Source organism: Xenorhabdus poinarii G6 (assembly GCF_000968175.1).
Lineage (GTDB): Bacteria > Pseudomonadota > Gammaproteobacteria > Enterobacterales > Enterobacteriaceae > Xenorhabdus > Xenorhabdus poinarii.
The window spans coordinates 1,211,103-1,441,788 of sequence record NZ_FO704551.1; the positions used below are offsets into that span (position 1 = coordinate 1,211,103).

Annotated in this window: 228 protein-coding genes, 1 tRNA gene, 4 pseudogenes and 1 riboswitch (1 of these 234 running past the window's edge); of the genes and pseudogenes, 147 read left to right on the top strand and 86 right to left on the bottom strand. The window is 44.3% G+C overall.

The window, feature by feature from the left end; all coding sequences use genetic code 11:
* The first annotated feature begins 112 nt into the window (after positions 1-112).
* The 14 genes from XPG1_RS05540 (at position 113) to nuoN (ending at position 16,805) form a co-directional block, all read left to right on the top strand.
* A complete protein-coding gene (locus tag XPG1_RS05540) occupies positions 113-1,105 on the top strand; it encodes a LysR family transcriptional regulator (protein ID WP_045958188.1) in 993 nt (330 codons plus the stop codon).
* A gap of 710 nt (positions 1,106-1,815) precedes the next feature.
* Entirely contained in the window at positions 1,816-2,262 is a 447-nt protein-coding gene (locus tag XPG1_RS05545; RefSeq protein WP_045958189.1) for an NADH-quinone oxidoreductase subunit A, read from the top strand.
* A 12-nt stretch (positions 2,263-2,274) separates the two neighbouring features.
* Positions 2,275-2,949 (top strand): NuoB/complex I 20 kDa subunit family protein, encoded by a 675-nt coding sequence (locus tag XPG1_RS05550; RefSeq protein ID WP_045958190.1) that lies wholly within the window; start codon positions 2,275-2,277, stop codon positions 2,947-2,949.
* A 75-nt stretch (positions 2,950-3,024) separates the two neighbouring features.
* On the top strand, positions 3,025-4,824 hold the full coding sequence (gene nuoC / locus XPG1_RS05555; RefSeq protein WP_173425863.1) for an NADH-quinone oxidoreductase subunit C/D: 1,800 nt from the start codon (positions 3,025-3,027) through the stop codon (positions 4,822-4,824).
* A 2-nt stretch (positions 4,825-4,826) separates the two neighbouring features.
* Complete coding sequence (nuoE, locus tag XPG1_RS05560) at positions 4,827-5,372, top strand: NADH-quinone oxidoreductase subunit NuoE (protein WP_045958192.1); 546 nt, start codon at positions 4,827-4,829, stop codon at positions 5,370-5,372.
* The gene (gene nuoF / locus XPG1_RS05565; RefSeq protein ID WP_045958193.1) at positions 5,369-6,733 is read left to right on the top strand and encodes an NADH-quinone oxidoreductase subunit NuoF; all 1,365 of its coding nucleotides are present in this window, start codon (positions 5,369-5,371) and stop codon (positions 6,731-6,733) included. Before nuoE ends, nuoF begins: the two co-directional genes overlap by 4 nt.
* A gap of 117 nt (positions 6,734-6,850) precedes the next feature.
* Positions 6,851-9,574 carry an NADH-quinone oxidoreductase subunit NuoG gene (gene nuoG / locus XPG1_RS05570; RefSeq protein ID WP_157879448.1) on the top strand — a complete coding sequence of 908 codons (2,724 nt, stop codon included), beginning with the start codon at positions 6,851-6,853 and terminating at the stop codon, positions 9,572-9,574.
* Positions 9,574-10,551 carry an NADH-quinone oxidoreductase subunit NuoH gene (gene nuoH / locus XPG1_RS05575; protein ID WP_045958194.1) on the top strand — a complete coding sequence of 326 codons (978 nt, stop codon included), beginning with the start codon at positions 9,574-9,576 and terminating at the stop codon, positions 10,549-10,551. The genes nuoG and nuoH overlap by 1 nt, the downstream gene beginning before the upstream one ends.
* 18 nt (positions 10,552-10,569) lie before the next feature.
* On the top strand, positions 10,570-11,112 hold the full coding sequence (gene nuoI / locus XPG1_RS05580; protein ID WP_045958195.1) for an NADH-quinone oxidoreductase subunit NuoI: 543 nt from the start codon (positions 10,570-10,572) through the stop codon (positions 11,110-11,112).
* Positions 11,113-11,124: 12 nt separating this feature from the next.
* A complete protein-coding gene (gene nuoJ, locus XPG1_RS05585) occupies positions 11,125-11,661 on the top strand; it encodes an NADH-quinone oxidoreductase subunit J (protein WP_045958196.1) in 537 nt (178 codons plus the stop codon).
* The gene (nuoK, locus tag XPG1_RS05590; protein WP_045958197.1) at positions 11,658-11,960 is read left to right on the top strand and encodes an NADH-quinone oxidoreductase subunit NuoK; all 303 of its coding nucleotides are present in this window, start codon (positions 11,658-11,660) and stop codon (positions 11,958-11,960) included. The genes nuoJ and nuoK overlap by 4 nt, the downstream gene beginning before the upstream one ends.
* Positions 11,957-13,801: an NADH-quinone oxidoreductase subunit L gene (gene nuoL / locus XPG1_RS05595; RefSeq protein ID WP_045958198.1), complete on the top strand. Its 1,845-nt coding sequence runs from the start codon at positions 11,957-11,959 to the stop codon at positions 13,799-13,801. The genes nuoK and nuoL overlap by 4 nt, the downstream gene beginning before the upstream one ends.
* A gap of 19 nt (positions 13,802-13,820) precedes the next feature.
* Entirely contained in the window at positions 13,821-15,341 is a 1,521-nt protein-coding gene (gene nuoM / locus XPG1_RS05600; RefSeq protein WP_045958199.1) for an NADH-quinone oxidoreductase subunit M, read from the top strand.
* A 6-nt stretch (positions 15,342-15,347) separates the two neighbouring features.
* A complete protein-coding gene (gene nuoN / locus XPG1_RS05605) occupies positions 15,348-16,805 on the top strand; it encodes an NADH-quinone oxidoreductase subunit NuoN (RefSeq protein WP_045958200.1) in 1,458 nt (485 codons plus the stop codon).
* A 121-nt stretch (positions 16,806-16,926) separates the two neighbouring features.
* On the opposite strand, the gene XPG1_RS05610 is transcribed toward nuoN, so the two are convergent.
* From XPG1_RS05610 to pgaA, 8 genes are all read right to left on the bottom strand, one after another.
* A complete protein-coding gene (locus tag XPG1_RS05610; RefSeq protein ID WP_231853053.1) occupies positions 16,927-17,886 on the bottom strand; it encodes a cyclic diguanylate phosphodiesterase in 960 nt (319 codons plus the stop codon).
* A gap of 278 nt (positions 17,887-18,164) precedes the next feature.
* Positions 18,165-18,764, bottom strand: coding sequence for a C39 family peptidase (locus tag XPG1_RS05615; RefSeq protein ID WP_231853054.1), 600 nt, complete (start codon positions 18,762-18,764; stop codon positions 18,165-18,167).
* 37 nt (positions 18,765-18,801) lie between these two features.
* Positions 18,802-20,070 carry a diguanylate cyclase DgcN/YfiN gene (dgcN, locus tag XPG1_RS05620; protein ID WP_045958203.1) on the bottom strand — a complete coding sequence of 423 codons (1,269 nt, stop codon included), beginning with the start codon at positions 20,068-20,070 and terminating at the stop codon, positions 18,802-18,804.
* A 5-nt stretch (positions 20,071-20,075) separates the two neighbouring features.
* On the bottom strand, positions 20,076-20,450 hold the full coding sequence (gene yfiR, locus XPG1_RS18895) for a regulatory sequestration protein YfiR (protein ID WP_052708257.1): 375 nt from the start codon (positions 20,448-20,450) through the stop codon (positions 20,076-20,078).
* Between the two features lie 188 nt (positions 20,451-20,638).
* A complete protein-coding gene (gene pgaD / locus XPG1_RS05630) occupies positions 20,639-21,058 on the bottom strand; it encodes a poly-beta-1,6-N-acetyl-D-glucosamine biosynthesis protein PgaD (RefSeq protein ID WP_045958204.1) in 420 nt (139 codons plus the stop codon).
* Positions 21,055-22,386, bottom strand: coding sequence for a poly-beta-1,6-N-acetyl-D-glucosamine synthase (gene pgaC / locus XPG1_RS05635; protein ID WP_045958205.1), 1,332 nt, complete (start codon positions 22,384-22,386; stop codon positions 21,055-21,057). Before pgaC ends, pgaD begins: the two co-directional genes overlap by 4 nt.
* Positions 22,379-24,430 carry a poly-beta-1,6-N-acetyl-D-glucosamine N-deacetylase PgaB gene (pgaB, locus tag XPG1_RS05640; RefSeq protein ID WP_045958206.1) on the bottom strand — a complete coding sequence of 684 codons (2,052 nt, stop codon included), beginning with the start codon at positions 24,428-24,430 and terminating at the stop codon, positions 22,379-22,381. The genes pgaC and pgaB overlap by 8 nt, the downstream gene beginning before the upstream one ends.
* 9 nt (positions 24,431-24,439) lie before the next feature.
* Entirely contained in the window at positions 24,440-26,980 is a 2,541-nt protein-coding gene (gene pgaA / locus XPG1_RS05645; protein ID WP_071825326.1) for a poly-beta-1,6 N-acetyl-D-glucosamine export porin PgaA, read from the bottom strand.
* A gap of 879 nt (positions 26,981-27,859) precedes the next feature.
* Here pgaA and XPG1_RS05650 point away from each other — a divergent pair.
* From XPG1_RS05650 to XPG1_RS05685, 8 genes are all read left to right on the top strand, one after another.
* Positions 27,860-28,882 carry a hypothetical protein gene (locus XPG1_RS05650; protein ID WP_157879449.1) on the top strand — a complete coding sequence of 341 codons (1,023 nt, stop codon included), beginning with the start codon at positions 27,860-27,862 and terminating at the stop codon, positions 28,880-28,882.
* A 111-nt stretch (positions 28,883-28,993) separates the two neighbouring features.
* Positions 28,994-29,467, top strand: coding sequence for a hypothetical protein (locus XPG1_RS05655; protein ID WP_157879450.1), 474 nt, complete (start codon positions 28,994-28,996; stop codon positions 29,465-29,467).
* 287 nt (positions 29,468-29,754) lie between these two features.
* Positions 29,755-31,428 carry a 2-succinyl-5-enolpyruvyl-6-hydroxy-3-cyclohexene-1-carboxylic-acid synthase gene (gene menD / locus XPG1_RS05660; RefSeq protein ID WP_045958209.1) on the top strand — a complete coding sequence of 558 codons (1,674 nt, stop codon included), beginning with the start codon at positions 29,755-29,757 and terminating at the stop codon, positions 31,426-31,428.
* A gap of 11 nt (positions 31,429-31,439) precedes the next feature.
* Positions 31,440-32,240 carry a 2-succinyl-6-hydroxy-2,4-cyclohexadiene-1-carboxylate synthase gene (menH, locus tag XPG1_RS05665; RefSeq protein ID WP_052708340.1) on the top strand — a complete coding sequence of 267 codons (801 nt, stop codon included), beginning with the start codon at positions 31,440-31,442 and terminating at the stop codon, positions 32,238-32,240.
* 12 nt (positions 32,241-32,252) lie between these two features.
* Positions 32,253-33,110, top strand: a complete 858-nt coding sequence (menB, locus tag XPG1_RS05670) for a 1,4-dihydroxy-2-naphthoyl-CoA synthase (protein WP_045958211.1) — start codon at positions 32,253-32,255, stop codon at positions 33,108-33,110.
* A complete protein-coding gene (gene menC / locus XPG1_RS05675) occupies positions 33,110-34,102 on the top strand; it encodes an o-succinylbenzoate synthase (protein WP_045958212.1) in 993 nt (330 codons plus the stop codon). The genes menB and menC overlap by 1 nt, the downstream gene beginning before the upstream one ends.
* Positions 34,093-35,523, top strand: coding sequence for an o-succinylbenzoate--CoA ligase (gene menE, locus XPG1_RS05680; protein ID WP_045958213.1), 1,431 nt, complete (start codon positions 34,093-34,095; stop codon positions 35,521-35,523). Before menC ends, menE begins: the two co-directional genes overlap by 10 nt.
* A 140-nt stretch (positions 35,524-35,663) precedes the next feature.
* On the top strand, positions 35,664-36,206 hold the full coding sequence (locus tag XPG1_RS05685; RefSeq protein ID WP_045958214.1) for a YfaZ family outer membrane protein: 543 nt from the start codon (positions 35,664-35,666) through the stop codon (positions 36,204-36,206).
* Between the two features lie 76 nt (positions 36,207-36,282).
* Here XPG1_RS05685 and tyrP read toward each other — a convergent pair whose 3' ends face one another.
* Positions 36,283-37,431 (bottom strand): tyrosine transporter TyrP, encoded by a 1,149-nt coding sequence (gene tyrP / locus XPG1_RS05690; RefSeq protein WP_436286828.1) that lies wholly within the window; start codon positions 37,429-37,431, stop codon positions 36,283-36,285.
* Between the two features lie 264 nt (positions 37,432-37,695).
* Here tyrP and XPG1_RS05695 point away from each other — a divergent pair, with 264 nt between their 5' ends.
* Positions 37,696-38,883, top strand: coding sequence for a Bcr/CflA family efflux MFS transporter (locus XPG1_RS05695; protein ID WP_045960503.1), 1,188 nt, complete (start codon positions 37,696-37,698; stop codon positions 38,881-38,883).
* Positions 38,884-39,010: 127 nt separating this feature from the next.
* Here XPG1_RS05695 and XPG1_RS05700 read toward each other — a convergent pair whose 3' ends face one another.
* Positions 39,011-39,616 carry a pentapeptide repeat-containing protein gene (locus XPG1_RS05700; protein ID WP_045958216.1) on the bottom strand — a complete coding sequence of 202 codons (606 nt, stop codon included), beginning with the start codon at positions 39,614-39,616 and terminating at the stop codon, positions 39,011-39,013.
* A 133-nt stretch (positions 39,617-39,749) separates the two neighbouring features.
* Here XPG1_RS05700 and XPG1_RS05705 point away from each other — a divergent pair, with 133 nt between their 5' ends.
* The 8 genes and pseudogenes from XPG1_RS05705 to XPG1_RS17440 all read left to right on the top strand — a co-directional run bounded on the left by XPG1_RS05705 (position 39,750) and on the right by XPG1_RS17440 (position 44,217).
* Positions 39,750-39,944, top strand: a complete 195-nt coding sequence (locus XPG1_RS05705; protein WP_231853056.1) for a HigA family addiction module antitoxin — start codon at positions 39,750-39,752, stop codon at positions 39,942-39,944.
* Positions 39,945-39,979: 35 nt separating this feature from the next.
* Positions 39,980-40,525 (top strand): annotated as a pseudogene (locus tag XPG1_RS05710) (DUF1367 family protein); the annotation flags it as partial.
* A 16-nt stretch (positions 40,526-40,541) separates the two neighbouring features.
* Positions 40,542-40,769: a hypothetical protein gene (locus XPG1_RS05715; protein WP_045958218.1), complete on the top strand. Its 228-nt coding sequence runs from the start codon at positions 40,542-40,544 to the stop codon at positions 40,767-40,769.
* Between the two features lie 34 nt (positions 40,770-40,803).
* Positions 40,804-41,364: a DUF1133 family protein gene (locus XPG1_RS05720; RefSeq protein ID WP_045958219.1), complete on the top strand. Its 561-nt coding sequence runs from the start codon at positions 40,804-40,806 to the stop codon at positions 41,362-41,364.
* Positions 41,365-41,568: 204 nt separating this feature from the next.
* On the top strand, positions 41,569-41,769 hold the full coding sequence (locus XPG1_RS05725) for a hypothetical protein (RefSeq protein ID WP_045958220.1): 201 nt from the start codon (positions 41,569-41,571) through the stop codon (positions 41,767-41,769).
* A gap of 109 nt (positions 41,770-41,878) precedes the next feature.
* Entirely contained in the window at positions 41,879-42,937 is a 1,059-nt protein-coding gene (locus XPG1_RS05730) for a DNA-methyltransferase (RefSeq protein ID WP_045958221.1), read from the top strand.
* Positions 42,938-43,072: 135 nt separating this feature from the next.
* Complete coding sequence (locus XPG1_RS17000) at positions 43,073-43,828, top strand: Thoeris anti-defense Tad2 family protein (RefSeq protein WP_052708259.1); 756 nt, start codon at positions 43,073-43,075, stop codon at positions 43,826-43,828.
* A 254-nt stretch (positions 43,829-44,082) separates the two neighbouring features.
* Complete coding sequence (locus tag XPG1_RS17440) at positions 44,083-44,217, top strand: phage holin family protein (protein WP_084717348.1); 135 nt, start codon at positions 44,083-44,085, stop codon at positions 44,215-44,217.
* Here XPG1_RS17440 and XPG1_RS18685 read toward each other — a convergent pair.
* Both XPG1_RS18685 and XPG1_RS05745 read right to left on the bottom strand, forming a co-directional pair.
* On the bottom strand, positions 44,204-45,043 hold the full coding sequence (locus XPG1_RS18685; RefSeq protein WP_071825328.1) for an IS630 family transposase: 840 nt from the start codon (positions 45,041-45,043) through the stop codon (positions 44,204-44,206). The genes XPG1_RS17440 and XPG1_RS18685 overlap by 14 nt on opposite strands.
* Before the next feature lie 521 nt (positions 45,044-45,564).
* Positions 45,565-46,221: an IS1595 family transposase gene (locus XPG1_RS05745; RefSeq protein WP_045958222.1), complete on the bottom strand. Its 657-nt coding sequence runs from the start codon at positions 46,219-46,221 to the stop codon at positions 45,565-45,567.
* Between the two features lie 364 nt (positions 46,222-46,585).
* On the opposite strand from XPG1_RS05745, the gene XPG1_RS18365 reads away from it, so the two are divergent.
* The 3 genes from XPG1_RS18365 to XPG1_RS05755 are packed head-to-tail and all read left to right on the top strand — an operon-like array spanning position 46,586 to position 48,000.
* The gene (locus XPG1_RS18365) at positions 46,586-46,762 is read left to right on the top strand and encodes a hypothetical protein (protein ID WP_157879452.1); all 177 of its coding nucleotides are present in this window, start codon (positions 46,586-46,588) and stop codon (positions 46,760-46,762) included.
* Positions 46,728-47,672 (top strand): hypothetical protein, encoded by a 945-nt coding sequence (locus XPG1_RS18750; RefSeq protein WP_197541114.1) that lies wholly within the window; start codon positions 46,728-46,730, stop codon positions 47,670-47,672. Before XPG1_RS18365 ends, XPG1_RS18750 begins: the two co-directional genes overlap by 35 nt.
* Position 47,673: 1 nt before the next feature.
* The gene (locus XPG1_RS05755) at positions 47,674-48,000 is read left to right on the top strand and encodes a hypothetical protein (protein WP_052708261.1); all 327 of its coding nucleotides are present in this window, start codon (positions 47,674-47,676) and stop codon (positions 47,998-48,000) included.
* 127 nt (positions 48,001-48,127) lie between these two features.
* Here XPG1_RS05755 and XPG1_RS05760 read toward each other — a convergent pair whose 3' ends face one another.
* From XPG1_RS05760 to XPG1_RS05775, 4 genes are all read right to left on the bottom strand, one after another.
* On the bottom strand, positions 48,128-49,099 hold the full coding sequence (locus XPG1_RS05760) for a glycosyltransferase family 9 protein (RefSeq protein ID WP_045958223.1): 972 nt from the start codon (positions 49,097-49,099) through the stop codon (positions 48,128-48,130).
* A gap of 346 nt (positions 49,100-49,445) precedes the next feature.
* A tRNA-Pro gene (locus XPG1_RS05765) sits at positions 49,446-49,522 on the bottom strand.
* Between the two features lie 75 nt (positions 49,523-49,597).
* Positions 49,598-51,337, bottom strand: a complete 1,740-nt coding sequence (gene yejM, locus XPG1_RS05770; RefSeq protein ID WP_045958224.1) for an LPS biosynthesis-modulating metalloenzyme YejM — start codon at positions 51,335-51,337, stop codon at positions 49,598-49,600.
* A gap of 30 nt (positions 51,338-51,367) precedes the next feature.
* Positions 51,368-51,595, bottom strand: a complete 228-nt coding sequence (locus tag XPG1_RS05775; protein ID WP_045958225.1) for a YejL family protein — start codon at positions 51,593-51,595, stop codon at positions 51,368-51,370.
* A 285-nt stretch (positions 51,596-51,880) separates the two neighbouring features.
* Here XPG1_RS05775 and yejK point away from each other — a divergent pair, with 285 nt between their 5' ends.
* Entirely contained in the window at positions 51,881-52,885 is a 1,005-nt protein-coding gene (gene yejK, locus XPG1_RS05780) for a nucleoid-associated protein YejK (RefSeq protein WP_045958226.1), read from the top strand.
* A gap of 97 nt (positions 52,886-52,982) precedes the next feature.
* On the opposite strand, the gene rplY is transcribed toward yejK, so the two are convergent.
* Together rplY and radD are read right to left on the bottom strand one after the other, a co-directional pair.
* Positions 52,983-53,264, bottom strand: a complete 282-nt coding sequence (gene rplY / locus XPG1_RS05785) for a 50S ribosomal protein L25 (protein WP_045958227.1) — start codon at positions 53,262-53,264, stop codon at positions 52,983-52,985.
* Between the two features lie 189 nt (positions 53,265-53,453).
* Positions 53,454-55,211, bottom strand: coding sequence for a DNA repair helicase RadD (gene radD / locus XPG1_RS05790; RefSeq protein ID WP_045960517.1), 1,758 nt, complete (start codon positions 55,209-55,211; stop codon positions 53,454-53,456).
* Positions 55,212-55,481: 270 nt separating this feature from the next.
* On the opposite strand from radD, the gene rsuA reads away from it, so the two are divergent.
* From rsuA to XPG1_RS05805, 3 genes are all read left to right on the top strand, one after another.
* Entirely contained in the window at positions 55,482-56,189 is a 708-nt protein-coding gene (rsuA, locus tag XPG1_RS05795; RefSeq protein WP_045958228.1) for a 16S rRNA pseudouridine(516) synthase RsuA, read from the top strand.
* Between the two features lie 34 nt (positions 56,190-56,223).
* The gene (locus XPG1_RS05800) at positions 56,224-57,420 is read left to right on the top strand and encodes a Bcr/CflA family multidrug efflux MFS transporter (protein ID WP_045958229.1); all 1,197 of its coding nucleotides are present in this window, start codon (positions 56,224-56,226) and stop codon (positions 57,418-57,420) included.
* A 716-nt stretch (positions 57,421-58,136) separates the two neighbouring features.
* The gene (locus tag XPG1_RS05805; protein ID WP_045958230.1) at positions 58,137-58,481 is read left to right on the top strand and encodes a YejG family protein; all 345 of its coding nucleotides are present in this window, start codon (positions 58,137-58,139) and stop codon (positions 58,479-58,481) included.
* Positions 58,482-58,562: 81 nt separating this feature from the next.
* Here XPG1_RS05805 and mepS read toward each other — a convergent pair whose 3' ends face one another.
* The gene (gene mepS, locus XPG1_RS05810; RefSeq protein WP_045958231.1) at positions 58,563-59,147 is read right to left on the bottom strand and encodes a bifunctional murein DD-endopeptidase/murein LD-carboxypeptidase; all 585 of its coding nucleotides are present in this window, start codon (positions 59,145-59,147) and stop codon (positions 58,563-58,565) included.
* 345 nt (positions 59,148-59,492) lie between these two features.
* Positions 59,493-60,197, bottom strand: coding sequence for a phosphatase PAP2 family protein (locus tag XPG1_RS05815; RefSeq protein ID WP_045958232.1), 705 nt, complete (start codon positions 60,195-60,197; stop codon positions 59,493-59,495).
* A gap of 459 nt (positions 60,198-60,656) precedes the next feature.
* On the opposite strand from XPG1_RS05815, the gene XPG1_RS05820 reads away from it, so the two are divergent.
* Complete coding sequence (locus tag XPG1_RS05820) at positions 60,657-60,980, top strand: YmdA family protein (protein WP_231853057.1); 324 nt, start codon at positions 60,657-60,659, stop codon at positions 60,978-60,980.
* Between the two features lie 285 nt (positions 60,981-61,265).
* A complete protein-coding gene (locus tag XPG1_RS05825; RefSeq protein WP_045958233.1) occupies positions 61,266-61,577 on the top strand; it encodes a YmdA family protein in 312 nt (103 codons plus the stop codon).
* Between the two features lie 80 nt (positions 61,578-61,657).
* Here the strand turns inward: XPG1_RS05825 and yeiP are convergent, their stop codons facing one another.
* Complete coding sequence (yeiP, locus tag XPG1_RS05830) at positions 61,658-62,230, bottom strand: elongation factor P-like protein YeiP (protein WP_045958234.1); 573 nt, start codon at positions 62,228-62,230, stop codon at positions 61,658-61,660.
* Between the two features lie 128 nt (positions 62,231-62,358).
* Positions 62,359-63,603, bottom strand: a complete 1,245-nt coding sequence (gene mtr, locus XPG1_RS05835) for a tryptophan permease (RefSeq protein ID WP_045958235.1) — start codon at positions 63,601-63,603, stop codon at positions 62,359-62,361.
* Positions 63,604-63,885: 282 nt separating this feature from the next.
* Between mtr and fruK the strand changes: the two genes are divergently transcribed.
* A complete protein-coding gene (gene fruK / locus XPG1_RS05840; protein ID WP_045958236.1) occupies positions 63,886-64,824 on the top strand; it encodes a 1-phosphofructokinase in 939 nt (312 codons plus the stop codon).
* Here the strand turns inward: fruK and nfo are convergent.
* Both nfo and XPG1_RS05850 read right to left on the bottom strand, forming a co-directional pair.
* Complete coding sequence (nfo, locus tag XPG1_RS05845; RefSeq protein WP_045958237.1) at positions 64,807-65,667, bottom strand: deoxyribonuclease IV; 861 nt, start codon at positions 65,665-65,667, stop codon at positions 64,807-64,809. The genes fruK and nfo overlap by 18 nt on opposite strands.
* A gap of 107 nt (positions 65,668-65,774) precedes the next feature.
* Positions 65,775-66,857, bottom strand: coding sequence for a YeiH family protein (locus XPG1_RS05850; protein ID WP_045958238.1), 1,083 nt, complete (start codon positions 66,855-66,857; stop codon positions 65,775-65,777).
* Between the two features lie 189 nt (positions 66,858-67,046).
* On the opposite strand from XPG1_RS05850, the gene yieE reads away from it, so the two are divergent.
* From yieE to dld, 8 genes are all read left to right on the top strand, one after another.
* Positions 67,047-67,910: a DNA-binding transcriptional regulator YeiE gene (gene yieE, locus XPG1_RS05855; protein ID WP_045958239.1), complete on the top strand. Its 864-nt coding sequence runs from the start codon at positions 67,047-67,049 to the stop codon at positions 67,908-67,910.
* A 135-nt stretch (positions 67,911-68,045) separates the two neighbouring features.
* Complete coding sequence (locus tag XPG1_RS05860; protein ID WP_045958240.1) at positions 68,046-69,533, top strand: amino acid permease; 1,488 nt, start codon at positions 68,046-68,048, stop codon at positions 69,531-69,533.
* A 276-nt stretch (positions 69,534-69,809) separates the two neighbouring features.
* Complete coding sequence (locus XPG1_RS05865) at positions 69,810-70,910, top strand: ABC transporter substrate-binding protein (protein ID WP_173425864.1); 1,101 nt, start codon at positions 69,810-69,812, stop codon at positions 70,908-70,910.
* Between the two features lie 20 nt (positions 70,911-70,930).
* The gene (locus XPG1_RS05870) at positions 70,931-72,016 is read left to right on the top strand and encodes a FecCD family ABC transporter permease (RefSeq protein WP_045958242.1); all 1,086 of its coding nucleotides are present in this window, start codon (positions 70,931-70,933) and stop codon (positions 72,014-72,016) included.
* Entirely contained in the window at positions 72,013-72,801 is a 789-nt protein-coding gene (locus XPG1_RS05875; RefSeq protein ID WP_045958243.1) for an ABC transporter ATP-binding protein, read from the top strand. The genes XPG1_RS05870 and XPG1_RS05875 overlap by 4 nt, the downstream gene beginning before the upstream one ends.
* A gap of 472 nt (positions 72,802-73,273) precedes the next feature.
* Positions 73,274-75,226 (top strand): catecholate siderophore receptor CirA, encoded by a 1,953-nt coding sequence (gene cirA / locus XPG1_RS05880; protein ID WP_045958244.1) that lies wholly within the window; start codon positions 73,274-73,276, stop codon positions 75,224-75,226.
* A gap of 732 nt (positions 75,227-75,958) precedes the next feature.
* Positions 75,959-77,335, top strand: a complete 1,377-nt coding sequence (locus XPG1_RS05885; RefSeq protein ID WP_045958245.1) for an APC family permease — start codon at positions 75,959-75,961, stop codon at positions 77,333-77,335.
* A gap of 210 nt (positions 77,336-77,545) precedes the next feature.
* Positions 77,546-79,291 (top strand): D-lactate dehydrogenase, encoded by a 1,746-nt coding sequence (dld, locus tag XPG1_RS05890; protein WP_045958246.1) that lies wholly within the window; start codon positions 77,546-77,548, stop codon positions 79,289-79,291.
* A 136-nt stretch (positions 79,292-79,427) separates the two neighbouring features.
* Here dld and sbcB read toward each other — a convergent pair whose 3' ends face one another.
* Positions 79,428-80,858 (bottom strand): exodeoxyribonuclease I, encoded by a 1,431-nt coding sequence (sbcB, locus tag XPG1_RS05895; protein WP_045958247.1) that lies wholly within the window; start codon positions 80,856-80,858, stop codon positions 79,428-79,430.
* 357 nt (positions 80,859-81,215) lie between these two features.
* On the opposite strand from sbcB, the gene XPG1_RS05900 reads away from it, so the two are divergent.
* From XPG1_RS05900 to tmaR, 4 genes are all read left to right on the top strand, one after another.
* Entirely contained in the window at positions 81,216-81,461 is a 246-nt protein-coding gene (locus XPG1_RS05900; protein ID WP_045958248.1) for a hypothetical protein, read from the top strand.
* Between the two features lie 11 nt (positions 81,462-81,472).
* Positions 81,473-81,709: a ParD-like family protein gene (locus XPG1_RS05905; protein ID WP_045958249.1), complete on the top strand. Its 237-nt coding sequence runs from the start codon at positions 81,473-81,475 to the stop codon at positions 81,707-81,709.
* Positions 81,678-82,007, top strand: coding sequence for a type II toxin-antitoxin system RelE/ParE family toxin (locus tag XPG1_RS05910; RefSeq protein ID WP_045958250.1), 330 nt, complete (start codon positions 81,678-81,680; stop codon positions 82,005-82,007). Before XPG1_RS05905 ends, XPG1_RS05910 begins: the two co-directional genes overlap by 32 nt.
* A gap of 477 nt (positions 82,008-82,484) precedes the next feature.
* Complete coding sequence (gene tmaR, locus XPG1_RS05915) at positions 82,485-82,805, top strand: PTS system regulator TmaR (protein ID WP_045958251.1); 321 nt, start codon at positions 82,485-82,487, stop codon at positions 82,803-82,805.
* Positions 82,806-82,920: 115 nt separating this feature from the next.
* Here the strand turns inward: tmaR and XPG1_RS05920 are convergent, their stop codons facing one another.
* Both XPG1_RS05920 and rne read right to left on the bottom strand, forming a co-directional pair.
* Complete coding sequence (locus XPG1_RS05920) at positions 82,921-83,547, bottom strand: SDR family oxidoreductase (protein ID WP_045958252.1); 627 nt, start codon at positions 83,545-83,547, stop codon at positions 82,921-82,923.
* Positions 83,548-83,715: 168 nt separating this feature from the next.
* A complete protein-coding gene (gene rne / locus XPG1_RS05925) occupies positions 83,716-86,961 on the bottom strand; it encodes a ribonuclease E (protein WP_045958253.1) in 3,246 nt (1,081 codons plus the stop codon).
* Between the two features lie 548 nt (positions 86,962-87,509).
* Between rne and rluC the strand changes: the two genes are divergently transcribed.
* Positions 87,510-88,466, top strand: a complete 957-nt coding sequence (rluC, locus tag XPG1_RS05930) for a 23S rRNA pseudouridine(955/2504/2580) synthase RluC (RefSeq protein WP_045958254.1) — start codon at positions 87,510-87,512, stop codon at positions 88,464-88,466.
* Here rluC and XPG1_RS05935 read toward each other — a convergent pair.
* A complete protein-coding gene (locus XPG1_RS05935; RefSeq protein WP_045958255.1) occupies positions 88,463-89,053 on the bottom strand; it encodes a Maf family protein in 591 nt (196 codons plus the stop codon). The two genes, rluC and XPG1_RS05935, sit on opposite strands and share 4 nt — an antisense overlap.
* A gap of 144 nt (positions 89,054-89,197) precedes the next feature.
* Here XPG1_RS05935 and yceD point away from each other — a divergent pair, with 144 nt between their 5' ends.
* The 23 genes from yceD (at position 89,198) to XPG1_RS06045 (ending at position 109,676) form a co-directional block, all read left to right on the top strand.
* Positions 89,198-89,722: a 23S rRNA accumulation protein YceD gene (gene yceD / locus XPG1_RS05940; protein ID WP_045958256.1), complete on the top strand. Its 525-nt coding sequence runs from the start codon at positions 89,198-89,200 to the stop codon at positions 89,720-89,722.
* Between the two features lie 12 nt (positions 89,723-89,734).
* Entirely contained in the window at positions 89,735-89,905 is a 171-nt protein-coding gene (rpmF, locus tag XPG1_RS05945) for a 50S ribosomal protein L32 (RefSeq protein WP_004253223.1), read from the top strand.
* 29 nt (positions 89,906-89,934) lie between these two features.
* Positions 89,935-90,987, top strand: a complete 1,053-nt coding sequence (gene plsX, locus XPG1_RS05950; protein ID WP_071825335.1) for a phosphate acyltransferase PlsX — start codon at positions 89,935-89,937, stop codon at positions 90,985-90,987.
* A 6-nt stretch (positions 90,988-90,993) separates the two neighbouring features.
* Positions 90,994-91,947, top strand: a complete 954-nt coding sequence (locus XPG1_RS05955) for a beta-ketoacyl-ACP synthase III (protein ID WP_045958258.1) — start codon at positions 90,994-90,996, stop codon at positions 91,945-91,947.
* Between the two features lie 18 nt (positions 91,948-91,965).
* The gene (gene fabD / locus XPG1_RS05960) at positions 91,966-92,895 is read left to right on the top strand and encodes an ACP S-malonyltransferase (RefSeq protein ID WP_045958259.1); all 930 of its coding nucleotides are present in this window, start codon (positions 91,966-91,968) and stop codon (positions 92,893-92,895) included.
* A gap of 11 nt (positions 92,896-92,906) precedes the next feature.
* On the top strand, positions 92,907-93,641 hold the full coding sequence (gene fabG / locus XPG1_RS05965) for a 3-oxoacyl-ACP reductase FabG (RefSeq protein ID WP_045958260.1): 735 nt from the start codon (positions 92,907-92,909) through the stop codon (positions 93,639-93,641).
* Between the two features lie 150 nt (positions 93,642-93,791).
* Positions 93,792-94,028, top strand: a complete 237-nt coding sequence (gene acpP, locus XPG1_RS05970; protein WP_012989255.1) for an acyl carrier protein — start codon at positions 93,792-93,794, stop codon at positions 94,026-94,028.
* Positions 94,029-94,102: 74 nt separating this feature from the next.
* Positions 94,103-95,344 (top strand): beta-ketoacyl-ACP synthase II, encoded by a 1,242-nt coding sequence (fabF, locus tag XPG1_RS05975; RefSeq protein WP_045958261.1) that lies wholly within the window; start codon positions 94,103-94,105, stop codon positions 95,342-95,344.
* Between the two features lie 199 nt (positions 95,345-95,543).
* The gene (gene pabC / locus XPG1_RS05980) at positions 95,544-96,371 is read left to right on the top strand and encodes an aminodeoxychorismate lyase (protein ID WP_045958262.1); all 828 of its coding nucleotides are present in this window, start codon (positions 95,544-95,546) and stop codon (positions 96,369-96,371) included.
* 58 nt (positions 96,372-96,429) lie between these two features.
* Positions 96,430-97,455 (top strand): endolytic transglycosylase MltG, encoded by a 1,026-nt coding sequence (mltG, locus tag XPG1_RS05985; protein ID WP_045958263.1) that lies wholly within the window; start codon positions 96,430-96,432, stop codon positions 97,453-97,455.
* Positions 97,452-98,093 (top strand): dTMP kinase, encoded by a 642-nt coding sequence (tmk, locus tag XPG1_RS05990; protein WP_045958264.1) that lies wholly within the window; start codon positions 97,452-97,454, stop codon positions 98,091-98,093. The genes mltG and tmk overlap by 4 nt, the downstream gene beginning before the upstream one ends.
* A complete protein-coding gene (holB, locus tag XPG1_RS05995) occupies positions 98,090-99,088 on the top strand; it encodes a DNA polymerase III subunit delta' (RefSeq protein ID WP_045958265.1) in 999 nt (332 codons plus the stop codon). Before tmk ends, holB begins: the two co-directional genes overlap by 4 nt.
* 13 nt (positions 99,089-99,101) lie before the next feature.
* Positions 99,102-99,887 carry a metal-dependent hydrolase gene (locus XPG1_RS06000; protein ID WP_045958266.1) on the top strand — a complete coding sequence of 262 codons (786 nt, stop codon included), beginning with the start codon at positions 99,102-99,104 and terminating at the stop codon, positions 99,885-99,887.
* 116 nt (positions 99,888-100,003) lie between these two features.
* Complete coding sequence (hinT, locus tag XPG1_RS06005; protein WP_045958267.1) at positions 100,004-100,354, top strand: purine nucleoside phosphoramidase; 351 nt, start codon at positions 100,004-100,006, stop codon at positions 100,352-100,354.
* A gap of 55 nt (positions 100,355-100,409) precedes the next feature.
* Positions 100,410-100,979, top strand: a complete 570-nt coding sequence (gene lpoB, locus XPG1_RS06010; RefSeq protein WP_045958268.1) for a penicillin-binding protein activator LpoB — start codon at positions 100,410-100,412, stop codon at positions 100,977-100,979.
* A complete protein-coding gene (locus tag XPG1_RS06015) occupies positions 100,963-101,841 on the top strand; it encodes a phosphotransferase (protein WP_231853058.1) in 879 nt (292 codons plus the stop codon). Before lpoB ends, XPG1_RS06015 begins: the two co-directional genes overlap by 17 nt.
* A gap of 92 nt (positions 101,842-101,933) precedes the next feature.
* On the top strand, positions 101,934-102,953 hold the full coding sequence (gene nagZ / locus XPG1_RS06020) for a beta-N-acetylhexosaminidase (protein ID WP_045958269.1): 1,020 nt from the start codon (positions 101,934-101,936) through the stop codon (positions 102,951-102,953).
* A gap of 412 nt (positions 102,954-103,365) precedes the next feature.
* The gene (locus XPG1_RS06025) at positions 103,366-104,670 is read left to right on the top strand and encodes an NAD(P)/FAD-dependent oxidoreductase (protein WP_045958270.1); all 1,305 of its coding nucleotides are present in this window, start codon (positions 103,366-103,368) and stop codon (positions 104,668-104,670) included.
* A 480-nt stretch (positions 104,671-105,150) separates the two neighbouring features.
* Positions 105,151-105,717, top strand: coding sequence for a UmoD family flagellar biogenesis regulator (gene umoD, locus XPG1_RS06030; protein WP_231853059.1), 567 nt, complete (start codon positions 105,151-105,153; stop codon positions 105,715-105,717).
* Between the two features lie 106 nt (positions 105,718-105,823).
* Positions 105,824-106,021, top strand: coding sequence for an IS1/IS1595 family N-terminal zinc-binding domain-containing protein (locus XPG1_RS19265; protein WP_436286821.1), 198 nt, complete (start codon positions 105,824-105,826; stop codon positions 106,019-106,021).
* Between the two features lie 945 nt (positions 106,022-106,966).
* Entirely contained in the window at positions 106,967-108,493 is a 1,527-nt protein-coding gene (locus XPG1_RS06035) for a hypothetical protein (protein WP_045958271.1), read from the top strand.
* Positions 108,494-108,580: 87 nt separating this feature from the next.
* Entirely contained in the window at positions 108,581-109,252 is a 672-nt protein-coding gene (locus tag XPG1_RS06040) for a hypothetical protein (RefSeq protein ID WP_045958272.1), read from the top strand.
* Between the two features lie 22 nt (positions 109,253-109,274).
* A complete protein-coding gene (locus XPG1_RS06045) occupies positions 109,275-109,676 on the top strand; it encodes a hypothetical protein (protein ID WP_045958273.1) in 402 nt (133 codons plus the stop codon).
* Between the two features lie 99 nt (positions 109,677-109,775).
* Here the strand turns inward: XPG1_RS06045 and XPG1_RS06050 are convergent, their stop codons facing one another.
* Both XPG1_RS06050 and XPG1_RS06055 read right to left on the bottom strand, forming a co-directional pair.
* Positions 109,776-114,458 carry an autotransporter outer membrane beta-barrel domain-containing protein gene (locus tag XPG1_RS06050; protein WP_052708262.1) on the bottom strand — a complete coding sequence of 1,561 codons (4,683 nt, stop codon included), beginning with the start codon at positions 114,456-114,458 and terminating at the stop codon, positions 109,776-109,778.
* A 316-nt stretch (positions 114,459-114,774) separates the two neighbouring features.
* Positions 114,775-116,283, bottom strand: a complete 1,509-nt coding sequence (locus XPG1_RS06055; protein ID WP_045958274.1) for a hypothetical protein — start codon at positions 116,281-116,283, stop codon at positions 114,775-114,777.
* Positions 116,284-116,740: 457 nt separating this feature from the next.
* Here XPG1_RS06055 and XPG1_RS06060 point away from each other — a divergent pair, with 457 nt between their 5' ends.
* Positions 116,741-117,304: a GNAT family N-acetyltransferase gene (locus tag XPG1_RS06060; protein WP_045958275.1), complete on the top strand. Its 564-nt coding sequence runs from the start codon at positions 116,741-116,743 to the stop codon at positions 117,302-117,304.
* 232 nt (positions 117,305-117,536) lie between these two features.
* On the opposite strand, the gene mfd is transcribed toward XPG1_RS06060, so the two are convergent.
* A complete protein-coding gene (gene mfd / locus XPG1_RS06065; RefSeq protein ID WP_045958276.1) occupies positions 117,537-120,980 on the bottom strand; it encodes a transcription-repair coupling factor in 3,444 nt (1,147 codons plus the stop codon).
* A gap of 564 nt (positions 120,981-121,544) precedes the next feature.
* On the opposite strand from mfd, the gene lolC reads away from it, so the two are divergent.
* The 5 genes from lolC (at position 121,545) to pepT (ending at position 126,897) form a co-directional block, all read left to right on the top strand.
* Positions 121,545-122,747 (top strand): lipoprotein-releasing ABC transporter permease subunit LolC, encoded by a 1,203-nt coding sequence (lolC, locus tag XPG1_RS06070; protein ID WP_045958277.1) that lies wholly within the window; start codon positions 121,545-121,547, stop codon positions 122,745-122,747.
* Complete coding sequence (gene lolD / locus XPG1_RS06075; protein WP_045958278.1) at positions 122,740-123,441, top strand: lipoprotein-releasing ABC transporter ATP-binding protein LolD; 702 nt, start codon at positions 122,740-122,742, stop codon at positions 123,439-123,441. The genes lolC and lolD overlap by 8 nt, the downstream gene beginning before the upstream one ends.
* Positions 123,441-124,688 carry a lipoprotein-releasing ABC transporter permease subunit LolE gene (gene lolE / locus XPG1_RS06080; protein WP_045958279.1) on the top strand — a complete coding sequence of 416 codons (1,248 nt, stop codon included), beginning with the start codon at positions 123,441-123,443 and terminating at the stop codon, positions 124,686-124,688. Before lolD ends, lolE begins: the two co-directional genes overlap by 1 nt.
* A gap of 138 nt (positions 124,689-124,826) precedes the next feature.
* A complete protein-coding gene (gene cobB / locus XPG1_RS06085; protein WP_173425865.1) occupies positions 124,827-125,564 on the top strand; it encodes a Sir2 family NAD+-dependent deacetylase in 738 nt (245 codons plus the stop codon).
* Between the two features lie 64 nt (positions 125,565-125,628).
* Positions 125,629-126,897 (top strand): peptidase T, encoded by a 1,269-nt coding sequence (gene pepT, locus XPG1_RS06090; RefSeq protein WP_045958280.1) that lies wholly within the window; start codon positions 125,629-125,631, stop codon positions 126,895-126,897.
* 102 nt (positions 126,898-126,999) lie between these two features.
* Here the strand turns inward: pepT and XPG1_RS06095 are convergent, their stop codons facing one another.
* From XPG1_RS06095 to rluE, 8 genes are all read right to left on the bottom strand, one after another.
* The gene (locus XPG1_RS06095) at positions 127,000-128,121 is read right to left on the bottom strand and encodes a ribosomal protein uL16 3-hydroxylase (protein ID WP_045958281.1); all 1,122 of its coding nucleotides are present in this window, start codon (positions 128,119-128,121) and stop codon (positions 127,000-127,002) included.
* 245 nt (positions 128,122-128,366) lie between these two features.
* A complete protein-coding gene (hxpB, locus tag XPG1_RS06100) occupies positions 128,367-129,005 on the bottom strand; it encodes a hexitol phosphatase HxpB (RefSeq protein WP_045958282.1) in 639 nt (212 codons plus the stop codon).
* Positions 129,006-129,438: 433 nt separating this feature from the next.
* A complete protein-coding gene (gene phoQ / locus XPG1_RS06105) occupies positions 129,439-130,899 on the bottom strand; it encodes a two-component system sensor histidine kinase PhoQ (RefSeq protein WP_269450585.1) in 1,461 nt (486 codons plus the stop codon).
* A complete protein-coding gene (locus tag XPG1_RS06110; RefSeq protein ID WP_045958283.1) occupies positions 130,889-131,569 on the bottom strand; it encodes a response regulator in 681 nt (226 codons plus the stop codon). The genes phoQ and XPG1_RS06110 overlap by 11 nt, the downstream gene beginning before the upstream one ends.
* Positions 131,570-132,232: 663 nt before the next feature.
* Positions 132,233-133,603 (bottom strand): adenylosuccinate lyase, encoded by a 1,371-nt coding sequence (gene purB, locus XPG1_RS06115; RefSeq protein ID WP_045958284.1) that lies wholly within the window; start codon positions 133,601-133,603, stop codon positions 132,233-132,235.
* An 80-nt stretch (positions 133,604-133,683) separates the two neighbouring features.
* Positions 133,684-134,310: a high frequency lysogenization protein HflD gene (hflD, locus tag XPG1_RS06120; protein WP_045958285.1), complete on the bottom strand. Its 627-nt coding sequence runs from the start codon at positions 134,308-134,310 to the stop codon at positions 133,684-133,686.
* Between the two features lie 2 nt (positions 134,311-134,312).
* Positions 134,313-135,416, bottom strand: a complete 1,104-nt coding sequence (gene mnmA, locus XPG1_RS06125; protein WP_045958286.1) for a tRNA 2-thiouridine(34) synthase MnmA — start codon at positions 135,414-135,416, stop codon at positions 134,313-134,315.
* Between the two features lie 158 nt (positions 135,417-135,574).
* Positions 135,575-136,204 carry a 23S rRNA pseudouridine(2457) synthase RluE gene (gene rluE / locus XPG1_RS06130; RefSeq protein ID WP_045960531.1) on the bottom strand — a complete coding sequence of 210 codons (630 nt, stop codon included), beginning with the start codon at positions 136,202-136,204 and terminating at the stop codon, positions 135,575-135,577.
* A gap of 140 nt (positions 136,205-136,344) precedes the next feature.
* On the opposite strand from rluE, the gene icd reads away from it, so the two are divergent.
* Positions 136,345-137,598 (top strand): NADP-dependent isocitrate dehydrogenase, encoded by a 1,254-nt coding sequence (gene icd, locus XPG1_RS06135; RefSeq protein WP_045958287.1) that lies wholly within the window; start codon positions 136,345-136,347, stop codon positions 137,596-137,598.
* Positions 137,599-137,719: 121 nt separating this feature from the next.
* Here the strand turns inward: icd and XPG1_RS06140 are convergent, their stop codons facing one another.
* From XPG1_RS06140 to XPG1_RS06205, 15 genes and pseudogenes are all read right to left on the bottom strand, one after another.
* Complete coding sequence (locus XPG1_RS06140) at positions 137,720-138,847, bottom strand: site-specific integrase (protein ID WP_045958288.1); 1,128 nt, start codon at positions 138,845-138,847, stop codon at positions 137,720-137,722.
* Positions 138,828-139,073, bottom strand: a complete 246-nt coding sequence (locus XPG1_RS17455; RefSeq protein ID WP_071825337.1) for an excisionase — start codon at positions 139,071-139,073, stop codon at positions 138,828-138,830. Before XPG1_RS17455 ends, XPG1_RS06140 begins: the two co-directional genes overlap by 20 nt.
* Before the next feature lie 159 nt (positions 139,074-139,232).
* A complete protein-coding gene (locus XPG1_RS06145; RefSeq protein WP_045958289.1) occupies positions 139,233-139,757 on the bottom strand; it encodes a phage N-6-adenine-methyltransferase in 525 nt (174 codons plus the stop codon).
* A 3-nt stretch (positions 139,758-139,760) separates the two neighbouring features.
* The gene (locus XPG1_RS06150) at positions 139,761-139,973 is read right to left on the bottom strand and encodes a DUF7301 family protein (protein ID WP_045958290.1); all 213 of its coding nucleotides are present in this window, start codon (positions 139,971-139,973) and stop codon (positions 139,761-139,763) included.
* A complete protein-coding gene (locus XPG1_RS06155; RefSeq protein WP_045958291.1) occupies positions 139,974-140,759 on the bottom strand; it encodes a DNA cytosine methyltransferase in 786 nt (261 codons plus the stop codon). It abuts the gene before it with no gap.
* Positions 140,756-141,184, bottom strand: a complete 429-nt coding sequence (locus XPG1_RS06160; RefSeq protein WP_045958292.1) for a zinc-finger-containing protein — start codon at positions 141,182-141,184, stop codon at positions 140,756-140,758. Before XPG1_RS06160 ends, XPG1_RS06155 begins: the two co-directional genes overlap by 4 nt.
* Before the next feature lie 8 nt (positions 141,185-141,192).
* Positions 141,193-141,639 (bottom strand): annotated as a pseudogene (locus XPG1_RS06165) (SAM-dependent methyltransferase); the annotation flags it as partial.
* Between the two features lie 85 nt (positions 141,640-141,724).
* Positions 141,725-142,225, bottom strand: a complete 501-nt coding sequence (locus tag XPG1_RS06170) for a single-stranded DNA-binding protein (protein WP_045958293.1) — start codon at positions 142,223-142,225, stop codon at positions 141,725-141,727.
* Positions 142,218-143,024: a recombination protein RecT gene (gene recT, locus XPG1_RS06175; RefSeq protein WP_045958294.1), complete on the bottom strand. Its 807-nt coding sequence runs from the start codon at positions 143,022-143,024 to the stop codon at positions 142,218-142,220. Before recT ends, XPG1_RS06170 begins: the two co-directional genes overlap by 8 nt.
* Positions 143,017-143,835, bottom strand: coding sequence for a PD-(D/E)XK nuclease-like domain-containing protein (locus XPG1_RS06180; RefSeq protein WP_045958295.1), 819 nt, complete (start codon positions 143,833-143,835; stop codon positions 143,017-143,019). The genes recT and XPG1_RS06180 overlap by 8 nt, the downstream gene beginning before the upstream one ends.
* Positions 143,832-144,110 (bottom strand): hypothetical protein, encoded by a 279-nt coding sequence (locus XPG1_RS06185; protein ID WP_045958296.1) that lies wholly within the window; start codon positions 144,108-144,110, stop codon positions 143,832-143,834. The genes XPG1_RS06180 and XPG1_RS06185 overlap by 4 nt, the downstream gene beginning before the upstream one ends.
* Positions 144,107-144,313 (bottom strand): hypothetical protein, encoded by a 207-nt coding sequence (locus XPG1_RS06190; protein WP_045958297.1) that lies wholly within the window; start codon positions 144,311-144,313, stop codon positions 144,107-144,109. Before XPG1_RS06190 ends, XPG1_RS06185 begins: the two co-directional genes overlap by 4 nt.
* A gap of 149 nt (positions 144,314-144,462) precedes the next feature.
* Complete coding sequence (locus XPG1_RS06195) at positions 144,463-144,858, bottom strand: hypothetical protein (RefSeq protein ID WP_045958298.1); 396 nt, start codon at positions 144,856-144,858, stop codon at positions 144,463-144,465.
* Positions 144,851-145,069, bottom strand: coding sequence for a hypothetical protein (locus tag XPG1_RS06200; RefSeq protein ID WP_045958299.1), 219 nt, complete (start codon positions 145,067-145,069; stop codon positions 144,851-144,853). The genes XPG1_RS06195 and XPG1_RS06200 overlap by 8 nt, the downstream gene beginning before the upstream one ends.
* A gap of 361 nt (positions 145,070-145,430) precedes the next feature.
* Positions 145,431-145,667, bottom strand: a complete 237-nt coding sequence (locus tag XPG1_RS06205) for a hypothetical protein (protein ID WP_045958300.1) — start codon at positions 145,665-145,667, stop codon at positions 145,431-145,433.
* 134 nt (positions 145,668-145,801) lie between these two features.
* Between XPG1_RS06205 and XPG1_RS06210 the strand changes: the two genes are divergently transcribed.
* The gene (locus tag XPG1_RS06210) at positions 145,802-146,269 is read left to right on the top strand and encodes a magnesium transporter CorA family protein (RefSeq protein WP_157879412.1); all 468 of its coding nucleotides are present in this window, start codon (positions 145,802-145,804) and stop codon (positions 146,267-146,269) included.
* Here XPG1_RS06210 and XPG1_RS06215 read toward each other — a convergent pair.
* From XPG1_RS06215 to XPG1_RS06225, 3 genes are all read right to left on the bottom strand, one after another.
* On the bottom strand, positions 146,266-146,643 hold the full coding sequence (locus XPG1_RS06215) for a transcriptional antitermination N peptide (RefSeq protein WP_045958301.1): 378 nt from the start codon (positions 146,641-146,643) through the stop codon (positions 146,266-146,268). The two genes, XPG1_RS06210 and XPG1_RS06215, sit on opposite strands and share 4 nt — an antisense overlap.
* Before the next feature lie 481 nt (positions 146,644-147,124).
* A complete protein-coding gene (locus XPG1_RS06220; RefSeq protein WP_045958302.1) occupies positions 147,125-148,279 on the bottom strand; it encodes a type I restriction endonuclease in 1,155 nt (384 codons plus the stop codon).
* Between the two features lie 28 nt (positions 148,280-148,307).
* Complete coding sequence (locus XPG1_RS06225) at positions 148,308-149,021, bottom strand: XRE family transcriptional regulator (RefSeq protein WP_045958303.1); 714 nt, start codon at positions 149,019-149,021, stop codon at positions 148,308-148,310.
* 107 nt (positions 149,022-149,128) lie between these two features.
* Here XPG1_RS06225 and XPG1_RS06230 point away from each other — a divergent pair, with 107 nt between their 5' ends.
* The 21 genes and pseudogenes from XPG1_RS06230 (at position 149,129) to XPG1_RS06330 (ending at position 160,174) form a co-directional block, all read left to right on the top strand.
* Positions 149,129-149,317 carry a YdaS family helix-turn-helix protein gene (locus XPG1_RS06230; protein ID WP_045958304.1) on the top strand — a complete coding sequence of 63 codons (189 nt, stop codon included), beginning with the start codon at positions 149,129-149,131 and terminating at the stop codon, positions 149,315-149,317.
* Positions 149,318-149,661: 344 nt separating this feature from the next.
* A complete protein-coding gene (locus XPG1_RS06235) occupies positions 149,662-150,636 on the top strand; it encodes a phage replication protein O (protein ID WP_084717275.1) in 975 nt (324 codons plus the stop codon).
* The gene (locus tag XPG1_RS06240) at positions 150,633-151,373 is read left to right on the top strand and encodes a replication protein P (protein ID WP_045958305.1); all 741 of its coding nucleotides are present in this window, start codon (positions 150,633-150,635) and stop codon (positions 151,371-151,373) included. The genes XPG1_RS06235 and XPG1_RS06240 overlap by 4 nt, the downstream gene beginning before the upstream one ends.
* A 20-nt stretch (positions 151,374-151,393) precedes the next feature.
* Positions 151,394-152,302 (top strand): annotated as a pseudogene (gene rdgC, locus XPG1_RS06245) (recombination-associated protein RdgC).
* Between the two features lie 21 nt (positions 152,303-152,323).
* Positions 152,324-152,512 (top strand): hypothetical protein, encoded by a 189-nt coding sequence (locus XPG1_RS06250; protein WP_045958306.1) that lies wholly within the window; start codon positions 152,324-152,326, stop codon positions 152,510-152,512.
* On the top strand, positions 152,509-152,844 hold the full coding sequence (locus XPG1_RS06255) for a phage protein NinX family protein (protein WP_045958307.1): 336 nt from the start codon (positions 152,509-152,511) through the stop codon (positions 152,842-152,844). The genes XPG1_RS06250 and XPG1_RS06255 overlap by 4 nt, the downstream gene beginning before the upstream one ends.
* Positions 152,841-153,182 (top strand): nucleoside triphosphate pyrophosphohydrolase family protein, encoded by a 342-nt coding sequence (locus tag XPG1_RS06260; protein WP_231853060.1) that lies wholly within the window; start codon positions 152,841-152,843, stop codon positions 153,180-153,182. The genes XPG1_RS06255 and XPG1_RS06260 overlap by 4 nt, the downstream gene beginning before the upstream one ends.
* Positions 153,183-153,204: 22 nt before the next feature.
* Positions 153,205-153,648, top strand: coding sequence for a recombination protein NinB (locus tag XPG1_RS06265; RefSeq protein WP_045958309.1), 444 nt, complete (start codon positions 153,205-153,207; stop codon positions 153,646-153,648).
* Between the two features lie 16 nt (positions 153,649-153,664).
* The gene (locus tag XPG1_RS06270) at positions 153,665-154,012 is read left to right on the top strand and encodes a hypothetical protein (protein ID WP_045958310.1); all 348 of its coding nucleotides are present in this window, start codon (positions 153,665-153,667) and stop codon (positions 154,010-154,012) included.
* Complete coding sequence (locus tag XPG1_RS06275) at positions 154,009-154,221, top strand: hypothetical protein (RefSeq protein WP_045958311.1); 213 nt, start codon at positions 154,009-154,011, stop codon at positions 154,219-154,221. Before XPG1_RS06270 ends, XPG1_RS06275 begins: the two co-directional genes overlap by 4 nt.
* Positions 154,222-154,290: 69 nt before the next feature.
* Entirely contained in the window at positions 154,291-154,920 is a 630-nt protein-coding gene (locus tag XPG1_RS06280) for a recombination protein NinG (protein WP_045958312.1), read from the top strand.
* On the top strand, positions 154,917-155,111 hold the full coding sequence (locus XPG1_RS06285) for a hypothetical protein (RefSeq protein ID WP_045958313.1): 195 nt from the start codon (positions 154,917-154,919) through the stop codon (positions 155,109-155,111). Before XPG1_RS06280 ends, XPG1_RS06285 begins: the two co-directional genes overlap by 4 nt.
* A complete protein-coding gene (locus XPG1_RS06290) occupies positions 155,108-155,599 on the top strand; it encodes an antiterminator Q family protein (protein WP_045958314.1) in 492 nt (163 codons plus the stop codon). Before XPG1_RS06285 ends, XPG1_RS06290 begins: the two co-directional genes overlap by 4 nt.
* A gap of 377 nt (positions 155,600-155,976) precedes the next feature.
* Complete coding sequence (locus tag XPG1_RS06295; protein ID WP_045960298.1) at positions 155,977-156,306, top strand: phage holin, lambda family; 330 nt, start codon at positions 155,977-155,979, stop codon at positions 156,304-156,306.
* On the top strand, positions 156,303-156,698 hold the full coding sequence (locus XPG1_RS06300) for a structural protein (protein ID WP_045958315.1): 396 nt from the start codon (positions 156,303-156,305) through the stop codon (positions 156,696-156,698). The genes XPG1_RS06295 and XPG1_RS06300 overlap by 4 nt, the downstream gene beginning before the upstream one ends.
* Positions 156,695-157,156: a lysis protein gene (locus XPG1_RS17985; RefSeq protein WP_052708263.1), complete on the top strand. Its 462-nt coding sequence runs from the start codon at positions 156,695-156,697 to the stop codon at positions 157,154-157,156. The genes XPG1_RS06300 and XPG1_RS17985 overlap by 4 nt, the downstream gene beginning before the upstream one ends.
* Positions 157,153-157,377, top strand: coding sequence for a hypothetical protein (locus XPG1_RS06310; protein ID WP_045958317.1), 225 nt, complete (start codon positions 157,153-157,155; stop codon positions 157,375-157,377). Before XPG1_RS17985 ends, XPG1_RS06310 begins: the two co-directional genes overlap by 4 nt.
* A 479-nt stretch (positions 157,378-157,856) precedes the next feature.
* On the top strand, positions 157,857-158,048 hold the full coding sequence (locus XPG1_RS06315) for a crAss001_48 related protein (RefSeq protein WP_045960535.1): 192 nt from the start codon (positions 157,857-157,859) through the stop codon (positions 158,046-158,048).
* A gap of 47 nt (positions 158,049-158,095) precedes the next feature.
* On the top strand, positions 158,096-158,332 hold the full coding sequence (locus XPG1_RS06320; RefSeq protein ID WP_045958318.1) for a hypothetical protein: 237 nt from the start codon (positions 158,096-158,098) through the stop codon (positions 158,330-158,332).
* Positions 158,333-158,343: 11 nt separating this feature from the next.
* The gene (locus tag XPG1_RS17465) at positions 158,344-158,964 is read left to right on the top strand and encodes a terminase small subunit (protein ID WP_045958319.1); all 621 of its coding nucleotides are present in this window, start codon (positions 158,344-158,346) and stop codon (positions 158,962-158,964) included.
* Complete coding sequence (locus tag XPG1_RS06330) at positions 158,945-160,174, top strand: PBSX family phage terminase large subunit (protein ID WP_045958320.1); 1,230 nt, start codon at positions 158,945-158,947, stop codon at positions 160,172-160,174. The genes XPG1_RS17465 and XPG1_RS06330 overlap by 20 nt, the downstream gene beginning before the upstream one ends.
* A 42-nt stretch (positions 160,175-160,216) precedes the next feature.
* On the opposite strand, the gene XPG1_RS06335 is transcribed toward XPG1_RS06330, so the two are convergent.
* Both XPG1_RS06335 and XPG1_RS06340 read right to left on the bottom strand, forming a co-directional pair.
* On the bottom strand, positions 160,217-160,630 hold the full coding sequence (locus tag XPG1_RS06335) for a type II toxin-antitoxin system HicB family antitoxin (protein ID WP_045958321.1): 414 nt from the start codon (positions 160,628-160,630) through the stop codon (positions 160,217-160,219).
* Positions 160,631-160,675: 45 nt separating this feature from the next.
* On the bottom strand, positions 160,676-160,861 hold the full coding sequence (locus tag XPG1_RS06340; RefSeq protein ID WP_045958322.1) for a type II toxin-antitoxin system HicA family toxin: 186 nt from the start codon (positions 160,859-160,861) through the stop codon (positions 160,676-160,678).
* Positions 160,862-160,971: 110 nt separating this feature from the next.
* Between XPG1_RS06340 and XPG1_RS06345 the strand changes: the two genes are divergently transcribed.
* The 22 genes from XPG1_RS06345 (at position 160,972) to XPG1_RS18910 (ending at position 178,820) form a co-directional block, all read left to right on the top strand.
* Positions 160,972-162,474, top strand: coding sequence for a phage portal protein (locus XPG1_RS06345; RefSeq protein WP_045958323.1), 1,503 nt, complete (start codon positions 160,972-160,974; stop codon positions 162,472-162,474).
* A gap of 37 nt (positions 162,475-162,511) precedes the next feature.
* Positions 162,512-163,225, top strand: a complete 714-nt coding sequence (locus tag XPG1_RS06350) for a phage head morphogenesis protein (protein ID WP_045958324.1) — start codon at positions 162,512-162,514, stop codon at positions 163,223-163,225.
* Positions 163,222-164,505 (top strand): DUF2213 domain-containing protein, encoded by a 1,284-nt coding sequence (locus XPG1_RS06355; RefSeq protein ID WP_045958325.1) that lies wholly within the window; start codon positions 163,222-163,224, stop codon positions 164,503-164,505. The genes XPG1_RS06350 and XPG1_RS06355 overlap by 4 nt, the downstream gene beginning before the upstream one ends.
* A complete protein-coding gene (locus XPG1_RS06360; protein ID WP_045958326.1) occupies positions 164,505-165,002 on the top strand; it encodes a structural cement protein Gp24 in 498 nt (165 codons plus the stop codon). The genes XPG1_RS06355 and XPG1_RS06360 overlap by 1 nt, the downstream gene beginning before the upstream one ends.
* A complete protein-coding gene (locus XPG1_RS06365) occupies positions 165,002-166,069 on the top strand; it encodes a major capsid family protein (RefSeq protein WP_045958327.1) in 1,068 nt (355 codons plus the stop codon). The genes XPG1_RS06360 and XPG1_RS06365 overlap by 1 nt, the downstream gene beginning before the upstream one ends.
* A 66-nt stretch (positions 166,070-166,135) precedes the next feature.
* Complete coding sequence (locus XPG1_RS06370) at positions 166,136-166,477, top strand: hypothetical protein (protein WP_045958328.1); 342 nt, start codon at positions 166,136-166,138, stop codon at positions 166,475-166,477.
* Positions 166,478-166,479: 2 nt separating this feature from the next.
* Entirely contained in the window at positions 166,480-166,911 is a 432-nt protein-coding gene (locus XPG1_RS06375) for a DUF4054 domain-containing protein (RefSeq protein ID WP_084717350.1), read from the top strand.
* Positions 166,911-167,456 carry a hypothetical protein gene (locus XPG1_RS06380; RefSeq protein ID WP_045958330.1) on the top strand — a complete coding sequence of 182 codons (546 nt, stop codon included), beginning with the start codon at positions 166,911-166,913 and terminating at the stop codon, positions 167,454-167,456. The genes XPG1_RS06375 and XPG1_RS06380 overlap by 1 nt, the downstream gene beginning before the upstream one ends.
* Before the next feature lie 3 nt (positions 167,457-167,459).
* Positions 167,460-167,828, top strand: a complete 369-nt coding sequence (locus XPG1_RS06385) for a phage collar protein (protein WP_045960537.1) — start codon at positions 167,460-167,462, stop codon at positions 167,826-167,828.
* Positions 167,818-168,330: a phage gateway protein gene (locus XPG1_RS06390; protein WP_045958331.1), complete on the top strand. Its 513-nt coding sequence runs from the start codon at positions 167,818-167,820 to the stop codon at positions 168,328-168,330. Before XPG1_RS06385 ends, XPG1_RS06390 begins: the two co-directional genes overlap by 11 nt.
* 28 nt (positions 168,331-168,358) lie before the next feature.
* Positions 168,359-169,846: a DUF3383 domain-containing protein gene (locus XPG1_RS06395; protein ID WP_045958332.1), complete on the top strand. Its 1,488-nt coding sequence runs from the start codon at positions 168,359-168,361 to the stop codon at positions 169,844-169,846.
* A 15-nt stretch (positions 169,847-169,861) separates the two neighbouring features.
* On the top strand, positions 169,862-170,314 hold the full coding sequence (locus XPG1_RS06400; RefSeq protein ID WP_045958333.1) for a phage tail fiber protein: 453 nt from the start codon (positions 169,862-169,864) through the stop codon (positions 170,312-170,314).
* 42 nt (positions 170,315-170,356) lie between these two features.
* A complete protein-coding gene (locus tag XPG1_RS06405) occupies positions 170,357-170,815 on the top strand; it encodes a hypothetical protein (protein ID WP_045958334.1) in 459 nt (152 codons plus the stop codon).
* Between the two features lie 91 nt (positions 170,816-170,906).
* Positions 170,907-173,123, top strand: a complete 2,217-nt coding sequence (locus tag XPG1_RS06410) for a coiled-coil domain-containing protein (RefSeq protein ID WP_045958335.1) — start codon at positions 170,907-170,909, stop codon at positions 173,121-173,123.
* Entirely contained in the window at positions 173,120-173,647 is a 528-nt protein-coding gene (locus XPG1_RS06415) for a phage baseplate protein (protein ID WP_045958336.1), read from the top strand. Before XPG1_RS06410 ends, XPG1_RS06415 begins: the two co-directional genes overlap by 4 nt.
* 12 nt (positions 173,648-173,659) lie before the next feature.
* Positions 173,660-173,980 (top strand): phage baseplate plug family protein, encoded by a 321-nt coding sequence (locus XPG1_RS06420; protein ID WP_045958337.1) that lies wholly within the window; start codon positions 173,660-173,662, stop codon positions 173,978-173,980.
* Entirely contained in the window at positions 173,946-174,761 is an 816-nt protein-coding gene (locus XPG1_RS06425; RefSeq protein ID WP_045958338.1) for a baseplate hub protein, read from the top strand. The genes XPG1_RS06420 and XPG1_RS06425 overlap by 35 nt, the downstream gene beginning before the upstream one ends.
* Positions 174,762-174,764: 3 nt before the next feature.
* Positions 174,765-175,457: a Gp138 family membrane-puncturing spike protein gene (locus XPG1_RS06430; protein WP_045958339.1), complete on the top strand. Its 693-nt coding sequence runs from the start codon at positions 174,765-174,767 to the stop codon at positions 175,455-175,457.
* Entirely contained in the window at positions 175,454-175,798 is a 345-nt protein-coding gene (locus XPG1_RS06435; RefSeq protein WP_045958340.1) for a contractile injection system sheath initiator, read from the top strand. Before XPG1_RS06430 ends, XPG1_RS06435 begins: the two co-directional genes overlap by 4 nt.
* Positions 175,791-176,978: a baseplate J/gp47 family protein gene (locus XPG1_RS06440; protein WP_045958341.1), complete on the top strand. Its 1,188-nt coding sequence runs from the start codon at positions 175,791-175,793 to the stop codon at positions 176,976-176,978. The genes XPG1_RS06435 and XPG1_RS06440 overlap by 8 nt, the downstream gene beginning before the upstream one ends.
* On the top strand, positions 176,975-177,628 hold the full coding sequence (locus tag XPG1_RS06445) for a DUF2612 domain-containing protein (protein WP_045958342.1): 654 nt from the start codon (positions 176,975-176,977) through the stop codon (positions 177,626-177,628). The genes XPG1_RS06440 and XPG1_RS06445 overlap by 4 nt, the downstream gene beginning before the upstream one ends.
* A 4-nt stretch (positions 177,629-177,632) precedes the next feature.
* Positions 177,633-178,820, top strand: coding sequence for a hypothetical protein (locus XPG1_RS18910; RefSeq protein ID WP_071825339.1), 1,188 nt, complete (start codon positions 177,633-177,635; stop codon positions 178,818-178,820).
* Between the two features lie 50 nt (positions 178,821-178,870).
* On the opposite strand, the gene XPG1_RS06455 is transcribed toward XPG1_RS18910, so the two are convergent.
* Positions 178,871-180,025, bottom strand: a complete 1,155-nt coding sequence (locus XPG1_RS06455) for a glycosyltransferase family 4 protein (protein ID WP_045958343.1) — start codon at positions 180,023-180,025, stop codon at positions 178,871-178,873.
* 340 nt (positions 180,026-180,365) lie between these two features.
* Here XPG1_RS06455 and XPG1_RS06460 point away from each other — a divergent pair.
* The 3 genes and pseudogenes from XPG1_RS06460 to XPG1_RS06470 form a co-directional block, all read left to right on the top strand.
* Positions 180,366-180,533, top strand: a pseudogene (locus XPG1_RS06460) (isocitrate/isopropylmalate family dehydrogenase); the annotation flags it as partial.
* A gap of 213 nt (positions 180,534-180,746) precedes the next feature.
* A complete protein-coding gene (locus XPG1_RS06465) occupies positions 180,747-181,082 on the top strand; it encodes a hypothetical protein (RefSeq protein WP_045958345.1) in 336 nt (111 codons plus the stop codon).
* A 126-nt stretch (positions 181,083-181,208) separates the two neighbouring features.
* Positions 181,209-181,610 carry a putative signal transducing protein gene (locus tag XPG1_RS06470; RefSeq protein WP_045958346.1) on the top strand — a complete coding sequence of 134 codons (402 nt, stop codon included), beginning with the start codon at positions 181,209-181,211 and terminating at the stop codon, positions 181,608-181,610.
* A gap of 150 nt (positions 181,611-181,760) precedes the next feature.
* Here XPG1_RS06470 and XPG1_RS06475 read toward each other — a convergent pair whose 3' ends face one another.
* Both XPG1_RS06475 and XPG1_RS06480 read right to left on the bottom strand, forming a co-directional pair.
* Positions 181,761-182,132, bottom strand: coding sequence for a hypothetical protein (locus XPG1_RS06475; RefSeq protein WP_045958347.1), 372 nt, complete (start codon positions 182,130-182,132; stop codon positions 181,761-181,763).
* A 134-nt stretch (positions 182,133-182,266) separates the two neighbouring features.
* On the bottom strand, positions 182,267-182,746 hold the full coding sequence (locus XPG1_RS06480) for a PliI family lysozyme inhibitor of I-type lysozyme (RefSeq protein WP_045958348.1): 480 nt from the start codon (positions 182,744-182,746) through the stop codon (positions 182,267-182,269).
* A gap of 1,240 nt (positions 182,747-183,986) precedes the next feature.
* Here XPG1_RS06480 and XPG1_RS06485 point away from each other — a divergent pair.
* Positions 183,987-185,441 (top strand): alanine/glycine:cation symporter family protein, encoded by a 1,455-nt coding sequence (locus XPG1_RS06485; protein WP_045958349.1) that lies wholly within the window; start codon positions 183,987-183,989, stop codon positions 185,439-185,441.
* Between the two features lie 176 nt (positions 185,442-185,617).
* On the opposite strand, the gene XPG1_RS06490 is transcribed toward XPG1_RS06485, so the two are convergent.
* Positions 185,618-186,004 (bottom strand): helix-turn-helix domain-containing protein, encoded by a 387-nt coding sequence (locus XPG1_RS06490; protein ID WP_045960541.1) that lies wholly within the window; start codon positions 186,002-186,004, stop codon positions 185,618-185,620.
* 206 nt (positions 186,005-186,210) lie between these two features.
* On the opposite strand from XPG1_RS06490, the gene mgrB reads away from it, so the two are divergent.
* The 4 genes from mgrB to thiD all read left to right on the top strand — a co-directional run bounded on the left by mgrB (position 186,211) and on the right by thiD (position 189,840).
* The gene (gene mgrB, locus XPG1_RS17480) at positions 186,211-186,342 is read left to right on the top strand and encodes a PhoP/PhoQ regulatory lipoprotein MgrB (protein WP_494545916.1); all 132 of its coding nucleotides are present in this window, start codon (positions 186,211-186,213) and stop codon (positions 186,340-186,342) included.
* A gap of 213 nt (positions 186,343-186,555) precedes the next feature.
* Positions 186,556-187,929 (top strand): amino acid permease, encoded by a 1,374-nt coding sequence (locus XPG1_RS06495; RefSeq protein WP_045958350.1) that lies wholly within the window; start codon positions 186,556-186,558, stop codon positions 187,927-187,929.
* Positions 187,930-188,571: 642 nt separating this feature from the next.
* A complete protein-coding gene (cspE, locus tag XPG1_RS06500; protein WP_045958351.1) occupies positions 188,572-188,781 on the top strand; it encodes a transcription antiterminator/RNA stability regulator CspE in 210 nt (69 codons plus the stop codon).
* Positions 188,782-188,905: 124 nt separating this feature from the next.
* Positions 188,906-188,998, top strand: a riboswitch (TPP riboswitch).
* Positions 188,999-189,042: 44 nt separating this feature from the next.
* Positions 189,043-189,840 carry a bifunctional hydroxymethylpyrimidine kinase/phosphomethylpyrimidine kinase gene (thiD, locus tag XPG1_RS06505; protein ID WP_045958352.1) on the top strand — a complete coding sequence of 266 codons (798 nt, stop codon included), beginning with the start codon at positions 189,043-189,045 and terminating at the stop codon, positions 189,838-189,840.
* Positions 189,841-189,936: 96 nt separating this feature from the next.
* Here the strand turns inward: thiD and fbaB are convergent, their stop codons facing one another.
* A complete protein-coding gene (gene fbaB / locus XPG1_RS06510; protein WP_045958353.1) occupies positions 189,937-190,986 on the bottom strand; it encodes a class I fructose-bisphosphate aldolase in 1,050 nt (349 codons plus the stop codon).
* Positions 190,987-191,609: 623 nt separating this feature from the next.
* Positions 191,610-192,974, bottom strand: a complete 1,365-nt coding sequence (trhP, locus tag XPG1_RS06515) for a prephenate-dependent tRNA uridine(34) hydroxylase TrhP (RefSeq protein WP_045958354.1) — start codon at positions 192,972-192,974, stop codon at positions 191,610-191,612.
* 185 nt (positions 192,975-193,159) lie between these two features.
* Here trhP and XPG1_RS06520 point away from each other — a divergent pair, with 185 nt between their 5' ends.
* Positions 193,160-194,341, top strand: a complete 1,182-nt coding sequence (locus XPG1_RS06520; RefSeq protein WP_045958355.1) for an MFS transporter — start codon at positions 193,160-193,162, stop codon at positions 194,339-194,341.
* Positions 194,342-194,363: 22 nt separating this feature from the next.
* Here XPG1_RS06520 and baeR read toward each other — a convergent pair whose 3' ends face one another.
* From baeR to purM, 11 genes are all read right to left on the bottom strand, one after another.
* Positions 194,364-195,071 (bottom strand): envelope stress response regulator BaeR, encoded by a 708-nt coding sequence (gene baeR, locus XPG1_RS06525; protein ID WP_045958356.1) that lies wholly within the window; start codon positions 195,069-195,071, stop codon positions 194,364-194,366.
* Positions 195,072-195,092: 21 nt separating this feature from the next.
* Positions 195,093-196,490: an envelope stress sensor histidine kinase BaeS gene (gene baeS / locus XPG1_RS06530; RefSeq protein ID WP_045960543.1), complete on the bottom strand. Its 1,398-nt coding sequence runs from the start codon at positions 196,488-196,490 to the stop codon at positions 195,093-195,095.
* 8 nt (positions 196,491-196,498) lie between these two features.
* Entirely contained in the window at positions 196,499-199,615 is a 3,117-nt protein-coding gene (gene mdtC, locus XPG1_RS06535; RefSeq protein ID WP_045958357.1) for a multidrug efflux RND transporter permease subunit MdtC, read from the bottom strand.
* Positions 199,612-202,791, bottom strand: a complete 3,180-nt coding sequence (locus tag XPG1_RS06540; protein WP_045958358.1) for an MdtB/MuxB family multidrug efflux RND transporter permease subunit — start codon at positions 202,789-202,791, stop codon at positions 199,612-199,614. Before XPG1_RS06540 ends, mdtC begins: the two co-directional genes overlap by 4 nt.
* Complete coding sequence (locus XPG1_RS06545; RefSeq protein WP_045958359.1) at positions 202,791-204,029, bottom strand: MdtA/MuxA family multidrug efflux RND transporter periplasmic adaptor subunit; 1,239 nt, start codon at positions 204,027-204,029, stop codon at positions 202,791-202,793. The genes XPG1_RS06540 and XPG1_RS06545 overlap by 1 nt, the downstream gene beginning before the upstream one ends.
* Positions 204,030-204,193: 164 nt before the next feature.
* On the bottom strand, positions 204,194-205,657 hold the full coding sequence (gene mgtE, locus XPG1_RS06550; protein ID WP_045958360.1) for a magnesium transporter: 1,464 nt from the start codon (positions 205,655-205,657) through the stop codon (positions 204,194-204,196).
* A 142-nt stretch (positions 205,658-205,799) separates the two neighbouring features.
* Positions 205,800-207,332: an exopolyphosphatase gene (ppx, locus tag XPG1_RS06555; RefSeq protein WP_045958361.1), complete on the bottom strand. Its 1,533-nt coding sequence runs from the start codon at positions 207,330-207,332 to the stop codon at positions 205,800-205,802.
* Positions 207,333-207,335: 3 nt separating this feature from the next.
* Positions 207,336-209,405 carry a polyphosphate kinase 1 gene (gene ppk1 / locus XPG1_RS06560; RefSeq protein ID WP_045958362.1) on the bottom strand — a complete coding sequence of 690 codons (2,070 nt, stop codon included), beginning with the start codon at positions 209,403-209,405 and terminating at the stop codon, positions 207,336-207,338.
* 74 nt (positions 209,406-209,479) lie between these two features.
* Positions 209,480-210,022, bottom strand: coding sequence for a spermidine N1-acetyltransferase (gene speG, locus XPG1_RS06565; RefSeq protein ID WP_045958363.1), 543 nt, complete (start codon positions 210,020-210,022; stop codon positions 209,480-209,482).
* Positions 210,023-210,268: 246 nt separating this feature from the next.
* On the bottom strand, positions 210,269-210,907 hold the full coding sequence (gene purN / locus XPG1_RS06570) for a phosphoribosylglycinamide formyltransferase (protein ID WP_045958364.1): 639 nt from the start codon (positions 210,905-210,907) through the stop codon (positions 210,269-210,271).
* Between the two features lie 115 nt (positions 210,908-211,022).
* Positions 211,023-212,066 (bottom strand): phosphoribosylformylglycinamidine cyclo-ligase, encoded by a 1,044-nt coding sequence (gene purM / locus XPG1_RS06575; protein ID WP_045958365.1) that lies wholly within the window; start codon positions 212,064-212,066, stop codon positions 211,023-211,025.
* A 226-nt stretch (positions 212,067-212,292) separates the two neighbouring features.
* Between purM and upp the strand changes: the two genes are divergently transcribed.
* The 3 genes from upp to hda all read left to right on the top strand — a co-directional run bounded on the left by upp (position 212,293) and on the right by hda (position 215,172).
* Positions 212,293-212,919: a uracil phosphoribosyltransferase gene (gene upp, locus XPG1_RS06580; protein WP_045958366.1), complete on the top strand. Its 627-nt coding sequence runs from the start codon at positions 212,293-212,295 to the stop codon at positions 212,917-212,919.
* Positions 212,920-212,977: 58 nt separating this feature from the next.
* Positions 212,978-214,288 (top strand): uracil permease, encoded by a 1,311-nt coding sequence (gene uraA / locus XPG1_RS06585; protein ID WP_045958367.1) that lies wholly within the window; start codon positions 212,978-212,980, stop codon positions 214,286-214,288.
* Positions 214,289-214,464: 176 nt separating this feature from the next.
* Complete coding sequence (gene hda, locus XPG1_RS06590) at positions 214,465-215,172, top strand: DnaA inactivator Hda (RefSeq protein WP_045958368.1); 708 nt, start codon at positions 214,465-214,467, stop codon at positions 215,170-215,172.
* 93 nt (positions 215,173-215,265) lie between these two features.
* Here the strand turns inward: hda and arsC are convergent, their stop codons facing one another.
* The 4 genes from arsC to XPG1_RS06610 form a co-directional block, all read right to left on the bottom strand.
* Positions 215,266-215,622: an arsenate reductase (glutaredoxin) gene (arsC, locus tag XPG1_RS06595; RefSeq protein ID WP_045958369.1), complete on the bottom strand. Its 357-nt coding sequence runs from the start codon at positions 215,620-215,622 to the stop codon at positions 215,266-215,268.
* Between the two features lie 11 nt (positions 215,623-215,633).
* Complete coding sequence (gene bepA, locus XPG1_RS06600; protein WP_045958370.1) at positions 215,634-217,097, bottom strand: beta-barrel assembly-enhancing protease; 1,464 nt, start codon at positions 217,095-217,097, stop codon at positions 215,634-215,636.
* Positions 217,098-217,273: 176 nt separating this feature from the next.
* Positions 217,274-217,741: a thioredoxin-dependent thiol peroxidase gene (gene bcp, locus XPG1_RS06605; protein WP_045958371.1), complete on the bottom strand. Its 468-nt coding sequence runs from the start codon at positions 217,739-217,741 to the stop codon at positions 217,274-217,276.
* A 72-nt stretch (positions 217,742-217,813) separates the two neighbouring features.
* Complete coding sequence (locus XPG1_RS06610; protein WP_045958372.1) at positions 217,814-218,377, bottom strand: glycine cleavage system transcriptional repressor; 564 nt, start codon at positions 218,375-218,377, stop codon at positions 217,814-217,816.
* A 392-nt stretch (positions 218,378-218,769) separates the two neighbouring features.
* Between XPG1_RS06610 and dapA the strand changes: the two genes are divergently transcribed.
* The 3 genes from dapA (at position 218,770) to purC (ending at position 221,537) form a co-directional block, all read left to right on the top strand.
* Complete coding sequence (gene dapA / locus XPG1_RS06615) at positions 218,770-219,669, top strand: 4-hydroxy-tetrahydrodipicolinate synthase (protein WP_045958373.1); 900 nt, start codon at positions 218,770-218,772, stop codon at positions 219,667-219,669.
* Positions 219,670-219,686: 17 nt separating this feature from the next.
* Positions 219,687-220,733 (top strand): outer membrane protein assembly factor BamC, encoded by a 1,047-nt coding sequence (bamC, locus tag XPG1_RS06620; protein WP_045958374.1) that lies wholly within the window; start codon positions 219,687-219,689, stop codon positions 220,731-220,733.
* 90 nt (positions 220,734-220,823) lie between these two features.
* Positions 220,824-221,537, top strand: a complete 714-nt coding sequence (gene purC / locus XPG1_RS06625; RefSeq protein WP_045958375.1) for a phosphoribosylaminoimidazolesuccinocarboxamide synthase — start codon at positions 220,824-220,826, stop codon at positions 221,535-221,537.
* A gap of 113 nt (positions 221,538-221,650) precedes the next feature.
* Here purC and XPG1_RS06630 read toward each other — a convergent pair whose 3' ends face one another.
* A complete protein-coding gene (locus XPG1_RS06630; protein ID WP_045958376.1) occupies positions 221,651-222,004 on the bottom strand; it encodes a hypothetical protein in 354 nt (117 codons plus the stop codon).
* Positions 222,005-222,034: 30 nt separating this feature from the next.
* On the opposite strand from XPG1_RS06630, the gene XPG1_RS18370 reads away from it, so the two are divergent.
* The 3 genes from XPG1_RS18370 to XPG1_RS06645 all read left to right on the top strand — a co-directional run bounded on the left by XPG1_RS18370 (position 222,035) and on the right by XPG1_RS06645 (position 225,088).
* On the top strand, positions 222,035-222,211 hold the full coding sequence (locus XPG1_RS18370) for a hypothetical protein (RefSeq protein WP_157879453.1): 177 nt from the start codon (positions 222,035-222,037) through the stop codon (positions 222,209-222,211).
* A 295-nt stretch (positions 222,212-222,506) separates the two neighbouring features.
* On the top strand, positions 222,507-222,959 hold the full coding sequence (locus XPG1_RS06640) for a DUF441 domain-containing protein (protein ID WP_045958378.1): 453 nt from the start codon (positions 222,507-222,509) through the stop codon (positions 222,957-222,959).
* Positions 222,956-225,088 carry a tRNA(Met) cytidine acetyltransferase TmcA gene (locus tag XPG1_RS06645; protein WP_045958379.1) on the top strand — a complete coding sequence of 711 codons (2,133 nt, stop codon included), beginning with the start codon at positions 222,956-222,958 and terminating at the stop codon, positions 225,086-225,088. The genes XPG1_RS06640 and XPG1_RS06645 overlap by 4 nt, the downstream gene beginning before the upstream one ends.
* Here XPG1_RS06645 and XPG1_RS06650 read toward each other — a convergent pair.
* From XPG1_RS06650 to XPG1_RS06670, 5 genes are all read right to left on the bottom strand, one after another.
* Positions 225,033-225,227: a YpfN family protein gene (locus tag XPG1_RS06650; RefSeq protein ID WP_045958380.1), complete on the bottom strand. Its 195-nt coding sequence runs from the start codon at positions 225,225-225,227 to the stop codon at positions 225,033-225,035. The genes XPG1_RS06645 and XPG1_RS06650 overlap by 56 nt on opposite strands.
* A 56-nt stretch (positions 225,228-225,283) precedes the next feature.
* Entirely contained in the window at positions 225,284-225,949 is a 666-nt protein-coding gene (locus tag XPG1_RS06655) for a M15 family metallopeptidase (protein WP_045958381.1), read from the bottom strand.
* The gene (dapE, locus tag XPG1_RS06660; protein WP_045958382.1) at positions 225,946-227,073 is read right to left on the bottom strand and encodes a succinyl-diaminopimelate desuccinylase; all 1,128 of its coding nucleotides are present in this window, start codon (positions 227,071-227,073) and stop codon (positions 225,946-225,948) included. Before dapE ends, XPG1_RS06655 begins: the two co-directional genes overlap by 4 nt.
* 20 nt (positions 227,074-227,093) lie before the next feature.
* A complete protein-coding gene (locus tag XPG1_RS06665; RefSeq protein ID WP_045958383.1) occupies positions 227,094-227,498 on the bottom strand; it encodes an ArsC family reductase in 405 nt (134 codons plus the stop codon).
* A 181-nt stretch (positions 227,499-227,679) separates the two neighbouring features.
* Entirely contained in the window at positions 227,680-228,315 is a 636-nt protein-coding gene (locus tag XPG1_RS06670) for a response regulator (protein ID WP_045958384.1), read from the bottom strand.
* Positions 228,316-228,925: 610 nt separating this feature from the next.
* Here XPG1_RS06670 and maeB point away from each other — a divergent pair.
* Positions 228,926-230,686, top strand: partial view of an NADP-dependent oxaloacetate-decarboxylating malate dehydrogenase gene (gene maeB / locus XPG1_RS06675; protein WP_045958385.1) — the 5' portion only. 519 nt of this gene lie beyond the right edge of the window; 1,761 of the gene's 2,280 nt are visible here — the first part of the coding sequence; it begins with the start codon at positions 228,926-228,928; its stop codon lies beyond the right edge, outside the window.

Genomic DNA, 230,686 nt, shown 5'->3' on the forward strand with positions numbered 1-230,686 from the left:
ATAGAGTAGAGTAATGTCACAATCGGTATTATTTTATTTGATACTACTGAAGTAACAACACCAGGCTAGTTAATTGATTAAAGAACCATAGAATATAAGAAGACATTAGAATATGATCAATGCAAATCGTCAGATAATAAACCTCGATCTCGATCTGCTAAGAACTTTTGTTGCCGTTGCTGATTTAAATACGTTTGCAGCCGCCGCAGCAGCAGTTTCTAGAACGCAGTCAGCTGTGAGTCAGCAAATGCAGCGCCTGGAACAACTCGTGGGAAGAGAACTATTCGCTCGCCATGGGCGCAATAAGCTTCTGACTGAGCACGGGCTTCAACTTCTGGGTTATGCACGTCAAATTCTTCGTGCTAATGACGATGCAACAGCATCATTGACTTATAATGATGCAGACGGTGAATTAAGGGTGGGTGTATCAGATGACGCTGTTGATACATTGCTGCCTTTTTTATTAAACCGTATTGCTTCTGTCTATCCACGTGTGGCTGTTGATGTACGGATTAAGCGTGCTCAATTTATCGAAAGCATGCTGGATAACCATGAAATTGATTTGGCATTAACCACAGCAAAAATTAACCACCATCCTAAAACGCTTCTGCGTTCTTCGCCTGTTTTATGGCATTGTGCGCCAGATTTTCAATTACAGACGAACGAACCTGTCCCGTTGGTTGTGATGGATATGACTAACCCTTTCCGTCAGATCGCTCAGGAGACGCTGGAAATGGCCGGCATTCCGTGGCGTATTGCGTATGAAGCGGCTTCACTGTCTGCTGTTCGTGCGGCGGTGAATGCTGAAGTCGGTGTTACCGCTCGCCCTCTGGAAATGCATAATGCAGATCTGAGAATTTTAGGTGAAAGTGAAGGCTTACCTCGCCTGCCGGAAATCCAATTCTTCTTGTACCGTAATAGTCATGAGCAGAATGAAGCGGTTTTAACTGTTTTTGACGCAATAGAAAATAAAAAAACACCTTATGCCGTAACACCAATTGAATCCGATGAATCTGATGAAGTGGATGAATTTATTGATTCTATTGACGCGATTAAATCGACCGAAGATATTAATGATAATTCCGTTGAAGATATAGACAAATAAGTCCAATGTATTTTATAGGCTAATGTCTCCATTGTAATCATGGAGATATTAGCCTGTTGTTAATTATTGACGAATAATCCTTTCCACTTTTCATTTCCATTTCTGATATTTCCAACACGAAATATATCCTATTAAATTTTCTATATCTTTCTGAGCTTAGTTAAAAGAATGTTTATTTGTTAACAAGATTAATTTCTTCAGTTGATAAAATAACCCCTTTTTTCAGAAATAGTTTTCTTATTGCCCACCCTCAGTTCTTTTTAGAAACAACTCATTAAAAATTGAATGAATTTCGTTCAGGTGCTGAATGTTTTTCAGTAAAAATGTGCACTTGATCATAAAAATACCCCAAGTAGTACAGTGGAAAGACAGGTTTTTCCTGCGATAATGGTGTAGTAAAGTCGAGTTATCGGTTAGACTAGTTAAATCGGGACGGTGTTTTTTTATGCAACTGACTCGTTTTAGCGATATATCAGCACAATCTGTTAATCAACGGTTTGCTGTTTGTAAATAAATGTGTAAGTGTTTTTGCCGTTGTGGCAAATATTGTTGAGAGGAATAAAAACTGAGACGATTCACGCGAGGCAACATATTGATTAGCGCGGTTTCAGATTTGGTGATTATTCCTTCCTATGAATCGATGTGGTGCAACACTGCCGGTAAAAAGAGCAGAAACCTTGACGCCACTTTTTGATGAGTAAGCAACGAGTATGTCTACATCCACTGGAATTTTGGCCCATCACTGGGCATTTGCAGTTTTCTTCATCGGTGCTCTTGGCTTATGTGTACTCATGTTACTGGGTGGGTACTTCATGGGAGGCAGGGCGAAAGCCAGAGCAAAACACGTACCTTACGAATCAGGTATTGATTCTGTCGGCAGTGCTCGTCTGCGTCTGTCGGCGAAGTTTTATCTGGTTGCCATGTTCTTTGTGATCTTCGACGTTGAAGCCCTTTTCCTGTACGCCTGGGCCGTCTCAATCAAAGAGAGCGGCTGGTTGGGCTTTGCCGAAGCCAGCATTTTCATTTTGGTGTTATTGGCAGGCTTGGTTTATCTGGCACGCATTGGCGCGTTGGATTGGACACCTGCACGTTCAAAACGTCAGGTCAGTAAACCGAGTGCTGACACGTATACCAACAACAGTCATGTGCAGTCATAGCGAGGCATAAAGATGGATTATACGCTCACCCGCATCGATCCGAACGGTGAGAATGACCGTTATCCCCTGCAAAAACAGGAAACTGTCAGTGATCCCTTAGAACAGCACGTTCACCGTAGTGTCTATATGGGAAAATTGGAACATGCGCTGCATGATGTGGTGAACTGGGGAAGAAAAAACTCCTTGTGGCCTTATAACTTTGGGCTTTCTTGCTGTTATGTGGAAATGGTGACGTCATTTACCGCTGTTCACGATGTTGCTCGTTTTGGTGCAGAAGTATTACGGGCATCCCCCCGTCAGGCTGACTTTATGGTGGTTTCGGGAACCTGCTTTGTCAAAATGGCGCCCGTCATTCAACGTCTGTACGATCAAATGCTGGAACCGAAATGGGTGATTTCTATGGGCGCCTGCGCAAATTCCGGTGGTATGTACGATATTTACTCTGTCGTGCAGGGGGTTGATAAATTTATCCCCGTCGATGTTTATATCCCTGGCTGTCCTCCTCGCCCGGAGGCCTATATGCAGGCACTGCTGCTATTGCAGGAGTCCATAGGCAAAGAACGCCGCCCATTATCATGGGTGGTTGGCGATCAGGGGGTTTACCGCGCCAATATGCAATCAGAAAGAGAACGGAAGCGTGGTGAACGTATTGCAGTGAAAAACCTGCGGACGCCAGACGAAATTTAAGGCTTTTAGCCATATAGCGTAACCAGAGCAATGTGTTGCGATCACAAAAACCCTGATCAAGCGTTGTGGTGAAGAATGATGACAGATCAGATCGCGCAAGAAAGCGCACAGCCTGCCTGGGCAACACGAGATCATCTTGATGATCCGGTTGTCGGCGAGCTTTACCGTCAATTTGGCCCGGACGCCTTTACCATCCAGCCGACCCGTACCGGTATGCCCGTTGTTTGGGTCAGGCGGGAACAGTTACTGGAAGTAATCACGTTCCTGAGAAAACGACCCAAACCTTATGTGATGCTATTTGATTTACATGGTGTCGATGAGCGGCTGCGCGCTTATCGGGCAGGGTTGCCGGCGGCCGATTTTTCGGTGTTTTATCACCTGATTTCTATTGAGCGCAACCGAGACATTATGTTGAAAGTTGCCCTCACTGAATCTGACCTGAATATCCCGACAATCACGTCCATTTTCCCGAATGCCAATTGGTATGAACGTGAAACGTGGGAAATGTTTGGCATTATATTTAACGGCCATCCGAATTTGCGCCGCATCTTGATGCCACCGACATGGGAAGGGCACCCACTGCGCAAAGAATATGCTGCGCGTGCCACGGAATTTGATCCTTTCATGTTGACGAAGCAGAAAGAAGATCTGGAAATGGAAGCGCTGACTTTCAAACCCGAAGAATGGGGCATGAAGCGAAGCACTGACAACGAAGACTTCATGTTTCTCAACCTCGGCCCGAACCACCCTTCTGCTCATGGCGCATTCCGCATCATTCTGCAACTTGATGGCGAAGAAATCGTTGATTGCGTTCCCGATATTGGCTACCACCATCGTGGTGCGGAAAAAATGGGCGAACGCCAGTCGTGGCACAGCTATATCCCTTATACCGATCGTATTGAATATCTGGGGGGATGTGTTAACGAAATGCCTTATGTGCTGGCGGTTGAGAAGCTGGCCGGTATTGATGTCCCGGATCGTGTGAAAACAATTCGTGTCATGTTATCTGAGTTGTTTCGCATTAATAGCCATTTGCTTTATATCACCACCTTTATCCAGGACGTTGGTGCAATGACTCCCGTCTTTTTTGCCTTTACTGACCGGCAGAAAGTTTACGATGTTGTTGAGGCCATTACGGGATTCCGTATGCATCCGGCCTGGTTTCGCATCGGGGGGGTTGCACATGACCTGCCACGCGGTTGGGACAAACTACTGCGTGAATTGCTGGACTGGCTACCGAAGCGATTAAATTCTTATGTCAAAGCAGCCTTGAAAAACAGTGTCCTGAAAGGGCGTTCGGTGGGTGTGGCGGCCTACAATGCTAAACAGGCTTTGGACTGGGGCGTGACCGGTGCGGGGTTGCGTGCAACCGGCATGAGCTTTGACGTGCGTAAATGGCGTCCCTATTCCGGTTATGAAAATTTTGAATTTGAAGTCCCGACCGGCTACAACGGCGATTGCTACGACCGTGTGATGCTGAAAGTGGAAGAAATCCGTCAGAGTATGCGTATTCTTGAGCAGTGTCTTCACAATATGCCGGCAGGCCCATTCAAGGCTGATCACCCATTGACAACGCCGCCCCCGAGAGAACGGACGTTGCAGCACATCGAAACCATGATTAACCACTTCTTGCAAGTGTCATGGGGACCCGTCATGCCGGCCAATGAATCATTCCAGATGATTGAAGCGACTAAGGGAATTAACAGTTATTACCTGACCAGTGATGGCAGCACGATGAGCTATCGTACCCGCATCCGTACACCCAGTTTTGCTCACTTGCAGCAAATTCCGTCGGTGATCCGCGGTAGCCTGGTTTCTGACCTTATCGTCTATCTGGGCAGTATCGATTTTGTTATGTCTGATGTGGATCGCTAACGATGCAAAGTGAATTTAACGCAAACAAGCAGGCACGCCTGGATGTGGTTAACGTAACGGATGCTCAGACACCGGATAAGTTTGTCTTGAGCGCTGAAGAACGGGATGCCATTGAGCAGGAAAAACACCACTATGAAGATCCGCGTGCTGCGTCAATCGAAGCACTGAAAATTGTGCAAAAGCAGCGTGGCTGGGTTCCCGATGGTGCCATTTATGCCATTGCTGACGTCTTGAGTATTCCGGCCAGTGATGTGGAAGGGGTAGCAACGTTCTACAGCCAGATTTACCGACAACCAGTCGGTCGTCACATTATCCGTTACTGTGACAGCGTGGTATGCCATATCACAGGCTTTCAAGGTGTTCAGGCGGCGATAGAGTCTCACCTGAATATTCGTCCGGGGCAGACCACCGCAGATGGGCGTTTCACACTATTGCCAACCTGCTGTCTGGGTAACTGTGATAAGGGACCGACCATGATGATTGATGATGATACCCACAGTTACGTGAAACCTGAAGAAATACAAACATTACTGGAGCAGTATCCATGACAACGCATTCAGGAGTGAAAGACATTATCCGCACTGCGGAAACGCATCCCCTGACATGGCGGTTGCGTGATGATCGACAACCCGTCTGGTTGGATGAGTACTTAAGCCGAAATGGTTACAAGGGCGCCGAAAAAGCACTGAAGGGCATGGCGCCTGATGACATTACCACCCTGGTTAAAGAGGCTGGTCTAAAAGGGCGTGGGGGGGCCGGGTTTTCAACCGGCTTGAAATGGAGCCTGATGCCAAAAGACGAAAGCATGAATATCCGTTACTTACTGTGTAATGCGGATGAGATGGAACCGGGAACTTACAAAGACCGCTTGTTGATGGAGCAACTGCCTCATTTGTTAGTGGAAGGGATGTTGATCAGTGCTTTTGCGCTGAAGGCCTATCGTGGCTACATCTTCCTGCGTGGTGAATATATTGAAGCTGCGGTTCATTTACGCAGAGCAATTGAAGAAGCAAAAGCGGCGGGGCTACTTGGCAAGAATATTTTGGGCAGTGGTTTTGATTTTGAACTGTTTGTTCATACTGGTGCGGGTCGTTATATCTGTGGTGAAGAAACCGCACTGATAAATTCCCTTGAAGGGCGCCGGGCAAATCCACGATCAAAACCCCCCTTTCCGGCGACTTCTGGTGTATGGGGTAAACCAACGTGCGTCAACAACGTTGAAACGTTGTGCAACGTTCCGGCAATCCTCGAACATGGAAAAGCGTGGTATATCGGCTTGAGTGAAGGCAAAAGTCAAGATGCCGGTACGAAGCTGATGGGGTTTTCTGGCCGGGTAAAAAACCCGGGTGTTTGGGAACTCCCTTTTGGTACGACAGCCCGTGAAATTCTTGAAGATTATGCGGGTGGAATGCGTGATGGCCTGAAATTCAAAGCCTGGCAACCCGGCGGCGCCGGCACGGATTTCCTGACCGCCGACCATTTGGATCTGCCGATGGATTTTGCGCATATTGCCAAAGCGGGTAGTCGCTTGGGAACCGCACTGGCCATGGCGGTGGATCATGAAATTAATATGGTTTCCCTGACCCGCAATCTTGAAGAATTCTTCGCGCGTGAATCCTGTGGCTGGTGTACACCCTGTCGTGATGGCTTACCGTGGAGCGTCAAAATCCTCCGCGCGATTGAGGACGGTAAAGGCCAGACTGGTGATATCGAAACGTTAGAACAACTCTGCCGTTTCCTCGGCCCCGGTAAGACTTTTTGTGCTCATGCTCCCGGTGCTGTAGAGCCTTTGCAGAGTGCGATCAAATACTTCCGCGAAGAGTTTGAGGCAGGAATTGTGACTAAAGACTATGGCAATACCAGGCTGATTACGGGTATTCAACCAAATTTACTTAACCAGCGCTGGTAAGGCTTGTTTGCGTCCTGAGTTTGTGAACCGGTTTTGATAAATCGTTTGCAAAAACAGGGTGAAAGCAAAATTTTGATTAACGCCTGCCACGGCAGGCCATTGGGAAGCATGCTGACTATGGCAACGATACATGTAGACGGCAAAGAATATGACGTAAACGGGGCTGATAACCTGTTGCAAGCCTGCCTCTCACTGGGGCTTGATATACCTTATTTTTGCTGGCATCCGGCGCTGGGAAGCGTTGGCGCTTGCCGCCAGTGTGCGGTCAAGCAATATCAGAACGCAGAAGATACACGTGGTCGCCTGGTGATGTCTTGTATGACACCGGCGGCAGATGGCACGTATATCTCCATTGATGATGAAGAGGCCAAACAGTTCCGTGCGAGTGTCGTGGAATGGCTGATGACCAACCACCCTCACGATTGTCCGGTTTGTGAGGAGGGCGGAAACTGCCATTTGCAGGATATGACGGTAATGACCGGGCATTCATTCCGCAAATACCGTTTTACTAAACGTACTCATCAGAATCAGGCACTGGGTCCCTTTATTGCTCATGAAATGAACCGCTGTATCGCTTGTTACCGGTGTGTTCGCTACTACAAAGATTATGCGGATGGCACGGATTTTGGCGTTTATGGTGCGCATGACAACGTCTATTTTGGTCGCCCTGAAAGTGGCACATTAGAAAGTGAATTCGCCGGCAATCTGGTTGAAATCTGTCCGACCGGGGTGTTTACCGACAAAACACATTCAGAACGTTATAACCGTAAATGGGACATGCAGTTTGCCCCAAGTATCTGTCAGCAGTGTAGTATCGGTTGTAATACCAGCCCCGGCGAGCGTTACGGTGAATTGCGCCGCATCGAAAACCGTTACAACGGGACGATCAACCACTACTTTATGTGTGACCGTGGGCGGTTTGGGTATGGTTATGTTAACCGTGATGACCGTCCTCGCAAGCCACAACAATTACGCGGTGATCAGTGGATTTCACTGAATGCCGAGCAAGTGATGCAAGGGGGCGCCGATATTTTGCGGCAGGCGAAAAATACCATTGGTATCGGTTCACCGCGTGCCAGCATTGAAAGTAATTTTGCTTTGCGGGAATTGGTCGGTGCGCAAAACTTCTACAGTGGCATTTCAGCAGAAGAGCAACACCGCCTTGATATGATGTTGGAAATTCTCCAGCAAGGCGGCGTTTATACCCCCGCCTTGCGTGAAATTGAAGATTACGATGCGGTATTGATTTTAGGCGAAGATCTGACGCAAACCGCTGCCCGAATGGCATTATCTGTCCGTCAGGCAGTGAAAGGCAAAGCACGTGAAATGGCGGCAGCCCAAAAAGTGGCTGACTGGCAAATTGCGGCGATTATGAATATCGGCCAGCGTGCCAAGTATCCTCTGTTCTTAACCAGCGTCGATGAAACGCGTCTGGATGATATCGCCGCCTGGAGTTACCATGCTCCAGTTGATGATCAGGCACGGTTGGGCTTTGCGATTGCTCATACCCTAAATAGTATCGCACCTGCCGTCGATGATTTGCCGGATGAATTGAAATCGAAAGCCGAAATCATTGCACAAGCGCTGCGCGATGCAAAAAAACCATTGATTATCAGTGGGAGCAATCCGGGGAGTGATACGTTGATTCAGGCTGCGGCGAATATTGCCTGGGCATTGAAAGATAAGGGCGCCCATGTCGGCCTTTCTTATGTTGCTGCGTATGCCAATAGCCTGGGGCTGGCGATGATGGAAGCGCAGCCATTGGATGCGGCTTTGCAACGCATTGCCAAAGGAAATTCAGATACCGTTATTGTGGTGGAAAATGATCTTTATCGGCATGCGCCAGCTGATAAAATTGACCGCGCCTTAGATAACCTGAAAAACCTGATTGTTGTTGATCATCAACGCACGGCGATTATGGACAAGGCCAATTTGATTTTGTCAGCGTCCAGTTTTGCTGAAAGTGATGGGACGTTGGTCAATCAGGAAGGTCGTGCCCAACGCTATTTCCAAGTTTATGAACCGGCATTTTATGACAAATCCATCGTGATGTTAGAAAGCTGGCGTTGGATGCATTCGCTGTATACCACCTATACACAATGTCAGACTGACTGGACGCAACTTGATCATGTTATCAACGCGTGTGTCAAAGCCATGCCGCAATTTAAAGATATCGTGAATGCCGCACCTGATGCGACCTTCCGCATTCGTGGGCAAAAACTGGCTCGTTCACCTCACCGCTATAGCGGTCGTACCGCGATGCTGGCCGATGTCAGTGTCCATGAGCAACGCCAACCGCAGGATATTGACACAGCCTTTGCCTTCTCAATGGAAGGAAACAACAGTCCATATGCGCCACGTCAGCAAATACCGTTTGCATGGGCGCCGGGCTGGAACTCACCACAGGCGTGGAATAAATTCCAGGCAGAAGTCGGCGGCAAACTGCGTTTCGGTGATCCGGGGGTTCGTTTGATTGAAACGGTTGATGGCGGCTTAAACTATTTTGACGCTATTCCTGCTCCATTCACAGCACAGCAGGGGCAATGGCGTGTTGCGCCTTATTTCCATTTGTTCGGCAGTGATGAACTGTCGCAACGTTCTGAGGTAATACAAGAACGTATGCCTGAGCCGTATGTCATGATTAATCATCACGATGCGGAACATTTGAACGTGAAGGAAGGCGCGATGATGACCTTCGATTGTGAAGGGCAGCAATTGCGTTTGACCGTGCGTCTGAGTGGTAATCTGGCTCAAGGGCAGATTGGTTTGCCATTGGGCATGCCGGGCATTCCGCCGGTTTTGGCAGGTAAATCAGTCAATAACCTACGGGAGGTTGCATAATGGGTTGGTTGACTCCCGATGTGATTGACATTCTGATCGCTGTTCTGAAGTCGGCGGTCATTCTGCTGGTTGTGGTGATCTGCGGGGCATTTATGAGCTTCTTTGAACGCCGCATTCTTGGACTGTTTCAGAACCGTTACGGGCCAAACCGTGTGGGTTGGGGCGGTTCATTACAGCTTGTCGCAGACATGATCAAAATGTTCTTTAAAGAAGATTGGGCTCCCCGTTTTTCTGATCGCGCTATTTTCACGTTGGCGCCTGTCATTGCATTCTGTTCACTGCTTCTGGCATTTGCCATTGTCCCTGTAAGCCCGACCTGGATGGTGGCAGACCTGAACATCGGCATCTTATTCTTCATGATGATGGCGGGATTGGCGGTTTACGCGGTGCTGTTTGCTGGCTGGGCGAGTAACAACAAATATTCCCTGTTGGGCGCAATGCGCGCATCAGCACAGACACTGAGTTATGAAGTGTTTCTCGGTCTGTCCATGATGGGCGTTGTGGCGCAGGCCGATTCCTTTAACCTGGTGGATATTGTCAATTCACAGCAGCATGTGTGGAACATTATTCCCCAATTCTTTGGATTCCTGACGTTTGCCATTGCGGGGGTTGCCGTGTGTCACCGCCATCCTTTTGACCAGCCGGAAGCAGAGCAGGAATTGGCCGACGGCTATCACATAGAATATTCCGGTATGAAATTCGGTCTGTTTTTTGTGGGGGAATATATCGCGATTGTGACGATCTCCGCGTTAATCGTCACGCTGTTCTTTGGTGGCTGGAATGGGCCTCTCTTGCCGCCGTTCATCTGGTTTGCATTGAAAACGGCATTTTTCATGATGATGTTCATCTTAATCCGCGCTTCATTACCACGTCCTCGTTATGACCAGGTGATGTCGTTTGGCTGGAAAGTCTGTCTGCCGTTAACGTTACTGAATATGCTGGCGACTGCCGCCGTGATTTTATACAACGCGCAATAATAAAGGGGTGATTGAACCATGACATTGAAAGAGTTAGTGGTCGGTTTCGCCACCCAGGTACGCAGTATTTGGATGATAGGGCTTCATGCCTTCCATAAACGCGAAACAAAAATGTATCCGGAAGAGCCGGTTTATCTGCCGCCCCGTTACCGTGGGCGCATCGTTCTGACGCGTGATCCTGACGGTGAGGAGCGTTGTGTTGCGTGTAACTTGTGTGCCGCAGTCTGCCCGGTGGGATGTATCTCACTGCAAAAAGCGGAGCATAAAGATGGTCGTTGGTATCCTGAATTCTTCCGCGTTAATTTCTCGCGTTGTATTTTCTGTGGCCTGTGTGAAGAAGCCTGCCCAACGACCGCTATTCAGTTGACGCCCGATTTTGAACTGGGTGAATTCAAACGTCAGGATCTGGTGTACGAGAAAGAAGATTTGCTGATTTCGGGGCCGGGTAAATACCCTGATTATAACTTTTATCGTAAGACAGGTATGGCGATTGACGGCAAAGATAAGGGTGAAGCCGACAATGAAGCCAAGCCTATCGACGTTAAAAGCTTGTTGCCGTAAGGAGCGATATTCATGGAATTTACGTTTTATGTCGCCGGGCTGGTTGCCATCCTCGCCACACTCAGGGTCATCACTCACACTAATCCGGTACATGCGCTGTTGTATCTGATTATCTCCTTATTGGCACTGTCCGTCGTATTTTTTTCGATGGGGGCCTATTTTGCCGGTGCTTTGGAGATCATCGTTTATGCCGGTGCAATCATGGTGTTGTTCGTTTTCGTTGTGATGATGCTGAATTTAGGCAAATCGGTTGTTGAGCAGGAACGGCAGTGGTTACAGCCTCGAACCTGGATTGGCCCGTCACTCTTGTCGATTGTGCTGTTGGCTGTCTTGGCTTATGCCATCAGCACATTGTCAACGACATCGACGGGGATCAGTGGTGAAGTGGTCAGTGCGAAAGACGTGGGCATCAGTTTATTCGGTTCTTATGTACTCGCGGTTGAACTGGCCTCTTTACTGCTGTTGGCGGGATTGGTTGTGGCTTTCCACATTGGCCGTGAAAATCGACAAGGTGAAGTGATCAGCAATCGTGCGGAGGAACAATCATGATAGCGTTACACCACGGGCTTCTTCTGGCGGCTATTCTATTTACGTTGGGCTTCACCTGCCTGATTATCCGCCGCAATCTGTTATTCATGCTGATCGGGCTGGAAATTATGATCAATGCCTCAGCGTTGGCGTTTGTCGTTGCCGGCAGTTACTGGCTCCAGCCTGATGGTCAGGTAATGTATATTCTGGCCATTACTCTGGCAGCCGCCGAGGCGAGTATCGGTTTGGCACTGTTGCTACAGTTGCACCGTCGTCGCCAGAACCTGAATATTGATACAGTCAGTGAGATGCGCGGATGAACTTACTCTATTTAACAATTCTGTTGCCACTGCTGGGCTTTTTACTCTTGGCATTTTCCCGTGGCCGCTGGTCTGAAAATTGGTCAGCCACTATCGGGATTAGTGCTGTTGGTCTGGCAGCATTGGTCACATTCGGGGTAGCGATTGAATTCCTGGCTCAGAATGGAGCCGGGGGGCGGGTTTACAGCCAAACATTGTGGCACTGGATGGCGGTGGATAATTTTAGTATCCCGGTTAATCTGGTTCTGGACGGGCTGTCACTGACGATGCTGAGTGTTGTCACCGGCGTTGGTTTTCTGATCCACATTTATGCCTCCTGGTATATGCGGGGTGAAGAAGGATATTCCCGTTTCTTCGCCTACACCAACTTATTTATCGCCAGCATGGTGGTATTGGTACTGGCAGATAATATGCTGCTGATGTACCTCGGTTGGGAAGGTGTTGGTCTGTGCAGTTACCTGTTGATCGGTTTCTACTATAAGACGCCTGCCAATGGTGCCGCCGCCATGAAAGCCTTCATTGTGACCCGTGTCGGGGACGTATTCCTTGCCATCGGCATGTTTATCCTTTACGACCAGTTTGGGACGTTAAGTTTCCGTGAACTGGCGGTATTGGTGCCACAACATATTGAGGCAGGTTCGACGGCTATCACATGGGCAACCTTGATGATTCTGGGGGGCGCTGTCGGTAAATCAGCGCAGTTACCATTGCAAACCTGGCTGGCGGATGCGATGGCAGGCCCAACGCCGGTTTCTGCCCTGATCCATGCGGCGACGATGGTGACAGCCGGTGTTTATCTGATTGCCCGCAGCCATGTGTTGTTTCTGATGGCACCGGATATTTTGCATTTGGTCGGTATTATTGGTGCGGTGACCTTACTGTTAGCGGGTTTTGCGGCATTGGTACAGACCGATATCAAACGTGTGCTGGCTTATTCCACCATGAGCCAGATTGGTTACATGTTTCTGGCGCTCGGCGTACAAGCATGGGATGCCGCTATCTTCCACCTGATGACGCATGCGTTTTTCAAAGCATTATTATTCCTGGCTTCGGGTTCGGTGATTCTGGCCTGCCATCATGAGCAGAACATCTTCAAAATGGGCGGTCTGAGCAAGCGTATCCCATTTGTTTATCTCTGCTTCCTGGTCGGGGGGGCGGCGTTGTCGGCATTACCATTACTGACCGCGGGTTTCTACAGTAAAGATGAAATTCTGTGGGGCGCATTGGCAAATGGCCATATTAACCTGATGCTGGCAGGGTTGGTTGGTGCATTGATGACCTCACTGTATACCTTCCGCATGATCTTTATCGTGTTCCATGGGGAAGCTCAGACCAACGCGCATCCCGTCAAAGGGATTACCCATACTTTGCCATTGTTAGTCCTGCTGGTGCTGTCCACTGTTGTGGGGGCACAGATTGTGCCACCTCTGATGGGCGTTCTGCCTGAAAACACGACCGGGCATGATGGCAAAATGACACTGGAAATCGTTTCTGGTGTGGTTGCTGTGGCCGGTATCTTGCTGGCGGCAGCCCTGTATCTGGGTAAACGGAATGTCGTCAATGCGACGGCAAATAGCGCAGCGGGGCGTTTCTTTTCCACCTGGTGGTTTCATGCCTGGGGATTTGATGCGCTGTATGACTGGGTATTTGTGAAGCCATTCAAAGGCATCTCCCGTCTGTTGCAACATGATCCTTTGAATTCACTGATGAACATTCCAGCCATATTGTCGAGTTGGGGCAATAAGGGGCTTCGTTGGAGTGAGAACGGACAAGTCCGTTGGTACGCTACCTCTTTGGGGTTGGGGGCAGTGCTGGTTTTAGCGCTGCTGCTTTTGGTTTAATTAAGGGACACATTGCGCCATGCTACTACCTTGGCTAATTCTTCTGCCCTTCATCGGGGGTCTGCTGTGCTGGCAGGCAGAGCGCTTCGGCACTCGTATGCCGCGTTGGATAGCGCTTCTGGCAATGGGACTGACACTACTACTCTCTCTGCAACTGTGGTGGCAGGGAGGGTATACACTCACCAATCCACAAGGGGTTCCGCAGTGGCAATCGGAATTTCTGCTTCCGTGGATCCCCCGTTTTGGTATTAGCATCCATCTGGCATTGGATGGTTTATCCTTGCTGATGGTTGTGCTGACGGCATTACTGGGTTTAATGGCGATCCTCTGTTCGTGGAATGAAAATCAACCCTATCAGGGGTTCTTCCATCTGAACTTATTGTGGATATTGGGTGGGGTGATGGGGGTTTTCCTTGCCATTGACCTGTTCTTATTCTTCTTCTTCTGGGAAGTGATGCTGGTACCGATGTATTTCCTGATTGCACTGTGGGGACACAGAGGCTCGGAAGGTAAAACCCGTATCACGGCGGCAACGAAATTCTTCATCTATACCCAAGCCAGTGGGTTGGTGATGCTAATTTCGATTCTGGCACTGGCCTTCATTCATCATGATGCCACGGGGGAATGGACATTCAGCTATGAAAAACTGTTGCATACACCGATGTCATATTCCCTTCAATACTTGCTGATGCTCGGATTTTTCATTGCATTTGCCGTGAAAATGCCGGTCGTGCCGTTACACGGCTGGTTGCCTGATGCGCATAGTCAAGCGCCCACGGCAGGTTCCGTTGACCTTGCTGGTATTTTGCTGAAAACAGCAGCATATGGCTTGTTGCGTTTCAGTTTACCGCTGTTTCCGCAAGCGTCTGCGGCATTTGCGCCGATTGCCATGTGGCTGGGGGTCATTGGTATTTTTTACGGTGCGTGGATGGCATTCAGTCAGACGGATATCAAACGTCTGATTGCTTATACCAGTGTTTCCCACATGGGCTTTGTGCTGATTGCTATTTATACGGGGAGCCAATTGGCCTATCAGGGGGCAGTGATTCAGATGATTGCCCATGGTCTGTCAGCCGCCGGGTTGTTCATTCTGTGTGGTCAGTTATATGAACGTCTGCATACCAGAGATATGCGTCAAATGGGCGGATTGTGGGGAAGAATTCAACTTTTGCCTGCGATATCCCTCTTTTTCGCGGTAGCGACATTGGGGATGCCGGGAACCGGTAACTTTGTGGGTGAATTTATGATCCTGTTCGGCAGTTTCAGTCAATTTACCCTGATTACGACGGTTTCTGTGTTCGGTTTAGTTTTTGCCTCCGTTTATGCACTGTATTTGATGCAGCAGGCTTATTACGGTACGCCGAAAACGGATAAACCCTTACAGCGGATGGATGTGCGTGAAATTTCCATTTTGCTGCTGTTGGTCGTTTTGTTGGTGCTGCTGGGGGTTTACCCACAACCAATTCTTGATACGTCAGCCGCAGCGATGAGTCACATCCAGAATGGGTATTCAGCTTCACTTTTAACGACAAGGCCGTAATTCGTTATGACAATAACTACTGAACAATTGATTGCACTGTTGCCGCTATTGATCGTCGGATTGACGGTGGTGGTTGTGATGCTGTCCATTGCGTGGCGGCGCGATCATTTCACCCATGCTACCCTGACCGTGATTGGTCTAAACTTGGCGCTGTTTTCGCTCTATTTTGTGGGAGGGCAGGCATCAATGGATGTCACGCCATTGATCCATGTCGATCGCTTTGCCATGTTTTACACCGCCCTTGTGCTGATTGCGAGCCTTGCAACAACGACATTCGCCTACCCATGGTTGGGGGGGTATCCTGATAACAAAGAAGAATTTTATCTTTTGGTACTGATTGCGGCGGCAGGGGGAATTCTGCTCTCTTCTGCCAACCATATGGCATCACTGTTTATCGGCATTGAATTAATCACGCTGCCGCTGTTTGGTTTAGTGGGCTATGCGTATCGGCAAAAACGTTCGTTAGAAGCAGGCATCAAATATATGCTGTTGTCTGCGGCGGCATCTTCGTTCCTGCTCTTTGGCATTGCCTTGCTGTATGCCGAATCCGGTGATTTATCTTTTGCATCATTGGGTGAAAGCCTGAGTGACAGCAAGCTGCATGAACCGTTGGTTCTGGCCGGATTGGGCATGATGCTCGTGGGACTGGGCTTTAAACTTTCTCTTGTGCCTTTCCAACTGTGGACACCAGATGTTTATCAGGGGGCACCAGCGCCAGTATCAACTTTTTTGGCGACAGCAAGTAAGGTGGCTATCTTCGCAGTGGTTATGCGCTTATTCCTTGACGCCCCCGTTGCGGATAGTGCCACGCTGCGGATTGCGCTGACAGTGATCGCTATTGCCTCGATCCTGTTTGGTAATTTGCTGGCATTAACACAAAGCAATATTAAGCGTCTGCTAGGTTATTCATCCATTGCGCATTTGGGATATTTGCTGGTGGTGTTGATTGCCATCAAAGATCACACGTTGGCAGAAGAAACGGCAGGTATCTATCTGGTCGGTTATTTGCTTGCCAGCATTGGGGCGTTTGGTGTCGTCAGCCTGATGTCCAGCCCATACCGAGGGCCGGATGCGGATTCACTGTTCTCATATCGTGGGTTGTTCTGGCATAAACCGATTCTGTCGGCAGTCATGACGATCATGATGTTGTCATTAGCGGGCATTCCATTAACCTTTGGCTTTATCGGTAAATTCTACGTGATTGCAACTGGTGTTGAAGCAAGATTATGGTGGTTGACTGGTGCGGTTGTGGTGGGCAGTGCCATCGGCCTTTACTACTACTTGCGTGTGATGGTGAGTTTGTATTTACCGGCACCGAAGACACTGAACCGTGATACGCCCCGTAATTGGGCGTTTACGTCGGGGGGGATTGTCGTGCTGCTCTCTGCATTATTAGTCTTGCTTCTGGGGGTTTGGCCACAACCCTTGATTGATATTGTGCAACATGCGAAGCATGTTTTGTAAAACAATAACCCAAAACCCGATCATGGTTGATCGGGTTTTTTAAATATCAAAACGCAACTTGAATCGTTATGAACTGAAAAAATGGCGAAAGGGAGTTATACATCTTTTATATTTTCTGTTATTAAATTTCGCGGTGACGGTGATGTTTTTTGGCATCAATAATCCTTTTTTGCACAAATTCTTCTAACGGCATTGGGCGATTAAAGTAATATCCTTGCAAATAATCGATAGCATAGTTTTTTAACTGATTAACCTGTTGCTGATCCTCAACGCCTTCAGCCACAATAGCTAATTGCAATCGCTGGGCAAGGTCAATAATATTTTCCACAATATGTTTTGAAATAATATCGGTATTCATTTTGCTAACAAAGTTATGGCCTATTTTTACGAAGTTAACATTAAATTTTTGTAAATAACTATAATTAGAATAACCACTACCAAAGTCATCCAGGGCAATGAATACACCTAATTTGGTCAGTTTATTTAATAAATTAATGGTGTGCTCATCTGGCTCCAATAACTCCCGTTCGGTTACCTCCAGAATAAGCCTGATAGTTTCTTTTGGAAAAGATTGAATAAAATGCTGACAATCATCCACTAAATCAGCATTTCTATAATGTCTGGCACTGATATTAAAATTAACATGGAAAGGAACGGGTAATTGTCCGGCAAATGGCACGAAATAGTCACGTACCTGGGTCATTAAGCTATGCGTTAAGGGAATAATGAGATCGGATTTTTCAATTTGTGCAATAAATTGATTTGGTGTTAATAACCCTTGAGTCGGGTGTTGCCAACGGACAAGGATTTCACCGCCAATAATGTCATGATTTTTGCTACAAATGATGGGCTGTATGTAGGGAATAAATTGATTATTTTTAATGGATTTTTTTAGTCGATATTCTGGGAGAGTGATAGTTTTGGTGTACTGATAAAAAATCACCGCTGAGATGAGTGTCAGCAACGAGAGTAAAATAGAGATATACGCCAATTCCTCATTATTCTGGATATTATCTTGATAATTGGAAAATAATCTCCAGGATATCCATCCCGTACCGGCAGTGACGCTGATGAATAACATCACAAACATCCGATACAGAGATCGGGATCGTTTCAGACTCAGCCCCATCATTGCTCCTTTTTGATAAAGCTCATAACTTAACAGTAGACTTATTACCTAAATGCGCAAATCTTTACTAACTTTATGATGACAAAAGAGGTGGTTCTTGTTTTGAAAAAATAATCCTAGCTATACTACAGGAAGAATTTGGTGACGGGAAATAGCGATATGGCTATACAGCAAAAATGAGGCAAAAATTTTTATCCGGTATGCTGTAAAATCCCGTCTTTCAGAGGGGGTCAACGAATCAGTATGCCGCGTTTTGCATAGAATTGGTCAAAAATAGTGGTGGGCATGTTGACATTCACCTGGCTTACGCTGTTGTCACCGGACGGATTATGGAAGGTTATTTCTTCGGGAGTTGCCTGAGTCACAAGTACCAAATGCCCTCCTTTCTTTTCCGGGAACTGTGTTGGCCACCGGATACTGGGGTGAACAGAAGCAATATACAAACTGCGCTGAGTCAATAATTCATGTATTTTCCCTGCGCTCACACCAATCTCTATTTGCGAAGAAATGCCAAATTGTTCAGATAACATTGAAACAACAGGTGCATAAATCATTCCCTTTATATGTTCTCCCTCGACTTGATAAGCACCATACCCAATCGCCATTTTGGTCAGTGTCAACAAGGGATAAGTGATTCCTGTGCGAGCGGCAAGTATCATCTTAAGACAAGCCATCCCACAAATATGGTTTGCCCATGTTGCATATTCCTCGGGAGAGTTAGCACCGGACTGTTGCCACAACGGATCGTCAACAAGAAAAAACCGATGGTGAATAATGTCAGCAGCTAAATGGCATGACTCCCACTGCGAAAAATAGGGTACTTTCATCATTTCTCCATAATCATAAGTAAAATATAACGATTTATTCTCATAGTGAGTTCCTTGACAGGTAATTGAGTTTTGGTTTTGTTGTATCCGCGGAATGCCAGCCACCGCCTCGTTGTTTAATGTGGTACATTGCGGCATCCGCTTCAGACAGAAGCTGTTCTGCCGTGAGATCACCGTTAGATAATGCGATGCCGATACTGAGCGTAATACGCAGAGGTTGACCCGAGGGAAGGAGAATGGGGGTATCCATGGCATGGATGATGTTTTTTGCGATGCGTTCTGCATCTTCCAAATTGGCAGAAGGCAACAGAATGGCGAACTCATCTCCACCAAGCCGGGCAACGGTATCTGTTTTTCTTACCCTTCTTTTTAACGTCGCGGCGATGGTGACCAGCACGTGATCGCCAGCCGCATGACCATACACATCGTTGACATATTTCAGCCTGTTACCATCAATAAATAAAATCGCCGCACTTTGACGCATGAATTTATCATTCATAACAGTAGCAAGAACCCGTTCAAACGTTGCTCGATTGGGTAAACCTGTCAGGGAATCATGTTGTGCCTGCCAGGTTAAAAGGGCTTTTTCTGTTTGCAGGTGATATTGCCATTCTTCCAATTCTTCCAGCAGATGATTAAAAACCTGGCTCAATTCATGCAATTCAGCAATACGAGCCGAGGGGACACGTCGTGAAAATGCCCGCCGTTGCCGGACATCGTGGGCAACGGTCGTAATATTCTGCAACGCTCTGACGATGCCATCGTGCATACGCAGAGAAAGATAAAGGGAAATGACGGCACTGAACAGCAGACAGGCAAACAGCACCAATAGTGCCTGATAAATAAATTGGATGATGTGGTCGCTGTTGCCAATGAGCCAGACTGATCCGACTTTTTGTTGATGGTGATAAACCGGCAGAATCAAAGGTTCAGGAAAAAGCCAGCGATCAACCAATTTTTTAAAATTACGGGTACGGGGCGCTGGCGTAGCTTGCCAGCTTGCCAGTAGTTGCTGTTTGGCATCAAAAATTTTAGCTTCTGTAAATCCCTCATGAACTGCAATCATGGCTAATATTTCGTTTGCTGCGGTTTTATCCTGAAAAACCACCGCGGCTTGTGCGGTATGGGCAATGGTTGTCGAGATAAGCTTTAAGTTACTTTCGGCATATTTCTGCATAGCAAGTAATGCCAGTAAAGATAAGAATATGCCGACGACGGATAGCATAATAAACGTAATCAACAGATGAATGCGGTGAAAAGCCTGACGTAGGGTAGGGCGCGGTAGCACCCGTGAATAACGTTTTTTCATACGGACTATTCCACCTTGCGTGCCAGTTGCAGAACATTCGGATGTACACGCACGCCGCTGCGTGTCAGCACATCGAGGTTCAGGCTAAAGGTTGCCTGAGTACGGTTAATATTGAGACAAAATGCACTGCCTATTTCACAGTGAGAGTTATTTTCCGCAATGGTAAGCAATGGCTTATCATTTTTTTGCTTAATCACTTGGTGTTGAAGTACAACATTTTCTTTATCAGGTTGTAATGTGTCAGACTGAGCCATTGCTGCTGAATTACATATTACGGTGATTAAGCACAAGGTGATGAGTACCCGTAAAAATAATCGGAAAATACAAGGTTTAAAAACGCGATGCCTATAACGATGATGACTCCGTTCAATTATTTGCATAACGCGTTCCAGTATTTGTCTTTTATAGGGTGTAAATAATAATATTTAGTTTATCTCCACTGCTTTTCCAGTGATCTCTTTCTTGCCGTTGCTTGGTATTTTAAAATTTATAGGGAAAATAATAACGTCAAGGTTATAAAATTATTTACTAACAAAATGTGATAGTTTCAATTTAAATAAGCCACTTGTTATATTGAGGTATTTTCATTGATACCGATTATATGCCCATGATTATCATAAGTGATACTGGAAACCTTACTTTGTCTTAAGGTTTCCAATAATGCTTGTTCCAAAATAAAACTCTGCGCTATTTCAGCGTGAGTTAAGGCTGGCCGGTGACGACGACGTTCGATGCTAAATCGGTGTTGATTATATTTCGCCCAGCCAATAAGCAAAAGGGCATTAAATATCGCGATGGCAATATACAGGGCAATGGCATTCAGTTCTGAATTCAATGGGAAAGTCGATAATCTGGTATCATGATGTGAAAAAATCCATAATCCCAGCGTAAATAAATAGATAAAGCCGAGCCACGCCAATATTGTTAGCAAGCTATCAATCAAGCGCGGGATTCGCCTTTGTTCAGTCAAAATTAGGGGTTCTTTCATGATTCAATTCTCTCTATTCCTCTATCAGGACTTTCCCAGCGAGCACGTTTTTTCCGTACTCTGAGCATGACTTTGGGAAAAGATATCAGGGTGGTAAATAGGCTTAGCATCCAATAGACCATCGGATACCAAATGATCCAAAAAAGCGATGAAGCGATATGTTTTTCATAGCGTCGTTCAATAATCAGGCTGACAGTAAACTGGATCAGGCAGGTTACAGCCAGCACCAATCCCGTATAGCCGGGGGGAAATAGGGTATAGACACGAATATTTTCCGGTAATGTGATAAACATGCCGAGGAAAAATAACAGCGTGGAAAGCGCAAAAGTAAATGACCAAATAACCGAACAACAAAATTCAGCAAACAGTATCCACATGCGGCGATATTGCCACGACCATAACTTCCGTAGGTTTTTCAGGAACACTTCGGCACCACCTTGTGCCCAGCGTAACCGTTGCTTCCATAATCCCCTCAGCGTTTCAGGCATCAGGATCCAACAGAGGGCTCGGGGTTCGAAAAAGATAGACCAATGGCGTAACTGGAGTTTCCAGCTCACATCGATATCTTCGGTGATCATGTCATTACTCCAATACCCTACATCGGCAAGCGCCTTGCGGTTAAAGGCGGCAACCACACCGGAGACGGTAAACACCTGACCGTAAACCCGCTGAGTGCGTTTGATCAGACCAATAATGGAAGAGAACTCACCGACTTGAACACGCCCAACCAAAGTCGATCGCGTGCGAACGCGAGGATTACCTGTCACCGCACCAACGCGGGGATGATCAATCATGGGTTTGACCAGCCAAACCGCAGCATCAGGATCCAATAGGGCATCGCCGTCAATGCAGACCAAATAATCGCTTTTAGCGGCGGCGGCACCCGCTTGCAGCGCGGTGGCTTTTCCCTGATTCTGCTTTAAATGTATGACCCGTAACGCCGGATGGTGTTTTGCCATCGCATTGAGTTCATCTGCGGTACTGTCGGTTGAACCATCATTGATGGCGATGACTTCGATGTTGGAATAGCGCTGATTCAATGCGGCTAACAGGGTTTCGCGGACATTCGGCCCTTCGTTATAGCAAGGGATTAAAATTGAAATCAGCGGTTCACCCTCAAGCTGAGGGGCGGTTTTATCAGTAACTTTCCAGTGCCTTTCCCGATACAACCAGAAATAAATGCCGCCTGAGATCCAGATAGCTGACATAAACAATGGCCAGAAAAAGACAAAGTTCAGCATAACTTCACCGGTAAAGGTGACGGCGATACCAAGAGGAATGCTCAATACCAGGCAGAGCACCATAAACGCAAGAATACGATCAATCATTAAGTGGATACCATTCAGGCGAAAGAACAGGGCGCACCTCGTTCATTTCGGGTTGATTATTGAGAAAGTCATCAGGGTAATATCCGAAACTCTGTGCACCATTGCGCTGTAATTGACGCATCCATTCGGCTAACTGACTGCCGGGTATGGCCCTTTTATCCACCGGCTTGCGCCAATCTATCGATTGGAGTTCAAAAATCGTTTTATCCAGTGCCTGTGGTCGCTGTGCGACGGTCTTGACCAGACGGGATAACCACTGATTGCTTTTTGCCAGAGGCACATTTTCCATCAATGGCATAGCCATCGGAGCAACCCAATCATAGTGAGTAAGGAAATCATCCAGATTTTGGGCAAACCACGCTTCGCTGTCTGGTTCCAGAATGGGCAGAGCAAAAATATTACGTGCCGTTTTTATCTGGTAACCGCGTATTGACTTCACTTCCTGAGTTAATTCATTCGTGAAATTAGTCAGATACTGGCTTTTGAAACGTGTCCAGCGGGCGAATTGTTGCGGATCTTGTCGAATTTCTGCAATTGAGGCCGGCAATCCTGCCGCCTGATACGCTTTGATAGCCTCTGCGCCGGCGTCTTCAAAATCAGACATCACGGCATCATCGTGATACAAAATGCCTCGAAAAATGGCATGGGCTGCTAAGTCTTGATAAATCTCTTTGATTCTTTGCCGATTTTCCGCGTGATAGGGTGATAAGCGACGATATTGAGTCGGGTTGATAAACAGCCTGTGATGACTTTCGTCGTAGCTCATCACCCGTGGCAGTGAGGGATCCAGCTCAAATGCCAGAACGGGCATCCAGGCATAAACATCAATGTTTAGGCGGCTTTGCAGTTGCCAGGCAACACGGTTAAACAGATCGGCACGCATCGGCAGCCAGCGATTCGGAAAGTAGAGTTCTCGTATGTTGCCGTCACCTTTGGGATCAGAAAATGCTTGCAGGAAAACCGTATTAACACGGAGATCGGCAATGCGTTGTACCAGTTGGTCAAGGTTGCTGGCCTGTTGAGCCGGATCACGATCATATACATAATCCAGGTCAATATGGGCAATCCGTAAAATCGGTTTATTCTGCACCTGAATGACGAGTTCGGCGAACGATTCTAGCGAAGGGTTATGGGTAAGCAATATGCGGGGCACATTATCAAGATTGTTGACGTTCGCCAGCCCATTATCCAACGTTAATGCCATCTTGTAGCCGTAACGTTTGGCTATTTCCAGGGTAATACCGTTATCCATACCATAAGGCCACACCCAAACCTGAGGTTGCTTGCCGGTCGCCGCAATAATTTTTTGGGTGATAGTGGCAATATCTTTTTCCATCCGTTGGCGAAAGGCTTGCTCACTCTCATATTGGCCGGTGTTGGGATCGTAAATGCGAACGGCGGCGGCGGGTTCGGTATTGCCTTGTGGGTTAGCGATGGCGCCGTAATGATGTTGATAAGTATGCGAGCCAATTTCCACTAAACCGGATCGGGACATTTCGGCGATCTGTTCCCAGGTGGTGAAACGCTCCCGCGGGACTGGCAACCCCCCGAAATCAACGGGTTTTCCGGCGGGTGCATCAACCCAGAAACCAACGGGAGCCAGAATGGCAGGCCAGTTATAGGCTTTAAGCAATGGATATACGCGATGGTAAAAACTACTATAGCCGTCATCGAATGTCAGTAATACCGCTTTGGGTGGTAATGGTGTACCGCCCTGCCTGGCCGTGAGGATTTGATCGGCGGTAATCGGCTGATAACCATTCTCCCGCAACCAGGCAAATTGATCGTTCAGTGCACTGGTACGAACCGACATAAAACGTTGATCGGCACCCTCATCTTCAACATCATGATAAGCCAGCACGACAAAACCATTTTTAGGCCACGGTTGTTCGTTCATAGAAAGAGGACGTTGTGCGGGGGGAACGAACTCTGGTTTTTCGGCGTATGCCATCCTGTTGAGTTGCGGAATAAAGAGAAGGAAAGTACACAGACAGATCAGTACTGCCGATATGATCAATCGATGGCGAAATACATTGTGTGTCATAAAAAACCTTTAGAAGCGATAAATTAAATCAAAAGTAGCTTGCAGATTACTTTCCCGTTTACCGTCGTAAGGACGTTTATCCAGTGTAAGCCTGACACCGGCATCAATGACGTCATTCCATGTAATCCGCTGACCATAGCCCGCCATCGTGATCAGGCCACTGCCGTACCCTTGCTGCCAATATTGTCCAAGACCGGCGACGACCTGCTGACGCCAGACGGTTTGATAATGCCGATACATGATGTGGTCTGTTTCCAGTTCGGGCAGGAAGGTAAAGTCGCTTTTGGGATTGAAATAAGGCGTATTTTGCTGAGTGTTGTGAGATGCACTCAGTGTCAGTTTTGCATCAAGTTTGAGATACGCAGTGGCGTATAGACGTTGAAGACCGTCAAGACCATACTCAAAGCGATGATTACCCTCCGAGAAGAACAAGGGGGCAAAATTGGCAGTCCATTCACGGCTTTCGCTGTGTCGCCAGCGAGCATACATTTGTCCACCATTCGCGTGGATATTATTGCGCAAGGCGCGCAGAGGCGTTTTGCGTGCCAGGCGTTCAGCTGAGCCACCCAGACGCCATTGATCATTGAGATCATGCCATCCTTCAAGCCGCAGTCCCATTCTGCGGCCATAATGATGTGCAGAAATTTCCCCTTCCAGCCAAAAATCCCGCGATCGCCATTCCACACCGCCGCGCAAATGACGATCTATTCCCCGGCCTTCTGGAAACTGGCCGCGATGGTAACTTCCGCCAGCAAATAAACGCCAATTGGCGTTAAGCGGGGGGCTATAAAGTACTGACTCAATATCTGAACTACGTTCACCGCTTTTGGGATTGTCTGAATTAATGCCTTGATTGACGCTCATTCGCCACTCTGACATATGATGCACCTTGCGCAGCCGGTCAAAACGCTGAGCAAGCGTATCTTCTGGTACACGGGTAATCACATCATCGGCCAGCAAATCCATCTGCTGCCACTCTTGCAGATCACGGGCGGTATAACCTTGTTGAATTTCCAACATCAAATTACGGTGATCTAATCCTTCAATTTGTTTCAATTCATTTTCAGCCCGACGTGGCCAGCCGCGATCCAGCCAGATAGACGCCAAATCAATGCGTAATTTTTGATTGCCCGGCGCTGTGCGGGCTAAATGAGTAAAGCGTTTTTCTGCTTCGGCCAGATCTTCACGTAATCGTGCCGATTCAGCTAAAAGCTGTTGCCCCTGTAGCCAATCATTATTCGGAATCGGAATAGGGGAGCCGAAGACACTGAGCATATAAGGGCTGCGTTGCTCAATATTAGTAGCCAGCTGTTGCGCTTCAGTTTGATGCTCACTTTCTACATCTGCATAAAAAAGAATCACATTATCCCCGGGGGCAATATCGGGTTGTGATATTTTTTCGGCTGACAAGGTTTGTTGATTGGGATCGTTTACCAGGGGAAGGTGTGTGGATGCCTTGTTCAGCGCCTGCAGAATACTCCGCGCGTTCTCTGGCTGGCGCAGATTCAGATAAGCGGCTGCAACCCATTTTTGGGCATACGCAGGAACCGGCAGCCCCTTTTTTTGCTCGGCCTGCTGTTGTAAGAGACGATATTCAGTGATGACGTCCGGCATTCGATGACGGGCAAGAAGGGCACCAAGCCGATCAATACGTGCTCTTTGATAATCGTGTTGGGCAGCGGCGAGATTATGCCATTGACTGAGCATACGCTCGTAGCGTGCCAATGCTCTATCTGCAATGTCAAAGCGCTCTTTTTCGCTACGGCTAGAAACCATTGACAAACGGACTAACTCCGCAGTGGCATCCGTTTCCAGCTTGCGCAACTGTTCGTCGGTTAATTGTGTGGCGAGTTGTTGCCCTAAATGCCATGCCGCGCCACTGGCTCGATTGTTTTTCAGGCTAACCAGATAATCTTGCGTGACGTCTTTATTATCGGGAAACCGTTCATGTGCGATAGACAGCATTTGCAGGGCATCCCAGTGACGCGCCGCTGCCTGATCAACATAAGCCATCAGACGGTAATGGGTGGCGTTTGGCTGATAAGCCAGTAAATCTTTTGCTAAACGGCGAGCTTCCTTGTCTTGTTTGGCATCGGCGAGTGTCATGATAAGGCCGGCCTGAATATCATGTGATTGCTGATCCACGGTATTTTTTTTATCCAGCGCCAGCGCGGTACGCCACACCTGTATTGCTTGTGGCCATTGACGTTGATTACGATAGGCGCGCGCGACGGCCGAAATGCCCCTGGGGGGAAGATCCCTTGAACGATAGCGTTGCCAGAGAGAAATGACTTCATCATCATAGCCAGCCCAACTAGCAACTTGTAACCAATCAGCAATTTGTGAAGAAGAAAGACGATGTTGTTTTTCTTCCTGACGAATATATTCGAGCATGGGATGCGTATTGCCCTGTCTGGCCTGGTGAATTAACGCATCGTAATTTGCTTGCGTGGATTCTGTTGTCATTAAACAGCTTAGCGATATGAATAACGATAACAGCTTATATCGATATCGATGAGAGCTTACCGGACGGAAATAAAGATATGACACACTATCCCCTTTTTATACTGCTTATCGGTTTTACAAATAGTATAACCAGACGGATTTTGACTTAATTTAGATTAAGGTGATTTTTTTCGTTATACATTTTTGAAGCGGCAAGATAATACGTATTGTGTGAATTTATATCAATGAGAAAATATCTGAAAATAACCAAGGCTACGTTGTTCTTTTTTGTGACTATCATTTTTATCAATAATAAAACCAATGATTTTATTGTGTTGTGATGAATTTAGTTGTTTTAAATCAGGTGATTATATTGATTTTTGCTGGTTATTAAACCGGTTTGAAAAATTAACGATAGGATTATCAGAATGATCAATAAAAAATATTTTTTCTGAGTGTGAATGTTTTTCATCACTCTTTATTTCATGAAAATAATTATTTTCATATTAATAATATTTAAAAATAGATAGTATTTATAAATAATAGCATTTAAAAGTAATAGTGTTTTAAAGTAATGATATCGGAATATCGTGATGGAACGAGTTATAAATACGGATTTGTTTGTGCTGTTTGCAGCCAACCGCGGCTGTTGCCGGTTAAGATCCAGTACAGGAATGGCCGAAAATAGAAAATAAGGCAGCAGAGTTGCGTACCTTATTAAAGGATAAGGTGTTATGTGTCACTCATATCTAATGACTGGAGTAATGGCTAAAAATAATATAAAAAATAAAATAAATAATAAATAATAAATAACCTATAAGCAGCGAGTGCATATACCATAATAAGGGTATTTTGACATATGATTGTATTTTTAATGTTCGTATTGTCTTTATGATTGCAATCTAAGATACTGTCAAATAAATAGACGGATCGCATTTTACATTAAATTGTATACAGTTTGTTGTTGATAGTGGCATTTAAAAAATGTCAGCCTACCTTATATCAATAAAAAGGAAAAATTTAAAAATGGTATCTCTACCTCAAAAAATCACAGTCACAACAGATAATGGAACGGACTTATCTAATAATGTAACATTAATTGCTGATCAATATTTAAAATTATTAATTAATTTATCAGGAGGAACAAAAGATTTTACCAATACGGATACGATCACGCTGACACCAGACAGTGATTGGATGACCGTGGTTAAAGAAAATAAAGTCACAATTATGCCTCAACATGCTGTTGCTGAGTTTTTGGTTAAAGTGAATAGTGATAAACAGTTTTTCAATAAGTTACAATCTTTTACTGTCAGTACATCAAATGCCGGTTATTATTCCCGGCGTTTCAGTTTTAATCTCTCAGATATTATGCTGGATACGTTATCCCTAACAGCAGATAAGTTTCATATCGACGCGCCTGCTGGTGAAAATAATCCAGACCTGGAAAATACTCATCGAGTAACAATATCAACCACGGTAAAAAATAGCGCCGGTGTAGCAATCCAAAACCTAAGGGTGAATATATCAGCAAATAGCGTAGACAGTTTATCAAAAATTGGTTTAATGGATGCTGAAGGTATCCCATTACAACTTAATACCCGTGATCCATCATTGTATCAACAATTTACCTTGATCACAGATGCTGATGGAAATTTGAAATTTTATGTATTTCCTCAAAAAAACACGGATATTGTATTATCTTTTTATAGTTCAATAGAAGGTTTACCTATTGAGAAAAAATCTGAAAAAGCTTTATTTGTTTTAAATTCAGTAATTGCTGAATTTGAAGAGCATCTGATTGCTCCTGATATAGTAGAAATACAGGGTGATATTTTGAAACAACCAGAGGATCAAAAATATTTTAATGTAAAAATCCCCCCTTATAACGATGCAAAAGTTACTGATTATATCATATATATTATCAATGATAATATTTTAGAAGAATATTTTGTTGTTGAAGATTTGTCAAAATTAGATGACTATTCTTATCCGTTGCCATACTAAATATTTTCTACATCAAAGGAAAATGAATTTAGTTATATTATTGGAAGGGAAAATGCAAGTATTAAATATTCTGATGTTATTATTTTTAATTACCATGCTGCTAAAAATAATGTGCCAGACATTAATGAGGATAGGGTTTTTGATTTGCCTAAAGTGTATTCGAGTTATGGGATCGATCCAAGTAATATTGTAAATCCAAAAGATACAATTAATTACAATTTAATTAGCCAACATAAGTTTAATGGCGGCAGTACTCTTTTTGTGGAAGTTGAAGCCGATTCAGCAGATAATCAGAAAGTAAATCCTGGAGATACGGTTGGGATTAAGTTATTTATTCAATCCACTAATAGAGGTGACGTATCTTATACAGGTACAATTCAATTACCTAAGGCGACTACGGGGACAACATCAAAAGGACATCTCTCAATCCCGATTAATATAACCGGTGATATTGATTCAGGTGCCTCAGGGAGAGCGGCAGTGATTTATATTGAATATTATAAAGTGGGTGGTGATGATGATCAGTACAGTCAATATTGGCAAGGATATATTGACACGACGCTGCCTGGAGGGGGCGTTGAATAGTTAACTACAAAATCTTATTCATTTTTAATGCTACACCAAGCCCTTATTTACCTCCGCGAAACGAGGGTGAGTAAGGGGTTGAAGTACGATAAGTAGACATAATAAACCTGCATGTTGTTCTTACTGAGCCTTATCTTTCTCGTTTGGCGCGAAAATAGTGTCATTTAAAGGGCAATTCCTTGAACTAAGATAAGGAAATTGTTTTTACAGCCATTAAGATCAAGAACACCTTATATAATATCCCTTACTCTCTGGCTCTATTTTTAAAAGAAATTTTTGAACATTGTATGTCAAACTGCGCACTTAACCGCCGTTGGGCGGAACTTTTATTAGAAGCATTGACCCGCTACGGATTGCGTCATGTCTGTATTGCCCCTGGCTCCCGTTCGACCCCATTGACATTGGCAGCCGCAGAAAACCAGACGTTGATCTGTCATACCCATTTTGATGAGCGTGGCTTGGGGCACTTGGCTTTGGGGCTGGCAAAAGCGAGCCAGGAGCTGGTCGCGGTTATTGTGACATCTGGAACGGCGGTCGCCAATCTGTATCCCGCCCTGATTGAATCGGGATTGACGGGAGAACGATTGGTGTTTCTCACGGCTGACAGACCCCCTGAATTAATTGATTGTGGCGCGAATCAGGCAATCCGTCAGGTCGGTATTTTCGCTTCTCATCCCACGCAGGTTTTAGCCTTGCCGCCGCCCACGACCGATATTCCTGCCAGTTGGTTGGTGTCTTCCATCGATAATGCCATGGCAAACCTGCAACACGGTACTCTGCATATCAACTGCCCGTTTGCAGAACCTTTGTACGGTGATGAGATGGCGGCACATCAGGATTGGTTGCAAACGTTGGGAGAGTGGTGGCAGAGCGATGAACCGTGGTTGGTTCAGCCGGCAATGCATACGGTGGTTAAGGCCGTCGATTGGGATATCTGGCAGAAAAAACAGGGCATTGTGCTGGCAGGCAGAATGAGTCCTGAAGAGGGTAAATATGTTGCGCAATGGGCAAAAAGCATGGGCTGGCCGCTGATTGGTGATGTATTGTCTCAAACAGGGCAACCGTTACCACATGCCGAATTATGGTTGAATCATCCCCGCACTCAAGCGATTTTGGCGCAGGGGCAATTGGTGATCCAATTTGGTGCCAGTCTGACAGGAAAACAGGTATTGCAATGGCAGGCCAACTGTCAGCCTGAGCAGTATTGGATCGTGGCTCCTCTGTCCGGCAGGCTTGATCCTGCCAACCATCGAGGGCGCAAATTCACCTGTCGTGTGGCTGATTGGTTACAGGTTCATCCTGCCTGCCCGCAAGCACCTTGGGCTGATGAGTTAAATACGTGGTCAAGCCGCGTGTTTAACTGCGTCGAAGCAAAGCTGGCGGGGGAATTCAGTGAGGCTGCTGTTGCACATCAATTGCCTCAATTGTTACCTGAAGAAGGGCAGTTGTTTATCGGTAATAGTTTGATTGTGCGTCTGATTGATGCGCTGGGACAGTTACCTGCGGGTTATCCGGTTTACAGTAACCGGGGTGCCAGTGGTATTGATGGCTTGATCTCTACCGCGGCGGGTGTACAACGGGCAACCAATAAACCGACCCTGACAATTATCGGCGATATTTCCGCACTCTATGATCTGAATAGCTTAACGTTATTACGTTATCTCTCCAGTCCCATGTTATTGATTATCGTTAATAATAATGGCGGGCAAATTTTCTCTCTGTTGCCGACACCACAAGAAGAACGCCAACGTTTTTATTGTATGCCGCAAAATGTCAATTTTAAGCATGCCGCGGCGATGTTTGGTTTGCATTATGCCGCGCCACAAAATTGGTCGGAATTAAAACAGTGCGCTCAACATGTATGGCAGCATAAAGAAACCACTTTGCTTGAATTAAATGTTGCGGGCAGTGAAGGCGTGAAGTGTCTGCAAGCACTGATGAAACAGGTTGCTGCTCTGTGAAACGCAATTTTATGACCTCAGGTTCAGTCAACCTCAGTACGGTACCCTTAATGTGCCAGACGTTTCATCCCCATCAGCAAGGGATGTGGTTAGTTTGGTTACATGGATTATTGGGAAAAGGAGATGACTGGCTTCCGGTGGTGGAGGCTTGCAATCAATATCCGTCATTGGTGATTGATTTACCGGGGCACGGCCGTTCTGCGGATGTTGCGTTAACGAGAGGGTTTGCTGAGATAAGCCACTTGCTGAGTGCAACTTTATCTCAATATCACATTCATGATTATTGTTTGGTCGGCTACTCGCTGGGAGGACGAATTGCCATGTACCATGCAATTTATGGCCAATCGGAGGGGTTGCGTGGATTGCTGGTGGAGGGCGGAAACCCCGGTTTGTTTTCCCGGCAGGAGCGTGAGGCGAGATTGCAACATGATCAGTGTTGGGCGCAGCGTTTTCGTCAAGAACCGCTAGCGTCAGTTCTGGCTGATTGGTATCAACAGCCCGTGTTTGCCGATTTAACAGTAGCACAGCGTCAGCAATTGATTCAGCTGCGCAGCCAAAACAGCGGCGATCGCCTGGCTAATGTGCTGGAAAATGTTTCATTAGGCAGACAGCCCTGGTTGATCCCCGACTTGCAGCAAATTACCTTCCCTTTCTCCTACCTGTGTGGGGAACATGATCTTAAATTCCAGCGAATTGCGCAGCAATATCAGCTGCCATTAACGACCATCCCTCAGGCTGGACATAATGCTCACGATGGCAATCCTGCGGCTTTTTCCAGCGCAGTGAACCATTTTTTATCACTTTTTGGTTAAGGAAAGACAGTCATGCGCTACCCAAACGAAGAAAAATTGTATGCCCCGATCGAATGGCAAGATTGTTCGCAAGGATTTGAAGATATTCTCTACCATAAATCTCCCGATGGTATTGCCAAAATAACGATTAATCGTCCACAGGTACGTAATGCGTTTCGCCCTTTGACGGTTAAAGAGATGATTCAGGCGCTGGCTGATGCCCGTTACGACGAGACTATCGGGACGATTATTCTGACGGGAATGGGCGAAAAAGCCTTCTGTGCTGGTGGTGATCAAAAAATCCGTGGCGATTACGGTGGGTATAAAGATGACGGCGGGGTACATCATCTCAATGTATTGGATTTTCAGCGTCAGATCCGTACTTGTCCAAAACCGGTGGTTGCTATGGTGGCAGGCTATGCCATTGGCGGCGGGCATGTGTTGCATTTGATGTGTGATTTAACTATCGCAGCGGATAACGCGATTTTCGGCCAGACAGGTCCGAAAGTGGGATCTTTTGATGGTGGCTGGGGCGCTTCATATATGGCGCGGATTGTTGGTCAGAAAAAAGCGCGGGAAATTTGGTTTCTGTGCCGCCAATACCATGCTGAAGAGGCATTAAATATGGGGCTGGTGAATACGGTCGTTCCCTATGCCGAACTGGAAAAAGAAACGGTGCGCTGGTGTCGTGAAATGCTGGAAAACAGCCCGATGGCGTTGCGTTGTCTGAAAGCTGCATTAAACGCAGATTGTGATGGGCAGGCGGGTTTACAGGAGTTGGCGGGGAATGCCACCATGTTGTTCTACATGACCGAAGAAGGGCAGGAAGGACGCAATGCGTTCAATGAAAAGCGCCACCCTGATTTCCGTCAATTTAAGCGTAATCCGTAATGCGTAAAGCAACTTTATATTCATTCAGCCTGCCAATGGAAGCGGGTGTTATTTTGCGTTATCAGCGTCTGAAAACCCGTGATGGTTTTCTGGTTCATCTGCAAGAGGATGGCCAGAATGGTTGGGGGGAAATTTCCCCATTACCGGAATTCAGCCATGAAACGCTTGAGCAGGCTAAGGCATCGGCTGTGGAATGGCTACAATTATGGCGACAAGCGCGATGTTCACTCACTCAGCCAGAAGACAGTGCCTTGCCCTCTGTGGCGTTTGGGATCAGTTGTGCTCTGGCTGAATTGCAGGGAAAACTGCCGGAAACCGCCCATTATCGCAAAGCCTGCCTGTGCTCGGGCGATCCTGATGATGTCATCCTTCGTTTGGGAAGAATGGCGGGAAAGAAGATCGCAAAAGTGAAAGTCGGGCTGTATGAGGCGGTACGAGACGGCATGGTGGTTAATACCCTGCTTGAAGCTGTGCCTGATCTTCAACTGCGATTAGATGCCAATCGCAGTTGGACACCGACAAAAGCGGAGGGATTCGCCAAATACGTCAATCCGGCTTATCGGCAGAGAATTGCTTTCATCGAAGAACCCTGTAAAACACGGGCAGGATCTCTGGCATTTGCTCGTGAAACGGGGATTGCCATTGCATGGGATGAAAGTGTTCGTGACGCTGATTTTACGCTGGAAGCACAAGACGGTGTCGCTGCGATCATCATTAAGCCGACTTTGGTCGGGAGTATTGATCGTTGTCGTCAGCTCATTACCCGGGCGCATCAATTAGGGCTGGAGGCGGTGATAAGTTCCAGTATTGAAAGTAGCTTTGGTTTGACCCAATTGGCTCGTCTGGCGCAATGGCTCACACCTGACACGCTCCCGGGTCTGGATACGCTGGATCTGATACAATCACAGCTCATTCGTTGTTGGCCCGGAAGTGATATCCCCTGTGTCACGCTTGATAGCCTGCCGGTGGTATGGAGTGATGCATGTCCGTAACCGAGTGGGGTGATGATGAATGGCGCGCAGCAGAATGGACGCAGTGGCCGTGGCAGCATTGGGCCGCCGTCTCGCCTAAAAAAACGGCGCTTCAATTAGCGGATGAACCGTTAAATTGGCATCAACTTACACAAAGAATCAATACCATTGCTGACCATTTCTACCAACAGGGAGTCATGGAAAGTGATGGTGTGATCCTCAGAGGTAAAAATAGCGCCGAATTTCTGCTGTGTTACCTGGCTGTCTTACGTTGTGGTGCAAGGGCGTTACCGCTTAATCCTCAATTACCTGACCGACTACTGGCTGATCTATTACCTCATCTCAATATGGATTATGGGGTGGATTTTACGGACACCCCTTCGTCTGTTATGCCGGTTAAATCACTTGACCGGAAACCAACGCTTCCGGCAACACCGGCACACCACGTCGCGTGGAAGAATCGGCGCCCCGCCAGTCTGATCCTGACGTCTGGTTCTTCTGGCTTGCCGAAGGTGGTGGTACATTCCATTGGCGCCCATCTTGCCAGTGCTCAAGGCATTCTTTCCTGTATGGATTATCAGCCAGAGGATAGTTGGTTGCTTTCGTTACCGCTATTTCACGTTTCAGGTCAGGGTATCCTTTGGCGCTGGTTGCAAACAGGCGCGACATTGGTCGTGCGGCATTTACATCCACTGAATCTTGCACTGTCTGGCTGTACCCATGCGTCACTTGTGCCGACTCAACTGTGGCGTTTATTAGAACAAGCACATGAATATCCATTGACGTTAAAAGAAGTGCTGTTGGGAGGGGCGATGATACCAACGGCACTGACCCAACGGGCTGAAGCATTGGGTATCCGTTGTTGGTGTGGTTATGGGCTGACAGAAATGGCATCAACTGTGTGTGTAAAACGGGCTGACAACCTGCCGGGTGTAGGCACGCCGCTTCCCGGAAAACGCATTCGTTTAGTGGATGAAGAGATCCAGATACGTGCTGACAGTATGGCGAGTGGTTATTGGTTTGACGGAAAACTGAAGCCATTAACCGATCACGAAGGCTGGTTTTCGACGAAAGATCGCGGCGTATTTGAACAAGGCGAATTGCGGATCTTAGGGCGTCTCGACAACCAATTTTTTAGTGGGGGAGAAGGCATCCAGCCAGAAGATATTGAGCGAATGATTAACCAGCATCCTCAAGTTGAACAGAGTTTTGTCGTACCTGTTCCCGATGTTGAATTTGGCCATCGACCCGTTGCTGTGATTGAAACGCAATATCCTGAACTAGCCACCACTATGCTGGATTGGATTGCAGATAAAATCGCTACTTTCCAGCGGCCAATTGCCTGTTATTTATTACCTGACCTATTGAAAAAGGAGGGCATAAAGGTTTCTCGTCAGCGAGTTAAGCAGTGGGTAAGCGAAATCGCGCATCCGGGTAAATAGTCAATTGAATGAAAAATAATGCGATTTACTTATATTGATAAATCTAGACGTTTTATTGCTTTCATTGTCTATTTCACCCTCTTAATTCAAGTACAATGGCTGATTATGTCTCGGTATTGGTTAAATCAAAGGATAAGAGGATGAAAAGTTTTATTGCTATCAGTGTCGCTAGCTTGTTCTTCATAACGGGTTCTGCAAATGCGCTTTCCATCGATGGACAATGGGGAAAACATCATACCAGTACCTCTGTGGGCATCGGCGATAAATATCAGGGATTGTCTCTAACGGGCAACTGGACCCGGAGTGATCACAATGGCCAGGTCAGCAGTTTGGGTTTAGGCTTTGGTCTGCCAGTGTGGAAATTAGCGGCCACTGTAGGAGCAAAAGGGCTGTATTTGTCTCCTAAAGATGGGCGCGACGGAGCAGCATTGGCTGTCGGGGGCGGTCTAAGTTGGGCGGTGATACCGTCCTTGTCAGTGTACGGCGAAGTTTACGGTTCACCATCCGGTCTGACGTCTGGCATGGATTCTTATGCGGAGGCGACTGGGGGATTACGGTATAACCTGCTTGGGCCAGTCCACATAGATGGGGGTTATCGTGTTATTGATATCAAAGGAAGCAAAGGTTATCGGAGCCATAAAGTTTCCGATGGTTTTTATGCGGGGATTGGTGTGAGTTTCTAACGGCCGGGATACGATTATCCCCAAATCCGCGCCGAAACTGATGCGGATTTGGGGTGAAATAGTTCAAACAGAAACCTTATCCCACTTGTGGCAATATTCCTGTGACGATACCTATTTGGATGGCGATCACGGTAAGCCCGCACAGAAAAACAAAGACTAATGCGGGTTTACCCCCTTTGACTCGATATCCACCTGCCTTGTTTTCTTCACGACTACGCCAAACCAACAGGCAAGGCAGCAATAACGCGAGAATGGACAGGGCAACGGCGGCGAATGTCAGAGCCATAACAAAATTGGGGTAATACAGCGCACAAAGCAGGGGGGGCACAAACGTGATTAACCCTGTTTGTAAACGCCCTTTGGCATGGTTGCGGCGTTTAAGGAGATCAGCCAGATAATCAAATAGCCCTAAAGCAACACCGAGGAATGACGTCGCCAGAGCAAGATCGGCAAACAGATGAACAGCAAATGCGACCCTGGGAGAGGTAACAACTTCCTTGACTGCCAGCAATAACCCATTCAGTCCCGATTGTTGCGCAAGAATGCCAACAAATGTATTTGAAGAAATGGCGCCAAGCGTGACCAATTGCCACAGTATGTAAGCGAACAGAGGGATCGCACTACCGATGACGAAGATCTTTCTGAGTTTATGGGTATCGCCTCCCATATAGGCAACGATGCTTGGCACACTACCGTGAAATCCAAATGAAGTAAAAATCACCGGGATGGCAGAGAGTACTAACCCTTGTTCAATCGGCATGGAAATCAAGTTGATCTGATCAACATGAGGCATCATGACGCCGAGGACAATCACCAGAAAAATGATTTTGGCGGTAAACAACAGGCGATTAATGAAATCAACCGATTGGGTGCCTATGCAAACCACCCCACCCCCAATAACGGTAAAAAGACTGATCCCCACCGAGACAGAGATGGGTTTATTTAACCAGGAAGAGAGGGTCGTCGCCAGTAATTCTCCAGCACCACTAATATAAGCTGTTGTCAGGGCGTACATCAGGAACAGCATACTGAATCCAGTTAATAGTTGCCCACTAAACCCAAGGTAGCGTTTCGCAATGGAGCCTAATCCGGTATTAAACTTATTATGCTGATAAACTTCGACTAGCAGGAGGGCCGTATAACTCATCAATGCCCACAGGGCAACTAACATCGCCAATGTAGTTCCAAACCCCACACCGGCGGTTGCCAGTGGCATTGCCAGCATCCCTGCGCCAATCGTCGTTCCAGCGACGATAAAAATACTGCCAATAGTGCGATTTTTCACGCGATCCTCGTCTCTGAATGGGTTAAAAAAATTGTTATAAGATTGGCAGGTTAAAGGATCGATTTATCTCTGTCAAATCCATGTTACATGTGGTGTAAATTAATCATTACACATTTGCGAATGACGACAAAAAATAAAAATGTTCTCATCTTGTTGTGCGACGTCAATAGCATGTGTCTCCGCTATGAAAAAGAGCATCAAAACATGAAATCACCATTAATCATCATTAATTCATGCGTTATTCTGGTATTGGGATTGTTTTCCATTGATCTCTATAATCCGGCGTTACCTGCAATAAAATCCACACTTGCAATCACGGATCATCAAGCACAAAGTCTTGTCGTTTATTATCTGTTGGGTTTTGCTGGGTCTCAGCTATTTTATGGTCCACTTTCCGATAAGCATGGGCGTGTACCTGTCGTTTTGTTTTCCTTATTCTTCGCCGCGGTTGGTAATTATTTGACCTCTATGGCCGAGTCATTCCACACTCTGTCGTTATTCCGGCTTTTGACGGGTATTGGTGCTGGTGGATGTCCGGTGATTAGCAGAGCGATTCTCAGTGATACTTTCCATGATAAGGCGGAGTTATCTAAATCATTGGCTGTTTTTTCGATGGCATCACAAGTTTCACCGGCTTTTGCCCCTGTTATCGGTGGATATATTACACAGTATTTACCCTGGAAATTTAATTTTATCGCGCTCGCCATCCTGATGCTGATAGGCATATTTTTTGTGAAGATGACGTTGCCGGAAACATCGCCGATGCAATCCATCGGGCGTGGCAGAATAACCGGTTTTCGAATTCTGTTATCGGACATTAATTTTGTTATATACAGCGTTATCTCTGCCGTTTTGTTTGCCATAACTATTGGATATTTTACGGCGAGTCCTTTCGTATTTCAGACGCAATTTGATTTATCCGCATCACAGAATGGATATTTGTTTATGGTGTATTCTGCCGGCATTGTCATCGGATCATTGATAACCCGAAAATGGTTGTCACACGCTGCTCCCGAGAAAATACTTAGCGTCTCGCTTCCGTTATTACTGTTCTTTACCGTCGTTGCGCTTATGTCAATCTATGTTACACCGATATTATCAATTGCATTTATCGTTATATATGGTTTTACAGTGGGAGTGGGATGTGGGCTTTCTTCTCCGTTATTACTTGGGATCAGTTTATATGGGCATCCTGAACTATCTGGAACAGGTAGTGCTTTACAAGGCGCGTTAAAAATGACCGGGGCAGCTATCGTATTAGTGTTTTTCACTAGCGGGCATACAACAACGGCGGCAGGTTTAATGTGGGGACTTTTCATCCTGGCTCTGATTTGTTTTATTTTAATCACTTTTACTCAATATTGGTCATACAAAACGAATGGTGCTGAATGAGTTTGGTCACCTTTTGAGAGTTGATGTTTCGCTTCTTCAGACAACGCATTAGCCCCTTATTGCCTGATACGTTCTGCGAAACATCCAAAAGCGTTGCGGTCAATAGCCTCAATTTGATTTTTTTCTATTAATCAACCAGGTTGATATCCAAACAGTCTAATAGCCCTAAAGCGTCAAAACGTGTAAATGTGGCACCTGTAATATTGTTTTTATAGATGTCTATAAAATAATTTTGAGCTTCACTGAAATTAGTTTCTGACAAATTTGTGTTATTAAATAAACTCCTGGAAAAATCACTATAAGTGAAGTTTGACGAACTAAAGTCGCCCTCCCTAAAATCGACGCCTTGAACATGACATTCTATCAAGTCTAAATTTTTTAACATTAAACCGTAAAAAGAAGAATCATTCATTTTACACTTTTCAAATTTCAATTGAGATTCAAATGTAAATCTTGGAAAGCTTGCCGTTGTCCAATTTATTCCAATCATTTTACATTCATAGAATTCAACGCCATTAAATCTGGATTTGTCAATATCGATTAAGCTGAGGTTACAGTTTTCAAATTTACAATCTATCACTTTGCACTCTTTAAACACAGCGCTGCTAAAATTACAATTTTGAAATTCACAATTATAAAATGATATTTTTTCAAATTTCTTTTCAGGTTGTATTAAGTTGTTAAATATTTCCACGTGAATTTCTTCTTTCATAGCTAATTCTTTTTTTGTCATAGATTATTCCGATCATACCATTTTTAAAATGGACTTCCTTCTATTTTTCCTGCTTGGCTCAATGTTGCTGTGATGAATATCACTATCTCATAATGCTGATCCGCAACCCCCCAAAGGCATAAAGAAAATCAGTGTGCGTTTAAGTGTTCTCGAGATACAGCGGCTGATTGCCTGCCAGTCCCATGTTTCCCCTGAAATGGCGGTTCGTCTTTCGGTGGTTATTGGCCGTGCGCCACATGTGTGGCTGGGTATGCAGAATGCTTATGATATCTGGCATATTAAGCAGAATCTGGATACCTCCCGCTTACAGAAATTGTCTGTAGTATAACGGATTGTCACCCGCGATAATCATTCCATCGGTCTGCTACTCTAGCGACCAGAGAATACCTGCATTCGAAAATCAAATGTGGTGATGTGCTGCAAGCTGATTTTAAGAAAGTCCGTAATCCTCGTTTCCACCGCAAATACTTTGCCCTGCTGAATCTCGGTTTTGAATACTGGGAACCGGTTGGTGGCACGATTTCCCCGGAAGAAAAAGCGATTGTGCGCGGTTACGTACAATTTCTGGCTCACTTTGCTGGTAGCGAAGATGCCTTACAATCCGCTGCTGATGAATACCTTGCGGGCTTATCCAAAAACCGTGCCCATAACATTACGGCTACTAAATCCTTTGATGCCTTTAGACGTTGGATAACAGTCGAGTCCGGTCACTATGACACCTACGAAATGCCGGATGGCAGCCTGTACCGCGAACCCCGTTCAGTCAGCTTCGCCAAAATGGATGAACTGGAATTTCAGTCCCTCTATCAATCCACACTGAATGTGCTGTGGAATTTCATCTTATACCGCAACTTCCCGACCAAAGACGCAGCTGAAAATGCCGCTGCTCAGTTGTTTGATTTTGCGTGAATAAGAGGCAAGACCAATGACCAAAAATGAAAAACAGTGGCTGTCAGATGTGGCTTCGCAGGGCTGTATTGCCTGCCGGAATCTGGGGTTGGGGGCATCGCTGGCGGAAATTCATCATCGTGCGTGTTACCCGACAGACTTTCATGCCGCACCGAAAACATGGCAGGTAATCCACGGGACAGAAATTGAATTATTAGTACAGGTTAAAAGGGAAGTCGAAGAGGTACGGTTATGTCGAGTGTAAGTGTATCAAGCAATATGAAGTTAAGGGGAGCAAAATGATTTATCCGGTAACATGCGGAAAAGGTGAAGAGCATCTGAGATTGCGTACCCTTGAGAGCGTCTGGATACGGGGTCAGTTAAGTGTATGGGGAAATTGGTCTGCCATTCGTAAAGTACCACAGGCAGCAGGTATTTTTTCCTGCTTATTGGCAGATCCGGTGATAAGCAAAAAATCCTTACATATGGCGATGAAAAGAATGAAACAGGCGGGTTTGACAAAAGACGAACTTTTGCAGATTTTCGGCCGAATGAAAGACAAAAAATCAGTCAGCAGTTTATGGTTCTGCACAGACGCGGAAGGGCTGAAAATGGATGCAGTGATCGCTCGAGTAATGGAAAGTGATCCCGGATTACTGAATATCCTGAAAGAACATTATGTGTATAAAAAATCCTATTATTGTATTGCGCTTGAAATGCAAGAATGTCATCCAGATATTTCTCTATCAACCTGTCGACGTCGGGTTGAAAATTGGTTAAGAGTGGCCGAATTTATGCTATATCGCCCGATGTGTGATGAATTAGAAAGACACGATATGATGTTGATTAAAAAAGTTTGACTTTTTGAGTAATCGAGTTAACATTTTCGTATATGCTTCTTGATGCTATATCCGCAAGAAGCGAAAGACCGAAATTCAATAAGAACCTGCACTGCCTAGTGCGGGTTTTTTTATGCCTAAAATAAACATAAGACTTGCTGTTGTGATTGGTCAGAGTTACATGTGTGTTCACGCCGACTAACTGACCAAAAGGTTAGAATTATCATGCTAAAACATGAAGATATGACAACATCAGCCTCCTGTGTTCTGGAAATTGTACCTTTGTATGATTGGGCCTCTGTTTCCGATATATCTACCCTGACGGGGCTATCCGCGCCACGTTGCCAATTACTGTTAACTCAATTTTGTCTGGCTGGTCTGATGGAAAGCCGGGACAATGAGACGTTTTTCAAGCGTTGCCCTTGATGGGGCAATGCCTTAAGCGATGAGATACATAGCTGGTGTTATTGATCCACTAGCTTTTCACTCCGAGGTTTTCCAGGAGGCTAGTCAGCGTCGATGTATGGAATAATTTGTGAATTTAAGCCGTGCCACATTAATTAACGACGACTCTCTGAAATTTATCAAAACCCTGCCGGATAACTGTATAGACCTCATCGTCACTGACCCCTCGTATTTTCGCGTGAAAGATTGTAGCTGGGATAACCAGTGGGCAGATGTCACGGCGTACCTTGCGTGGCTGGATGAGCTGATGGCTGAGTTTTGGCGGGTACTGAAACCTAACGGCAGCCTGTATATGTTTTGTGGTTCGCGTTTGGCCTCTGATACCGAACTTCTGGTACGTGCACGGTTTAACGTATTGAAGCATATTATCTGGGCGAAACCCTCTGGCCCGTGGCGCAGGCAGAACAAAGAAAGCCTGAGAATGTATTTTCCGGCTACTGAACGAATTATTTTCGCAGAACATTATCAAGGGCCTTATCACCCGAAAGACGATGGTTATTTCAAACAATGTCAGAACTTAAAACAGTCGGTATTTAAACCGCTGATTGATTATTTTCGTGATGCGCGAAAAGCGTTAGGCGTCATGGCGAAAGATATTCACGCGGCAACCGGTAAGCAGATGGCCAGTCATTGGTTTAGCGACAGCCAATGGCAGTTACCCAATGAAGTGGATTATAAAAAGTTGCAGGCATTATTTGACCGTGTAGCGAAAGAAAAGCACCAGCGTGGGGAACTGAACAAGCCACATCATGAGCTGGTAGCATCACACCTGACCTTGTCACGGCAGTATGAGGAATTGCGGCAGGAATACGGCTTATTGCGCCGCCCGTTCTCAGTCACGGCAGCGGTGCCTTATACCGATGTCTGGCATTTTTCACCTGTTCAATATTATCCGGGCAAGCACCCCTGTGAAAAGCCCGCTGATCTGATGACGCATATTATCCAGTCCAGCAGCCGGGAGGGGGATGTAGTGGCGGATTTCTTTATGGGTTCAGGTGCGACATTGAAAGCGGCCTTGAAACTCAGTCGCCGTGTTCTGGGCGTTGAGCTGGAGGAAGAACGGTTTCAACAGACAGAGCAAGAGATTAATGATCAGTTGTCAACTCAGGGTTTACAACTCAAAAAATAATCAATGTCTTTCAAATTATATAACTCTCAATGGGTAAGATTTCATTGAGATAAAAATATGGCTTAAATAAAATTTATGGTTATTTAGCAGCGGAATGAGATTGCGTTTATTAATTCATCATTAAATGAGGTGTTTATGTCTGAAGTTAATAATCCAGAAAAGCAATGCCAAATTATTCCCTCACAATACAAGATTGATGCGATAACTGCGCCTGTCGGCACTTGTCCGTGGGCAATCGTTCAGGTGTATCTGGGAAATAAATTGCACCGCAGTGATTGGGATGCACCGGGTGAGCATATGCGCCTGACATCTCATGATCCAGTTTATATCGAAAAGAGCAATAAGCACGGTGAATGGTTTCCGTGGCAGCCCACACCCGATGACCTGATGGCATGTGACTGGCATTTGCTGAAATCTAGTTCAAAGCCACAGCCCACAGATTGTATGGTGAACTTTAATCTCGTAGTCGGTACGGGATCTTTTTCTAACCAAGATCAGATGTGGGGATATCTGGCTGATGCGGAATTTGAACCTGCTGGTGAGCATCTTGGCCCATTCGGTACGTTGACTAGTTTCCAGAATAAAACCGCTATCACAAAATTTGCATTGCTCGTCTGGGATGGGTTAAACCAGAAAATCTTTATCCGGGTCTCTTCGGATAATAATCAAGCTGGTTATCAGAAGCTGGTGGATTTATTTAAGCAGAATCTCACGATAACGGTGGATGGTACTCCTTATCAATTGGGTAGCAGTATCGACAGCCATTTATTTGGCAAGCACGATTACGAATTTATTGGCGAGTACGGTAACAACGATGCCAAAAAATTGGGTAGTCTGTTGCAACAACAAAATGCAGGAGATTCACTACCTTATTGTTTCAACTGGAAATAGCTCCCCCAGATCTACATTAGGCTGCTCTTCATTCGGTGTGGCCTTTTTTATCACCGCTTTCCGTTTTTCCTCCCTCATTTGAGGGAGGAAAATAAGAAGTGGCCATCAATTCACTCACTGAATTTGCCACCGCAATCACTCTAATCACATCCGTATCCACGCATTGCGGCTGGCACCCTATTAACTCAATTCACAGGGGCTGACATCACTCACTCCAAGGACACCCATTGTTCTGATGGGGTGGAAATATGAAGATGAAAGACAACCCTGACTTATGGCCCGACTTGATCGACGGGCTAAAGAACTCATGGCCGCAGATATCCGGCTCTATTTTGGCAATCCTGATTTGTTACGGCCGCCTGATTTATAGCAGAATCAACATAACCTGACATATTTAATATGCTCCGTAAACAACTCATCAACTGAACCTCTTTTTTGCCTCCTTATCGCTTTTGCTCCGCCCCATTTGTGTTCTATAGGGTTTAAATCCGGACTATAAGCGGGAAGCCATTCCAGTTGACATCTGCTGTCTGCTATCGCTTGTGTCGTGTCATTCCGTTTATGGAAAGGCGCATTATCCATCACTATCACTGCTCCGTGTGGAAGCGTTGGCAGCAAATCTTGCGTCATCCACGCATAAAAAACATCGGCATTAATATTCTCGGTAAATAAGCTTAAGGTGACGAAAGTATTTTCGAGAATGGCGCCAATGACGTTGATACGACCTTTTGCCTGCCAGTCATGCGTACCAAAACAGCGTAACCCTTTTTCCGAATATCCATGTTTACGTGGCATCGATTGAGCAAAACCACTTTCATCCAAATAAACAAGGGGTCTGCCAGTCTGTTCATAATCGCTGATGCGCTCGATAAATGCCTGACGAGCTTGAGGATCAGCGCGAGGGTGTTGGCGCGTTTTTTTCTGGGTGATCCGCAGCCGTTTCAAAGCGTAATGAATAGCCGATTGTGAGACACCTAAACGTTTTGCTCTTTCCCATTGATAGTCATCAGGAAAATTTTGGACATCCGCAATAAGTCCCTCATCAGGGATTTTCGTGGCGGGTTTATCGCGGGTCATGCAAGGTTCTATTTTATTACACCACCGGAACAAGGTACGCATGGAGATTTCAAAATGGGCACTCGTTTGTTCGAAAGTCAACGAATGCTTGTCTTTGTATGCCAGTACTCGCTTTCGAAAATCTAAGCTGTAGCTCATCTCATTTTATGCTTTGTCATCTTAGCTTTAGATATTATGTCATATTAATATGATTTAGCTATAACTACGCTGTTCGTGGGGAATGTTATACGAGAGGGGAGTCAGACGGGCGATATCAGTCACGTGGGAATTACCAGCCAGCGGGGAATTATGCGGTCAGGGGGGAATGTTATACAAAGGGGGAGAGTGATGGGCGGTATTTACAGCGTGATGCAGGTACTCGACGAACCCAAGAACAAGTAGTTTGGACGGGACGAGTTCAAGATAGAGGAACGATGAATTGTACTGAAAATATATCTGGCTGTTTAGTTTATGTTAGAACCACAAATGGACAGTATTTACCTCTTGAAGTCCCTGTAGCCAGACGAGTATTTTCGACCCAGTGGCCGGGAGGTTGGTGGGGAAGAATTGAATTTATCCCGCCATCAACTTTAGTATGGCAAGATGGCGGACAAATAATGGATCAAGTAGTATTATCAAAATAGAAAATATAAAGTTAAAGGGGCTGTCCTAGATAATGGTTAGATTTTACCTTTAACTATTTGTTTTAGAATAGCTAATTGCTGCTTTGCACTTGGTGTGTTAAATCGCCATTCACATTCCTTCAAATACAGCTCAAAATGCGCTTTCGGGATACCGTTAAATTTACGCATATGACGCTTTGCCTGATTCCAGAAATTCTCAATTCCATTGATGTGATTCTGGCGAGCTTTCTTATCAACAAACTGGGGGCTGTGGTTGATTCTGTAATGCTTAAAATCACTCACATCTAACACATCATAGCTCGCAAAATTATCCGTGTAGACGATACTATCAGGGCAAATTTTTGACTCGATTATCGGCAGTAATGTGCGAGATTTGGCATCAGGTATGACCTTCGTATAAACCTTACCACCCCGCTTTAACAGCCCGAAAACAGGGACTTTACCCGCAGCACCTCGACCTCGTTGACCTTTACGACGCCCCCCAAAATAACTTTCGTCTATTTCTATTTCCCCCTCAAACCAAGAATGCTTATCGACATGCTCGGCAATCAATATTCTGAGTCGATGAAAATAGTAGGCTGCGGTGTTCCTGTGAACACCCACTAACTCCGCTGCAATACGTGCCGTAGAGCCTGCAATAAACAGCTCAAGTAACCGTTCCTGTTTGTACTGGCTGAGTCTACTTTTTCTCATGCAACTATCCTAGATGATACTGGTTATCTAGGACAGCCCCAAGTTAAATTAATTTTGTGGTCGCTAAAATAAATGGCAGTGATTTATATTTTACCTGAGAAACATCCCATATTAAATTTTATATGGTCTTTTATTAATTATTGGTCATGAAATGAATTTTATTAATTCTATTAATTGTGTCACATGTCATTCTTATGATATAAGATATGAATAATATGATGAATGCTTAATTTATTCATCAAAAATCGCCAAAATAGACTCTTCCGTATTGATAAACCTAATAATTGATGTTTACAGGCGGAGACATACCTACCGCCTTCATATTATTTAGCAATGTACTTTGTTGATTAAATGAGGGGCATATATGAATACTCAAGATAATAAACGGGATAAGACGACGGAAAACGGTGATGTGCTTTCTGATACTTCAATCAGGGAAAAACAAACTGGCACACTAAATCAGGTCGAAAACAGTGTCAGTAATATCTTTGGCTTTGGCTATTCACATGCCAATTTCTTTAACAGCCATTTCGGAGCTTAATCCCATGACAAAAATATTTAAAGTTCCTTTCGCCGAGCAGGGTAACAGAGTTTCTATTCCTGATGAAGCCCCATCAGACGGCGCTGTCTCGTATGCTCAGGGTTATGGTGAGGCTTACGGACGTGACCAGAATGAAGATCCCACCGCAAGGGATATTGAACGTGAAAAAATGAACGGGATTTTTCACGATATTACGGGAGCAGTAGGCGAAATCCAGAACTTTGGTGCGGCTCAATGGTCTGTTGAAGCACCACCTTACCCTCTGCGTGGTTTGGTATACCATAAACAAAAATTCTGGCAATCACGCATTGAGAACAATAAGGAAGAGCCAAAAATAGGTAATGCCTGGGTAGAATTAAAAGCTGACATGACCGCTGATGATGTGGGAGCTTATAGCAAGCAGGAGTCGGATACCCGTTTTCAACGGAAAGGTAATTATGCTCCTGCAGGTGACTATGCCTTGAAAGGTGAAAGTTATACTAAACCGGAATCTGATGTTAAGTACCAGGCCAAAGGAAACTATCAACCAGCGGGTAACTATGCTCCTGCTGGGAACTACGCCCTAAAAGGTGAAAGCTATACTAAACCTGAATCTGATGCTAAGTATCAAGCCAAAGGAAACTACCAACCTACAGGAAATTATGCAATCAGAGGTGAGTGTTATACCAAACAGGAAAGTGACAGTCGATATGCCAATACAAACACATCAATTACTGGAGTTCGGCAAGGAGAACGGAAATCAGAGTATTTTGAGGGACTATATAAAGACTGGGAATCTCCATACGGAAGTGTTTTAACCGGTATTAAAACAGTCATGTGGAATGGCGGGCGAATGCAAGTGAGTATTATATATTACCGAGTTATGCAAATTTTTGTAAGAAACCAGTGGATAACTATAGGAAGAATATAACATGGTTACTAAATTAGGAAAGTTTACCCTATACACGCCTGTTAATCCAATACCCAATGGGGCATATTTAAAAGATGGAAATGGGTTGGACTGGTACGAATCACAAAATTTATTCTCTATGGATACGATGAAAATTGTTTATTACGAAGATGGAAAAATTGACTCTTATAGTAAAGATGTCTCTGCACTTTGGCCGATAAATGCTTATATATCAGAAATAAATCATGAAGACATTCCAGAAGATTTCTTTGTGTCCGATGGATGGATATTTGAAAATGGTAAAATATCCAAATATGATACTATCCGAAAAAACAACGAAATGGGTTAGTTATATAAAATAATTAAAGAAATTATCCTGATAAATCAGGATAAGGAAATTTTTATTTTTGTTAAATACCACCTCTGCGGAGGTGGTCAACAACAAAGTTTACCTTTGATTTTGACATTACTAATGTTTACTTTTTGAGTAAAGAAAAAGCCGCATCAATAATTTTATCTAACGAAATATTATTAACGTTTTCTGGGTCATACAGAGTGATACACATATCATTTAATGCAAGTGGCGACCAGTTTTCAGGTTTTGTTACAGCATAAAGTGCAATGGTTTTTTTCTTTAATGCAGCTGTTAAATGACAAATCCCACCATCACCAACGATAATTAAAGTCATCTCATTAAGTAATGATAAAAATGAATCTAACGAATCACAGATGACAATCTGACAATTTGCATTTATATGACAAATGAGGTCTTTAGCCAAATGAATATCGTCATGGAGTGCTGAAATAATAAATTTTGCAGCAGGGTATTTTTCTGTTATTTTATCAGCAATTAAAGAAAGTCTATTGTGTGTTATTAAGCTGCTCTCCCTGTTATTTGAAACTGAAAATAATATTAGTGGGTTTTCACTATTCGCTTTTATTAGTATCTTATGTATGGTTGGTATCTTATGTATGGATATAGTAGGAAATAAATCGGATGATAAATAGTTTTCATTGGGTGAGAATATTTTTAACACTTTCAACGCCTGATGATGACCTTTTACCATCTCTTGATTGGTGGGAAAGTTCACTAATTTAGAGTGCCAGCTTTTATCGGATACAACCGCATAACGTTTTTTTGCCCCCAATAACCATAAAAACAAGTTATTAAGTTTCATTGGGCTTGGTTTGGCTGAGATAGCTATATCGAATTTTTTGTTTCGGAAATTTATCGCTGTTTTAACAATAGAAAAGTATTTGTTCCCGCTTGGTAAAACATTTATATCTATATTTGAACAGTAAAACAAATACTTTGCAAGGTCATAACTTCCATGCTCTATAAACAAACTAATTTTCGCATTGGGATATTTTTTCTGTATAAATTTAACCAATGGTTGAGTGAGAATTAGATCACCTAAGCCATTTCTTCTTAAGATCGCTATTTTCATATTGATTTATTTACCAGTGTATAATGATTGAAATATATACTCAATTAACTTGAAGATGCCTGAAAGGGTATGACTCATCTTGTTAATTTTTAATCCAGAGTTCCTTTTTTCTTTTCTTCCTTACCCAGAGTTCGTTGAATATTTTTTCTAATAAATTTCAAATAGAAACTATCGAAAAAACAGCTAGAAAAAAGGTGTTTCTCGTACCTTTGGTCAGCAACAAAACCCATCTAAAAGTTAGCACACTTTTGCCACTTCTTGTCGGCCATTTTACCATCATTTTACCATGAGCAATCTTCAGGCATAAAAAAACCAACCTTAACAGGTTGGTTTTTCTAGGGAAATTTGGTCGGCATGATAGGATTTGAACCTACGACCCCCGACACCCCATGACGGTGCGCTACCAGGCTGCGCTACATGCCGATGACTTGTTACATATTACCCTTTTTTATTTTCAAAGCAAGCCCCTAATTTAGTGAGTGCCTGATTTTTAAACGATTAATGTGCTAAAAATCGTTTCACTTCAGTGAAGACCTGTAATAATTGAGCAAGATTTGGCTTAGCGCCCTGAATTTCATTGCCGTCTAAATCATACAGGTGATATTCCCCATCTTTGGAAAGGTAGATGGTATTTTTAGCGGTTGTGATGATTAATGAACCATTCTCCCCAGTAATCAGCCACGGTTTTTCTCTTTGGGCATTAAAGAGATCCTCGCCTTGTGAGTAATCTTCTGGCGAATTAGTAACGTGTAATAAACGACGCATTAAAGTTGCCATGATATCTTGGTGGCTAGTCAGCTTATCGATAGTTTGTGCAGGGGTACCCGGCCAATGAATGATCAGGGGAACGTGGAGCTGTTCACGGTTGAATTTGTCATCAATAAGCCATTTGGTCCTGTTGTCTGATACTGCGTTACTTTGCTTGGCTGTGAGCACAATGATCGTTTTATCTAAAATCGCTTTATTTTTTAGGGTATCTAAAATATGGCGGATTTCAGTATCCAGCGCTTTTTTGTCAAATTTGCCAGAGGAAGGTGCAAAACCGTTAATATCCAGCAATGAAAACCAGGGAGCAGAACCATTGTGCAGATCCAGCCATTGGCGCCATTGTGTGACAGTTAAGCTATCGCTTTGCCTTTTTGCTTCTGGTAATGAGTAGTCGGTGAGTATGGCCTGGCGATAAAGCGGTGTCTGGAATCCATCTGAAGAGAAAAGACCAAATTGATATCCTTGATGTGTTAAAGCATCAATAAGCACAGAAGATTTTCTGGCGTTAAGGATACCGTCCAGATAACCTGATGAAATACCATAAAATAAGCCAAATAATGCTGCATTATCCCGTAAACCAGTGCTGAAATGGTGAGTAAACCGGATATTGTTCTGTGCAAAATGCGCCAGCGCTGGCATATCACGGATAATGTCCTGATTATCTAATCCATCCACAACAAGTAGCAGTAGGTTATAGTGACGATCAGTCTCCCGGTACGATAATTTATTCAGTGGATAATTCACACTTAATGCAGCTGGATCGCCTTGCTGGTTAATGCGACGCTGAAATTCCTGATGATTCAATAGACCATGTTTTTCAAGGAACTTACGGGCTGTCATGGGGTAAGAAATGGGCAAGTTTGAGCGCTGCATGGTAATTGGACGATAGAAATTGGCATCTGCCCAGATGTACATGAGGTGTGAAGCGATAAAGGCCGCCATAAATACGGTGGCCAGTGGTTTACCAAATCGTTGACGACTCAGGCTACGTAATTTTTGCCAGCTCCATGTGCCAAAAAGCATCTGTATCAGGAAAATCAGCGGGATACAGATGAACATGAATTGCCATTCTCGTGTTAATTCACCTTGCTCCGGGTTAGTGACTAAATCCCAAACCAATGAGTTTAGATGCAGCTGAAAGCGGGCATAGATGGAGGAATCGAATATCAGTAGTGTTAAACCAGCGGTTGCCAGAGCCGCTGAAAGAAACCTCATTAGCCGCTGCGACATGACAATAAATGTTAGCGGAAATAAAATAAGTAAGTAAATGGCAAAGACAATAAAACTGAAATGACCGAGCCAACTGACCAGCGCATAGATGCGTCCAAACAGTGTACCCGGCCAGTCAGATGCAAATAAATAGCGACTGCCCAGCACCAGACTGAACATAATATTGAACAGTGCGAACCAGTGCCCCCAACTGATCATCTGAGAAACTTTGTCGCGGTAATGCTGACGGCTAGTCACCATATCTTCTTTTTACGTCAAGATGTTGTAAGGTTAATGCGCTTTGTCTTCGTTGATTGAAGACTGTAACGCGTGTACAAACGAGTCTACAATATATTTGCGCTGTTCAGGGGCAATGCTCGTATTGATCAAATTCGTTACCATATTTCCCAGAACCATTAAAGTCAGGTCAGTTGGTGTATGGTTTTTCTCGAAAACATTGACTAATTCAGTCAATAAATGTTCAAATTTTTCATCGCTATAGCGAGATGACTGTGGCATAAATCAAATATCCTGCATGTACAAAGCCCTATATCTTACCGTATAGAGGGGTAATTTTCTGCTTTTTTATGACAAATTAATTTTCTGATGCCGGAATTGTTTTACCCACTTGAATAGACGGCCCCATTTTCATCTCTGATGTGTTAATTATTCAGCGAAGTATGTTTTTTGCCATTGAGCTTTTTGGTTGCAGCAGAGAGTGAACGATGTTTGAATACGCCGCTAACTGCAAGGTCTTATCCTCATTGGGGATACATGCCAGAGCCGCAAGAAGGAGTATAAATAATGAGTCTGGAAATTAGCCAGATCGCGTTACATCGGTTGATTAAACGTGATGAACAAACGTTGGAAGTGATTTTGCGTGATACTTTGCTGGATGCCAATCCAGTGGTTGAAGCGATGATGGCAGAGTTGCATCGTGTATATAGCGCGAAAAGCAAGGCTTACGGTTTGTTTAATGAGGAGAGTGAGCTGGCGGGAGCGCTGCGTCATCTGCGTAAAGGCGATGAGGATTTTCTCGGTTTTAGTCGGGCGGCAACCGTTCGTCTGAAAGATGAATTGGCGAAATACCCGTTCGCAGAAGGGGGAACGGTACTGTTTTGTCAATATCGATATCTTGCTGTGGAATATTTACTGATTGCGGTGCTAAATAGTTGCGATAGCATGTCTGTCAATGATGAACTGGATGTCAATACAACGCAGTACTTGGATATTCCTCATGCGGATATTGTTGCAAGAATCGATTTGACTGAATGGGAAACCAATCCCGGCTCCAGTCGTTATCTGACTTTCCTGAAAGGGCGGGTAGGACGTAAAGTTTCTGATTTTTTCATGGATTTTTTGGCTGCCAGCGAAGGCATGAATGCCAAAGTTCAAAATAAAGGTTTATTGCAGGCTGTGGACGATTATTGTGAATCGGTACAACTGGCAAAAAATGAACGTCAGGCTTATCGTCAGCAAGTTTATAGCTATTGTCATGATCAGTTACAGGCTGGCGAGGAAATTAAGCTGCACGCTTTATCTCAAGAGCTACCTCCGTTGGGAGAGCAAAATTTCCAGCAGTTTTCGCAGGCGCAGGGTTATGAATTGGAAGAAAGTTTTCCGGCCGATCGCGGAACATTACGCCAATTAACAAAATTTGCGGGCAGCGGAGGCGGGTTAACCATTAATTTTGATGCCAGTTTGATGGGAGAACGCATTTTTTGGGATCCGGCCACGGATACTTTGACGATTAAAGGCACGCCTCCGAATCTGCGTGATCAATTACAACGTCGGGGTAGTAACCACTAAGTTACTGACAGTGAAAAAATAAAGGGACAGAAATAAATAACGCCGCAAATGCGGCGTTATTTACTCGGCGTCCCGATAAAAGCTCGACTGTGGCTAATTAAGCACGCAGGAAATCGATGTGCGTCAGTTTAGGTTTAAACGGATGACGCTGTACTGCCTGCACTTTAACTGTAGTTTCTTTACCATCAACAACCAAAGTCAGAACTTCGTAGAATTCTGGTTTGCTTTCGTGATTGATAACTGCATCGTGATCCAGTTCGATAGAAACTGGTTCTTGGTTACCACCGTAGATGATCGCTGGAAACTTGTTAGCTTTACGCAGGCGGCGGCTCGCACCCTTACCCTGCTCTTTACGTACTTCTGCATTGATAGTTAACATTATTTTTTCTCTTGAAAAGAAGAAAATAAATCCTGCTACAGGCGACCCAGCAGCAGGTTCGATACTTGGCTTAACGTGATATATCACACTGAGCGGGCGGCATTCTAACGAAAAACCGATATGACAGCAAATATAAATATGTTTTTAGATTGTTAACAGGCAATTTGTCTGGCATTGTGCACCCACATTTTAGTACAAATCATCAGCTCGTCGGAACCGTCCTTGATAGTCAAAGATTTTTTCCCGAATCTGCCAAAATTGCCCTTTTTTACGTGCGACAACAAAATCAGGGTGGCGTAATAAAGGACATTGATTAGCAATATCTGCCGCTGTTTTCCAACGAAAAACAGTTCCGGGAGCACGCTGGTGCTGGCGAATAAATTGCAGTTCAAAGACTTTTTTCTGAGCGGGGGTAGATAAACGGAATAGCTCTGATACATCTGCACCATCTTCATCGTAATAAGTGATTTTCAGCCATTCTCCTTTGTTGTCCTGACCCGGGGTGAGTTGCATTCCGCCACAACGCAATACCAGCGCATCTTTCAGTTTCAACGCCGCTTTTAGCATATCGTCAGGATCGACCAGCACGGCTTCACAACGATGGCAGCGGCGGGCAGCAATATCATTTTCTACTCCACAATGGGGGCAGGATTTGAAGCGAAAACGAAAATCACACTGTTGACGTTTCCCCTTTTCGTCTTCTTCCCAACCCTGGCAGCGCCGGCCAAAATGTTCAATGAGTTCGCCATCGGCGGTGCATATGCCCCAAAAAGTATTGGCAAATTGGCAAAGGGGACAAAATACTTGTACCGGCTGGCTTTGTGGATTGGGTTTGCTGCTACCAACTTCTGGCGTATAAAGATCATGAGGATTGCCCGCATAATCCAGGATCAGGCAATCTTTTTTGTCAGGAAATAGGCGTAAGCCACGCCCAACAATTTGCTGATAGAGACTGACCGATTCTGTCGGCCGCAATATGGCGATTAAATCAACATGGGGGGCATCGAACCCGGTGGTGAGTACGGCAACATTGACCATATAACGGAGTCGCTGTGCCTTGAAGTCAGTAATTAGGCGATCCCGTTCTGGTGCGGGAGTCTTGGCACTGATTAGCGCGGTTTGATTTATTGGCAGTAATTGGAAAATTTCTTTGGCATGTTCGACCGTCGCAGCGAAAATCATCATACCTTTGCGATCTTTTGCATATTCAATAACTTGCCTAATGATATGGGGAGTAATGCGCTTTTGGCGTTTAATTTCCCGGTTTAATTCCGCCTCATTGAATATGCCTTGTTGGCTGGTACGCACCTGGCTGAAATCATATTGCATGACCGGCATATCCAGTCTTTCCGGCGAAACCAGAAAATGATGTTTGATCATATAACGCAATGGCAATTCATAAATACAATGACGAAAAAAACAGTGTTCATCGCCGCGGATCATGCCATGGTAATGATATTGATATATCCAGCCGGTGCTGAGGCGATAAGGGGTTGCCGTTAAACCTAAGATACGGATTTGGGGATTGTTTTGCCGGAGCTGCTGAATGATTTGTTGATATTGACTGTTTTCATCGTCGCTGATGCGATGGCATTCATCAATGATTAGCAGTGAAAAAGGGTGATTAAAGCAATCCAGATTACGCGCGATGGATTGAATGCTGCCAAAAACGACTTTTCCTTCACTGTGTTTTTGATTCAGTCCGGCGGAAAAAATATCGGCACTCAATCCATAAGCACAATATTTGCTGTGATTTTGCTCAACGAGTTCTTTAACGTGTGCCAGGATCAGCACACGGCCATGAGCTAATTTTGCCAGTTCAGCGATGACAAGGCTTTTACCCGCGCCGGTTGGTAAAACAATGACGGCAGGATCTTTGTGTTGGCGAAAATAGCGAAGGGTTGCGTCTACCGCTTCTTGTTGATAAGGACGTAAAGTAAAAGCCATTTTTATGTTATTGTCATAAATATCAGGTAAAAGATCATGGCTGTAGAGAATAGCATTTTTCATCCAGCCCGGCTGTCAGGAAATAACGTGTCTTTATTTTCTCAAGCATAAGTGCGCTATAACGCATAGCTTATTGTTGATATAGTAACTTCCGTGATGATTTTCCTATGAATTATCTGTTTGGTCTTGTATTCCAGTAATGGCCTTGACGTTGCGTGCAATATCAAGGATGTGTTCATATGTATTTATTTTTATCAGGTACAGCGATTCATGCGATTGGATAAATTTTTATCACAACAATTAGGTATTAGCCGCAACGATGTGGGACGTGAGTTGCGGGCAGGGCGAGTGACTGTCGATGAGGAAATCATTAGAGCAGGTGCCTATAAATTGAAGTCCGATCAGCAAGTTGCCTATGATGGCACGATATTGAAACAATTAAATGGTCCACGTTATTTCATGTTGAATAAACCGCAAGGTTATGTGTGTTCGACAGATGATCCGTCCAATCCCACGATTTTGTATTTTATTGATGAGCCGGTTGCCCATCAATTACATTCGGCAGGGCGTTTGGATATTGATACAACAGGGCTGGTTTTGTTGACTGATGATGGGCAATGGTCACATCGCATCACCTCGCCCAAACATCATTGTGAAAAAACGTATCTTGTGACATTGGAGCACCCCATTGCTGAGGATACTGAGCAAAAATTTCTGACGGGCGTGCAACTGAATGGGGAAAAAACCCTGACAAAACCCGCACTGCTGGAAATTATCGAGCCTCAGCGTGTTCGTCTGACGATCAGTGAAGGGCGTTATCATCAGGTAAAACGGATGTTTGCTGCCGTAGGAAATCATGTTGTCGCGCTTCATCGGGAGCGAATCGGGAAAATTTATCTTGATCCTGCATTGGCGTCAGGAGAATATCGAGCGCTGACTGAGTGTGAAATCAACAGCATACAAATGCCAACCCCTTAATTTTTTATCCTTCAACTGATTCAGGAGTCACTCAGTGCAACAAGAGCGTTCGTCCTATTTGGGATTAGTGTTGATCCTTGGTTTGCTTTCTATGTTAATGCCATTAGCAATTGATATGTATTTGCCAAGTATGCCCACCATTGCTCATGATTTTAGTGTCAACGATGGTCTGGTACAGATGACACTCAGTAGCTATATCTTGGGGTTTGCCATTGGTCAAATGATTTATGGGCCAATGTCGGATAGCTTAGGGCGTAAACCCGTGATTTTGGGCGGTGTTATTGTTTTTACTCTCTCTTCAGCGGCATGTGCCTTAGCACAAGATATTGATACCTTTATTTTTATGCGTTTCTTGCATGGTTTTTCTGCGGCGGCGGCGGGGGTTGTCATCAACGCGCTGATGCGTGATAAATTCACAAAAGAGGAGTTTTCCCGCAGCATGTCTTTTGTGACATTGGTGATGATCATTGCGCCTCTGTTAGCGCCCATGTTAGGTGGGATGATCATGTACTGGTTTAGCTGGCACGCTATTTTCTGGTTTATTGCCCTGGTTGCAGTTATCGCGATAGCCCTGGTGGCTCTCTTCATCAACGAAACGTTGCCTAAAGAGAAAAGGCAGCGGTTTCACTTACAAACGACGTTGAAGCAGTTTGTGATGTTGTTTCGGCAGCGCCAGGTACTGTGCTATATCTTAGCCAGTGGTTTTTCCTTTGCTGGCATGTTCTCTTTTCTGAGTGTTGGTTCGTTTGTTTATATCAGATTAAACGGAGTGCCTGAGCAGCATTTTGGTTACTATTTTGGATTGAATATTGTTTTTCTGTTCATCATGGCAACGATTAATAGCCAGTGTGTCCGCCGATTCGGGCCACTGAAAATGCTGCGTATTGGGTTAATCGTCCAGTTCATCATGGGATTATGGTTACTGTTTAGCACGTTGTTTGATCTCGGATTTATTTCTCTGGTGATGGGCGTCGCGCTTTATATCAGCGGAATTTCCATGATTACGTCGAATACGATGGCCGTTGTGCTGGATGATTATCCCCATATGGCCGGTACCGTCTCCTCATTGGCCGGCACAATCCGTTTTAGTATTGCAGCCTTAGTCGGCATTATTTTGTCTTTCTTGCCTGAAGAAAGTGCATGGCCGATGGTTGGCTCAATGGCACTGTGTGTGATATTCGCCATGTTACTGATTATCTATGCGCGTGATCGTTCACATAATGTAAATTGATGTTAATGGGCTGTCAGTAGTCGAAAATGATCATGATTAAAAAGTAACCACCTACATATCCTGAGTGAGTTTAAAGGCCATCTGTCAGTATAAGATGGCCTTTTGTTTATGATCAGATGCGATCTTTTTTCGTATTAAAATAATAAGATCTATTTATTTAAAAATGTCTTACTCAGTTAATGTCTGGATCATCATTCATTCAGTGCCGTTGACAGATATTGAAGTTTTTATGAGTTGATCAACAGAAAATTCCGAGTAATTGCCTGACAAGTCTCTAGGTTTATTAATTTTATCATCTCTCGCCAGCGTTGAATTGTTTGTTTTTTGTTAATTTCATATGACGATTTTCATGATGATGAACGATGAGAGGACTATCAATAGTTGATGTAATTTAACTTGTTGTAAATAAAAAGATTATATCGTTATTGTTCCTTGTCGGTGTTTGAAAAAACAGATTTTGTAAACAAATTTTGAACAAAAAGTTGCCGTTTTGCATAAAAATAAGTTGAATTATTTACTTAAACAGTATAAATATATAAGAAATGCGACTTCTGTCTCACTTTTTTTACGATAGAATGCGAAGGGAGCGGCAAAGCATAATTTTTATTTTAACTTTTTTTTTACTTTTTTTATTGGGAGGTTATTCGGTTTTGACGAATCGATAACCTACAGTTGGTGGTTAGCGTTATTAATGTTGTTTCTGATAGGAATAATACGTGGATAATATCCAGCTTTCGGTAGTACACAGACTGCCGCAAAGTTATCGGTGGTCATCTGGCTTCGTTGGTACAAAAGTTGAGATTTTACCAGCAGAAGAAGCAGATTTAGGAAATAGCCTGATGGGACTGAAATTATTAAACCATGAAGGTGAAAAAGCACGGGAGATTTTGCAGGTTATCAATCAGTCTATTGCTGATATGCAAATATTAAGTGCGGTGATTGAGTGGGAAGGGGAGCCATGTCTGTTTTTTGCCAGGGAAGATGAAAGCGCTGTGATATGTCGTTTAAAAACGTTAGGCGCTGCAATTGCAGAAAAGATAACTGCTCTTTATCCGTTATAATTTTATCTATTGTAAAAAACGCTTCTGATTCAGAAGCGTTTTTTAATGTCTGCAAGGTAAAATCGGAGTCATCAGGTGTGGTTAGCTCGAGGCTTTTGCGTTGACGGACAACACGCGTCTGGCACCGTAATAACGCTTACTCCAGTAAGTATCCGTCAATTTAGAGACGATAACCCCGTTACTGGTTGAAGCGTGGACAAACTGGTTATTGCCAATATAGATGCCGATATGACGCATATGACGCCCGGTTTTAAACAGGACTAAATCCCCCGCCTGTAATTTGGTGCGACTAACGGTCTGTCCAATATTTTGTTGGTCTATTGTGGAGCGAGGTAACGCGACACCAAACTGGTCATGAAAAGTACGCTGTACAAAAGCTGAACAATCAATGCCGCGTTTGGTATTTCCCCCGAGCCGGTAAGCAACGCCTTTCCAGTCCGCATACTGATTAAGTATTTTAGATTTAATATCCAAACTGTTAACCAACTTTTCGAACTCATCCTGAGAGGCCTGCAGTAGATAATGCTTTTGAGGATGGACGGTATGTATCTCAGTGTGTTTACTGCGCAGGTCATCAGGTGAACTACATCCGCTTAGTACGACCGCCGTCAGAATTGCGGGGATTAGCCGCATGATATATCTCAGTGTTGATTGAGATTTGAACATTGTCTTGATTTTCCCTTGCAGCTCTTAATGTGACCTATCACCATCATGAAAATGCTAAACGCTTTAAAGCGTAGTCAGAATATGGTGAATTAACAAATTTTCTGCCCATAAAGTATGTCAAGCGACATGTTTTACTAAAATTTTTACAAAACACACTATTTTGATAGACAAAGCATTGGAAGATTACTGAAATGATTAGTAAAAAGCGAGGGACAAAAAGAATTCTTTACAAAAAAATTAGATTAATAACTCAGTGGTTATAGAGACTTGTTGCTATTTTATTCTTCTTTGATAAATAAAATGCGATCTTGAGGAGATACCGATGATCTCCTCAACGTGATTATTTTAATGGTTGCGTTTGATATGTGGCAATTTTTTATCCAGCCATGTAACCATGATGTCACTTAATGGGGTTAGCAATACCCAGCTCATACTAATGAGTGTCAGAGACAGTGATCCTACAGCAACGTCGGTAAACCAGTGTGCCCCTGCCATAATGCGTGGAAGTGCAAAAAGAACCATAATCAATAGTGCAATGAAAAATGCCCCACGGGAGATATAACGTAGGATAAAGCTACTGAAAATTAAGAGCATCAATCCGTGATCGCCAGGGAAACTGTTTTTGGATGCATCTTTTGTATGCCAACTGGTCATTTCGTTTATACGATGAACATTTTCAAAGGTCAGCGTTGGGCTTGGACGGCTAACAGGGATTTGGTGACCTATTTGGTTAATGATAATCGCTGAGATGAGCATCACGAGACCAATCATGAAAAGTCGACGTTTACCGGCATAATCTTGTTGGCGAAATGCGCTGTAATACAGCAGCCCCATGGACAGAAGTGATATCGCATCAAATGCTCTGATGTTTGTGATGGCGACAAAGAGCGTAAATGTTGAATTTGGTAAGAGCTTTTCATTGAAAAAATAAAAAATAGCGGAATCAATGTGAAACCAAAAACCGTGATTTTGGGGCAAATACCATGAGAGAAACAGGGCAATACCAAGGATATTGAGAATAAGTATAGTAATTGGGCGACGACAAGTCATGGGATACCTATTTAACGCGTAAAATGAAATTTGGTAGATAAATAAACAGAAGAAGGGACTATAACAAAATTCATGGAAAAGCGTAATCACCATCGGATGCGATGGATAACGTGCAGTTATATCAGGATAATTGTATCGTTTGTCAATGAACTTTTGGATTGTAAATGTGCAACTAATCTAATGATATCGGAAAAATAGCTAAATCCCTATGGCAGTACCGATATTATATATTTGGTGCAATTATGATATCTGACTATTATTAAATAACTACAAATTGATTTTATCATATCTTAATTTAGCAGAATATTATATTAAATATTGGGTTTGTTTAATCAAAAACATAAAGAAAGTCTTTCATTTGCCGTTATAGAGATAGCAGAGCGTTACACCATTATCTGATTTTCAGATTAGCGCCGGCTGAAATTGAAAAAAGATAATACTACCTGTAGTGGAGGTTGAATGCTTATGTTACGAAAAATGACGACTTTTTTGTTTATGTCTTTATCTTACCCTGTCATGGTGAATTCTTCCTCAACTTCTTATTCTGGAACGATTTCTTTCTATGGCGCGATTATTGAGCCGCCATGCCAATTTAATTGGGATGAAAAGCATACTGAAATGCGCTGCTGGTATAGTGGTAAACCGTTACATAAAGAAAAAACAGTAGAATATCAAATAGATAAGCCTTCTTTATTCTCTATTCCAAAACATATCGGAAAAGAGGAAATAAAGTGGGTGGGCAAAAATAAAAAATTAGGGATTGTGACAATAACCTATCACTAAATGTTATATAAACGTGTTATTTTTGCTCGTTTATTTTATCCGAATAATATAAAAAATTTTAATTAGTTTATTTGTGATTCAGTTCAAGTAATCATGATAAATGATAGGTTGATTAATTAATCAATAAAGATGATGTCTTTATTTTTAAATTTAAAAATCGCTTTTGATATTTATCAATAAAAAGTGTCAATATCGTATTCTTTTTACGTAAAAAAGTTATTATGGAGGTGAAGGAATAAAAGGCAGCTGAGTTTGAGTTAATGGAAAAACGAAAGTGAGGTGACCATGCAAAATTATCTTAAGTTATTAATGGGTTGTTTGTTGGTTTCATGGCTTTCTTATGGATATGCCGACTCTAAAGGAGGCGTAATTCGGTTTTCAGGTGCTATTGTTGACCCAGGATGTCAGGTTGTTGTATCAAACACGCAAGCGAATATCTCTTGCTATCGATTAGGAAAAAATCTCACTGTTAAGCAGGTTATTTCAACTCACAAAAAGAAAGGTCATGTCATGCTTCCCGGTAACATAGGTGTTTCCAGCGTGAAGTGGACTGATAACCAGAAACGTGTGGCAATTGTTAATGTGGACTATTTTTAAGTTTAATCGGTGATGAGTTGCTCTGTTTGTATCGAGAGTGATGCTTGTCAAAAGAGCAACTCATATTTAATGCTAAAAAATTAATCGCAACGTCCCATATAGCGACGTTCTGCAATATGAATACGGATTTTTTCCCCTGAATTCAGATATTCAGGAACCTGAACAGTTAACCCTGTACTCATTTTGGCCGGTTTAGTGCGGGCACTTGCCGATGCTCCCTTGATACCAGGTGATGTTTCCTCAATGACCATATCAACCGTTTGCGGTAGTTCAAGCGCCAACACTTGACTATCCATTGTCAGAACCTGCATACCGGGCAAACCGTCTTCTGAAATAAATAATAACTCTTCTTCGATTTGATCCTTTTTGAAGTGATAAGGGGTGAAATCTTCATTATCCATAAAGATATACTCATCACCGTCAATGTAAGAAAAACTGACACTATGGCGTGTTAACGTAATGGTATCGAGAATATCATCACCTTTAAAACGTTCTTCCACTTTTTGACCTGTGCGAATATCAGTAAAACGCATCTTATACAGCGTACTGGCACCACGTGCGCTGGGTGACTGAATATCGATGTCTTTAACTAATAATAGTTTGCCATTGTAGCTGATTGCAGAGCCGCGTTTAATTTCATTGGCTTTAGCCATAGGGACCTTCCATAAAACAAGGAAATAGTGGAGTGAATATTTAAGTGGCGACAAAATTACTCGCACTTAGTCTGTTAGGCAAGAGATGATTGGCGACCCCAGTAAAAATACTGGGGTGCAGGGGAAAGTTAACGGTATGTTGGCAATAAATTAAATAGAGAGAGAAGATGAGTCGTCGCGCTTATCAGGCCAAACAAGATGATAAAAACTATCAAGAAATTACCGCCAGGTACACGATAGCTGGCTTGCGGATAACGACGACGGCTAACATGAGCCATCAATGCCGGAACGATCACCGCCCAGATAGTCGCGGCCAATCCCGCAAACCCAATGGCATACAGAAAACCGTTTGGAAATAATAAGGCAAGTAGGGTTGGTGGAATAAAGGTGATTAGGGCTGTTTTTAAGCGCCCGGATTTACTGTCATCAAATCCAAAAAAATCAGCCAGATAATCAAATAAACCGAGAGATACACCTAAAAATGAGCTGGATAAGGCCATATATGAGAAAATATTCAAGAGTTGATTAACTGTTTTACTGTTGGATACGTTATCCATTTGATTTAACAAAGCACCCACATTCCCGCCATCAGCCATGATCTGCTTGAAGGCTTCACGAAGAATATTTCCCTGAATGACATACTGCCACAAGATGTAGATAATCAGTGCTATCAAGGAACCATATAACAGACTACGAGCGACGGATTTCGTATCTTTGTTATAGTATTTGACTAACCCTGGGACATTGCCGTGATAACCAAATGATGTCAGCAAGTAAGGTATTGCCATTAACGCATAGGGTAAGTAATTGGTTTCAGAATTGGCGTAATCAAATAAAATAGCGGGTTTTACCTCAATAAACATGCCGCCAATAGACATGAAAAAGGTGATCACCATCCCGCCGATTAAAAGGGTACTTAGCCGATCAACGGCTTTCGTTGATAGCCAAACAATAAAAGCGACAATGAATGAGAAAATCAGGCCTGCCCCTGCTTGTGGCAACGGGATCATATTTTCGATATTGCGGAAAATAATCGATCCACCGGCTGAAATATAAGCATAATTTAGGATATACAAAACAAAAGTAATGGATAAGCCCGTCAGTGAACTCCAGCCTTTGCCAAGTAAATCTTTTGTCATGGTATGGAAACTAACGCCATGGGGATAATTCAGGTTAGCTTCCAATATCATCAGCCCGGAGAAATACATGCAGACCCAGGTATACACCAGCAAAATGATTGATCCTGTAAACCAGACGCCTGATGTTACAATCGGAATGGAAAACATGCCGGCACCGACAGCAGTACCGGCAATGATCATAGCACCGCCGAGTACGGAAGGGCGTTGCGAATTTTGCGTTACCTCAATGGCCATATAAATTCCCTGATGAGTAGTGTTATCTTGTACTAGCGCGACGATACATTAATGGTTTGCGAGTGTAAACACATAATAATGAGAAATAGCCAAATTACATTTGTCACCTTTTACATCCAAACGTGAGGCCGGTTATTTATGAAGTAAACAATCTGAAAAGATTTAGGCGCAATGATCGATCGGCCAGTAATTTTGACTGAAACGATTCAATTTTGATGTTATAAATACAAAGAGAAATTTTGATGTTACTTATGACTGTTTATTCAGGAGACATTGGGCGAGATGAGCCGTCGAGTTGCCACAATTACCTTAAACCCAGCTTATGACTTAGTTGGTTTATGCCCAGAGATTGTGAAAGGGAATGTTAACCGTGTACAGACGGCAGGGTTTCATGCTGCTGGCAAAGGCAATAATGTTGCGAAGGTACTGCGTGATTTAGGCATTGATGTTACGGTTAGCGGGTTTCTGGGACGAGAAAATCAGGAAGGGTTTCAGCAGTTTTTTAGCGAAAACCAGATGGTCAATCGTTTCCATTTAGTCTCAGGGCGAACGCGCGTTAATGTCAAACTGACCGAAAAACAGGGTGAAGTGACGGATTTTAATTTTTCGGGTTTTCATGTAACAGAAGAAGAGTGGAAACGATTTGTCAGTGACTCTCTCACTTGGTTGGGGCAGTTCGATATGGTGGTGGTCAGTGGCAGTTTACCTGAAGGAATTGCCGCAGAATCCTTTGCGAATTGGATGATGCAATTACGCCAGATTTGCCCTTGTATTATTTTCGACAGCAGCCGTGAAGCGCTGGTCGCGGGTCTGAAGGCATTACCTTGGCTGGTAAAACCCAATCATTATGAATTGGAAATTTGGGCGGGTAAGCCATTGCCAGATTTGGACAGTGTTGTGAATGCAGCCCATCAATTACGCAATAGAGGGATTGCCCATGTGGTTATTTCACTGGGTGAACAGGGCGCATTATGGGTCAATGCCTCTGGTGCTTGGTTGGCAAAACCGCCATATTGTGAAGTGGTGAGTACGGTAGGGGCAGGGGATTCCATGGTCGGTGGGTTGGTTTATGGCTTGTTGATGCGAGAATCCAGTGAACATACATTGCGTCTGGCAACCGCAGTTTCTGCACTTACGGTTAGCCAGCCGAATGTGGGGATTAAAAGTCGTACAGAACTGGCTGCAATGATGTCAAAGATCGCGTTAATTTCGATCAGATAATGCATTTTGTTGGGATTTCAGCCAGGCAATTTCTTGATCCCAAATATCTGGATTGATCGTTTCAAGCACTAAAGGAATACCATTGAAACGGTCATCTTTCATGATATAGCTGAACGGCGTTTTACCGATATTCCCTTCACCAAGGCTGTGATGTCTGTCAACACGGCTGGAAAATTCACTCTTGGCATCGTTCAGATGCATTGCTTTAAGATATTTGAAGCCCACAATGTCATCGAAAGCGTTGAAAGTTTCATCGCAATCTTTTTCTGTACGTAAATCATAACCCGCCGCGAAAGCATGGCAGGTATCAATGCAGACGCCGACACGGTTTTTGTCTTCAATCCCATCAATAATGGCGGCCAATTGTTCAAATTGAAAACCAAGATTAGTTCCTTGTCCGGCGGTATTTTCAATAACAGCGCTGACGCCCTGTGTTTTGTCGAGGACCCTATTAATGGATTCCGCAATACGGGCGAGGCATTTATCAATATCGATTTTGTTAAGGTGACTGCCTGGATGAAAATTCAGCAAACCGATACCCAACTGTTCACAGCGTTGCATCTCGTCAAGGAAGGCTCTTCGGGATTTTTCCAGGCTGTCAGCGTCGGGATGGCCAAGATTAATGAGATAACTGTCATGAGGAAGAATTTGTCGGCTGTCATAGCCATAACGTTTACAGTTCGCTTTGAACTTATCAATGACGTCTGTCGATAACGGAGGGGCATGCCATTGGCGCTGATTTTTTGTGAATAAGGCGAATGCCGTTGCGTTTAATTCATGGGCACGGATCACGGCCTGATCAACGCCGCCTGAGGCGCTCACATGGGCTCCAACAAATTTCATATCATTTTCTCCTGTGTTTTCGTCATTATGGCATTGTTCGCCTTGTTGATGAAATCTTGGCAGAAAAAGGCAATTTAATTTGGTATTAGCCATATATTCGTGCTGAATTAACCTAATAAATGTTGCATAGCTTGATTGATTATTAACCCGCCTGCGACCAGCCAAATAAACAAGATGAGCGCCAATAAAAGGGGTTTCACACCAGCTTGGCGAATGGCACTGACATGCGTAGTGATACCCAAAGCCGTCATAGCCATTGTCAGCATAATGGTATCAACGACAATGAGATGGTTAACAAGCGATTCGGGTAATAAATGAAAAGAGTTAACAGCCGTGGTGATAATAAAAAACAGGGCAAACCACGGAATAGTCACGGGGGATTTTTCTTGCCGGCTATTATTATTTTTCACTGTCATGTGATTAAAGTAAGCGGAAAGCAGTAATAAGAAGGGGGCTAATAGCATCACACGGATCATCTTACTGATCACCGCCGCATTTTCGGCGTCATTTCCCAGGGCATGTCCAATGGCAACGACTTGGGCGACTTCATGGACAGTCGAGCCAGAGAAGATGCCAAATGTCGCTTGTGAGACATTAATCCACTGATAATGGGCATTGAGTTGATACATCCACGGATAAATAAAGATCGCAAGTGTACCAAAAAGAACAACGGTAGAGACGGCTATAGTCACTTTGCTGGCGGGGGCTTTGATCACAGGTGCCGTGGCCATTACCGCAGCGGCTCCGCAAATACTACTTCCTGCACCAATCAGGATCACAGTTTGGTTATCCAATCGCAAAAAAGTTCGTCCAACCCACAATGCCATGAAAAATGTGGAAGAAAACATAATGACATCAATCAATATCCCGGTTACACCAACTTCGGTGATTTGTTGAAACGTCAGACGAAACCCGTAAAGAATGATACCGGCTCGTAGCAGATAGTGTTTGGCAAAATGAATACCGCTGTCACAGGTGAATTTTAAGGCGGGATACAGGGTATTTCCGATAATGATCCCCAATAGAATGGCAAGTGTCAAAACACCTAACCCCATATTGATCAACCAAGGGATTGTACCGATAGAGAGTACGAGTGCCGTCAGAACGGCGGTTAATATCATACCAGGCATAAATTTTAATGCCGTACGTGGGCGATTTTTGAAAAATGTTTCTGCTCGATTTTCGGACATCGTGGCTGCTCTATATGCTTATTCATTTTCAGAATAAGCATATAGCAGATTTCAAAATCAATAAAATTGATAATTTTTATATAAGTAACCATTAAAATGGGTTAATTAGGGTAGACTTTTGTTAAGTTGGATAATACTGACTAGAATCAAGACTACCTTTCCATTTTATTTTGCTTCCCGCGAGGCCATATGCGTATCACTCTGAGACAACTGGAGATTTTTGCAGAAGTGCTGAAAAGTGGTTCAACGACACAGGCTTCTCAGCAGTTAGCGTTATCACAATCTGCGGTGAGTGCTTCACTAACCGATCTTGAAGGACAGTTAGGAGTACAATTGTTTGATAGAGTAGGCAAGCGCTTAGTGACCAATGAACATGGGCGCTTGCTTTATCCTAAGGCATTGGCATTACTTGAACGGGCTGGTGAAGTGGAGCAGCTTTTCAAACTGGAATTGGGTGCATTACGGTTGGCAGCCAGTAGCACGATTGGCAATTATATATTGCCTGAAATGTTGGCGAGATATCGTCAGGATTACCCGGATACCCCACTGGAATTGAATATCAGCAATACCGGGGATGTTATCAAGGCGGTTGTGGAATTTCGGGTTGATTTGGGATTGATTGAGGGGCTATGCCATGATCCGGAAGTCATCACACAACCGTGGATGAAAGATGAGCTACTGATTTTTTCCTCGCCAGACAGCGCATTGCTGCAACGTGAACTGAGTATGGAGGATTTGATTAAGGCGCCTTGGATTTTGAGAGAAAAAGGCTCAGGAACAAGGGAAGTTTTGGATCATCTTTTGTTTTCACAGATGCCTCGGTTCAATATCGCAATGGAATTGGGTAATTCGGAAGCCATCAAACATGCCGTTCAGTATGGAATGGGGATTAGTTGTCTTTCACGGCGGGTGGTTCAAGAGCAACTGAAAAATGGCACATTATCTGAAATTGTTATTCCCGGTCTTCAACTCAATCGTACTTTGTACCTGATTTACCATCGTCAGAAACATATGTCCAATGCGTTACAGAAATTACTCAGTTACTGTCAATAATACGAGAACATAATTGCGTAGCTAATAATTGGCTATGGATTATGAAGGTATCTTATAACCACGAATCCCCACTATTCTGGAGACGAGGATTTGTTACAATTCCGCATTAAATTTTTTTAAAAATATAGGAATAGAATGTCTCGAGAAGAAAGTATGCCACGGGATCAGGCGCCAAAAAACCTGCGCCGTGAATTAAAAGCACGCCATATGGCCATGATTGCCATCGGTGGATCAATCGGCACGGGATTATTTGTTGCGTCTGGCGCCACAATTTCTCAGGCTGGTCCTGCGGGTGCCTTACTTTCCTATGCGCTAATTGGTTTAATGGTCTATTTCTTGATGACCAGTTTGGGCGAATTAGCCGCGTACATGCCAGTTTCGGGTTCATTTTCAACCTATGGCTCCAAATATGTTGATGAAGGTTTTGGCTTCGCATTAGGGTGGAACTACTGGTACAACTGGGCGGTGACAATTGCGGTTGACCTGGTCGCTGCGCAGTTGGTGATGGGATATTGGTTTAATGATGTGCCAGGTTGGGTATGGAGTGCGTTATTTCTAGGCCTGATTTTCTTGTTGAATTTCATTTCCGTCAAAGGATTTGGTGAAGCCGAATATTGGTTTTCCTTGATTAAAGTGACCACGATTATTGTGTTCATTGTTGTTGGTATTCTCATGATTACTGGCATCATGAAAGGCGCTGAAGGTGCAGGCTGGCATAATTGGGGGATTGGAGATGCCCCTTTCGCGGGAGGCTTTTCCGCCATGATTGGCGTGGCAATGATTGTCGGTTTCTCTTTTCAGGGAACAGAGCTGATCGGTATTACCGCTGGGGAATCTAAAGATCCGGCGAAAAATATCCCGCGTGCGGTACGTAAGATATTCTGGCGTATCTTATTGTTTTATGTCTTTGCTATCTTCATTATCAGCCTGATCATTCCTTATACTGATCCGAATTTGTTACGTAATGATGTGAAAGATATCAGTGTTAGTCCCTTCACGCTGGTCTTTGAAAATGCCGGATTATTGTCAGCGGCGGCGATCATGAATGCCGTAATCTTGACTGCGGTATTGTCGGCGGGAAATTCTGGTATGTATGCATCGACCCGAATGTTATTTACTCTGGCAAAAGAGGGTAAAGCGCCGAAGATTTTTAGTCATCTGTCTAAAGGTGGTGTTCCGCGTAATGCACTGTATGCAACGACGGTGGTCGCAGGACTGTGTTTTCTCAGCTCCATGTTTGGTAATCAAACCGTGTACTTGTGGTTATTGAACACGTCTGGTATGACCGGGTTTATTGCATGGCTAGGAATTGCAGTGAGTCATTACCGCTTCCGTAAAGGCTATGTTGCTCAAGGTCTCGATATGAATGCACTGCCATATCGCTCTGGTTTTTTCCCGGTCGGACCGATTTTTGCCTTTGTGTTATGTCTGATTATCACATTGGGGCAAAATTATCAGGCGCTGTTGCAAGATAGGATTGATTGGTATGGTGTGACAGCCACTTACATTGGTATTCCACTATTCCTGCTGATTTGGTTTGGTTACAAGCTGAAAAAGAAAACGCGGTTTGTTAAGTATAGTGAGATGACGTTTCCTGTCTTCAAAGATACCGATAAAGCGTAATTCGTTAATCACTATTCGTTAATTTCTGTTAATGCAATGATGTTTATTAATTAAAATACTGTTAATTTTATTTTGTAAAAACTGTCTGTTCTGTGATGGAATCGGCAGTTTTTGTTTTTCATGACATGAGGAAAAACATAACGAAGGCAAATTTTGGTTATACCGAATCAATCGCATTGATAAGTATTATTATTTGCTTTATTGTTAGCGACAAAATTGTTGTATGAGAAGAGGCTAACTAAAGTGAAGTTTGTATTTCGATCAGTTGTGAAAGGTATGAGTATCAGTCTGATGGCCGGTTCTGCCATGATGGCAAGTTTTGCATCTTGGGCTGAAACAGTCACTGATGTTGCTGGACGTACTGTTGAAGTACCAGAGAAAGTTAATCGTATCTTGTTGGGTGAAGGGCGTTTATTCCATTCTGTTGCCATATTGGAAGGCGATAAACCTCTGGCTCGTATTGCTGGTTGGCAAGGTGATTTCCGTAAACTTGACCCACAAACTTACGCTGTTTATAAAGCCAAATTTCCCGAAATCGATAATATCCCCCTAATTGGTAATACCAGCGCTGATAGTGTCAGTTCCGAAAAAGTGCTTACACTCAACCCTGACGTTGCGATTTTTGGCCTGTCTGGACATGGACCAGGAAAAAATAGTGAGTTAGTGAAGCAGTTGGAAAAAGCAGGTGTGCCTGTTGTTTTTGTTGATTTCCGCAATGATCCTCTGAAAAACACCTTACCTAGTATTCGTATGTTAGGCAAAATTTTGCATCGTGAAGAGCAGGCGAGTGCGTACGCTGATTTTTACGAAAAAAATCAAAAATTGGTCACTGATGTGACTTCTCGTCTATCAGATGCTGAGAAACCTTCCGTATTTATTGAACTGAGAGCGGGCTCCAGTGAAGATTGTTGTGGTACGGCGGGGAATGGCAATATGGGGAATTTCATCGACTTAGCGGGTGGTAAGAACATCGCCAAAGCAGTATTACCTGCGCCATTAGGTATGATGAATCTGGAAAAAGTGATTGCAGAAGACCCTTATATTTATATCGCAAGTGGTGCACAAGATCCTGGTGATAAAAGTGCAGGGATTAGCATGGGTGCCCAAACTTCGGCCGAGACTGCTCGTGCTGACCTGAAAACAATGACCGAACGTCATGGTATCAATCAATTAACTGCGGTGAAGGAAGGGCGTAGTCATGCTATCTGGCATCACTACTATAACTCTCCTTACAACGTTGTTGTTACTCAGGTTTTTGCTAAATGGTTCTACCCTGAAAAATTTGCTGATTTAGATCCGCAGCAAACATTGAAAGAACTCCACAATAAATTCTTGGCGATTGAGCCGCAGGGCACATATTGGGTCAGTGAAAAGTAAGTCGTAATAGGTAATAAAGAATGAGTGTCACTACCGAGCCTATGCCAATGGTGAAGCAACAATTCAGTGAGTGCGATGTAAAAGCACATTATCGTCATATCCTGTGTCGACGGATTGCATGGATATTATTTATCGCCTTGGTTATTGGCATTTCTGTTGTCTTGGATTTTACAATGGGACCATCAGGGTTATCACTGCAAACTCTCTGGCAGACACTGGTTTCACCAGAAAGTGTTAATGCAGCAACACGGGTAATTGTTTGGGATATCCGCTTACCCTATACCCTGATGGCGGTAGTGATTGGTTTGTCGCTTGGGTTGGCTGGTGCTGAAATGCAGACAATCCTGAATAACCCACTTGCGAGTCCATTTACTTTAGGCGTCTCTAATGCGGCTTCCTTTGGTGCAGCATTAGCCATTGTACTTGAAATTGGTATTCCAGGGGTCCCTGAACAGTGGCTTATTTCCGCAAATGCGTTTCTTTTTGCGTTATTGGCCGCGCTAATGCTGGATGGAATTACCCGCTGGACAAGAGTTGCAACCTCAGGCGTTGTATTGTTCGGCATAGCGATGGTATTTACCTTTGAGTCATTAGTTTCGATGATGCAATTTATTGCAACAGAAGATACCTTGCAGGGGTTAGTTTTTTGGACAATGGGCAGTCTGGGAAGAGCGACATGGGAAAAATTGGGGATTATGGTATTGGTTTTTTCCGTTATTTTGCCTATTTCAATGAGTAATTCCTGGAAGTTGACTGCATTGCGTTTGGGAGAAGATCGCGCGATCAGCTTTGGTATCAATATTAGTCGTCTTCGTTTGGGGACATTATTGCGTATCAGTATCCTGACCGCATTGGCGGTTGCATTTGTAGGTCCAATTGGTTTTATCGGATTAATCGCGCCTCATATTGCCAGAATAATGTTTGGTGAAGATCATCGTTTCTTCCTGCCTGCAAGTGCATTGATTGGTGCATTGGTTTTATCAATGGCCTCCATTGCCTCCAAAAATCTTATCCCAGGCATTATTATACCGGTAGGGATTGTCACCTCATTGATTGGTGTACCTTTCTTCTTGAGCATCGTGTTACGCCATAGAGGGAATGTATGAATCAGGGGCTAAAAATCAATGGGTTAACGACGGGATATCCGAAGCATCCTGTGATTGAAAATCTGGATGTCAATTTATTACCGCGTGGTCAGATTACCGTACTGTTGGGGCCGAATGGTTGTGGTAAATCGACACTTCTGCGTGCTCTGGCAGGATTAAATAAAGCGAGTGGTGAATTGCTGTTAGATGGGCAGGATTTGGTGAAAATGAATTTTGCCCAACGTGCTCAAAATGTGGTCTATTTACCTCAATCGTTGCCAGCAGGTGTACATCTTCACGTATTGGAATCGGTTATTGTTGCTCAACGCGCCTCGGGAGGCGTGAGTAATAACCGGTTCGAACAAGAAGTCATGGCGCTGTTACGTCAGCTAGGCATTGAACACTTGGCACTCAATTATCTGGATCAATTGTCCGGTGGACAGAAACAGTTAGTTGGATTGGCTCAATCATTAATTCGCCGTCCATCATTATTATTATTAGATGAACCATTAAGTGCGCTGGATTTAAATTACCAATACCATGTTATGGATTTAGTTGCGCGTGAAACACGTCGTCGTAATATGATTACGGTTGTGGTTGTGCACGATATTAATATCGCATTGCGTCATAGTGATCATGTATTAATGCTAAAGAAAGGTCAGTTAATTGCCGAAGGTGCACCTGAACAAGTGATCACACCGGACAGCTTAGCAGAAGTATATGGTATTAAAGGCCGAATTGAGCGTTGTTCTCAGGGGGTGCCGCAAGTATTAATTGATGGTTTAGTGACGGAATTGGCGAGTTAGAGTCATAATAAACGCTATCAGGCAATTTGCCAAGTGAGAGCATTTCCGATGGGAACTGGTTGTGGAAGTAATGTTCTTGATATAGCGGTAAGCTTCGCTTGGCGAATGGAATTTTATTAAAATAGGGTGTCAGGTATAAAGGGTGTCAGGTATAAAGGGTGTCAGGTATAAATAGTGCCTTGCATTCATTCGTCTGAAGTCATTTAGTTGTGATCTTGATTTGAATAGGTTATGAAAGCTGGGTCGTGTTATGCGGGAATATAATAGCCTCCTATTTTTTTGAATAAAGCAGAAAATCTCACCTTCAGTTTTTGGTTTGTAAAGATAATTTATAAAAATAAGAATTATTATATCGAGTTGATCGTATTTTAATAAATTGATCATCAAAACATCATTGAAAAACTTTTGCAAATGTGAAAAATTCTCAATTTCATTGTCGTGTTTATTAATCCTTAACTTTTGGTTGGTCGTTATGGCAAAAATAACAAATTGGCGGTATTGCGTTGGACTATATTTTGTTTCAGTTCCTTTTATCGTGAATGCAGAAAATACAGATACGATAGTTGTGACTGCATCGTCTGTATCAAAAGAGTCTGCTGTAGAGGCACCGGCAACAATTTCGATCATTACGAAGGAAGACATAGAAAAAAAACCGGTACAAAATCTTATTGATATTCTACGTGAAGTACCAGGAATTCAGTTCCATAACGAAGGTGATAACCGTAAAGGTATCAGTATTCGTGGCTTAGACACTAGCTATACACTTATTTTAGTTGACGGAAAAAGGATTAATTCACGTAATGCTGTTTTCCGTCATAACGATTACGATCTTAGCTGGATTCCCACTGTCGCTATTGAGCGTATTGAAATAATACGAGGCCCGATGTCGTCTTTATATGGTGCAGATGCGCTTGGCGGTGTTGTTAATATCATTACTAAGAAAAATGGTAATACATGGCATGGCACGATCAGTGCTGATACGATTATTCAAGAAGATCGTGACCATGGGGACACGTATAAAGGTGGTTTTTTTGTTTCGGGACCTCTGATTCAAGACAAACTTGATGTAAAGGTCTATGGCTCATTGAGTGATCGTAAAAAAGATAAAGGCGTCCAAACAGGTACCAAACCTCAGCCTGGATTTGAAGGTTTTACAGCTCGTGATGCGAACGTTGACTTCAGATGGACCCCGGACAAAAAACAAGAAGTTAACTTTTCTTACGGCGCTAATCGTCACGACCGTGATTCAGATTCCATAGGGGATACTCGATCAGAACGCCAGAATTATTCAATTAATCATCTTGGTCATTGGGAAAAAGCAACGACCGAATTACGTTTCTACGGTGAGGACATTGACCACTACGTATCTGAGAAGATCAAATCGGAAAGTAAGGTCGTTGATGGTAAAGTTATCATTCCACTGTTTGATAACGTGGATATACTTTCCATTGGTGGTGAGTATAAATATGATAAGTTAAAGGATAGCCAAAATCTCAAAAATGGTGGATCTGCCAATAAAAAACAGTTCGCTCTGTTTGCTGAAAATGAGTGGACTATCGCCGATAGCCTGATTTTTACGACTGGCTTACGTATGGATCACCATGAAGATTACGGTGATCATTACAGCCCAAGAGCTTATCTTGTTTATAACGCCGCTGAGAGTATTACTGTAAAAGGTGGTTGGTCTTCTGCGTTTAAAGCCCCTAGCTTGCTTGAACTCAGCTCTGATTGGCAAACTTACTCATGTCGTGGTGCATGTTCCATTGTTGGTACACCAGACCTAGATCCTGAAACGTCTCAGAATGTGGAGCTGGGGTTATACTACAAAGGGTATGACGGAATTTTTGAAGACATTTCCGGTAGTGTCACTGTTTACCAAAACGATGTGAAAGACATGATTAACATCAACCGTATAAGTAATCCTGACTTAGCGCCATCTTATTCTAATTTTGTTGGTTGGACGAAAGGACGTGATGGAAAAGTCATACCTGTCTTCAAATATTATAATGTGGATAAAGCGCGTATCCGTGGACTAGAAACCGAAATTAAAGTCCCATTTCTGGATAGACAGTTTGACCTTGATTTGAACTATACCTATACAGATGCAAGGGATAAAACCAACGGTACGGCATTATCTACGAAGCCATTTAATAACTTCAACACGACCTTAAATTGGTATCCTAACGAAGATACTTCGCTATATTTGTCCGCTAATTATCAAGGTAAATCTCGTGCCGTTTCTTCAAAAGACGTGCCAAGAGGCGGATATACCATGTGGAATCTTGGTGGTTCATACAAATTAACCAGCAATGTTAAGTTACGTGCTGGTGTTCTTAACTTGTTTGATAAAACAGTGAATCGAGCTGATTACGGTTACAATGAAGAAGGAAGAAGGTACTTCATTGCTGCTGATTACTCGTTTTGATTATCGGTATTGATTTCTTCAAGCCAGCTAAAGCAGACTTGTCAGGTTGTAGTATTAATTATGACTTTTAATTAATATTTCGTTTTATATTAAAATTAGTCATTAGACTTAACATTTAGACATCACTTAAAATCGTCCCGTTAACCATATTGTGATTGCGGGATGGTTTTTCTGCTATAACGATTCTTATCATTAAATAACAAATCGTTTTCTTCTGTGTGAAACACTTGCTGAAGGCCAGCCAACGGATGAGAAGGTCTTCGGTCTATACTAACGCAGTAAGCGCTTATTCCATAAGGCTCTGTAGTGTCGTAAAAAATAATAGATTTTTAGTGTCGTAGCGCTTGCTATTTATGGACTCGAAGTGCAAAATGCGTGCACTAAAAATAACTGATGCGTAAATATGCATCAGTTATTTTTTTGCGTTGAATTATTTTTTACGACACAAAGAGGCCGGATTTTGTTCCGGGCGAATACTGACCATAAGCAACGATCATTGAAATGGGGTTGCTGTACTGAGGAATGCAAATATGGAGCAATTATTCTCTTTCGCACTTGTGCCGATTGGCGCTCGTTGCTGCAATGATGACTACGGAGCACAGCGCTCTGTTAATCCACCCTCCCTTATTTCTTCTTTCTTTTCTGTTTATAGACAGATGCGAAGTTCGCCCAGTAACTATCGATTGAGTAGTTGTATCAGTACCCAGATCGAAGTTATGGGGGATTTCGCTCATGTCGCATAATTCAATCACTCTGGGCACCAACCAAATCAGTGCCAGCCAGCGCGTTCAATTGAGAAAAACGTTGACTCTGTTTCAGGTCGTCATGATGGGTCTTGCGTACATACAACCAATGACGATTTTTGATACTTTTGGTATTGTTTCTAAATTGACGGATGGGCATGTTGCGACCTCTTATGCCATTGCGTTGATCGCGATTTTATTTACCGCATTAAGTTATGGAAAGTTAGTTAAACGGTTTCCATCAGCAGGTTCTGCCTATACATACGTACAAAAATCAATGAATCCCCATCTTGGGTTTATGGTAGGTTGGTCATCTTTGTTAGATTATCTGCTTATGCCGATGATCAATATCCTGTTGGCAAAAATTTATCTACAAGCGATTTTCCCAAGTATTGATCCTTGGATCTTTGTCGTTGGCTTGGCCGTCTTGATGACAGTTTTCAACCTGAGTGGCATTAACGTTGTCGCAAACCTTAATAGCCTGATTGTGGTTGTGCAATTTGCTGTCCTGGTGGTATTTGTCGGCTTATTAGCTCACGGCGTCCATAACGGCATTGGTGCGGGGACTTTGTTCAGTATGCAACCGTTTACGTCGGAAGAAGCAAAATTGATTCCAATGATAACCGGAGCGACGATACTTTGTTTCTCTTTCCTTGGGTTTGATGGTATTAGTTCTTTGTCTGAAGAAACCCCTAATGCAGAAAAGGTGATTCCAAAAGCGATTTTCCTGACCGCATTGATTGGTGGGGCTATCTTCATTGCTGTGTCTTATTTCTTGCAGCTCTATTTCCCGGATATTTCTCGGTTTAAAAACCCGGACGAATCCCAACCAGAAATTATGTTGTATGTTGCAGGGGCATTTTTTCAAGCGATTATTTTAGTGTTCTCCTGCGTCACTGTCATGGCGTCTGGTATGGCCGCCCACGCAGGGGTATCTCGCCTGCTCTATGTTATGGGGCGTGATGGCGTATTGCCTGAAAAAATATTTGCTTATGTGCACCCTAAATGGCGTACGCCATCAATCAACATTATCATGGTTGGCATTATTGCCTTGTCAGCGTGTTGGTTAAATCTGGTGACCGCAACGGCATTAATTAATTTTGGTGCGTTGGTTGCATTTACATTTGTTAACTTATCAGTTATCGCTCAGTTCTATATTCGTGAACGTCGCAATAATACTTTGAAAGATACGTTAAACTTCTTGATCTTGCCACTTCTTGGTGCTGCGACAGTCGGTGTTTTGTGGACCAATCTGGAAGCACATTCGATGGAATTAGGTTTGATCTGGGGAGGGTTTGGTTTGCTCTATATGCTCTTACTGACCCGAAACTTCCGTCAACCAATGCCACAGTTTACTGAATCATAGTCAGAGAATCGTTCAGATTTCTGCCAGAAAGCAGTCAATTGAAATAAAAAATAAAACAGCACCTAAGGGTGCTGTTTTTATTTACAATAAAAAAAGAGTACAAAACAGACAGATCTTATTAAAAGACATCATATAATAGATGGAAAATTACCCATATCTGATTTCATTAAGAGTGCATTTTCCCGGCTCTCGACAAGGTAAGAAAATGATATGAATGATGTTAAAAATCCTCAGAATCAGCAACTCATCGCGACTCTTACGAATATTGTGGGATCGGCTAACCTCCTCACTGAACCCCGAAAAACGGAACGTTATCGTAAAGGTTTTCGCTCTGGACAAGGAAATGCACTTGCGGTTGTGTTTCCCGGTTCATTATTGGAGCAGTGGAAAGTATTTAAAGCTTGTGTTGAAGCCGACAAAATTATTTTAATGCAGGCGGCTAATACCGGGTTAACGGAAGGATCTACGCCGAGTGGTAATGATTATGACCGCGATATCATTATTATCAGTACCTTACGTATGGATAAAATTCAAATTCTTCAATCAACGAACCAAGTGATTGCATTCCCTGGTAGCACATTGTGGCATTTGGAAAGTGTATTAAAACCATTAGGGCGTGAACCACATTCAGTGATCGGATCATCCTGCATTGGCGCTTCTGTTATTGGCGGAATTTGTAATAATTCAGGGGGGTCTTTGGTTCAGCGGGGACCCGCTTATACTGAAATGGCACTTTATGGACGAGTCAATGAAAAAGGCGAGGCTGAGCTGATTAACCATTTGGGGATCTCACTCGGAGAGCAAGCTGAAGATATGTTGGTCTGTTTGGAGGAGCAACGTTATCGCATTGAAGATATTCAACAGAGCAATAACGTTGCTTCTGATCATGAGTATTCACAACGAGTCCGGGATGTTGATGCAGATACCCCGTCCCGGTTTAATGCTGATGAACACCGATTATTCGAAGCTTCAGGTTGTGCCGGTAAACTAGTTGTTTTTGCTGTTCGCCTTGATACCTTTCCGGCAGAGTCATCTTCACAGGTTTTTTATATCGGCACTGACCAACCTGATGTGTTGACCGAATTGCGACGTCATATTTTATCGAATTTTCAGCATTTGCCGGTTGCCGGGGAATACATGCATCGCGATATATTTGATATTGCAGAAAGATATGGAAAAGATACCTTTGTGATGATTGATAAACTCGGTACAGATAAAATGCCGATGTTTTTCACTCTGAAAGGGCGGTTGGATGCGATATTAAGCAAAATCCCATTTTTACCATCGTACCTGACAGATCATGTTATACAGGGATTAAGTCGCTTATTGCCCTCTCATTTACCGCCTCGTCTGAAAGAATATCGAAATCGCTTTGAACATCACTTAATGTTGAAAATGTCAGGTGAAGGGATAAAGGAGGCGAGTGAATGGCTGGAAAGTTACTTTAAACAGGCTGATGGCGAGTATTTTGTTTGTACTCCAGAAGAAGGAGGAAAGGCGTTCTTACATCGTTTTGCTGCCGCAGGCGCCGCGATCCGTTATCAGGCTGTTCATCGTAATGAAGTTGAGGATATTTTGGCATTGGATATCGCGCTGCGCCGTAATGATCGTGAATGGTTTGAAACTTTGCCGGCCGAAATCAATGATGCGTTGGTTCATCGGTTATATTACGGGCATTTTATGTGTCATGTATTCCATCAGGACTATATTGTTAAAAAAGGTACGGATGTGCATGCATTGAAAGCAAAAATGCTGGCGATTTTAAATCAGCGGGGAGCGGAGTATCCGGCCGAACACAATGTTGGTCACTTGTACAACGCTAAACCACAACTTAAGCGTTTTTATCAACAGACCGATCCGACGAATACGTTAAATCCGGGGATCGGTAAAACCTCCAAGCTGAAAAATTGGGGGGGAGAATGTGAGTGTCAGGTGACAGGGCATCAATCTGATTAACTTGCGTTTATGACCATTTAAAAGGAGAAAAAGACAAAACATGCGGGTTTGTCTTTTTCTTTTACACTACTTCGTTCTGTTATCGCTCGGAGGATAACACCCGAAATCTATTGGATATAGTGCTTGTCAGCAAGTTCTATCCAGCGATTTGAATGGCATAATCAAGCAGGGCTTTTAACTGGCGGCATTTTCCTTCATCAGACTGGTATTCAACAAAAAGCTTGTTGATCGTTGTAAGGTATTGACTGATATTTTCCTGTGTTAACGTATCCTGACGATGACGCAGCCAGCGTTGTTGCTCCTCATCATCCAGTGTTGCTGGATAATTTCTTGCACGATAGCGAAATAATAGTGACTTAATGCGTGTATCCTGAAATGTTAAATCCAAAGCAGGCAGATGTTGGGGCAGAGTTTCCCTGATAATGTCCATTGCCGCTTTGTCGGCAGTACTGAAAAATCCGCTATATAGTTTAGTATCGACATTATCAGATTCTGGAAACTCTTCTTGCTGAGAAAATAACTCAACGATCTTTTCTCTGATTTGTGGGTGATTGCGCAAAATAGCCAAATTTTGCGCACATTTTTTGCGATCAAGTCCCACTCGTTCAGCGTCTTGTGGCCGTAAGGTATTCTCTGGTGCAACGATTGGACATTTATTAATCTGAACCAGTTTAATTGGCACCGGGCTTTGCTCTGGCAGTAACTCATCCCGCCGAGTATACAGACGTTCGCGTAATTCGTTTACGCTGAGTTCCATAAGTGGTGAGATATCACCAGCCAGATCACAGGTGATAACCGCATTACGGTTAGTAGGATGCCAGGCTAATGGGGCAATCAGACTAATATTGCTGCGCAGTGTGCCAAACATGCCCGAGACATGAACCAGCGGTTTCATTTGTGGGATATCAATTTGGTTGCTGACTTTTTGTTTATTTCTTAATTGGAAAAAGTAATCAAACAGCTTAGGCTGAGCTTTTTTCACCAATTTTGCCATGGCGATAGTTGCATGAACATCGGACATCGCATCATGCGCGTGAGTATGCTCAACACCGTTGGCTTTTGTCAGATGTTCCAGTTTGAAACTGGGCAATCCATCCTCATTTTCAGGCCAGATAATGCCTTCTGGACGCAGGGCATAACAAGCCCGTAATACATCGAGCAAATCCCATCGGGAGTTGCCTTTTTGCCAGCTATAAGCATAAGGATCGTAAAAATTACGATAGAAGAGATGACGGCTGACCTCATCATCAAAACGAATATTATTATACCCAATAATACATGTGTTGGGTTTGCTGAATGCGTCGTGGATTTGCCGGGCGAATTCCGCTTCATTGACCCCTTTTTTCAATGCCAATTGAGGGGTAATGCCCGTGATCATGACGGCTTCAGGATCGGGCAGATAATCGTCAGCAGGAGCACAATACACCACCAAAGGTTCTTCAATGATATTGAAATTACTGTCGGTACGAACGCCTGCAAACTGTGCGGGACGATCCAGGGCCGGATGTTTACCAAAAGTTTCATAGTCATGAAAATAGAATGATTGTTGTTTGTTATCGGTAGACAAAGTTTTTCCCCGTCAGTTATTGGTATTTATTTTTTTGATTTTAATTGGTTTATCGATCAATTCTGATTGATTTTTGCACTGAGTGTTTATTTATGTCTTTTACTGTCTAGTTTTGTCCATGCGATGTTAAGTACAGAGTGAGTACAAGTTAATTTTTATTTTGAGTACAAAACAGTATGGCTTTTGGTGACACAAAATTACGTTCCATACATGGTAAACCATATCAGGGCAAACCTGAAATAACCGATATCGGCGGACTTAGTGTGCGAGTGTTCCCAAAAGGGGGGATTACGGCTAATTAATTAGCCGACGAGAAGTTACGGGCATTAGCTTAACCCCAAACTAAGGACTTTTGAGATGAAAATAAAGGCGAGCAAATACTCGTCAATTTCTGCCTCCTGTATAACTGCCAGTGATTTAATGGGTATTGAAATGAAAGCATTTTACCCGAAAATCGATAGCACTCCAGATCCAGATAAAGCGGTGCTGGCCGATAAAGGCAGTTTTGCAACAAAAGATTGCATTTTTAGACAAAATGGCGCATGTTATAAGTGCGCTTCCACAAGCGTATGCGTCTACACCGCATGTAATACAAATACCTGAGAGGTACGCAGATGGCTATTAGTATCCGTTTAGATGATGATTTCGTGAATGATGTAAAAATTCACGCTGAGGCTTCAAGTAGAAGTGTACCAAAGCAGATCGAACATTGGGCAAAAATAGGTCGCATCGCCGAAGATAACCCGGATTTGCCGTACGCCTTTATCCTTGATGTCTTACTGGCGAAAAGCGAAGTCGGGAATGGTAAGGTGTCGCGTTATGTCAGAAGGACAAAAAAGTCCCAAGATTGATGTTTATGAAACAAGACGTTTCTCTAAAGCGTTATCTAAATTACCTGAAAATCTTCTTGCAGTGGTGGAAGATGAGATAGAGAGAATCATTGACAACCCAGAAATTGGCGAGCAGAAGAAAGGAGATTTAAATTTTCTTCGTGTTCACAAATTTCAGTTAAATAACCAACTAACATTGCTTGGGTATCATTGGGTTGAAGAAAAGATAGAGCTATACCTGTTAAATTTTGGTTCTCATGAAAATTTTTATCAGGAACAAAAGCGGTACAGGAAAGATGACTTAAAGTTTATTAAATAGTACATAAGGCTGCTTAATGCGGCCTTTTTCATATTTGCCACCGCAATCACATCCAGGGGATGTTATGTCATACTCCAGCAGCAACTAGAAGAAAATGGCCGAACAAATCATTTCTGAGCTTTTTGCGAATGGTAGAAGTGGAACTCCGATGAAACAATTTGGTATCAACTGGAAATAAGCTGAGCGCTTAGAACGTAATGCTCCTCAAATAGTTATGGGGCATGACCCAGATGAAGATTGTTTACAACATCGCCCTTGAGTTTTAGGGACTAGGTGGCAAGTGGCGATACAAATCTACAGTGGTGATAGGGGGTTTTGCTCACTTGAGGCAAAAATGAGTGGGATTTTTGATGAAGAGAGATATCCTGCAGGTAGCTTATCAATAAATTGTCGAAACTAACTTGTCTATGCATTGCCTGAAATTGTATTGTGTAGTGAGTATAAGACATTATCGATCTGATTAAAAAGGGATAAACAATGGATAACACAAATAAACCAACATTCCACAATGTACTGGAGTTTGTGCGTATGTTTCGTCGTAAGAACAAGTTACAGCGCGAAATCGTAGACAATGAGAAAAAAATTCGGGATAACCAAAAACGTGTACTTCTGCTTGATAACCTGACTGATTACATAAAACCAGGCATGTCAATTGAAGATATTCAAGGAATTATTGCTCATATGCGCAGTGATTATGAAGAGCGCGTTGATGAATATATCATCAAAAATGCTGAGCTTTCCAAAGAGCGTCGTGAGTTATCTAAAAAACTTAAAGCAATGGATGGCGGTGTTAAGTAAGTCTTGTTTGTTCAACAAGGATCTTGCTTGAGAAAGAGTATTATCTCAATTTGAGCCGGCAATTAACCACGCCATTAGGGCGTGGTTGTTCTTGTTACTTCAATAAAAAGTCAATTCAGCGCCAGTGAGGTTTTAGTGCTGGATCAACTAGGGCATAAATTTGGTCGTAGGTTTGTTCATCTTCAGCCATCTGTGCCAATTGCTTTGCCACATCTTCTCGGCTTACCATGCCATGAATTTCTTCTTGATAACGTTTGCAATGTCCGGTGCCAGGCTGATCGGTCAGACCTCCGGGGCGGACGATGGTAAAATCCAGGGTGCTGGTTTGCAGGTAACTTTCAGCCAACGATTTATGTCTGACAGATTGGCCAAATAAGGATTTGGCGCGTGCGGACAATGTCTTCCAACTTTCCCCACACCCAATGGATGTCACTAATAACAGGCGAGAAATTTGAGCTTGTTCCAATGCATCAATAATGGCCATGTTCCCGTGGTGATCCGCATCGCCTCCGCCAATGGTCGAGAAAACGATGGGATTTTCTCCCGCCAGGGTAACCGCTTTTTCTATGCTTTTTTTATCACAGGCATCCCCTCGTATTACGTTAACGCCTAATTCGCTGAGTTCTATCGCTTGTTGTGTATGGCGGATCAACGCGGTGACAGGACGGTTTTGCTTTAGCGCAATAGTCACTAAATGGCGTCCTACGCCTTTTCCGGCACCAAAAATCAACCAAGGTTTCATCGTTGGGGGTTCTCCATAAAATTAATTATCTTCAATGATAACCGACTCAGTTTAATTGGAATTGGTGAGTGAATAACATGAAATTTATTCGTTTTTTGTGATAGCAGAGTAAAAAATGGCTCCCTATATTGGGAGCCATTTGGGTTTTCAATCAATTACAGTCTGTCATCATTCGTGTGACTGCGGTTTAAACATAGCTGAAATCGCAACGCTTGTTGCAGAATGACCACCGGCACCCCCTTTGCCTTTGAACGGATAGTCAGGACGTAGCCATTCGGTGATAACAACAGATTCCGACGCCAGATCGGGTGCGGGAGCCTTTGTCATTGGGGAATAAGCGTGACGATATTTTTCCAGGATAATCGAAGACTTAACCACTTTTGTCTCTTCCGTTTTAGCGTCTTCTGCCTTAGCACGTATTTCTGTGCTGACAGTAGGTTGTTCTTCATGATATTCCGGTTCAACAATCGGCGTCACAGTAATGGGTTCTGCTGTAAGCGGTGTCTCTTTAGCATTACACGAAACCAGGCTATGTGACTCTGTATCACTTAAAACTTCTAAAACTTCTGATTGTTGTTTTCTCTCATGGTTGATAGATGGCACGCTCTCCGATACCGCAACCTGAGACGGTGCTAATGCTGGCTCTACTGATACCACGCTGGAAACGTCATCAGTTTTAGCAAGATCATGATTGGTGGTAGCGTCTTGTTGCTCTACCAACTCAATATGAGGTGCTGTCGCCTCTGCGATTGATGGCTCCAGAACGACTTGTTCCTGGTGTACAGGGGCGGTTTTTTCTTCAACTGCCTTGTTCATGACATCCACAGGTGCCTGCGTTTCTGATTCTGTCACGGTCACGGGGGTAACTGGATAGCGAACCCACACTTTGCCCGACGCTAATTCCGGTGATACGACAGCCATTTCCAAAGGGACTGGAGATTGAGTCAGGTTGCGTTCATCACGATAGCGACGACGACGCTGACCGCTGACCCGAAGATGGCGTGGAGAACGGCGGGAACGACGAGGCATCGTGGTGTCTTGCTGCTCATTGTTCTGTGGCGCAGTAGCGTGTGAAGTAACATCCGGTGCAACCGTATCTTGTGGTATTTCAGATTGACGAGTTGCTTCAATCTTCGTCTCAATGACAGCGGCCACGGACACGTTTGTTTCTTTGTGACTGCTTTCTGATACCAATTCAGGTAGTGCGGCAGGTAGGGTTGCAACGGTGGTTTCTGGCTTCACTGCGTCAGTGATACGGATTTTCTGCTCAAGCTGGCGGCGCTGACGACGAGGCATGACAGGTTGACGTTCTTCAACCACTTCTTCGACGATATTGGGTTGATTTTCCGTTTGCTGAGTTTTCGCTTCCAGTTGTTGCTGACGTTTTTCTTCCTGGCGACGACGTTGACGCTCAACGCGTTGTTCACGGCGTTGTTGTTGCTGTGCTTCACGCGCTTCATTATCGATCACCGTGTTATCTTGAACAGGATTTTTCTGCTGGCTATGACGACCCTTGCGTTGTTCCTCACGCTCACGGTTATTGCGTGTTTCATTTTCGTTACGTTCACGACGCTGATTTTGACGGCGTGGGCCGCGACGTTCTGGATAACGACGGTTCTCATTGCCAGACGATTTTTTGTTCTTTTCTTGAGGTTGTGTTTCTTCCTCACTACTGAACATTTTTTTCAAGGCGCTGAAGAAACGGCTGAATAAACCTGGTTTTTCAGTTTGTTTCTGATTATTAACCGCGGCTTTTTTCTCTTTTGTTTTGGCTATTGCTGTTTCCGAGGCAGATGCTGTTGCTTCTGTAGATAGCTCAAACGTTGAAATAGCGGGTTGTTCTGGACGTTTGCGTTCATGCTGACCATCATCCTGAACCGTTGCCATCTCTACTTCATACAGTTTTGGCAGGTTATAACTCAGCGTTGAAATTTCTTCGCCTTTACGCACACGTAACACAGAGAAGTGTGGCGTTTCCATTTGATCGTTTGGAACAATGACCACACCAACACCGCCTTGACGATGCTCAATCTCACTGACTGCTTTGCGTTTTTCATTCAGTAAATAGGAAGCAATCTGCGTAGGAACAATGGCGTGAATCTGATGGGTGTTTTCTTTCAGTGCTTCTTCTTCGATTAAGCGCAGAATAGAGAGAGACAGTGATTCGTTATCTCGGATGGTGCCGGTGCCGCTACAACGGGGACAAACATGGTGACTGGATTCGCCAAGAGATGGGCTTAAACGCTGACGTGACATTTCGAGTAGGCCAAAACGGGATATCCGGCCAATTTGAATACGGGCACGATCCTGACGTACAGCATCACGCAACCGGTTTTCCACTTCACGTTGATGGCGCACCGGCGTCATGTCAATAAAATCGATAACAATAAGACCACCCAGATCACGTAGACGCAATTGACGGGCAATTTCATCTGCGGCCTCCAGGTTGGTGTTAAAGGCGGTTTCTTCAATATCACCACCACGGGTTGAACGGGATGAGTTGATATCAATCGCGGTTAACGCTTCCGTTGTATCGATGACGACGGAACCACCGGAAGGCAAACGAACTTCACGCTGGAAGGCGGATTCGATTTGAGATTCGATTTGATAATGGCTAAACAGAGGAACTTCGCCGTTATACAGTTTAATTTTGCTGGCAAAATCAGGACGCCCCAGAGCGGTGATGTGCTGACGTGCCAGGTCTAAAATTTTAGGATTATCAATTAAAATTTCCCCAATATCGGGACGCAGATAATCACGGAATGCGCGTACGATAACATTGCTTTCCTGATGGATCAGGAATGGGGAGGGGTGGCTGTCTGCCACTTTTTTGATTGCTTCCCAATGTTTCAGACGGAAGTTTAAATCGCCTTGTAAGGATTCAGCTGATTTGCCTACACCGGCAGTACGAACAATCAACCCCATACCTTCAGGAACTTCAAGGGAAGAAAGGGCTTCCTTTAATTCGATGCGATCATCTCCCTCAATGCGGCGAGAAATTCCGCCTGCTCTTGGGTTATTTGGCATCAGAACCAGATAGCTACCTGCCAAACTGATAAACGTTGTTAAGGCTGCACCTTTGTTGCCGCGTTCCTCTTTATCAACTTGAACGATGACTTCCTGACCTTCTTTAAGGATATCCTTAATGTTAGGACGACCGTGGGAATGATAATTACTTGGAAAATATTCGCGAGCAATTTCTTTAATGGGTAGGAAGCCATGACGTTCCGCACCATAATCAACAAAAGCGGCTTCTAGGCTAGGTTCAATTCGTGTAATTTTACCTTTATATATATTGGCCTTTTTTTGTTCGTGTCCTGGACCTTCAATATCCAAATCATAAAGACGTTGCCCATCAACAAGGGCAACACGCAACTCTTCCTGTTGGGTTGCGTTGATTAACATTCTTTTCATTCTAACTTACTCATTATTTTTTACATTGATTTAATATAGAGCGACGAGTAAAAAAAGCGCACGACCGGATATCGATGGCCTCGTGTCTTTTACAAATCCGTCAGCCTCACGGCTATCGTTTGTATAGAGGCGCCTATTTGTCGATGAGTCTGAATTTCATTTAAATACAGTACGCTTTATTGGGTACTATAATAAATAGAGACAGATTTTACCCAATCCCGTACGCTGCTGCTCGCCGCCCATAAATTGTTTGATTAAACACGACGTCTTATGCATTTGCTGCGTTTTTGTTCGTTCAAACAGATAACAAACAATTTCAATCTTGCCACTCATAGTTTAGTAAACTGTGGCCAGAAAGCATTATTCCATTGCTATTGGGGTGATAGCAAGGTGACTTTATCGCTTTGAAGGTTTTTTAATAGGAAACGATGATAAGTTGTTAACCTTTGCGTTGAATTCATCAATGAATGGACGTAAAGAATGGATGTTATTTAGGCATATTTAAAAATGAGTAGCGCTCTGTTTGTTGGATTATTAGAATCTTGCCCATGAAAACAAATAATCAGATTGTACAATTTGTCACGATTGATGACGATGAAGCGGGTCAGCGAATTGATAATTTTTTGCTGGCGCGTTTAAAAGGTGTCCCTAAGAGCATGATCTATCGGATCTTGCGTAAAGGTGAAGTTCGAGTCAACAAAGGGAGAATCAAACCTGAATATAAATTGACAGCCGGTGATGTCATCAGGATCCCGCCCATCCGAGTAGCAGAAAAGCAAGAAACACCGGTATCAGCCAAGTTAGATAAAGTGGCCGCGTTAGCGGGATGTATTTTGTATGAAGATGACCATATTTTAGTGATTAACAAACCTTCAGGGACGGCGGTGCATGGCGGCAGTGGCCTGAGTTTTGGTGTGATAGAGGGGCTACGCGCTTTGCGGCCTGAAGCCCGTTTCCTTGAATTGGTACACCGGCTCGATCGCGATACATCGGGTATTTTGTTAATTGCGAAAAAGCGTTCTGCATTGCGGGCATTGCATGAGCAATTACGTCTGAAACAGATGCAGAAAGACTATCTGGCACTCGTGCGTGGGCAGTGGCAATCTCATTGTAAAGTCGTTGAAGCGCCTTTACTGAAAAATATCCTGCAAAGCGGGGAAAGGGTGGTTAAAGTCAGTAAAGAAGGCAAGCCATCGGAAACACGTTTCAAAGTTGAAGAACGATATGCATTTGCCACATTGGTACGGGCCAGCCCGGTGACCGGGCGAACTCATCAAATCCGCGTGCATACCCTACATGCTGGTCATCCCATTGCGTTCGATGATCGTTATGGGGATCGGGTATTTGATGCACAGCTGGTTGAAACCGGGCTTAACCGACTGTTTTTGCACGCCAGTTCATTGAAATTTACCCACCCATCCACAGAGGAAACGCTGCGTTTCGAAGCCCCAATGGATGATAATTTGCGAAATTGTTTAAAAATCTTGCGAAATAAGCCCCATTAAGAACATGCCGTCAGTGGATTTATCCCCTGACGGATCAACATTTCTGTCAGCGTTATTAGGGGTAACCCGATGAGTGTATTCGGATCTTTGCCACTAAGCTTTTCAAATAATGTAATGCCTAAACCTTCACTCTTGAAACTACCCGCGCAATTGAAGGGCTTTTCTTTGTTTAAATAATGGATGATTTCTGTCTCGGTAAGATGTCTGAAATAGACATAAAATCGTTCACAACGTGTATCAACAATCTCTGTTTTGCTATTGAGTAAGGTAATGCCAGTATAAAAAGTGACACATTTTCCACTGGCTTTTTTTAATTGTAACAAAGCATTGTCAAAATTATGTGGCTTGCCTGTTATTTCATCACCTAAAACACAGACTTGATCTGATGCGATAATCAGGTGGCAAGGGTAGTTTGCCTGCAATGCCCGGGCTTTTTCCTGTGATAGCCGCATGACCAATTGTTCCGGCTTTTCATTTTCCAGAGGGCTTTCATCAATATTGGGGGCGGCACAGGTAAACGCTAACCCTAATTTTTCTAATAACAGTCGGCGATATACCGAAGTTGATGATAAAACAATCGGAAGCATCATTTTTCCATAAAATACGTAGAGAAATATTCGTAGACATTCTAAACTAAGTGCCGCTTAATAAGCGAATGTTTGGCGGAAAGGTGCAGATGTGTGGCCTTTTTCTTTGACTATATCTCATTACAAAGATAATATGCGCGCCTTATGCAGAAGCTAAAATTACCCCTGACCATTGATGCACTTCGAGCAGCTCAGAAAAGATTAGACTACCATGGTAGTTATTCCGCTGCGCAAGTTTCTCGTATTGCAAACGCTGTGGTCAGTGTGGATAGTGATGTAGATACCTCATTATCATTTGAAATTGATAATCAGCGTTTGGCAGTTGTAAAAGGACATTCCGATGTGAATGTCACACTTGCCTGTCAGCGTTGTGGCAGTAATTTCAGTCATCATGTTCACACAACATATTGTTTTAGCCCGGTCGTCAATGATGAGCGGGCTGAGGCATTACCGGAAGAGTATGAGCCAATAGAGGTTAATGAATTTGGCGAAATAGATTTGCTGGCAATGATTGAAGATGAAATAATTCTATCCCTGCCGGTAGTTCCGGTTCATGATTCTGAACACTGTGAAGTGTCCGACACGGACATGGTGTTTGGTGTACTGCCTCCTGAAGCAGAAAAACCAAATCCATTTGCCGTATTAGCCAGTTTAAAGAAAAGTACTTAAGGAGTAAGGTCAATGGCCGTACAACAGAATAAACCAACTCGTTCTAAGCGTGGTATGCGTCGTTCTCATGACGCACTGACTGCAACACTTGTCTCTGTAGACAAAACTTCTGGTGAAACTCACCTGCGTCATCACGTGACTGCTGATGGCTACTACCGTGGCCGCAAGGTAATCAACAAGTAATTTCAGCTAATCATTAGCAAGTTGATATCTTGGCTAATCTAACCTTAGCGTTAGATGCTATGGGCGGGGACTTTGGTCCTCGCGTTACGGTGCCTGCTGCATTGCAGGCACTGGCATCTAATCCGCAACTGAAACTATTGTTGGTCGGTAACCCCGAAACCATCTCCCCGTTGCTTGCAAATCAAAATGCCGAGCTGCTCAGTCGTTTACACGTTGTCCCTGCCGAACATGTCGTTTCTAACGATGCAAGGCCATCCCAAGCGATTCGTTCTAGTCACGGTACATCAATGCGTATAGCACTCAATTTAGTGAAGTCGGGAGAAGCACAAGCCTGTGTCAGTGCGGGAAATACGGGCGTTTTGATGGGGTTAGCAAAAGTCATGTTGAAATCCATTGAAGGGATTGAACGACCTGCATTAATGACCGTGATACCTAATCTCAAACAGCGGAAAACGATCGTATTGGATTTAGGCGCCAATATTAATTGTAATAGCCGTATGTTAGTTGAGTTTGCGATTATGGGAGCCGTGATGGCGGAGTATATTGTTGGTGTGGATAATCCACGCGTGGCATTACTCAATATCGGGGAAGAAGAATCCAAAGGGCTGGATAATATCCGCGAAGCTGCTATAACCTTGCGCAATGCCCCTGCAATTAACTACATTGGGTATGTGGAAGGAAATGAGTTACTGACAGGAAAAACAGATGTACTCGTCTGTGACGGCTTCGCAGGTAATGTTACGCTGAAGACGATGGAAGGTGCAATCAGAGTGATTTTATCGCTGGTGAAGTCACCGGGTAGTCAGCAGAAAAAATCATCTTGGCTGATGAAATTATTCAAGATGAAAATAGTTAAGAAATGGTTGCTAAAACAGGTAAGCAAACAATTTGGCCATCTTAATCCTGACCAGTATAACGGAGCAACGTTATTAGGTTTACGCGGCATTGTCATCAAAAGTCACGGTGCTGCCAACGAACATGCTTTTAAGGCTGCGATTAATCAAGCCATTCAGGCGATAGAAAAGCAGGTTCCTGACAGAATTGCTGCCCGACTGGATGCAGTGTTACCCAAGAGTGAATAAGCATAAATGTATACAAAAATCTTAGGTACGGGCAGTTATTTACCTGCTCAGGTGCGTACTAACGCAGATTTAGAAAAAATGGTCGACACGTCTGACGAGTGGATTGTCACGCGGACAGGCATTCGCGAACGTCGTATTGCTGCTGAAGATGAAAATGTTGCAATTCTGGGGTTCAAAGCGGCTGAAAAGGCCATTGAAATGGCCGGTATCGATAAGACAGACATTGACTTAATCGTTGTCGCAACAACAAGTTCAACACATGCTTTTCCAAGTGCGGCGTGTCAAATTCAGCAGTTGTTGGGGATTCCGGGTATTGCGGCGTTTGATGTTGCCGCGGCATGTGCTGGCTTTACTTACGCATTGAGCGTGGTCGATAAATTTATTAAAACTGGTGCGGCTAAACATGCATTGGTTATCGGTTCTGACATTATTTCACGGGTTGTTGATCCGCAAGATCGCAGTACCGTTATTCTTTTTGGCGATGCTGCAGGGGCAATGGTCGTCGGAGCGTCAGAAGAAGCCGGTATCCTATCCACACATCTTCATGCCGATGGTCGATATGGTGATTTACTGTCATTACCTCATCAAAGCCGGGTGAAATGTGATACGCCCGACTATGTGACGATGGCGGGTAATGAAGTCTTTAAAGTGGCTGTTCGTGAATTAGCGAATATTGTTGATGAAACATTAGAGGCCAACAATTTAGTCCATTCTCAGCTTGATTGGTTGGTGCCTCATCAGGCGAACTTACGTATTATTTCGGCAACAGCCAAAAAATTAGATATGACCATGGATAAAGTGGTCGTTACTTTGGATCGTCATGGCAATACCTCGGCAGCATCTGTTCCGACAGCATTCGATGAAGCGGTACGTGATGGGAGAATCCAACGCGGCCAACTGATTTTACTTGAAGCATTCGGCGGTGGCTTTACCTGGGGCTCAGCGCTAGTACGTTTTTAATTCAACAGGAAAATAGACATGTCTGATTTTGCAATGGTGTTTCCCGGTCAGGGTTCTCAATCTCTGGGTATGTTGGCAGATTTAGCCGCAGAATTTCCACAGGTTGAACAGACGTTCGCAGAGGCTTCTGCGGTTTTGGGATATGATTTATGGGCATTAGTTCAACACGGCCCAACAGAAGAACTGAACAAAACCTGGAAAACCCAACCGGCGTTGTTGGCAGCTTCCGTCGCAGTTTGGCGAGTATGGCAGGAAAAAGAGGGTAAAGCGCCTTCCATCATGGCGGGTCATAGTCTTGGTGAATATTCTGCGCTGGTCTGTGCTGGTGTGATTGAGTTCCAGCAAGCCATTAAACTGGTTGAATTGCGTGGAAAACTGATGCAGGAAGCCGTACCCGAAGGGCAAGGCGCAATGTATGCCATTATCGGTTTAGATAATGACTCTATTGTAAAGGCATGTGAAGAATCAGCACAGGGTCAAGTCGTTTCACCGGTTAATTTTAATTCACCGGGGCAAGTTGTTATCGCGGGTGAAAAAGAGGCAGTAGAACGGGCTGGCGCTGCATGTAAAGCCGCGGGCGCCAAACGAGCGTTACCGTTATCTGTCAGTGTGCCTTCACATTGCGCGCTGATGAAGCCTGCGGCTGAGCGATTGGCGGCTGCACTGCAAGACGTTGTGTTTAGCACGCCTCGATTCCCCGTAGTGAATAATGTTGATGTCAAAGTCGCAACATCTGCTGACGCGATTCGAGACGCTTTGGTTCGTCAGTTGTATAATCCTGTACGCTGGACAGAATCTGTTGAATATATTGCAGAGCAAGGCATCCAACAATTGTTGGAAATCGGGCCAGGTAAAGTGCTTACTGGGTTAACGAAACGTATTGTTGATACTTTAAGTGCTGTAGCAGTAAATGATGTATCATCACTCACAGTTGCTCTGAATAAATGACTGAGGAAAACATGAGCTTTGATGGAAAAATTGCATTGGTCACGGGCGCTAGCCGTGGTATAGGTCGCGCAATAGCAGAGTTATTAGCTGAACGTGGTGCATGTGTTGTTGGCACTGCAACCAGCGAGAAGGGTGCTGAAGCAATCAGTGTTTTTCTTGGTAACAAAGGAAAAGGTTTTGTACTGAATGTCACAAATTCAGAATCCATTGAGAATACACTCTCGAATATTCGTGCTGAATTTGGTGAAATAGACATTTTAGTGAATAATGCAGGCATCACTCGTGATAACTTGTTGATGCGCATGAAAGATGATGAGTGGCAAGATATTATTGACACGAATCTTTCTTCGATTTTTCGTCTGTCAAAAGCAGTAATGCGAGCTATGATGAAAAAACGTTATGGACGTATTATTTCCATTGGCTCTGTCGTTGGAACGATGGGAAATGCGGGACAGGCGAATTACACGGCAGCGAAAGCAGGAGTGATTGGTTTTAGTAAATCACTGGCTCGTGAAGTCGCTTCTCGTGGCATCACCGTCAACGTTGTTGCACCTGGTTTTATTGAAACCGATATGACCAGAGCGTTGACAGACGAACAACGTGCGGGTATTTCTGCTGCAATTCCTGCTAATCGTCTTGGTGATGCAAAAGAAATTGCCAGTGCTGTAGCGTTTCTTGCTTCTGACGAGGCCGCTTACATCACGGGTGAAACATTGCATGTCAATGGTGGCATGTACATGGTCTAAAAATGAGCGAACACTTTGTTTTTGATGTATTTTTTATACAAAAAAAACAGATTGTGGTTCGACCAGCCGGGATTTGGTTGCATCTTTTCCTGTATTTTATAAACTACGAAAACCATCGCAAAAGCGAGTTTTGATAGGAAATTAAATAGTATGAGCACTATCGACGAACGCGTTAAGAAAATCATCGTTGAACAACTGGGTGTTAAAGAGGAAGAAGTTGTGAACACAGCTTCATTTGTTGATGACTTGGGCGCTGATTCTCTTGACACAGTTGAACTGGTAATGGCTCTGGAAGAAGAGTTCGATATCGAGATCCCAGACGAAGAAGCTGAAAAAATCACTACAGTTCAGGCTGCTATTGACTACGTTGAAAACGCAGGTAAATAAGCACACATACCTAGGCGGTCGTTCGACCGCCTATGTTTTTCGTCCTAAATTTTTTCCCTCCCTGGAGGATAACCGTGTCTAAGCGTCGAGTAGTCGTGACCGGACTAGGCATGTTATCTCCTGTCGGCAATACAGTAGAATCTTCTTGGAATGCTGTTTGTGCCGGACAGAGTGGTATCGGCCTTATCGAACATTTTGACACCGCTAACCATGCAACCAAGTTTGCAGGCGTGGTGAAGAATTTTAATCATGAAGAGTTCAATATTTCGCGCAAAGAAGCACGAAAAATGGATCTTTTCATTCAATATGGTATTGCTGCGGGCAAACAAGCGATTGAAGATGCAGGAATCGAAGTAACAGAAGCCAATGCTAGCCGCTTTGGTGCTGCTATTGGTTCTGGTATTGGTGGCTTGGGCCTGATTGAAGAAAGTCACAGTACACTGTTATCGGTAGGTCCTCGTAGGGTTAGCCCATTCTTTGTACCTTCAACCATCATCAATATGGTGGCAGGTCATTTGAGTATTATGTACGGTTTGCGTGGCCCGAGCATTTCCATTGCGACTGCCTGTACTTCTGGCGTACATAATATTGGCCATGCAGCGCGCATCATTGCTTATAATGATGCCGACATTATGCTGGCAGGTGGTGCAGAAAAAGCAAGTACAGATCTTGGTGTCGCCGGATTTGGCGCTGCGCGTTCATTGTCAACCCGTAATGACGATCCTCAAGGTGCAAGCCGTCCTTGGGATAAAGCGCGTGATGGTTTTGTTCTGGGCGATGGTGCAGGAATTGTCGTTCTTGAAGAATATGAACACGCGAAAAGACGTGGTGCAAAAATCTATGCTGAAATTATTGGTTTTGGCATGAGTAGCGATGCTTACCATATGACATCACCGCCTGAAGACGGTGCGGGTGCTGCTTTAGCAATGCAGAATGCTTTGAATGATGCGGGAATTTCACCAGAACAGGTGGGTTATATCAACGCTCATGGCACGTCAACACCTGCTGGTGATTTGGCAGAAGCGAATGCGATTGAGTCTGTTTTTGGTCAGAATACTAAAGTATTAGTGAGTTCAACTAAATCCATGACCGGCCATTTATTGGGTGCTGCGGGAGCGGTTGAATCCATTTTCACGATTCTTTCTCTGCGTGATCAGATCGTTCCTCCAACGATTAACCTGGAGAATCAAGATGAGAACTGTCATTTGGATTTAGTTCCGGGTAAAGCGCGTAAAGTTGAAGGAATGGAGTATGCGTTGTGCAACTCTTTCGGCTTCGGTGGCACCAACGGGTCATTGATTTTCCGTAAGATCTAAAATCACCGTGTCTTTATCAGAAGCCTCAACACATGTTGAGGCTTTTTTTATACCTGTTTTTATGAGGGTGATTTTAGGAGGATTCGTTTTCGGTGAATTGTTTTTATATGGTTTTTTGCACTGCAAAGACACCTATACTATGATAACGCGCCTCACTGGCTGAGATATTCATGCTTTTTATCAAAAATAAGAAATTAAGATGACGTATTGGATTAATGGTAATCAGTGCGATTACTTACCTGTTAATGATCGTGCGGTACAATTTGGTGATGGCTGTTTTACGACCATCAGAGTTGAACAAGAGTTACCAGCCTTGCTGCCTTCGCACATAAAACGGTTACAGAAAGGTGTTGAAAAATTGTTTATGCCCGCACCGGATTGGTCTCAGCTTGAATCCCATATCAAACAGGCTGCAAGAGGCTGTGAGCGTGGTGTTTTGAAAGTGATTCTCTCCAGGGGCACTGGCGGCCGTGGTTATGGTATTGCCGACACGACAGGGCCGACCCAGATCCTGTCTTTAAGTCCATATCCAGAACACTATATTACTCAGCGTCAAGCCGGTATTTCATTGGTTCTTAGTCCCATTTCAGTGGGCATTAATCCTTATTTGGCGGGTATTAAACACTTAAACCGTTTGGAACAAGTTCTGATTAAACAGTTTATTGAACAATCCAAGGCAGATGAAGCATTGGTACTTGATAGTGATGGGCGGTTAGTTGAATGCTGTACGGCTAATATTTTCTGGCGAAAAGGGAAAAAGGTTTATACGCCAGCGCTAAACCAAAGTGGTGTTGAGGGTGTCATGAGGCAAAGGATCATCGAATTATTGGCCGAAAGTGATTATCACTTATCATGTGTCATGCGTTATCCGGAAGCTTTGGCACATGCAGATGAAGTGATTATCTGTAATTCTTTATTGCCGGTGATCCCGGTAAATCGAATTCAAGCACATAAAAATCAACTTGTGTGGAAATACCAATCAAGAGAGTTGCACGAATATTTATTACCTGGATGCTTAATCGCCTAGCGGTTGAGTCTTCATGAGTGAAGCACAACATTGACGTATGAATAGAAGTGGTGACCGAATGAAACTAAAAAAGCGCATTTTCATTCTGCCCGGATTAATGATTTTAATCGCACTGATCGTCTTTTTATCTTTCATAAAGAAGATAGAAAATTTCGCAGATCAAGATATTAAACTCAATCAAGAGGTTATCTTCACGGTGCCGGCGGGAAGCGGCCGCGCTGGTCTGGAGGCTTTACTGATCCAGCATAAGCTTATTGAAGATAATCAATTGTTGCCGTGGTTATTCCGATGGAAGCCGGAGTTGGCAAAATTTAAGGCGGGCACTTACCGTTTACAAAAAGGGATGTCTTTAAAATCGGTCTTGCAACTGTTTGCCAGTGGTAAAGAAACGCAGTTTTCCATTCGTTTTGTCGAAGGCAGTCGTCTTTCTGATTGGTCAAAAATAGTGCAGAACGCACCGCATTTAAAGCATGACATGGAGAGTAAAACGCCTCAAGAATTACGTCAGGCTTTAGGGATGAACGAGGGAGAGCCGCTGGAAGGGTGGTTTTATCCCGATACTTATCTATATACAGCCGGTACGAGTGATGTGGAATTACTCAAGCGCGCTTATAACAAAATGAAAACGGTTGTAGACCAGGAATGGGAAAACAGAGAAAAGGATTTGCCCTATAAGAATGCCTATGAAATGTTGATCATGGCTTCTATCATTGAGAAAGAGACCGCCATTGAATCTGAACGCACGAAAGTCGCTTCGGTATTCGTGAATCGTCTCCGGTTAAAAATGAGATTACAAACTGATCCAACGGTGATTTATGGATTGGGAGATAAATATACAGGGACGATTTTTCGCAGTAACCTCCATACCCTGACACCATACAATACCTATATGATTGATGGATTGCCACCAACGCCCATTGCTATGCCGGGTTTGGCTTCAATTAAAGCAGCAGCACATCCTGCTGTCACAAAGTACTTATATTTTGTCGCAAATGGTGATGGTGGCCATACATTCACGACGAATTTAGTAGAACATAATAAGGCGGTCAGTCTTTATCGCCAAAGGTTAAAGCAGAGTAAATGAACAGCAAATTTATTGTAATTGAAGGGCTTGAGGGTGCGGGGAAAACAACCGCAATCCAAACTGTGGTTGAAACTTTGAAGCAGTATGGTCTTTCTGATTTAACCCTGACCCGCGAACCGGGGGGAACGCCATTAGCGGAAAAACTACGTAGGCTGATTAAACAAGGCATTGAGGGCGAAGTGCTGACGGATAAAGCCGAAGTATTGATGTTATATGCTGCCAGAGTTCAATTGGTAGAAAATATTATCAAACCGGCTTTATCTCGGGGAACTTGGGTTATTGGTGATCGCCATGATCTCTCTTCCCAGGCCTATCAGGGAGGAGGCAGAGGCATTGATCAGCATTTGCTGGCATCATTACGCGAAGCTGCATTAGGTGATTTCCAGCCAGACTTAACCCTTTATCTTGATTTGCCGCCAGAAGTGGGGTTACAGCGGGCTCGTGAGAGGGGAGAATTGGATCGTATAGAAAAAGAATCCTTAGACTTCTTTGACCGAACCCGTACAAGGTATCTTGAACTTGTGGCAAAAGATAGCAGTATCAAAACCATTGATGCCACTCAGCCGCTGGAAAACGTGCAGGATAACATTCGTAGCACCTTACTTCATTGGTTAAAAGAACAGGAAACAGTGGCATGAATTGGTATCCGTGGCTCAATCACGCCTATCGTCAGTTAGTTGAATTCCATCAACAGGGACGTGGGCATCATACTATTTTGCTGCATGCGTATGCAGGAATGGGGGCGGATGCACTGTCGTATGGTTTGAGTCGCTGGTTAATGTGCCAGAATAAACAGGGGATTAAAAGCTGTGGCAAATGCCACGGCTGCCATTTAATGTTGGCGGAAACCCACTCTGACTGGCATGTCCTGACGGCTGAAAAGGGAAAAAATATCATTGGCGTGGATGCGGTGCGTCAGCTCAATGAGAAGCTCTATGAATATTCTCAGCAAGGCGGAGCGAAGATTGTTTGGATACCCTCTGCAGAATCTCTGACAGAGGCGGCGTCTAACGCTTTGTTGAAAACATTAGAAGAACCTCTTAAGAACACCTATTTTCTCTTGCAATGCCAGAGTCCTGTCAATTTGCTGGCAACATTGCGTAGCCGTTGTTTTTACTATTTTGTGCCAGTACCGGCAACTTCAATAGGGCTTCATTGGTTGCAAAATCAGCTTCCGGCGTGCTCTTCGCTGGAGGTACAAACCGCACTTAAGCTTTCTCAGGGCGCGCCATTAGCGGCGCAGAAGCTACTTCAGACTGAAAAATGGCAACAAAGAAATTCGCTTTGCCAGGCGATTGAACAAGCGTTGCATAAATGTGATACCCTGTCACTTTTACCCTTGTTAAATCGTGATGATGTCCAGCAATCACTGCATTGGCTGATTAGCTTATTATCCGATGCTGTGAAATGGCAGTGGCAGGCAGCAGATTACTGCGTTAACCAAGATCAGCAGGTTTTGATTCATTACCTTGCCTCTTCTCAATGTGCTGAAACGCTCTTACATGCAGTTGATGATTGGGTACACTGCCGTCACCAATTATTTTCTGTCATGGGCGTCAATCGGGAATTGTTGCTGACGGAACAATTACTCAATTGGGAAAGACAGTTTTGTCCTGCACAGTCACTTACTTAGATACGAGCATATTATGTTTTTAGTTGATTCGCATTGTCATCTCGATTGCCTTGATTATGAAACGTTACACAAAAGTGTCGATGATGTTGTGGCGAAAGCCGCAGAGCGGGATGTGAAATACATGTTGGCAGTGGCAACGACGTTGCCGGGTTTCCGTCAAATGAAGGACTTGATAGGGAAACGAGAAAACGTCGCCTATTCCTGTGGTATTCATCCATTGAATTTGGATGAAGGTTACGATTTCGCCGCGCTTGCCCAGCTGGCGGCAGATGAAGATGTTGTCGCTCTAGGGGAAACGGGGCTGGATTATTACTATCAGAAAGAAAATGCTGAACTGCAGAGAACGTCATTCCGTGAGCATATCCGTATTGGCCGTGAATTCAATAAGCCCGTGATTGTCCATACCCGTGAAGCAAGGGACGATACCTTGATGATATTACGGGAAGAAAAAGTACAAGAATGTGGTGGTGTGCTGCACTGTTTCACGGAGGATAAAGAAACCGCTAAGGCCTTGCTGGATTTAGGTTTTTATATCTCTTTTTCGGGCATTGTTACGTTCCGTAATGCTGAGCAGATCCGTGAAGCCGCAAGGTTTGTTCCACTTGATCGCATTCTGGTCGAAACTGATTCACCTTATCTGGCACCGGTTCCTCATCGCGGCAAGCAGAATCAACCGGCTTATGTACGTGATGTTGCTGAATATATGGCAACGTTGAAAGGTGTTAGTATTGATGAATTAGCCGCAGTGACAACGCGAAATTTCTGTGAATTATTTCATATCGATCTTAAAGAAAATTAAGATAGCTATTCACATTGTCTATTGTAAGTACCAGTATACGGGATTAGGGTTAACATCGGAATCCAATCTCTATCGTTAATCATTGTTAATCTTTTAGGATAAAAAGGAGAAGCAAGATGGCAGAAGAAACTATTTTCAGTAAAATCATTCGCCGTGAAATTCCGGCGGATATTATTTATCAGGATGATTTGGTCACCGCATTCCGCGATATTTCCCCTCAAGCACCAACACATATTTTGATCATACCTAATGTGCTGATCCCGACAGTTAATGATGTGACTGCGGATCATGAAATTGCGTTGGGACGTCTATTTACAGTTGCGGCGAAAATAGCAAAAGAAGAAGGTATTGAAGAAGATGGTTACCGGTTGATCATGAATTGTAACCGTCATTCAGGGCAGGAAGTCTTCCATATTCATATGCACCTGGTGGGTGGGCGTCCATTGGGACCGCTATTGGCATTATAATCAAACCTAATTGATGAGTATCGGTACAAGATAGCGATGTAACTGGAGTCAGTTAATGAAAAGCATTCTCTTTGTTATGTTATCAGCCATGTTACTGGCAAGTTGTGTTATGCCGGTAACACAGCAACCTGCTCCTGTTACACCGACGGAGCCAGAGAAAAAATCGGAGCCGCCGGCAGAGCCATCAGAAAAGGTTCCTCAACCACCTAAAATTAAATCTATTCAATGGGATAGTATTGTTCAGCCATTGGTTGAGCAGATGGTCAATGCGAATGGTTTGGAAGCGGGAAAACGATTGCTTGTTGATTCGGTCAAGAACAACACGAATGGCTTATTGCAAACTCTGAAAGCGACCGATGCGATTACGGATGCAATCAGCAGTAAACAGGTTTTTCAGGTTGTACCGAAATCCCAGATCAATGCCGCCCGACGGGCACTGGGATTATCATCGGAAGATAGCCTGGGGTTACGCAGCAAGTCTGTTGGGTTGGCGCGTTATTTAAATGCCGACTACGTTCTTTATTCCTTTGTTTCTAATCATCATGATCAGCGTAATTTAGAGATGCAGTTAATGTTGGTTAAAACGGGCGAAATCCTTTGGTCTGGTCGTGGTGACGTTAACTAACAACAATGTCTTATTAAGCATATTGTGTCAGTTATGGCCTGATATTCCCGCAGAATACTGGGAAATTAGGCCATTAACGGGTCTGACACAGGGAAGCTACTGTATTACGACGCGCCATAGGGATAGTGTGCATCAGATGGTTGGGCGTACCCAATCGTCATACAGTGAAATGCTTGGCGTGGATCGGCAGCGAGAAAATCGGATCTTGCAGCGGTTATCTGCCATTGGCATTGCACCTCAAGTTGTGGCTATGCACGAAACCTGGCTATTGCTTGAGTGGTTCACGGGCACCCAGACAGACGCTGATACATTGGGCCAACCGGTTTTGCAGCAGGCATTGGCTCAAATACTGGCTATGCTTCATCGCCATTCTCTGTTGGGCTACCCGCTTCAATTAAAAAAACAAATTGCACGCCACTGGCAGCAGCTTGACAGAAAACGGTTATCCCCTCGTTGGTTGCGCTTACACAAATTTTTTATGGCAACGAAAATGCCGGCCACTTTAAAGATGGCGCCAGCGCATATGGATGTGCATCCTGATAATCTGCTCATGACCGAAGAAGGGTTAAAATTGATTGATTGGGAATATGCTGCGGATGTCGATATTGGCTTTTCATTGGCTGTTCTGTTTCAGGGAAATCAATGGAATAAAACGCAGCAACAGACTTTTTTAGATTATTATTGTACCCAATCATCCGGTTATTCCGATATCCCATTATTGCAGCAACAAATTCAGCGATGGCAACCTTGGGTCAACTATATGATGTTGATGTGGTATGAAGTGCGCTGGCAGCAAACAAAAGAACCCCAATTTTTATTGCTGGCGCAGCCTTTGCGCCGGGCGTTTAAACTGTCATCGTGAATGAAACTGGCGTTGTGCGTTGGTGGAACAAATTCTCGATTAACGATAATGAATCACAGATGGCAACCAATTAAAGAGAAGTGAGGAATGCTATGGGGCCAGTAATGTTAGATGTTGTTGGCTATGAATTGGATAGCGAAGAACGTGAAATTCTACAGCATCCGTTAGTGGGCGGTTTAATTTTATTTACCCGCAATTTTCACGATACAAAGCAATTACGTGAATTAGTTCGCCAGATCCGCGCAGCTTCCCACCATCGTTTGGTGATTGCGGTTGATCAAGAGGGAGGACGTGTTCAGCGTTTTCACGAGGGCTTCACGCGTTTACCTGCGGCACAATCTTTTGCTTATATACATGACCTGCTGATGGGAGCCCATCTGGCAGAAGAATCTGGCTGGTTGATGGCATCAGAAATGATCGCAATGGATATTGATATCAGTTTTGCGCCCGTATTGGATTTAGGGCATAAGTGTACCGCAATTGGTGAACGCTCATTTCACGAAGAGCCTGAGCCTGCCATGGCTATGGCGGAAAAATTTATTAAGGGTATGCATTCTGCGGGCATGAGATCGACGGGGAAACATTTTCCGGGCCATGGGGCGGTAACCGCCGATTCCCATAAAGAAACACCAAGAGATGACCGCTCAATGGATGCCATTAGCTGTCATGATATGGTGATCTTTCGCGATTTCATTCAACGTAAGCTGCTGGATGCCATTATGCCTGCTCATGTGATTTATCCTCAGATAGATCATCGCCCTGCAAGTGGCTCACCCTATTGGCTAAAGTCTGTACTGCGTGAAAAATTGGGGTTTGAAGGCGTCATTTTTTCCGATGATCTGTCTATGGAAGGTGCGGCAGTGATGGGCAGTTATGCTGAACGTGCCAAGGCATCATTGGATGCTGGTTGTGACATGATTCTAGTATGTAACAATCGGACGGGGGCAGTCAGTGTGTTGGATAATCTTCCTATGATTGACTCACCGAAAGTCAAACGGTTATATCATCAAGGCAACCGATTGAGTTTGGAAGAATTGCAGAACACGGAACGTTGGCGGACAGCGAATCAAGCATTGCATCATTTGTGCGAAAAATGGTTAAGCTGTGGATAACCATAGAATGATATAGGTTCACATTAATCAAACAGGGATAGGATCGTTGTAGTTGGTGCTATCTTTGTTTCCCTATCCCTTTCCAATATTTCACTTCCGGTATTTTTTACGGGTTTGATCTCGCTCATCATGTATATTCACATAATGTTAACACTGTAAATAGTCATTACCGATAAATTAGATTTATATCTAATTAACTGAAAATTATCACGTAATTTTTGTGATTGATGTCTAATTAATCAAAAGGATTTAATTGAGGCTATTTTTGGTATGACCAACAGACCTGCCATGATATTCTGGAGATATTTTCAGTATGAAATTTGTTTAGCCTGGTGTTATTTAAGGTTTTTTACTCAGAGAAATGAGTTCAATGCCTTACATAACATTAGTTGTATTTTTCAGTGGGGTAGTCATGACAACGCCAAAGACAAGAATTGTCATCATTGGTGGGGGAGCTGGTGGTTTAGAGCTGGCAACGCGTTTGGGACATAAATTAGGGCGCAAGGAAAAAGCCGAAATTACTTTGGTGGATCGTAATAACAGTCACTTATGGAAACCATTATTGCATGAAGTCGCAACGGGTTCTCTTGATGATGGTGTTGATGCACTGAGTTATTTGGCTCATGCAAGCAACCATTATTTCAATTTCCAGCTAGGTACACTCACAGATATCAAGCGTGAAGAGAAGAAAATCACGCTGGCTGAAATTCGTGATGAAAGCAATGATTTATTGGTTCCAGAGCGTGAGTTGGCTTACGATATTCTTGTGATGGCACTGGGTAGCCAGTCTAATGATTTCGGTACGGCGGGTGTGAAGGAAAATTGTATTTTCCTTGATAATCCACAGCAGGCACATCGTTTCCATAATGAAATGTTAAACCTGTTCCTGAAATATTCTGCCAATCAATGTGCGGAAGAAAAAGTGAACATTGCGATTGTTGGTGGTGGTGCTACTGGTGTAGAACTTTCCGCTGAACTGTATAATGCGGTTAAGCAATTTAACAGTTATGGTTTTGAAGGCCTGAATTCAGATGCCTTGAATGTGACCTTGGTTGAAGCGGGAGAGCGTATCCTGCCAGCCCTGCCGACACGTATTTCCAGTGCGGCGCATCAGGAACTGACTAAACTGGGGGTTAGGGTCTTAACCCAGACGATGGTAATCAGTGCTGATGAACATGGGTTGAATACAAAAGATGGCGAGCAGATCAAAGCATCTCTGATGGTTTGGGCGGCGGGAATTAAAGCGCCTGCTTTTATGAAAGATATTGGTGGGTTGGAAACAAACCGTATCAATCAGTTAGTGGTGAAACCGACTTTGCAAACCACGTTGGATGATCGTATTTTTGCCATTGGGGATTGTGCATCATGTCCGAAAAAAGAGGGTGGTTTTGTTCCTCCTCGTGCCCAATCGGCTCATCAGATGGCCAGCCGTTGTTACGATAATATTTTGGCAATGTTGAGTGACAAACCATTGAAAGAGTACGTTTACAAGGATCATGGTTCATTAGTTTCACTCTCCAAGTTCAGTACTGTTGGTAGCCTGATGGGGAATTTGATGCGTGGTTCAATGATGGTTGAAGGCCGCATTGCTCGCATCGTTTATATCTCTTTGTATCGTATGCATCAGGTTGCTTTGCATGGATATATTAAAACAGGCTTGATGATGTTGGTTGGGGGAATTAACCGCGTCATTCGACCACGGCTGAAATTGCACTAACTGGATAAAAAATATCCAGGAAAAAATGGCTTGTCTTAACATCATGATTATGATGAGCCATTTTTTCTCTACAATATTAACGGTTACACGTATTATAATAATGCTTATCTGAACTTATCGACGATATTTATTACAATAGATTCGTTTTTTGTATTAATTACCGATTTTCTATGAAATAACTTATCGTTGTTATATCCGCTATTATAAATAATTGGTTTTGATTATATTGATATGTTATATGAAATACTTGCAATGAATTGGGTGACACATGCTGTTGTCATCAATCGATAATTGATCAGCAGATAGGGTTAATCGTTGTAATAAGATGAAATTAAGGTAGATAATTGTAGTGTCAAAATTTCCCATTATCTGTAGAATCCGATAGATTAGAAATCTTACCCATATATTATCACTGCCAATGGTGGCTGTATTTTTGCTTATTAATTTTTCAGCATAAAGGGATAGGAATTTTCTTAAAGAGTGAATTTGGCATTTTTTTGTTTTTATTTACATGGTTGTGAATATTTATCCAATCAGATTGGATGGGAAATGATGAATATATCAAGGTGCTATGTGGTTAAGCAAAATAAAAAATTGTACGTGATTGGTTCTATCATGGCGGTTGCTATCGTTGGGATAGTCGCAACGTTTTATTTTCAGTCTCCCCGCGCCACTGTTGCATACGTATTATCTTCGAGCCCAATCAGATCAACGGTTGTGGTTCGTCAATCCTATTGTCATATCGCGCTATTTCCTATCCCTGCTACAGTAAAAGATATCTCAGGACATCATTCAATTGAATATGGCTATCGTATTTTTACTCTTTTCGATTATTTGAAAGCCCAGAGAGAATATCCGGCTTTAACCCATTCAGCTTTAAACAATTGCATAGAATTTAACGTTAAGAAACCCCGCATTGTTGCCTATGACGTCAATTATGTAATTGGCAGGAAACCAGGAAAAATCAGGATAGGGTATAAACCTGATGAGATTATTCCTTTAAACGAGAAAGGCCAATTAATTTTGAAGTCATATTCACAACAATGATCTATTCCTTCAAACCTAAAAGCTGGCTTGAATTTACGGGATTTTGGGTCATGACGCTAAAGCGTTCATCTGATAATTTTATGTTTTTTATTCGCGGAATGTCAAAATGACGGTGACGATAGTAGTTATTTGTCGGCATTGTAGCCAAACTGAACCTGTACGTAAACACGGAACGGACAAAGCTGGATTTCCTCGTTATTATTGCAAAAACTGCCAAAAAACTTTCCAACTTTCATGGGGTCAGATCACCAAAGCAGGTAACGTTAAGACAGACGGCTTACGAAGATGTCGCACTCATTTGTGAACTGGATGAACAAGGGTCTTTTTGTGAAGAAATAGTGTTGTATACTTGGGCGAACTACCGGAAATCATATCAAGGGAGATAAGAATGTTACCTATAATTTATTTGTCGTTAAAAGGTAAGAAGTAAGGTTTAATTTCGGCGGTATGCTAACTCCCGAATCTATTGGAAACCGATATCAGGCAGACTGTTACGCAGATAGCCAGATCGTTTTTTAATGATGACTGAAAGCTTCACATGCTGGGTAGGAACAAGCCTGACGACATATCCCATTGCCTGTAATGTCCTGTCCCAGTAATAGGAGGTCGCACAGACCTTCCATAGCAACGACGGTTTCCGAAGGGAAATGATGCACGACATCAAGCAATTTATGTCGTGCGATTTTTCAGTTCGAGGCGACATAACTGTCTTCCATTCAGACACAGATTTGAAATACATTTTTGGCGAGGTCAATTCCAACCATTTTGATCGTTTTCATGAGATGTTCTCCTGAAATTCAGTGTATCGGAGAAAAGATAGCACTGTTTGCATCTGAAAAAGGGGTGTCCATCATATCACCTACTGAAGTAGATGGTTGTTTAGTTTATAATTTTAAAAAATAATACTTTTAAAGTACGTAAATATGTTATTTAAATTTGGTTGTAATTATCTCTAAGAGAGATATCTTTTTCCTAGATAGTATTTAATGGGATTAAATGTAACAATATTTTTATTTCATCTGTATTGACATTTATTTATTTAAATGTAGTCTGAATTTAAATCTCAATAAAAATAGTTATCCAAAGAACTAGTGTTATTTTTTCTGTAAAATAATTTCTAAATATAAATATTTCTAAATATAAATATCGTCATTCCTATTGTTTTCGGAGCAGAGGAAAATTTGCTGTTAATCACGCAGAATGTGGTTTTCAGTTAAGAATAAACTTTATAATTTGAAAGGATAATATAATGGCTAGTATGACAGCAGTTTCTGCTAATAATGGAACTATTATCAAAGGACAACCTTTCAGTGTGGTTGTTTCGATATCTGGTGAAGGTAGTATTCAGAGTACTGTGGAGGTCAATGCTACTCTCCCACCGGGTATAACACTAATAAAGAAATTCCCCGGCCAAGTTCATAAGCAAGTATTTTTCCAGCAACTGATATTCCAAGCTGACGAAAGTAGCAATGCTCACAAAATCACGTTTACCTCAAACTCACCGAGCAAAGCACATACGGATGTAACCTATAACCCTATCGATAATCCAGATCTGAATCCTGATACTTGCGCACTGAGAGGTGCAGCAGCTTATTTGTATGATCCTAAGTCTGTTACATTAACGGGTCAACCCCCAACAACTAACCCATTTGTTTCAGCATCAATTAACCCGATGTTAAAAAAGGGAGGGGGGGCAATCTCAAACTATGATATTCCGCTTCGTACAACGGCCCCATTGAGAATATTCACGGAGGACATGGTTGAGTTTCTTCCTTATGAGATTGATCAGGAAAACTCGTATTATTACTACCTGATACAAAAAACATCTCGCTCTGCGGTGAACCTAAAAATATACGCTACGCAGAATGTCCATGAGTTTGTTGAGCTTGATACGATCTTCAATGATGAAGAGTACAATCAAAAACAAACCATATTTATGACGACTATTCCGACAGATGTATCTGATAGCTTGGAGCCACCAAGCATTGAAGAAACGTTTTCATCTTCTACTTTAACAAGGCCAGATCAAGCGGATGAGTTTACGATCCTAATTTCGAGCTACGAGGGGGCCAAAATCGGCAATTTTATCATCGGGTTTACGACGGACGATAAAGAAGACATTTTTAAGACAGAACTCTTCGTTGGGCGGATAACAGGTGAAGAAGACGGATATTATAAATTTAAAGCCGCTTACAGCGACCTGTATTCGGGGGATAATCATCTTAGTTTTGTTACGCTTGACCAAACAGGTATGCCAGCAAGATCCAAGCTTAATTATATAAACTATGATAACGGTGGCATGAACGGTCCAAGTTCCTTTGATGGACATCGGACTTTGGTTGCTCCAGAAGTATATGACCAATTCAATCAATTTATTAGCAAACATAAGCCAATCAATATCTACAGTATCGGTACAAAAGGGCTTGAGGTGAGACTGTTATCCGATTCGACTAAACCGGATACAACAATAGCCGCAGGTGACAAAATCACTATTACAGCCTATATCTCACACTATGTCGATATCCACCCCGAAAAAGCACGTCCTTTACCGATTGCGGTGGTTGAAAATCAGTCTGTGAAATCGGCAGAAATAACAAATGGCTATTATAAGGCTACCATTCCGCCCGATAAACTGATGGGGTATGACGCAGCAGATGGTTATGATGTCGCAGTACTCACGATAGACTACAGTCGTCTTGCCCAGAACCAGAAATCGAAACTTTTCACCAGGAGCTTTGGCACAGTAGTACCAGGGGAAGGAGACTCGGCAGAGTAGCATTCTAACCAGAATAGGTGACTGCTCATAGCCACTGCTTTTTGGCAGTCACCTCCATACAGGTAATTGCTTGTAAAAGGTGATAGTATGCCTATAAAGAACACAATATTGAACGCCATCCTTGTTCCTCTTGTTTTACCACAAAGCCACAATGGTATTATTGATGAATCAGAACTAGCTCAAGATGAACTGGTCATCATAATAGAAAGGCCTGAAAAAGTTCGTCTTGGATATCAAATCATTGTTTATCTGACTCCACATATATTATCAATACCGTTTTTTATCACAGATGAAAATATCGAGAATCCAACGTATCAAATAACCATCCCTTTTTCTGTTATTCCTCTCGGAAGTTATGATATTTACTATACCATCACTGACCTGGTAGGGAATAAATCTAAATCTGAAAGTACCCATGTCATAATTAAAAAGTCAGATTCTCCACTACAACCTATTGAAGCAACACTAACAATAACCGGATATCAGGTAATCGGTGACGAATATGTAATACTTACAATCCAGATACATGACAAAAAGACATCTGAACAAATTAAAAACACAGCCATCTCTTATAAAATAGAGCAGGCTATAAACATAAAGAGTGTGTTAGAAATTGCTTCAGACCCCGAAACGAGACAATCAATGACTACAGATGAATATGGGCAGTTCAAAATAAACCTGAAAGGTAAAGTGGGAGGGCATTGTATTATAAAGGTTACAGCGAATAATCATGTCGGAAGCATAAAATATATCATGTGATAAAATTAAGGAGATATTAATAATGGCAACGAAAACACTTAAATTTATTGATGTAAAAAGTGGGTGGTATATTTCGTATTTTTTTATGACAGAAGCAGGCTATGGTTATACAGTGAAAATATACGATGAAGATACAAACGAAATTTATGCCGACTGGACAAAACCAGATGATGGAGATAGCGAGATAAATAAATATGATGGTAAATCATTTCAATACATGGGAAAAGATGGAAAACTTGTATGCATTGTTGATTGTCCTGAAAGTAGTCATCTTGATAACAGTTGGAGTGAAGGTTCGATACAACCCAGTTCGGGGACTCCGATACTAGGGAGAACTTATTGTGCGGCTTTTGAGGATTTTGGTGGTTCAATCGATTACAACGACTTTTTTGTTTGTTTGGTAGCATGGTCTCACGAAGGATAAACGCCCTATTTTGCAATCAGGTACTATGGAAATTATTACCGTGGGATTATACGGGATTATTCCCACGGTTTTCTGTTAGTTGCAGTGGCACTAATTTAATCACCACATTACTTTTATGCCGAGTTTGGCCTTCAGCTCGTAGCTGTCTGCAAAATTATTCAGATTGGTATTTGCTGACGCCTGGCTATAGACAAGGTATTTACCTTCATTCCAGCTATAGGAGCCGCCTGCACCGATTTCTCCCCAGAAACGCTCATTCCTGCCATGAAAGGAAACATCCGCCACATCCGTGGAATCACTTTGTCCCAGCAATTCTTGACTAAGGTTGAAAAGACCGTAGAGATTCGAGACTTTTCCTTTCTTACTCTGCGCATCGCGCCACTTTTGCCGGTAGTCTACTGTCGTACCAACGCGCAATGTCATATTCTGACTTCGGTCAAAATTAATTTGGCTGCCAAATTTATCCTCAAAATTCCTCATATTGATGGAAGAATAAGTGAGCTGTGCTTGTGGAGTGAGTGACCATGACGGGGTTAAATCAATCCGATGCCCTGATTCCAGACTTAATGTGTACCCAAGTGCAGATTTGTTTTCCCCCAGATGCTGATTAGCCGTTTTTGAGTAGAGGTCATTATCAAAATAGCTGAGCTGGGCTAGGCCATCCAGATAAAATCCATTGTTGCCATACCACGTACCGGTTCCCCCCACCGCGTAACCATTGGCACGAATATTCCCCTTACCATGCTCAGAGCTGACATCCGCATCAATATTCGAATATTGCAGGAAAACACCGCCAACGACTGCGCCCTGAGTATTTTCATAAAGAAGGTTATCGATACCGACTTGGGCGCGTCCCATCTTATAGGTAATATTGTCCGCACCAGAGGTGGTTACACGGGGTGACAGCTTGCCATAAGAGCCGATGATTTGTCCCCATACCCCAGTAGGTAACGGGCTTAGGTGATTTGCTTCGTGCTTGTTGGCAATGGTCGTGTTTAAGCCCGCCACGTCACTCAAACGGCTCTCATGTCCGGCAATTCGGTCATGTAAAGAGGTAGGCTTATTTAATGTCTGCAAAATACTGCCATAAGCCTCGTAAAGACTCACACCAGCATGGTAGAGCTGCGCCGGAGGATGATGTGGTTGAGTTGGTTTTGAATTTTTCAGCGACGAAATCAGATACCAATCCTTGCCATTTTTATCAAGACGGTAAGCATAAGCACCTATGACAATAACGGGATCGCCCTGATGGTGATAGTCACCGGCCAAATTGAATGAGGCATTCGATGTGCCTTTTACTTCCACAACCTTGATACCTTCTTTTGTGAGCGCCCCTTTTCCACCGGTATTTTTAATCTCAAGCTGTGTTGTGCCGGATGCGTTGCCTTTCACTACCAGTTTGTCAGTAGTGGAATTATCCCCTGCAAATACCGTCGATAAACTGATCGTACCGTGGTTGCCGGTATAGTCACCCGTGACAGTCAATGTCCGCCCGACCGCGTTATCATCTCTGCCAAATATCACCGTGCCGCTGTTATTTAACGCGGAAAACGTGGTATTAAACCCACCTAAATGCAGCGTACTTCCTTTCTCGTTGGTGAACGAAGACGCCGCACTGAAAGCACCTGCTGTACCTTGGTAAAGCGTCCCCTGCTGTACGGCTGTTGTTCCTGTATAAGTATTTACGCCAGTGAGGGTGAGTTTGTTTTTACCCTTTTTAACCAGATTGCCCTCACCGGTGATCTTGCCAGCAAATGCCATGTCATTTGAACGGTAAAAGGCGAGGGAACCGTTACGACCAATTTCAACATCGCCGATAATATCGCCTTCAGTGCCGCTATTCCCAATCTGGAGCGTACCGCGAGTCACTTTTGTACCGCCGGTGTATCCATTCTTAGCGGCTAAAATCAACGTACCCTCATCCCCTTTTTCAAGCATTGCTGTCCCTATCAGGGGAGATTTAATGGTGGCAAGCATACCCGCTGAGGATTTATTACCTGCACCCACACGGATTTTGGCGCTTCCCGTACTGTCAGTGGCTAATGTCAGCGGTTCACCGGTAATCACATACCCATCGGTTCTGAATTGCATCCCGTTGACCGTGACAGCCCCCCCGCTGTTATTGACCCGTACCGTACCGGCTTTTTTAGAGAAGATAGGGAATTGGTCAGTATTGCGCCAACTGGATTTCATGACCCCTGATTTCGATGTCCAGTTCTGATCACCATCCACCTGCCAGAGACCATCACCTCCGGCCCACCAGTTCAGGGTTAGTCCCCCCGTGTTAGTGAGATGGACTTGATTCGGGTGATGTGTATCGAGAGAGAGTGAACCGGAATTGTCACCCGTTATCGTCATCCCATTATTATTTAACTTGCGGTCATAATTGAAGATATCGTATTCACCTGCGGCGAAACCGCCCAGTTCCTTAACATTCAGTGTACCTGCCAGCGTCAGATCGCCATGAACCGTAAATAACCCGGATGCTTCCTCCGATCCAAGGGAGATATCTACGTTAGCATCCGGCTCAAGGATCAAGTCATTGTCAAATGTCAGGATATCGCCTTGTTGACCTGTCCCCGCAAGATGACCGCCAGCTTTAATCGTTGTTGTGCCCCCAATAGTGCCGGTGCCACTCACCGCACCCCCTTTTTTTACAGTGAGCTTCGACGTTTTGTCGCCAAGTTTTCCATTAATGGAAAACATGCCGCCTTCAACATTCGTTGTTCCTGTAAACGCGGAGGAATCTGCGCTTAGCGTTGTTGTGCCCGTTTCTGTCTTCTCAATCAGGCCATTACCGGAAATCGCACTCTCAAAAGTATTTAGGCCACTGAGATTAAAGGCCAGTATGCCATTGTTTAAAATACCGCCTTTGGCAAGATTTCCGCTTTTACCGCCGTTACCGAGTTGTAATGTGGCATCTTTATCTATTGTGGTTTTACCAGAGTAAGTGTTATTACTGGTTAAGGTTGCTGTTCCTCCCTTAACTTCCAGCGATCCGGTTCCGCTTATTTCACCATCCAGCGTCACCACACTGTCTTTTTTACCGGCAACAATGACTGCCCCATTATTGTCGATACCTGCGAGAGAGAGTTTGCCAATTTTAGCCCCATCACCAAATTGCAGTTTGCCTGTTGTCACGGTGATGGGTTTACCGGTTTTTATATTATTGGTCAGAATCAAATCGCCAGTTCCCCGATGGTAAACAGAACCATTTCCATCAATCTCGTTATCGAAAATTGTTGGAATAGTGCGGGAAAAAGCCAGTATTCCGTTATTGCCAATCGTGACTTTAGACTGATTATTAATGCTTCCCGTCGTCCCATTATTGCCAAGCTGTAAAGTGCCTGATTCAATATTTGTTTCACCGGTATAGGTATTTTTTCCTGTTAAAATAGTTGTGCCAATACCGGTCTGGTGAACATTCCCTGTTCCGCTAATGATATGGTTATAAGCTGTTTTATCACTTTGGTTGAAATAAAGAGTTCCATCATTATTTGTAATATCACTGGAAATACGTCCGCCATCGCCAAGATAAAATTCGCTTCCCGATAACAGCGTTACAGCCTCAATGCTCATATGATGGGTATAATTTTTTGTTTTCGTTCCATTGCCATCGATGGTAACAATGGAATCTTTTATTCCAGTTACATCGCCATCCAGAATAGCTTTTGGGCCAGACATAAAAAGTTTGGCGCTTCCAAGCGCTACCTTGCCAGTGATCGAACCGGAATTGTAAATACCATCGGAAATGGTGCCAGCATTATCTATAGCAAATTTATCCCCTTTTATTTCGCCACTATCTTGATTCGTGATGGTATCGACAACACCTTTATCGTCGATATAAATTCCATTTCGCTTTCCATATAGCAAGGACGCATTGGTAATTTGTTTGATTTTGGACGACCTGATGTGGGGATTAGCATCCAATAGAGCCATGCCTTTCCCAGTGACCTGAATGGCGTCCTGCTCAGCTGTAACCCCTTTACTCCCGGAGTGATTATAGAGCTTTTCGAGATATCCTCCATTCTGAATCAGAACGCCGTGATTGGGGCCAATCACTGTTCCATCATTATTGAAAATACCGACATTACTGCCAGCGTCGACAACAAACGTTGCTAAAGTAGAGAGGGAATTATTCTTCTGAGATTTCAGTGTTCCAAAATTATGAAGGAGCTTAAGTGTTGAAGTTATAGAAGATACCCCATTAATTTCGCCTCCTTTCTGATTTAGGATGGTATCTATTCGTCCATATTGACTATTATCATTTGAGTCACTCGCAGGTTGTATTTGTATTGCATTCAATGAGCCAGTGTCAGCGCTGGAATTAATTGAGCCATAATTATCTAGCATATTCATGTGGCCAGAAACCCATACGGTTCCGCTTGTTCCGTTTATGGTTCCGTGATTAAGCAATTTTCCGACAGAACCGCTATAAGTTACTGTGACTCCAGCGCTTCCCTGCAAAACTCCGTTATTCTTAATGCTATCAACGGAAATTACTTGTGCCTGATTATTGTTAGTGCCGATATTGACAGCACTGTATTTCAGACCGTAATGATCGAACTGATTTGCTTGCCCTATAGGGGCATCAATCGATGCATTGATAGTCAAATTTTCGCTCTGTGAGAGATTACAGGGGGCTGTCTCATTTTCGGAAATGGTGGTATTCGTATTCGAAGAGCCGCATGATGATTCCGCTATTGCATCAACAGTTATCCCTGAGAACAGTAAAGCCACCCTAACAGTTATTGGAAATACAGCATGTCTGTATATCTTCATAAGACGCCCCTTAAATAACCTGATTTCTATTTAAATAACTAAGTAGAGCTTACTAAATAATGATGCATAAATGCCATGCATAGCCTTCGTCAGTTCATTGTTATACATGGAATAATTAACACATAAAGCATAGCGTTATTTTGGAAATTTATTTAGAGTATTATTACTGTAGGATATATTTACCACAGCGTCGATAGTGGAGTGGTTTTTAGCGGCCATGAATTGAGATGAAAGGGCCCGGTACTTCAGTGCCACGCCTAAACAAATATATGTCACCAACTTGAATTCAGTCGGTGTCCATATATTTATTTAGTTATTAAGGGGCAACGGTGTCGAATCCTCGAGTGAAAAGTTGTGATTTCTGGTTCTGTGCAAGACGGCTATAGTCTATTGAAATCGAACCTTCAAAATCACCTTTTGCCGTGTCATAACCGAGAAGTTTATCGGCAGTGATGAGGTGCTTGTAATAACCATTATCTATTTCACTCTGTTGTACTATGTGATTTTCAGCTACCACAATCGGCAGAGGACGTACGGGTAATTTTGTATCGACGCAATATGAAATATAGGCTTTAATCGTGATTGAGTCACCTACGGTGATCTTATTTGGGTCACTCGGATCCGCTGGCAGCCAGACCTCAATTCCTTTTGTACCGATACTGTGGATATTTATTGACTGATATATGCCAACAAATAGGCCGAACTGGTTATATACTTCAGGCGCAGCCAGAGTCCGGTTTTTATCATTGGGGTCTGGGCTGTTATTACCACCGTTATCATAGTTTATATAATTAAGTTTGGATCTTTCCGACGTACCTGTTTGGTTAAGCGCAACATAACTGATATGGTTATCACCCGGATACAGGTCGCTGTAAGCAACTTTAAATTTATAATATCCGCTTTCTTCAACTGTTAGCCGCCCAACGAAGAGTTCTTTCTTTAAAATGTCTTTTTTATCGTCTGTTACAAATCCGATGATAAAATCGCCGATTTTGGCTCCCTTGTAGCTCGGGACTATGAAAGTAAAGTCATTCGTTTCATCTGGCCTTGTTAAAGTAGAAGACAAAAATGTTTCTTCAATGTTTGGTGGCTGAAGGTTGTCAGATTCGTTAGTCAGAATAGATGTAATAAAGATGACTTGTTTTTGATTGTATGTCTCATCATTGAATATTGTATCAAGATCAACGAAATTAGAGATGCCCTGAGTGGCATAAATTTTTAGATTCACCGCAGAGCGAGATGTTTTCTGTATCAGGTAGTAATAATACGAGTTTTCCTGATCAATCTCATAAGGAAGAAACTCAACCATGTCCTCCGTGAATATTCTCAGTGGGGCCGTTGTACGAAGCGGAATATCATAGTGTGAGATGGGGCCACCTTTTTTTAGCATCGGATTGATTGACGCTGAAACGAACGGATTAGGGTTAGTGGTAGTATTTGGTGGAGGGCCAGTTAAGGTAACCGCGTTTGGGTCGTACAAATAAGCGCTTGATCCTCTCAGTGTGCAAGTATCTGGATTTAGGTCTGGGTTGTCGATAGAGTGGTAGGTTCCCTCTGTGTGGGGGTTGCCCGTTGTATTTGCGGTAAACTTAATTGTCTGATCGCCACCGTTTTCATCGGCTTGAAATATCAGTTGCTGGGAATATATCCCTTTAACAACTGAGCTGGGGAATTCCTTGATTAGCGTCACTCCTGGTGGAGAATTAACATTGATCTTTGTCGTATTCTGAATATTTTTTTCATTGGTTATCGAAACAATAACACTGAATGGTTGTCCTTTGATGATATTACCGCTTGAGGGAACTATTGTGATTTGTCCAGCCATGATATTACTCCTTTCAAAACATGATGTTTATTGGGAATTTAAAATTAAATTTATGTTTAAAGAAACCACTAAACGATATATTTAATTAGTTGGCTTTATTGATTTGCAATAAATATTGCAATAAGGTTAGTGTTTATTGTGATTTTTTTGCTGTTCCACATTAGAATCGCAGATAGAATGAATAACTACAATGCCGGTAATAAAAAAACAATGAAATGCTAACGTTAACAATGAATGTGTTCTCTTACTCGTACATTGAAAGATGAATTATCAGTAAAGAAGACAATTCTCTCACATTCCGTATTGGCTCATCTTTTCTCCGAATCAATTGTTATAACGTTGTGTGTCATTTATTTTCGTTGTCCAGATGGGAGAGGGCGCGCTTTAATCACTCCGGCTGGCGGTATGGTAGTATGAGGACCGATGTGATAGTTATCTGAAATGAGGTCAATATTGAATGATACTGAAGACTAAACGATTGATCCTGCGACAGTGGAGGGATGAAGACTATCCTGTGTATGCAAAACTTAATGCCGATCCAAAAGTCATGCGTTATTTCCCATTTCTTTTATCTGCTGAACAGAGTTTTGAGCAAGCAAACAGGTTGAAAAATAACATTGCCGAAAGAGGATGGGGATTATGGGCGGTGGAGCTGAAAGAGAGCGAGGAATTTATCGGTTTCATTGGGTTGAACGCAGTTGATGCGGGAAGTGGAATCCCTAATGCCCCAATGATAGAGATTGGGTGGCGTCTTCTGTCTACCCACTGGGGAAAGGGGTATGCAACTGAGGGCGCAAAGAGAGCGCTCAAATTCGCTTTTGAAGAGCTGAAGGTGGCGGAAATCTATTCCTTTACGGCTTTGGTGAATAAACCATCGCAACGGGTCATGATTAAGGCTGGTATGCGTAATATTGGTGCAGATTTCGATCATCCTAAATTAACACCAAAAGATGCGCTATCGCGACATTGCCTTTATCGAATAAGGCGTGAGGAGTGGATGTATCATTCCGCTACGAAATAGGAATCACTGATCAGGCAACGGTAATATCACCCCATCGCTGTTTTGTCTTCATACTTGGATGATTTCGTGTTGGCATATCATATCAATATCGGGAGTCATACGAGAGTTAACCCAAATTCTGTTTAAGCCGTCATCGAAATATTGTCTTCTGAGTAGAAAATGTTCTGTGACGGCCTATTCCATTTTAAGGGGATAAACCTGAATGTCTTTAGCTCAGGTATCGCTTTTATGGTTAATCAAATTTGTGTTGATCAAAATTTTCTAATAATTGCTGAATAAAAGATAAACGGGTCGTCCGTTCGGTTAATTCAGTAATAAATTTCAACTTAGATGGCCCATCCAATCGGTAAATATTGGGTTGCGTTTGTAACAAGCTAATCAGATAGTTTGGATCGACTTTATTGTGATGGCTAAATTCAATGAATCCCCCTTTTTCATTGGCTTCAATCCGTTTGATACCAAATCGTTGAGCCATCAGACGGATGGACGCCGATTGTAATAATTGACGCCCTGCATCGGGCAGACTCCCGAATCGGTCAATCAGCTCCACTTTCAGTTCATCCAATTCGGCATTATCCTGAGCACTTGCGATACGTTTATAGAAAGACAAACGCATATTAACATCGGGAATATAATCATCAGGCAAAAGCACCGGCATACGCAATTCTATCTCAGTCTGTTGGTTGGTGAGATCTTCAAGCGAAAGTTCTCGCCCCTGCTTGAGTGCATCGACAGCGCTTTCCAATAACTCCATATAGAGAGTGAAGCCGATGCTGGCTATTTGTCCGCTTTGGTCTTCTCCCAGCAATTCACCCGCTCCCCTAATTTCCAAATCGTGAGTTGCCAGCGCGAAACCGGCACCCAGATCTTCGAGGGATGCAATGGCTTCCAGACGTTTTTGTGCATCGCTGGTCATGGCTTTTGGATGGGGTGTCAGTAAATAAGCATAAGCCTGATGATGGGATCGCCCGACACGGCCACGTAATTGATGCAATTGTGCTAAGCCAAAGTGATCTGCGCGTTCAATAATGATGGTATTAGCACTGGGAATATCAATACCTGTCTCAATAATCGTGGTACAAACCAGCACATTAAAACGTTGGTGATGGAAATCCGTCATAACGCGTTCTAAATCACGCTCACGCATTTGCCCATGCCCGACAACGATCCTGGCCTCGGGAACCAATTCTTCCAGGCGGGCTTTTGCTTTTTCAATGTTTTCAATATCGTTATACAAATAATAAACCTGACCACCACGTAAAATTTCACGCAGGATGGATTCACGTACCACAAGGCTATCATATTCACGCACAAACGTTTTGACCGCCAAACGGCGTGCCGGCGGCGTCGCGATAATGGAGAGATCGCGCATACCACTCATTGCCATATTGAGTGTTCGGGGGATCGGGGTGGCAGTCAGTGTCAGTACATCGACATCAGCCCGAATCGCTTTAATTCGTTCTTTATGGCGGACGCCGAAGCGATGTTCTTCATCGACGATCAATAAGCCGAGATCTTTCCAGCGCAAATCACTTTGCAGTAGTTTGTGAGTACCAATAATGATATCCACTTTTCCTTCTCCGGCCAGCTCAATGACCTGTTGCTGCTCTTTGGCACTACGAAAACGTGACATGACTTCAATATGTACAGGCCAGTTTGCAAAGCGATCGCGGAAATTATCATAATGCTGCTGCGCCAATAACGTTGTTGGCACAAGAACGGCAACTTGCTTATTGTTACTGATGGCCAGAAATGCCGCCCGCATGGCCACTTCTGTTTTTCCAAACCCGACATCGCCGCAGACCAGTCTGTCCATGGCAATAGGTTGGCACATATCATCAAGTACTGCATTGATCGTCTGTTCTTGATCAGGTGTTGTATCAAATGGAAAACTCTGACAGAACAGTTGGTATTGCTCATGATCGCGTTTGAATGCAAAACCGGGTTTAACAGCGCGTTGTGCGTAAACATCCAAGAGTTCGGCAGCAACATCACGCACTTTTTCAGCTGCTTTCTGGCGTGCTTTACTCCATGCTTCTCCACCGAGCTTGTGTAGCGGGGCGCTTTCTTCTGTTCCCCCGGCATAACGGCTGATGAGATGCAGGGAAGAGACGGGGACATACAGTTTATCGTCCCCGGCATAAGTCAGGATAAGATATTCTGCTTTGATGCCACCTGCTTCCAGCGTTGTCAATCCCTGATAACGTCCAACGCCATGCTCAAGGTGAACGACAGGTTGACCGTGGCGGAGTTCTGCGAGATTGCGAATTAACGTGTCGGCATTGATAGTGCGCCGATTATCCTGACGACGACGGCTGACGCGTTCGCCAAGCAGGTCACTTTCACCGATAAACGCGAGCTGGTTGTCGTCATCAATAAAGCCCTGATCCGCCGCACCAACCATCAAATAATGACCAGGGCTATCGGCATCGGCTAATTGTTTGATGGTTTTCGGATGGATGTTGATGCGTGAGAGTAATTCTTGTACTGATTCCCGACGTCCCTCACTTTCGACTGAAAACACAATCTTGCCACTGAATTGCGTGATGAAACGGGATAACTTATCCAGTGGCATTTTTTGCTGCGCAACGATCGATAAATCTGGCAGAGGTTGATAGGCGAGATTGGTATTTTTGGCTTTTTGAGGAAGGGTTTCATGATCAACTTCAATACGAGGCCAGTTTTTCAGTTCTGAAAAGAGTTGATTAACAGGTAACCAAAGCTGTTCAGGTGCGAGTAACGGCCGCATAGTATCCACTTTGCGGCTTTCAAAACGTTGTACCACATCCTGCCAGAAGCGCTCTGTCGCACTGACTAAACGTTGGGTAATCAGCAAGGTATTTTGGGGAAGATATTCAAAAATGCTAGGCAACGGTTGTTTAAAGAACAGTGGTTGCCAATATTCAATGCCAGCCGGGAGGATCTTTTTACTGACTTGCTGATAAATATGTTCTGAATCACGACGGACCTCGAACTGTTCACGCCACTGGCTGCGAAAGAGCTCAATGGCATCCTGATCAATGGGAAACTCATGAGCGGGCAATAAATTGATTTTTTCCACTTCGGCCAATGTTCGTTGAGTATCGACATCAAAGGTGCGCACGCTGTCTATTTCATCATCGAAAAAATCAATGCGATAAGGCTGTTCACTGCCCATCGGGAAAAGATCCAACAAAGCGCCGCGCGTGGCGAACTCACCATGTTCAAGGACTTGGTCAACATTGCGATAACCCGCTTGTTCTAATTCTGCCCGCAGTTTATCACGTGAAAGATGCTGTCCCTTGTGCATGACCAAAGCATGCCCTTTAAGATACTCGTGTGGGCAGACACGTTGCATTAAGGTATTAACGGGGAGAATGAATACCCCTTTCGTCATAAAGGGTAAGTGATAAAGTGTGGACAGGCGATTGGAAATGATTTCTTGGTGAGGCGAAAAGCTATCGTAAGGTAAAGTTTCCCAATCTGACATGAGGTTGATTGGCGCGGAGGTGAATTGTTGAATTTCATCACGCAATCGTAGGGCATTCTGCATATCTTTGGTCACCAGCAGTATTGGCCCTGAGTGACGTTCAATGATTTCGGCACATTCAACGGCACAAGCCGCACCCATCAAATGACCCAGATGGCGGCTATCACCGCGACGTTCAGGAAGTTGATAACGATATTTTGCTGACATAAGCGTTTGATGTGTTCTCTAAGATTCAGTCCATTCCCAACACATTTTTGACCCAGTAGCTTTACAATGAATACCCTGGCAGGTTGAGAGAAAGTAAAAAACACAGAACCAGGATACCGGTGGTTCCATAAGATACTGCTTTCTTCATTATCCCTGAACACTTTGCTTTGGCAACTGTTGCGTGACAGATTTTATGCCACCTTAGTCATCTGGGACAGAGAAGAGGCGCTTAATGGACTAAATTTGCAATCTCGGCTTCGTAAATCAAAAATCTTGCCTGTAATGCTTGCAGCTCTGCTGATTTCTCCTTTGGAATGCCTTTTTCCTTCTTTGTGCCGTTACCTGTCACTCTTCACTATTCTCAATGTTAAAGTGTGTGAAAAGCGTTCAACCTGAAAGGGTGGCAAGCAAAACCCGGTAAAACGGTGGTAGTATGTCGCCAGCAGTAAAGTCAACTAAGATAGGTTTTAGTTTCATAACCGGTATTGCATACATAGAGATAGAACATGGCATGTTTCATCGATCTATTATTTCTAAATAAACTTCTTTAATACGGCGGATGTTATGTTCCAATCTGTCTCATTATTTATCGGGTTGCGCTATATGCGCGGGCGAGCGGTCGATAAATTCGGCCGTTTTGTATCATGGCTGTCGGCGATCGGGATTACGCTTGGCGTGGCAGCTCTGATTACCGTCTTGTCAGTGATGAATGGTTTTGAACGTTCGTTGGAAAGTAGCATCTTAGGTTTTATGCCACAGGCTATCATTACATCGGAAAAAGGCGTTATTAACCCGGCTGAACATCCGAGTAGTCAGCTTGCAGGATTAACGGGTATTAACCGTATTACTGCTATCGTGCAGGGGGATGTGGTACTCCAGAGTTCTCATAATGTGGGAGTGGGTGTTATGTTGGGCATCAATCATGACGAATACTCGCCATTGGTAGAACATCTGGTTAATGTTGATCGCAGCCAGTTACAACCTGGACGTTATTTTATCATTTTAGGCGAGAAACTGGCGGCAAACCTGGGGGTTAAGCGGGGTGATCAGATCCGCGTTATTGTACCGAGTGCCAGCCAGTTGACACCGATGGGCCGAATTCCTAGCCAGCGTTTATTCACCGTTGCGGGAACATTTTTTGCCAATAGTGAAGTTGATGGCACAGAAATGCTAGTGAATCAACAGGATGCGGCCAGGCTGTTACGCTATCCCCTTGATCATATTACCGGTTGGCGTTTGTACCTTAGTGAACCACTCTCCGTTGATCAGTTGAGCCAACAGACGCTGCCTGACGGGCTGATATGGAAAGACTGGCGCGAACGTAAAGGGGAGTTTTTTCAGGCTGTTCGCATGGAAAAAAATATGATGGGGTTATTGTTGAGCCTGATTATCGCTGTAGCTGCGTTTAATATTATTACTTCGCTCTCTTTGCTGGTGATGGAAAAACAGGGTGAAATCGCCATTTTGCAGACCCAAGGGCTGACTCGCCGTCAGGTAATGGCAATCTTTATGATCCAAGGGGCGGGAGCCGGTATCATCGGTGCTTTACTGGGAACGGGGCTGGGGCTACTGCTTTCTAGTCAGTTAAATCATTTCATGCCAGTTGTCGGTTTGCTGGCTGAAGGTATTCAATTGCCTGTAGCAATTAATCCTCTGCAAGTGATGATGATTGCCGTCAGTGCCATGCTGATTTCCTTAATATCGACGTTATACCCTTCCTGGCGCGCGGCTGCCGTCCAACCTGCTGAGGCTTTACGCTATGAGTAATCATCCTTTATTACTGTGTCATCACCTGTATAAAAAATATCAGGAAGGAAAAGTGTCGACGGAGGTGTTAAAAGACGTCACTTTTTCCATGCAACAAGGGGAAATAATGGCCATCGTCGGGAGTTCAGGTTCTGGTAAAAGTACGCTTTTGCATTTGCTTGGCGGTTTGGATTCACCGACAACCGGTGAAGTTCTTTTCAGGGGACAATCACTTAACCAAATGTCCTCGTCTGCGCGGGCAGAATTACGTAATAGAGAAATTGGTTTTATTTATCAATTTCACCATTTATTACCTGACTTTACGGCGTTAGAAAATATTGCAATGCCACTTCTGATTGGTGGTCAAAAACGCCGTGCTCAACAAAAAGCGTTGGATATGCTGGCGGCGGTTGGTCTGGAAAATCGGGCTCATCATCGACCATCCGAACTGTCAGGCGGAGAACGGCAACGTGTTGCGATTGCCAGGGCGCTGGTAAACGAACCTGCATTAGTCCTGGCAGATGAACCCACGGGGAATCTTGATCAACGGAATGCAGACAGTGTGTTTCAACTTTTGCAAGAATTAAATCAACAACAAGGCACGGCATTTTTGGTGGTCACTCATGATCTGAAACTCGCCAGGCAACTGGCGCGTCAGGTAGAAATGCGGGACGGGTATTTACAGGATGAGTTAACCCTGACGGGGGAGATGTAATGGCAAATTTGCCGCTGGCATTATTGACGGCCTTGCGATTTAGCCGGGGTCGACGTCGTTCCGGTATGGTTTCCCTGATCTCGGTTATTTCGATGTTAGGTATTATGTTGGGGGTTGCCGTGCTGATTATTGGTCTGAGTGCCATGAATGGTTTTGAACGGGAACTGAAAAATCGGGTACTGTCTGTTGTGCCGCATGGGCAAATTTACGCGGTGGATCAACCTTTTCAAGACTGGCAAACCGCACTTAAGCGGGTAGAACAGACCCCGGGTATTGCGGGCGCTTCTCCTTATATTGAGTTTACTGGCCTGATGGAGCGAGGGGATAAACTCCGGGCGGTGCAGGTACGTGGTGTAGATTTGGATACGGAGGTACGTGTCAGTACTTTGCCTCAGTTTGTGCGTCATGGGGAATGGCAGACGTTCAGTGCGGGTAAAAATCAGGTCATTTTGGGGCAGGGGCTGGCTAATGCACTACACGTGAAACAAGGTGATTGGCTGACGGTGATGATCCCCAATAATGATGTCAGCCTGAAACTTTTGCAGCCCAAACGGGTTCGCTTACAAATTGCGGGCATTTTTCAGCTAAGTGGGATGCTGGATCACAGCCTGGCACTGGTTCCTTTGCCGGATGCCCAACATTATCTGGATTATGGTCATGCAATTACCGGTATTGCAATCAAAGCCGATGATGTTTTTGCGGCAGATAAACGCGTCTGGGAGGCGGGTAATGCGACGGGAAAATACGTCTATATCAGTACATGGATAAAAGATTATGGTTATATGTACAACGATATCCAGATGATACGGGGCATTATGTATTTAGCGATGGTGCTGGTGATTGGTGTTGCCTGCTTTAATATTATTTCAACGCTGATTATGGCGGTGAAAGATAAAAGCAGCGATATCGCCATATTACGTACCCTCGGCGCCAAAGATAGCCATATCAGAAGAATATTTTTATGGTATGGATTACTGACAGGCATGATAGGTAGCTTAGTTGGCGCAGTGGCCGGGGTGCTTATCTCATTAAATCTGACCGCGATGATTCAGGGATTAGAAAAACTGCTTGGACACCAATTCCTGTCCGGCGATATCTATTTTATCGATTTTCTGCCGTCAGAATTACATTTTATTGATGTTATTTACGTTCTGTTTACCGCACTGTTATTAAGCTTATTAGCAAGTTGGTATCCTGCTCGTCGGGCCAGTCAACTTGATCCGGCTCGGATTTTGAGCGGTCAGTAATCGGTTAAAGTATGTAGGTTAAAATATGAAAGCGTGTTTCAGCACGTTAACGTATAAAAACGTACAGCGTTGGCTTGTCCGTTTCAGGCGATGAAAGGTCAGCGATTGCATAGACAAAACTTTTAAAGAGATATTCGTTTGGCAAATAAAATAGAAAATCCTCGTGTGGTGGTGCTGACGGGAGCAGGGATTTCTGCTGAATCAGGTATTCGAACATTTCGTTCTTCCGATGGTCTTTGGGAAGAGCATCGGGTCGAAGATGTTGCGACGCCTGAAGGTTTTCTGCGTGACCCGGAAATGGTTCAGGCGTTTTACAATGCACGTCGGGAACAGCTCCAGCAACAGGAAATCCGGCCTAATGCGGCACATTATGCGCTGGCGGAACTCGAACGCCAGCTTGGTGAGCGTTTTTTGTTGGTGACTCAGAATATTGATGATTTGCATGAGCGGGCGGGAAGTCATCGTGTTTTGCATATGCACGGTGAATTGTTGAAAGTGCGGTGTTGTCAGTCCGGGCAGGTCATTGAATGGACAGCAAACCTCACGGTGGATGACCGTTGTCATTGTTGCCAATTCCCGGCGCCACTGCGGCCTCATGTTGTGTGGTTCGGCGAAATGCCATTGGGAATGGAGCAGATTTATGCGGCGTTAGCAGAGGCTGACATCTTTATTGCTATCGGCACCTCGGGTCACGTTTATCCCGCTGCCGGCTTTGTTCATGAAGCTAAATTGTCTGGCGCACATACTGTTGAGTTGAATCTTGAACCGAGTCAAGTCGAGAGTATATTTGATGAAAAGCATTATGGTTATGCCAGTAACATCGTGACTGAATACGTTCAATCCTTACTTCATCAGATGCAGGCCGATAAAAACTGATTTGACGCAATACTGACGCTATTCATCTTCTTCATAATCTATTCATATTATTTAGGGGGAGAAGATGAATAGATTATTAACGCGTTTTTTAAAATATATTGCATTCAATACCCAATCAAAACCATCCACTAAGACTATTCCCAGTAGTGAAGGTCAATGGGATCTCGCCAAAGCATTATATGAAGAACTGATCCAACTTGGTTTTAGCGATGTGACGCTCAATGAGCGGGGATGTGTGATGGCAACCTTGCCATCCAATGTCGCCACGCTGGTTCCGGTCATTGGTTTTATTGCACACCTCGATACTTCACCGGATTTTCCGGGTAAGCGGGTTAATCCTCAAATTGTGGAAAACTACCGTGGTGGTGATATTGCATTAGGGGTGGGAGATGACGTTTTGTCACCCGTCAGATTCCCGGTATTACATCGTTTATTAGGAAAAACCTTAATTACGACGGATGGAAAAACTTTGTTAGGTGCAGATGATAAAGCCGGGATCGCTGAAATTATGACCGCCATGGTGCGTTTGAAACAGAAAAATATCCCACATGGTGATATTCGGGTGGCATTTACGCCCGATAAAAACAGTGGCCGGGGCGTGCACTTTTTTGATATCGAGGCGTTTGGTGTCGAATGGGCTTATACCGTGGATGGGGGCGGTGTAGGCAACCTGGAACTTGAAAATTTCAATACGGCAGCCGCCACCATCAAAATTGGGGGGAACAGCGTTCATCCGGGCAGCGCTAAGGGCATCATGGTCAATGCATTGACAATAGCAATGAAAATTCATCACGCACTGCCTCCCGGAGAAACCCCTGAGCAGACGGAAGGTCATGACGGTTTTTATCATTTGCAAAGTATGAAAGGGCATGTTGAACGTGCCGAGATGCACTATATCATCCAGGACTTTGATCCCGTTCATTTCGAAAAACGCAAAAAAAATCTCCTTGCCATTGCGGAAAAGGTCGGAAAGGGGTTGCCTTCGGAATGTTACATTGAGGTTGCTATTGATGACACTTATTACAATATGTCTCCTGAAGTGCGGAAATATCCCCATGTGATTGCGATTGCCAAACAAGCGATACAGGATTGTCATCTTGAGCCTGTCATCCAGCCAATTCGTGGTAGCACGGATGGTGCTCAGTTATCTTATCGTGGCCTGCCTTGCCCGAATATTTTCACCGGGGGTTATAATTACCACAGTAAGCACGAGTTTATCTCATTGGAAGGCATGGAGCAGGCGGTCGATGTGATTATGCGGATTGCTGAACTGACGGTCAGTTACGGACATGATTGTTATGACGGAAAGGATGACCATGACTCACAGGGTTAAGGAGGTATGGATTGAGTCCGGTCGGGGACAGAACTCAATCCATGATGGGGGCATTATCTGTATCTAACCTTTTGGGGTTAGCACTGTGCCCCTTTGTTCAGATTAATCATTAAAATACCAATAACCGCTATTGATCAACGCGGTAAGCAGGCTGATAAACCGAACATCGTCGATTGCATCACCCAGCCGTTCAGCATTGATTTTGCTGTATTGGCAAAGCGCATCGGCGGCATCTCTATGCGCAGTATCCATCAATTCGCCATTGACAAAATAGTGGTCGCCAACACGTAATACCCGCAGTCCGCTTAAGCGATTTAACTCTTCACCTTGTTTTAGTAAATCATAAATCTCATCGCTCTCGTAAGGCGGTTCAGGTGGCGCCAGATCCAACTCATGACGGGATTGAGAGATAAATTCACCAAACCAATGTTGGAAAGTCTCGGGTTGTTCCAGTAGATCGCGCATCATTGAACGCAGCGTCTCCAGCTCGTTTGTCTGGATCTGCGCAGGGTTATCACGGAATGTCAGTTCAGGATCGCTGTAGCGATAGCTACCGAGTTCGTTTGCCAGAATATAATCAGCAAAACCACTGAACAATTCACGCGCGTTGGGCGCCCGGAAACCCACGGAATAGTTCAGTGAATCCTCAATCGCATAACCTTCATGTGGAAAACCGGGTGGAATATAGAGTATATCGCCCGGCAGCATTTCTTCATCAATAATGGCCTCAAAGGGTTCAACCTGTAATAAATCAGGATGCGGGCAATGTTGTTTCATGGGTATTTTTTCGCCGACACGCCAGTGTCTACGGCCTTTACCCTGAATGATAAAAACATCATATTGGTCAAGGTGGGGGCCAACACCGCCGCCGGGTACTGAGAACGAGATCATCAAGTCATCCATGCGCCAGTCAGACAACACGCGGAATGGCTTCATGAGAGCAGCAGAGGGAAGATGCCAGTGGTCAACGGCTTGTACAAGTAAAGACCAGTCTTTTCCGCCTAAATGGTCGTAGGTTTCAAATGGCCCGTGGGAAACCTCCCAACGCCCATTTTTCTGACTGACCAAACGGCTATCGATTTCATTTTCCATCGCCAATCCCGCCAGTTCATCGGGGGAAACGGGATCAATAAACTGATGGAAACCCTGTTTAATCAGCAATGGTCGTTTTTGCCAATGGTTTTGCAAAAACGCCTGCCAGTCCAGATTTAGCTGATAATCCATGGTGACATCCTGAAGTGAGAGGTGAGTTTCCCGCTATTATAAACGAATAGTCAGTGACGATATCAGATTTGGTTGGAATATTTTGAGGTGGAGCGCCTTGTCATACGCAAAACGTGCCGTACCGAACAGGGCGTCAAGATAAAGTCATCGACGTGGTAGAGGCTTGTTGTTAGAAATGTTAGTACGCCCCTTAGGGGTGAAATCAATGCCGCCTTCTATGAAGGCGGATTTTTACTAGGAATCCATTAAATTATTGTTCCTAATTCCCATAGCTTTTTTATCTTCCAATCCGCTAAATCCCAATATGAGTCATCATATTCACTATTATTTGGTATCACGACACATTTCATTGAAGCTGCTTTAACTGCGATCATGCCAGTTTTGGAATCTTCTATTCCGATACACTCCTCAGGTAATACATTCATTTTTTCGGCGGCATTAAGATAAACCAATGGGTGTGGTTTATTATATGGCATATCATCCGCTGAAGATATATATTCAAAATAATGATCGATACCACATTTCTCAATGATTTTTAATATTAATGATCGTGGTGAAGCAGAGGCAATGCCAATTTTAATATTTTTCACCACTAATAGATTTAAACATTCTACCACACCATCCATCAGTGGGTTTTCTGTCAGGATTAATTCAATTCCTTTTTTGAAAAAATCCTTTTCAATTTTAGATTTATCTAAATCATTTTTATGATAAAGCCTACACGCTTTATCGACCATCCCAGGTACTGGTACACCTATCATACTTAGCATTTCATCATAGGTGACTGGAACACCATAATGATTTAAAATTTGCATACCTGCTTTTTTCCATAATGGCTCAGAGTCTATTAGCACACCATCCATGTCAAAAATTACTGCTTTCATTCATCATCCTCTTTGTTTAGTTATATCATGTTACAATTATAAATGAGTCTTTAAAAGGCTAATGTAAATCAATAAAATAATCACCAGTCAGAATAATTTATTTTTAAATATTTTTTGAGACTCTTCCATTATTTTTTTACTGACTACTATTATCATCATTAACAACGTCCATGATAAAAACATTACGATAATAATCGCTTTATTTTATCTCTTTATATCATTTTCATCCGTCAATGACATCGATTAACAAGACATAATGACGGGTATGCATATGGCGTCCGAAAGTGGCAATCATTCCAGCTAACTCAAATTAACGTTTCGGAGTCATGAACCATGACGACGATGAGAAAGTTGGAGGATATATTGCTTTCAACATGATGAAATAGTGAGTTTTAATCTTATAGCGCTTTCGCTGAAATGGCAACAAAACGACTTAATCTTTCAGGTGATTGTTGTTTTGTAGCCGAAAGATGACTTGCACTCTCGCGCCACCCAGCGGGCTATCCTCAATATTTATGCTGCCTTGGTATTGTTCAACAATTTCAGAAGCTATCGACAAGCCTAGCCCCTGACCTGGTTGCAAGGTATCTACTCGCAAGCCCCGCTGAAAAATCATTTCGCGTTTGTCAGGGGGAACACCTAACCCATCATCATCAACAACAATAATGAGTGCGTTTTCTCCTGTCATGAGAGTGACGTTGACACGTGTCCGGCAATACTTACATGCATTTTCCAGAATGTTGCCCATCACTTCATAAAATTCATGTTCTTTTCCAAGCCATGTCACCTCGGAGGGAGATTCGAATGTAATGACAACACCTTTATGCTGGTAAACCTTTGTTAGCGCAGTGATGAGTTTATTCAGCAAGGTTGAGACCGGAACACGCTGCTTTAAGAGAAAACTATCGTCACTGCGGATATTGGCTCTGTGCAGAGAGTATTTAATTTGTTGCGATATTTGCTGGATTTGCTCAAGCATCATGGGTTCTGTTTGTTCAAGGGGCAGGTTTTGCGGGGGATGTAGAGAACGTAGCGTCGATTGCAGCACGGCTAAAGGCGTTTTCAGGCTGTGAGTCAAATCGGCGAGTGTGGTTTGATATTTTGCATGACGTTTGCGTTCATTGGACAGTAATTTGTTTAAATTGATGACCAGCGCGCTTAGTTCAGCGGGCGGGTTTTCATCCAGTTTTTCCCTTTCGCCATTTTCTAGCTCATTGATCTGTTTAGTTAATAAATTGATGGGCTTAAGGCTCCAGTTAGCAGCGAATAAGATGAAGGGAATCACCAAAAGTAAATTAGCAATTAAAACATAGCCAAACCACTTCCATACTTTTGCAGATTCTTGTCTATCTTGTGGAACGGTATCAATAATAACAATCACCATTTCAGGCAGTTTGTTCGTTGCCGGATAAATATTGACGGCCACTGAATAGGTTAATAATGTATTTTTGTTATTTTTATCATATTTATCATTTTTTGTTTTATACAAACAGTTATCTTTATTATTAACATTATCATTATTTTTCAGCTCGATGGTGTGGAAGCCATTTTTTTTCAACCAATTAGGGTTAATGGCATTTTCGATTTCGGAACCCCTATTTTCGCGCCAAAGCAGATTGCCCTTATTATCATAGATAAGGGCTAATGATCTGCAATTTATGGTATAGCTTTTGGGAACAATAATAGACAGTTCACTGTTTTCCCATTTTGCCAGCGAATGAAATAAATTACTTTGGCTACGGAGTATGTAATAGCTTGTTTTATCAAAACTCACTAAATATCCAACAATAGCCACCAGGCCATATGAGAACGTTAATGCCAGAATAACCGCGGCCGTTGCCAGAAGAAACCGATATCTTAGCGAAAGATATTTTTTAGAGAAGTTAAGCATCATGGGATTTCACATTGAGGAGATACCCCTGGCTACGAATAGTAACAATGACTTCTTCAGGCCATTCATTCAATATTTTTTTCCTCAACCGCCCCATCACGACATCAATGGTGTGATCTTTGGGGGGTTTATTTTTATATAATTCCCGTATTAACAATTTCTTACTGACAACCTTGCCATTATTGCGCATTAAGGTTTCCATAATTGTGAATTCAAAACTCGTCAACTTAACAATATGACTATTAATAGAAAATTCTTTTTTCGTGATGTTAATTAAAAAGGGAGCAATCTCAATGATCTGCGATGCAAATCCGCTCTGGCGTCGTAGCAAAGCCTGTATGCGGGCATGAAGTTCCGCCGGATTACACTCTTTAACCACATAATCATCTGCCCCGGCATTTAGCACGGTGACTTTCTTTTGCCAGCTATCACTCACAGTGACGACAAGAATAGGTATATTAATTTTCTTATTACGCCAACGTTGTATCATACTCAGTCCGTCTTCACCCGGAAGTGCCAGATCAAGGACAACAACGTCAGGAGGATAGTCTTTAAGATAAAGATCAGCTTTTTTGGTATTGGTGACGCCATCAACTGTATATCCCATATTGCCCAGTTGTGTAACAAGGTGATGGAGATATGTTTCTCTATCTTCAATGATCAGTACCCGCATAATAACTCCTTAAATACTAGCCAGTAAGGTTTATCAAATAAAATTAATATCTAGATAAGTCATTAATTATTTCGATAAGAACAAATAAAACATATATACCCAATAAACGTTGGCTCACATTGTGAGAATGAACGTGTGCCTTATTCCTCCTCGTTGTGCGAGGGGATAAATGCATCTTGAAGTACATGGGTATATCCTCATATAAAGCTAATTATAGTGATGATTTATATTTGTGCTGATACATTAATTCTATAGGCATTAAAAACAAATAGTTGATAAAAACAAATTCATATTTCATTTATCTTTTATATAAGTTTAACTGTTCAGTAAGTGCCGATTTTCGGCGCAGTGGAAAAAGAAATAAAGTGCTAAAAATAAGGGTAACTCTCTGTTTATAGATGTTATATTGTTAACTATGTCATTAGACAGCATAAATATAGCTAATCAACACGACAATTTGAAATATGAGAGCGGTATCCCGGATATGTTAGCGATTTTTTTCTTTATTAAATGCTTTTCTATCGATTTTTTTGTTTTACAGCAAAAAATCAACTTGGTCGTCGTTTAATGAGAGGCATGGAGTTAAGAGATGACGCATATTGGGCAGGAAAATATATGATGGGCGGGGATGAAGCCCGCCCATCGACGTTAATAAACAGCAAATTATTTTAACTGGTCAACCAGTTCTGTAGCATACCCAATGTAGTTTGCGGGTGTCATTGATTTAAGGCGTTCTTTTTCCGCTTCAGGCAGCTCAAGACCATCAATAAACGCTTTCATACCTTCGGCATCAACCCGTTTACCTCGTGTCAATTCTTTCAGTTTTTCATAGGGTTTTTCAATGCGATAACGGCGCATAACGGTTTGAATAGGCTCTGCTAATACTTCCCAGTTGTTATCCAGTTCATCCAGTAAATGCGGCTGATTGATTTCCAGTTTACTCAAGCCTTTCATTGTGGATTGATAAGCAATCAGTGCATACCCCAGGCCGACGCCCAGATTACGCAGTACCGTAGAATCTGTCAGGTCACGCTGCCAGCGAGAAACAGGCAGTTTGCTGGCAAGATGCCCAAGAACGGCATTTGCCAGACCCAGATTTCCTTCTGAGTTTTCAAAATCAATCGGATTGACTTTATGCGGCATCGTGGAAGAACCAATTTCGCCCGCAATGGTTTTCTGTTTGAAGTGGTTTAAGGCGATATAGCCCCAAATATCGCGATCAAAATCGATTAGGATAGTATTGAAACGAGCGACACAATCAAACAGTTCTGCGATGTAATCATGAGGTTCAATCTGAGTGGTGTATGGATTCCATTGAATACCTAGAGAGGTCACAAAGGATTCACTGAATTGGTGCCAGTCAATGTGTGGATAGGCTGACAAGTGCGCATTGTAGTTACCAACGGCACCATTGATCTTACCTAAAATTTCCATTTGTCCGAGTTGACGGAATTGACGTTCCATCCGATAAGCCACGTTAGCAAATTCTTTGCCGACAGTGGACGGTGTGGCGGGTTGACCATGGGTACGCGACAGCAGAGGCAGGTCGCGATAGTCATGTGCCATGCGTGTAATGGTATCAATCAGTTGACGCCATTGAGGGAGCAAAACATCTTCACGGGCTGTTTTCAGCATCAATGCATGTGACAGGTTATTGATATCTTCTGATGTGCAGGCAAAGTGAATAAATTCGGCAACCTGATGCAGGGCAGGAATATGCGCCACTTTTTCTTTCAGAAAATATTCAACAGCCTTAACATCATGATTGGTTGTGCGTTCAATTTCTTTGATACGCAGTGCATCCTGTTCATTGAAATTCGCAATAATTTCATCAAGGTAAGCGTTTGCGTCCGCGTCAAAAGCAGGAACTTCTTTAATTTCTGTTGTCGCGGCCAGTTTTTGCAGCCAACGTACTTCGACCTGCACCCGAAATTTTAGTAAGCCAAACTCACTAAAAATAGTGCGCAGTGCGCTGACTTTATCGCCGTAACGGCCATCAATTGGAGAAACAGCGGTCAGTGAGGATAATTCCATTGGTAGCAACTCCCGGATTTTATTTAACAATTTATGTTTAACAACGTTGGTTTAACCGTTTTGTAGCGGACCGTGTTTATCTAACAGTTCGCCAGAATTTCTTTAGCTTGTCGAATCAGGCGCTGGCGGGAAAACATGATTTGCAGACGGCTTCCACCCACTTGCTGCCATAAAACGGCACTGCGAATCCCCGCCAGTAACACTGATCTGACTTTTGCCTGAATGAGCGTATTACGTAATATTTCAGGTGACCCTGTAACTTGAATACGTGGCCCCAGCGGGCTGATAATATCAACGTAAATTCCTGCAAGAGCGTTAAGCATCCCCTCTGACATCGGTTCAAAGTAGGCTTGCTGACGCTCTAGCTGTCCTATACGATTTGCCAGCTCATTGGCGGCTGACGGATGCTTATTCAAACGGCGTTCTAAAGCCATCAGACTTAACATATATCGGGTAAGATCGGCAGAAACGCCGCTATGTGAACCGTTGAACATACCCAACATTGCTTCAAGGCCAATACGCAGGTTGCCGGCATTGTTGCCGAAAACATCCAGCGTAGAGGTTGGATTCATATTCAGGACACTGTTGATCATGATCTCAAAAGCATCCGTATCACATTGACCTTCATGGGCAAGTTTTTGTACGAGACGCCCAGCCTGGCAGGCACCTGCCAGAGCCAGTGTAATGTCGTAATAATTTTTAGCCACAACTACTCCTGTATACGTTGTTCGATCACACCACCACCGAGGCAGACCTCACCTTGATAGAACACGGCTGATTGGCCGGGGGTGACAGCGGCAACGGGGCTATCAAAACGAACTTCAATTTTATCTTCGCCTAACGGGACGACAGTGCAGGGGATATCATGCTGGCGGTAGCGGGTTTTTACAACGCAGCGCATGGCTGTTTTCAACGGCTGACGATCAACCCAATGCAATTGCTGTGCAACCAGGCCGATAGACATCAGACGAGGATGTTCATGCCCCTGGGCAACGATTAATATGTTGTTTTCAACATTTTTCTCGACCACATACCACGGTTCTTCATTGCCATTTTTTGTACCCCCTATCCCCAATCCTTTGCGCTGACCGAGGGTATGGTACATCAAACCAGTATGTTGGCCGATGGTTTGCCCATCCACGGTCATAATCGGGCCGGGTTGGGCAGGCAAATAACGCCCAAGGAAATCGCGGAACTTACGCTCGCCAATAAAACAAATCCCCGTTGAGTCTTTTTTCTTTGCTGTGACCAGACCAATTTCTTCGGCAATGCGGCGGACTTCAGGTTTTTCCAGTTCCCCGATGGGGAACAGACTTTTGGCAACCTGCTGGTGGCTTAAGGTATATAGAAAATAACTTTGATCTTTATTGCCATCCAGACCACGCAGTAATTGGCTAATACCGTCCACATCCTGACGACGGACATAATGCCCGGTTGCGATATAGTCGGCACCTAAATCTTCTGCGGCAAACTCCAGAAATGCTTTGAACTTGATTTCTTTATTGCAAAGAATATCCGGGTTTGGGGTTCTGCCTGCTTTGTATTCAGCAAGAAAATGTTCGAATACATTATCCCAATATTCGGCGGCAAAATTGATGGTATGCAATTCAATGCCCAGTTTGTCACAAACCGCCTGGGCATCGGCAAGATCGGTGGCCGCCGAGCAGTACTCTTCACTATCGTCTTCTTCCCAGTTTTTCATGAACAGGCCAGCTACCTGGTAGCCCTGCTGTTGCAGAAGGTAAGCAGAGACGGACGAATCAACACCGCCGGACATGCCGACAATGACTTTTTTCTGGCTGTTATCTGACATGGATATATCTCACTGCGGAAAAAAACAAACGCGATACTTTAGCACGTCGGCACTCAAGGTGCATCAAACGTATGGTGCTCTTTTTTATCCGATTCGCTTTATCCGGTTGTTGGCGATGATTATTGAGCAAAGGGTGAACTAAAATAGTGCAGTATCGGCTAAACAAAATTAATCTCTCTCCATTCTCCGGGAGGTAATGAGCCTAATTGCATTGTTCCCATACTGAAACGGATTAAACGCAATGTAGGATAACCTACATGTGCGGTCATTCTGCGGACTTGCCGATTCCGGCCTTCATGTAACGTGATTTTTAGCCAGCTGACCGGAATGTTTTTTCGTTCCCGTATAGGCGGTATGCGTTCCCAAAGCCATGCCGGTTCCTCTACTAATTCAGCGCCAGCTGGCAATGTTGGGCCATCGTTTAAGGTAACGCCGTGACGAAGTTTATGCAGGGCAGTTTCATCAGGGATGCCTTCGACCTGAACATAGTAAACTTTAGCTGTTTTTTTATTAGGTTGAGTTAATTGAGCCTGCAATTTTCCGTCGTTGGTCAGCACCAACAACCCTTCACTATCCCGATCCAGACGACCGGCGGCATAAACATCCGTAAATGGAATAAAATTTTTTAATGTTTCTCTTCCCATTTCATCGGTGAATTGGGGTAGAACCCCATAGGGTTTGTTAAAAATGAATACCCGTCGCGGACCTGTTTGTTTTTTTCTCGGCTTATTATTTTTTCTTTGGCTGAATCGGTTAAGTTGGTGTTTTTTAACAGAGATATTTGTCATCATCAATCATCGCTAGAAATTAGGGTGCGTATTATACCTGAAATCTGTGACCGTTGGCGTTTGCAGAATATTCAAGTAGTATTGACACGTCCCTTACAAAAAATTAACAAGGCACTGCGCTTATTTGAAAGGAGAGGTTAATGGAAAGCAAAGTAGTTGTTCCGGCGGAAGGTAAAAAAATTACGATTGATGCCAAAGGTAAATTAAATGTTCCGAATAACCCTGTAATCCCTTATATCGAAGGGGATGGCATCGGTGTTGATGTGACGCCGGTCATGCTGCAAGTTGTTGATGCTGCGGTTCAGAAAGCATATCGAGGAGAGCGTAAAATTTCCTGGATGGAAATCTACACAGGTGAAAAATCCACACAAGTTTATGGCAAAGACATCTGGTTGCCAGATGAGACACTGAATTTGATCCGTGAATACCGCGTTGCGATCAAAGGCCCTCTGACAACTCCTGTCGGTGGTGGTATTCGTTCATTGAACGTAGCACTGCGTCAGCAATTGGATCTGTACGTCTGCCTGCGTCCAGTACGCTATTATCAGGGGACGCCAAGCCCCGTTAAGCAACCAGAGCTGACTGATATGGTTATCTTCCGTGAAAATGCGGAAGATATTTATGCCGGGATTGAGTGGAAAGCGGGTTCTGCGGAAGCGGACAAGGTGATTAAATTCCTGCAAGATGAAATGGGGGTTAATAAGATCCGTTTCCCTCAACAGTGTGGTATCGGTATAAAACCTTGCTCAGAAGAGGGGACTAAACGTCTGGTACGTGCCGCGATTGAATATGCTATTGATAATGACCGTGAATCCGTCACCCTGGTTCATAAAGGCAATATCATGAAATTCACTGAAGGTGCTTTCAAAGACTGGGGCTATGAACTGGCTCGCACTGAATTCGGTGGAGAACTGTTGGATGGCGGGCCGTGGGTTAAGATCAAGAATCCTAAAAATGGCAAAGATATCGTCATTAAAGATGTCATTGCCGATGCGTTCTTGCAACAGATCTTGTTGCGTCCAGCAGAATACGATGTTATTGCTTGTATGAACCTCAATGGTGATTACATTTCTGACGCGCTGGCTGCACAGGTTGGTGGTATCGGTATTGCTCCTGGTGCAAACATTGGTGATGAATGTGCTCTGTTTGAAGCAACACACGGTACTGCGCCTAAGTATGCAGGTCAGGATAAAGTCAACCCGGGTTCTGTTATCCTTTCGGCTGAAATGATGCTGCGCCATATGGGATGGTTTGAAGCCGCTGACCTAATCGTTAATGGAATGGAAGGAGCGATTGCAGCCAAGACCGTGACTTATGATTTTGAACGCCTGATGGATGATGCTAAGCTACTGAAATGCAGTGAGTTTGGTGACGCTATCATCTCTCACATGTAATTGATTTCATCGATGAATAGATAACGGGGGCTTAATGGTTCCCGTTTTTTATTATCACGGAAGGAATGGTTATCAAAAAATTATCAAAACAAGTTATCAAAACCTGTCAAATTTGAGCAATCTAAATGACGATCTTTATCCAATCTTTACCGCGGTCATCATGATACTTATCGGTCTGCTGTTGCGTTTTGTGTCCCAATAAATCTTTAGTGTTTATACCCTGTTCGCGATATAGTCGTTCTGATAATGAACGCTGTTCATGGAAAGTTGCCGGAGTACCGTCCCCCCAATCAATGTCTGTTTTATCACGCGCTTTCTTAAAGTTTGTTGTTAATGTATTTGCTGTTACTTTTTCTCCGCGTCTAGATTGCGATGTGGTGTGAAAATAATGAATTAAATACGGGCTAAGGACACGATCACGGCATTGTGCAACAACCTCTCTGAGGGAAATATTAATGGCATTGCATCGCAATGCTAGCGGAATGGCTAACTTGACGCCTGTTTTTTCTTGGGAAATATGTAGGTGATCATCCCAAATATCGGCAAATTTCATCTCTGAAATATCACCTAATCGTTGCCCAGTCACAATAGCCAACAGCATGGCATTGCCCATATATCGATGCTGCGAGTTTGCAATTTCGAATATCTGTTTCCATTCTTCCAATTTCAGCCGTTGGCGGGTAATTTTTCTACGAGGTTGCTTAGTTGCCAATGCAGGGTTATAGCCAGGGGGGACTTCTCCTGCATGTTGCGCCTCTTTGAATACATCTATCAGAACTGAGCGAACAACCTGTGCCATGCGTGGCTGTCCTGCGATTTTATATTCGTCTAAAATGCTTGCAATGTCGCGAGCATCAACAGAGGGCAATGGTTTCATAGCAAGAGCCTGCCTCATTAATTCCACTGGTTTTCTTTTCTGTTTAAAAGTATTGGGCTTTATATCCCCTAGACTCAGCCTTTCTTCCTGTATTTGCCAATACTTATCCAGCCAAGTGTTGACGGTTATTTCCTTCCCATTTACTTTTGCAACCCTATCACTAATCGCCATTACCTGCCTGCTGCGTTGCTCAGCCAGCCGACTATTGGCCTCTATAGCGATTTCTTTTGCTTCTTGCTCATTATCCCCCAGAGAATGGTATTTTCCTGTGATTGGGTGACGATAGCGCCAATACACCTTATTAGCCTTTCGGCTAAATAGTGGGTACAAGTTCGGAATATTGACATTATTTTTACGGGGTCTGGCAGCCATCACTTAAGATCCTCTGTAATTTAGGATTATCTGATTTATTGATAGTTGGTGTAGCTAAACACCCAACCAATTCCGCATCTTCTCTAACCCTCCAAATGCCGCCTTCTTTTTGTGCTGGAGGATAAAAATATCCACTTCTAGCATAACGTTGAAGGGTGCTCAATCTAGGCGGGCGACTTCTGTATCTATCGTTCGCCCACTCATCCAGAGTTAGCATTTGCATGATATTATCCTCTGTATAATTTAAACAATCTCCTGAGATGCAATTTAAATCTCATACGAAATTCAATCCATTGCGGCACTCCCTCGCCACCTGTTTGTGTCCGTTCTCGAATTCGTTAGTCATGGGTGTTTGCAAATAAATCTATTCTCAGGCTCATGCTATTTACCTCAATTGTTCATTGCCGATACCAATTAAATAATCTCGGTCAACCGTTGTTATTATTCCGCGCGGGCTAGTGAACGGACGCCAAATTAACAACAGGCTGCCTTTATTATTCCCATTTACTGTTTTTTGAGTTACTGCATTAACAAATGAGATTCGCCCGCCTGTTATTAACCTGACCTCATCAACCGTTTTCATTGCCAATTTAAACCAACCTACTGAGGTATCAGCGGGAACTAACATCACGATAGGCTGTAGTTTTCGACATTCGATGGCGGCTTTCTCTACCCACGGCGTAATTTTGGAATAGGGTGGATTACACCAAATGCTGCCATAACTCAACCAATCACATTCCAGTGCATTATCTCGTTCCGTGAGATAATGGCTGCACAGGGTATTATCAGCAGAGGCGGCTGCATCTAAATAAAAACCGAATTCCAAATCGAGTGCTGTAAATAATGGGAGGGGCGTTTGCCAGAGGTCTTTAAATTCTTTGGGGGTGTTACTGCCTCCGAAATCTGTCATGTTCTATCCTCTAAAAATCAGTACTCCCGCAGCCAAATCACGTTTTACCATTTGTCCCAATACCCGGTCTCGCCGATATTTCGTTATTTTAAACGGGTTTTTGGGACGTTGCCGATGCGGTTTTTTTCGGGTGTTTTTCCACCATTTTCTATGCAGTGCAGTGTACGTATCTAAATCGTGTTTTAATAACTCACTGGCTGTTGTTAGTTTTTTCATTTAAACCTCCTGCATATACGCCCTTATGAATGATTCCGCGACTGGCGCAACGATGGCATTTCCGTAGGCGCGCAGTCGTCCCACTCGGTTGGTAATCCCATTAATTGCCTGGCCATAATTGGGTGGTATGATTCTAGTTTTTTTATCTGCGCCCTGGTTGGGCTGCCATTCATTCCAAACAGGTGTAACCACAGCTGACGATAGAGAGTGTCGTTTCGAATTCTGCCGTCGTTCCTGATGAATGAGTTCCGAATGTCCCCGGCATCTTTGTGACATCTCGTTGTTGGTGTGGCCCACCCAATACAATCGTTGCCTGATGTGCGGGGCACCGATGCCCGCAGCGCATAAATCAACCGCTGCTGAGGTGTAACCCGTTCCTTCCAGGTCAGTTTGTGCCAGGTCGAACCAATTGAGTCCGTCGTTACTCGCAACCTGTTCACCAAATACAACGCGAGGTCTGCATTGCTCGATGAGGTAATGGAAATGTGGCCATAAGTGCCGCTCGTCAGTAAACCCGCCGCCGCTGCCTGCCGCGCTGAACGGCTGGCACGGACAGCTGCCTGTCCAGACAGGTTTATCGTCCGGCCATCCTGCATTTCTGAGGGCGTAACTCCAGACCCCAATTTCGGCGAAAAAGTGGCACTGGGTGTAATTTCGTAGGTCATCCGGTTTCACATCCTCTATTGAACGCTCGTCAACATCACCCGGCGCTATATGGCCGGCTGCAATTAAATTCCTCAACCATTGCGCTGCATAGGGGTCTATCTCGTTGTAATAGGCTGTCATTTAAACCTCGTACACATATTTTTCGCCCGCTCACACATTTCAGCGTCAAACCAACCAAAATGACATTTGTTGAAACTGATCCCCAACCGCCGCGCTAACCATCTATACGCGTCCGCGCGTTCCCAGTCCCGCTGCATCCGCATTCGTTCAAATGATAATTTACTGTTCGCCCGTGCTATCCGTGTTGGCCTGTCAGCTAATGTACCTAACGGAATATTGGTGCCAGGGTGCATACCGACACGTGCCTCACATGAGGCGCAGAGGTAAAACCACGGCCAGCGACTGTTATTCAGGATTCGCCCGAACACCTCTTTGTGATGGGCTATTTTTACGTGATTGCAGCAATAGCGGCATTGAGTGGGGATGGGTGACGGGTCATTGACCCGCCGAATTGCTCTAGGGTTTGGATTCCATGGGGTGTACATGCTGCGTCCTCCTTCATAAATGCCACCCAGTGCGTATTTGCACGTTTTCCTGATGGGTGGCCAAACAATGGTGATTCAGATGTCAGCGCTAATATCTCGCTAGTTTTGATTTGAGTTTCATTCCATTTAAAAATCAGTATCCCTGCTGGCCGTAGTACTCTGAACGCCTCTTTAAATCCCTGTGCTAAATCCTCTCTCCATGTCGTTTTATCCAATACGCCGTATTTTTTACGCTGCCAGCCATTTTCTCCGGCTCGTTCCAGGTGAGGCGGGTCGAATACAACCAGTTGAAATTGATTACTGGCAAATGGCAGGGCGCGAAAATCGCAGATAATATCCGGCGCAATATTCAATTCCCGTCCATCACATAAAATGTGACGTTCGCGCCGGATATCGCAGAAAATGACATTGGGATTGTTGCGGTCGAACCAGAACATCCGAGAGCCACAACACATGTCCAATATAGTAGGTTGCACAATAATCCTCCCGCCACTGAGGTAGCGTTAGTTAATGAGGTGGTATTTGGATTACTGAATGGGGCTAGAATGGAATCGTATCATCGTCAAAATTCATTGGCGGCGCGTTGTTCTGTGTCGCTGGCGCCGGACGAGAACCGCTGAATTGCTGAGATGCCTGTGGCTGCTGTGGTTGTCCCCAACCACCTTGTGCGGGTGTATCCTGCGCTGAACTACGGCTGCCCAACATCTGCATTGTGCCACCGATAGGGTTAACCACAACTTCGGTGGTATAGCGGTCTTGGCCGCTCTGATCCTGCCACTTGCGAGTCTGCAAAGCGCCTTCAATATAAACCTGAGAGCCTTTTTTCAGATATTCCCCGGCAATTTCTGCCAGTTTGCCGAATATCACAACCCGATGCCATTCGGTTTTTTCTCTCATCTCGCCGGATTGTTTATCGCGCCAGCTCTCAGACGTTGCCAGGGTGATATTGGTAACTGCACCGCCATTCGGTAGATAGCGAACTTCCGGGTCTTGCCCCAAATGACCCACTAAAATAACTTTACAAACTCCACGACTAGCCATCGTTTCCTACCTCCTCGAATTCACCCTCAAATATTGCGGCATTATCCTGATCGATATTAGCGTCTGCCTTTTCATCCAGAATGACGGCTTTTTGCATTTCGATAGAAACAGGCAGATATTTAAATAATCGACGAATAACAGTCTTTTTCGCCATTTCTTCCCAGTGAGTTACCCACGGGCCGTTGTTACCAGCGCTGCTTTTTTCTCTGACTTTTTCAACTTGTTTTCTTGTCATGACCTCAAATTGAACACCTCCATCTTGCAGTCGAGCCACGGCATAGACATGGGTTATTGGTGCGTCCTCATTCTCTCCGGGAATGTGGGTCAGATTCTCATTCAATCCGTATTCATAATGGAATTGATCACCATCGCGAACAGTGCGAGCTGAAATACTAACTATTTGACCTGAGCGACGAGCCAGGTCAATCATTCCTCGGTAACCAATAATCAATTGAACGTTGGACTGGCCCGTTTTGGATTTCCCATTACCAAACGGTAATAAATAGGCATGACCTAACGCACTACCCGGCTCTAACCCAAGCTGCGAGCACTGAACGACAGCACCAACAAAACTTTGCATGTCGCAGTTGGCGAGCGCCGGGGTTTTCCTGATCTCCGTGGTGACAATCCTTATCATCCTATCTGGTGCCATATGACGAGGAAGTGCGGCAGCCAGTTGCGCTTTCATACTGGGTTTATTAATGAATTGAATCAGTGCCTGATCCTTGGTGGCGGCAACCTTAGTTTGTGGTTGCGCTTTCTGCAAATCAGCTTGTGCTAATGGTGGGGTGTTAGTCATTTCTTAACTCCTTAGCCCAGCGGGGCAGTGACAACGTTCTAATGCCGGGCCATTCGTTGGTTCTCAGGCACTCAGCGTAGGTTTCTAGATTTCGTTGGTAGGATGCGCGGCCTGCGCCTTTGATTTGGTCGTCCATAATGAAAATTCTGACTGGATAACGACCACAATTAACCGAGGTGCTGACAACCAGAAAAACAAACGTAGGAGGTTCTCCGGTCAGATCCTGATAGCCATCAGAATAAAATGCATCTTGTACATGGTAGCGATATTTGTAAAAATCCTTTTCGAACTTCTCCATGTCGGCAGCGCTTTTCACGTCAACTATCCAGTGGTGAGTTTCAATGAGTTTATCCGGCCGACTGCGGCATAAAACCCCGGTTGTGTAATCGTTCCAGTAAATGCTACTTTCTGCGTGCCCTGCTGACTCTAAACACCATTTGGCAATTGGGTGCGCCATTGCGCTATCTCTCATGATTAATAATTTCCTGTTATTTTCATGAGTTATTGGCGTGATATTTTCCCGTTCACACATTTCAAGAAACTCTCTTTCTTGCTCTCTTCCTGCGCTGGTTCTGCGATTTACATCCGGCCCTATTTTGAATCGTTTTTGAAACTCATCCGGCTCAAGCAGCAGGCAATGCAGAGCTGTACCGATATCCAAGGCCCCTGTTTTTTCTTCATCAACAGGGGCGTTCCTTTGCCATATCAATTCGGCCGGAGCTTGGTCTATAATGTCCAGTTGAGACTTGCTTATCCCCGCACCCTTGTGATAGTCCTCATTGGAAATGTCGTAGTAGATACCGGGTGTCATGTTGTTCTCCCCATTGATTTATCTTTCAAATCCATCATCACAATGGCATCCAGTGCCGCGACGAAGACGTCCCATGCAGCCGGATTGCTCTTAAAGATGGGACCCAGAATTTTGTTAGCCTCTTCCGAAAGGGGGTTATCGATAAACCCTAAGACAGTTTCTTCCGCCTCTTCTCTAAGATCTGCCTCTACAGCATCCTGATATGCCGCTTCTTCCCTGCGGCGTTCTTCGGCTTCGTCCTGCATCCAGCCGGGATCGCAATCGAACTGTCTCATGCGGTAACCTCCTCATCCTGATAATGGTCATTGAGCACTGAAATAATATCCTCACGCTCCAAATAGATGCTATTGAGCATAATTTCCCTGCCGCTACCTACCAATTGCCATTTGGTATCATCATCAATGATTAATATGGTTCCGCCTCGTCCGTTAGACTCAACCCTGAATCGGTTATCATCGAGAACAATTTTTAATGCCATAGTTACCTCCCATACACTAATTTCAAATAACAGTTGGCGATATCCCAGTCAGGCAGCATGAGATGCAGAGACAAAGCAGCCTCATGCCGCGCAAAGAGTGCTAAGGCTCTGCGAGCATTCATGATTTGATTTTTCCCTGGTGTTGGTTGTTATTTTGCGGTTAGAGCGATGAGTGCGCGGGCGTGTATTTCAGCAGATTCACGGTCGAGGTGGATTAGTCCGTTTTCTAAAAAACTAGTGTCGATTGAATTACCAACCCAATTCCAGGTATACGAGGTAGTTACCATACAAATATTTGGAATATAATATCGCTGCCCCGCTGCCAGCGGTTCTCTCACTGGTTCCGGGATATCGTATTTCCCAATTTTGATGGTTCGGGGTTTTAGGCGATATTCATGACTAGACCAGAACGAAAAACACGCTCCACAACCGCGCCATTCCTCGCCAGTATTTTCCCGCCATTGGAAATGCTCCCCCCAATTTTCATTTTCCTGCGCAATTTCCGCTGCTTTCATCATTAAATCAGCGTGTATATGTTTAGCCATTATCATCCTCCAATGCCATTGCCCCTTCCTCTGGATATTCGGTCTGATACACGCCTAACCCTGTATAGGTTTTCCCATTTTCCTCTATTTCCATATTATCCATAATGGTAATTTCAGTTGACAGTTCCTCTGGTTCTGGTTGCGTGAATTCAATACCAATGAAATCACAGATATATAATATTTGTTGTGTTGTCAGTGTTATTTGTAACATTTTTGTTTTCCTATATTCAGGTAATAAAAAACCCCGCATTGGCGAGGCTGGTGTTTGTTTGAGTTTATTATTTAAAACTTTATTCCATGCATAATAATGTTAGTGTAGGAACCAAAAATACTAATGCTATTAGCACGCATATAACTTTAACTATTTTGTTCTTAGATGTGCATCCTATATACATAGATAACACTCCGGCAGGGAAAGTTAACCACCAACACATCAAAAACATAATCTTGAACCATTCAACGCTATATATTTCATCTACTAACACACATATTCCCTCATGAATCCCATTGCCGAATCCATGAATATATCAGAGTAACTCACCACAGCCCACTCGGAAATGAGCTGGAGTTAGTCAAACACCACCAACTACTAAATCGAACTCTCTTTTTGTTATTGGTGGTTGGATACAATTAGCAAACAAAATTTCATTTTCCAGTGATTTTATAAATCTCCACGATTTAAATAATCGACCTGTATAGATGTTTTCCATGTAATCAGGGAAGTGGCCTATTTCATCCCGTAAAAATTCCAGCGCTTCCATCCGTTCAGCTATCTCAGATTTCATGCGGTTGATTTCGTATTCGGTCATCACACCCTCACTGTAATTATTAATTTAATGTGCCTGAATATTTAACCACCTCAGGCGGCAGTGGTTCCACTGTACCCCTACAGTGAGAAATCAGTTAAAATTATCTCACCCCTACAGAAGTGAGAATAATTGAAATGCCTATTAGTACTACATGGAATATCGTGAAAGATATATCTGGTATTGGTAAGAAAATTTTTGATAAAAAAGTTGACGATGAAGTCAGAAAACAAGTTCAGGAAATGATTGATAAGTCATCTGAGCTATATGAAAGAATCGTCACGCTTGAGGAGGACAGACAAGCGAGTAGACAGCTTATCATTGAGCTTCAAGAAAAAATCAAGCGCTCCAAATATTTTCATCGTGAGTTTAAAAAATATAAACCACATCAATTTGAAACGGGCGCGTTTGTTTACTCTTATGATGCATCCATTCATCAGGATAAGCCCCCTCATTATGTATGTACAAAGTGCGCAAGCGACAGTGTAATATCGATACTTCAGCCTAAAGATACTTCTTGTTATGAATTGACTTGTCATGGATGCAACTCAAACTATGTGGTTAAACCTAAAATAGCGGGCTTCTTTGCCATGCCCCGAAATTAAACCCTGGCAGTCACCTCTCCCGATTCCAGACGACGGCGGGAGGGGGTGGTGGTTGAATAGAGTGCGACGTCACTCATGCAGCAATTATCAAAACTGGGCGTTGGATCTTGTGTTTCATCACCTTTAACTTGAGTAATTAAACTAGCGATGACGTTCGCACTGTCATTTTGTGATTTGCGCTTGAGAGTGAGCACCTTGCGAGGTGAAGTTTCAACGCCGAACGCCTGATCAATGATATTTTCCAGTGCTTTTATTTCAGATTGGCGGATATGTTCTTCTAAACGGTGATGAGTAATCAGATCGCCACGTTCCATATAACGGCGCATCCGTGAGTTCAAACGACCTGTTTTAGACAAAACAATGACATTTTCCATTTTAGTTACCCCATTAGTAAGTTTTGGGGCGCAGTTAATGAACTGTGAGGCTGTTTAAAATTTGCGTAACTCATTTAGAGGTGCGCAAAATTCTCAGCGACTCTGTCTATCCTTAGACTCTGCTAACCACGCCCCAAAAATCACTTTGGGTAGGGACTCTCCACACGGGCGGAGCATTCATTGTAGGTACTACGGTTTTTAATTCTTTTGTGCTTCTTATCGAATCATCTACCTCTTCATATGCCGGTAGCGGCTACTTCGTGGGCGTCCTGCCTGTTCGATGTATAAAATATACAAGCAATACTTTATAAAAACAAGTAATACTTGTTTGAATGGGCAATAAAAATACCAAAATTCTTTATATTATCTTGTTTTAAAAGAGAATTAATTTTTATTGATTGCTTGAAATGTGAGCAACGTGGCGTTTTAGATGGGAAATTGGTAGGTGTTATAGAAAGCCACCATCTGGTGGCTGGTACTATTATTGTGATTTTTTTCTGAAATTATCGTCATTCTTTACGAATTCAAGAGCATCAAAAATAATTCCAGTTATCCTTAATATATCCTCCGGCGCTTCTACAAATATACGTGAATTATTAGCAGATAACCCCGCTCTATTGATTTCATTCAGTAATATGTCTGTTAGTTCGATAGGTATCTGGATGTAAGGGTTATTCTTCTTATCGAAGTACCTTATCATCCATCTATTTGATTTACCTTGATAAAGTATACCGAAATAAGATTCAGTGTCTTTATATTTCAGATCAACCTCTTCACCTATTACTGATTTAACCTTTTCAAATAAGGTCAGCTCATTTTTTGTTGTTATTATATTTGGATTATCTGGATCTATGAGCATATCAGGTTCAGAGTTTTCCACAGAAAGCTCTTTATCATCGTTAGGGATCTCATCGATTGGTAGGTGCTTGCTTGATAGCCCTGAAACGACCATAGCACTAACTGACTTTTCGACAGCTTGCTTCACTAACGGCGTGATTGACTCTATGAATCTTTGATTTAACTGTCTTTCTACATTAGATCTGCTTGCAACGTACCTGACAAATTCGCTATCTACATCTCGTAAGCTTGAACTGATAGTTTTTGTAAATGCGGAAAGATATACGCTTTCCTCCGCCAGAGTACGCAGCGCTTCAGGCTTGAATTTGTCATGCCTGAATCTGTACAGTTGACTAGCGTCAGCATCGCTTATCTCGTCCATTCTAATGTGTAAGAATGGAGATGGATCCATGACATTCTTTTGTTTTAGGTCTGTGAAAAAACGCCACTCTTGCCCATTAGTTATGGCAGATATTGTTACTTCTGGTGTTGAATTAAAATAACGGGATAGTTGCGGGCAATGATTCTCTATTTTTTCTTTATAGCCTTTGGCTTCTATAAACATAACTGGCACGCCTTGGCAAAATAGAGCATAGTCGACTCTCTCATTGGCTTTTACCCCTGGAAAGTCCGCACCATATTCGGCTTTCACTTTTTGCGGGTCGTATGGGCTAAAACCGAGAATATCCAAGAATGGTAATATCAGAGCCTGTTTGGTTGTTTCTTCGGTGGAGCAGTGCTCTCCTACATTTTTAACATGTTCAACGTGATGCTTAAGTTTTTGTTTAAAATTTTCCATTCCATAACCTTAGTAATTTAAAATAACCTTAGTAATCTAAAACGGAGTACCAGAACATTCTCCCGATAATGCTCACCTGATCTTCATCCGCGACTTCATCTTCGTATTCATCACGGTTGTAACTTCTGATAAGAAGCTTTCCTTTTGGGCGCCTGTAAATACATTTAAGGCGCTTTAGTCCATCCTGCTCAATTGCATATACTTTTCCGTCGATAATTTTTTTATTAGAAATATCTATTGCTATTGCTGTTCCATTTGGAATAACCGGTTCCATGCTGTCGCCTTTTGCAGGAAAGCAGAGGACTGTAGAGCCATCAGTTGGAGCACCGATCCTTCTTAGGGTTGCTTTTGAAAACCGTAATTTGAATCCGTTATAGTCCACATTAATACACCCGCCATTCCCACATGCAAACTCTATATCCTTTAGGAATGGAACTTCTACTTCGTCATTATCTAGAGGCGTTCTACTATCCCAGGGGGAAATCGTTGTCCATTCCTGTTCAGGTGGTAGTTGCTCTATATCATTTTTTTTGGGTGGTGAAATAGACTCACCAAACAAAAGCCAATTCACATCAGCATCAAGGATTGAGGCTAATGCTGTTAATCTTGATTTTCTGGGTTCAGTGCTGGATTCCCATTGCTGTACAGATTGTGGGCTAATACCTAGCCTCTCAGCTAATTCAGCCTGAGTTAGTTTTTTTGCAAGCCGAGCTTGCTTGATTCGTTCGTGCATTGTTTTCATACCTCAAATATACAAGCAAGGCTTTTACTTTAATAGCAAGTAAAACTTGCTTTTTTAAAGTATCCCTTGTATTTTATTTATTGTTGATAGTAGAAAAGGAAAAATTTATGGACATACTGGATATAACAATAGAAAAAGCTGGTGGTGTGCCTGCGTTAGCCAGAATGTTAAGCATTAAGGATCAAGCGGTTCGCCAATGGATCAAAAAGGGATATATACCTCCCTCAAGATATGCACAAATACATGAAAAATTAGGAATACCGCTAGATAAGTTAGTTAGAAGTAAAGATTTTTAGTTAGCAATAGCGCTTCACAATGAATGCCCCGCCCGTGTGGGGAGTCCCTATCAATCAACCCGTATTGGTAGGCTAAACATAACCAACCTAAATCGGGTTAGATCAAATCACCCCATATTTAATGAGTATTACTACCCCATTGTAACCATCATCTATCTAGAATAGCTGATTTTTTTGTTTATTTATTAAATGAATCATTAATGAAATTAATTTAGGAGTGAACAAAAATGAACGAGGGGCGGGAAAAGAAAAACCCCAGTTGCTGTAACAACTGAGGTCTCAAAAATACACATTTCACAGAGGTAATTATACATGAAAAATCGAATGAGTGATAGGGAGGTCGTATGAATACAGCGGAGGTTTATGATTTCAATACGGCTAAAAAAATCAGGAGCAATAGGGTGGACAACCAGAAATTAGGGTTCATCCCGTTGTACAGGAGCATCAGAAATAAGTCATGGGCTAAAGATGTGTTCCTCAGAACACTGTGGGAAAATTTGTTATTTGAGGCCCAGAAAGGTGATTACGTAGCGAATTTCAAGGGTAACATCTGGCACTTAAAGGCTGGTCAATTGGTTACTACTCCTGCTGACCTCGGGCTAAACCTGTGCGATAGGAACAATAGGCCAACCAGTAGAGATGCGGTAAATAGAATGCTGGCTGTTTTTGTTCGTGAGGGAATGATAACCATCGAAGGGGAGAAGCATAAAGGTACCGTGATAACTATCACAAATTACAGTGAATATGCTCAAAAAACAGACGATTTACCCGCACATAGAGCCGCACATGACTCCGCACATGACGAGGCCAGTAATGGCGCGGCCTCAGAGGATGCCCCCGCACATGAAGGCGCACATAAGGCCGCACATCATGAACAAGAATATATATTAAATACTAACGTATTTAATGATCGTCCGAGAAAATCTAAATCGCCTGGCAGGGTTCATCCTGATGCTGAGGTGAGTTCACCTAACGGCAATAAGTGGGGAACAGCAGACGACCTGAAAACTGCGGAGTGGATTTATCAGAAGATTCTGGTTGTTAGACCGAATGCTAAAACGCCTAACTGGGCGGCATGGGCGAATGATATTCGACTGATGAGGCAGTCCGATAATCGAACCCATTCGGAAATCTGCCGTTTGTTCAAATGGGCCAATCAGGATTCATTCTGGTACTGCAACATCCTGTCACCGGCCAAACTGCGGGAAAAATGGGACACGCTCGAATCGCAGAGTACACAACCAAACCGAAAATCTCACTCCAATTCAGAAACATCCAGCAATTGGAACACTGTTGACGCATGGGATGGATTTATATGAATCGTAATCTGGTTAACGCCATTAAAAATCGTGATGGCGCTGCTCTGTCTCGGCTGTCAGAGGGACAAAAATCTAACAGCCAGCCAGTGGTGAATGAGGATGCAGAGCGACTGGTTAATGCGTTATTCAGGCAACTGAAACAGGTATTCCCTGCTGCGACACAGACTAATTTACGGAATGAATCTGACGAGGCGTTAGCTAAACAGCAATGGATCGCCGCATTCGCCGAGAACGGTATTCGTACCAGAGAACAACTATCGGCAGGTATGCGACAGGCGAGAGCCAGCGTGTCCCCGTTCTGGCCGTCACCTGGTCAATTCGTCCAGTGGTGCAAACAGGGTGAAGCTGTAGCACTCGGATTGCCAACCGAAGATGGGCTTTACGACATGTTCCGTGATTATTGTAATCATCGCGGCTGGCGTGATATCGAGTGGCAATCTAATGCCTGCTACTGGATGGTGACCAAAATTCACTCAGATATGATTCGTCAGAATTTAACAGATTCTGAGGTACGAAAACTCTGTAGCCGTGAGTTGATGGCAATGACGAAACGTATTCAGGGCGGTGAGAAAATACCCGAACCTATTGTTCAAATTGAGAAAAAATATACTTCGTCAGATGAAGATTCTGTGATAATGAATTTGTGGCTGATAAAGCGCAATTTAGGCTGCAATCTATCCCTGCAAGAGTACGAGCACCAATTCTATGACGAAAGACTAAAAGCTATCAGCAAATAATCAGCCAAAAGGAAATTAATATGAATTTTTTCAAAAATGCGATGGTCTATCGTATGACTCGTGACATTCAAATTTCAGCGGAAACACTGGAAACTCAATTGTCGGCACTGGCATTCACCCAGTGTGGCAGTCAGGATATGACGAAAACGGGTTGGGGTTCTCCAATGGGCTCTCACGGTGAAACGTTGACTCATGCAGCAGGGGATCAAATCCTGATTTGCATGCAACGTGAAGAAAAAATATTACCCTCATCGGTCATCAAAAAAGAGTTACAGGCCAAAATAGCCCGCCTGGAAGGTGAACAGCATCGGAAACTGAAAAAAGCCGAGAAAGATTCGCTGAAAGATGAAGTGATTCACACTCTGTTGCCGAGAGCTTTCAGTCGTTTCAGCCAGACCTACCTCTGGATTGATAACGACAATCAGCGAATTGTTGTTGATGCCAATAGTGCAAAACGTGCCTAGGATGCATTAGCACTCCTGCGGAAAACGTTAGGCTCACTGCCTGTCACGCCGATGATGCTCGCTAATCCCATCGAATTAACACTGACTGATTGGGTGAGTAAAAACGAGTTGCCAAAAGAGTTTATGTTGCAGGACGAAGCTGAGCTGAAAGCGATCCTGGAAGAGGGTGGAGTGATTCGCTGTAAGAAACAGGATTTGGTATCCGAGGAAATAGCAACGCACATTGAATCGGGGAAATATGTCACTAAGTTAGCGCTGGATTGGGAAGAACGCATTCAGTTTGCTTTGTCTGATGATTTTGCCATCAAGAAAATCAAGTTCAGCGAAGTATTACGCGAACAGAATGACGACATTGATCCTGAAGACGTTGCTCAACGATTCGATGCGGATTTTGTGCTGTTCTCCGGTGAACTGTCTCGGATGCTCGACAGTCTAATTGACGCGCTCGGCGGTGAAATTAAATAACCCCACCATAAGGATTTTGAGATGATAATTTTCCATAAAGAGGGATGGGAAACACCCCATGATCAGCAATCCGCGGCGATTTTGCGGCGGCGTCGTCAATGTCGCCCATTTAATATCGGAAAAGATCGGCATTTGCATCGTAAAGTTGTTCGGTGCTATCCACGAGGATATGTATTTTATCGGTTAGCACTACTGGAGGTATTGAAATGAAACTAAAAACGAGTGAACTGACGGGGCTGGCGTTGGATTATGCCGTGGCTATAGCCCAACGCTGGGAAATAGTAATAATAACTGAGTATTCCCCATCAACCGATTGGGAACAGTGCGGGCAGTTGATTGAGAAATACATTGATGATTTAACCCACATGGCATTTAGAGGTGATCATTGGGTGGCAAATTGTAGAGCGGTGCTAGTTGATGATTTTTCTATTTTTAAAACACAAACAGGCGACACACCACAAATCGCCATCTGTCGCGCGGTAGTGGCTGCTCAGTCGGGTGATGAGGTGGATATTCCTGATGAGCTATTGGAGGGGGTATGACAATGAATATCACTGGACTACAGAAACAAATCCATCAGCAGAATGTTGAAGCGGGCTGGTGGGATAAACCTCGCGAACGGGGAACTTTACTGTGTTTAATTCATTCTGAAATTAGTGAAGCAATGGAGGGTGAACGTAAAAATTTAATGGACGATCATCTACCACACAGGCCGATGGCAGAGGTTGAATTAGCCGATGCTGTTATTCGCATTCTGGATTATGCAGCAGCATTTGGTTATGACATTGAGGGCGCGATTGCTGAAAAACTAGCATACAACAGGCAGCGCGCAGACCATAAACGAGAGAACCGCGCTAAAGCTGGCGGTAAGGCGTTTTAATCGGGCAAATAACGGAGGTCAGGTGGATAAGCAGATCTTTCTGCTACGGAATGCGCGCATACTCAAAAACCTGATAGCCACTCTCGATAATCTACCCTTCAACGACGAATTCCCCATTCAAATCACTATCTCAGACTCAAGCCGAACCCTACCGCAGAACGACAAGTTCCATGCGTTATGTGGTGACGTCTCTAAACAGGGTATTGAATGGTCTGGTGATACATGGAGCACACAGGAATGGAAATGTATTTTCGTCTCCGGTCATGCAAAAGCGACTGGGAAAGAGGGGCAGATAATCGCAGGGCTGGAAGGTGAACTAGTGCCACTGGCAAGAGAGAGCACCGCCAAAATGGGTATAAAGCGCATGAGCAGCTTAATTGAATATTCACAGGCATGGGCTATATGTCAGGGCGTAAAACTCACAGAGACACGCTACGCGCTGAATTATTACGGTCACAGGATTTAACTCAAACGGAGGCAGGATGGATGTTAAAAATATCTCTCAGCACCCAAATAAATTAATCGGTGAACTCCGCGAGGACAACTACCGATTACGCCAGCAGTTACTGATAACGAGGCAGACTCTTAGTAGTACTAACCATCGTTTGAGCCTGGCTCAGGCAGAACTGAGTCTGCGTAATTTTGATATTAGCTGCATACCGCCAATCCCCATATCACCACAGATTAGAGAATGGATGGATTGGTATGGCGTGCCGTGGGAAACGTTGTATTGCCAAATTTGTAGGAGTTGGTTTTCTGATTTGGATAGCGCATTCCCATATCATTTAGAGGGTTGCAGGTGCAAATGTAATGAGGAGCAAGAGCGGTGAGTAAATTAACATTTATTTTACTGATTGGATTTTTACTATTAGCGACAAATTCAATATTTTTATTTTTCCACAGTATCGTGAATTGGCAACGTCCAACACTGGATGATGCGATTTTCTGTCTGAAGCTGACATTATCAGAATTCTGTACATTTACCATTGTGTATCTGGCAATTAATGCATTGTTTAATTGGGCGAGGGTGGGGAAATGAAATACCTCGCATTCATATTATTTTGGGTAACAGTCACCATGATTATGGGAATAGTTTTAGGGGGATAGGGTGGCAAAGGCAAAAACGCCGAAGCCCAAGACCTGTAAAATATGTTCTACTGAATTCACTCCATATCGTTCCAATCAAAAAGTCTGCTCAGTCAATTGTTCAATAAAATTCGCGGCAATAGAGACCAAGCGTAAAGCTGAGAAAGCATTGCGTCGCCAGCGTTCTATTGAGCGCCAGGATCTGAAAGCTAGAAAAGAAAACCTGAAATCACAATCTGACTGGGAGAAAGAGGCTCAGGCAGCGTTTAATAAATACATACGCGCCAGAGACCATGGTAAAGAGTGCATTAGTTGTGGCTGTGAATTGGTAGGGTCTAATAATTATCTGACTGGTAGCGCTATTGATGCTAGTCACTACAGGTCAAGAGGTTCGGCCTCACATCTCAGATTTAACGTTTTTAACGTCCATTCATCATGTACCCGATGTAATCGCCAGCTCAGTGGTAACGTAGTTGAGTATCGCATCAGGCTCATCAAACGGATCGGTCTCAGCAAGGTTGAGGCTCTCGAATCAAACAATAAGCCGCGTAAATTCAATATCGAGTACCTAAAGCGGGTGAAAAAGATATTCACCCGCCGCGCCCGATATTACGAAAAGCGACGGAAACGCGAATATATGGAGGCGGCATGAACATTATTTTCGATGATTTTTATGAGGCTATCGAAGATGCCAGACATAAAAAAGAGAAATATGGCAGGGATTACAACATTATCCAGAGTAAAGACCGCGCCATTGTGGTTGGTGATGTTATGCAGGGCGTCAGGATCATGTTTAGCACTGCCAGTGATGGTTATCACACAGTATTGCCGGGGGTAAAATGAGTTATATTGGAGAGAGAATGCTCACGAAAGAGCAGCGCGACTGGATTGAGCCATGGTTAAATTTGTGGGGAGCATGGGTTTACAGTGGCAGAATCGATAAGCGCCAGGTGAACATGATTTATAAATTCATGCTGAGCGTAGAACCCCACAATGGACGTGATAGACCAATGTGCAATGATGATGATGGCATGTTGATATCTCAGGTTGTTGATGCCGTCATGTGCATTGACCAGACTGCCTACGGTATTTTGCTGAGTTACTACGCTCATGGCGCCTCGAAACTGTCAATTGCATCGTACTATCACCGGACTGCAAAGCCCCGCAAAATGATGACTCGCTCAGGAGGGAGATTAATGAAACCATCTCGTGGCACATGTCGTCGTGAGGTGGATGAAATTTTAAACGCGAGTGTCTATCTGTTGTATCAACCTCTGCAAAATGCGTTTAAAACTCGCAAACGTGTAGAGAAAATTAAAAAGATTGCATAGAACGCGTTGACATCAATGAGCAAATGAGCAATAATTCTTGGTAAGATTGCCGTAATTGACTCTTAGGTGATCTTGCCTGAATTCCATAGCCTCACTAAATCAAGTGGGGTTTTTTGCTTTTTGGCAGTCACCAATTTTGTATTTAACCATTTCGAGCAACACCTCGAATTGGTATAGAGAGACATCATGAAAGATGAGTTCGAAGGATTTTAATTCTAGGCTGCGCTCCGGCGTAGCCTTTTTCATATTTGCCACCGCAATCACTCTCAGTACCTCCGTATACATGCATTGCGGCTGGCAACCTATTAACTCTAACTCACAGGGGCGACTATCTCACCCCACGGACGCCCATTGTTCAGATGGGGTGGAATATGCGCATGACTGAAAAAAACACAGAGTTTTGGGCGTATGCCTGGGACTGGATAATGATAAATGCCCCGCTCATTGCGGGAATGTTGCTGGCGGCGGTAACCGCATTTACGCGTGAGAAACGAGATGGCGCGGGTTGGATGGCGTCATTGGCTGAAGCGGCGATTTGTTCGTTTATCAGTATCGGGATTATTACCGCACTGGAATATGCCAATTTACCGCTCAGTCTGGCGCAGTTTTTTGGGGTGTTCATCGGATTTTTAGGCACCAAAAAAATTGGGGCGATTATCGAATCTGTATTCATTTTTCTCAAAAATAAATTTGGGGTGAACCGATGAGCAGAGGCATACGCAATCACAATCCGGGCAACATTCGCCACGGGGATAAATGGCAGGGGTTAAGTGATACCCAAACAGATAAATCATTTTGTCAGTTTGTCTCACCAGAATATGGCATACGAGCCATGCTGAAAATTCTGCGTAATTATGAACGCAAATACGGCCTGAATACTATCCGCCAAATCATTACCCGTTGGGCACCACCCAATGAGAATGACACTGAGGCATACATTAATTATGTGAGTCAGGCGGTTGGTATTGCCAGCGATGCAGTGATTGATATCAATCATCAACCCACCATGACAGCTCTGATTCAAGCCATGATTCGAATGGAAAACGGTCAGCAACCGTATTCTGATGATATTTTCACGCGGGCATTTGAGTTGCTATGAAACTAAAAATGATGGCTGCGATTGTTGGTATTGGGCTGATAGGAACGGTTGTCCATTTCATCAACTCAGTGTATGCAGAGAACGGACGACTCATCGGTGAGAATGCTGCATTAGGCAAATCCCTGTCAGAACAGATAGACATCAATACCCAACAACAAACGCGCCTCAAACAGCTGGCTGAACTGGATACCAAACACACTCAGGAACTGGCAAATGCAAAGACTGAAATTGACACTTTGCGGGCTGATGTTGCCGCTGGCCGTCGCAAGCTGCGCATCAAAGCAAATTGCCCCTCCGTGCCTAACACCGTTACCTCCAGCAGCGTGGTCGATGCAACCACCGTCGAACTCTCTGGAGCAACTGGATCAACTGTTCTCGATATCCGAGAAAATATCATCAACGACCTCGCAAAATTAAAATATTTGCAGGATTACATAAAAACGGAGTGTTCTCTATGAGTATGACATTAGGACAAAAATTGGTAGGTATTAGTGTTAACCCAGGCGGTAATATTCTGGTTGATGCGGTAAAACAAAAATCCGCTGAACTAATTGATTTAGTACATGACAGTATGGATAGTGCAACGACTGACGAATCGCTGATGATTCACAACGAGGCGCTACGTCGCATTATGGACGCCCAGATGTGGGCGGAAAAAGTGATTACGTGGAAAGACTGACATAAAACAGAACCCCAGAGCAAATGATACTGGGGTTGCAGGAGTCATCCTGTCTCCTGCTTGATTGTTATTATGCACAGTAACTAGCTGGTCGATCCGACTCTATCACAAAACAGGTAGCCATACACTCTGCATATGCTATGGGTGACCAAGCAAAAGGTAAGCAGATAGTAGCATAAGTCTGCATCGAAGCTAAAAGAGTCGTGCCTGCTACTAGGCAAAGAAGAAGATATTTTTTCATTTTACTCACCATATATCATTAACTACACCAACGAACGATAACCCTAGTAACCCTATCTCTACTCAAAAACAAGCGAATAATTCTTAACAATTGATTAACATTTGAAACTAAACAGAATATTTTTTTACCCACTCCCTTGAGTGGTTAAAGGAATACCCATGCCGCCACCCGTTCCTGCCGCGTACCCAACGCATGCGGGCTGGTGGCATTTTTATTTTAAATGATCGGAGAAAATATCATGCAACCATATCAACAACGCGTCATAGATGAACTAGCTGAACTCGATAGCAAAATTGAAAAACTGTCTGATTTCATCGGGGGTGCCATCTATAACGGGTTAGACGAGACTGATCGCGTTCTGCTAGCTATGCAGCTATCAGCAATGAAAGGGTATTCTGAGATTTTGCATAAGCGTGTCAGTCGATTCTGATATTTCCAGCAGGTCACTCACATAACAGGAATACAGGAGAGCAGAACATGACACAGCGTACAACCATAGCCACGCACAACATCACCATTGGTATCAAATATGACACTGAAACATTGAGCTGGCTCGAATCACAACTGGAACATATAGCAGAGCTAATGGAACGAGTTTGCTCGGTGCAGCCCACTGAGATAAACAACGACAACCCTATCCGCCAGATAGTCCGTGATGAACTACGCCAGTTTGTTGCCCGCGAGAGTGGGCGCGGCGGACTGTTTTCGAAATAAGGAACAACGAAATGGCACAAAAGAAAATCAAGCTCACAGACGAGCAAAAGGTTCTTTTTGATGCCTTAACGAAGCTTCAGCAGAAATTCGTGTTAGGTATCTTAAAGGGATTGAATCAGACAGATGCCTATCGCAATGCGGGCGGAAAGGCAAAGACAGAGGACACAGCAAGATCCTGTGCAAGTGAAATCCTAACAAATCCTAACGTCAAAACCTTTCTCGATGCCATGAACCAAGAAGCGGTCTCCGATGCGGTTATGAGCCGTCAGGAAGCCCTAGAGCGGTTATCTGCAATGGGGCGTGTCTCACTCCATGATATTGCTGAGTTCCGTAACAGCCAGATAGGGGAAGACGACGAAGGCAGGCCGGTATACCAGGCCGCATGGCAATTCAAAGATAGTGCGTTGCAGAACCCCGCAGCCCTGAGCGCTATCTCTGAACTGACCACGGGCAAGGACGGCATCAAGTTAAAACTCCACGACCCGAAAGCCGCAATCAAACAATTGGCTGATTTGATGGGGTGGGATGCGGCGAAGAAAGTTGATTTAAGTTCAACTGATGGCACGATGTCCCCGCAACCGTCTAAAATAGTGCTGGTTGCCGGAGGTCAGCATGACGACAGCGAGAATTGAACTCCCGCCCAAACTCATTCCGGTATTCAGTGGCGACTATCGTTATCGTGGCTCATACGGGGGGCGTGGATCAGCTAAGACTAGAACGTTTGCATTAATGACCGCCATTCGAGGCTATATTGCCGCTCAGAACGGGCAGTCCGGCGTTATCCTCTGCGCCCGTGAATACATGAATTCCCTGGAAGAGTCCTCAATGGAGGAAGTGAAACAAGCTATCCGCGCGGTGCCGTGGCTGGCTGATTTCTACGATATTGGCGAGAAATATATTCGGACGAAATGCAAATCCGTGAGCTATGTTTTTGCCGGACTAAGGCATAACCTCGACAGCATCAAATCCAAAGCCCGTATTTTAATAGCGTGGATTGATGAGGCTGAGTCTGTATCTGAAACGGCATGGAGAAAGCTGATCCCGACTGTGCGCGAAGAGGGTTCAGAAATCTGGGTGACGTGGAACCCTGAAATTGACGGCAGCCCGACCGATAAACGCTTTCGCAAAACGCCGCCAGATAATTCCTGCATTGTTGAAATGAACTACGACGATAACCCGTGGTTCCCTGATGTACTGGAGCAGGAACGCGTTAACGATCAGGAAAGGTTAGACAGCGCAACTTACGCATGGATATGGGAAGGCGCCTATCTGGAGAACTCCGATAAGCAGGTATTGGCGAACAAATACGTTATCAAGGAATTTCCTGATGACCTGTGGAAGAAAGCCGATCGCCTATTATTCGGCGCTGATTTTGGTTTTGCCAAAGACCCGAATACATTACTACGTCAGTTTATCTTAGATGACTGTCTCTATATCGAATACGAGGCTTACGGTATTGGGGTAGAACTCGACCACATGCCGGCGTTTTACGACAAAATACCCGAGGCGCGAAAATGGCCTATCAAAGCCGACTCAGCGCGACCGGAGACAATCAGTTATCTCAGGCGGCAGGGATTTAATATCTCAGCCGCTAAAAAATGGCCGGGCAGTGTTGAGGATGGCATCACATTCCTGCGTGGATTTAAGCGGATCATTATTCACCCGCGCTGCAAACATACCGCAAAAGAAGCCCGGCTCTATTCCTACAAAACCGACCGAATTACGGGTGAGGTTCTGCCGGTTATCGAAGATGCTAACAACCATTGTTGGGATGCGGCACGATATGGGCTGGATGGGTATATCAATAAAAAAGGTGGCAGTTTCTTCACAACTAAAAGATGATGGAGATTACCTCGCCTGAATAGGCGAGGTTTATAATTCTCATTAAATATTCTTTTGGAGCTCTTTACGGGTAGCAGTGGCAATAAATCCGCTTCGACTCCCATATTCAGGATTTGTTTTTACGATAGTATCGATGCGACTCAACAAGCGATGTGGCAATGTAATATTAATACGTTCTGCTCGTCCGTCATATTTATCGATATCGATATCGACTAAAAACCAGACCCCATTTTTATAATCATTAATTGAATTCATTAAATGAGTTTGTTGTGATTTTGGCGAGGGAATATCAAATCCTTTCTCACTTAATAATTCAAAGTGTGCATTGATAGCGGATATGGCATCGGCGTGAGCCTCTTCAATACTGTCCCCCGCAAAGATACAGCCATCAATATCAGGGAACCAGCCACTGGCGCTACCATCTTCATCAATTTCAATAAAGGCTGGGTATAACATATTTTATCTCCATAAAGAGCGCGCTCTGTATGAGCGCATTCTTAATTAATTTTTCAGTTTGGCATTCTTAAGAATTTGATTTAGCGTTCCTTTTTTTAAATCTTTTCTTGGATGCGGTACTGTTACAACAAAAGAAAAATCAGGGTGGGTAAATTGATGATGACTTCCCTTTATTCTATCAAGTACCCATCCATTCTTTTCTAACAACTTAATCAGTTCCGAACTTTTCAAACTCCCTCCATTCCGCTAACTGATATACACACTATACACACCATATTAAAAATAAGCAAGTGATTTGTGTGTATGGTGTGTATTTAATTATCTGTAATATAGGATGTGCCATGTGGTTATTTAAAAAGCGAAAAATAGCAGAGCAGATTGCACCGCCGAAGCGGTCAGCATTCACAACAGATTTGTATCCTGCGCTGGCGAGTAAAAACGGATTTAACGGGATTGAATTACCACAACCGGTTATCAATGGTGTGGGGATGGACAGTATTGATACCTCTGTCCCGTCATTCAAAGGCTCGCAGGTTTATGGCGTACCTGAATCACAGGCGGCTTGGTATGCCTCGCAAATGTTTATTGGCAACAATATGTGTGCCATTATCGCTAAGCATTGGCTGGTGGACAAGGCATGTCATATGCCTGCGCGTGATGCGATACGTCAGGGGTATGATATTGACTGTGATAATGACGACGATAGCACTATTAGTCAGAAGCTGCGCAAGCGTGATAAAAAATACCGAATTCAGCATCAACTGAAAGAATTGATTCATTTTGGACGTGTGTACGGTGGTCGATTAGCGTTGTTCGTGGTGGAAACGTCGAACCCGAACGAGTGGTATGAGAATCCATTTAATCTCGATGGCGTGACCAAAGGAATGTACAAGGGGATCAAACAGATTGATCCGCAATGGGTGATGCCTGATTTAACCGATTCCAATATTCAAGACCCTGCAAGTATGGATTTTTACGAGCCAACTTACTATGTGATTGGTGGACGCAAATACCACAAATCACATTTTGTGAAGTTTGTACCGTTCCCCGTGCCGAATGTGCTTAAGCCGTTGTACAACTATTTTGGTGTGTCAGTGCCTGAGCGTATTTATGAGCGCGTCTATGCCTCAGAGCGTACCGCCAATGAAGCGCCACAACTGGCAATGACTAAACGATTATTAACGATTGGCATGGCTGACCCTCAGGGTGCTGATAGAGGCACTATCCAAGAAAACATGATGTACTTCATGGAAATGCGCGATAACTACGGCGTGCAGGTAATGGGTAGCGAAGATGTAGCTCAGCAGTTTGATACTTCTCTAGCTGATTTAGACGCCACCATTATGACGCAATACCAACTTGTCGCAGCAGCGGCAAATGTACCAGCCACTAAGTTACTCGGTACCACGCCAAAGGGCTTTAATGCCACGGGAGAATATGAAGAGTCGAACTACCGTGAAGAGCTGGAAAGTGTGCAATCGAACGACCTGGATGAACTCTTACAACGCCATTACGATATGTTGCTGCGCAGTGAGGAATTGCCTCTAACTGAAATCTCAGTTACATGGTCGCCTCTCGATAGTCCGACCGCTATTGAAGCTGCTGATATTCAGCTGAAACAGGCACAGACCGATTCAACCTATGCGGCGACCGGTGCGGTAGATGGTTTGGATATCCGTAAGAAATTGGCGTCGGATAAAGAGTCGAGCTATTACGGCATTGAAGTGAACGAGAGCGATTATGTTGAGGCGAATACGGGTACGAACGAAAAAGGCGAAGTGGGCAACCTCCCGCCAAGCAGTACTGAAGGGCAAGCCCCTGCAATATTCAGCGGCACCGTCTAGCCGCTACCAGCGTGACATGTCACGATTAATTCATTCGATGATTAAAGATTACGAAAAAGTTTTTAGTGAATTGAGTGATGATTTTGACGGCGCAACGATGGATGCCAGTATTGCGAGCCAAACACGGATTTGGCTCAACCGGTTGAAACGCAAGTGGGATAAAATCTTTAATACGCAGTCTAGCGCGATGGCTGATAAATTTGTTTCCCAAGTGGATATCGGCGCGCAGCGTAATTTAGATGATTCCCTTAAACAGCTTTCTGGCGGTATTACCATCAAAACCCCTGCAATGCCCGACGCGTTAAAAGACCGAATGATAGCTGCCACGGCTGAAAATGTTTCCCTGATTAAATCCATTCCTAGCCAATTCCATCAACGTATCGAAAGTGCCGCCCTGCGCTCTATCTCACAAGGAGGCGAGGGCGCAAAAACCTTATTAGATGAAATCAGGCACACAGGCAGCGTGACAGAGAAGCGAGCGAATTTTATCGCCGTTGACCAAACGCGAAAAATCACGACTGCGGCAAACTATGAGCGCATGAAATCAGCGGGTATTCGTAAAGCGGTCTGGCACCACTCAGGGGGAAGCGCAGAGCCGAGAGAATGGCATTTACAGCTGGATGGTGAAGTGTTTGATTTAGACAACCCGCCAATTATTGACCCCAAAACGGGGGAACGTGGATTGCCTGGTCAATTACCTAACTGCAAATGCTTTTGGACGCCTGTTATCGACTTTGGTGAGGAGACATGACAAAACGAACCTATGACAACAACGGCTGGCTCGAAGTTACAGATAACCCCATCTCTAAAGTTGGGGTTTTTGATTATTTGGGGGCGGAAATTGGTGCGCCGGTACCGGATAAAATCTATCGGGTATTGCGCCCACCGGAAGAGTTGGCCAGCGAAGATACGATCAATTCTTTCAAGTTAACCCCGTTCATTATTGAACATGAAATGCTAGGCAAGCACGCAACACCCGCTGAGATGAAAGGCATTCAAGGGGTGATTGGCGAGAATGTGTATTTTGACCCGCCGTATCTCAGAGCCAATATCAAAATCTTTTCAGATGTTGCGCTCAGCAATATAGACAGCGGCAAAATCGACCTTTCACCGGGCTATCGCAGTAAGTACGAATTCACCTCCGGTATTTACGAAGGTCAGCCCTATGACGCAATTCAGCGGCACCTACGTGGAAATCACCTCGCATTAGTGGATGAGGGACGAACCGGTCCTGATATCGCTGTGCAAGATCACCTCGTTATCACCATAGACACAAAGGAATTTATTCGCATGAACCCAGAAGACAAAAAAGAAAACCAGCCAACCAGTGATGAGGGCGGTTTTAGCCCTGAGCAGGTTGAGCAGATTAAACAAATCGTTGTGGCAGCAATCGCAGCAGGTAAGCCATCAACTGATGAGGATCCTGATAAAAAAGCAACCACTGACGAAGACCCCGATCCTGAAAAGGAAAAGAAAACGGAAGATGCCGAAGCCGAAGCCGAAAAAGCGGTTGAAGATGCCGAGGTCGAAGCGGAAAAAGCGGAGTCTGGCGACCCCGAGGCGGTAGAAGCTGCGGAAGTAGCGATTGAGACGGCCGTTGAAGCTATCGAAGAAGCTAAAGAGCATCTCGACCAAGCGACCACGGATAGCCTGAATCGCCGGCTCAAGCGCCTGAAACGTGGTATCAGCACAATGGATGAACTGTCCTCAATGAAGCGCAAAATTGCCCGTCTGGAGAAAAATAAACCGACGATGGACACTGGCGCATTGTTAAAACAAATCGGTGCCCGCGATGAACTGGCGCGAAAATTAACGCCATTTGTTGGCGTATTTGATCATGCGCCAATGACTGCGCAACAGGTAGCTGAATATGGCGTTGAAAAGCTCGGCATAAAATGTGACAAGGGCACGGAAAGCGTGTCACTGAATGCGTGGATGCAGGGGCGCACACCGGACTCTCAAAAACCCACGGTCACGATGGACTCTGGGGTCAACAATCAATCAATTTTAGAGAAGTGGGGTAAAAAATAATGGCAATCCCTAATTCAGTGGCTAACGGTTTGGTTTCGGGTGTTATTGGTGAAATCAGCCATGCTGGCCCGATCCGTGCGGTCGCTGCCATTCTCAGCTCTGAGGATGAAAAACAAAATCTGTTTGGTCGTGCCTATACCTACAAAGATGATTCGGTTGAATCCGTTCAGGTGGGTGGCAAAGGTGCGTTTGCGGGGATCATGATTAACCCGAAATCCTATCGTGTCGAAGTACCGTATGCGCGAAACGGTACACAAGGCGAGTTTCTGGTGATGGGTGAATCGTATGTCGAACTCAAAGAGGCGGCAGGGAAAATCAATGCGCCCGTTGTGTTCGATGAAACGGACGGTTCGTTATCGTCTAAAGCAACAGTGAGCGCCGGTGACCGTGTGATTGGCTTTGTCAGCCGTCATTTAGAGTCAAGTGAAACAGCGCATTTGAGCGTTATTCGCTTGACGGAAATCCCATACCCAGTGGCAGTAAAGGAAGGTGAATAATGCCAGTTAGTCAACAAAAGTTTTATATGTCTGGTCGTGATATTCGCAAACATGGCCAGCTAAATATCCAACCTAACCAACAATGGACGTATCGCGAACTTGAGCAAATTGGTTTTGGTGGTTTATCCACTATGGACTCCGCGATTAGTGGTGCGGCTATGCAGGGCGGGTTAATTCAGCGTGAAATGTTGCAGCATGTATTGCCCGGCCTGATCCGTACCGCGACCCGTGTTCGCGTACTCGATGAAATCACAGGTGTACTGAATGCGGGTGAATGGCACGATGAAGAGATCATCTTGAATGTGGCAACCCCGACCGGTAAAGCTGAGCTGTATGGCGACCATACTAATATCCCGCTGGCGTCGTATGCGCAGGATCAGGAGCGTCGAGGCATTGTCCGCTTTGAACAGGGTTTTCAGGTCGGCAAACTGGAAGAGGCGCGTCAATCTGCAGCAGGCTTTGAGTCAGCGGCAGAGAAACGTAATGCGGCAGCTGAATCATTAGAACAAGGGCGTGAGCGTATTGGTTACTACGGCTTTAATGCACCTGAAACTCGCGTTTTCGGTCTATTAAATGAGCCGAATTTACCGGCTTATGAAACCGCATCGAAAAAATGGAAAGGCGGCACGTTTGCCGATATCACCAAAGATATTACCGATATGTTCTCGCGCATTGAAATCAACTCCGGCGGGATTATTAAAGACGATATCGCGATCACACTAACATTACCGTTGGGCTATCGTTCAGCGTTAAACGTTGCTAACCCTGTGGCGCGTGGTGAAACGGTGTATCAGTGGGTGAAAGAGAACTATCCATCGATGCGCTTTGTGTTTTCCCCTGAGTTTATTGGTGCAAACGGCGGTGCGGATGTGGCGTATATGTTCGCGGATAGCGTGGATGATGGCTCAACTGCAACTAGCGCGACACTCTTACAGGTCGTGCCCGTTAAGTACCAATTATTAGGCTCACAAGCGCAAATCAAAGGGTATTTAGAGGATGCGACTAACGCAACCGCGGGTGTTTTTGTCACTCGCCCTTGGGCAATTACGCGCCTGACTGGTATCTAATTTAACCACTTCCTTTTTTACGCCCTCAAATGAGGGCTTTTTCATGTTCAAAAATAGGAGCACATGATGCCTCTGTATGTGTATTGCACATTATCAAACGACCAAAATTATTCTGTTGCCGATGGTAAGGTGTTTATTGCTGGTCAAGCCAATATCATGACTAAACACATGTACACCCCACGTGGGCGCGTCACGGAAATTAGTGACGAACAATATGCTCAACTCAAAGATAACCACGTTTTTCAACTGCATAAGGACAATGGGTTTATTAGCGTTGAAAACCGCAAAGAAGACCCCGAAAAAGTCGCCACGAATATGGAAGCCAGCGATAAATCGGCACCGGATACACCTGAATCACTCGAAGCGGAAAAACAGGACGTTCCTGTTACTAACAGGAAGAGGAAATGATTATGGATGTGAGCACATTTCCGCTTAAATCGTTTCGTGTGCTCCGCCCTCAATTTAATACGGTTTCCGATGATGAGATATTGATTATCGCGGAGTCTGCATTGAACTACTTTTCACCGTGCCGCGGCGTCCGCACTAATGAGTTGTGGATGTTAGTTGTAGCCCACATGCTGGATTTGAACCAGCAAATAGCAGCCGGTGAAGCTCCAACCGGCGTTGTCACTAGCGTGACGATGGATAAAATCAGTGTGTCATTTTCCGCCCCTCCTGCCAATTCGGATTGGTCTCATTGGTTCAAAATGACCACCTACGGCCAGCAATTTTTAGCCCTGATTAAACGCTGTAGTGTGCCGCAATATGTCGGTGGTGGTGGCGAACGGGCGGCATTTCGTGGAGTGGGTGGGCGATTTACTCGTGGAGGGCGTTTGCGGTAATGAGCAAATTAACACAGTTGAAATCCGTCTATGACGAGCTGAGCAAGAAGCAAATCAAGGTGGGATTTTTCGAGCATTCTAAATACCCTGACGGCACATCGATTGCGTATGTTGCGGCCATTCAGGAGCTGGGCTACGGGCCTATTCCACCTCGTCCTTTTTTTCGCCCTGCGATGTCTGAGAACCGAACGGATTACCAGGCATTGATTCAGCGTGCGGTAAACGCTGCTATATCAGGCAGTCTCGATATTAATGATGGACTGAATCAGGTTGGTGCAAAAGTCGCTGGCGATGTACAGATGGTAATCCGTTCTGTTAATGAGCCTCCGCTGTCAATGGTGACGCTGTTGATGCGTAAACGCAGAAAGCAGCCTGATTTTCAGGCGGGAGGAAAAGAGGTAGGGAACGCTTGGCTCGATGCTAATTTTGTAGGCCCTCGTAGTAAAAGTGACAAAACACTGGATATATCTGGGGTGAGCATCAAGCCGCTGGTAGATACCGGACTGATGTTACAGGCGGTGACCTATGCTGTGGAGGACAAATAAATGATGTTTGGTAATTTACACCGAATAGCCTCGCGTTATATCCCGCAGCAAACGGTACTTTGGTATCGCTTTAAATCTCGAACCCCCGATGATTTAGGGAATGAGCAGAATGAATATTATGAGCCGATTGAAATTCGCGGTAGCTGGCAAGCCGTCGATACTCAAGATACCCAATCGATGGGGTTTGATGCTAGTCAGGTATATCGTCGTTTCTATACCTCCCATGATATCAAAGCGATTCAGCGTGGTACGTCACCCGATTATCTGGTCGTCAACGGTAAAAAATATGATGTCATGGGGGATGCGGACTGGTATGAACAGGACGGCTGGAAATCGGTGATTTGCATCGAGGCAGGTACGTATGACGGATAATGAGGTGTATGTTGCTATTCGCCGGCAACTGCTGAAACAGTTAGCGGAGGCAGGGATCGCTATTCCAGTGGTGGCTGGATTCCAGTCAACCAAGCAGGGACGGGCAGATAATTTCGTGATGTTCTTCCCCATTGAAGAGGCGGCTCACGGCTGGCAGGGACGCAACTATAATATCGTCGGACGCGACGCTAATCACCGTGAAATTCAGCTCGTAGAAAAAACGCTACAGATGCAGGGAATAGGAACGTATCAGGCATTGACCGCTAATGATATTACCGCCACCGCGCGCATGATAGTGAACTCCCTGCCATTTGTGGAGGCGTTACGGAAACAACATATTGGTGTTCAGCGTGCCAGTAACCTGCGCACCCCGTTTTTTATTAACGATCAGGGTAACTATGAAATGTCACCCTCCTTTGATGTGAAAATCACCCATTCACGCATGATCACACCCAACACAGCCGTAGTTAACGCGCTGTATTCTGGTATTTACCGAATCTAACTCACCTAAACTAATAAGGTTTTGTCGTATGCCAATTAAACAAACTCGATACGTTGATATCGCATCAGCGGTGATTGGCGCGTCTGCTGTTCCGATGCGTAAATTGACCGCGCGTTTATTTTCAACTAATCCCAAAATTCCCGCCGGTAAGGTGCTGGAATTTGCCCCCGGTCAGGTTGATGATTTATTGGGCGCAGATTCACCGGAGGCCAAATTCGCCCGTCAGTATTTCAGCTATGTCAGTCCCGCACCGGTCAGTAAACCCAAAGAGATACAGATAGCCACCTATGAGCCGATAGGTCGCGCACCGTCGATTTATGGCACACGCGCCGCCGCGCTGGATGAACTCAAGGCGCTGGTGGATGGCACGATCACCGTGAGCATTGGCGGGGTAACGAAAACATTTACCGATATCGATTTATCGAAAGCCGCGTCTTACGCCGATGTTGGTTCGGCTGTACAGGCCAAACTGAACGCTGAGAAAACCCCGCAATTTGCCAATGCCTATCTCACCTTTAACGCAATGGACAGTGCGTTCGTACTCAGTGGCGGGGTGCAGGAAAAATCCGATATCAATGTGGCGTATTCGGTGCTGGCGGACGCGATGGGATTATCATCCGGCACGCGCTCAGCCGGGAATGCGGCGCAATCACCTCTGGAGGCATTTATTGCCGCGGAAAAGGTCTCGGACTCGTTCGGCAGCGCGACATTCCTGACGGATATCCCGTTGCCGCAGGCGGCAGAGCTGGCGCAGTACGTGGCAGGCGAAAACGTCAAATACCAGTTGCATCTGAATGTTACCGCCGAGGACGCCGAGGACTGGAGCGCGGCACTGATCGGGACGGCCTCTACCGGGTTAAACCTGAAAACTCATGATGACCATTTTGTACAGGCGTTACCGATGGCGATCATGGCCGCAACCGATTATGACCGGACAAATGCCACAACCAACTATATGTATCGTCAGTTTGGGGTTACGTTCCCGTCACAAATCAGCACCGATCTGAACGCGGATACACTCGATAAATTGCGGGTGAACTACTACGGTGAAACGGCGGTAGCAGGATCGCAAATTCGTTTCTATCAGCGCGGCTTTCTGTGTGGTGGTGCGTCAAATCCGTTGGATATGAGTGTTCACGCTAACGAGCAGTGGTTGAAATCCTACATCACCCAGCAATGGTTTTCGTTACTGATGTCCACGCGCGGTATTCTGGCCAACAAAGACGGAGAGGCGCGGGCGATGACAGTGATCGCAGGGGCAGTGACCAAGGGGATCAATAACGGCACGATATTACCGGGCAAGTCCCTAACCGAAGTCCAGAAAATCGCGGTCGCGGATGCGTCCGGGGATGATTTGGCGTGGCACGACGTACAGGACAAGGGGTACTGGTATAACACCCAAATTGTGGAAAACACCGGAAAATCTGGCCTGCCTGAATATGTCATGAAATACGTGCTGATTTACAGCAAAGGCGATTGGGTTCGCAAAGTCGAGGGAAGCCATAACCTCGTTTAATTGAAGGAGTAGAGTATGAGTGATGTATCTGCAACCGGCCTGAGTTTAGTGATTCAGGCCACTAAAACGTTTCCGTCGGGTATTCAAATCAGCCAATTTGCGGACGATGCCGACCCATTAGATTTACCCGCTGTTGATATCGCGCAAACAGGCATGGATATCAACGGTAATCTGGTGAGCTGGTCAACGCCGACCCCACAGACGGTAACCATTAACGTGCTGGCAGGTAGTGAGGAGGACGAGAATCTCTCTATTTTGCTGGAGGCCAACACGGCCAAACGTGGGCGTCGCCATGCCGGTGACATTATCACGCTGGTGGCCTCCTATGGAGATGGATCTACTACCACGGCGCGCAACGGCAAAATCACCAACGGCAGTCGGGGTAACTCAGCCGCCAGTGCCGGACGTCTTAAATCCAAACAATACACGTTTGTTTTTCAGGATTTTGACCGCACTCGCGCACGTTAAACTTTTCTGGCGGGTTGCCCGCCTTTTTGATTTGAGGTTGCCATGTTGATTAAACCCAAAACTATCACCATCACGGATGCAGACCGTGAGGAGCATCAATTTATTATCAGCCGATTACCTGCCACGGTCGGGCGCGAAATTCTGGCGAAATACCCGCTGTCCAATGCGCCGAAAATTGGCGATTACGCAATCAGTCATGAAGCGATGCTCAAAATGATGCGCTATGTGGCGGTTGAGGTGGACGGGCAGGAAATCCTGCTCAAGACCCAGACCCTGATTGATAACCACGTCCCCGATGGTGAAGCGCTGATCCGTCTGGAACTCGAAATGCTACGGTACAACACCAGTTTTTTCGGGGGCGACGGGAGCCGCGGTTTCCTCCAATTCCTGCTGGACAAAATCAGCGGTTCACTCCCGTCGATTATCAAAACGCTGATGGGTTCATTGCCGTTATCGTCAGCGCCGGATTCGCCACCCTCACCGAACTCAAAACGTCGATAGATTTGGAAGAGGCGTTCGACCTGTGGGAAATCGCCATCACCAACCGTTATAACGAGGCACTGGCAGCGTCAACGGACAGAACGAGGTAATCATGTCACTGTTAGACACATTCGTGCAGGTATTTGAATTTGATACCCGGCAGGCGGATGCCGCCTTTGATCAGTTCCGCCGCTCTACTGATGACATCATTGCGGATATGCGGCGGGCGCAACAGGCTGCGGAGTCCGGGGCGGGGGGATTTGGCAGTTTCGTGCAGGCGCTGGCGACGTCATTACAGGACATTTCCGGCAGTGACGGTATTGATATTGATGTCGATTTGCACGACACACAGGAAAAACTGACATCAGTCCGGGAAAAAATCAGCGAGCTGGAGAGTACTATCGCAGCCCTCGATAGTCAGCGTGAGCAGGCCAGTCAGGGAATGCAGGACAGCAACGCAACCGTCAGTGAGCTGACAGCGCAGTATGATCAGCTACAGGCTGAATTAACGTCTCTGAATGGTGAGCTAAACAGCCTGACGGACGCCGAGCAAAAAAACGCTAAAGCAAAGGAGGCAGTGAATGCCATTGTGGAGGCGCTACAGGCTGACTATGCAAAGTTTGTGGAAACGATGCGTACCAAAGGCATTCAGGCCGCGATAGAGGAAGCCAAAGCGCAGAGCCACTTACAGCGGATGCTGACTGATACGGAAGGCAAGTACAAAGCGGCGGGGGAATCCGTCGCCGGTTTTGCCACTAAGGCATTGGGTGCGGTCGGGATTGTGATGAGCCTCGGCGCGATTTTTTCCGATGCGGTATCACGCTCGCAGGAAATTGAAGCCCTCGACAGACTGGGTAAAAAAATCGGTGTTGCTACGGCCGATGTGGATGCGTTCGGTGGCGCACTGGCCGAGCTGGGCGGCTCACGTGAAGCGGCACAGTCTGATTTAGAAGCGATGGCGAAATCATTTGGTAACACCACGAATTCCATGGAAAAAATCCTCGCCACGGCGGATAGAGTCAAGGGAATGAAATTTGACAAAGCCAAAGCCACGCTGGCAGGGATGGGGGTCTCTGATGAGAAGACCGTTGAACTGATGATGAAAGGCCGTAAAGAGCTGGAACGGGTGATGGGGATTCAGAAAGAGTACTCCGGTATCACCAAAGAAAGCATCGAAAAATCCATCAAGTTCAATGCGGCCATGAGCAAATTTAGACAGTCTTCAGGCTTGCTGAAAAACAGTTTTCTGGAGATGGTTATTCCGGTACTGGTCAAAGGTATGGACTGGCTGTCCAAATTCATCGATTTCTGCAAATCCAACAAGCAATTGATTATTGGTTTTTTTCTGGCTGTCGGTATTGCCATTGCCGCCTACTACGTACCGCCGATGTTAGCCGCTGCGGCTGCAACACTCGCCGCTACATGGCCCATTCTGGCGATTATTGCCATTATCGCCTTATTGGCTACTGCGTTCGCCATTGTCTATGACGACATTATGAATTTTATCGAGGGTAATGACTCGATGATCGGGCGCCTGCTCGACAAGTACCCGATGCTGAAAAAAGTCATCATGGCCTTGTGGGAGGCATGGCAGGTGCTGTTCGGCTACCTGAAAGTGGCGGTGAAATTTGTCGCTGATATCGTGGTGTCCGCGTTTAATTACATGGATCAGAAAATCACAGCGTTTATCAACTGGCTGTTGGATTCGATTGCCTCCCTGACTAAATGGAGTAGTCAATTCAGCGGCGTGTTTGATACCGTTTCTGATGCCGTGGTGGGTGCATTCAAATGGATGTGGGAACAGGTGGAAAAAATTATCGGCTGGATAAGTCAAGGGCTGGATGCCGTATCCAAAGGCATTAGTACCGTGAAGGGCTGGTTTGGCTTTGGTAGTGATAAACCAGTTAATCTTGAGCAGAACGTGGAGCAAACGGTCACTAACAAAGATGCCGAGCAGTACCTCGATGTGCTGGCTGCCAAACGTAAAAGCGCACAGGAATCGGGTATGGATACCGGTGATCTGGATCAGGAAATCAGGCTATTGCGTCAACAGCTGGCGGACGGGAAAAGCGCGGCTGATGTGGTGGCAGGCGTCGAGGCGGCGAATAAAAAACTGATGATGGCCTCGCAAAATCCCCTCAACCCCGTGACCAGTCAGGCGATCAGTAACCAGTCACACCAGACTAATGAGGTCAACACCCAAATTGGGGAGGTTAACATTAAAACGGCAGCGACCGACGCGCAGGGCATTGCCAATGACATGAGAAGCGAACTCAGCAATCAGTTAAAAGATTTAGGTCAGCAAACAGCCACGGGGGTAGCGAAATGATCACTGAAGTGAAAATTTTTAACGTGAACAACTTCGCTACCTTGTTCGAGAGTGCCAGCCCGATTCAAATCAGTGTCCGGGATGAGCACAAGGTAACAAAATTTCAGGTCGAGAACGGGGAAACTCGCAGTGATCATATTGTGGTGGAGGCGGTAGAGATTGGCATGGAGTTGTTGCTTACCGGTGAGTTGAAAGACGATTTTTCGACCATGCAGCAAGCGTATGACACTCACCAGTTAGTCGGCATTCAGACACGGGTTAAAACCTACCAGCCGATGATACTCGTCAATTTTTTTCACGATGAAGTCCCGGAGATGGCGGATGCGATCAAGTTATCCCTGCGGTTCAGCGAATGGCGCACTGTCGAGCCGGAATACGGCGCCCTCCCGCCGCGGCGGGTGGCGAAAAAATCGCAATCTGGCACGGTCAACCGGGGTAATGTGCAAACTAAACCTGTTGAGGGCAAAAAAAAATCCGTCGCCGCCAAAATTATGGATGGCGAAAGTATCTTCGGTAAATCATAACAGAGGTCAATCATGCGTGAAATTCCGTTACGCGCTATTCCTAACCAGCGGCTGGCGGTCACGCTGGACGATGCTAACTGGCTGATCACCGTCAAAACCGCCAGAAACATGATGCTGTGTGATATCCAGCGTGATGATGTCATGGTTATTCAGGGTAGCCGGTTGATCCCTAATGCCCCATTAATTCCGTATGCCTGCCTCGGTTCGACAGGCAATTTTGCCGTATTGACTGAGCAGGATGAACTGCCCTGGTGGGAACATTTCGAGTCAACCCAAACATTAATTTACTGGGGGAATGATGACAGATCTGAGACGCATCCGGCTGGGGATTGAGATCAGCGGGCGGCTGAACTGGTACGAGGGCATGCGTATCTCAGCCTCCGGCACGAAATATGCCAATCCCCTGCAAAATGAATGTTCGGTCAATATCGATGGCCTGAGCAGTGACACCCGCGATTACCTCCTGACACAGACCAGTCCCTACACCAAAAACAAACAGCCCCGCCGCCTGATACTGGAAGCAGGACGGGTGAACACCGGACTGTTTCGGGTGTTTGTCGGCGATATTGTCAGCGCAGAAATTGCCTCACCGCCTGATGTGACCCTCACCCTGAAAGCCAAAACCGGAAATAGCAGTAGTGGTGAGATTGTTTCGTCCTCCGGTGGCGCGATAAAAAAACTGTCTGAAATTGCGCAGGGGATTGCCAATGACTGTCAGGTCAAACTGGATTTTCAGGCCACCGATAAAAATATCGCCAACTGGTATTACTGTGGTGCGGCGCTGTCTCAGATCGCGCGATTACAGGAATCCGGTCACGTCAAAGCGTTTATTGATGACGAAGTTTTGTACGTCAAAGACAGTAGTAAGGCACTGAAAAACCGCCTGCATATCCTGAATATGAAATCGGGTATGGTCGGCATTCCCAAAGCCACCGAAAAAGGACTAGACGTCAGTTTCCTGATTGATGGCGAATCGTTCCTCGGCGGCATGCTGCGCCTTGATAGCAAACTGAATAAATCCCTCAACGGCGATTATATTATTGAACAACTGAAATTCGATATCGCCTCTCACGATGACGCTTTTTTCTACACAGCAACCTGCAAACGAGCGTAAACCATGAATCAACCGAATAGTGATATAGCCAGCGAGGGCAGCCTCGCCGGGCAGTTTATGGCGGCATTTCGTAACCTGATGCTCAACGTCGAGGACATGCTCCCGGCGACGGTTGTGAGCTATGACGACCAGACTAACCGTGCGGTGATTAAACCGTTGGTGATGATGGCGACCACTGAGGGAAAAACCGTTTCACGTGCACCATTGGCGAATATTCCGGTGTTCCGTTTTGGTGGTGGCGGTTTTTTTCTGCGTGTTCCTATCAGAGCGGGGGATTTTGGTTGGTTAAAAGCCAACGACCGCGATATCAGCCTGATATTCCAGCGCGGCGGACAGGAAGACCAGCCCAACACCGCCCGGCTGCATTCGTTCAGTGACGCGATGTTTGTCCCGGACACTATCAAGGGCTGGGCAATAGACGGAAAGAATCTGGATGCATTGGTCATTCAGTCAATGGATGGTTCGGTCTGTTTGTCGTTACACAGTAATAAACTGGTGATTGACAGCCCGTTGCTCGAAATCAACGTGCCGGAAACCCGGTTTACCGGCAATGTCACCATTAACGGCAACTATGCGGTGAACGGGAACAGTGACTCTTACGGTGGCACAATGCGCCATAACGGACGCAATATTGGTGATACCCACCAGCACAGCGGGGTACACACTGGCGATGGCAATACAGGAGCACCATTATGATCACCTTTGCTGTAGATGAGAATAACGATTTGGTGCTGGGGGATGACGGCAACCTGTCACTGTGCAAAAACGCACAGGCCGTCAGTAATCTTTGCGTTCACTACGCTCGCGCCCTGCGCGGGGAGATGCTGCATAAAGTGGATAAAGGTCTGCCGTACTGGAAAACCGTGTTTGGCCGGCAGGCTGATATCCCGATGTTTGAAGCCGCGTTCCGTGAGCGCATGCGTGAGGTGGACGGTGTGGAAGAAGTGGTCTCTTTTCAGGCAGAAATCGCGGATAACGAGTTGCGCTACATCACCGTGATCCGCTCAATTTACGGGAGTTTTACCCTCAATGGCTGATTATCACTACATTACCCGACAGGGCGTGATTGTGCCGGATACCGCGGAATTACGTCATGATGTGGAAAACGATTTTTACGCGGCGTTCGGACAGGACATCGATTTGTCACCGGAAACTCCGCAAGGCTTATTAGTGACGATGGAAACTGAAAACCGCGATGCGATGGTGCGCAACAATGCGGAACTGGCTAATCAGATTAACCCCGATATTGCTGGTGGCGTATTTTTAGATGCGATCTGGGCGCTGATGGGTGGCGGGCGTTTTGCGGCTACTCGTTCGTATCTCAGCAATGTCGAATTCGGCGGTGTGCCCGATACAATAATTCCGACAGGGGCACTGGCCGAGTCAGTCACCGGGGCGCGGTTTGAAACGATCAGTACGCTGATTATCGGCAAGAACGGTAAAACTATCGGTGATATGCGAGCCATTGAGCCGGGCAGTATCGAATGCAAAGCCGGGCATCTTGAGCGTGTTGCTAGTTCCGTCTTGGGCTGGGAAACCGTCACCAATCCGACTCATGCGGTTGTCGGGCGTGACGCGGAATCCGATATCAGCGCCCGGCGTCGGCGCAAACAAACACTGGCAAAAAATACCGTCAGCGTGGGAGAGGCGATCACGTCTTCCCTGTACGAACTGGAGGGAGTTAATTCGCTGTCGTTCCGTGAGAACTATGCGCCGCAGATTATCACAGTTGACGGTATTAAACTGCTGCCCCATAGCGTCTATGTTTGCGTGGAGGGCGGTGACCGCGAGGAAATCGCCCGTGCGTTACTGCGCACTAAAACCATTGGAGCAGCCTATAACGGAAAAGAAGTGGTGACCGTAACGGAACGCGTCAGCGGGCAGGAGTATGAAATCCGTTTTGACCACCCGACTGAGAAAGTGGTTTTCTGCCGTGTCACCGTAAAAAAATCCACCATGGACGCGCAAAGCCTGATCCCCGCCGCCATAGAACAATGGGTACGGGGTGAGCTGGATGGCGATAATGGGCTGGTCGTCGGGCGGGAGGTATCACCGTTTGAAATTTCCGCCGCCATTAACAGCATTGAACCACGTCTGTTTATCACCAACGTTGAGTTATCCATTGATGGTCAAAACTGGTTAATGGGGACAATCCCAATAAAAATCAATGAAGTGGCGCGATTGCACCGTGGTTCAGTACAGGTAGTCATTATATGAAAATACAACAATTCGATTTTCATTCTGACCTGCTGCGGGCGATATTGTGGCAGTACGAAAACGCCCCGAAACTGAACACACTGGCGACCCGTAAAGCGGCCTATTTTGAGCAGAGTAATGTCGCGTTCTGGCGTAACTGGTATCGGGATGTGTTCAATATTGATACCGCTAATGATTTTGGGCTGGCAGTGTGGGCACGTATTCTCGATGTGTCACTGGGTATTGATGTTTCCCCTAGTGATAAAACCAAAATTGGGATTGGTTTTGGCAAAAAACGCAACTTCACGGGCAATTTCCGACGTAACAGTGATTATACCCTGATGCTCACTGCCGAACAAAAACGCCTGATTATTCGTATGCGCTATTTCAACCTGACCCAAAGCCCGACGGTCACCAATATCAATCTCTTTTTAGAACGTTTTTTCTGGCGCAATGAGAGCAAGGTTTTCGTGCTCGACCCGCTCGACATGACCTACATGTATTACGTGTTTAATTTTAACCCGGATGAAAATCTCAGGGTATTGCTGGAAAACTTTGACCTGATGCCGCGACCCTCTGGCGTGGGCGTTAAATTCCGTGTCGTCACCAAAAAAGCCTTTGGCTTCGGCCACAAACACACCAACTATCTGACAAGTAACTTCGGAGCTTAAATTCATGACTAAAATTTTTAAAACCCCCTTCGCGGCGCAAGGGGACAGAGTTTCTATTCCTAACGAAGTCCAGCCTGACGGCTCAGTTTCCTACACGCAAGGCTACGGCTACGATTATGAACGTGACCAGAATACCGATCCGGCCGCGAAAGATATCGAACGCGAAAAAATGAACGGCATGTTCCACGATATTACTGACGCCATCGGGGAAATACAGGCGTTTGGTGCAGCTCAATGGACAGTAGAGGCGCAACCGTACCCCCTGCGGGCGTTGACATATCACAAGCAAAAACTCTGGCAGTCTCGTATCGAGAACAACAAAGAAGAACCCGCAACGGGTAATGGCTGGATAGAACTGAAAGCCGACCTGACGGCAGGTGATGTAGGTGCATATAACAAAGAAGAAGCCAGCCAGAAGTTTCAGCCGATGGGAAACTATACCCCGGCGGGCTACAGCTACGGTAAGGAGGAGTCGGATAACCGTTTTCAGCCAAAGGGTAATTACGCTCCAGCCGGTAACTACGCCGTGAAAGGTGACAGTTACATCAAATCAGAATCGGATGCGAAATATCAGCCGATGGGGAATTACCTGACAGCTGGTTACAGCTACTCAAAGAACGAAAGTGACGGGCGTTATCAACCCAAAGGCAACTATGCGCCAGCGGGCAGTTATGCACCGAAAGGGGAAAGTTACACCAAATCAGAATCAGATTCCCGCTATCAGTCAAAAGGGAATTACGCCCCTGCCGGTAATTACGCCATCCGTGGGGAAAGTTATACCAGAGGCGAATCAGACGGACGATATCAGTCACGTGGTAACTACCAACCCACGGGGAATTATCAGCCAGCGGGGAATTATGCGGTCAGGGGGGAGTGTTATACCAGAGGGGAGAGTGATAGTCGGTATTTGCAACGTGATGCAGGTACTCGGAGAACACAAGAGACGGTTGTTTGGACAGGATGGGTTCAAGATAGTGGAACGATGAATTGCACTGAAAGTATAGCTGGTTGTTTAGTCTATATTAGAAACAGAAATGGTCGATATTTGCCTCTTGAAGTCCCAGTAGGTAGGCGTGTATTTGACACCCAATGGACAGGAGGTCAATGGGGCAGAATTGAATTTATACCACCATCAACTTTGGTGTGGCAAGATGGCGGGCAAGTGATGGATCAAGTGGTATTATCAAAATAGAAAATATAATAGTGAAATATAGCGGTGAAAAAGTACGCCGCTATTTTAACCTATTTATTATTTATATCCAATTCAAATTCTTTAATAAATAAATTATAGTTCATTGTTTCTTTTGACCATTTCAGTGCATTCTTACTCATAGATTCATATAAATCAGGATTTTTGAATAAACGCTCAACTGCATCAGCACAATCAACATGAGAGAGCAATTTTGGCTCTGTTAACTGATCATTTATCGGGTCATATACCTGATGAGGAAAATCTATATCGATATCAGTGAGGCTCTTATGTTCATCAATTGAAACGGTAGGTTTTAGTCCTATACCGCAGTAACCATCTTTAACGGCTTCAGGCTGACCGTCGATAAAAGGAAAAATGACAGGAACAGCGTTACTGAGTGCTTCTATACATGATAATCCAAATGGTTCTGTAATTGGGGTACTCAAATATATATCCACTTTATTATAAAAGACACTCATATCAGAGCAATATCCCATAAAGATAATATTGTTTTCCATACCCAGTTTATGGACTAAAACCCTTAGCGCTTGTTCATCCTCGCCATTTCCAGCTATCAATAACTGGACATTTATCCCTCTGCTAATTAATTCATTCGCAGCCAGAATTGAAACGCTGATACCTTTTAATCCAACCAATCTAGAAGCAGTTCCCAGAATAATTTCATTTTTATTATTAATTGATTTTTCTGATATAGAAATATCTTTAGGTAGTCTATTGATTATTTTATTAATAATAAAATCAGGGTGAAATCTTAGCATCATGATTCTTTTTGATGCTTCCGATACAGCTATTGCACCATCAATCATATTGAAGAAATCTAATGTTCTTCCATTTATTGGGTATCGCCAAGAGCATCCATGATCATAATAAATGATAGTGGTATTCTTTGGTTTTCTTGATAGCCTAGGAACAAAATCCCAAATAATAGTTTTATCTGCTTTCGTTTTTTCTATTTTCTTTGTTAGCGCTATTTTTCTCAGGAAAGTAGGGTATTTTATTGAAGTCGATCCAATTCTATTAGCGTAATTAATCTTAAAGCTCTGTAGTTCGGAGATTAGGTTTTCGTTCAAAATGTTACTTGTACATAAAATCTCATTTTCGAAAGAACTATTTTTCAAATATTCAAGAAAAAGTCGTTCTGCACCACCAAATCCTTGCAGGTTAATTAAATGTAATATTTTCAACTAAATATCCTCTTAGGCTTAATACGGTTAGCCCATATTACCATATTAATTAACTTCCCCTAACATGTGATCGGAATTTTCTTAATCTGTGAAGTGCGCATGCAGTTACATCATTTACTGTTATTAAATGGGATTATCACTGAATGGGATTAGTGAGAGGTGCAAATATTGCGGCATTGGTGGGGTGGGGGAATGAGGATTGTGAGTAAAATACGGTTATCAAAACCAAGATAACATCTTATTAAATCATCTAGTTATATATGGGCGATTCTTGGTTTTCTGGTGTTTTAAAATAAAAATAAAATCAATTAATTCAAAATATTATGAGTGGTTTGGCTATCTACTGCTGCGCCACATGGGATGGTTTGAAGCCGCTGACCTCATCGTTAAGGGAATGGAAGGAGCGATTGCAGCCAAGACCGTCACTTATGATTTTGAACGCCTGATGGATGATGCTAAGCTACTGAAATGCAGTGAGTTTGGCGACGCCATCATCTCTCACATGTAATTGATTTCATCGATGAATAGATAACGGGAGCTTAATGGTTCCCGTTTTTTATTGTCATATTAGTGAGTTAATTTCACGCTGAGCTTTTGTCCTGATAAGATTGACATATTGATGTTATGAACAGACCGTACCCGGTGAATATCCATACAATATTTACTTAATTTACGGAGGTAATATATACTGCCGCCCCGCTTCGATGGACTGAAGAATGATATGCTAAAAAATTTACTATTATTATCTACACTTGCTCTGTCTGGTTGTGTATTTAATCAAATACCAACCGATAATTTAACATCACTCCGTGATAACGAACTATGCCTGGCTCTTGGTGAAAATGCAGATAATGGCGATACGACTCTCAGAATCTTAGATGAAATAAGATTCCGAGAAGGTGTTATCGACATGGACAAATGCCATGCACTTGAAATGTCAGTAAGAAAAAGAGAGGCTAATTTTCGTGATCCCAGTGCATGGTCACGTGAAATGGCAGAACAATCCAGAATAACGCAAGGAATAATCAAACAATTACAGCAAATGGGTAAAATTTAGTGACGGAGCGAAGGTGCATTCATACTTAGACTGCGCCTTATCTTGCTCTAGCCACCGAAGAAAATTGTCAGGTGTGGGTGATCATAGGTTATACTGGTTAATAAACCATCTGATTACGGTGAGTTTATGTGGAATTGTGATCCTCAAAGAGGAAGTATGCGGTTATTGGCAAATTTCCTGTCGCCGATAGATGCCCACATTATCTTGGGTAGAATGTTGTCAGAAGATATTTATGCTGTGGTCATCGATGAAAATATTGTCTGGAATAACTATATGTATTCTCAGGCATTTGGGGGTGTTAAACTGCTTGTTCATCATTTAGATGCAGAACGCGCACAAATGATATTGATTGAAATTGAAGAGAATAAATTTTTATTAGATAAAACAGCATATAAGAGTAATAATAAGAAAAAATCAACTCTTCAATATCGCTCCTCGGTGTTAATAAATACTTTTTTAGTCCTTTTCTTGTTTTTAATATTTGGTATAGCATTGCCGCTAAAAGCTGAAATGCATTCTTCTATTTAATATTGTTACTATTAAATTAATTTTATTTAATGTGTTTGATAAGCACCGGATCATAGCATGATCATCATTCAACATGATGATTAATGATCGTTTGAACGGAAAAGGGTGACGATGTAGAGCGACAACGATAAGTTAGCCGCTCTACAGGATCTATTTTGTTGCTTCAGAGAGGGCATGCTTTGTTTGTGCTTTGCATGCGTCGATAGATTTAACCAGCGATTCGTCAAAATGACGAGGGCTTGGGAAAACGTGTTTATTTTTCCTGATTTCTGAGACAGTTTGTTTGATAGAGGCAATAAATTCATCCTGATTGCTATGGATCTCTTTAAGAGAGAATCCCTTATTGCGTAATTCGCTGAGGGCTTTTTGAGCTATTGCGTCTGGGGAATCATGGGTTTTAAATGCTGCTACAGAGGCGGTTCCAAATAAGCGACAATAAGTTTCTGCGGTTTTATCGACATTAGCATGTGCAGCATATGGAAAGAGTGAAGCAAGGAAAAGCGGCAATAAAAGACGTTTCATAATTTCCTCTTGATCGGCTATACCATCATCGTGGTAATAACGTTAACTGGAATGACAACATTAACAATAGTACATAATCTAATGTTTGTGCCGAATCTCAGTGCATCGTTATTTTGATTTAATGGGGCGTTTATTTAAGGTTGCTGTTCTACGCATTTCCCCCTTTTACAGATTGCACGAAGCACCTTTATGGGATCATTATTTTCGTTTATATGGATGCGGGTAAGCAGCCGGACATTTTTTTCACTCACCTTGAGCGCATCAACTTCAAGATAACGCCCAGAACCCGCAGTCAGTTTGGAAACGATGAGTTCTTTGACGCCATCACCATCAATGTCAGCAAAGTTAATCCGCGGATGTCCATTATCTTCAAACACTGAACCGTCTCGTTCAAAGATTGCGCCAGTAACAAAGTCGATGAGTTCTTTATCCTTAAAAATAGCGATAGAATAGCTGCCTATTGATGCGCTTTCCAAATCCCCTGTTGACAGAACAGCAAATCGTTTATCTGGTAAGTTAATCAATTTCCCCTCCCTTGCGCTCGCCGGCGTTGATAGTGATAGGGTCAATAGCGTAGAAATCGCGATAGTTTTAATGATATTACTGATACGCATAAGCAATGCTCCATTGTGTGTTGTTTTATTTAACAAATATCAGGGTGAGATTTAATCGTAGCACGAATTTGGCGAGTTTATATTCAATAGAAAGGTTGATGCCAAATCGGATCTCTTCCGTATTAAGATATCTGTCTTGAAATGATTGCTTTGAAATAGTGATTTTGAGAAATAGTACGGAATTCACCAAGAAATGTTAATTTTATTTATTGTTTTTTGCATCAACGGGAGCAGTCACTCCCGTCTTCATTAAGAGCAACATATAGTCAGTACTATGTACTGTTTTTTTCTATTTTTTCCACAATCTTATTGTATTCTTTCCAAACAACGGATAATGGTGAGTTTAAACAGCAGATAGAGATTGAACCCCCTGTTGCAGGATGATACTCATACTTCGATTTTCCCCTATAAACTCTTTTGGGTAATATGTTGTCTGCTGGGTTTTTTCTTTTTCGTTTTAACATCAATTATAACCTCATTTGTAGATTATCTGATGGCCAGATAGTGGATTTTAATATTTTATTAAATGATTAGTTGTTGCCTTCCTGCTGCAAAAAAACAACTGGAAATGTTAATATTGGATGGTCGCTTTTTCCAACTATCACCGTATTAAAATTTAATAATCTCATTTGAAGAAAATCATTGCTATATGTTTTCTTAAATATTGGAAACTTCAAAATTAAATTTTGTAATTAAGCCAAATTTCATAATGAATACTGTGATTACTACATGGGTGATATCGCTGTGCATGATTATCTGTAGTCATTTTATGCAGTTTGTCTGTTGTGATACCAATCACGTTTTATTAACACGTGTTATTAATAGGGTTATTTTTATTGGCTTTGTTTATTATTGGTTTTGTTTTTGCTGTTGATATGTTTTCTATTTTGAGGTCAATTGTTAATTAAATTATTTCTTTTTCTTATGAATTAAAGAGGATTAATCCTATTGTTATTGTTTGCTAAATGCAATTATCCAGCTTGAAATAAGGAATTGAGTAATTGTGAATAAAAAATAAATGTTCATAAATGCTAAAGTAAATGTAAAAATTTCATTAAAAGTTACACATTGAAATAGATATTGTGTTACATTCTTTTCGTTTTACTGGCCGGTATCTCTGTGTCTTGTACACAGAATTGTGTTACTTGTTAATTATAAAAGGAATTAAGCACAATAAAATTTTGCGGATGCTGCATTATGGATGGTCAGCTAATGTTTGCTAATGTAAGGGGAAAATATCTTGACGGATCTGATTAACTTCGCTAACAACATTCTTTGGGACTACGTACTAATATATCTACTTCTTGGGGTCGGTCTCTATTTCACACTGCGTTCTGGTCTTATACAACTTCGTCATTTTGGCCACATGTTTTCAGTCCTGAGAAAGAGTAAAAAGTCAGATAGTTCTGGCATTTCATCTTTTCAGGCTTTATGTACCAGTCTTGCTGCTCGTGTAGGAACCGGGAACTTAGCAGGGGTTGCCATTGCCATTACGGCCGGCGGGCCAGGTGCTATTTTCTGGATGTGGGTAGTTGCATTTATTGGTATGGCAACGGCCTTTGTGGAAAGCACGCTTGCCCAGTTGTACAAGACGAAAGACGATCAAGGAAATTATCGCGGTGGCCCAGCCTACTATATGGAAAAAGGGTTGAAGAAGCGATGGATGGGCGTGCTGTTTTCATTCTTTCTGATTATCGCGTTTGGTCTTGTATTCAATGCTGTTCAGGCAAATTCAATTGCGGAAGCGGCTGCCTTTGCCTTTCATATCAAACCAGTTTATGTCGGTATAGTCTTAGTCATTATTAGTGGCACAATTATTTTCGGCGGGTTGCGCTCTATCGCCAGAGTCGCGGAATTAGTTGTACCGTTTATGGCCTCTGCTTATTTTATATTGGCGCTTTGGGTTGTTGGTCACAATATTGAACGCATTCCAGAGGTCTTTGCATTAATTTTCAAAAGTGCTTTTGGCCTTCAGGAGGCAGTCGCCGGAACATTAGGTTACGGTGTTGCTCAGGCAATGATGCAAGGGGTTCAACGCGGATTATTTTCGAATGAAGCGGGAATGGGTTCTGCACCTAATGCGGCTGCATCGGCCTCTCCCTATCCTCCACATCCAGCCTCTCAGGGGTATGTACAGATGTTGGGGGTATTTATGGATACTATCGTTATCTGTAGTGCAACGGCTGTGATTATCCTTTCTTCCGGCGTCCTTAACGAAAATGTGACTGCAATCAGCGGAATTGAATTGACTCAGCGTGCATTGTCATCCGCGGTTGGGCATTGGGGAACCATGTTTGTTGCCATTGCCATTTTCTTCTTCGCTTTTACCTCGATTATTGCTAATTACGCCTACGCCGAAAGTAACATGATATTCTTAGAACGTAACCATACTGCGGGTTTATTTATTCTGCGGTTGGCGGCGTTGGGAATGGTTATGTTTGGTACATTGGCAGAAGTCCCTCTGGTTTGGAATATGGCGAATCTATCAATGGCATGTATGGCGATTGTTAACCTGATTGCCATCCTTCTCTTGTCAGGTATCGCAATGAAGCTGGCGAAAGATTATAACCAGCAGAGGAAATCAGGAAAGTTGCCAACGTTTAATATCAACGATTATCCCGAGATTCAACAGCAAGTTGAGAAAGGTATTTGGGATGATAACGTATTGCATAACGGTGAGAAGAGTCAAAGCTGATACTGAAATGTTTCTCTTGAGAGCCTCAGTAACTGAATATCACCTAAATCAGTGAACTTGATTAGCCAGTCATTCTATCGTTCTGCGAATGGCTGGCTTTTTTATGCTTAACAATATACGGATGAAGTAAAAAACATCACATCTATTTAGTCTTGCTCAATATAATTATCATTATGTCATGATCCGCCGTTGTCAGTGAGATGTAATGGAAGCTTAACTTCAAGTTCAATATCTGTACTTTGACGAAAATCGTAAGGCGTAATGCCGTATTCTTTACGGAACATATAGGTGAAATGGGATTGAGAGCCAAAGCCGAAATCCAGGGCGATGTCAAAAATAGGCAAAGAACTATTTCTTAATAGCGCAACAGCACCCGCCAAGCGCCGCTGACGGATGTATTTTCCAAGAGATATGCCGGTCACTTCCTTGAATATTTTCTGCATATGCCAAAGTGAGTAGCCAGAGTAAGCAGCAAGCTCTTCAAGATGAATGACACGGCCAAGATGGTTTTCTATCCATTTACTCAGTGCGTATACAAGTGCTAAGTGGTTATCTTGTGTCATCACAATTTTAAACTGGTTAAAGGTTGGTGAAGTATACACAACTTCTTTTCAAGATGACAAAATCCATTATGATGGGGGGATAACGAGCCGATAAGGATTCTGACGCACCATCAGACTATGTGATGACTTGCCACAATACACCATGCTTTTATTGTCACTATTATAACAATAAAAGGATATTAGGGGGCTAATTGAAGACTAAAAAAGTGTTTTTAACGCTGTGCTCAATATTAATGTGTTTGTTTTTGTATCTGTTAGCGTTAGACATACATTGTCAGCAAGGTGAGGATGTCGTCGAATTTGGTGTTTGCTCCATCACCCGATACTTACCTTTTTGATATTCACTCAATCGTTAGCCTGCTTGCATATGTGTTAACATACCTTTGCGGTATTCATTATGACAATAGGTTGAGTAAATTTGGATTTGATAAATTTTATACAAGCTGGGGAAGACAGAAAATTTTTGGTTCTATTCAGGTTTTATGATTCAGAACAACAAATAAAATAGCGGTTAATGAGACGGGTTCTAAGCATCGTAAAAAGAGGACGAGATGGCAGAACAACAAGAACAACAAGCCACGCTTAAGCGTGGCTTAAAGAACAGGCATATCCAGCTTATTGCCCTTGGTGGTGCAGTAGGAACCGGATTATTTTTGGGTATTGCGCAAACGATTCAAATGGCGGGGCCTGCGGTACTGCTTGGGTATGCAATTGGTGGGATTATTGCGTTTTTGATTATGCGTCAATTGGGCGAGATGGTTGTTGAAGAGCCTGTAGCGGGATCATTTAGCCACTTTGCTTATAAATACTGGGGGAATTTTGCCGGTTTCCTGTCAGGCTGGAACTACTGGGCCATGTTTATTTTGGTTGGCATGGCTGAATTAACGGCTGTGGGGGTGTATATCCAATACTGGTGGCCGGACGTTCCCACTTGGATTTCTGCAGCAATATTTTTTGTCCTGATTAATCTTGTCAATCTCATTAATGTCCGGTTGTATGGTGAAACTGAGTTTTGGTTCTCAATTATTAAAGTCAGTGCGATCATCGGGATGATTGTTTTTGGCAGCTATTTACTGATTAGCGGTCATGGCGGTCCACAGGCAAGCATCACCAACTTATGGCAGCAGGGCGGTTTTATGCCAAATGGGGTTTCTGGCTTGATTACGGCGATGGCAGTGATCATGTTTTCATTTGGTGGGCTGGAAACCGTGGGTATCACAGCCGCAGAAGCAGAGCATCCCGAAAAAAATATTCCCAAAGCAACCAATCAGGTTGTTTATCGAATATTGCTGTTTTATATCGGCTCACTGGCTATTTTATTGTCGCTATATCCGTGGACGAAAGTGGTAGAAGGTGGTAGTCCTTTTGTTTTGATTTTTCATGATCTGGATAATTTTTGGGTAGCAAATGTCCTGAATGTCGTGGTACTCACGGCGGCATTGTCGGTTTATAACAGTGGTGTGTATTGTAACAGCCGGATGCTGTATGGTTTGGCTAAACAAGGTAATGCTCCCCGTATACTCACAAAAGTAAACAAACGTAATGTGCCTGTTTTATCCATTGGCTTATCAGCGTTGGCAACTTCAATGGGGGTCTTGGTTAACTATGTGATGCCCGGTAAAGCCTTTGAGCTGTTGATGGCGTTAGTGGTCACGACGTTAGTTATTAACTGGATTATGATCTGTTTTGCGCACTTGAAATTCCGTGCCGCCAAAAATAAAGAAGGTGTTAAAACTCAGTTTCAGGCACTGTGGTATCCCTATGGAAATTACCTGTGTTTGGTATTCCTGGCGTTCATTCTTGTCATTATTTTGACGATCCCCCCTATTCGTATCTCGGTTATTTTGATGCCGTTTTGGATTGGTGTTTTATGGATCGGGTACTTGATCGCTCGATCAAACAAAGCCAGGAAACAGGTAAACTAGTTGTTGTGTACGCGCCGTATCTTGTTAGCCGGGTAGCGATACTCGGCTTTTTTATTTTCCCGGATTGAAAGTACCAACGATGTTCGTGTATGTACGTGGCGAAATCAGTTTATCGTATGGGAATAACCTGTTGTGGGAATAGTCAGAAACGTCTTATAAATATTATAATTGGATAATATTTAATGAATAATAAACGAAAATTAGGTTGATTACGGGTAAAGCAATTATTTTCTATGTACAAAAAGAATGATTTAAATTAAATATTCTTTTTATCCTTATCTAGAATAGATTTTGTATAACGATAATTCTCTGCTTTACACCGTAACAGGTGTGAAAAACAATATGATGTATTAAACAGACTCAAGTGACTTATGGCATGTAACAATTTCTTTTTGTATTGATTCATGATGTTATATCACTTAAAGGTTATTGAGTAATTTCAAATCGGAATAGAGAATCAGGGTTTAAAATATGTGCGTTAACGCCAGCGCCTGAAAAAAATGGCTTGCGATTATATAAAGAGTGTGTAATAAAACATATGGGTAAACGAAGTATTGCTCTGTTAATAAATAACGGCAACCAATACTGTTTTTTATTTTTATGCCAATAGGCTAATAAAGTGATTCAAAGGAAATTTTTGAAATGGCAAAAATCACTGGTACTGTGAAGTGGTTCAACGAGTCTAAAGGTTTTGGTTTTATTACCCCTGCGAATGGTAGCAAAGATGTATTTGTACATTTTTCTGCAATTGTGAAAGATGGGTTTAAAACATTATCTGAAGGCCAACAAGTTGAGTTTGAAATTCAGGAAGGCCCGAAAGGTCCTGCTGCTGCAAACGTTTCAGCTTTATAGTCATTAATTTAATTTGGTTGGTGTTTAATTACTGGCTAAATATATTTATCATCGTTCTGGTTTGATTGTCTGATGATAATTTATTGCAAATATCACTCTATTGAGGTACTAATAGAGTGATTTTTATTTTGACTCGGGGCGTTCTTTATTGAACTGAGAAGCACCCGTATTACCTGATCTGGATAATGCCAGCGTAGGGAAGTCATGGTATCACGAGTTCCGATACCCGCTTTTCTTTAGTTGGTAGTAGGAATGACGACCATGAGAATTAATTCACTGACCATCGCAGGCACAGATCCTAGTGGTGGTGCCGGCATTCAAGCCGATTTAAAAACCTTTTCCGCCCTTGGTGCTTACGGTACAGCAGTGATAACTGCGTTGGTAGCGCAGAATACAATGGGCGTACAATCAGTTTATCATCTTGATCCCCGCTTTATTGTTACCCAGTTAGAATCTGTGCTTTCAGATGTCAGGATAGATAGCGCCAAAATAGGTATGCTGTCGAATGCAGCTAATGTCACTGCAATAGCAAAATTATTGCATTGTTATCCCATTCCCTACATAGTCTTGGACACCGTGATGGTGGCGAAAGGAGGAGCGCCTTTGTTATCACCTGAGGCCGTGACAGAAATGGTAGAACAACTCTTTCCTCTCGTCTCTTTGATCACGCCCAACTTACCGGAAGCCGCAGCCATATTGAAATGTGATCTTGCCAAGACCGAAGATGATATGTTATCGCAGGGACGTGCATTATGCGCAATGGGCTGTCAGGCTGTTTTGTTGAAAGGTGGACATTTGCCTAACGAAGAAAGCCCGGACTGGCTTTTTACCCCGGAAGGAGAGTGGCGTTTTACAGCGACCAGGGTTAATACCCGACATACGCATGGAACGGGTTGTACGTTGTCCGCAGCACTCACGGCATTACGTCCACGTTATTCTGATTGGCAAAGTACGTTGCCAGTGGCGAAAAACTATTTACAACATGCACTGATGCAGGCGGATAGCCTGGAAGTGGGTCATGGCATTGGTCCTGTCCACCACTTTCATCAATGGTGGTGATATTGCCCCGAATCATGCCCTTTTGGGATGATAGCGGATTTGAGAAATGGGGATATGGGGTCCCCATTTTGAAGCTGCTACCTCTGAGGTTGTTGATTAGGCGATAGTGATTGTCTTATCGAGATAGACATCCTGTACGGATTGGATCAATTCAACACCGTCTTTCATCGATTTTTTGAACGCTTTACGGCCAAGGATCAATCCCATGCCACCGGCTCGTTTATTGATAACAGCCGTGCGGACTGAGTCACTTAAATCATTATCTCCAGATGCGCCGCCTGAATTGATTAATCCCGCCCGGCCCATATAGCAGTTAGCCAGTTGATAACGAACGAGATCAATCGGATGTTCAGTGGTCAGATTGTCGTAGACGCGTTTATCTGTATGCCCGAACCCAATCGCAGTATAGCCACCATTTGTTTCAGCCATTTTTTGTTTCACGATGTCGGCACCGATCGTGACTGCCAGATGGTTTGCCTGACCAGTTAAATCGGCGCTGGTGTGATAATCAACCCCGTTTTTCTTGAAAGCCGGATTGCGTAAATAAGCCCATAAGACGGTCACCATGCCTAGTTCGTGAGCACGTTCGAATGCGGCTGAAATTTCTTCTATTTGGCGGCGTGATTCGGGGGAGCCGTAATAGATTGTTGCGCCTACCGCAATGGCGCCCAGATTAAATGCTTGTTCGACGCTGGCATACAAAGTTTGATCATATTGTGCCGGATAGGTCAACGTCTCATTGTGGTTAAGCTTAACCAGAAATGGGATCTTATGTGCATAACGACGAGAAACAGATGCCAGAACACCGTAAGTGGAAGCCACACAATTACAGCCAGCTTCAATGGCCAGTTCAACGATATTTTTGGGATCAAAATAGAGAGGATTGGCCGCAAAAGAAGCGCTGGCAGAATGTTCAACGCCTTGATCCACAGGCAAAATTGAAAGATAACCCGTCCCTGCCAGACGGCCATGATTCAGTAAGGTTTGCATGGAACGGAGTACGGTATTGGGGCGGTTATTTTCAAGCATTACTCTATCAACAAAATCGCTCCCCGGGAGATAGAGATTTTCACGTGGCAATGTATTGCATTGATGTTGTAATAAATTCTCTGCGTCTTTTCCTAACAATTTAGCGATATTCGTCATGATTAACTCCAGTTTGCAAAAGGCGCTGTTAATTGTTGTTGATATCAGGGGGGATCTCAAGATAAGTCGTCAGGGAAGCCGCAGTGGATCGCTTCAGTTAATACAAATGTGACTAACTACAAATGTTACTAACATTTAACCCTTTTTCATCACAATAAAGCGCAATAATATTCATTTGATAGGGTGTTAAATTAATTCCATTTCATTCATGGATTGAATAATCCTGATGGTTTTTCCTGGAAATTTCTTTCATTAAAATAAATAAATTCTGACGGTATTTGTTAACATACTGTTTTCTCGGTTATCATAAATAGAGTGACTAATAAATATTGAATAAATATTCAATATGAATTCAGATACATTAAGTTAATTTATGTTTCATGAATGGAGGGAGTGTTTTAATACCTTGAATTGACAGTGTTTTTATAAAATGGCTAAAAAGAAAAGGCCAGCTCAAGGGAGATTGAGCTAGCCAAGGAGGTGGTTCCTAGTCTTACAATAAAACTTTTTTAGTTCTTTATTTTCTGGGACTGATAATACGAGAAATCAAATAGTATTGATGTGATCTGTTTCTAAAAAAATAGAACTATTTCTTTAAAAACCGATTCTGATTATTTCACTTGTCATTCTTGTGGGTGAGGTTTTCTTGTATTGCCGCTTTTTAAATATCGGACAAGCAAAGCATAATCCAGCTTGATTTCTTCAGGAATAGGCAGATAAACGATATGTCCATCGCCGGGCGCAATTTCTATCGGCTGGCCTTTTTTATTTGTCATGGATGCTAACGTAAAGTTGATATTACCTGCCGGGGTCATGAGTTCCAAATAATCCCCAACAAGAAATTTATTCTTCACCGCAACTTCAGCTAACCCATTGACCCGCTTGCCAGTTAGTTCGCCAACGAATTGTTGTGTATCCGACACGGAATAGCCATATTCGTAAGTCTGGTAGGCATCATGGGTATGACGACGCAGAAAACCTTCGGTATAGCCTCGATGTGCCAGGCCTTCCAGGGTGGTCATTAACGTTGGATCGAAAGGTTTTCCGGCAACGGCATCCTCTATTGCCCGACGATAGACTTGAGCGGTACGGGCACAATAATAGAAAGATTTGGTACGGCCTTCGATTTTCAGGGAGTGAACCCCCATCGTTGTTAATTTTTCCACATGTTCAATTGCGCGTAAGTCTTTAGAGTTCATGATATAAGTGCCATGTTCATCTTCAAACGCGGACATATATTCGCCAGGGCGTTTGGCTTCTTCTATCATGAATACCTTGTCCGTGGGCGCACCTTGACCCAATGTGGGGTCAAGATTTTTCACCGGGATGGGATCGTGCATATGGACAATATTGCCGACAGTATCTTCCTTGCCTTCCTGTACATTGTACTCCCAACGACAGGCATTGGTGCAAGTCCCCTGGTTAGGATCGCGTTTGTTGATATAACCGGATAACAGGCAACGCCCGGAGTAAGCCATACAAAGGGCACCATGCACAAAAACTTCAAGCTCCATATCGGGCACTTGCTGGCGGATTTCAGCGATTTCTTCCAGTGAGAGTTCACGGGAGAGAATAACCCGCGTCAGTCCCATCTGTTGCCAGAATTTGACAGTTGCCCAGTTGACTGCGTTAGCCTGGACTGAAAGATGAATCTCAATTTCAGGAAAGGCTTCCCGTACCATCATAATCAAGCCTGGATCGGACATAATCAGCGCATCAGGCTTCATTTCCACGACGGGCTTTAAATCACGGATAAACGTTTTCAGTTTTGCATTATGGGGGGCGATATTCACGACGACGTAAAAACGTTTACCCAAGTCGTGCGCTTCTTTAATCCCTTGCGCCAGTGTTTCGTGGTTAAATTCATTATTACGAACACGCAGGCTATAGCGGGGCTGTCCGGCATAAATGGCATCGGCACCATAAGCGAATGCATAACGCATGTTTTTCAACGAGCCGGCAGGAGAAAGTAATTCTGGAGTCAACATATTCTTAACGTTCTCGATCTGAGTTCAAGTCAGTCCTTACCCAACGTCATTATCATTACTAAGGGTAAGGTTTAAAAGAGAGGGATTTTAGCGCCGATGCCATCATTAGCACAAATAGATTATGATGAATATCGCGGTAAAAAGAATAATGTGATTCGCTTATCACCTTTAATGAGGAATTCTGCATGCCAGCCGCTATTTGGGCCTTAGCGATAGCGACATTTGGGATTGCTACGACCGAATTTATTGTCGCTGGTTTACTTCCTGAAATCGCCACCGAATTTACTATTTCGATACCAACTGCGGGGTATATGGTAACCAGTTATGCACTGGGTGTCTTTGTCGGGGCGCCTGTTTTAATCCTATTAGGGGCGCGTATAGAACGGAAAAAAATGCTTTCCATGTTAATGGTATTATTTATTATCGGAAATGCACTGACGACTTTTTCCCCAACATTTTCTCTGGCAATTATCGGCCGAATTGTTGCTTCCCTGACTCACGGTGCTTTTATGGGCATTGGGGCTATTATCGCCGCTGAACTGGTTGCGGAAAATAAAAGAACCACGGCGATTGCATTGATGTTTAGCGGCATGACAGTGGCTAACTTGGTTGGTATTCCGTTGGGCACATGGATAGGCAAAGCAATTTCCTGGCGTATGACGTTTGCAATAATTACTGTCATTGGCGTGATTGCCTTGGTGGGAATTTTAAAATTATTACCCAAATTTGATCAAAACGCGCCGGTCAGTATTAAAAAGGAATTGTTAGCTTTTACCAATATCCATGTGCTGTTGGCGATGGGGATCACGGTTCTGGGGCCTGCCGCATTTTTTACCACGATTACCTATATTGCGCCATTGATGATCAATATTGCCGGGTTTTCTGAGAGCGCCATCACCGGGATCTTACTGATTTTGGGGTTAGGGTTTTTCTTTGGCAATATTGTTGGCGGAAAACTTGCAGATAACGCCATGATGCCATTGCTGTATTCAACGCTGGGGCTACAGTCCGTTGTTTTATTGATTTTCTGGTTGTATGGTGCCAATCAATTGATTGCCTGTTTGAGTCTATTTCTGATGGCAGCATTGGGATTTGCCACCGTATCACCGATCCAGCGTTTGGTCATGGATAAAGCCCAAGAAGCCGGAGCACCTAATCTTGTTTCTTCTGTCAATATTGGTTTTTTTAATTTAGGCAATGCAGTCGGCGCGTGGTTAGGTGGTGTGATTATCGCGGCTAATTATAGTTACACAACACTCAATTTGGCGGGAGGAGGGCTGGCGGTTATGGCGTTGTTATTAGCGGTTATTTCGGGTTTTCTCGATCAGAAAAAACGACAAGAACGGCCAAAAAAGCAGCCGCAATAATGGGATTTACCGCAGGCAACAATTACATTAAACGGCAAATTTCGGCTTCCCAACGATAGCCCAAACCATAAATGGAACGGATAAAGGATTTATCTTCATCCAATTGTTCCAGCTTCCGGCGTAAATTTTTAATGTGGCTATCAATAGTCCGGTCGTTCACAATGCGATGATCGTCATAGAGGTTATCCAGTAGCTGATCGCGGGAAAAGACCCGCCCTGGTTGGCTGGACATAATTTTGAGTAAACGGAATTCAACCGGAGTGAGTTCAAGTACGCGTTCAGAATAACGCGCCTGAAAGTGGTTTTCATCAATGGTCAATGTACTTTGCTCACTGATGATCGCTTTTGGGTGATAGCAACGCCGCAAGATGATTTTTACTCTGGCGACGATTTCTCGTGGGCTGTAAGGCTTGCAGATATAATCATCAGCCCCGATTTCTAATCCGACCAGCCGATCAATTTCCTCCGTTTTGGCGGTCATTATGACTATCGGAATATCTGAAAATTGACGGATTTCCCGACAGATCGACAATCCATCAAGGCCGGGCAGCATCAGATCAAGCAAAATAAGATGGGGTTGGTGTTGTTGAACATGGGCGATGACTTCATCACCCCGTGTCAGCCATTGGGTCTGATAATTCGCTGATTGCAGATAATCAACCAGTAACTGCCCCAACTTGGGTTCATCCTCAACGATTAAAACAGTGTATTGTGTAAGAGGTATACTCATTATCTTTTAAGTGATGATGTTTCAAATGAATGACGATGTCTCAAGTTCAGACGATTTAATCAGCGGTAATTCTACGTGAATTTTAATACCACCTAAAGGTGATATTTCCGCACGTATGATGCCGTCATGCGCTTCAACGATATTATAACAAATTGCCAGCCCAAGCCCTGAGCCGCCACTGGTACGGTTACGAGATGATTCACTGCGATAAAAACGTTCAAAAACACGCTGGCATTGTTCTGCCGTCAGCCCGGGGGCACTGTCTTGTAAATCTAATATCCATTTTTGCTGAACGGTGTAGGTGCGGATAATGACTTTTCCGTGCTCACTGGTGTAACGCAGGCTATTTTCCAGCAAATTGTGAAATAATTGTGTCAGTCGATTTGGATCGGCAAACAGGGTGACATTTTCGTTGACAGTCAGTGCCAACGCGATCTGTTTATCCGTAAAGCGGCTTTGATAACCCGTAACGGACTTTTGTAATAATGCACTGACATTCACCGCCACTTTTCTATAAGTGAGGGAACCACGATTAGAAAGGGATAATAAATGCAGATCGTCAACCAGCTTCGTCAGGGTGGCCACTTCCGTGAGCAAAGAGTGGATCGTTTCCTGAGTGGGCTTTCGTACCCCATCTTGCAACGCTTCCAGCTCACCACGCAGAACAGACAGGGGAGTGCGGAGTTCATGGGAAATATCTGCCATATAATCACGGCGCATCTGTTCATTTTTTTCCAGCGTACTGGCTAATTGGTTAAAATCGGATGCCAATTTACCGATCTCATCGTGACTGGATGGCCTGACACGCACACTGAAATCACCTGCGGTAAGTTTGTGCGTACCTTCCACAAGCCGTTTTACCGGTCTTAACAGGCCACGGGAGAGCAGAAAAGTGACAACCAGGGCCAATAATGTTGAAAAACCGACAATTATCCAACTGGTGAATTGTTGCTGGTGGGCGAAGCTAATATCAGCACGACGGGTAATTTTGTCCGATGCGCTGACAATCACCCAACCGACCACATTATTTTTGTAGCTGACGGGTTTGCGATAACTTTCTGCCGGAATGTCACTTTCATGCCCCACTAAACGATTCATCTGAGTATCCACAATCCAAAATTGGGGACGCCAACCATGAGATTTGGCTTGTTGATGGGGATCGTTACCTTGTTCAATTGTGCGGATAATCTGAAATATCACCCGATCATTTTGGGTCAGAAAATGCCAATTGCCGTATCGCTGGTATTGCTCTGTCAACGCTTCAGCTAGCCTGTTCGCCCGCATTTGGCTATTTTGCTTGATATAGCCAATAAAACCATGCTGAAAACTGAGATGAATGCCCCAGTGCATGGTGACCAGGACCAGCATACATGTAGCAAAAATGGTCAGAAAAAGTTTGCTGCTGATACCGATTCTCATCATAAACATCACTCGGGTTTAGGTTCAGCGACCTGAGATGACGAGGTGTTGCGAGTCGTCCGGCGATGACGCCATTTCTCCCGCAGCCGGTCAAAAAACAGATAGACAACCGGGGTGGTATATAAAGTGAGTATCTGGCTCATCACCAGACCTCCAACAATGGTGATCCCCAGTGGGAAACGTAATTCTGCGCCATCGCCATTGCTCAGAACTAAAGGCAAAGCCCCACACAGTGCGGCAAAGGTGGTCATCATGATCGGACGGAATCGCAATAAACTGGCCTGAAAAATCGCGTCCCGGGCACTGAGTTGACCGTTTCGCTGTGCTTCAAGAGCAAAATCCACCATGATAATGGCATTTTTCTTGACAATACCGACCAACAACATAATGCCAATCATCGCAATGAGGCTGAATGGTGTGTTGAACAACTCCAGCGCTAGCAAAGCCCCTATTCCCGCAGACGGTAGGGTAGAAAGAATCGTGAGCGGATGAATATAACTCTCATAGAGGACGCCCAGTACCAGATAAACGGTGACGATGGCAGCAAGGATCACCAGTAACTGAGAACGTTCGCTTTCCTGAAAATCCTGGGCTGTGCCGGCGAAAGAGCTACGCACTGCGGAAGGCACGCCTAATTCTGTGATTGTTCTTTCTATTGCCGCGGTTGCATCGGACAGCGTATAACCTGGCGCGACATCAAAGGCGATGGTTGTAGAGGCGAAAAGGCCCTGATGATAAACATCCAATGGCGCGTTGGCAGGATACCAGTGGGCAAAGTAGGAGAGGGGGATACGTTCTCCTTTGTCATTAATCACAAACATTTTTTCCAGCGCACTGGGATCCTGATTATATTGCGGTGAAACTTCCATGACGACCCGATATTGATTCAACGGGTTGTAAATAGTGGAAACCGCTCTTTGACCAAACGCATTATTGAGCAAATTATTGGCTTCAGTGACATTAATGCCTAAACGCGCCATGACATCACGATCATAGGTAATCGCTATTTCAGCGCCCTGCGCATTTTCATCGCTATCGGTATTGACATCCACCAACTGAGGTAATTTTCCCAGTGCTTTTTTGACAATCGGACTCCATTTACGCAGTTCACCAAAATCATCAGACAGTAAATTAAACTGATAAATTGACTTGGACCCTCGTCCACCGCCACTTCTCAGGTCCTGAACAGGCACTAAATATAAGCGTGCTCCTGCTTCATTTTGCAGTTCGCTTCTTAAGCGGGTGATCACTTGCTGAACACTTTCAGTCCGTTCTTTCCGTGGTTTCAGCGAAATGAACATATTGCCCGTATTCGTGCTGTCTCTACCGGTAAAGCCCACAACATTACTCACCGTGGGATCATCACTGACGAGCTGCATAAAGCGTTTCATTTTTTCACGCATGGCCTGAAATGAGATACTTTGATCCGCCACCACAAAACCCAGCATTTTCCCGGTATCTTGTTGAGGAAATAAGGTTTTGGGGATACTGATATAGAGCCAGATATTCAACGCAATAATCCCGACTAATGTCAGCAATACCCAACGGGTATGATTGAGTATCCATTTCAATGAGCGACCATAACCTTGCTGAATTCTCAACAACACTTTCCCGAATCCCCGTGTTTGCTTTTGGGTATTCGCCGAGGGGGATTTGAGCAGATACGCGCACATCATGGGGGTTAACGTCAGTGAAATGAACAGCGAAATGCCAATCGCGGTAGCCAGTGTGATGGCAAAATCCCGGAATAATCTGCCGAGTAATTCATCAATTAATACCAGGGGAATGAATACCGCAATGAGTGACAGACTCATGGCCAGCACAGTGAATCCGACTTCTCTGACGCCTTTGAGAGCGGCTTGCAGGGGTTTTAATCCGGTATTCAGGTGGCGGGAAATATTTTCCAGTACCACAATCGCATCATCAACAACAAATCCCGTGGCAATGGTTAATGCCATCAACGAGAGGTTATTCAGACTGAACCCACATAAGTACATGGCAGTAAACGTGCCAATCAGGGATATCGGAACGGCGATTGCCGGGATCAATGTCGCCCGGGGAGAACGTAAAAACAGGAATACCACTAGGATCACGGATGCGACAGCAATCACCAACGCTTGTTTGACTTCTTGCAGGGAAGCGTAAATGGTCGGTGAACGATCCTGTGCCACAGTTAACTGAACGCTGGCGGGCAAAGACGCTTGCAGAGCAGGGAGCTGGTCACGAATGCGTTGAACGGTGGAAATAATATTGGCACCTGCTTCACGACGAATAATCAGCGCAATAGCCGACTTATTTCCCGACATGCCCGCCGCGCGAACATCCTCGACAGCATTTTTTACATTGGCGACATCCTGCAACCTGACAGGAGAACCCTGATTGTAACGTACAATAATTGAACGGTAATCATCCGGCGTTTTCAGCTCGTCATTCGTGTGTAACTGCCAGATTTGTTTATCGGAATCAATATGTCCCGTTGGAGAGCGGAGATTGGCATTATTGATGGCATGACTGACATCGTTGAGAGAGATACCTTGATTAAAGAGCGCATTAGGATTGAGTTCAACACGTATCGCAGGTAATGAGCTACCGCTGACACTGACTTTGCTCACACCTTCTATTTGAGAAAGTTTTTGGGCGAGTCGGGTAGACGCAAGATCATACAGTTGCCCCCCACTGTAATGTTGGGCAGTGAGGGTCAAAATCATGATCGGTGCATCGGATAAATTCGCTTTATAATATCTGGGCTTATTCAGCATACCGGAAGGCAACAAATTTTGGGCCGCATTAATGGCAGCCTGAACATCCCGAGCTGCCCCATTAATATCCCGGTTGAGATCGAATTCCAGATAAATAAAAGAGGAATCGAGTGAGCTGAAAGAAGACATCTCCTTCACACCTGAAATCCGGCCTAATGCCCGCTCCAGTGGTGTCGTCACCGAAGATGCCATCGTTTCCGGTGATGCGCCGGGCATGGACGCATGCACGGTGATGACGGGAAAATCAACTTGCGGTAGCGGCGCTACAGGCAGCAACATAAAACTGAGCGCCCCGCAGAGCGTAATGGCCAGGCTTAGTAGTGTGGTGGCAACCGGCCGCTGAATAAATAAGGCAAAGAATTTCACAGCGGCTCCTGATGATTTATTGAGGATTTATCAAGCCTGATTGGACTATCCTGGCCATTTTGCTGCTGATTGCCTTTTCTGTTTTTCCGGCAATAGGCGGCCAACTGATCAAACAGCAAATAAATAACGGGCGTGGTGAACAGCGTCAGGATCTGGCTCATGATTAATCCACCAACCATGCTGACACCTAAAGGACGCCGCAGCTCTGCACCGATGCCGGTACTCATCATCAGTGGTAATGCACCTAGCAGTGCTGCCATGGTTGTCATCAAGATGGGCCTGAAACGTAACAGGCAGGCCTGGTAAATCGCCTCATAAGGCGTCATGCCTTTTTCCCGTTCAGCCGCCAGCGCAAAGTCGATCATCATGATGGCGTTTTTCTTCACAATGCCGATCAAGAGAATGATCCCGATGATGGCGATAATGTCGAGTTCATAGCCTCCCATCATCAAGGCCAACAATGCGCCGACCCCGGCAGTAGGTAAAGTTGACAAGATGGTGACGGGATGAATAAAACTTTCGTACAGTATGCCGAGGACGATATACATGGCAACGATAGCCGCCAGAATCAGCCAAAGAGTATTACTGAGCGCATCCTGGAAAGCCAGCGTTGCCCCCTGAAATTGCGTAATAATGTCTTTTGGCATTTGGATCGCCTGTTCTGCCGCCTGAACGGCATTTACCGCCTGTTCAAGGGAAGCGCCTTTTGCCACATTGAATGAAAAAGTGGTAGAAGGAAATTGCTGTAGGTGATCGATAGACAAGTTTCCTGGCCGCTGTTCAACCGTGGCAAGGGTATTGAGTGAAACCATTTTGCCATCATTACCGGTCAGATAAAGGCTGTTTAGCGCTTCCAGCCCCGGTGTATGCGTTGTGTCCTGTTCAAGAATAACGCGATACTGATTTGATTGCGTATAAATAGTCGAAATCAGGCGTTGGCCAAAAGCGTTATATAACGCATTGTCTACCGCTGCCATCGATATCCCAAAGCGGCTGGCCATATCCCTGTTAACATTAACATACGCCACCAGCCCCTGATCTTGCCAATTGTTACCGATATCCACTAACTCTGGCCGTTGTTTTAAGGCATTTTGTAACTGAGGCACCCAAATGGCGAGATCATCAAGTGAAGACGCTTGCAACGTAAATTGGTATTGGGTACGCGATACCTGGGTGTCAATAGTCAAATCCTGGGTCGGTTGCAGAGACAATTTGACGTCAGGCACGTTGGCTATGCGCGTCTGGAGGCGCGGTATCACGTCGTTAATTCGCTCATCACGTTGACTGAAGGGTTTTAACGTGATTTGAAGACGGGCGTTATTCAATGTGGGATTGCTACCATCAACACCGATAAATGCGGAGACATTATCCACCGCCGGATCGTTGAGTAATCGATCCGTGACTTGCCGCTGTTTTTCTGCCATAGCCTTGAACGAAATGGATTGTGGTGCTTCCAGGGTGCCTTGAATCAAGCCGTTATCTTGCAGGGGAAAAAATCCTTTCGGGATCATGATATAGAGCAGCGCCGTCAGCGCCAAAGTCGCGAATGCAACACTCAGTGTTATCCAGGGATGGTTTAACACACGTTTCAGGAGAACGGCATAGACTGCAATCATGCGCTCAAAAAAACGCTCACAGGCCTGTTCGAATCGATTGTGTCGAATGTTCGCTTCAGGTTTCAGCATCCTTGCGCACATCATCGGTGTTAGCGTCAATGACACCACGGCAGAAATTAAAATCGCGACGGCAAGGGTAATGGCGAATTCCCTGAACAGGCGACCAACGATATCCCCCATGAACAACAGCGGGATCAACACAGCAATTAATGAAAAAGTCAGGGAGATAATCGTAAAGCCGATTTCTCCCGCCCCTTTCAGCGCCGCCGCCAGCGGTTTCTCTCCTTGTTCAATGTGACGGGAAATATTTTCTATAACGACAATCGCATCGTCCACCACAAAGCCGGTCGCAATGGTTAACGCCATTAAGGTGAGATTATTGACGGAAAAACCACAAAAATACATCACGGCGAATGTCCCGACCAGCGAAAGCGGTACGGCAATACTCGGGATCAACGTTGCAGTGACATTGCGCAAAAAGAGATAAATCACCATGACAACCAACACAATCGCCAACAGGAGTTCAAATTGAACGTCTTTGACGGAATGGCGAATTGAAACCGTGCGGTCTGTCAGTAGTTCCACTTTGACGGCTTTAGGCAGGCTGCTGATCAGTTCTGGCAGCATAGCCCGGATATTATCTGTTGTCTCAATCACATTGGCACCAGGCTGGCGCTGGACATTGATCACGATGGCCGGTTTCTCATTCGCCCAGGCGCCTAAATGACTATTTTCCACCCCCTGTTCAATTGTGGCGATATCACGCAGGCGAATCGGTGCATTATTTTTATAGGCCACGATTAAATTGCGGTAATCGTCGATAGATTTCATCTGATCGTTGGAGGTGATGGAAATCGAGCGGGTCGGGCCATCAAAACTGCCTTTTGCCGAGTTCACGTTGGCTTTCATAATGGCAGAGCGAACCGTGTCACTGTCTAATCCTTGTGCCGCCACGGCCTGAGCATTCAACTTGACACGGACAGCGGGGCGCTGGCCGCCCGCCAACGTGGTCAGGCCCACACCACTGACTTGAGAAATACGCTGAGCAATGCGGGTTTCCACCATATCCTGTACCTGAGTCATTGGCAGAGCATCAGACGTAACAGCCAGAGTTAAAATCGGCGGATCAGCCGGGTTAACTTTGCTGTAAATTGGCGGGTAGGGCAGATCTCCCGGCAATAAGTTACTGGCGGCATTAATCGCCGCTTGGACATCCTGCTCTGCCACATCCAGAGGCAACGAGAGCTGGAAGACCAGCGTAATCACTGAAGCACCCCCAGAACTTCTGGATGACATCTGCTTTAAGCCGGCCATCTGACCAAACTGACGCTCCAGCGGTGCGGTTATTGCCGATGTCACCACATCCGGATTGGCACCGGGATAAAGTGTCACCACTTGAATCGTTGGATAATCGACTTGCGGTAAAGCAGAAACGGGCAGCATGCGATAACCAATCAACCCGGCGATTAAGATAGCAATCATAAACAGCGTCGTGGCCACAGGACGCAAGATAAACAGTCGAGATGGCCCGCCGCCTGTCAGTGAAGAATCAGATTGCATCAGGAATTCTCCGTCTTACCGTGTGATTGGGCTGACATTTTCTGCTCTTTATCTGCATCCAGTGATTCTATGCTCAAGGGTTTGACAATGTTGACTGTCGCGCCTTCGCTCAGGCCGTCAATGCCGTCAGTGACTACCCGCTCACCGGCTGACAGGCCACTGTTAATGACTACGAGTTGATCGTTTTGTAACCCTGCGATGACCTTTTGTTTGCTGACTTTATTGTCTTTATCTACTTTCCAGACGAAGTTGCCGCTATTTCCCATTTGTAATCCAGCGCTGGGAATAACAATAACATCATTGAGTGAATTGACTTTCATCTGGATATTGACGAACTGATTAGGAAACAACACATTATCTTGATTGTTGAACTGCGCTTTCATCTTGATTGTGCCAGTCGTCACATCGATCTGGTTATCGATACTGAATAATTTTCCTTGTGCTAATGGTTGCCGGTGATTGCGATCCCACGCGGTAACCGCGACATCTTTGTCATCTTTTTGTGCGTTTAACACGATATTAATGTCATTTTCAGGCAGGGAAAACAGTACATCAATCGGATCGACCTGGGTAATCACCACAATGGGCGTTGTTCCTGCACCAGACACATAGTTACCGACATCAATACGTTTTAGGCCAACCCGCCCGGAAATCGGTGCAGTGATACGGCTATATGCCAATTGTAGTTTGGCTTCATCGATATCGGATTGCGTTGCTTTCAAACTGGCTTCGCTCTGACGAACCAACGCGATTTGTTTATCGATATCTTGTTGGGCGATCAGTTTACTTTTTGCCAGTTGCTGAAAGCGAACCAAATCCTGTTTAGCGTTAGCCAATGTTGCTTGTGCTTTGTCATATTGCCCCTGTGCTCTTGCCAGTTTGACTTTCAGGGGGCGAGGATCGATTTCTGCCAGCAAGTCGCCTTTTTTGACCGTCTTTCCTTCATTGAAATGCAAAGCGATTAACTGCCCTTCCACTTGACTGGTGACCGTCACGGTATTTGCCGGCATCACCGTGCCTAACCCCACCAAATAATGCGGAACCGTATTGATCTCAGCCGTTGCTACCTGTACGGGAGGCGAGTCTGAGTTAGGGGATTTTTGTGCTGAGGTTGAACTTTTCGGATCACTGGATAATGACGGTGTGTTGAAGTATTTCCAGGAGAAGAAAATTGTCGCGATGATCACGGCGAGCGCCGCAGCAAGCAGAAAACGGTAGGAACGGCTTTTGTTATTCATGTACTCTACATTCTCTTAATGTTGTGGCAGTAATTAATGATGTCGCATCTTATGCCAAAATGGATGCAAGACTATATTATTAGTGTAACCAACGGGAATTAGCCAATAATGAAGAAAATATGGAGGTTTTGTCAAAATGATAATATTCCGAGGGGGATTTTTTATCACACCAGAAACAGTGTCGCTAATCCCAAAAAGATAAAAAATCCACCGGTATCGGTAATGGCTGTAATCATCACGCTGGAACCAATCGCGGGATCTCTGCCGAGTTTCATCATAATAAAGGGGATTAAGACGCCCATCATCGCCGCCATTAACAGGTTTAGCACCATTGCCATTGTCATAACACCGCCCATTGCCAGATCACCATAGAGCAGATAAGTGATGATCCCCATTATTCCGCCCCAAATAATACCGTTGATAAAGGCAACCCCCAGTTCCCGCAATAACAGGTAAGAAAAGCTGCCAGTTTGGATTTGATGCAGTGCCAGTGCGCGAACGATCATGGTGATGGTCTGGTTACCGGTATTGCCGCCGATGCCTGCCACGATGGGCATCAAGGTGGCCAGGGCAACCAACTGAGAAATGGTATGTTCAAATAAGCCAATCACCCGTGAAGCAACAAAAGCCGTACACAAGTTGATGGCGAGCCATGTCCAACGCGCTTTTACCGCTTGCCCAACCGGAGCGAAGACATCTTCTTCACGGCTTAACCCCCCCATGCGTCGGATATTGGTATCTGTCTCTTCACTTAAGGTATCCACAATATCTTCAACGGTCAGACGCCCCATCAAACGGCCGTTATTGTCCACGACGGCGGCAGAAATTAAGTCGTAACGTTCAAACGCACTGGCGGCATCTTCGCCTTTTTGCTCTGGTGAAAAGGTCACGGTATCCGTATTCATGACTTCGGTGACCAATCTGTCTGAGGCATTAGTCAATAAGGTTGTCAGGGGGAGTTCTCCCTGCAGACGATTCTTGCGATCAATCACAAAAATTTTGTCTGTTGTTTTGGGAATTGAGCCCCTGGAGCGCAAAAAGCGCTGAACGGTACTGAGGGTAATATTGCCCCGCACCGTGACGAATTCAAAATCCATCATCTGACCAATACTATCTTTGTGATACTGCAATACTTCACGAATGCGATTACGTTGACTCGGTTCCAGATAGGTCAGCAGACGGCGGGTGGTATCACGGGGAAGATGTTCGACGATATAAGCTTGTTCATCGACGTGTAGCTTACCAATGGCACGGAGCAGCAGAACGTCGGACATCTCTTTGATCAGGCTATCCCAAATGGGAATAGACGCTTCCATCAACACTTCACCACGCTGATTATTGTCGATGATACGCCATAAAGCGAGACGCTCATCATAAGGCAACGCTTCCAGAATATCGGCAATATCGGCGGCGTGCAGGCTAGCCAATAGCGTACTGACTTCCTCTATTTTCTCCAATAATTGCTCGTCACTGATAGCGGAATGCTTATCAGCCTGACCCAATAAGGTTTCGACAAATCGCTCATTGTGGGTAAAGAGTGAAAACAAGCGTTGACGAACCTGTGCCAGTTTTTGCGAATGTTGGCTGGTTATCGTTTTCTGATCAGGTGTAAAGGTCGGTTGTGACATGATGTACCTTTAAAGCGGGAAAGAGGGCAAAAACAGGCGATTGCCATCATATCGCCATCAATTTGGTTGCTATTGAGTATTATATTCGGTTTTTAAGCAACGGAGATATTTCATCACTTGCTGTTGTGTTTGCAGAGATAAATTAAGTCAACTCCTCTTTAATGTGTAAATTCCAGCCAGTCACATCACGCCAGTAGTTTTGCTCTTTTTCCAGATCAAACAACACGAGGGCATTGTGTGCCAGATAGTTTTTAGGCAGATAGAGTACCCAATGCCCCTGTTCGGTTTCCAGCCTTAATGTCGTTGGTATCGTGGTTGACTGTCTTTGGTTATTCAATAAGGTTGCTAGTCGCAAAATCTTAAGCATCGGAAGATACTGCTTTTTCTTGAACAGGTAAAACCGGGGATGCTCATGTATTTTTACCGCCTTGCGGTGATAACGCACCAGCGTGGCTAATAATGATTGCTGTTCCTGAGTAAATCCAGGTAGATCAGTATGTTGTAGGATATAAGCAGAATGCCGTTGCAAGCCACTCAGATTGATACTTAAACCGATCTCATGCAACATCGCCGCCCACAGCAAAATCGACTCCAGTTGGGGGTGTATGCGTTTGGGATTTTGTAGCGCCCACTGGTCATACAGGTTTTTGGCGGTACACCACACTCGCTCAGCCTGTTCACGATCGATGTTATAATGTTCAGCCAGGCTCTTAGCGGTTCGCTGGCGAATATCCTGATGGCGGAAACGATCTTCCATTTCATACAGGACACCTTCCCGCAATGCCCCTTGAGACAAGCGTAATTCCTGAATATTTAACGCATTGAAAATACCGCACAAGATTGAAAGACCGGGCACAAACGTCTGCTTGCGGTCATGAGATAATCCCGGCAAATCCAGCGCCTGGAAATTTTTATATTTCAGGACGTGTTTGACCAGCATATTGAGGCGTTCTGGCGTAATTAAGCCATCTTTTTCACCCAGTTCCACTAACAGTTCGTGTACGGCTTTGATCGTGCCCGATGCGCCCAGCGCAAAATCCCAACCTTTTGTCCGAAATTGCCAGACAAGATTTTCCAGTTTCTGTTCTGCCTGAAGCCGTGCCTGGCGAAAATTATGTTCACTGATCATCCCATCGGGGAAAAATTGGCGGGAAAAACTGACACAACCCATACGGCGGCTTTCAATCAAGAGCGGTTCGAAATCTTCACCAATGACTAACTCCGTCGAGCCGCCGCCAATATCAATCACCAGCTTCCGGCCTTTTTCTGGTTGCGTGTGTTCAACCCCCATAAAAATCAGCCGGGCTTCTTCATGACCCGAGATAATTTCAATGGGGTAGGGAATAACGTCTTTCGCCTGTTTCAGAAATTCTTGTGCATTGGTCGCTTCACGTAAACTATGGGTTCCCACTAAACAGACATTATCGGCAGAAAACCCCTGTAAGCGTTCGGCAAACAGAGAGAGGCAATTCAGGCCACGGCTGATGGCTTCGGTGCTCAGCTCATTGCTACTGTTCAAACCATCAGCCAAGTAAACCCGTTTCTTTAATCGTCCAATCACCTGGAGAGCACCGTTAACAATACGAGCGATGACCATATGAAAGCTGTTTGAACCCAAATCGATAGTGGCAATCTCTTGGGGTTTGGGCATGGGGGTGGTGGGCTTTAATGGCATAAATCAGGCTCTTGATTCCGGTTGTTCCAGGTTTTTTAAATAATCGTAAACAGCAAGCTGCGCGCGGATTTTACGCTTATTTCCCCGTGGAACATAGCGATTGCTCAATTCCTTATCAATGTACCGTGCCTTGACGGTATCACTGAATTGGAGTTCCAGGATGTCCAATACGTTTTGTCTCAGCATGGGATCGAGCAGACAAACCGCCACTTCAATGCGATGGTCAATGTTGCGCGTCATCCAGTCAGCAGAGGACAGGAAAACTTGTGCATTACCTTTGTTAGTGAAAACATAAACGCGATCGTGTTCCAGAAAACGATCGACGATACTGGTAACCTGAATGTTTTCGCTAAAACCGGATTGACCAGGAACCAACGAACACATGCCCCGCACCAGAATGCGGATTTTCACACCGGCTTCGGAAGCATCATAGAGGCGATCCACTAATTCCTTGTCAACAAGGTTGTTCACTTTTAGCGTGATACCCGCCAATTCACCGGCCTGCGCGTGCGCAATTTCCTGAGTAATTAACTGATTGAGCATGGCACGTGAATTTTGGGGTGATACCATTAAATTATTGAAGGTAACTGGCCGATAGGGGTTTTCAATAAAGTTAAACACCCGGCGAACTTCATTGGTAATGTCAGGGTTGGCCGTCAGTAAAGAATAATCGGTATAAAGGCGTGCGGTTTTTTCATTGAAATTGCCCGTACCGATATGGGCGTAACGAATGATCTTTTCGCCTTCGAGTCGAGAAATGATGAATAGCTTGGCGTGAATTTTCAGGCCGGGCGCGGAGAAAATGACATGCACGCCCGCTTGAGTGAGGCGTTTCGCCCAATGAATATTCGCTTCTTCATCAAAACGAGCCTGCAATTCCACCACGACGGTGACTTTTTTGCCGTTGTGTGCGGCGTGGATCATGGAATCAATAATGCGTGAATCTTTTGCGACCCGATAGATATTAATCTTGATCGAAAGCACACTGGGATCGAAAGAGGCCTGACGCAGCAATTCCAGCACATGTTCAAAGGTGTGGTAAGGATAATAAAGCAAGACATCTCTTTCACGGATCGCGTCGAATCCGTTGCGGAAATGGTCAAACCAGGGATGGCGCAATCGTGGTATCGGTTTGTTCAGAAGATTGCGGTTTCCTTCATTGGGGAATTTGATGAAGTCCCTGAAGTTATGATAGCGCCCCCCGGCGATGACCGAGTCATCATTGGATAACCCAAGTTTACTGCGTAATAGCTCCACCATTTCATCAGGCATATCACGCTGATAAACAAACCGTACCGGTTCCGCCGTCAGCCGTTGCTTTAAAGTCGAAGACATGAGCTCCAGCAGGCTGGATTCCATCTCTGTTGCCAGGTCATATTCGGAATCGCGTGTCATTTTCATCGAGTAGACGTTCAACGTATCGTAATCGAAGAACCCTTTGAAAATCTCATCCAGCGTATAACGCAGAATATTATCGATTAATATCATTGATTTGCGTTTTTTGGGCATCTCCGGGGGGAGATTGACGAAACGCGGGACTTTATCGGATGGGATCTCTAACAACGCGTATTGGGTTGCTTGCCCCCGAATAATTTCAACGGCCAGATAGGTATAATCATCTTTTAAAAATTCAACCAAATTGGTTTCTGAATTGATGACAATCGGGGTGATATGTGGCCGTAAATGCTGGCGAAAATATTGCCGTAGCCAGATTTGTTGGTTTGGCGATATCTGACGTTCGTTGATTAAGAAAATCTGATTACGCGCCATTTCCAGTAGCAGATCGTTATAGAGTGCATCGAATTCTTGATCGATTCGGGCAACTTTTGCCTGGATTTTTTTTAATAAATGGCGGGCATTAGTGGCGTAACCCTGTTCTTCACTGATAAGAATGCGTCTCTTTACATCGGCAAAGCGAACTTTATAAAACTCATCCAAATTATTGGAGTAGATCCCTAAAAATCGCATTCTTTCAATCAGCGGGTTACTTTTATCAGCTGCTTCCTGAAGAACCCGCTCGTTGAAAGAGAGCCAACTGAGTTCTTTCTCGGTATAAAGACGATCGTGGGACATGACTACTCCTTACTGCTCCATTGGGTTTTCCATCGGTCTTGAATGGTTAGTGTTTGATAAACCGGCGTGTCGAACTAGCTTTCACGGGCTTTATTGGCGAAATAGTGGCGTTGAAACATACACATTCTGATGGCGGTATGATAAGTGCCGTTGACAAAAAATTCATCGATTAATTCGCCTTCGGTCGTAAATCCCAATTTATTGTATATATGAATGGCTTTCAAATTCTCTTTATCGACAATCAAATACAGTTTATAAAGATTCAGGACAGCAAACGCATATTCCATCGCCAGTTTCAACGCCACGGTTGCGTAGCCTTGCCCTTCATAGGCGGGAGCGACGATAATCTGAAATTCTGCCCGGCGGTGGATATAATCAATCTCGACCAGTTCGACTAACCCCACTTTGGCGTTCGAGCTTTCAATGATAAAGCGGCGCTCACTTTGGTCATGAATATGTTTGTCATAGAGATCGCATAATTCAACAAAGGCTTCATAAGGCTCTTCAAACCAATAGCGCATCGCATTGAAGTTATTATTAATTTTATGGACAAAAGGGAGATCTTCCCGTTCAAGAGGACGCAAGTTTACGGATGGACTTTCTGAACCACTGGACATGAGTACCTCAATATTTTTTAAGGAACGACATGAGCGGGCACCTTGCTGATTTCAGGGTGCCACTTCACTGGATTGGGGGATCGACATGCTCGCGTGACATCCTTGTCTATGTTCCCAGAAACCCGTTATCTCATTGTTGCACATTAAGTTGAAAATGATGGCGTATCAATATAGTTGATAGTATACCCAATAAACGACAACTTGCATTGTGCGAACGATCAGGCGGCTTAATTTCCCTCGTTGGCCTTATTCCGCGGCATAACCTTGTGGTGGGAGAACCTTACCGTCCATTACCGCTGTATTGTCTTTCATGACCAGACGTTGGTCTAAAAACCAGCCAATCACCAGGGGATAAATACGATGTTCTTGCGCTTGTACACGCCCGATCACCTCTTCTTCATTATCCCCGGCAAAAATGGGCACTTTAGCTTGTAAAATACAGGGACCACCGTCTAATTCCTCGGTCACGAAATGGACGGAAGTACCATGTTCTTTATCGCCATTTTCTATCGCTTTCCGGTGAGTATGCAGGCCGGGATATTTAGGCAAAAGGGACGGGTGAATATTGAGCAGGCGGCCATCATAGTGCTGTACAAATTCGGGCGATAAAATTCTCATGTAACCCGCTAAAACCACCAAATCCGGCGCATATTGATCAATGGCCTGGAATAGGGCGGTATCGTAACTGATACGATCCGCATAGGACTTCGGGTTAATACAATGCGCGGGAATACCGGCCTGTTCAGCACGTTGCAGACCATAGGCTTCCGCATTATTACTGAACACCGCCGCAATACAGCCATTAATTCGGTTTTGTTGGCAGGCGTCGATGATCGATTGAAGATTACTACCCTTGCCGGAGACTAAAACGACAATTTTTTTCATGGTGTGTTTTCGCTGAAAAAATTGAGTGACTGGTGTACCCTTATTTCTTTTTGCAAATTACCGCCAATAGAGCGGTAATTTGCAATCAATCGGGCAGAATATTTATTGGAGCATGTTAGACGTCAATCACCACGGGCTGCTTATCTGAATCAAGTTCAGTAATCGAACCGATCTGCCATGCCTTTTCTCCTGAGGCTTGCAGGTATGAAATGGCTTGCTTTGCCTGATCTTGAGGAAGCGCAATGATCATGCCAACCCCACAGTTAAATGTGCGGTACATTTCATGCTCGCTGACATGACCGGCTTGTTGCAACCAAGTAAAAATCGCCGGCCACTGCCAACTGTTTGCGTTGATTCTTGCCTGCCTGTTTTCGGGTAAAACCCGGGGGATATTTTCCCAGAAGCCGCCGCCTGTCAGGTGTGAAATCGCATGAACGTCGACTTTTTCAATCAATTCAAGAACAGATTTAACGTAAATTTTGGTCGGGGCGAGTAAATGGTCTGCAATTGATATTCCTTCCAGTTGGGTCGTTTCTGGATCTGTCTGGCTGACTTCAAGAATTTTACGGATCAGGGAATAACCATTGGAGTGCGGCCCGCTGGACGCGAGTGCAATCAGTGCATCACCCGCCTGGACTTGGCTGCCATCAATAATGGCTGATTTTTCAACGACACCGACACAAAAACCAGCAACATCATAATCTTCCCCGTGATACATGCCGGGCATTTCTGCTGTTTCCCCTCCCACCAGAGCGCAGCCTGCTTGTTGACAGCCTTCTGCGATCCCGGTAATGACATTGGCGGCGGTGTCAATATCCAGCTTGCCAGTGGCATAGTAATCAAGGAAGAAAAGCGGTTCCGCGCCCTGAACAACCAGATCATTGACACACATGGCAACCAAATCAATGCCGATAGTCTCATGGCGTTTCAAGTCCATGGCCAGACGCAGTTTAGTGCCAACGCCATCGGTACCGGAAACCAATATCGGTTCACGATATTTCTGGGGCAGGGCACATAATGCACCGAAACCCCCTAATCCTCCCATCACTTCGGGGCGACGGGTCTGTTTTACGACACCTTTAATTCGATTGACTAAGGCATTGCCAGCATCAATATCGACACCAGCATCTTTATAGCTAAGAGAGGTTTTGTTGGTCACTGCGTAGCTCCCGGACGGTTGCATTTTTATGAATAAAACAGAACGGCGACAATTCTAACAGCCTAAGCAAACGTTTGCGATAGCTTTATCTCGGTTTTCCGTGAGAACTTTATGCCAGAAAACCCTGTGTGATTGATGAAAATCAACAGATTGCTAGTGGATTGATGTTGAAAAGGCGGTATAATCCCGCGATTTTTTTATCTGCCGGCTATATTAGGAGAAACCCATGAAGATCGTTGAGGTTAAACACCCACTTGTGAGACATAAACTTGGTCTGATGCGAGATCATGATATCAGCACCAAACGTTTTCGTGAACTGGCCTCAGAAGTGGGCAATCTTCTGACATATGAAGCAACTGCTGATTTAGACGTTGAGAAAGTGACCATTGATGGATGGTGTGGTCCGGTAGAAATAGACCAAATTAAAGGGAAGAAGATTACGGTTGTCCCTATCTTACGTGCCGGTCTGGGCATGATGGATGGTGTGCTGGAAAATATTCCCAGTGCGCGAATCAGTGTCGTGGGCGTATATCGTGATGAAGAAACGCTTGAGCCTGTGCCATATTTTCAAAAATTAGTGTCTGACATTAATGAACGCATGGCGTTGGTGGTTGATCCCATGCTGGCAACCGGTGGCTCTATGATTGCAACCATTGACCTGCTGAAAAAAGCAGGCTGCCCGGTTATTAAAGTCCTGGTTTTGGTTGCCGCGCCGGAAGGCATTGCCGCCCTGGAGAAAGCGCACCCTGATGTAGAGTTGTACACCGCTTCGATTGATGAAGGGCTCAATGAACAGGGATATATTGTTCCTGGTTTAGGGGACGCCGGGGACAAAATATTTGGTACTAAATAACAGGGACAGCCGGCTGACAAGTCGGCTTTTTTTTGGTTTCTAGCAAGAGGATATAATAATGACCCGTCGAACTATTGGGATAGACGAAAAACCCCCGTTGATACAGACTATTCCTTTAAGTTTACAACATCTCTTTGCCATGTTTGGGGCAACTGTTTTGGTGCCTATTTTGTTTAAAATTAATCCCGCAACGGTTTTGTTGTTCAACGGCATTGGGACATTGTTGTATTTGGTGATTTGTAAAGGAAAAATTCCAGCCTATCTAGGTTCCAGCTTTGCTTTTATCTCGCCCGTTTTATTGTTACTGCCTTTGGGATATGAACTCGCATTGGGCGGGTTTATTATCTGTGGTTTGTTGTTTTGTCTGGTTGCCCTGATGGTAAAAATTGCCGGGAGAGGGTGGATTAATGTGTTGTTTCCGCCGGCTGCGATGGGCGCTATTGTTGCCGTGATCGGGCTGGAGCTGGCTGGGGTTGCCGCTGATATGGCTGGTTTACGTCCGCCGGCGGGCAGCGAGGTCAATATGACCCATCTGACCATATCCATGGTAACGCTGGGTGTGACGATCTTAGGTTCGGTCATGTTCCGGGGTTTTATGGCCATTATCCCCATTTTGATTGGGGTGCTGGTGGGGTATTCGCTGTCATTTTTCATGGGCGTTGTCGATTTTACGCCGGTGCGTGAAGCACCGTGGTTGGCGTTGCCGACATTTTATACGCCGCGTTTTGAGTGGTTTGCCATCATTACAATTTTACCTGCGGCGCTGGTGGTGATTGCGGAGCATGTTGGGCATCTGGTGGTGACCGCAAATATTGTACAGAAAGATTTATTGAAAAACCCGGGTCTGCATCGCTCAATGTTTGCCAATGGTTTTTCAACGATGATTTCGGGTTTCTTTGGTTCGACCCCGAACACAACGTATGGTGAAAATATTGGCGTGATGGCGCTGACGCGTGTGTATAGCACATGGGTGATTGGTGGCGCGGCGGTGATCGCAATATTACTTTCCTGTGTAGGGAAATTGGCAGTGGCTATTCAGATGATCCCTGTACCCGTTATGGGCGGCGTTTCTTTGTTGCTGTATGGTGTGATTGGCGCTTCCGGTATTCGGGTGCTGATTGATTCAAAAGTGGATTACAGCAAGGCGCAGAACTTGATCCTGACCTCTGTTATTTTGATTATTGGTGTCAGCGGCGCGAAAATTCAGCTTGGCGCAGCAGAGTTGAAAGGCATGGCACTGGCGACAGTTGTTGGCATTGGCCTGAGTCTGCTTTTTAAATTGATCAGTTTTATCCGTCCAGAAGAGCAATATATTCATTCGTCTCTGGAATCAATTGAAAATAATAAGAAGCACGAAGTCAGAGAATAAATTTCATGAGTTAAAAGAATCAGAAAGGGCTTTTTCATCTGCCCTTTCTATTTTTCTATCATCTTATGATGAAATGTACTGCAAGAATAATCTCCTATTTAAAACCGCGCATTCGTTTCATTTATAGCGTTTTTTTGTGGTAGACTTAGCGCTGTTCGTTACCCATTCTGTTTGAGGTGCTTCTGAATACACCGTCGCAGCTTTCATTGCCATTATATTTGCCCGATGATGAAATTTTTGCCAGTTTCTTTGCAGGCGAGAATACCTCTTTAGTAGCTGCAATAAAATTGGCCATTAGTCAATCTCACGGCAGTTATATCTATTTTTGGTCTCGCGATGGCGGGGGCAAGAGCCATTTGCTGCACGCCGCTTGTGCCGAATTATCCCAACGGGAAGAAGCTGTCGGATATGTCCCACTGGATAAACGTGCCTATTTTGTTCCCGAAGTGCTTGATGGCATGGAACATTTATCATTAGTGTGCATCGATAATATTGAATGTATCGCCGGTGATCAGGCATGGGAAATGGCGGTTTTCAATCTTTACAATCGAATTGTCGAAATTGGCCGGACGTGTCTTTTGATCACCGGCGATCGTCCCCCCCGGCAAATTAACCTGACGCTGCCGGATTTGGCCTCTCGTTTGGATTGGGGGCAGATTTATAAATTACAGCCTTTATCTGATGATGAGAAAATTCAGGCATTGCAACTACGGGCAAAATTGCGGGGTTTTGAATTACCAGAGGATGTCGGACGTTTTGTGCTGAAACGGCTCGACAGGGAAATGCAAACGTTATTTAAAACCCTGGATGAGCTTGATCGCGCTTCCATTGTGGCACAACGTAAACTGACGATCCCATTTGTGAAAGATATCCTTGAGCTTTGAATGAATAAAGCGGAAAGAAAACGCAATCAGGATAAAAAAGTGATAGAGAATCGTGTCCCTATCACTTTTTTATTCATTTCCACTGAAAAAGAGTCAGAACAGAATCTCTTTAATGTGTTCAGGAGGACGCCCCAAACGTGCCTTATCAGCGACAACCACAATCGGGCGTTCTATCAATTTAGGGTTGTTAGCCATCGCCTGCAGCAGTGCTTCCTGGGATAATGTGGCATCATCAAGATTTAATTCTTGATATCGCTCTTCTTTGGTACGCATTAATTGACGGGCATCGTTGAAACCAAGTTGTTTCAATAATACGGCAAGTTGTTCTACTGTCGGCGGTGTTTCGAGATAGTGAATGATTGTCGGCTCAATGCCGAGTTCTTCAACCAATTTCAGTGTTTCACGGCTCTTTGAGCAACGTGGATTATGGTAAATAGTGACGGGTTGCATATAAAAATCCTTTAATTTTCATATTGGTTATAACTTTTTTGCAGTTCGCGTAACTGATCAATCCGGGCATCATATCGTTTCTGCTCGTAGCTGCCCAATTTTGCTAATGCACTGGCCTGGCTCAGTAGTCCTATGGCTGAATCAAACTGAGCTTTTAATGCCATGATTTCTGCATAAGCCGCGAGTTCCTCCGCGCGTTTTCCTTGTTTTCCTGCGGTATCTCTTAGCAGGCTCCAGCCATTAAGATCGTCAGGGTGATTGAAGGTGTAACGAAACAGAAGTTGTGATGCCTGAGAATATTTTTTGTCTGCAAAGTAGGCTCTTGCAAGGAGGATCTGCAATATCGGGCTGTTTTTCTGCGTTTTGAGGGCCTCCTGTAATCGATTGATAGCGCTGGCGTAGTGCTGTTGTTCGATATCAATCCCCGTCATTGTGTTAATAAACCAAATATTATCCGGTTGTTGCTCCAGCAATGGGGAGAGTGTTGCTTTAGCCTCGGCATACTTTTTATCTTTAGAAAGTAAAATCGCGCGTCCGTAGGTGGCCGCCAGCCGTTCTTTCGGGGTACCCTGAAGATATTTTTTTAACCATTCATCGATATAGGAACGTTGATAGGTTGAATACTTGGTTAAAATACGGACACGGGCGAACAGAAAATCCTGCGATTCAGGGTGCATTTTTGTTGGATATTGATTTGCCCTATTGCGGGCATCAGCCAAGCGGCTGTCGGGTAATGGGTGGGTATAGAGCATTTCCGGTAGCTTGGAACTGTAACGGGATTGATCGGCCATGATCTGCATAAAACCAGGCATACCATGCGGATCAAATCCTGCCCGGTTGAGTGTCTGCATGCCAATGCGATCCGCTTCCTGTTCATTTGATTGGGTAAAACTGATCATGCCTTGTTGGAAACCGGCAAGTGTACCGCTAAGTGCCGCCATGCCGGCCTGTGGGCTAGCCATCATCAGCAAGATAGAACCCAATGCTCCAGCCCAGGCCAGCGGACTGGTCCGTTTTTGTTCTTCCATGAGCCGTGCCAGATGCCGTTGTGTCACATGGGAGATTTCATGCGCCATGACAGACGCTAATTCGCTTTCATTGCGGCTATACTGTAATAGCGCCGAGTGAAGAACAACATTACCGCCGAAAAATGCGTAAGCATTAATATTAGGATTATTGACAAGATAGAAATGGAAAGGAGTTTTTACTGAACTGGCATGATTAACTAATTTTTGCCCCATATTGTTAATGTATTGCATCAGAAGCGGGTCATAAATCAGGGGCGCCTGAGCACGTATCATACGTATATAAAAGTCACCCATGGCCATCTCTTGATTGATGCTGAGTGTGGCGCCTGCTGTCGTACCAATATCTGGTAAGGAGTCTTCAACGGGTGCAGAAAATACAGGAGGGTGACCCAATAGTAACAAGCCCATAAAGATGGCGACTAACGATCTTCTCGGTGTTTTTCTCATCGCGCGTTTCTCATAAAACAGTGTGCTCCATTCTGGCTATCAATTTCATGAATATGTGTATGATAGCAAAGGGTACCTCAAAGTGAATTATTCATTATGAATGTTAGTGGAAAAAAGTTGCCGCCAGCTGAAACTGGCGGCAATGCAAAATTGATGACGTCTCGCATGAGATTAAATTAATGCTGTTTCACGTAATCCAGTACAATTTGGTGATGATCACGGGTTTTGAATTGATCAAAAACGTGTTCAATATCCCCTTGTGGGTTAATCAGAAAACTGATGCGGTGAATGCCATCGTAGGTTTTCCCCATAAACCGCTTTTCTCCCCAAACACCAAATTGTTCGGCAACCTGATGGTCAATATCAGAAAGTAAAGTGAAATTCAGCCGCTCTTTCTCGACAAAGCGAGATAACTTTTCGGGGGTATCTGGACTCATGCCTAACACTTTAACATTAACGTTGTTCAGTTCACTCTGTGCGTCACGCAAACCACATGCCTGAATGGTGCAGCCTGGTGTCATGGCTTTGGGATAAAAATAGACTAAAACCCGTTGTCCTTTAAAATCAGACAAATTAATGGTTTTGCTATTTTGGTCAAGAAGGCTGAATTGCGGTGCTTTATCGCCAGCTTTTAATGGGCTCATCACTCATTCTCCGTTTGGTCGTTTTGATTTAAAGGGTCGGTACGCTAATGCCGCGATATGAACCGGTGGCCATTAGTTGAGTATGGGTTGAAGTAAATGATTTTGTACGCTGATACTGCCTTGCGCGTTTAACTCTGTGCACAGATGATGAAAGTGTTGTTTAAATATCGTGCCATTATCATCCTGTGGATTATGGCCTGTAATTTGAATTTGCAGGCGGGCAGGGTGATTTTCTTCGCTTGGGTGCGTTTTTGATACCAGTTCAGCGATATTAAAATCTTGTGCCGTGAATAAACTGGTAAAACGTTCAACCATTCCTGGAGAATCATCCACATCGACCTTCACTGTAATCGTTGATGGAAATGTTTTCGGGACACCGCATCGGGTACGTTTCATCACAATGAGTAACTCAAGTTCTGCCCCTTTTTGTGGCAGGGTGGACTCGATCAGTGTAATGGCGTTCCAGCTACCGGATAGTAACATGATAAAAGTAAATTCTTCGCCAAACATTGCCAGACGGCTGTCTTCAATATTGCAACCACAGGTACTCACGAGGCGGGTGATCGTATTGACAATGCCGGGGCGATCGGTTCCTAGGGCGGTGATCACTAAAAAATGTTGTTCTGATGTTGGCAAAGCGATTTTCCTTTAATTTATTCGATGTCTTCTGTGGATGTTATGGTTAAACATAAAAAATGATCAAGAGAAGGTCAATTGCATTTGATGACTTGTTTCCGTGACAAGGAAACCTGTTAACATAATGACGCTTACCGGCAGCGGGGACAATCTGAATATGCTATTCCACCGTGTTGCGAATGATGTAACGATGTTTTTTTAATGCACATTCTGGAATGAAAATGTTGGGGAGGTGTGAAAAGAACATGATTATAATTTCTGTTTAATCAGCTACACTTGGTATTAATAAAATTCATTGAAATCGTGTGTTTAAAGAGTTTTCTTCTGTATAACAAGAAAGTACCATGAACTTTCTCATTTGCAGTTTAAGGTTTAACTAAGGGGAAATGGCAATGGTCAGCGATCATTCTGGTTTTACAGGCAGTATAGTTGCATTGATAACGCCGATGGACTCAAAAGGTCAGATGGATAAGGCCAGTTTGAAAAAATTGGTAGAGTATCATGTCGCCAGCGGGACATCTGCGATTGTGTCTGTCGGAACAACCGGCGAAAGCGCAACACTGAATCACGACGAACATGTTGCTGTTGTACTGACAACATTGGAAATGGCCGATGGACGTATTCCTGTCATCGCTGGCACCGGCGCAAATGCAACAGCGGAAGCCATTTCTCTGACGAATCGTTTCGAAAACACCGGGGTTGTGGGTTGCCTGTCAGTGACACCTTATTATAATAGACCGTCACAGGAAGGTTTATATTTGCACTATAAAGCCATCGCTGAGAGCACTGACTTACCCCAAATTCTGTATAATGTGCCGTCTCGTACCGGATGTGATTTATTGCCACTGACGGTCGCGCGCCTGGCGAAACTGAAAAATATTGTTGCGCTTAAGGAAGCAACAGGGAACTTAAGTCGTGTTAGTCAAATCCAAGCATTGGTTAATGATGAAACGTTCATTCTGCTGAGTGGTGATGATGCAAGTTTTGTCGATTTTATGCAGCTTGGTGGTAAAGGGGTTATTTCTGTCACTGCAAACGTTGCCGCGGCGGAAATGGCACAGGTGTGTAAATTGGCGGAACAAGGTGAATTTCTGAAGGCTCGCGGCCTGAACAGCCGCCTGATGGAATTGCATCATCAATTATTTGTTGAACCTAGCCCGACGCCGGTTAAATGGGCCTGTCATCAATTGGGATTGATTGCCGATGATTCATTGCGTTTACCCATGATCCCGCTAACGCAGGAAGGGCAAATTCCAGTTGGTCAGGCACTCAAAATCGCCGGATTACTGTAAAATTTTAGGGAATTTTAATGGCAACATTATTGCAAAAATCGAAGGCCATGAAGATTGCTGGTCTGTCATTGGTGGTTTTTTTGGCCGCCTGCTCCAGCGATCAGCGCTATAAACGTCAGATCAGTGGGGATCAATCTTATCTTGATTCACCGCCACTGAAGACATTGAATCTTCCTGCCGGCATCATATTACCGCTGCAAAATGGTGAGTATGATATTCCTGCTACGGATTCAACCGGAGCCTCAGGGAAAAATTTGGATATACGTCCCCCATTGCAAGCCCTTGCGTTATTGACAGGTTCCCGCGTTGAAAATAGTGCTAACAGCAGTAAGTTGTTGCTTGAAAATACACCGGAATACAGCAAGTTATGGTCGCAGATAAACACGTTGTTGGCAGAAAAAGGCTATAAAATCAGCCATAAAGATGATTCAGCACAAACGTTGACAACGGATTGGATTACATGGAAACGGGCAGATGAAAATGTGCCTTACCAGGGACGTTACCGTATTGCCGTGATCCGACAAGGTTATCAAACCGAATTATCTGTTTCGAATGACGGCTTGAAACAGGGTGAAAAAGAAATTACCAATCCGGTAGAAGTGCAGCGTTACAATGTGGTGATGCTCAATACCCTGGCGGGAGACTTAAGCCAACAACAGGAAGCCGCAAGCCTGAACAGTGCTAAAGTGTCAGGTGCATTATCCGTACAAAGCGGCAGTGATAATACCGGATTGCCGCAAATCATTGTGCGTGCCCCCTATAACGTCGTCTGGAACAGATTGCCATACGCGCTGGATAGCGTAGGAATGGAAGTCACTGATCGTACACGTTCTACAGGCGCTATCGCGGTAACCTATAAAGGGCGTAGCGCTTCTGATTGGAAAGCGCTGGGGGTGGAAGCACCTGCTATCCGTGAAGGAAATTATAAGTTACAGGTAGGGGATTTGGATAACCGAAGCAGCTTGCAGTTTATCAGTGATAAAGGTAAGCCGCTGACCCAATCTGAAAATGATCAAATGGTGGCTGCGCTGGAAGCGGTGTTCAGCCAATCCAAAGATAAGTAATCTATTAAAGGGGCCTCGGCCCCTTTATATTTTAGATGCGTTTTTGTTTAATTCTTTACGTTTGAAGATGTCATATTGCTGGAGTGTAAAATGCAGAAAAAAGCTGAGTTGTATCGTGGAAAGGCAAAAACAGTGTATGCCACTGATAATCCTGACTTACTGGTGCTGGAATTCCGTAATGATACATCAGCATTGGATGGTGAACGCATTGAACAGTTCGATCGCAAGGGAATGGTGAATAATAAATTCAATCATTTCATTATGAGCAAACTGGAAGAAGCGGGCATCCCGACGCAAATGGAACAACTGCTGTCAGATAATGAATCCCTGGTGAAAAAACTTGCTATGGTGCCTGTTGAGTGCGTTATTCGTAACCGTGCTGCCGGCTCCCTTGTCAAGCGTTTGGGGGTCGAAGAGGGAATGGTGCTGAATCCGCCTCTGTTTGATCTGTTTTTAAAAGATGATGCCAAACACGACCCGATGGTTAATGAATCCTATTGTGAGACATTCGGTTGGGTGAGCAAAGCGCATTTATCTGAAATGAAACGCCTGAGCTATCAGGCCAATGAAGTATTGAGCAAATTGTTTGATGATGCTGGCCTGATTTTGGTGGATTTTAAGTTGGAATTTGGTTTGTATAAGGGCCAAGTCGTATTAGGTGATGAGTTTTCGCCCGATGGCAGCCGTTTATGGGATAAACAGACGATGGATAAAATGGATAAGGATCGTTTTCGCCAAAGTCTCGGTGGCTTGATTGAAGCGTATGAGGAAGTTGCACGCCGCATTGGTGTTATTTTGGACTAACAACGCAAACGATTACCTAAAGCAATTCAGGTAAAATCACAGGATGCCCGGCAATAAAACGGGCATCCTGTGGTTAACAAAAACCGCCGTAAACCTTCAACAGCGCAGGCGGCTTAAAGTAGGGACTTGGTTATTTGTTTCCAGCCTTTCTGATGCATACAGCCGTAATAATATTCACGTCTGGAACCCTCATTGACATCCGTCACATAGCTTTCGACCATAGGAACATTTTGGCTGTAATAGCCGTTTTTTCCACATTGTTCCTTATCGAAACAGGGTTGTTGTACCATTTTCAGTGTTGATCTTTGGGCAATTTCATTTTTTACCGGAAATTGTTGTAATGCTGACAGCTTGCAATCCACTTTTGCTTCGCTGAAAGGAGCCGGATGGCTGGTTGCAGGTACCCATTTAGTAGTGCAACCGGCTAATAAAATACAGACGGTAATGGAGGGAATTAATTTTTTCATATCGCTTATCCGAACGCATCCTGATTGCACATGGCTTCTGACAATCTTTCCGCATTCACCCTGGTAAAAGTGTTAATCTTTATCAGTCAAGCACGCGAAAGCTGGCTGGTTACTGATGTTGTGGCTAAGGTGCCATGTTGTGATGCTTTTCTCTATCAAGAAGCCGCCGGCATCTTGATTTTTAAGATTAATTATTTATCAATATGATTACTTAAAGCAAGTGTATGACTCATCCTCTGGTCGCGATAAAATTCACCCTTTTTAGGTAACCTACTGAAAAAATGCTGAGGATATCAGTGGCCTCTGTTTTATGTCGTTTTTATGACTGGTTGTTTTTAGATAGAAATAAGGTGATTCACTATCATTCTTCCACTGAATATAAATATGTTTATTAAGTATAAAACTTTTTAAGTTATTATCCTGTCCGTACCTAACTGACTGGTATTTGGTTTTAAAATGCTCAAGCACTGTTTTATCGGATGTTATAGGAAAATAAAAATTCATGAGCCATATTGATCCTACTTTACTGATTTTGCTCTTGCTGGCAGGGCTTGGCATCATCAGCCATAACATGACAGTGACACTGGCCATGTTATTTCTGTTAGTCGTTCGTATTACACCATTAAATCAGTTTTTCCCCTGGGTGGAAAAATACGGTTTGACGATAGGTATCCTGATTTTGACGATCGGAGTCATGGCACCTATCGCCAGCGGAAAAATTTCCGCACAAGCCATTTTCAGCTCTTTCTTACATTGGAAATCCCTGTTGGCTATTGCGGTGGGTATCCTGGTGTCATGGCTAGGCAGCCGTGGCGTTGCCTTGATGTCAGGTCAGCCTTCTACGGTCGCGGGTTTGTTAGTCGGCACGGTGTTAGGCGTGGCATTTTTCAGGGGTGTTCCCGTCGGTCCGCTGATTGCCGCCGGTATTTTGTCACTCATGATTGGTAAGTCATGATTGACTACAGCTCATGGGTCATGTTGCAGGCGCAGATGCAACAACAGGGACAGCGTCGTCTGGTTGTTTTGAGTGGTGAGCCTCAATGGAGCGCCTGGCTCACCAATCAGCTAACCGAGCAGTTTCAGGGGGATTGGCTCACTGTTTCAGCGCATATTTCAGGTGCTATTGATCCAGCAAAAGCCGTGAGTTTGCTTGGCCGTGAGTTTTTGCATGGCATCTTTGATGCAACGAAGGGATTTCATGCCGAAGCATTAGCGATATTGGCCGGTACACTAAAGGCAGGAAGCTGGCTGGTGATGCGTGTACCCGCCTGGTCACACTGGGCAGCACAGCCGGATGAAGACAGTTTACGCTGGAGTGAATCGGCAGGTGTTATGCCAACACCGCATTTTATCCGACATCTTCAACAGCAAATCCTCGCGTTTCCTGACGTATTATTATGGCGTCAGGGGATGCCCTTTCAGATGCCGCTATTGCCCCAAAGGGCAATGTGGCAGAAACCGGATGGCACACCAACAGCGGGTCAGCAATCCATCCTTGACGAATTATTACAGGTCACAGGCGGTGTTTGGGTGATCACAGCGCCACGAGGGCGGGGAAAATCGGCTCTGGCAGGCATGTTGGTGCGACATTGGCCCGGAAAATGCTGGTTATGCGCCCCGGCAAAAGTAGCAACGGCAGTTATCCGCCGTTATTCCGATTTTCCTGATACGGCGGAATCAAGCTCTTTATCACAAGCAACGCCATTTTGGGCGGTCGACCATTTATTGCAATATTGCCGGACGAAAAGTGATGTACCAGCGGATCAACACGAGGCAGATTGGTTATTGATCGACGAAGCCGCCGCGATCCCAACGCCACAACTGGCAGAATTGATCCGCCATTTTCCCCGGGTTTTGTTGATTTCGACGGTTCAAGGTTATGAAGGTACAGGGCGTGGGTTCTTGTTGAAACTGTGTGCGGCACTGCCCGATTGCCATAGGCGTGAATTGAAAACGCCCATGCGTTGGGCTGAGCATGATCCACTGGAGGCGTGGCTGGACAGTGCACTGTTATTTGATGATAAACAGCCGATTCATGGCACCGATACCCGTAAAGAAAAATTGCATTTTCAGTCAATTCATCAGTCTGAATGGTTACAACATGCCACATTATTGCGTTCATTTTACGGATTACTGACCAGCGCACATTACCGAACATCGCCTCTTGATTTGCGTCGATTAATGGATGGTAACGGCATGCGTTTTCTGGCTGCAACCTCCCATCCGTCAAACCATCATTCACCCTTGATCGGCGCGTTGTGGATGGTCAACGAAGGGGGTTTATCCCGAACGTTAGCGCATGAAATATGGGCAGGACGTCGGCGGCCGAGGGGAAATTTGGTGGCTCAATCCTTAGCAGCACACAGCGGTTTTCCACAGGCGGCAATATTGCGATCACAGCGGGTCAGTCGTATTGCTGTCCAGGCGCATTATCGCCGTCGTGGTATCGCACAACGTTTGATCATCCAACAATGCCAGGTGGCTACAAAACAAAAATTCGATTTTGTCTCTGTGAGTTTTGGCTATACCGCTGAGCTGTGGGCGTTATGGCAAAAATGTGGTTTTCGGTTGGTGAGAATGGGAACTCACCGGGAAGCGAGCAGTGGTTGTTATACGGCAATGGCGATCTTGCCGCTGAGTGAACAGGGAGCACAATTGGCTCAGGTAGCGCAGCAGCGATTATCCCGGGATGCTCGTGGATTAGAAGCCTTACTGGGTTTTGATTTGCCCATTGAACATCATTATGATCACTGGCTGGATACCAATGATTGGCAGGAATTGGCGGGGTTTGCGTTTGCCCACCGCCCCTTGTCAGCCTCTTATTTTGCATTACAACGGTTATTATTGGTCAGTCAGTTGGCGTTGCCTGCATTGGGAAAACACCTCCAACAGCAGATAAGTCTCGAACAATGTGTGAGTGACTTATCGTTGAGTGGCCGTAAGGCGCTACTGAAACACTGGCGGCAAGAGACAGCCAGTGCCTTGGCAAGCATCGATGAATTACTGACCAATCACTGGCGAGATTGGGTTATTTCTTGCGATTTTGTTGCGGCCAATCATCTTCATCATCCCATTGATCGTTAAAATCCCGATGCGGAGGTAATTCTGGTTTATTATCCAGAAAACGTTTTTGATCAACGCGACTGAGTGTTTTTACCGCATTAACAATCATGCCGATGAGCACTAATAACACAATCCACCAATAATCTATCAACCAATGCATGGTGTTTTCCTCAGTAGGCTTTTTCCTTAGCGTGATTTTTCCTCAGCTTAGCCTGTTCAGGCTAAGCTGATGTATTTTTCAAAGAGATAGGTAAGGTTGGTTTTTAACCAATCTATACCCGCAATATCACGATCTGTCCAGGAATTCAGCAGGATTTTTTCGTTGAACATATTTTCAGCTTCATGGGATAACGGCCAATAGCTGATATGCCACGGCTCGTAAGCGACACCGGCGTCATGACGTGTGAAAGGACGGTAGAAATCATAGTGAGACATGTTTTCTGTCAACCAATGCGTTAATGGCTCAAAATACCCGCCGTTCTCATATTCCCACGGCTCTAACTGCAAGTTTTTCCCTTCTGGTAGCAGAAAAGGATCATAAATATCCAATTCAGTGCCCCAATGATGGCGGCTTGCTCCAGGCAGAGCTGACCAATGCAGAATCGCTTCACAAAGTTCACCTTCACACATTTTCGAGATATCAAGGGGTTGGCTATGATGATCTAACACCGGACGCTGACCCCGGAATTTCTCATTCCAGATAGTTTGCTGGCGTGTGAAATCACGGAATGAACTGGCCGGTTGTAGCTTAAAACCGGCGTTGGCCGCCGCTTTTTGCATGGCAAGAAACGCTTTGGTGGCATTGAACTGCAAACGGTGATTGCCATTCAGCGTGACTAAGTGATCAGTAGACAGGCCGGTTAAGGATTCAGGTGTTATCATTTGATTAATTGCTCCATGATACGTTGGTAAATCAGGCTCAATTTTTGTAAGTCAGACGTTTTAACACATTCATCGATTTTATGGATTGTCGCATTACTTGGCCCTAATTCCACCACCTGAGTCCCCATTTTGGCAATAAAGCGTCCGTCTGATGTGCCGCCACTGGTGGATAACGCTGGCTGATAGCCACAATAGTGCCCAATGGATTCAACCACTGCATCAACCAGCGCGCCCTTATCGGTCAGGAAAGGTTGACCGGAGAGCCACCAGTCAAGCTCGTATTGCAGGTGATGTTTTTTCAACATCGCTTCAACCTGGCGGCGGATCTCAGTATCGGTCAGTTCGGTGCTGAAACGAAAATTAAATTGAACCCATAATTTCCCCGGAATAATGTTATTACTGCCGGTACCGGCCTGAATGTTGGCGATTTGCATGCTGGTGGCAGGGAAAAACGCATTACCATTGTCCCATTGAGTATTGACGAGCTCGTGCAGAAAAGACATGGCTCGATGGACCGGGTTATCTGCTAACTGTGGATAGGCAACATGCCCTTGGATACCCAAGATTGTCAGGTTAGCCGTCAGGGAACCCCGCCGCCCGTTTTTGATCATATCGCCAAGGCACTGCTGGCTGGACGGCTCGCCCACCAGACAATAATCCAAACGCTCATGGCGAGCCATTAATTCTTCAACGACTTTGACAGTGCCATTGGTCGCTTTGGCTTCCTCGTCGGAGGTGATCAGAAAAGCCAGACGGCCTTTATGTTCAGGATTTTCAGTGACAAAGCGCTCAGCCGCAACAACCATAGCAGCCAGAGCGCCTTTCATATCGGCGGCGCCACGACCATACAACATGCCATCACGGACAGACGGCGCAAAAGGGGGCGTTTGCCATTGGGAGATATCGCCGGCAGGAACAACATCGGTATGCCCGGCAAACGCAAAAGTTACGCCAGTACCGCGATAAGCCCAAAAATTTTGGGTATCGCCGAAAGGCATTCGCTCTATTGTAAAGCCAATATCTTGCAGACGCTGGATAAGAAGCGCCTGACAACCCTGATCATCTGGGCTGACAGAAGGACGCTCGATTAACTGTTGGGCGAGGTCAATGACTGAACACGTCATGAAAGTTTCCTTATCTAGATCTAGTTATGCGAAAAAAATTGTTCATATTGTTCCGCCTTGAAACCGAGTAAATACGTTTCTGTTCCCTGGCTGTTTTCCCCTTCTGTACGCCAGACCAAGAGAGGGCGTTTGATGATGGTAGGTTGTGCCAGCATCAATGTCTTAGCGGTTTCTGCATTGTTAACGGCGGCTTTTTGCTCATCCGACAATTTGCGCCACGTTGTACCACGGGTATTCAGGAGGGATTCCCAACCAACGTGCTCAATAAAGGATTGAAGTAACTCAGGAGATAAACCATCAACCCGATAATCATGGAATTGATAAGGTATAGCCTGATCGTCTAACCAGCGACGTGCTTTTTTTAGGGTATCGCAGTTTTTGATACCGTAGAGAGTGGAAACGTTGTGAAAGGTCGTCTCTGACATGATGAAAGCCTTGGTTTTGTCTTGTTTACATCCCAATATAATGCGGGAAATTGGCTATTTTATCCAGACAACACACGCTTGCGCAGACTTTCTTATTATTCTTGATAGCTCACAATTTCCCCACGGATGAAAACCAGGGAAATTGTGTTTTATATTAAGGTAATGACGAGAGAAGCTGATGTTAAAGAAAATCTGTTTTTCTCTGTTTCAGATAGATGATGGTTGCTTCAAGACGAGAGCGGGATTTAAGTTTTTTCAATAAGTTACGGGCATGAACTTTCACCGTTTCTTCTGAAATAAAAAGAAAGTCAGCAATTTCTTTATTTGTCATTCCTTCGGCAATTTCTTTTAATACGTCTAATTCACGTTTGGTTAATTTTGATAACGGATCAATATAAAGATGGCGGGTAGATAAATATTGATGGATTTTTTCACTGAACACGGCCTGACCCTCTATCGCTTTTTTTATGTTGTTCAATAGCGATGTGAGTTCGATATCTTTTAATAAATAACCATTTGCACCGGCATCAACTGCATCGTAAATATCACTTCTGTGATCGGAATCGGACAGAACCAGGATATAGGAATTCAACCCTTTTCGGCGGAGCGATTTAATCGTATCAATCCCGGAAAGACCATCGATTTTCAAATCCATCAAAATAATGTCGGGTTTTATTTGGCAGGCAATATTAATCGCATCTTCACCATTACCGGTTTCAGCAGTCACAATGAGTTCTCGTTCCAGTTCAATTAACCCTTTTAAGCCGTGGCGAATGATGGGGTGATCATCGACTATCATGACTGAATGATTATGCATATTCTTTCTCCCATATCGAAATGCAGATTTTATGTTTGATAAAACATAAAAGACAGAATTCTGCTTTATGTTAAATTGCTGTGTGATTTTTATAGAGTATATTGAATCGTCGCTAAGGCGATTCTGAAAATATATCCTGATCTAAAAATAGAAATATCGCAAACAGGTTTAACCATTTGGGTGAAATAAATTCACTTTCATAAGAAGATGCGTTTCCTTAATGGCTTATAGTTTTCCAAATAAATTTGAGGGGATATTTTATAGATTAAGTTTTGTTTTTGTAAACTTATTTTAAATGTTAATTTTAAAATACATCTTTCATTAATCTATCAGGTTATTAATTGAAGATTAAATACCTCTATATAGGTATCGTTAAAAATAATGATTAGACATAATAAACTTTGATTTGCTGTAGGCGAAGGAGAATAAATACCTCTTAAAATGCGATGGACAAGAGCCTATTGATTAACATCAGGTCATTATTTGTCTGTTTTGTGAGCCGCAGTATGTCCGGTCACGCACAAAGTGTTGCTTATATCATGATTTAACCGTCCGTAACTATTATACTGGGCAGATTTTCACTAAGAGATGAAGTGTAAAGGATCAGACGATGGACGAAAAATTAAAACAAAGTGCTCTTGATTTTCATGAATTTCCACAACCGGGGAAAATTACAGTAACACCGACCAAGCCACTGACAACACAACGTGACTTGGCACTAGCATACTCACCGGGGGTTGCCGCGCCCTGCCTGGAAATCGCCGAAGATCCTTCGGCAGCCTATAAATATACGGCACGAGGCAATCTTGTTGCGGTTATCTCCAATGGTAGTGCTGTCTTAGGACTGGGAAATATTGGGGCGTTAGCCGGTAAACCCGTGATGGAAGGTAAGGGCGTTTTATTCAAAAAATTCTCGGGCGTTGATGTTTTTGACATTGAAGTGGATGAATCCAACCCGGATAAATTGATTGATATTATCGCGGCACTGGAACCCACTTTCGGTGGCATCAACCTTGAAGATATCAAGGCGCCGGAATGTTTCTACATTGAGCAGAAACTCCGTGAACGCATGAAAATTCCTGTATTCCACGATGATCAACATGGTACCGCCATTATCTGTACCGCCGCCGTGTTGAATGGATTGCGGATTGTTAACAAAGATATTAGTCAAGTCCGTATGGTGGTATCGGGCGCTGGAGCGGCGTCGATTGCCTGTATGAACCTGCTGGTTGCACTGGGGCTAAAACGTGAAAATATTGTCGTTTGTGACTCAAAAGGGGTGATCTATCGCGGCCGCGAAGAGAATATGGAGAAAACCAAAGCGGATTATGCGATTGAAGATAATGGCAGCCGTACACTGACAGACGTGATCCCTGATGCGGATATTTTCCTCGGTTGTTCCGGTCCGGGCGTTTTGACTCAAGACATGGTGAAAACCATGGCAAAAAGTCCGCTGATCATGGCATTGGCTAACCCTGAGCCGGAAATTTTACCGCCACTGGCAAAAGCCGTGCGCCCTGATGCCATTATTTGTACTGGCCGTTCTGATTTCCCTAATCAGGTGAATAATGTTCTCTGTTTCCCATTCATCTTCCGTGGTGCTTTGGATGTTGGGGCAACCACCATTAACGAAGAAATGAAACTGGCCTGTGTGCATGCCATTGCGGATCTTGCACTGGCAGAACAAAGCCAGGAAGTGGCTTCTGCCTATGGTGATCAGGATCTGTTCTTTGGCCCTGATTACATCATTCCGAAACCCTTTGATCCCCGTTTGATTGTAAAAATTGCCCCGGCTGTTGCCAAAGCGGCCATGGAATCCGGTGTGGCAACTCGGCCAATTGCCGATTTCGGGGTATATATTGAGAAGCTCAATGAGTTTGTCTATAAAACCAACTTATTCATGAAACCGATCTTCTCTCAGGCGAAGAAAGAGAAGAAACGTATTGTCTTGGCAGAAGGGGAAGATATTCGTGTTCTGCATGCCACGCAAGAACTTGTCTCCCTCGGACTGGCATTTCCAATCCTGATTGGGCGTCCCAGTGTGATTGAAATGCGGATTAAAAAACAGGGTCTGCATATTGAAGCGGGTAAAGATTTCGAAGTCGTGAACAACGAAAATGACCCACGTTTTAAAGCGTACTGGCAAGAATATTATCAAATCATGAAGCGCCGTGGCGTTTCTCAGGAACAGGCTCGTCGCGCAGTGATTGGTGATCCAACCTTGATCGGGGCAATCATGGTACATCGTGGTGAAGCAGATGGTCTGATTTGTGGTACGGTGGGTGGCTACAACGAACATTATCAGGTTGTAAAAGATGTTTTTGGTTTCCGCCAGGGCGTACAGACCGCCGGTGCTATGAATGCCTTAATG

Bases quoted from the DNA above. Each gene is read 5' to 3' on its own strand.
- XPG1_RS05540 (WP_045958188.1), top strand. From the start codon at position 113: ATGATCAATGCAAATCGTCAGATAATAAACCTCGATCTCGATCTGCTA.
- XPG1_RS05545 (WP_045958189.1), top strand. From the start codon at position 1,816: ATGTCTACATCCACTGGAATTTTGGCCCATCACTGGGCATTTGCAGTT.
- XPG1_RS05550 (WP_045958190.1), top strand. From the start codon at position 2,275: ATGGATTATACGCTCACCCGCATCGATCCGAACGGTGAGAATGACCGT.
- nuoC (WP_173425863.1), top strand. From the start codon at position 3,025: ATGATGACAGATCAGATCGCGCAAGAAAGCGCACAGCCTGCCTGGGCA.
- nuoE (WP_045958192.1), top strand. From the start codon at position 4,827: ATGCAAAGTGAATTTAACGCAAACAAGCAGGCACGCCTGGATGTGGTT.
- nuoF (WP_045958193.1), top strand. From the start codon at position 5,369: ATGACAACGCATTCAGGAGTGAAAGACATTATCCGCACTGCGGAAACG.
- nuoG (WP_157879448.1), top strand. From the start codon at position 6,851: ATGGCAACGATACATGTAGACGGCAAAGAATATGACGTAAACGGGGCT.
- nuoH (WP_045958194.1), top strand. From the start codon at position 9,574: ATGGGTTGGTTGACTCCCGATGTGATTGACATTCTGATCGCTGTTCTG.
- nuoI (WP_045958195.1), top strand. From the start codon at position 10,570: ATGACATTGAAAGAGTTAGTGGTCGGTTTCGCCACCCAGGTACGCAGT.
- nuoJ (WP_045958196.1), top strand. From the start codon at position 11,125: ATGGAATTTACGTTTTATGTCGCCGGGCTGGTTGCCATCCTCGCCACA.
- nuoK (WP_045958197.1), top strand. From the start codon at position 11,658: ATGATAGCGTTACACCACGGGCTTCTTCTGGCGGCTATTCTATTTACG.
- nuoL (WP_045958198.1), top strand. From the start codon at position 11,957: ATGAACTTACTCTATTTAACAATTCTGTTGCCACTGCTGGGCTTTTTA.
- nuoM (WP_045958199.1), top strand. From the start codon at position 13,821: ATGCTACTACCTTGGCTAATTCTTCTGCCCTTCATCGGGGGTCTGCTG.
- nuoN (WP_045958200.1), top strand. From the start codon at position 15,348: ATGACAATAACTACTGAACAATTGATTGCACTGTTGCCGCTATTGATC.
- XPG1_RS05610 (WP_231853053.1), bottom strand. From the start codon at position 17,886: ATGTTATTCATCAGCGTCACTGCCGGTACGGGATGGATATCCTGGAGA.
- XPG1_RS05615 (WP_231853054.1), bottom strand. From the start codon at position 18,764: ATGATGAAAGTACCCTATTTTTCGCAGTGGGAGTCATGCCATTTAGCT.
- dgcN (WP_045958203.1), bottom strand. From the start codon at position 20,070: ATGAAAAAACGTTATTCACGGGTGCTACCGCGCCCTACCCTACGTCAG.
- yfiR (WP_052708257.1), bottom strand. From the start codon at position 20,450: ATGCAAATAATTGAACGGAGTCATCATCGTTATAGGCATCGCGTTTTT.
- pgaD (WP_045958204.1), bottom strand. From the start codon at position 21,058: ATGAAAGAACCCCTAATTTTGACTGAACAAAGGCGAATCCCGCGCTTG.
- pgaC (WP_045958205.1), bottom strand. From the start codon at position 22,386: ATGATTGATCGTATTCTTGCGTTTATGGTGCTCTGCCTGGTATTGAGC.
- pgaB (WP_045958206.1), bottom strand. From the start codon at position 24,430: ATGACACACAATGTATTTCGCCATCGATTGATCATATCGGCAGTACTG.
- XPG1_RS05650 (WP_157879449.1), top strand. From the start codon at position 27,860: ATGTCAGCCTACCTTATATCAATAAAAAGGAAAAATTTAAAAATGGTA.
- menD (WP_045958209.1), top strand. From the start codon at position 29,755: ATGTCAAACTGCGCACTTAACCGCCGTTGGGCGGAACTTTTATTAGAA.
- menH (WP_052708340.1), top strand. From the start codon at position 31,440: ATGACCTCAGGTTCAGTCAACCTCAGTACGGTACCCTTAATGTGCCAG.
- menB (WP_045958211.1), top strand. From the start codon at position 32,253: ATGCGCTACCCAAACGAAGAAAAATTGTATGCCCCGATCGAATGGCAA.
- menC (WP_045958212.1), top strand. From the start codon at position 33,110: ATGCGTAAAGCAACTTTATATTCATTCAGCCTGCCAATGGAAGCGGGT.
- menE (WP_045958213.1), top strand. From the start codon at position 34,093: ATGTCCGTAACCGAGTGGGGTGATGATGAATGGCGCGCAGCAGAATGG.
- XPG1_RS05685 (WP_045958214.1), top strand. From the start codon at position 35,664: ATGAAAAGTTTTATTGCTATCAGTGTCGCTAGCTTGTTCTTCATAACG.
- tyrP (WP_436286828.1), bottom strand. From the start codon at position 37,431: ATGCTGGCAATGCCACTGGCAACCGCCGGTGTGGGGTTTGGAACTACA.
- XPG1_RS05695 (WP_045960503.1), top strand. From the start codon at position 37,696: ATGAAATCACCATTAATCATCATTAATTCATGCGTTATTCTGGTATTG.
- XPG1_RS05700 (WP_045958216.1), bottom strand. From the start codon at position 39,616: ATGACAAAAAAAGAATTAGCTATGAAAGAAGAAATTCACGTGGAAATA.
- XPG1_RS05715 (WP_045958218.1), top strand. From the start codon at position 40,542: ATGACCAAAAATGAAAAACAGTGGCTGTCAGATGTGGCTTCGCAGGGC.
- XPG1_RS05720 (WP_045958219.1), top strand. From the start codon at position 40,804: ATGATTTATCCGGTAACATGCGGAAAAGGTGAAGAGCATCTGAGATTG.
- XPG1_RS05725 (WP_045958220.1), top strand. From the start codon at position 41,569: ATGCTAAAACATGAAGATATGACAACATCAGCCTCCTGTGTTCTGGAA.
- XPG1_RS17000 (WP_052708259.1), top strand. From the start codon at position 43,073: ATGTCTGAAGTTAATAATCCAGAAAAGCAATGCCAAATTATTCCCTCA.
- XPG1_RS17440 (WP_084717348.1), top strand. From the start codon at position 44,083: ATGAAAGACAACCCTGACTTATGGCCCGACTTGATCGACGGGCTAAAG.
- XPG1_RS18685 (WP_071825328.1), bottom strand. From the start codon at position 45,043: ATGAGCTACAGCTTAGATTTTCGAAAGCGAGTACTGGCATACAAAGAC.
- XPG1_RS05745 (WP_045958222.1), bottom strand. From the start codon at position 46,221: ATGAGAAAAAGTAGACTCAGCCAGTACAAACAGGAACGGTTACTTGAG.
- XPG1_RS18365 (WP_157879452.1), top strand. From the start codon at position 46,586: ATGAATACTCAAGATAATAAACGGGATAAGACGACGGAAAACGGTGAT.
- XPG1_RS18750 (WP_197541114.1), top strand. From the start codon at position 46,728: ATGCCAATTTCTTTAACAGCCATTTCGGAGCTTAATCCCATGACAAAA.
- XPG1_RS05755 (WP_052708261.1), top strand. From the start codon at position 47,674: ATGGTTACTAAATTAGGAAAGTTTACCCTATACACGCCTGTTAATCCA.
- XPG1_RS05760 (WP_045958223.1), bottom strand. From the start codon at position 49,099: ATGAAAATAGCGATCTTAAGAAGAAATGGCTTAGGTGATCTAATTCTC.
- yejM (WP_045958224.1), bottom strand. From the start codon at position 51,337: ATGGTGACTAGCCGTCAGCATTACCGCGACAAAGTTTCTCAGATGATC.
- XPG1_RS05775 (WP_045958225.1), bottom strand. From the start codon at position 51,595: ATGCCACAGTCATCTCGCTATAGCGATGAAAAATTTGAACATTTATTG.
- yejK (WP_045958226.1), top strand. From the start codon at position 51,881: ATGAGTCTGGAAATTAGCCAGATCGCGTTACATCGGTTGATTAAACGT.
- rplY (WP_045958227.1), bottom strand. From the start codon at position 53,264: ATGTTAACTATCAATGCAGAAGTACGTAAAGAGCAGGGTAAGGGTGCG.
- radD (WP_045960517.1), bottom strand. From the start codon at position 55,211: ATGGCTTTTACTTTACGTCCTTATCAACAAGAAGCGGTAGACGCAACC.
- rsuA (WP_045958228.1), top strand. From the start codon at position 55,482: ATGCGATTGGATAAATTTTTATCACAACAATTAGGTATTAGCCGCAAC.
- mepS (WP_045958231.1), bottom strand. From the start codon at position 59,147: ATGTTCAAATCTCAATCAACACTGAGATATATCATGCGGCTAATCCCC.
- XPG1_RS05815 (WP_045958232.1), bottom strand. From the start codon at position 60,197: ATGACTTGTCGTCGCCCAATTACTATACTTATTCTCAATATCCTTGGT.
- XPG1_RS05820 (WP_231853057.1), top strand. From the start codon at position 60,657: ATGCTTATGTTACGAAAAATGACGACTTTTTTGTTTATGTCTTTATCT.
- XPG1_RS05825 (WP_045958233.1), top strand. From the start codon at position 61,266: ATGCAAAATTATCTTAAGTTATTAATGGGTTGTTTGTTGGTTTCATGG.
- yeiP (WP_045958234.1), bottom strand. From the start codon at position 62,230: ATGGCTAAAGCCAATGAAATTAAACGCGGCTCTGCAATCAGCTACAAT.
- mtr (WP_045958235.1), bottom strand. From the start codon at position 63,603: ATGGCCATTGAGGTAACGCAAAATTCGCAACGCCCTTCCGTACTCGGC.
- fruK (WP_045958236.1), top strand. From the start codon at position 63,886: ATGAGCCGTCGAGTTGCCACAATTACCTTAAACCCAGCTTATGACTTA.
- nfo (WP_045958237.1), bottom strand. From the start codon at position 65,667: ATGAAATTTGTTGGAGCCCATGTGAGCGCCTCAGGCGGCGTTGATCAG.
- XPG1_RS05850 (WP_045958238.1), bottom strand. From the start codon at position 66,857: ATGTCCGAAAATCGAGCAGAAACATTTTTCAAAAATCGCCCACGTACG.
- yieE (WP_045958239.1), top strand. From the start codon at position 67,047: ATGCGTATCACTCTGAGACAACTGGAGATTTTTGCAGAAGTGCTGAAA.
- XPG1_RS05860 (WP_045958240.1), top strand. From the start codon at position 68,046: ATGTCTCGAGAAGAAAGTATGCCACGGGATCAGGCGCCAAAAAACCTG.
- XPG1_RS05865 (WP_173425864.1), top strand. From the start codon at position 69,810: ATGAGTATCAGTCTGATGGCCGGTTCTGCCATGATGGCAAGTTTTGCA.
- XPG1_RS05870 (WP_045958242.1), top strand. From the start codon at position 70,931: ATGAGTGTCACTACCGAGCCTATGCCAATGGTGAAGCAACAATTCAGT.
- XPG1_RS05875 (WP_045958243.1), top strand. From the start codon at position 72,013: ATGAATCAGGGGCTAAAAATCAATGGGTTAACGACGGGATATCCGAAG.
- cirA (WP_045958244.1), top strand. From the start codon at position 73,274: ATGGCAAAAATAACAAATTGGCGGTATTGCGTTGGACTATATTTTGTT.
- XPG1_RS05885 (WP_045958245.1), top strand. From the start codon at position 75,959: ATGTCGCATAATTCAATCACTCTGGGCACCAACCAAATCAGTGCCAGC.
- dld (WP_045958246.1), top strand. From the start codon at position 77,546: ATGAATGATGTTAAAAATCCTCAGAATCAGCAACTCATCGCGACTCTT.
- XPG1_RS05900 (WP_045958248.1), top strand. From the start codon at position 81,216: ATGAAAATAAAGGCGAGCAAATACTCGTCAATTTCTGCCTCCTGTATA.
- XPG1_RS05905 (WP_045958249.1), top strand. From the start codon at position 81,473: ATGGCTATTAGTATCCGTTTAGATGATGATTTCGTGAATGATGTAAAA.
- XPG1_RS05910 (WP_045958250.1), top strand. From the start codon at position 81,678: ATGTCAGAAGGACAAAAAAGTCCCAAGATTGATGTTTATGAAACAAGA.
- tmaR (WP_045958251.1), top strand. From the start codon at position 82,485: ATGGATAACACAAATAAACCAACATTCCACAATGTACTGGAGTTTGTG.
- XPG1_RS05920 (WP_045958252.1), bottom strand. From the start codon at position 83,547: ATGAAACCTTGGTTGATTTTTGGTGCCGGAAAAGGCGTAGGACGCCAT.
- rne (WP_045958253.1), bottom strand. From the start codon at position 86,961: ATGAAAAGAATGTTAATCAACGCAACCCAACAGGAAGAGTTGCGTGTT.
- rluC (WP_045958254.1), top strand. From the start codon at position 87,510: ATGAAAACAAATAATCAGATTGTACAATTTGTCACGATTGATGACGAT.
- XPG1_RS05935 (WP_045958255.1), bottom strand. From the start codon at position 89,053: ATGCTTCCGATTGTTTTATCATCAACTTCGGTATATCGCCGACTGTTA.
- yceD (WP_045958256.1), top strand. From the start codon at position 89,198: ATGCAGAAGCTAAAATTACCCCTGACCATTGATGCACTTCGAGCAGCT.
- rpmF (WP_004253223.1), top strand. From the start codon at position 89,735: ATGGCCGTACAACAGAATAAACCAACTCGTTCTAAGCGTGGTATGCGT.
- XPG1_RS05955 (WP_045958258.1), top strand. From the start codon at position 90,994: ATGTATACAAAAATCTTAGGTACGGGCAGTTATTTACCTGCTCAGGTG.
- fabD (WP_045958259.1), top strand. From the start codon at position 91,966: ATGTCTGATTTTGCAATGGTGTTTCCCGGTCAGGGTTCTCAATCTCTG.
- fabG (WP_045958260.1), top strand. From the start codon at position 92,907: ATGAGCTTTGATGGAAAAATTGCATTGGTCACGGGCGCTAGCCGTGGT.
- acpP (WP_012989255.1), top strand. From the start codon at position 93,792: ATGAGCACTATCGACGAACGCGTTAAGAAAATCATCGTTGAACAACTG.
- pabC (WP_045958262.1), top strand. From the start codon at position 95,544: ATGACGTATTGGATTAATGGTAATCAGTGCGATTACTTACCTGTTAAT.
- mltG (WP_045958263.1), top strand. From the start codon at position 96,430: ATGAAACTAAAAAAGCGCATTTTCATTCTGCCCGGATTAATGATTTTA.
- tmk (WP_045958264.1), top strand. From the start codon at position 97,452: ATGAACAGCAAATTTATTGTAATTGAAGGGCTTGAGGGTGCGGGGAAA.
- holB (WP_045958265.1), top strand. From the start codon at position 98,090: ATGAATTGGTATCCGTGGCTCAATCACGCCTATCGTCAGTTAGTTGAA.
- XPG1_RS06000 (WP_045958266.1), top strand. From the start codon at position 99,102: ATGTTTTTAGTTGATTCGCATTGTCATCTCGATTGCCTTGATTATGAA.
- hinT (WP_045958267.1), top strand. From the start codon at position 100,004: ATGGCAGAAGAAACTATTTTCAGTAAAATCATTCGCCGTGAAATTCCG.
- lpoB (WP_045958268.1), top strand. From the start codon at position 100,410: ATGAAAAGCATTCTCTTTGTTATGTTATCAGCCATGTTACTGGCAAGT.
- nagZ (WP_045958269.1), top strand. From the start codon at position 101,934: ATGGGGCCAGTAATGTTAGATGTTGTTGGCTATGAATTGGATAGCGAA.
- XPG1_RS06025 (WP_045958270.1), top strand. From the start codon at position 103,366: ATGACAACGCCAAAGACAAGAATTGTCATCATTGGTGGGGGAGCTGGT.
- XPG1_RS19265 (WP_436286821.1), top strand. From the start codon at position 105,824: ATGACGGTGACGATAGTAGTTATTTGTCGGCATTGTAGCCAAACTGAA.
- XPG1_RS06035 (WP_045958271.1), top strand. From the start codon at position 106,967: ATGGCTAGTATGACAGCAGTTTCTGCTAATAATGGAACTATTATCAAA.
- XPG1_RS06040 (WP_045958272.1), top strand. From the start codon at position 108,581: ATGCCTATAAAGAACACAATATTGAACGCCATCCTTGTTCCTCTTGTT.
- XPG1_RS06045 (WP_045958273.1), top strand. From the start codon at position 109,275: ATGGCAACGAAAACACTTAAATTTATTGATGTAAAAAGTGGGTGGTAT.
- XPG1_RS06050 (WP_052708262.1), bottom strand. From the start codon at position 114,458: ATGAAGATATACAGACATGCTGTATTTCCAATAACTGTTAGGGTGGCT.
- XPG1_RS06055 (WP_045958274.1), bottom strand. From the start codon at position 116,283: ATGGCTGGACAAATCACAATAGTTCCCTCAAGCGGTAATATCATCAAA.
- XPG1_RS06060 (WP_045958275.1), top strand. From the start codon at position 116,741: ATGATACTGAAGACTAAACGATTGATCCTGCGACAGTGGAGGGATGAA.
- mfd (WP_045958276.1), bottom strand. From the start codon at position 120,980: ATGTCAGCAAAATATCGTTATCAACTTCCTGAACGTCGCGGTGATAGC.
- lolC (WP_045958277.1), top strand. From the start codon at position 121,545: ATGTTCCAATCTGTCTCATTATTTATCGGGTTGCGCTATATGCGCGGG.
- lolD (WP_045958278.1), top strand. From the start codon at position 122,740: ATGAGTAATCATCCTTTATTACTGTGTCATCACCTGTATAAAAAATAT.
- lolE (WP_045958279.1), top strand. From the start codon at position 123,441: ATGGCAAATTTGCCGCTGGCATTATTGACGGCCTTGCGATTTAGCCGG.
- pepT (WP_045958280.1), top strand. From the start codon at position 125,629: ATGAATAGATTATTAACGCGTTTTTTAAAATATATTGCATTCAATACC.
- XPG1_RS06095 (WP_045958281.1), bottom strand. From the start codon at position 128,121: ATGGATTATCAGCTAAATCTGGACTGGCAGGCGTTTTTGCAAAACCAT.
- hxpB (WP_045958282.1), bottom strand. From the start codon at position 129,005: ATGAAAGCAGTAATTTTTGACATGGATGGTGTGCTAATAGACTCTGAG.
- phoQ (WP_269450585.1), bottom strand. From the start codon at position 130,899: ATGATGCTTAACTTCTCTAAAAAATATCTTTCGCTAAGATATCGGTTT.
- XPG1_RS06110 (WP_045958283.1), bottom strand. From the start codon at position 131,569: ATGCGGGTACTGATCATTGAAGATAGAGAAACATATCTCCATCACCTT.
- purB (WP_045958284.1), bottom strand. From the start codon at position 133,603: ATGGAATTATCCTCACTGACCGCTGTTTCTCCAATTGATGGCCGTTAC.
- mnmA (WP_045958286.1), bottom strand. From the start codon at position 135,416: ATGTCAGATAACAGCCAGAAAAAAGTCATTGTCGGCATGTCCGGCGGT.
- rluE (WP_045960531.1), bottom strand. From the start codon at position 136,204: ATGACAAATATCTCTGTTAAAAAACACCAACTTAACCGATTCAGCCAA.
- icd (WP_045958287.1), top strand. From the start codon at position 136,345: ATGGAAAGCAAAGTAGTTGTTCCGGCGGAAGGTAAAAAAATTACGATT.
- XPG1_RS06140 (WP_045958288.1), bottom strand. From the start codon at position 138,847: ATGGCTGCCAGACCCCGTAAAAATAATGTCAATATTCCGAACTTGTAC.
- XPG1_RS06145 (WP_045958289.1), bottom strand. From the start codon at position 139,757: ATGACAGATTTCGGAGGCAGTAACACCCCCAAAGAATTTAAAGACCTC.
- XPG1_RS06150 (WP_045958290.1), bottom strand. From the start codon at position 139,973: ATGAAAAAACTAACAACAGCCAGTGAGTTATTAAAACACGATTTAGAT.
- XPG1_RS06155 (WP_045958291.1), bottom strand. From the start codon at position 140,759: ATGACAGCCTATTACAACGAGATAGACCCCTATGCAGCGCAATGGTTG.
- XPG1_RS06160 (WP_045958292.1), bottom strand. From the start codon at position 141,184: ATGTACACCCCATGGAATCCAAACCCTAGAGCAATTCGGCGGGTCAAT.
- XPG1_RS06170 (WP_045958293.1), bottom strand. From the start codon at position 142,225: ATGGCTAGTCGTGGAGTTTGTAAAGTTATTTTAGTGGGTCATTTGGGG.
- recT (WP_045958294.1), bottom strand. From the start codon at position 143,024: ATGACTAACACCCCACCATTAGCACAAGCTGATTTGCAGAAAGCGCAA.
- XPG1_RS06180 (WP_045958295.1), bottom strand. From the start codon at position 143,835: ATGACACCCGGTATCTACTACGACATTTCCAATGAGGACTATCACAAG.
- XPG1_RS06185 (WP_045958296.1), bottom strand. From the start codon at position 144,110: ATGAGACAGTTCGATTGCGATCCCGGCTGGATGCAGGACGAAGCCGAA.
- XPG1_RS06190 (WP_045958297.1), bottom strand. From the start codon at position 144,313: ATGGCATTAAAAATTGTTCTCGATGATAACCGATTCAGGGTTGAGTCT.
- XPG1_RS06195 (WP_045958298.1), bottom strand. From the start codon at position 144,858: ATGGCTAAACATATACACGCTGATTTAATGATGAAAGCAGCGGAAATT.
- XPG1_RS06200 (WP_045958299.1), bottom strand. From the start codon at position 145,069: ATGTTACAAATAACACTGACAACACAACAAATATTATATATCTGTGAT.
- XPG1_RS06205 (WP_045958300.1), bottom strand. From the start codon at position 145,667: ATGACCGAATACGAAATCAACCGCATGAAATCTGAGATAGCTGAACGG.
- XPG1_RS06210 (WP_157879412.1), top strand. From the start codon at position 145,802: ATGCCTATTAGTACTACATGGAATATCGTGAAAGATATATCTGGTATT.
- XPG1_RS06215 (WP_045958301.1), bottom strand. From the start codon at position 146,643: ATGGAAAATGTCATTGTTTTGTCTAAAACAGGTCGTTTGAACTCACGG.
- XPG1_RS06220 (WP_045958302.1), bottom strand. From the start codon at position 148,279: ATGGAAAATTTTAAACAAAAACTTAAGCATCACGTTGAACATGTTAAA.
- XPG1_RS06225 (WP_045958303.1), bottom strand. From the start codon at position 149,021: ATGAAAACAATGCACGAACGAATCAAGCAAGCTCGGCTTGCAAAAAAA.
- XPG1_RS06230 (WP_045958304.1), top strand. From the start codon at position 149,129: ATGGACATACTGGATATAACAATAGAAAAAGCTGGTGGTGTGCCTGCG.
- XPG1_RS06235 (WP_084717275.1), top strand. From the start codon at position 149,662: ATGAATACAGCGGAGGTTTATGATTTCAATACGGCTAAAAAAATCAGG.
- XPG1_RS06240 (WP_045958305.1), top strand. From the start codon at position 150,633: ATGAATCGTAATCTGGTTAACGCCATTAAAAATCGTGATGGCGCTGCT.
- XPG1_RS06250 (WP_045958306.1), top strand. From the start codon at position 152,324: ATGATAATTTTCCATAAAGAGGGATGGGAAACACCCCATGATCAGCAA.
- XPG1_RS06255 (WP_045958307.1), top strand. From the start codon at position 152,509: ATGAAACTAAAAACGAGTGAACTGACGGGGCTGGCGTTGGATTATGCC.
- XPG1_RS06260 (WP_231853060.1), top strand. From the start codon at position 152,841: ATGACAATGAATATCACTGGACTACAGAAACAAATCCATCAGCAGAAT.
- XPG1_RS06270 (WP_045958310.1), top strand. From the start codon at position 153,665: ATGGATGTTAAAAATATCTCTCAGCACCCAAATAAATTAATCGGTGAA.
- XPG1_RS06285 (WP_045958313.1), top strand. From the start codon at position 154,917: ATGAACATTATTTTCGATGATTTTTATGAGGCTATCGAAGATGCCAGA.
- XPG1_RS06290 (WP_045958314.1), top strand. From the start codon at position 155,108: ATGAGTTATATTGGAGAGAGAATGCTCACGAAAGAGCAGCGCGACTGG.
- XPG1_RS06295 (WP_045960298.1), top strand. From the start codon at position 155,977: ATGACTGAAAAAAACACAGAGTTTTGGGCGTATGCCTGGGACTGGATA.
- XPG1_RS06300 (WP_045958315.1), top strand. From the start codon at position 156,303: ATGAGCAGAGGCATACGCAATCACAATCCGGGCAACATTCGCCACGGG.
- XPG1_RS17985 (WP_052708263.1), top strand. From the start codon at position 156,695: ATGAAACTAAAAATGATGGCTGCGATTGTTGGTATTGGGCTGATAGGA.
- XPG1_RS06310 (WP_045958317.1), top strand. From the start codon at position 157,153: ATGAGTATGACATTAGGACAAAAATTGGTAGGTATTAGTGTTAACCCA.
- XPG1_RS06315 (WP_045960535.1), top strand. From the start codon at position 157,857: ATGCAACCATATCAACAACGCGTCATAGATGAACTAGCTGAACTCGAT.
- XPG1_RS06320 (WP_045958318.1), top strand. From the start codon at position 158,096: ATGACACAGCGTACAACCATAGCCACGCACAACATCACCATTGGTATC.
- XPG1_RS17465 (WP_045958319.1), top strand. From the start codon at position 158,344: ATGGCACAAAAGAAAATCAAGCTCACAGACGAGCAAAAGGTTCTTTTT.
- XPG1_RS06330 (WP_045958320.1), top strand. From the start codon at position 158,945: ATGACGACAGCGAGAATTGAACTCCCGCCCAAACTCATTCCGGTATTC.
- XPG1_RS06335 (WP_045958321.1), bottom strand. From the start codon at position 160,630: ATGTTATACCCAGCCTTTATTGAAATTGATGAAGATGGTAGCGCCAGT.
- XPG1_RS06345 (WP_045958323.1), top strand. From the start codon at position 160,972: ATGTGGTTATTTAAAAAGCGAAAAATAGCAGAGCAGATTGCACCGCCG.
- XPG1_RS06350 (WP_045958324.1), top strand. From the start codon at position 162,512: ATGATTAAAGATTACGAAAAAGTTTTTAGTGAATTGAGTGATGATTTT.
- XPG1_RS06355 (WP_045958325.1), top strand. From the start codon at position 163,222: ATGACAAAACGAACCTATGACAACAACGGCTGGCTCGAAGTTACAGAT.
- XPG1_RS06360 (WP_045958326.1), top strand. From the start codon at position 164,505: ATGGCAATCCCTAATTCAGTGGCTAACGGTTTGGTTTCGGGTGTTATT.
- XPG1_RS06365 (WP_045958327.1), top strand. From the start codon at position 165,002: ATGCCAGTTAGTCAACAAAAGTTTTATATGTCTGGTCGTGATATTCGC.
- XPG1_RS06370 (WP_045958328.1), top strand. From the start codon at position 166,136: ATGCCTCTGTATGTGTATTGCACATTATCAAACGACCAAAATTATTCT.
- XPG1_RS06375 (WP_084717350.1), top strand. From the start codon at position 166,480: ATGGATGTGAGCACATTTCCGCTTAAATCGTTTCGTGTGCTCCGCCCT.
- XPG1_RS06380 (WP_045958330.1), top strand. From the start codon at position 166,911: ATGAGCAAATTAACACAGTTGAAATCCGTCTATGACGAGCTGAGCAAG.
- XPG1_RS06385 (WP_045960537.1), top strand. From the start codon at position 167,460: ATGTTTGGTAATTTACACCGAATAGCCTCGCGTTATATCCCGCAGCAA.
- XPG1_RS06390 (WP_045958331.1), top strand. From the start codon at position 167,818: ATGACGGATAATGAGGTGTATGTTGCTATTCGCCGGCAACTGCTGAAA.
- XPG1_RS06395 (WP_045958332.1), top strand. From the start codon at position 168,359: ATGCCAATTAAACAAACTCGATACGTTGATATCGCATCAGCGGTGATT.
- XPG1_RS06400 (WP_045958333.1), top strand. From the start codon at position 169,862: ATGAGTGATGTATCTGCAACCGGCCTGAGTTTAGTGATTCAGGCCACT.
- XPG1_RS06405 (WP_045958334.1), top strand. From the start codon at position 170,357: ATGTTGATTAAACCCAAAACTATCACCATCACGGATGCAGACCGTGAG.
- XPG1_RS06410 (WP_045958335.1), top strand. From the start codon at position 170,907: ATGTCACTGTTAGACACATTCGTGCAGGTATTTGAATTTGATACCCGG.
- XPG1_RS06415 (WP_045958336.1), top strand. From the start codon at position 173,120: ATGATCACTGAAGTGAAAATTTTTAACGTGAACAACTTCGCTACCTTG.
- XPG1_RS06420 (WP_045958337.1), top strand. From the start codon at position 173,660: ATGCGTGAAATTCCGTTACGCGCTATTCCTAACCAGCGGCTGGCGGTC.
- XPG1_RS06425 (WP_045958338.1), top strand. From the start codon at position 173,946: ATGACAGATCTGAGACGCATCCGGCTGGGGATTGAGATCAGCGGGCGG.
- XPG1_RS06430 (WP_045958339.1), top strand. From the start codon at position 174,765: ATGAATCAACCGAATAGTGATATAGCCAGCGAGGGCAGCCTCGCCGGG.
- XPG1_RS06435 (WP_045958340.1), top strand. From the start codon at position 175,454: ATGATCACCTTTGCTGTAGATGAGAATAACGATTTGGTGCTGGGGGAT.
- XPG1_RS06440 (WP_045958341.1), top strand. From the start codon at position 175,791: ATGGCTGATTATCACTACATTACCCGACAGGGCGTGATTGTGCCGGAT.
- XPG1_RS06445 (WP_045958342.1), top strand. From the start codon at position 176,975: ATGAAAATACAACAATTCGATTTTCATTCTGACCTGCTGCGGGCGATA.
- XPG1_RS18910 (WP_071825339.1), top strand. From the start codon at position 177,633: ATGACTAAAATTTTTAAAACCCCCTTCGCGGCGCAAGGGGACAGAGTT.
- XPG1_RS06465 (WP_045958345.1), top strand. From the start codon at position 180,747: ATGCTAAAAAATTTACTATTATTATCTACACTTGCTCTGTCTGGTTGT.
- XPG1_RS06470 (WP_045958346.1), top strand. From the start codon at position 181,209: ATGTGGAATTGTGATCCTCAAAGAGGAAGTATGCGGTTATTGGCAAAT.
- XPG1_RS06475 (WP_045958347.1), bottom strand. From the start codon at position 182,132: ATGAAACGTCTTTTATTGCCGCTTTTCCTTGCTTCACTCTTTCCATAT.
- XPG1_RS06480 (WP_045958348.1), bottom strand. From the start codon at position 182,746: ATGCGTATCAGTAATATCATTAAAACTATCGCGATTTCTACGCTATTG.
- XPG1_RS06490 (WP_045960541.1), bottom strand. From the start codon at position 186,004: ATGACACAAGATAACCACTTAGCACTTGTATACGCACTGAGTAAATGG.
- XPG1_RS06495 (WP_045958350.1), top strand. From the start codon at position 186,556: ATGGCAGAACAACAAGAACAACAAGCCACGCTTAAGCGTGGCTTAAAG.
- cspE (WP_045958351.1), top strand. From the start codon at position 188,572: ATGGCAAAAATCACTGGTACTGTGAAGTGGTTCAACGAGTCTAAAGGT.
- thiD (WP_045958352.1), top strand. From the start codon at position 189,043: ATGAGAATTAATTCACTGACCATCGCAGGCACAGATCCTAGTGGTGGT.
- fbaB (WP_045958353.1), bottom strand. From the start codon at position 190,986: ATGACGAATATCGCTAAATTGTTAGGAAAAGACGCAGAGAATTTATTA.
- trhP (WP_045958354.1), bottom strand. From the start codon at position 192,974: ATGTTGACTCCAGAATTACTTTCTCCTGCCGGCTCGTTGAAAAACATG.
- XPG1_RS06520 (WP_045958355.1), top strand. From the start codon at position 193,160: ATGCCAGCCGCTATTTGGGCCTTAGCGATAGCGACATTTGGGATTGCT.
- baeR (WP_045958356.1), bottom strand. From the start codon at position 195,071: ATGAGTATACCTCTTACACAATACACTGTTTTAATCGTTGAGGATGAA.
- baeS (WP_045960543.1), bottom strand. From the start codon at position 196,490: ATGAGAATCGGTATCAGCAGCAAACTTTTTCTGACCATTTTTGCTACA.
- XPG1_RS06540 (WP_045958358.1), bottom strand. From the start codon at position 202,791: ATGCAATCTGATTCTTCACTGACAGGCGGCGGGCCATCTCGACTGTTT.
- XPG1_RS06545 (WP_045958359.1), bottom strand. From the start codon at position 204,029: ATGAATAACAAAAGCCGTTCCTACCGTTTTCTGCTTGCTGCGGCGCTC.
- mgtE (WP_045958360.1), bottom strand. From the start codon at position 205,657: ATGTCACAACCGACCTTTACACCTGATCAGAAAACGATAACCAGCCAA.
- ppx (WP_045958361.1), bottom strand. From the start codon at position 207,332: ATGCCATTAAAGCCCACCACCCCCATGCCCAAACCCCAAGAGATTGCC.
- ppk1 (WP_045958362.1), bottom strand. From the start codon at position 209,405: ATGTCCCACGATCGTCTTTATACCGAGAAAGAACTCAGTTGGCTCTCT.
- speG (WP_045958363.1), bottom strand. From the start codon at position 210,022: ATGTCCAGTGGTTCAGAAAGTCCATCCGTAAACTTGCGTCCTCTTGAA.
- purN (WP_045958364.1), bottom strand. From the start codon at position 210,907: ATGAAAAAAATTGTCGTTTTAGTCTCCGGCAAGGGTAGTAATCTTCAA.
- upp (WP_045958366.1), top strand. From the start codon at position 212,293: ATGAAGATCGTTGAGGTTAAACACCCACTTGTGAGACATAAACTTGGT.
- uraA (WP_045958367.1), top strand. From the start codon at position 212,978: ATGACCCGTCGAACTATTGGGATAGACGAAAAACCCCCGTTGATACAG.
- arsC (WP_045958369.1), bottom strand. From the start codon at position 215,622: ATGCAACCCGTCACTATTTACCATAATCCACGTTGCTCAAAGAGCCGT.
- bepA (WP_045958370.1), bottom strand. From the start codon at position 217,097: ATGAGAAAAACACCGAGAAGATCGTTAGTCGCCATCTTTATGGGCTTG.
- bcp (WP_045958371.1), bottom strand. From the start codon at position 217,741: ATGAGCCCATTAAAAGCTGGCGATAAAGCACCGCAATTCAGCCTTCTT.
- dapA (WP_045958373.1), top strand. From the start codon at position 218,770: ATGGTCAGCGATCATTCTGGTTTTACAGGCAGTATAGTTGCATTGATA.
- bamC (WP_045958374.1), top strand. From the start codon at position 219,687: ATGGCAACATTATTGCAAAAATCGAAGGCCATGAAGATTGCTGGTCTG.
- purC (WP_045958375.1), top strand. From the start codon at position 220,824: ATGCAGAAAAAAGCTGAGTTGTATCGTGGAAAGGCAAAAACAGTGTAT.
- XPG1_RS06630 (WP_045958376.1), bottom strand. From the start codon at position 222,004: ATGAAAAAATTAATTCCCTCCATTACCGTCTGTATTTTATTAGCCGGT.
- XPG1_RS18370 (WP_157879453.1), top strand. From the start codon at position 222,035: ATGGCTTCTGACAATCTTTCCGCATTCACCCTGGTAAAAGTGTTAATC.
- XPG1_RS06640 (WP_045958378.1), top strand. From the start codon at position 222,507: ATGAGCCATATTGATCCTACTTTACTGATTTTGCTCTTGCTGGCAGGG.
- XPG1_RS06645 (WP_045958379.1), top strand. From the start codon at position 222,956: ATGATTGACTACAGCTCATGGGTCATGTTGCAGGCGCAGATGCAACAA.
- XPG1_RS06650 (WP_045958380.1), bottom strand. From the start codon at position 225,227: ATGCATTGGTTGATAGATTATTGGTGGATTGTGTTATTAGTGCTCATC.
- XPG1_RS06655 (WP_045958381.1), bottom strand. From the start codon at position 225,949: ATGATAACACCTGAATCCTTAACCGGCCTGTCTACTGATCACTTAGTC.
- dapE (WP_045958382.1), bottom strand. From the start codon at position 227,073: ATGACGTGTTCAGTCATTGACCTCGCCCAACAGTTAATCGAGCGTCCT.
- XPG1_RS06665 (WP_045958383.1), bottom strand. From the start codon at position 227,498: ATGTCAGAGACGACCTTTCACAACGTTTCCACTCTCTACGGTATCAAA.
- XPG1_RS06670 (WP_045958384.1), bottom strand. From the start codon at position 228,315: ATGCATAATCATTCAGTCATGATAGTCGATGATCACCCCATCATTCGC.